The 189,268-nt window shown below is 61.0% G+C and carries 173 protein-coding genes and 2 pseudogenes; 84 read left to right on the forward strand and 91 right to left on the reverse strand.

The window, feature by feature from the left end; all coding sequences use genetic code 11:
- The first annotated feature begins 295 nt into the window (after positions 1–295).
- Both olsB and ACVWVP_RS23590 read left to right on the forward strand, forming a co-directional pair.
- Positions 296–1,051, forward strand: a complete 756-nt coding sequence (gene olsB, locus ACVWVP_RS23585; protein ID WP_259171758.1) for an L-ornithine N(alpha)-acyltransferase — start codon at positions 296–298, stop codon at positions 1,049–1,051.
- On the forward strand, positions 1,051–1,842 hold the full coding sequence (locus ACVWVP_RS23590) for a lysophospholipid acyltransferase family protein (RefSeq protein WP_178925674.1): 792 nt from the start codon (positions 1,051–1,053) through the stop codon (positions 1,840–1,842). The genes olsB and ACVWVP_RS23590 overlap by 1 nt, the downstream gene beginning before the upstream one ends.
- A 91-nt stretch (positions 1,843–1,933) precedes the next feature.
- Here the strand turns inward: ACVWVP_RS23590 and ACVWVP_RS23595 are convergent, their stop codons facing one another.
- A complete protein-coding gene (locus ACVWVP_RS23595; RefSeq protein WP_178925675.1) occupies positions 1,934–2,518 on the reverse strand; it encodes an acyl carrier protein phosphodiesterase in 585 nt (194 codons plus the stop codon).
- 154 nt (positions 2,519–2,672) lie between these two features.
- On the opposite strand from ACVWVP_RS23595, the gene ACVWVP_RS23600 reads away from it, so the two are divergent.
- Genes ACVWVP_RS23600 through ACVWVP_RS23610 form a run of 3 tightly spaced genes read left to right on the forward strand, consistent with a single transcriptional unit; the run spans position 2,673 to position 5,267 of the window.
- Positions 2,673–2,999, forward strand: coding sequence for an ArsR/SmtB family transcription factor (locus ACVWVP_RS23600; RefSeq protein ID WP_176994783.1), 327 nt, complete (start codon positions 2,673–2,675; stop codon positions 2,997–2,999).
- Positions 3,000–3,013: 14 nt separating this feature from the next.
- Complete coding sequence (locus ACVWVP_RS23605) at positions 3,014–4,180, forward strand: MFS transporter (RefSeq protein ID WP_178925676.1); 1,167 nt, start codon at positions 3,014–3,016, stop codon at positions 4,178–4,180.
- A 31-nt stretch (positions 4,181–4,211) separates the two neighbouring features.
- On the forward strand, positions 4,212–5,267 hold the full coding sequence (locus ACVWVP_RS23610) for an alkene reductase (protein WP_457408351.1): 1,056 nt from the start codon (positions 4,212–4,214) through the stop codon (positions 5,265–5,267).
- A 234-nt stretch (positions 5,268–5,501) separates the two neighbouring features.
- Here ACVWVP_RS23610 and ACVWVP_RS23615 read toward each other — a convergent pair whose 3' ends face one another.
- A complete protein-coding gene (locus tag ACVWVP_RS23615) occupies positions 5,502–6,134 on the reverse strand; it encodes a TetR family transcriptional regulator (RefSeq protein ID WP_056857447.1) in 633 nt (210 codons plus the stop codon).
- A 265-nt stretch (positions 6,135–6,399) separates the two neighbouring features.
- Here ACVWVP_RS23615 and ACVWVP_RS23620 point away from each other — a divergent pair, with 265 nt between their 5' ends.
- From ACVWVP_RS23620 to ACVWVP_RS23640, 5 genes are all read left to right on the forward strand, one after another.
- Positions 6,400–7,548 (forward strand): efflux RND transporter periplasmic adaptor subunit, encoded by a 1,149-nt coding sequence (locus tag ACVWVP_RS23620; RefSeq protein ID WP_259171761.1) that lies wholly within the window; start codon positions 6,400–6,402, stop codon positions 7,546–7,548.
- A gap of 3 nt (positions 7,549–7,551) precedes the next feature.
- Positions 7,552–10,713 carry an efflux RND transporter permease subunit gene (locus tag ACVWVP_RS23625; RefSeq protein WP_178925679.1) on the forward strand — a complete coding sequence of 1,054 codons (3,162 nt, stop codon included), beginning with the start codon at positions 7,552–7,554 and terminating at the stop codon, positions 10,711–10,713.
- Positions 10,710–12,167: an AdeC/AdeK/OprM family multidrug efflux complex outer membrane factor gene (adeC, locus tag ACVWVP_RS23630; RefSeq protein WP_457408354.1), complete on the forward strand. Its 1,458-nt coding sequence runs from the start codon at positions 10,710–10,712 to the stop codon at positions 12,165–12,167. Before ACVWVP_RS23625 ends, adeC begins: the two co-directional genes overlap by 4 nt.
- 249 nt (positions 12,168–12,416) lie before the next feature.
- A complete protein-coding gene (locus tag ACVWVP_RS23635) occupies positions 12,417–14,114 on the forward strand; it encodes a molecular chaperone HscC (protein WP_259171762.1) in 1,698 nt (565 codons plus the stop codon).
- 11 nt (positions 14,115–14,125) lie between these two features.
- Positions 14,126–15,736, forward strand: a complete 1,611-nt coding sequence (locus ACVWVP_RS23640) for a J domain-containing protein (protein ID WP_457408356.1) — start codon at positions 14,126–14,128, stop codon at positions 15,734–15,736.
- Positions 15,737–15,797: 61 nt separating this feature from the next.
- Here ACVWVP_RS23640 and ACVWVP_RS23645 read toward each other — a convergent pair whose 3' ends face one another.
- The gene (locus tag ACVWVP_RS23645; protein WP_457408359.1) at positions 15,798–16,277 is read right to left on the reverse strand and encodes a hypothetical protein; all 480 of its coding nucleotides are present in this window, start codon (positions 16,275–16,277) and stop codon (positions 15,798–15,800) included.
- A gap of 284 nt (positions 16,278–16,561) precedes the next feature.
- On the opposite strand from ACVWVP_RS23645, the gene ACVWVP_RS23650 reads away from it, so the two are divergent.
- The 3 genes from ACVWVP_RS23650 to ACVWVP_RS23660 all read left to right on the forward strand — a co-directional run bounded on the left by ACVWVP_RS23650 (position 16,562) and on the right by ACVWVP_RS23660 (position 20,570).
- Positions 16,562–17,812, forward strand: a complete 1,251-nt coding sequence (locus ACVWVP_RS23650; protein ID WP_259171764.1) for an OprD family porin — start codon at positions 16,562–16,564, stop codon at positions 17,810–17,812.
- A 337-nt stretch (positions 17,813–18,149) separates the two neighbouring features.
- Positions 18,150–19,553: a M91 family zinc metallopeptidase gene (locus ACVWVP_RS23655; RefSeq protein ID WP_457408363.1), complete on the forward strand. Its 1,404-nt coding sequence runs from the start codon at positions 18,150–18,152 to the stop codon at positions 19,551–19,553.
- A gap of 117 nt (positions 19,554–19,670) precedes the next feature.
- A complete protein-coding gene (locus ACVWVP_RS23660) occupies positions 19,671–20,570 on the forward strand; it encodes a polysaccharide deacetylase family protein (RefSeq protein WP_457408365.1) in 900 nt (299 codons plus the stop codon).
- Positions 20,571–20,698: 128 nt separating this feature from the next.
- On the opposite strand, the gene pcaC is transcribed toward ACVWVP_RS23660, so the two are convergent.
- The 11 genes from pcaC to pcaR all read right to left on the reverse strand — a co-directional run bounded on the left by pcaC (position 20,699) and on the right by pcaR (position 31,597).
- Entirely contained in the window at positions 20,699–21,094 is a 396-nt protein-coding gene (gene pcaC, locus ACVWVP_RS23665; RefSeq protein ID WP_178925686.1) for a 4-carboxymuconolactone decarboxylase, read from the reverse strand.
- 111 nt (positions 21,095–21,205) lie between these two features.
- The gene (gene pcaD / locus ACVWVP_RS23670) at positions 21,206–21,997 is read right to left on the reverse strand and encodes a 3-oxoadipate enol-lactonase (RefSeq protein ID WP_178925687.1); all 792 of its coding nucleotides are present in this window, start codon (positions 21,995–21,997) and stop codon (positions 21,206–21,208) included.
- A gap of 10 nt (positions 21,998–22,007) precedes the next feature.
- Positions 22,008–23,363 (reverse strand): 3-carboxy-cis,cis-muconate cycloisomerase, encoded by a 1,356-nt coding sequence (locus ACVWVP_RS23675; protein ID WP_259171769.1) that lies wholly within the window; start codon positions 23,361–23,363, stop codon positions 22,008–22,010.
- A gap of 10 nt (positions 23,364–23,373) precedes the next feature.
- Complete coding sequence (locus ACVWVP_RS23680; RefSeq protein ID WP_178925689.1) at positions 23,374–24,669, reverse strand: MFS family transporter; 1,296 nt, start codon at positions 24,667–24,669, stop codon at positions 23,374–23,376.
- Between the two features lie 200 nt (positions 24,670–24,869).
- Positions 24,870–25,436: a protocatechuate 3,4-dioxygenase subunit alpha gene (gene pcaG, locus ACVWVP_RS23685; protein ID WP_178925690.1), complete on the reverse strand. Its 567-nt coding sequence runs from the start codon at positions 25,434–25,436 to the stop codon at positions 24,870–24,872.
- A gap of 1 nt (position 25,437) precedes the next feature.
- Positions 25,438–26,142: a protocatechuate 3,4-dioxygenase subunit beta gene (pcaH, locus tag ACVWVP_RS23690; protein ID WP_178925691.1), complete on the reverse strand. Its 705-nt coding sequence runs from the start codon at positions 26,140–26,142 to the stop codon at positions 25,438–25,440.
- Between the two features lie 17 nt (positions 26,143–26,159).
- On the reverse strand, positions 26,160–27,365 hold the full coding sequence (gene pcaF, locus ACVWVP_RS23695) for a 3-oxoadipyl-CoA thiolase (RefSeq protein WP_457408494.1): 1,206 nt from the start codon (positions 27,363–27,365) through the stop codon (positions 26,160–26,162).
- Positions 27,362–28,141 (reverse strand): CoA-transferase subunit beta, encoded by a 780-nt coding sequence (locus ACVWVP_RS23700; RefSeq protein ID WP_178925692.1) that lies wholly within the window; start codon positions 28,139–28,141, stop codon positions 27,362–27,364. The genes pcaF and ACVWVP_RS23700 overlap by 4 nt, the downstream gene beginning before the upstream one ends.
- Positions 28,141–28,998, reverse strand: a complete 858-nt coding sequence (locus ACVWVP_RS23705) for a CoA transferase subunit A (protein WP_178925693.1) — start codon at positions 28,996–28,998, stop codon at positions 28,141–28,143. The genes ACVWVP_RS23700 and ACVWVP_RS23705 overlap by 1 nt, the downstream gene beginning before the upstream one ends.
- Positions 28,999–29,268: 270 nt before the next feature.
- Positions 29,269–30,609, reverse strand: a complete 1,341-nt coding sequence (locus tag ACVWVP_RS23710) for an MFS transporter (RefSeq protein ID WP_178925694.1) — start codon at positions 30,607–30,609, stop codon at positions 29,269–29,271.
- A gap of 145 nt (positions 30,610–30,754) precedes the next feature.
- On the reverse strand, positions 30,755–31,597 hold the full coding sequence (gene pcaR / locus ACVWVP_RS23715; protein WP_176994765.1) for a pca regulon transcriptional regulator PcaR: 843 nt from the start codon (positions 31,595–31,597) through the stop codon (positions 30,755–30,757).
- A gap of 570 nt (positions 31,598–32,167) precedes the next feature.
- Here pcaR and ACVWVP_RS23720 point away from each other — a divergent pair.
- Positions 32,168–32,368, forward strand: a complete 201-nt coding sequence (locus ACVWVP_RS23720; protein WP_003172389.1) for a hypothetical protein — start codon at positions 32,168–32,170, stop codon at positions 32,366–32,368.
- A 331-nt stretch (positions 32,369–32,699) separates the two neighbouring features.
- Positions 32,700–34,175: an inorganic phosphate transporter gene (locus ACVWVP_RS23725; protein ID WP_176994764.1), complete on the forward strand. Its 1,476-nt coding sequence runs from the start codon at positions 32,700–32,702 to the stop codon at positions 34,173–34,175.
- 203 nt (positions 34,176–34,378) lie between these two features.
- On the opposite strand, the gene ccoM is transcribed toward ACVWVP_RS23725, so the two are convergent.
- Positions 34,379–34,495: a cytochrome c oxidase subunit CcoM gene (gene ccoM / locus ACVWVP_RS23730; protein ID WP_010212341.1), complete on the reverse strand. Its 117-nt coding sequence runs from the start codon at positions 34,493–34,495 to the stop codon at positions 34,379–34,381.
- A gap of 143 nt (positions 34,496–34,638) precedes the next feature.
- The gene (locus tag ACVWVP_RS23735) at positions 34,639–34,800 is read right to left on the reverse strand and encodes a hypothetical protein (RefSeq protein WP_017844811.1); all 162 of its coding nucleotides are present in this window, start codon (positions 34,798–34,800) and stop codon (positions 34,639–34,641) included.
- Positions 34,801–34,932: 132 nt separating this feature from the next.
- On the opposite strand from ACVWVP_RS23735, the gene ACVWVP_RS23740 reads away from it, so the two are divergent.
- The 3 genes from ACVWVP_RS23740 to ACVWVP_RS23750 all read left to right on the forward strand — a co-directional run bounded on the left by ACVWVP_RS23740 (position 34,933) and on the right by ACVWVP_RS23750 (position 37,544).
- Positions 34,933–35,805 carry a LysR substrate-binding domain-containing protein gene (locus tag ACVWVP_RS23740; protein WP_178925696.1) on the forward strand — a complete coding sequence of 291 codons (873 nt, stop codon included), beginning with the start codon at positions 34,933–34,935 and terminating at the stop codon, positions 35,803–35,805.
- A 90-nt stretch (positions 35,806–35,895) separates the two neighbouring features.
- The gene (locus ACVWVP_RS23745; protein ID WP_457408372.1) at positions 35,896–36,366 is read left to right on the forward strand and encodes a RidA family protein; all 471 of its coding nucleotides are present in this window, start codon (positions 35,896–35,898) and stop codon (positions 36,364–36,366) included.
- Positions 36,363–37,544 (forward strand): aminotransferase class V-fold PLP-dependent enzyme, encoded by a 1,182-nt coding sequence (locus tag ACVWVP_RS23750; RefSeq protein ID WP_457408374.1) that lies wholly within the window; start codon positions 36,363–36,365, stop codon positions 37,542–37,544. Before ACVWVP_RS23745 ends, ACVWVP_RS23750 begins: the two co-directional genes overlap by 4 nt.
- Here ACVWVP_RS23750 and ACVWVP_RS23755 read toward each other — a convergent pair.
- Positions 37,541–37,882 carry an aspartate-semialdehyde dehydrogenase gene (locus tag ACVWVP_RS23755; RefSeq protein ID WP_176994760.1) on the reverse strand — a complete coding sequence of 114 codons (342 nt, stop codon included), beginning with the start codon at positions 37,880–37,882 and terminating at the stop codon, positions 37,541–37,543. The two genes, ACVWVP_RS23750 and ACVWVP_RS23755, sit on opposite strands and share 4 nt — an antisense overlap.
- 219 nt (positions 37,883–38,101) lie before the next feature.
- Here ACVWVP_RS23755 and rapA point away from each other — a divergent pair, with 219 nt between their 5' ends.
- The gene (rapA, locus tag ACVWVP_RS23760) at positions 38,102–40,948 is read left to right on the forward strand and encodes an RNA polymerase-associated protein RapA (protein WP_457408375.1); all 2,847 of its coding nucleotides are present in this window, start codon (positions 38,102–38,104) and stop codon (positions 40,946–40,948) included.
- A gap of 156 nt (positions 40,949–41,104) precedes the next feature.
- Here rapA and ACVWVP_RS23765 read toward each other — a convergent pair whose 3' ends face one another.
- Complete coding sequence (locus ACVWVP_RS23765; protein ID WP_457408377.1) at positions 41,105–42,451, reverse strand: spinster family MFS transporter; 1,347 nt, start codon at positions 42,449–42,451, stop codon at positions 41,105–41,107.
- Positions 42,452–42,702: 251 nt separating this feature from the next.
- On the opposite strand from ACVWVP_RS23765, the gene ACVWVP_RS23770 reads away from it, so the two are divergent.
- From ACVWVP_RS23770 to ACVWVP_RS23780, 3 genes are all read left to right on the forward strand, one after another.
- A complete protein-coding gene (locus ACVWVP_RS23770) occupies positions 42,703–43,068 on the forward strand; it encodes a YkgJ family cysteine cluster protein (RefSeq protein WP_178925701.1) in 366 nt (121 codons plus the stop codon).
- A 141-nt stretch (positions 43,069–43,209) separates the two neighbouring features.
- On the forward strand, positions 43,210–45,474 hold the full coding sequence (locus ACVWVP_RS23775) for a putative bifunctional diguanylate cyclase/phosphodiesterase (protein WP_178925702.1): 2,265 nt from the start codon (positions 43,210–43,212) through the stop codon (positions 45,472–45,474).
- Between the two features lie 205 nt (positions 45,475–45,679).
- A complete protein-coding gene (locus tag ACVWVP_RS23780; RefSeq protein WP_259171773.1) occupies positions 45,680–47,857 on the forward strand; it encodes a hypothetical protein in 2,178 nt (725 codons plus the stop codon).
- A 309-nt stretch (positions 47,858–48,166) separates the two neighbouring features.
- Here the strand turns inward: ACVWVP_RS23780 and ACVWVP_RS23785 are convergent, their stop codons facing one another.
- On the reverse strand, positions 48,167–48,469 hold the full coding sequence (locus tag ACVWVP_RS23785) for a DUF2288 domain-containing protein (protein WP_017735930.1): 303 nt from the start codon (positions 48,467–48,469) through the stop codon (positions 48,167–48,169).
- Positions 48,470–48,825: 356 nt separating this feature from the next.
- Between ACVWVP_RS23785 and ACVWVP_RS23790 the strand changes: the two genes are divergently transcribed.
- From ACVWVP_RS23790 to ACVWVP_RS23830, 9 genes are all read left to right on the forward strand, one after another.
- Positions 48,826–49,953, forward strand: coding sequence for a branched-chain amino acid ABC transporter substrate-binding protein (locus tag ACVWVP_RS23790; protein ID WP_457408380.1), 1,128 nt, complete (start codon positions 48,826–48,828; stop codon positions 49,951–49,953).
- 229 nt (positions 49,954–50,182) lie between these two features.
- Positions 50,183–51,106, forward strand: a complete 924-nt coding sequence (gene livH, locus ACVWVP_RS23795; RefSeq protein ID WP_025855194.1) for a high-affinity branched-chain amino acid ABC transporter permease LivH — start codon at positions 50,183–50,185, stop codon at positions 51,104–51,106.
- Complete coding sequence (locus tag ACVWVP_RS23800; protein WP_058425230.1) at positions 51,103–52,356, forward strand: high-affinity branched-chain amino acid ABC transporter permease LivM; 1,254 nt, start codon at positions 51,103–51,105, stop codon at positions 52,354–52,356. The genes livH and ACVWVP_RS23800 overlap by 4 nt, the downstream gene beginning before the upstream one ends.
- Entirely contained in the window at positions 52,353–53,120 is a 768-nt protein-coding gene (livG, locus tag ACVWVP_RS23805; RefSeq protein ID WP_178925704.1) for a high-affinity branched-chain amino acid ABC transporter ATP-binding protein LivG, read from the forward strand. Before ACVWVP_RS23800 ends, livG begins: the two co-directional genes overlap by 4 nt.
- Position 53,121: 1 nt before the next feature.
- Positions 53,122–53,823 (forward strand): ABC transporter ATP-binding protein, encoded by a 702-nt coding sequence (locus ACVWVP_RS23810; RefSeq protein WP_065932826.1) that lies wholly within the window; start codon positions 53,122–53,124, stop codon positions 53,821–53,823.
- 279 nt (positions 53,824–54,102) lie between these two features.
- The gene (locus tag ACVWVP_RS23815; RefSeq protein WP_178925834.1) at positions 54,103–54,399 is read left to right on the forward strand and encodes a BufA1 family periplasmic bufferin-type metallophore; all 297 of its coding nucleotides are present in this window, start codon (positions 54,103–54,105) and stop codon (positions 54,397–54,399) included.
- A 23-nt stretch (positions 54,400–54,422) separates the two neighbouring features.
- Positions 54,423–55,301 (forward strand): MNIO family bufferin maturase, encoded by an 879-nt coding sequence (gene bufB / locus ACVWVP_RS23820; RefSeq protein ID WP_457408384.1) that lies wholly within the window; start codon positions 54,423–54,425, stop codon positions 55,299–55,301.
- Positions 55,298–56,074: an HvfC/BufC family peptide modification chaperone gene (locus ACVWVP_RS23825; protein WP_457408386.1), complete on the forward strand. Its 777-nt coding sequence runs from the start codon at positions 55,298–55,300 to the stop codon at positions 56,072–56,074. The genes bufB and ACVWVP_RS23825 overlap by 4 nt, the downstream gene beginning before the upstream one ends.
- Entirely contained in the window at positions 56,071–56,556 is a 486-nt protein-coding gene (locus tag ACVWVP_RS23830; RefSeq protein WP_178925831.1) for a DoxX family protein, read from the forward strand. The genes ACVWVP_RS23825 and ACVWVP_RS23830 overlap by 4 nt, the downstream gene beginning before the upstream one ends.
- On the opposite strand, the gene ACVWVP_RS23835 is transcribed toward ACVWVP_RS23830, so the two are convergent.
- Positions 56,553–57,461, reverse strand: a complete 909-nt coding sequence (locus tag ACVWVP_RS23835; protein WP_178925830.1) for a LysR family transcriptional regulator — start codon at positions 57,459–57,461, stop codon at positions 56,553–56,555. The two genes, ACVWVP_RS23830 and ACVWVP_RS23835, sit on opposite strands and share 4 nt — an antisense overlap.
- A 104-nt stretch (positions 57,462–57,565) precedes the next feature.
- On the opposite strand from ACVWVP_RS23835, the gene ACVWVP_RS23840 reads away from it, so the two are divergent.
- The gene (locus ACVWVP_RS23840) at positions 57,566–58,165 is read left to right on the forward strand and encodes a short chain dehydrogenase (RefSeq protein WP_178925829.1); all 600 of its coding nucleotides are present in this window, start codon (positions 57,566–57,568) and stop codon (positions 58,163–58,165) included.
- Here the strand turns inward: ACVWVP_RS23840 and ACVWVP_RS23845 are convergent.
- Positions 58,150–58,530, reverse strand: a complete 381-nt coding sequence (locus ACVWVP_RS23845) for a hypothetical protein (protein WP_457408390.1) — start codon at positions 58,528–58,530, stop codon at positions 58,150–58,152. The genes ACVWVP_RS23840 and ACVWVP_RS23845 overlap by 16 nt on opposite strands.
- 183 nt (positions 58,531–58,713) lie before the next feature.
- On the opposite strand from ACVWVP_RS23845, the gene ACVWVP_RS23850 reads away from it, so the two are divergent.
- Both ACVWVP_RS23850 and ACVWVP_RS23855 read left to right on the forward strand, forming a co-directional pair.
- Entirely contained in the window at positions 58,714–59,385 is a 672-nt protein-coding gene (locus ACVWVP_RS23850) for a COG3650 family protein (protein ID WP_457408392.1), read from the forward strand.
- A 107-nt stretch (positions 59,386–59,492) separates the two neighbouring features.
- The gene (locus ACVWVP_RS23855; RefSeq protein WP_457408394.1) at positions 59,493–61,106 is read left to right on the forward strand and encodes an NAD(P)/FAD-dependent oxidoreductase; all 1,614 of its coding nucleotides are present in this window, start codon (positions 59,493–59,495) and stop codon (positions 61,104–61,106) included.
- Between the two features lie 98 nt (positions 61,107–61,204).
- On the opposite strand, the gene ACVWVP_RS23860 is transcribed toward ACVWVP_RS23855, so the two are convergent.
- On the reverse strand, positions 61,205–62,299 hold the full coding sequence (locus tag ACVWVP_RS23860; RefSeq protein WP_457408396.1) for a PLP-dependent cysteine synthase family protein: 1,095 nt from the start codon (positions 62,297–62,299) through the stop codon (positions 61,205–61,207).
- A 216-nt stretch (positions 62,300–62,515) separates the two neighbouring features.
- On the opposite strand from ACVWVP_RS23860, the gene nhaA reads away from it, so the two are divergent.
- On the forward strand, positions 62,516–63,691 hold the full coding sequence (nhaA, locus tag ACVWVP_RS23865) for a Na+/H+ antiporter NhaA (protein ID WP_178920950.1): 1,176 nt from the start codon (positions 62,516–62,518) through the stop codon (positions 63,689–63,691).
- 341 nt (positions 63,692–64,032) lie between these two features.
- The gene (locus ACVWVP_RS23870) at positions 64,033–65,655 is read left to right on the forward strand and encodes a methyl-accepting chemotaxis protein (protein WP_178918950.1); all 1,623 of its coding nucleotides are present in this window, start codon (positions 64,033–64,035) and stop codon (positions 65,653–65,655) included.
- A gap of 760 nt (positions 65,656–66,415) precedes the next feature.
- Here the strand turns inward: ACVWVP_RS23870 and ACVWVP_RS23875 are convergent.
- The 6 genes from ACVWVP_RS23875 to dinG all read right to left on the reverse strand — a co-directional run bounded on the left by ACVWVP_RS23875 (position 66,416) and on the right by dinG (position 74,890).
- Positions 66,416–66,880: an outer membrane lipoprotein gene (locus ACVWVP_RS23875; protein WP_056857494.1), complete on the reverse strand. Its 465-nt coding sequence runs from the start codon at positions 66,878–66,880 to the stop codon at positions 66,416–66,418.
- A gap of 265 nt (positions 66,881–67,145) precedes the next feature.
- A complete protein-coding gene (pdxH, locus tag ACVWVP_RS23880; protein WP_457408400.1) occupies positions 67,146–67,793 on the reverse strand; it encodes a pyridoxamine 5'-phosphate oxidase in 648 nt (215 codons plus the stop codon).
- Positions 67,794–67,820: 27 nt separating this feature from the next.
- Complete coding sequence (locus tag ACVWVP_RS23885; RefSeq protein WP_178918953.1) at positions 67,821–68,978, reverse strand: OmpA family protein; 1,158 nt, start codon at positions 68,976–68,978, stop codon at positions 67,821–67,823.
- Between the two features lie 143 nt (positions 68,979–69,121).
- Entirely contained in the window at positions 69,122–70,267 is a 1,146-nt protein-coding gene (locus ACVWVP_RS23890; protein WP_259171780.1) for a serine hydrolase domain-containing protein, read from the reverse strand.
- An 82-nt stretch (positions 70,268–70,349) separates the two neighbouring features.
- Positions 70,350–72,647, reverse strand: a complete 2,298-nt coding sequence (locus ACVWVP_RS23895) for a beta-galactosidase (RefSeq protein ID WP_457408402.1) — start codon at positions 72,645–72,647, stop codon at positions 70,350–70,352.
- A 98-nt stretch (positions 72,648–72,745) separates the two neighbouring features.
- Positions 72,746–74,890, reverse strand: a complete 2,145-nt coding sequence (gene dinG, locus ACVWVP_RS23900; protein ID WP_176994736.1) for an ATP-dependent DNA helicase DinG — start codon at positions 74,888–74,890, stop codon at positions 72,746–72,748.
- A gap of 99 nt (positions 74,891–74,989) precedes the next feature.
- Here dinG and ACVWVP_RS23905 point away from each other — a divergent pair, with 99 nt between their 5' ends.
- Positions 74,990–75,454 (forward strand): CopD family protein, encoded by a 465-nt coding sequence (locus tag ACVWVP_RS23905; protein WP_457408404.1) that lies wholly within the window; start codon positions 74,990–74,992, stop codon positions 75,452–75,454.
- A gap of 90 nt (positions 75,455–75,544) precedes the next feature.
- On the opposite strand, the gene ACVWVP_RS23910 is transcribed toward ACVWVP_RS23905, so the two are convergent.
- From ACVWVP_RS23910 to ACVWVP_RS23920, 3 genes are all read right to left on the reverse strand, one after another.
- On the reverse strand, positions 75,545–76,303 hold the full coding sequence (locus ACVWVP_RS23910) for a collagen-like protein (RefSeq protein ID WP_178918961.1): 759 nt from the start codon (positions 76,301–76,303) through the stop codon (positions 75,545–75,547).
- Positions 76,296–76,589 (reverse strand): DUF1145 domain-containing protein, encoded by a 294-nt coding sequence (locus ACVWVP_RS23915; RefSeq protein ID WP_457408406.1) that lies wholly within the window; start codon positions 76,587–76,589, stop codon positions 76,296–76,298. The genes ACVWVP_RS23910 and ACVWVP_RS23915 overlap by 8 nt, the downstream gene beginning before the upstream one ends.
- A 162-nt stretch (positions 76,590–76,751) precedes the next feature.
- Positions 76,752–77,447 carry an OmpA family protein gene (locus tag ACVWVP_RS23920; protein ID WP_178918964.1) on the reverse strand — a complete coding sequence of 232 codons (696 nt, stop codon included), beginning with the start codon at positions 77,445–77,447 and terminating at the stop codon, positions 76,752–76,754.
- A gap of 190 nt (positions 77,448–77,637) precedes the next feature.
- Between ACVWVP_RS23920 and ACVWVP_RS23925 the strand changes: the two genes are divergently transcribed.
- Genes ACVWVP_RS23925 through ACVWVP_RS23940 form a run of 4 tightly spaced genes read left to right on the forward strand, consistent with a single transcriptional unit; the run spans position 77,638 to position 79,313 of the window.
- Entirely contained in the window at positions 77,638–78,135 is a 498-nt protein-coding gene (locus tag ACVWVP_RS23925; RefSeq protein ID WP_178918965.1) for a DUF6231 family protein, read from the forward strand.
- Between the two features lie 5 nt (positions 78,136–78,140).
- Complete coding sequence (locus ACVWVP_RS23930; protein WP_178918966.1) at positions 78,141–78,611, forward strand: YchJ family protein; 471 nt, start codon at positions 78,141–78,143, stop codon at positions 78,609–78,611.
- A 22-nt stretch (positions 78,612–78,633) separates the two neighbouring features.
- Entirely contained in the window at positions 78,634–79,116 is a 483-nt protein-coding gene (locus ACVWVP_RS23935; protein ID WP_178918967.1) for an LEA type 2 family protein, read from the forward strand.
- Positions 79,113–79,313, forward strand: a complete 201-nt coding sequence (locus ACVWVP_RS23940; RefSeq protein ID WP_026136698.1) for an SEC-C metal-binding domain-containing protein — start codon at positions 79,113–79,115, stop codon at positions 79,311–79,313. Before ACVWVP_RS23935 ends, ACVWVP_RS23940 begins: the two co-directional genes overlap by 4 nt.
- Before the next feature lie 121 nt (positions 79,314–79,434).
- Here the strand turns inward: ACVWVP_RS23940 and ACVWVP_RS23945 are convergent, their stop codons facing one another.
- Together ACVWVP_RS23945 and ACVWVP_RS23950 are read right to left on the reverse strand one after the other, a co-directional pair.
- Complete coding sequence (locus ACVWVP_RS23945; protein ID WP_259171785.1) at positions 79,435–80,820, reverse strand: ATP-binding protein; 1,386 nt, start codon at positions 80,818–80,820, stop codon at positions 79,435–79,437.
- A complete protein-coding gene (locus ACVWVP_RS23950; protein WP_178918969.1) occupies positions 80,817–81,527 on the reverse strand; it encodes a response regulator in 711 nt (236 codons plus the stop codon). Before ACVWVP_RS23950 ends, ACVWVP_RS23945 begins: the two co-directional genes overlap by 4 nt.
- A gap of 196 nt (positions 81,528–81,723) precedes the next feature.
- Between ACVWVP_RS23950 and ACVWVP_RS23955 the strand changes: the two genes are divergently transcribed.
- The 14 genes from ACVWVP_RS23955 to ACVWVP_RS24020 all read left to right on the forward strand — a co-directional run bounded on the left by ACVWVP_RS23955 (position 81,724) and on the right by ACVWVP_RS24020 (position 98,542).
- Entirely contained in the window at positions 81,724–84,111 is a 2,388-nt protein-coding gene (locus ACVWVP_RS23955; protein ID WP_259171786.1) for a TonB-dependent receptor, read from the forward strand.
- 3 nt (positions 84,112–84,114) lie between these two features.
- Positions 84,115–84,795 (forward strand): Fe2+-dependent dioxygenase, encoded by a 681-nt coding sequence (locus ACVWVP_RS23960; protein ID WP_178918971.1) that lies wholly within the window; start codon positions 84,115–84,117, stop codon positions 84,793–84,795.
- Between the two features lie 28 nt (positions 84,796–84,823).
- Entirely contained in the window at positions 84,824–85,951 is a 1,128-nt protein-coding gene (locus ACVWVP_RS23965) for an ABC transporter substrate-binding protein (RefSeq protein ID WP_457408411.1), read from the forward strand.
- Between the two features lie 69 nt (positions 85,952–86,020).
- The gene (locus ACVWVP_RS23970) at positions 86,021–87,079 is read left to right on the forward strand and encodes a FecCD family ABC transporter permease (RefSeq protein ID WP_259171789.1); all 1,059 of its coding nucleotides are present in this window, start codon (positions 86,021–86,023) and stop codon (positions 87,077–87,079) included.
- A complete protein-coding gene (locus ACVWVP_RS23975) occupies positions 87,076–87,861 on the forward strand; it encodes an ABC transporter ATP-binding protein (protein ID WP_457408413.1) in 786 nt (261 codons plus the stop codon). Before ACVWVP_RS23970 ends, ACVWVP_RS23975 begins: the two co-directional genes overlap by 4 nt.
- 105 nt (positions 87,862–87,966) lie before the next feature.
- Complete coding sequence (locus ACVWVP_RS23980; RefSeq protein ID WP_178918978.1) at positions 87,967–88,611, forward strand: glutathione S-transferase N-terminal domain-containing protein; 645 nt, start codon at positions 87,967–87,969, stop codon at positions 88,609–88,611.
- Between the two features lie 161 nt (positions 88,612–88,772).
- A complete protein-coding gene (locus tag ACVWVP_RS23985; protein ID WP_457408415.1) occupies positions 88,773–91,214 on the forward strand; it encodes a penicillin acylase family protein in 2,442 nt (813 codons plus the stop codon).
- Between the two features lie 200 nt (positions 91,215–91,414).
- Complete coding sequence (locus ACVWVP_RS23990; protein WP_178918982.1) at positions 91,415–92,419, forward strand: ligase-associated DNA damage response exonuclease; 1,005 nt, start codon at positions 91,415–91,417, stop codon at positions 92,417–92,419.
- Positions 92,416–94,050 carry an ATP-dependent DNA ligase gene (locus tag ACVWVP_RS23995; RefSeq protein WP_457408418.1) on the forward strand — a complete coding sequence of 545 codons (1,635 nt, stop codon included), beginning with the start codon at positions 92,416–92,418 and terminating at the stop codon, positions 94,048–94,050. The genes ACVWVP_RS23990 and ACVWVP_RS23995 overlap by 4 nt, the downstream gene beginning before the upstream one ends.
- A 311-nt stretch (positions 94,051–94,361) precedes the next feature.
- Positions 94,362–95,141: a transporter substrate-binding domain-containing protein gene (locus ACVWVP_RS24000; protein WP_176994717.1), complete on the forward strand. Its 780-nt coding sequence runs from the start codon at positions 94,362–94,364 to the stop codon at positions 95,139–95,141.
- A 59-nt stretch (positions 95,142–95,200) separates the two neighbouring features.
- Positions 95,201–95,929 carry an ABC transporter permease gene (locus ACVWVP_RS24005; RefSeq protein WP_178918988.1) on the forward strand — a complete coding sequence of 243 codons (729 nt, stop codon included), beginning with the start codon at positions 95,201–95,203 and terminating at the stop codon, positions 95,927–95,929.
- Entirely contained in the window at positions 95,926–96,636 is a 711-nt protein-coding gene (locus tag ACVWVP_RS24010) for an ABC transporter permease (protein ID WP_176994715.1), read from the forward strand. Before ACVWVP_RS24005 ends, ACVWVP_RS24010 begins: the two co-directional genes overlap by 4 nt.
- Before the next feature lie 9 nt (positions 96,637–96,645).
- The gene (locus tag ACVWVP_RS24015) at positions 96,646–97,764 is read left to right on the forward strand and encodes a succinylglutamate desuccinylase/aspartoacylase family protein (RefSeq protein WP_178918990.1); all 1,119 of its coding nucleotides are present in this window, start codon (positions 96,646–96,648) and stop codon (positions 97,762–97,764) included.
- A gap of 13 nt (positions 97,765–97,777) precedes the next feature.
- Positions 97,778–98,542 (forward strand): ABC transporter ATP-binding protein, encoded by a 765-nt coding sequence (locus tag ACVWVP_RS24020; protein ID WP_012722621.1) that lies wholly within the window; start codon positions 97,778–97,780, stop codon positions 98,540–98,542.
- Here ACVWVP_RS24020 and ACVWVP_RS24025 read toward each other — a convergent pair.
- Complete coding sequence (locus ACVWVP_RS24025; protein ID WP_457408423.1) at positions 98,535–99,740, reverse strand: sensor histidine kinase; 1,206 nt, start codon at positions 99,738–99,740, stop codon at positions 98,535–98,537. The genes ACVWVP_RS24020 and ACVWVP_RS24025 overlap by 8 nt on opposite strands.
- A complete protein-coding gene (locus ACVWVP_RS24030) occupies positions 99,724–100,401 on the reverse strand; it encodes a response regulator transcription factor (protein ID WP_457408425.1) in 678 nt (225 codons plus the stop codon). Before ACVWVP_RS24030 ends, ACVWVP_RS24025 begins: the two co-directional genes overlap by 17 nt.
- A gap of 132 nt (positions 100,402–100,533) precedes the next feature.
- On the opposite strand from ACVWVP_RS24030, the gene ACVWVP_RS24035 reads away from it, so the two are divergent.
- The 5 genes from ACVWVP_RS24035 (at position 100,534) to pdeM (ending at position 106,435) form a co-directional block, all read left to right on the forward strand.
- The gene (locus ACVWVP_RS24035; protein ID WP_457408427.1) at positions 100,534–100,920 is read left to right on the forward strand and encodes a GtrA family protein; all 387 of its coding nucleotides are present in this window, start codon (positions 100,534–100,536) and stop codon (positions 100,918–100,920) included.
- Positions 100,892–101,827, forward strand: coding sequence for a glycosyltransferase family 2 protein (locus ACVWVP_RS24040; RefSeq protein ID WP_457408429.1), 936 nt, complete (start codon positions 100,892–100,894; stop codon positions 101,825–101,827). Before ACVWVP_RS24035 ends, ACVWVP_RS24040 begins: the two co-directional genes overlap by 29 nt.
- 30 nt (positions 101,828–101,857) lie before the next feature.
- Positions 101,858–103,243: an ArnT family glycosyltransferase gene (locus ACVWVP_RS24045; protein ID WP_178918999.1), complete on the forward strand. Its 1,386-nt coding sequence runs from the start codon at positions 101,858–101,860 to the stop codon at positions 103,241–103,243.
- Between the two features lie 61 nt (positions 103,244–103,304).
- Positions 103,305–105,785 carry a ligase-associated DNA damage response DEXH box helicase gene (locus ACVWVP_RS24050; RefSeq protein WP_457408431.1) on the forward strand — a complete coding sequence of 827 codons (2,481 nt, stop codon included), beginning with the start codon at positions 103,305–103,307 and terminating at the stop codon, positions 105,783–105,785.
- Positions 105,785–106,435 (forward strand): ligase-associated DNA damage response endonuclease PdeM, encoded by a 651-nt coding sequence (gene pdeM, locus ACVWVP_RS24055; protein ID WP_457408432.1) that lies wholly within the window; start codon positions 105,785–105,787, stop codon positions 106,433–106,435. Before ACVWVP_RS24050 ends, pdeM begins: the two co-directional genes overlap by 1 nt.
- A gap of 30 nt (positions 106,436–106,465) precedes the next feature.
- On the opposite strand, the gene ACVWVP_RS24060 is transcribed toward pdeM, so the two are convergent.
- The gene (locus ACVWVP_RS24060) at positions 106,466–106,666 is read right to left on the reverse strand and encodes a hypothetical protein (protein WP_176994712.1); all 201 of its coding nucleotides are present in this window, start codon (positions 106,664–106,666) and stop codon (positions 106,466–106,468) included.
- Between the two features lie 107 nt (positions 106,667–106,773).
- The gene (gene dcd / locus ACVWVP_RS24065; RefSeq protein ID WP_457408434.1) at positions 106,774–107,340 is read right to left on the reverse strand and encodes a dCTP deaminase; all 567 of its coding nucleotides are present in this window, start codon (positions 107,338–107,340) and stop codon (positions 106,774–106,776) included.
- A 390-nt stretch (positions 107,341–107,730) separates the two neighbouring features.
- Here dcd and ACVWVP_RS24070 point away from each other — a divergent pair, with 390 nt between their 5' ends.
- Positions 107,731–107,940: a cold-shock protein gene (locus ACVWVP_RS24070; protein ID WP_002554837.1), complete on the forward strand. Its 210-nt coding sequence runs from the start codon at positions 107,731–107,733 to the stop codon at positions 107,938–107,940.
- A gap of 237 nt (positions 107,941–108,177) precedes the next feature.
- Here the strand turns inward: ACVWVP_RS24070 and rpoS are convergent, their stop codons facing one another.
- The 8 genes from rpoS to ACVWVP_RS24110 all read right to left on the reverse strand — a co-directional run bounded on the left by rpoS (position 108,178) and on the right by ACVWVP_RS24110 (position 115,307).
- Positions 108,178–109,185 carry an RNA polymerase sigma factor RpoS gene (rpoS, locus tag ACVWVP_RS24075; protein WP_178919005.1) on the reverse strand — a complete coding sequence of 336 codons (1,008 nt, stop codon included), beginning with the start codon at positions 109,183–109,185 and terminating at the stop codon, positions 108,178–108,180.
- Positions 109,186–109,291: 106 nt separating this feature from the next.
- Positions 109,292–110,134 (reverse strand): peptidoglycan DD-metalloendopeptidase family protein, encoded by an 843-nt coding sequence (locus tag ACVWVP_RS24080; protein WP_457408437.1) that lies wholly within the window; start codon positions 110,132–110,134, stop codon positions 109,292–109,294.
- Between the two features lie 209 nt (positions 110,135–110,343).
- Positions 110,344–110,979: a protein-L-isoaspartate(D-aspartate) O-methyltransferase gene (locus tag ACVWVP_RS24085; protein WP_169850588.1), complete on the reverse strand. Its 636-nt coding sequence runs from the start codon at positions 110,977–110,979 to the stop codon at positions 110,344–110,346.
- A gap of 41 nt (positions 110,980–111,020) precedes the next feature.
- Positions 111,021–111,770 (reverse strand): 5'/3'-nucleotidase SurE, encoded by a 750-nt coding sequence (gene surE, locus ACVWVP_RS24090; protein ID WP_259171798.1) that lies wholly within the window; start codon positions 111,768–111,770, stop codon positions 111,021–111,023.
- Positions 111,758–112,816: a tRNA pseudouridine(13) synthase TruD gene (truD, locus tag ACVWVP_RS24095; RefSeq protein ID WP_457408439.1), complete on the reverse strand. Its 1,059-nt coding sequence runs from the start codon at positions 112,814–112,816 to the stop codon at positions 111,758–111,760. The genes surE and truD overlap by 13 nt, the downstream gene beginning before the upstream one ends.
- Positions 112,813–113,286: a 2-C-methyl-D-erythritol 2,4-cyclodiphosphate synthase gene (gene ispF, locus ACVWVP_RS24100; protein ID WP_178919013.1), complete on the reverse strand. Its 474-nt coding sequence runs from the start codon at positions 113,284–113,286 to the stop codon at positions 112,813–112,815. The genes truD and ispF overlap by 4 nt, the downstream gene beginning before the upstream one ends.
- A gap of 54 nt (positions 113,287–113,340) precedes the next feature.
- A complete protein-coding gene (fghA, locus tag ACVWVP_RS24105; RefSeq protein WP_176994706.1) occupies positions 113,341–114,186 on the reverse strand; it encodes an S-formylglutathione hydrolase in 846 nt (281 codons plus the stop codon).
- An 8-nt stretch (positions 114,187–114,194) separates the two neighbouring features.
- Positions 114,195–115,307 (reverse strand): S-(hydroxymethyl)glutathione dehydrogenase/class III alcohol dehydrogenase, encoded by a 1,113-nt coding sequence (locus ACVWVP_RS24110; protein ID WP_010212435.1) that lies wholly within the window; start codon positions 115,305–115,307, stop codon positions 114,195–114,197.
- A gap of 109 nt (positions 115,308–115,416) precedes the next feature.
- On the opposite strand from ACVWVP_RS24110, the gene ACVWVP_RS24115 reads away from it, so the two are divergent.
- Positions 115,417–116,313, forward strand: a complete 897-nt coding sequence (locus tag ACVWVP_RS24115) for a LysR substrate-binding domain-containing protein (protein ID WP_178919015.1) — start codon at positions 115,417–115,419, stop codon at positions 116,311–116,313.
- A 129-nt stretch (positions 116,314–116,442) separates the two neighbouring features.
- Here ACVWVP_RS24115 and ispD read toward each other — a convergent pair whose 3' ends face one another.
- The 23 genes from ispD to rpsB form a co-directional block, all read right to left on the reverse strand.
- Entirely contained in the window at positions 116,443–117,150 is a 708-nt protein-coding gene (ispD, locus tag ACVWVP_RS24120; protein WP_457408442.1) for a 2-C-methyl-D-erythritol 4-phosphate cytidylyltransferase, read from the reverse strand.
- Positions 117,147–117,425 (reverse strand): cell division protein FtsB, encoded by a 279-nt coding sequence (ftsB, locus tag ACVWVP_RS24125; protein ID WP_017137157.1) that lies wholly within the window; start codon positions 117,423–117,425, stop codon positions 117,147–117,149. Before ftsB ends, ispD begins: the two co-directional genes overlap by 4 nt.
- 183 nt (positions 117,426–117,608) lie before the next feature.
- Positions 117,609–118,898, reverse strand: coding sequence for a phosphopyruvate hydratase (gene eno / locus ACVWVP_RS24130; RefSeq protein ID WP_457408445.1), 1,290 nt, complete (start codon positions 118,896–118,898; stop codon positions 117,609–117,611).
- A gap of 157 nt (positions 118,899–119,055) precedes the next feature.
- A complete protein-coding gene (gene kdsA / locus ACVWVP_RS24135) occupies positions 119,056–119,901 on the reverse strand; it encodes a 3-deoxy-8-phosphooctulonate synthase (RefSeq protein ID WP_010212442.1) in 846 nt (281 codons plus the stop codon).
- 5 nt (positions 119,902–119,906) lie between these two features.
- Entirely contained in the window at positions 119,907–121,538 is a 1,632-nt protein-coding gene (locus tag ACVWVP_RS24140) for a CTP synthase (protein WP_034096253.1), read from the reverse strand.
- A 273-nt stretch (positions 121,539–121,811) separates the two neighbouring features.
- Positions 121,812–123,131, reverse strand: a complete 1,320-nt coding sequence (tilS, locus tag ACVWVP_RS24145; RefSeq protein ID WP_457408450.1) for a tRNA lysidine(34) synthetase TilS — start codon at positions 123,129–123,131, stop codon at positions 121,812–121,814.
- Between the two features lie 192 nt (positions 123,132–123,323).
- A complete protein-coding gene (locus ACVWVP_RS24150) occupies positions 123,324–124,271 on the reverse strand; it encodes an acetyl-CoA carboxylase carboxyltransferase subunit alpha (protein ID WP_016974415.1) in 948 nt (315 codons plus the stop codon).
- 128 nt (positions 124,272–124,399) lie between these two features.
- The gene (gene dnaE / locus ACVWVP_RS24155) at positions 124,400–127,921 is read right to left on the reverse strand and encodes a DNA polymerase III subunit alpha (RefSeq protein WP_178919019.1); all 3,522 of its coding nucleotides are present in this window, start codon (positions 127,919–127,921) and stop codon (positions 124,400–124,402) included.
- A gap of 73 nt (positions 127,922–127,994) precedes the next feature.
- A complete protein-coding gene (rnhB, locus tag ACVWVP_RS24160) occupies positions 127,995–128,627 on the reverse strand; it encodes a ribonuclease HII (RefSeq protein ID WP_178919020.1) in 633 nt (210 codons plus the stop codon).
- The gene (gene lpxB, locus ACVWVP_RS24165; protein ID WP_259171803.1) at positions 128,624–129,763 is read right to left on the reverse strand and encodes a lipid-A-disaccharide synthase; all 1,140 of its coding nucleotides are present in this window, start codon (positions 129,761–129,763) and stop codon (positions 128,624–128,626) included. Before lpxB ends, rnhB begins: the two co-directional genes overlap by 4 nt.
- A 2-nt stretch (positions 129,764–129,765) precedes the next feature.
- Positions 129,766–130,542, reverse strand: coding sequence for an acyl-ACP--UDP-N-acetylglucosamine O-acyltransferase (lpxA, locus tag ACVWVP_RS24170; RefSeq protein WP_176994696.1), 777 nt, complete (start codon positions 130,540–130,542; stop codon positions 129,766–129,768).
- Positions 130,539–130,979: a 3-hydroxyacyl-ACP dehydratase FabZ gene (gene fabZ, locus ACVWVP_RS24175; RefSeq protein ID WP_003172281.1), complete on the reverse strand. Its 441-nt coding sequence runs from the start codon at positions 130,977–130,979 to the stop codon at positions 130,539–130,541. The genes lpxA and fabZ overlap by 4 nt, the downstream gene beginning before the upstream one ends.
- A gap of 111 nt (positions 130,980–131,090) precedes the next feature.
- Positions 131,091–132,146 (reverse strand): UDP-3-O-(3-hydroxymyristoyl)glucosamine N-acyltransferase, encoded by a 1,056-nt coding sequence (gene lpxD, locus ACVWVP_RS24180; protein ID WP_457408454.1) that lies wholly within the window; start codon positions 132,144–132,146, stop codon positions 131,091–131,093.
- A gap of 3 nt (positions 132,147–132,149) precedes the next feature.
- Positions 132,150–132,653, reverse strand: coding sequence for an OmpH family outer membrane protein (locus ACVWVP_RS24185; protein WP_003172279.1), 504 nt, complete (start codon positions 132,651–132,653; stop codon positions 132,150–132,152).
- 45 nt (positions 132,654–132,698) lie between these two features.
- Positions 132,699–135,086: an outer membrane protein assembly factor BamA gene (gene bamA / locus ACVWVP_RS24190; RefSeq protein WP_176994694.1), complete on the reverse strand. Its 2,388-nt coding sequence runs from the start codon at positions 135,084–135,086 to the stop codon at positions 132,699–132,701.
- A 74-nt stretch (positions 135,087–135,160) separates the two neighbouring features.
- Complete coding sequence (gene rseP, locus ACVWVP_RS24195; RefSeq protein WP_457408457.1) at positions 135,161–136,513, reverse strand: sigma E protease regulator RseP; 1,353 nt, start codon at positions 136,511–136,513, stop codon at positions 135,161–135,163.
- 52 nt (positions 136,514–136,565) lie between these two features.
- Positions 136,566–137,756: a 1-deoxy-D-xylulose-5-phosphate reductoisomerase gene (gene ispC, locus ACVWVP_RS24200; protein WP_457408459.1), complete on the reverse strand. Its 1,191-nt coding sequence runs from the start codon at positions 137,754–137,756 to the stop codon at positions 136,566–136,568.
- Positions 137,753–138,562, reverse strand: coding sequence for a phosphatidate cytidylyltransferase (locus tag ACVWVP_RS24205; protein ID WP_457408461.1), 810 nt, complete (start codon positions 138,560–138,562; stop codon positions 137,753–137,755). The genes ispC and ACVWVP_RS24205 overlap by 4 nt, the downstream gene beginning before the upstream one ends.
- On the reverse strand, positions 138,563–139,318 hold the full coding sequence (uppS, locus tag ACVWVP_RS24210) for a polyprenyl diphosphate synthase (protein ID WP_016974405.1): 756 nt from the start codon (positions 139,316–139,318) through the stop codon (positions 138,563–138,565). It lies immediately after the preceding gene.
- Positions 139,319–139,335: 17 nt separating this feature from the next.
- Positions 139,336–139,893: a ribosome recycling factor gene (gene frr / locus ACVWVP_RS24215; RefSeq protein ID WP_043049618.1), complete on the reverse strand. Its 558-nt coding sequence runs from the start codon at positions 139,891–139,893 to the stop codon at positions 139,336–139,338.
- Positions 139,890–140,633: a UMP kinase gene (pyrH, locus tag ACVWVP_RS24220; RefSeq protein ID WP_003172271.1), complete on the reverse strand. Its 744-nt coding sequence runs from the start codon at positions 140,631–140,633 to the stop codon at positions 139,890–139,892. The genes frr and pyrH overlap by 4 nt, the downstream gene beginning before the upstream one ends.
- Before the next feature lie 211 nt (positions 140,634–140,844).
- The gene (tsf, locus tag ACVWVP_RS24225; protein WP_016974403.1) at positions 140,845–141,708 is read right to left on the reverse strand and encodes a translation elongation factor Ts; all 864 of its coding nucleotides are present in this window, start codon (positions 141,706–141,708) and stop codon (positions 140,845–140,847) included.
- A 190-nt stretch (positions 141,709–141,898) separates the two neighbouring features.
- Positions 141,899–142,636, reverse strand: coding sequence for a 30S ribosomal protein S2 (rpsB, locus tag ACVWVP_RS24230; RefSeq protein WP_003189158.1), 738 nt, complete (start codon positions 142,634–142,636; stop codon positions 141,899–141,901).
- Positions 142,637–143,023: 387 nt separating this feature from the next.
- Here rpsB and map point away from each other — a divergent pair, with 387 nt between their 5' ends.
- The 4 genes from map to ACVWVP_RS24250 all read left to right on the forward strand — a co-directional run bounded on the left by map (position 143,024) and on the right by ACVWVP_RS24250 (position 148,745).
- Positions 143,024–143,818 carry a type I methionyl aminopeptidase gene (gene map, locus ACVWVP_RS24235; protein WP_178919029.1) on the forward strand — a complete coding sequence of 265 codons (795 nt, stop codon included), beginning with the start codon at positions 143,024–143,026 and terminating at the stop codon, positions 143,816–143,818.
- A 65-nt stretch (positions 143,819–143,883) separates the two neighbouring features.
- Entirely contained in the window at positions 143,884–146,586 is a 2,703-nt protein-coding gene (locus tag ACVWVP_RS24240; protein WP_178919030.1) for a [protein-PII] uridylyltransferase, read from the forward strand.
- 139 nt (positions 146,587–146,725) lie between these two features.
- Positions 146,726–147,925 carry a succinyldiaminopimelate transaminase gene (dapC, locus tag ACVWVP_RS24245; protein ID WP_178919031.1) on the forward strand — a complete coding sequence of 400 codons (1,200 nt, stop codon included), beginning with the start codon at positions 146,726–146,728 and terminating at the stop codon, positions 147,923–147,925.
- A 112-nt stretch (positions 147,926–148,037) separates the two neighbouring features.
- Positions 148,038–148,745, forward strand: a complete 708-nt coding sequence (locus ACVWVP_RS24250) for a M12 family metallopeptidase (protein ID WP_457408463.1) — start codon at positions 148,038–148,040, stop codon at positions 148,743–148,745.
- A gap of 20 nt (positions 148,746–148,765) precedes the next feature.
- Here ACVWVP_RS24250 and ACVWVP_RS24255 read toward each other — a convergent pair.
- Positions 148,766–148,960 (reverse strand): annotated as a pseudogene (locus tag ACVWVP_RS24255) (Na+/H+ antiporter); the annotation flags it as partial.
- Here ACVWVP_RS24255 and ACVWVP_RS24260 point away from each other — a divergent pair.
- Both ACVWVP_RS24260 and ACVWVP_RS24265 read left to right on the forward strand, forming a co-directional pair.
- Positions 148,956–149,126, forward strand: a pseudogene (locus ACVWVP_RS24260) (ACT domain-containing protein); the annotation flags it as partial. The pseudogenes ACVWVP_RS24255 and ACVWVP_RS24260 overlap by 5 nt on opposite strands.
- 270 nt (positions 149,127–149,396) lie before the next feature.
- Entirely contained in the window at positions 149,397–150,107 is a 711-nt protein-coding gene (locus tag ACVWVP_RS24265; RefSeq protein ID WP_457408464.1) for a M12 family metallopeptidase, read from the forward strand.
- 12 nt (positions 150,108–150,119) lie between these two features.
- Here the strand turns inward: ACVWVP_RS24265 and ACVWVP_RS24270 are convergent, their stop codons facing one another.
- Entirely contained in the window at positions 150,120–151,763 is a 1,644-nt protein-coding gene (locus ACVWVP_RS24270) for a Na+/H+ antiporter (protein WP_457408466.1), read from the reverse strand.
- 267 nt (positions 151,764–152,030) lie between these two features.
- Between ACVWVP_RS24270 and ACVWVP_RS24275 the strand changes: the two genes are divergently transcribed.
- From ACVWVP_RS24275 to ACVWVP_RS24290, 4 genes are all read left to right on the forward strand, one after another.
- Complete coding sequence (locus tag ACVWVP_RS24275; protein WP_231982825.1) at positions 152,031–152,339, forward strand: arsenate reductase; 309 nt, start codon at positions 152,031–152,033, stop codon at positions 152,337–152,339.
- 32 nt (positions 152,340–152,371) lie between these two features.
- Positions 152,372–153,406 (forward strand): 2,3,4,5-tetrahydropyridine-2,6-dicarboxylate N-succinyltransferase, encoded by a 1,035-nt coding sequence (gene dapD / locus ACVWVP_RS24280; RefSeq protein ID WP_178919035.1) that lies wholly within the window; start codon positions 152,372–152,374, stop codon positions 153,404–153,406.
- Positions 153,407–153,470: 64 nt separating this feature from the next.
- Positions 153,471–154,676 (forward strand): aminotransferase class V-fold PLP-dependent enzyme, encoded by a 1,206-nt coding sequence (locus tag ACVWVP_RS24285; RefSeq protein ID WP_178919036.1) that lies wholly within the window; start codon positions 153,471–153,473, stop codon positions 154,674–154,676.
- Complete coding sequence (locus tag ACVWVP_RS24290; RefSeq protein WP_457408468.1) at positions 154,673–155,080, forward strand: SufE family protein; 408 nt, start codon at positions 154,673–154,675, stop codon at positions 155,078–155,080. Before ACVWVP_RS24285 ends, ACVWVP_RS24290 begins: the two co-directional genes overlap by 4 nt.
- 121 nt (positions 155,081–155,201) lie before the next feature.
- Here the strand turns inward: ACVWVP_RS24290 and tcdA are convergent, their stop codons facing one another.
- Complete coding sequence (tcdA, locus tag ACVWVP_RS24295) at positions 155,202–156,011, reverse strand: tRNA cyclic N6-threonylcarbamoyladenosine(37) synthase TcdA (protein WP_372339886.1); 810 nt, start codon at positions 156,009–156,011, stop codon at positions 155,202–155,204.
- A 217-nt stretch (positions 156,012–156,228) separates the two neighbouring features.
- On the opposite strand from tcdA, the gene ACVWVP_RS24300 reads away from it, so the two are divergent.
- The 4 genes from ACVWVP_RS24300 to ACVWVP_RS24315 all read left to right on the forward strand — a co-directional run bounded on the left by ACVWVP_RS24300 (position 156,229) and on the right by ACVWVP_RS24315 (position 161,460).
- Positions 156,229–158,820, forward strand: a complete 2,592-nt coding sequence (locus tag ACVWVP_RS24300; protein ID WP_457408470.1) for a glycosyltransferase — start codon at positions 156,229–156,231, stop codon at positions 158,818–158,820.
- 253 nt (positions 158,821–159,073) lie between these two features.
- Entirely contained in the window at positions 159,074–160,225 is a 1,152-nt protein-coding gene (gene dapE, locus ACVWVP_RS24305) for a succinyl-diaminopimelate desuccinylase (RefSeq protein WP_178919043.1), read from the forward strand.
- The gene (locus ACVWVP_RS24310) at positions 160,225–161,034 is read left to right on the forward strand and encodes a putative RNA methyltransferase (protein ID WP_259171810.1); all 810 of its coding nucleotides are present in this window, start codon (positions 160,225–160,227) and stop codon (positions 161,032–161,034) included. The genes dapE and ACVWVP_RS24310 overlap by 1 nt, the downstream gene beginning before the upstream one ends.
- A gap of 48 nt (positions 161,035–161,082) precedes the next feature.
- Positions 161,083–161,460 carry a hypothetical protein gene (locus ACVWVP_RS24315; RefSeq protein WP_178919047.1) on the forward strand — a complete coding sequence of 126 codons (378 nt, stop codon included), beginning with the start codon at positions 161,083–161,085 and terminating at the stop codon, positions 161,458–161,460.
- A 127-nt stretch (positions 161,461–161,587) separates the two neighbouring features.
- Here the strand turns inward: ACVWVP_RS24315 and ACVWVP_RS24320 are convergent, their stop codons facing one another.
- Positions 161,588–161,797 (reverse strand): cold-shock protein, encoded by a 210-nt coding sequence (locus tag ACVWVP_RS24320; protein WP_003219353.1) that lies wholly within the window; start codon positions 161,795–161,797, stop codon positions 161,588–161,590.
- A 181-nt stretch (positions 161,798–161,978) separates the two neighbouring features.
- Between ACVWVP_RS24320 and plsB the strand changes: the two genes are divergently transcribed.
- The 3 genes from plsB to ACVWVP_RS24335 are packed head-to-tail and all read left to right on the forward strand — an operon-like array spanning position 161,979 to position 165,676.
- Positions 161,979–164,498 carry a glycerol-3-phosphate 1-O-acyltransferase PlsB gene (plsB, locus tag ACVWVP_RS24325; protein WP_178919049.1) on the forward strand — a complete coding sequence of 840 codons (2,520 nt, stop codon included), beginning with the start codon at positions 161,979–161,981 and terminating at the stop codon, positions 164,496–164,498.
- Between the two features lie 51 nt (positions 164,499–164,549).
- On the forward strand, positions 164,550–164,951 hold the full coding sequence (locus ACVWVP_RS24330; protein ID WP_457408473.1) for a YbaY family lipoprotein: 402 nt from the start codon (positions 164,550–164,552) through the stop codon (positions 164,949–164,951).
- 35 nt (positions 164,952–164,986) lie between these two features.
- Positions 164,987–165,676, forward strand: coding sequence for a DUF4197 domain-containing protein (locus ACVWVP_RS24335; protein ID WP_178919052.1), 690 nt, complete (start codon positions 164,987–164,989; stop codon positions 165,674–165,676).
- Between the two features lie 487 nt (positions 165,677–166,163).
- Here the strand turns inward: ACVWVP_RS24335 and ACVWVP_RS24340 are convergent, their stop codons facing one another.
- Genes ACVWVP_RS24340 through ACVWVP_RS24350 form a run of 3 tightly spaced genes read right to left on the reverse strand, consistent with a single transcriptional unit; the run spans position 166,164 to position 170,932 of the window.
- Complete coding sequence (locus tag ACVWVP_RS24340; protein ID WP_259171812.1) at positions 166,164–166,757, reverse strand: LysE family translocator; 594 nt, start codon at positions 166,755–166,757, stop codon at positions 166,164–166,166.
- 2 nt (positions 166,758–166,759) lie between these two features.
- Positions 166,760–169,825: an efflux RND transporter permease subunit gene (locus tag ACVWVP_RS24345; protein ID WP_178919054.1), complete on the reverse strand. Its 3,066-nt coding sequence runs from the start codon at positions 169,823–169,825 to the stop codon at positions 166,760–166,762.
- A 6-nt stretch (positions 169,826–169,831) separates the two neighbouring features.
- Positions 169,832–170,932, reverse strand: coding sequence for an efflux RND transporter periplasmic adaptor subunit (locus ACVWVP_RS24350; RefSeq protein WP_457408475.1), 1,101 nt, complete (start codon positions 170,930–170,932; stop codon positions 169,832–169,834).
- A 93-nt stretch (positions 170,933–171,025) separates the two neighbouring features.
- Between ACVWVP_RS24350 and ACVWVP_RS24355 the strand changes: the two genes are divergently transcribed.
- The gene (locus ACVWVP_RS24355; RefSeq protein WP_457408478.1) at positions 171,026–171,661 is read left to right on the forward strand and encodes a TetR/AcrR family transcriptional regulator; all 636 of its coding nucleotides are present in this window, start codon (positions 171,026–171,028) and stop codon (positions 171,659–171,661) included.
- A 96-nt stretch (positions 171,662–171,757) separates the two neighbouring features.
- Here ACVWVP_RS24355 and ACVWVP_RS24360 read toward each other — a convergent pair whose 3' ends face one another.
- Positions 171,758–172,540 (reverse strand): class I SAM-dependent methyltransferase, encoded by a 783-nt coding sequence (locus ACVWVP_RS24360; protein ID WP_178919057.1) that lies wholly within the window; start codon positions 172,538–172,540, stop codon positions 171,758–171,760.
- A gap of 96 nt (positions 172,541–172,636) precedes the next feature.
- On the opposite strand from ACVWVP_RS24360, the gene ACVWVP_RS24365 reads away from it, so the two are divergent.
- A complete protein-coding gene (locus ACVWVP_RS24365) occupies positions 172,637–173,257 on the forward strand; it encodes an energy transducer TonB (protein ID WP_178919058.1) in 621 nt (206 codons plus the stop codon).
- Position 173,258: 1 nt separating this feature from the next.
- Here ACVWVP_RS24365 and ACVWVP_RS24370 read toward each other — a convergent pair whose 3' ends face one another.
- The 6 genes from ACVWVP_RS24370 to ppc form a co-directional block, all read right to left on the reverse strand.
- Complete coding sequence (locus ACVWVP_RS24370) at positions 173,259–174,086, reverse strand: isocitrate lyase/PEP mutase family protein (RefSeq protein ID WP_457408479.1); 828 nt, start codon at positions 174,084–174,086, stop codon at positions 173,259–173,261.
- A 26-nt stretch (positions 174,087–174,112) separates the two neighbouring features.
- The gene (locus ACVWVP_RS24375) at positions 174,113–174,973 is read right to left on the reverse strand and encodes a DUF72 domain-containing protein (RefSeq protein WP_457408481.1); all 861 of its coding nucleotides are present in this window, start codon (positions 174,971–174,973) and stop codon (positions 174,113–174,115) included.
- Positions 174,973–175,263: a hypothetical protein gene (locus ACVWVP_RS24380; protein WP_457408484.1), complete on the reverse strand. Its 291-nt coding sequence runs from the start codon at positions 175,261–175,263 to the stop codon at positions 174,973–174,975. Before ACVWVP_RS24380 ends, ACVWVP_RS24375 begins: the two co-directional genes overlap by 1 nt.
- A gap of 160 nt (positions 175,264–175,423) precedes the next feature.
- Complete coding sequence (gene tsaB, locus ACVWVP_RS24385; protein ID WP_457408485.1) at positions 175,424–176,110, reverse strand: tRNA (adenosine(37)-N6)-threonylcarbamoyltransferase complex dimerization subunit type 1 TsaB; 687 nt, start codon at positions 176,108–176,110, stop codon at positions 175,424–175,426.
- Positions 176,111–176,200: 90 nt separating this feature from the next.
- On the reverse strand, positions 176,201–176,848 hold the full coding sequence (adk, locus tag ACVWVP_RS24390) for an adenylate kinase (RefSeq protein ID WP_010212617.1): 648 nt from the start codon (positions 176,846–176,848) through the stop codon (positions 176,201–176,203).
- A 278-nt stretch (positions 176,849–177,126) separates the two neighbouring features.
- Positions 177,127–179,754 (reverse strand): phosphoenolpyruvate carboxylase, encoded by a 2,628-nt coding sequence (ppc, locus tag ACVWVP_RS24395; protein WP_457408487.1) that lies wholly within the window; start codon positions 179,752–179,754, stop codon positions 177,127–177,129.
- A gap of 185 nt (positions 179,755–179,939) precedes the next feature.
- Between ppc and ACVWVP_RS24400 the strand changes: the two genes are divergently transcribed.
- The 3 genes from ACVWVP_RS24400 to ACVWVP_RS24410 all read left to right on the forward strand — a co-directional run bounded on the left by ACVWVP_RS24400 (position 179,940) and on the right by ACVWVP_RS24410 (position 181,834).
- Positions 179,940–180,284 (forward strand): pilin assembly protein, encoded by a 345-nt coding sequence (locus tag ACVWVP_RS24400; RefSeq protein WP_176999373.1) that lies wholly within the window; start codon positions 179,940–179,942, stop codon positions 180,282–180,284.
- Positions 180,285–180,582: 298 nt separating this feature from the next.
- On the forward strand, positions 180,583–180,993 hold the full coding sequence (locus ACVWVP_RS24405; RefSeq protein WP_178919075.1) for a DUF4398 domain-containing protein: 411 nt from the start codon (positions 180,583–180,585) through the stop codon (positions 180,991–180,993).
- 55 nt (positions 180,994–181,048) lie between these two features.
- Positions 181,049–181,834: an OmpA family protein gene (locus ACVWVP_RS24410; RefSeq protein WP_178919077.1), complete on the forward strand. Its 786-nt coding sequence runs from the start codon at positions 181,049–181,051 to the stop codon at positions 181,832–181,834.
- A gap of 48 nt (positions 181,835–181,882) precedes the next feature.
- Here ACVWVP_RS24410 and ACVWVP_RS24415 read toward each other — a convergent pair whose 3' ends face one another.
- From ACVWVP_RS24415 to ACVWVP_RS24455, 9 genes are all read right to left on the reverse strand, one after another.
- Positions 181,883–182,068, reverse strand: a complete 186-nt coding sequence (locus ACVWVP_RS24415; RefSeq protein WP_178919079.1) for a hypothetical protein — start codon at positions 182,066–182,068, stop codon at positions 181,883–181,885.
- 84 nt (positions 182,069–182,152) lie between these two features.
- Positions 182,153–182,479 (reverse strand): hypothetical protein, encoded by a 327-nt coding sequence (locus ACVWVP_RS24420; RefSeq protein WP_178919081.1) that lies wholly within the window; start codon positions 182,477–182,479, stop codon positions 182,153–182,155.
- Positions 182,476–183,381 (reverse strand): alpha/beta hydrolase, encoded by a 906-nt coding sequence (locus ACVWVP_RS24425; RefSeq protein WP_457408492.1) that lies wholly within the window; start codon positions 183,379–183,381, stop codon positions 182,476–182,478. The genes ACVWVP_RS24420 and ACVWVP_RS24425 overlap by 4 nt, the downstream gene beginning before the upstream one ends.
- Positions 183,382–183,525: 144 nt before the next feature.
- Positions 183,526–184,803, reverse strand: coding sequence for a flavohemoglobin expression-modulating QEGLA motif protein (locus tag ACVWVP_RS24430; RefSeq protein WP_178919085.1), 1,278 nt, complete (start codon positions 184,801–184,803; stop codon positions 183,526–183,528).
- Positions 184,804–184,824: 21 nt separating this feature from the next.
- Positions 184,825–185,373, reverse strand: coding sequence for a hypothetical protein (locus ACVWVP_RS24435; RefSeq protein ID WP_178919087.1), 549 nt, complete (start codon positions 185,371–185,373; stop codon positions 184,825–184,827).
- Between the two features lie 147 nt (positions 185,374–185,520).
- Positions 185,521–186,237, reverse strand: coding sequence for a TetR/AcrR family transcriptional regulator (locus tag ACVWVP_RS24440; protein ID WP_176999365.1), 717 nt, complete (start codon positions 186,235–186,237; stop codon positions 185,521–185,523).
- A 106-nt stretch (positions 186,238–186,343) separates the two neighbouring features.
- Entirely contained in the window at positions 186,344–187,846 is a 1,503-nt protein-coding gene (gene lysS, locus ACVWVP_RS24445; protein WP_008431110.1) for a lysine--tRNA ligase, read from the reverse strand.
- A gap of 78 nt (positions 187,847–187,924) precedes the next feature.
- Positions 187,925–189,020, reverse strand: a protein-coding gene (gene prfB / locus ACVWVP_RS24450) for a peptide chain release factor 2 (protein ID WP_098465888.1) whose coding sequence is annotated in 2 segments (ribosomal slippage) — positions 187,925–188,947 and positions 188,949–189,020 — 1,095 coding nt in all. Because the reading frame shifts where the segments join, the coding sequence is not laid out codon by codon here.
- The coding region (locus ACVWVP_RS24455; RefSeq protein WP_457408497.1) for a hypothetical protein at positions 188,946–189,268 on the reverse strand (323 nt) is incomplete at its 5' end. The genes ACVWVP_RS24455 and prfB, both read right to left, overlap by 75 nt.

Here is a 189,268-nt window from a genome sequence, read left to right on the forward strand (position 1 = left end):
GCGCCATGGATGGCGCGTGGCGGCGGCCCCCCAAATCACTGTCGGATTACGGGCACACCGAGCCTAGGCGAGGTGCCGAGTGTTGGGGCAAGAGCGTTTTGCTTACTTTTGCGCTCTATCAAAAGTGAGCCGCTGTAAGAGCGGAACCCTAAGTAGCCATCACCGAAATAACGGATAAGCCCCCTGTCATCCAACCGTCACCGGAACTTCATGGAGATGACACCGAGCCTACATAGCCTGAGTTTGGACAAACAAGTCGACCGGCCGAACAGTGGCTGGCACTCGGAGATTCGCCATGACTCAGATCGCCCGCATCAGCGACACCGGCAATGAACGCCGTCTGCAAGCCGAACGCCTGATTGGCGCAGCGGCATTGCAGGAAGCCCAGGCCCTGCGTTTCAACGTGTTCAGCGGCGAGTTCAACGCCAAGCTGAAAGGTGCGGAACAGGGTCTGGACATGGATGACTATGATGTTCACTGCAGCCACATCGGCGTGCGGGACTTGAACACTGGCCGCCTGGTGGCGACCACCCGCTTGCTCGACCACGCGGCCGCCAGCACCCTGGGTCGTTTCTACAGCGAAGAAGAATTCAGCCTGCACGGGCTGCTCCACCTGCAAGGCCCGATCCTGGAAATCGGCCGTACCTGCGTCGACCCGGCCTACCGCAACGGCGGCACCATCGCGGTGCTCTGGGGCGAGTTGGCCGAGGTGCTGAACCAGGGCGGCTACAGCTACCTGATGGGCTGCGCGAGCATCCCGATGCACGACGGCGGTATCCAGGCCCATGCGATCATGCAGCGCCTGCGCGAACGCTACCTGTGCAACGAACACCTGCGCGCCGAACCGAAGAAGCCCTTGCCGGCGCTGGACCTACCGTCCAACGTGATTGCCGAGATGCCGCCCTTGCTCAAGGCCTACATGCGCCTGGGCGCGAAGATCTGCGGCGAGCCGTGCTGGGATGAAGACTTCCAGGTGGCCGACGTGTTCATCCTGCTCAAGCGCGACGAGTTGTGCCCGCGTTATGCACGCCACTTCAAGGCTGCAATGTGATGAGCCGCCTGCGGGTGTACGGGCGCATTGCCCGCGTGCTGCTGGTGGTGGCGCTGGGCTTGAGCATGGCCAGTGTGTTTGGTGTGTTCGAGCGCTTAGGCATTGCCAACTCGATGGTACGGCGCCAGCGTTGGTCGCGGTTTTTCATGGCGCGGCTGACCAACGCCCTGCCCTTTCGCGTGACGGTGCACGGCGAGTTGCCGCAAACCCCGATGCTGTGGGTGAGCAATCACGTGTCCTGGACTGACATCCCGCTGTTGGGGATGGTCACGCCCATGTCGTTCCTGTCCAAGGCCGAAGTACGCACCTGGCCGGTGGCCGGCTGGTTGGCGGCCAAGGCCGGCAGCTTGTTCATCCGCCGCGGTTCGGGCGACAGCCAATTGATCCGCAAGCAGATGACCCGCCATCTGGAGCAACAGCACCCGCTGTTGATGTTCCCCGAGGGCACCACCACCGACGGGCGCAGCCTGCGCACCTTCCACGGGCGTTTGCTGGCCAGCGCGATTGATGCCGAGGTGTCGCTGCAACCGGTGGCGATCCGTTACCTGCGTGACGGCCAGGTGGACCCGCTGGCACCGTTTATTGGCGATGATGATTTGCTGTCGCACCTGATGCGGCTGTTTGCCAATGACCAGGGCGATGTGGAAATCCATGTGCTCAAGCCGATTGCCTGTGCCGGGCAGGAGCGTGCGGCGCTGGCGTTCCAGGCGCAGCAGGCGGTGCAGAAGGCGTTGTTTGGGCCGGTGCCGGAAGCAGAGCCAATCGCGGTTCGACCGGCATTCGCGGCTTAAAGCGGGCACGGTTAAACATGTGGGAGCTGGCTTGCCTGCGATGGCGGTGTTGAATTCACCGACGCCATCGCAGGCAAGCCAGCTCCCACATTTAGACCTCAGTGGTCAGTTGTTTTTGTGCAAAGGCCTGCAGCTCGGGATAGAAGATCCGGAAGTCTTCGCTCAACGGCTCATAAAGCTCGCGCAACTCCTGCATTGCAAACCCCAATTCCTCCGGCTGCGACAGCCTCCGCGAAATCCCCCGCAACACCTGCTCCATCACCGCAAACTCGCGATACGACCCCAACCAGTCATCCGCCGCCATCCACGGCGCAATCTGCGCCAGTCGCCCCGGCAATTGCGGCTCGGCCGCCAATACGCGGTACACCTGCGATGTGAAATGCTCCAGCGGCTGGTCGGCATACAGCGCCCAATCCCGCGCCAGGCAATGGTCGAAAAACACATCAAGGACGATCCCGGCATAGCGCTTGCGGGTCAGGGTGAAACGCGACAGTGCCTCCCCTACCAACGGGTGGCTGTCGGTGAAACGGTCGATGCTGCGGTGCAGCGCAATTGCCGCCTCGATTTGCGGGCTGAACTGGCCCTGCAGGCGGCCTTTGACGAAGTCGCCATACAAACTCCCCAGCAGTTGCGCAGGAAGTTGGCCGCCCAGGTGCAGATGTGCGAGATAATTCATGGTGCGCAGTCTATCACTGCCATCAACGTATCGTTATAACCCGATATACCGATTTGAGCTGGACTCAGATCAAATTCATATTGGTATATCGGGATACAACGATTTAAAGTTCGCCTCATCGCGATATAACGCTGCACGACACCGAGCACCTGCCATGTCCATCGACCTCGACGAAATAATAAAAGCCCTGGCGCACCCAGTACGGCGAGACATCCTCAACTGGCTGAAAGACCCGAAAGTGCAATTCCCCGAGCAAGTGCACAACCACGAATACGGCATCTGCGCTGGGCAGATCGACCAGCGCTGCGGCTTGTCCCAGTCGACCGTGTCGGCCCACCTGGCCACGTTGCAACGGGCGGGTTTGATCAGCAGCCAGAAGGCCGGGCAGTGGAACTTTTTCAAACGCAACGAGGACACCATTCGCGCGTTCCTCGATGCGCTCATCACTGAGCTAACCCCCGACATCAGCGAACCGCTGTAACCAAGGAAACGATAATGCCCCTCTCGCTACTCATACTGGCCCTGAGCGCCTTCGCCATCGGCACCACCGAGTTCGTCATCATGGGCCTGCTGCCCGATGTGGCGACGGACCTGGGCGTATCGATCCCCGGCGCCGGCTGGCTGGTAACCGGCTACGCCCTGGGCGTGGCCATCGGCGCGCCCTTCATGGCACTGGCCACCGCCAAGCTGCCGCGCAAGGCCGCCCTGGTAGCGTTGATGGGGATCTTCATTATTGGCAACCTGCTCTGCGCCCTGGCAGGTGACTACAACGTGCTGATGTTTGCCCGTGTGGTCACCGCGCTGTGCCACGGTGCATTCTTTGGGATTGGTTCTGTGGTAGCGGCCAACCTGGTGCCGGCCAACAAGCGGGCTTCGGCCGTGGCCTTGATGTTCACCGGTTTGACCCTGGCCAACGTGCTGGGCGTGCCACTGGGTACCGCGCTGGGCCAGGAAGCCGGCTGGCGTTCGACCTTCTGGGCTGTGACCGTGATTGGCGTTGTGGCACTGATCGGGCTGATCCGCTTCCTGCCGGCCAAACGTGACGAAGAAAAACTCGACATGCGCGCCGAACTCAAGGCCCTCAAGGGCGCCGGCATCTGGTTGTCGCTGACCATGACCGCGCTGTTCTCCGCCTCGATGTTCACCCTCTTCACCTACGTCGCACCGCTGCTGGGCGATGTGACGGGCGTGTCGCCCAAAGGCGTGACCTGGACCCTGTTGCTGATCGGCCTGGGCCTCACTGTGGGCAACATCATCGGCGGCAAGCTGGCGGACAAGCGCCTGGCGGCCACCCTGCTCGGCGTGTTCGCCAGCATGGCGGTGGTCTCCACCCTGCTGACCTGGACCAGTGCTGCGGTGATCCCGACTGAAATCACCCTGTTCCTGTGGGCTGCCGCTTCGTTTGCCGCCGTGCCGGCGCTGCAAATCAACGTGGTGACCTTCGGTAAGGCGGCACCGAACCTGGTGTCCACCCTGAACATCGGCGCATTCAACATCGGCAACGCCCTCGGTGCCTGGGTCGGCGGCACGGTGATCGCCCACGGTTTCGGCCTGACCAGCGTGCCCTTGGCCGCGGCCGCCCTGGCGATCCTCGCGCTGCTGGTGACCCTGATTACCTTCCGTCAGAGCGGCGATGCCGACCTGGCCCCTGCGACCCACTGATCAATCCACTTAAAGAGAAGGGTGTTATCCCATGACGACGATTTTCGATCCCATCAAACTGGGCGACCTGGAACTGTCGAACCGCATCATCATGGCACCGCTGACCCGCTGCCGCGCCGATGACGGTCGTGTACCCAACGCGCTGATGGCCGAGTACTACGTGCAGCGCGCCTCTGCGGGCCTGATCCTCAGCGAAGCCACTTCCGTGACGCCCCTGGGCGTCGGCTACCCGGACACCCCGGGCATCTGGTCCAACGACCAGGTGCGCGGCTGGGCCAATGTGACCAAGGCTATCCACGGCGCAGGCGGCAAGATCTTCCTGCAACTGTGGCACGTGGGCCGTATCTCCCATGAGTCGTACCTGAACGGCGAAAGCCCGGTGGCCCCGAGTGCGATCCAGCCCAAAGGCCATGTCAGCCTGGTTCGCCCGCTGGCCGACTACCCAACTCCACGCGCCCTGGAAACCGCTGAAATCGCCGACATCGTCGACGCCTACCGCACCGGTGCCGAAAACGCCAAGGCCGCCGGCTTTGACGGTGTAGAAATCCACGGTGCCAACGGCTACCTGCTTGACCAGTTCCTGCAGAGCAGCACCAACAAGCGTACCGACAACTACGGTGGCTCCCTGGAAAACCGTGCGCGCCTGCTGCTGGAAGTGACTGACGCTGCCATCGAAGTCTGGGGCGCAGGCCGTGTGGGTGTGCACCTGGCACCACGCGCCGACTCCCACGACATGGGCGACGACAACCTGGCAGAAACCTTCACCTACGTGGCCAGCGAGTTGGGCAAGCGCGGCATCGCGTTTATCTGCTCCCGTGAAAAAGAAGGCGCCGACAGCCTCGGCCCACAACTGAAAAAAGCCTTCGGCGGCCCGTACATCGCTAACGAACGCTTCACCAAGGACAGCGCCAACGCCTGGCTGGCAGCGGGCAAGGCTGACGCAGTGGCGTTCGGCGTCCCGTTCATTGCCAACCCGGACCTGCCGGCTCGCTTGAAGGCCGATGCGCCATTGAATGAAGCGCACCCGGAAACCTTCTACGGCAAAGGCCCTGTCGGCTACATCGACTACCCGACGCTGGCGATCTGATGTAACCCGCTGAAACGAAAAAGCCCCGGTTCGCAGGAACCGGGGCTTTTTCATTGGCGCTGGGAAACATTCCTTCACAGCCTTGCAACAAAATCGCTACAAAATACTTAGGCGGCTACCTATCAACCGCCCGCCAGCCCGTATATAAAGTCACCCCACCTATCAGTCGAAGGGGCGATTGACTGCCTCTGGGCTTTACTGTTGACACAACTGGATGCAATTACGCATTTTGTCTTAATTGCGCAGGCTGGGGCTCAAGCGCAGCATGTCCAACCCTGCATCCACCCAGCGTTCGGCATCCTGATGCAATTGGAAGCTGTCGGGCACCAGCAGCCACTGGCCGATCAGCCCGTGAATGTAGGCATGGATGCACACCGCGCCGCGGGTTGTGTCCAGGTTTTCCGGAAGTTGCCCGCGATGGACCGCGTTGCGCAATGTCAGCCCGATGCGCAGGTTGCACTCAAGACTGTGGGTTTGGCGTTGACGCCGCATGTCACACATTTCATCGGTGAACTCGCACTTATGAAACAGGATTTCGTTGATGCGCCGGGTTTTCGGGTCCAGTGCCACTTGATGATAAAGATGAATGAGCAACTTGCGCATGCAGCCCAGCGGGTCGACTTCATCCTCGCTTTCACTCGCCCGGGCCAACTCGTCCAGCGGCTCGTGCAGCGTGTCGAGCAGCGCCTGGAGCAAGTCGGACTTGTTGCTGAAGTGCCAGTAGATGGCCCCCCGCGTCACGCCCGCCAGCGCAGCGATGTCTGCCAGCGTGGTCCGCGCGACACCGCGTTGGTAAAAGGCTTGCTCGGCGGCATCGAGAATCTGGCTGCGCGTTTCCTGAGCTTCCTCTTTGGTGCGACGAACCATGGCAGTAAAACCTCTATCAGGACACTGTGGATGGTGCTGGACCATCATCTGAATAATTGTGGGACGACGCCGTCATGGGCGCCGAACGTACTAAAATCGAGGCTTTGGGAGCTGCTTTGTCAACATTTCGCGAAGCCTGTCAAGAGTTTACAAACAACCGTGAACGTAAGTATATTGCGTAGCAAGCTACTTATCTACTCACGGCTTGTTTTTTACCCTTCCACACTTCTTGTGCGCAGTCTGCGCGCCTGACCCGAGGATCTTCATGCAACTTAAGCCAGCTGTTACCGCTCTGGTTACTGCCGTCGCCCTGGCATCGCTGCTCAGCGGATGTAAAAAGGAAGAAGCGGCTCCGCCCGCTCAAACCCCTCAGGTCGGCGTGGTCACTATTCAACCGCAAGCCTTTACCCTGACGTCCGAACTGCCAGGCCGCACCACCGCCTACCGCATTGCGGAAGTTCGCCCACAGGTCAACGGCATCATTCTCAAGCGCCTGTTCAAGGAAGGCGGCGACGTGAAGGAAGGGCAACAGCTCTACCAGATCGACCCGTCGGTGTATGACGCCACCCTGAAAAGCGCGCAAGCCAGCCTGACCCAGACCAAGTCCATCACCGACCGCTACAAGCAGTTGGTCGATGAACAAGCCGTCAGCCGTCAGGAATACGACACCGCCGTCGCCAACCGCATGACCGCCGAAGCAAACGTTCAAACCGCCCAGATCAACGTGCGCTACACCAAAGTGTTCGCGCCGATCTCCGGGCGTATTGGCCGTTCTTCGGTGACCGAAGGCGCACTGGTCAGCAACGGCCAGACCGACGCCATGGCGGTGATCCAGCAACTGGACCCGATCTACGTCGACGTCACGCAGTCCTCGGCCGAAATGCTGAAACTGCGCCGCGACCTGGAAAGCGGCCAACTGCAGAAAGCCGGCGACAACGCGGCCAAGGTCAAGCTGACCCTGGAAGACGGCAGTTCCTACGCCCAGGACGGCAAGCTGGAATTCTCCGAAGTGTCGGTTGACCAGACCACCGGCTCCGTGACCCTGCGCGCCGTGTTCCCCAACCCTGACCACACCCTGCTGCCGGGCATGTTCGTACACGCCCAACTGCAAGCCGGCGTGAACAGCAAGGCCATCCTCGCCCCTCAGCAAGGCGTGACCCGCGACCTCAAGGGCATTCCGACTGCGCTGATCGTGAACAAGGACAACAAGGTCGAGCAACGCGTACTGGTCGCCAACCGTACAGCCGGCGCCTACTGGCTGGTGGAAAAAGGCCTGGACGCCGGTGACCGCGTGATCACCGAAGGCTTGCAATTCATCAAGCCGGGCATCGAAGTCAAGGTCAAGGACGCCGATAACGCCAAGCCTGCTGGAACCGCTGCTGCTCCTGCTGCCACTACGGGCAAAGGGGAGTAACCCATGTCTAAATTTTTTATCGACCGTCCCATTTTCGCCTGGGTAATTGCCCTGGTGATCATGCTGGTCGGGGCACTGTCGATCCTGAAGTTGCCCATCAACCAGTACCCGGCCATCGCGCCAACTGCCATTGATATCCAGGTGACCTACCCGGGTGCCTCTGCACAAACCGTGCAGGACACCGTGGTGCAGGTGATCGAGCAACAGCTCAACGGTATCGACAACCTGCGTTACGTAGCCTCGGACAGTAACTCCGACGGCAGCATGACCATCACCGCGACGTTCAACCAGGGTACCAACCCGGACATCGCCCAGGTTCAGGTGCAGAACAAGCTGAACCTGGCGACCCCACTGCTGCCGCAAGAAGTGCAGCAGCAGGGTATCCGCGTGACCAAGTCGGTGAAGAACTTCCTGATGGTGATCGGTCTGGTGTCGGAAGACGGCAGCATGACCAAGGACGACCTGTCCAACTACATCGTGTCCAACATCCAGGACCCGATCTCGCGTACCGCGGGTGTGGGTGACTTCCAGGTCTTCGGTTCGCAGTACGCCATGCGCATCTGGCTCGACCCGGCCAAGCTGAACAACTACCAGCTCACGCCGGTGGATGTCAGCAACGCCATCGCGGCCCAGAACGTCCAGGTGGCCACCGGTCAACTCGGCGGCCTGCCTGCCCTGCCCGGCACCCAACTGAACGCCACCATCATCGGCAAGACCCGCCTGCAAACCGCTGAAGCGTTCGGCAAGATCCTGATGAAGGTCAATGCCGACGGCTCGCAGGTTCGACTGGGCGATGTTGCCCGGATCGAGCTGGGCGGCCAGAACTACAGCATCAGTGCACAGTTCAACGGCAAGCCGGCTTCCGGCATGGCGATCAAGCTGGCAGCAGGCGCTAACGCCCTGGACACCGGCAAGGCTATCCGCGCCACCGTGGCCTCTCTGGAACCGTTCTTCCCGCCAGGCATGAAGGCCGTAGTGCCGTACGACACCACCCCTGTTGTGACCGAATCGATCTCCGGTGTGGTTGACACCCTGGTCGAAGCGATCGTGCTGGTGTTCCTGGTGATGTTCCTGTTCCTGCAGAACTTCCGCGCCACCATCATCACCACCATGACCGTTCCGGTGGTATTGCTGGGTACGTTCGGGATCCTCGCGGCCTTTGGCTTCACCATCAACACCCTGACCATGTTCGGCATGATCCTGGCCATCGGCTTGCTGGTGGACGACGCCATCGTTGTGGTGGAAAACGTCGAGCGGGTGATGGCCGAGGAGCATTTGTCGCCTAAAGAGGCGACGATCAAATCCATGGGCCAGATCCAGGGCGCCCTGGTGGGTATTGCCCTGGTACTGTCGGCGGTACTGCTGCCGATGGCCTTCTTCGGCGGTTCCACGGGTGTGATCTACCGGCAGTTCTCCATCACCATTGTGTCGGCGATGGCGTTGTCGGTACTGGTTGCCCTGATCTTCACCCCCGCCTTGTGCGCCACCATGCTCAAGGACATCGACCCGGAAAAGCACGGCCAACCCAAGCGCGGTTTCTTCGGCTGGTTCAACCGTACCTTCGACAGCGGCGTGCTGAAATACGAGCGTGGCGTCGGCAACATGATCAAGCACAAGATCCCGGCGTTCCTGGTGTACGCGCTGATCCTGGCCGGCATGATCTGGATGTTCACCCGTATTCCTAGCGCGTTCCTGCCCGAGGAAGACCAAGGTGTGATCTTTGCCCAGGTGCAGACGCCGGTCGGTTCGTCGGCTGAGCGCACGCAGAAGGTCATCGACGACATGCGCGCCTTCCTGCTCAACGACAAGGAAGGCGAGCCTGGCGAAGGCAAGGCCGTGAAGTCGGTGTTCACCGTGAACGGCTTCAACTTCGCCGGCCGTGGCCAGAGCTCGGGCCTTGCGTTCGTGATGCTCAAGCCGTGGGGCGAGCGTGATGCCACCCAGTCGGTATTTGAAGTGGCCAAGCGTGCCCAGGGTTACTTCTTCGGGGCTTTCAAGGACGCTATGGTCTTTGCCATCGTGCCGCCTTCGGTTCTGGAGCTGGGTAACGCCACCGGTTTCGACGTGTTCCTGCAAGACCAGGGTGGCGTCGGCCACGAGAAGCTGATGGCTGCACGTAACCAGTTCCTCGGTGCCGCAGCGCAAAGCAAGGTCCTGGCGGGCGTGCGCCCCAACGGCGTGAACGATGAGCCGCAATACGAACTCACCGTTGACGACGAAAAAGCCAGCGCCCAGGGCATCAGCCTGTCGGACATCCAGCAGACCCTGGCGATTGCCCTGGGTGGCAGCTACGTCAACGACTTCATCGACCGTGGTCGTGTGAAGAAGGTGTACGTGCAGGGTGACGCCGCCAGCCGTATGTCCCCGGAAGACCTGGACAAATGGTACGTGCGCAGCAACTCCGGGAAGATGGTGCCGTTGTCGGCCATCTCGTCGGGCAAGTGGATCTACGGCTCGCCGAAGCTCTCGCGTTACAACGGTGTAGCGGCGATGGAAATCCTCGGTACTCCGGCACCGGGCTACAGTACCGGTGACGCGATGGCGGAAGTCGAGCGTATCGCCAAAGACTTGCCAGCCGGCGTGGGTTACGCCTGGACCGGCCTGTCGTACGAAGAGCGCCTGTCCGGCTCCCAGGCTCCGGCGTTGTACGCGCTGTCGCTGCTGGTGGTGTTCCTGTGCCTTGCGGCCCTGTATGAAAGCTGGTCGATCCCGATCGCGGTGATCCTGGTGGTGCCACTGGGTGTGATCGGTGCATTGATCGCCACCAGCCTGCGCGGCCTGTCCAACGACGTGTTCTTCCAGGTGGGCTTGTTGGTGACGGTGGGCCTGGCGGCGAAAAACGCCATCCTTATCGTCGAGTTCGCCAAGGAGCTGCATGAACAAGGCAAGGGCATCGTCGAGGCGGCCATCGAGGCGTCCCGCATGCGTCTGCGTCCGATCATCATGACCTCCATGGCGTTCATGCTCGGCGTACTGCCCCTGGCGATTTCCACCGGTGCCGGTTCGGGCAGCCAGCACGCCATCGGTACCGGCGTGATTGGCGGTATGATCACCGCCACCGTGCTGGCGATCTTCTGGGTGCCACTGTTCTATGCAACCGTGTCCTCGGCTGGCGAACGTAAAAAGAAAGACACTACTGAAACTCCTAAAGAGGCTGGCCAATGAGCAAGTCGCTACTCTCCTTAGCCGTCACCGCATTCGTGCTCAGTGGCTGCTCGCTGATACCTGACTATCAGCGCCCTGAGGCGCCGGTGGCCGCCCAGTTCCCGCAGGGGCCGGCGTATTCGTCGGCCCAGGCGCCGAGCCAGGCCGCGGCGGAGCAAGGCTGGAAGCAGTTTTTCCATGACCCTGCCCTGCAACAGCTGATCCAGACCGCACTGGTGAACAACCGCGACCTGCGTGTCGCGGCCCTGAACATCGATGCCTACGCCGCGCAGTACCAGATCCAGCGCGCCGATCTGTTCCCGGCCGTCTCGGCCACGGGCAGCGGCAGCCGTTCGCGTACCCCGGCCAAGCTGTCGCAGACCGGCGAATCGACCATCAGCAGCCAATACTCGGCCGGCCTGGGTATCAGCTCCTATGAGCTGGACCTGTTCGGTCGCGTGCGCAGCCTGAGCGAAGAAGCCCTGCAGAAGTACTTCGCCACTGAAGAAGCACGGCGCAGCACCCAGATCAGCCTGGTGGCCAGCGTGGCCAACGCCTACCTGACCTGGCAGGCCGACAAAGAGCTGCTCAAGCTCACCCAGGACACCCTGGGCGCGTTCGAGCAGAGCTACAAGCTGACCTCGCGCAGCAATGAAGTCGGCGTGGCCTCGGCCCTCGACCTCAGCCAGGCGCGCACCTCGGTGGAAAACGCCCGCGTGCAACTGGCACGTTATACGCGCCAGGTGGCCCAGGACGAAAACAGCCTGACCCTGCTGCTGGGCACCGGCTTGCCGGCCAACATCACCAGCAAGCCGCTGGCGGATAACCTGCTCAGCGAAGTGCCCGCCGGGTTGCCTTCGGACCTGCTGCAACGTCGTCCCGACATCGTGCAGGCCGAGTACAACCTCAAGGCCGCCAACGCCAACATCGGTGCAGCCCGGGCAGCGTTCTTCCCGAGTATCAGCCTGACGGCCAGCGCCGGCACCGCCAGCCCGACCCTGGGCGGCCTGTTCAAGGGCGGTTCGGGTACCTGGTCGTTCGCCCCGCAGATCAACATCCCGATCTTCAACGCTGGTAGCCTGCGCGCAAGCCTGGACTACTCGAAGATCCAGAAAGAGATCAACGTGGCCAACTACGAGAAGGCCATCCAGACCGGCTTCCAGGAAGTCTCCGACGGCCTCGCCGCGCGTGAGACCTACAAGCAGCAGCTGGATGCCCAACGTGGCTTCGTCGCGGCCAACCAGGATTACTACCGCCTGGCCGAGCGTCGCTACCGCATTGGTGTCGACAGTAACCTGACGTTCCTCGACGCCCAGCGCCAACTGTTCAGTGCCCAGCAATCGCTGATCACCGACCGCCTGGCGCAGCTCACCAGCGAGGTTAACCTGTACAAGGCCCTCGGCGGTGGCTGGAACGAGCAGACGGCCAAGAACGAGCCGCTGAAAGAAGAAGCGCCGCCGTTGAAGTTGTTCTGATAGCAGCGCTGTACACCAAACCGCTTCCCTCACCGGAAGCGGTTTTTTTATGCCCGCCGCTCTCTGTAGCAGCTGGCTTGCCAGCGATGGCGGTCTTTCCCTGTGAACAACACTACCTGACACACCGCTATCGCCGGCAAGCCGGCTCCTACAGGTGATCGGCGTTGCGTTGTTGCCTTGCTTTTCGCCCAACCCTTCAGGGTAAAATTGGTAACAGATTCTTACAGACCACAGAGGGAGCTTGTCGTAATGATCGTAGGAATCGACCTGGGGACGACCAACAGCCTGGCCGCCGTCTGGCGCGGCGATGCCGCCGAAATGGTGCCCAATGCCCTTGGCCAGCTGCTGACCCCCAGTGTGGTCGGCCTGGATGATCAAGGCCGCGTCCTGGTCGGCCAAGCCGCCAAGGAACGCCTGCACACCCACCCGCACCTGACCACCTCGCTGTTCAAGCGCTACATGGGCAGCGCCACTGAAGTGCGCCTGGGCGACCGCTCGTTCCGCCCCGAAGAACTCTCGGCGCTGGTACTCAAGAGCCTCAAGGAAGACATCGAGCGCACCTACGGCCAGACCGTCACCGACGCCGTGATCAGCGTGCCCGCCTACTTCAGCGACGGCCAACGCAAGGCCACGCGCATCGCCGGTGAGTTGGCGGGGCTCAACGTTGAAAAACTGATCAACGAACCCACCGCCGCCGCCTTGGCCTACGGCCTGCACCAGCGTGACAAGGAAACCTCGTTCCTGGTGTTCGACCTGGGCGGCGGCACCTTCGACGTGTCGATCATTGAGCTGTTCGACGGCGTGATGGAAGTGCGTGCCAGCGCCGGCGACAACTTCCTTGGCGGTGAAGATTTCGACACCCTGCTGCTGGAACACTTCGTCGACAGCCAGCGCAACGCCCCAGGCTTCCCGCCCACCCGCAGCGTGCTGCAAGCCCTGCGCCGCGAAGCCGAGCGCGTACGCAAGGCCCTGGGCCAGGACGACAGCGCCGAGTTCAGCCTGCGCGTCGACGGCCAGCAATGGGTCAAGACCATCACCCAGCAGGAACTCGCCAAGCTCTATACGCCCCTGCTGGAACGCCTGCGCGCCCCGATCGAACGCGCCCTGCGTGATGCGCGGATCCGTGTCGGCGACCTCGATGAGATCCTGCTGGTCGGCGGCACCACGCGCATGCCGCTGGTGCGCAAGCTCGCCGCCGGCCTGTTCGGGCGCTTCCCGTCCATCAGCCTCGACCCGGATCAGGTCGTCGCCCACGGCGCGGCGATTCAGGCGGCGCTGAAAGCCCGCTCGGCGGCTCTTGAAGAGGTGGTGCTCACCGACGTCTGCCCCTACACCCTGGGCATCGAGACCTCGAACCAGTACGGCGGCCATATCGAAAGCGGCCACTACCTGCCGTTGATCGAACGTAACAGCAGCGTGCCGGTGAGCCGGGTCAAGACGGTCGTGACCCTGCATGACAACCAGAGCCAGGTGCTGCTCAAGATCTTCCAAGGCGAAAGCCGCCTGGTCAAAGACAACATCGAACTCGGCCAACTGGACATCGCGGTGCCCAAGCGCAAGGCCGGCGAAGTCTCGCTGGACGTGCGTTTCACCTACGACAACAACGGCTTGCTGGAAGCCCAGGTAAAGATCCCGCTGACCGGCGAGCAACACTCACTGGTCATCGAGAACAACCCTGGCGTGTTGAGCCCGGAGGAAATCCAGCAACGCCTGCAAGCCCTGGCGCAGTTGAAGGTTCACCCGCGCGACCAACAGGTCAACACCGTGCTGGTCGCCCGCCTCGAACGTCTCTACCAGGAAAGCCTCGGTGAGGTGCGCGAACAGCTCGGCCACTGGGCGGCGCAGTTCCAGCAGGTGCTCGACACGCAGGACGAACGCCGTATCCGCGAGGCCCGCAGCGAACTCACCCGCCAACTTGAACACCTCGACAACGGGTTCTGGCGCTAAGGGAAAACAACATGGATTGTTGGACAGTGTTGCAACTGGCAGACGATGCCGACGAGCGCACGATCAAGCGCACCTACGCGCGCCTGCTCAAGGGCTGCCGGCCGGACGATGATCCCGAAGGTTTCCAGCGCCTGCGCGAAGCCTACGAAGAAGCGTTGAATGAAGCACGCTGGCGCACGGACGACGAGGCCGAGGAGACCGTTCACGCGCCTATCGCCGAACCGGCCTACGCCAACCTCAACGACCTGGCCGAACTGATGGACGTGCGCCCGCTCAGCCCTGCGCCGTTCGACGCCCCAGCACCGAGCCCGGCCCAAGCCCTACTCGCCGGCCTCAACGTGCACAACCTCGATGAACGCTGGGCCCACGCCCAACTTCAAGGGTGCGCCGACGCCTTTCAAGACGGTCTGTTGCGCCACTGCTTCGACGCGCCAGGCGAGCGCAGCGCCATCGCCCGTTGGGCGGTGCAGCACCTGGAATGGCTGACGCCCTGGCAACAGGTGAGCATGACGCCCTGGCAGCACGAGGCCCTGAGTGCCGAACTGCTGCAGGACTACCGCCTAACTTTGCAGGAGCTGCTGGAGCAAAAGGCCGAACGCGAATTCATCACCCAACTCACGCAGTACAACACCCAGCCCTGGCTGCGCGTGTTCGACCTGCAGCAACAGTGGCAACGCATCGTCCTGCAACTGCTCTACGACACCCAATGGAGCGTGCCGCTGTTCGAGCGGGTGTGCCAGGCGTTCGGCTGGGACGACCAGAAAGGCGTGTTCCCGGAACCCGCGTGGATGTGGCGCCAGCTGGTCTCGCGCTGCGAGCAGGAAAGCTTCTTCGCCAACCTCCAAGAGAAGGCCCAGGACCCTCGGCGTACGTCCCCGGATGCGCTGGCGGCACGGCTGTTGCTCACACCGATGTCGGCCACCCAACACAAACGCATCATCGACCAGTTCGGCGAAAACGAGTGGAACGCGTGCCAGCACCTGGCCGAAACACTGACCTGGCGCTACCCGCAACTGGCTGAACGCGTGCCGCAAGACGACCTGTTTTTCTGGCGCAGATTTGTCCCTCGGCCGATCTACACCCAGGTGTTTATCCGACTGTGGGCCGTCTTTGCATTGGGCCTCGGCCTGAGCATCGCCCACGACAAACCCGACCGCATGGACCTGATGTCGATCGTGATCTTCATGATGATGGCGTTCGTACCGGCCGGTATTGGCTTTCGCGTCACACAGCTGTGGGCGGGCATGAGTTCGACCTTCAAGGTCCCGGACCTGTGGCTGACCGAGCGCCTGGTGCCCAAGCGGTTCAACCCCAACAGTTATTGGCTGGTGATACGTCACGGCGTGCCGCAGGCCGTCATGCTGCTAGCCTGCGGGCTGATGCTCGGCGTACTGGGCATGGTCACCTACGCCGGCATGGTGCTGATCAACCTGCTGCATAAAAAACGCATCGGCCACATCAGCCAGGCGTTCAGCCACGGCTACCCGTGGCTGAACGGTTTGCACTGGGCGTTCTGGAGCCCGCTGCAGGTGGTGTTCCTGGTGGTGATGGTGAGCGCGATTGTTGCGGCCCAGCATTACTTGCCGGCGGTTCCCTGGACTCATCTAACACTACCGCGTTAGCAGTTAAAGCTCGTCCATGATGCTTTCATCAAGTGCGAGCTTTTATTTAAGTACAAAACATTTAAGCGACCTGATTTACTTGAACTTGAAACGCCGAGCTTTTTATTGAATATTTTACTTCTTTGCTTTCAGACAAAAAATGCACAACTGAGAACTCAAACTCACCAATAAACCAAGCACCTAATCCCTCGCCATTGATTTGGCCTACTTTAAATGTTCCCTCAGGATCTGAGTGACCGCCTGCCGCAAACTCGGGCAATACAAAATTCACACCTACCTGCCCTTCTTGCACCTCACCCGAAATCCGGTATGACGTATAGGACTTGAGTGGATTCCCGCGGAATTCGAGGCTCTCGAAGGGCCCACCTTCTGGCGGTCTGCATCGGATGAAAAAGTCGGAGTTGGGATACCGAATGTAATAGACATCATCCCAATGACGCACATCGTAACCTTCGCCATCCTTCGTGATAACAAACTCACAAAAAACAGGGACTACCTTACCCTCACCAAACTCACTTCCAGCCCCCAGAGACTTATCCATATCAGCACCCTCACATTTAACATTGAGTCAGCACTGACACTATAGCTGCGGATTTCGGATCGGCAACTGTCAAATCTAACAGGTTGACGATTCAACCCCCTCATTCAAAGTTAAAAAACTGGACTTAAATTCAAGTTATAAACAAATAACTTATGACAAAGACCTATTAGATCAATTTCGTTCGATCACCGCCCAGAAACAAATTTGCCCAATTGAACCCCCTCCGCCCTCCCACGCACCATGGCCGGCACCTGCATAACCCCAATAACAACAGGTCCTACACCATGAGCATTCTCCACCCGCGCCAGTTCGTGCTGGCGACCGCTGTCGCGTGCGTTACCCTACCCGTCGTCGCCGAAGAACACGGCTTTCTCGAAGACGCCAGCGCCAACCTCAACCTGCGCAATTTCTTCTTCAACCGCAATTACACCAACCCGACCAAGGCCCAGGGCGGCGCGCAGGAGTGGACGCAGAGTTTCATCCTCGACGCCAAGTCCGGCTTCACCCAGGGCACCGTGGGTTTCGGCGTGGACGTGCTCGGCTTGTACTCGCTCAAGCTCGACGGCGGACGCGGCACGGGCGGTACGCAGTTGCTGCCGCTGGACCACGACGGTCGGCCCGCCGATGAGTTCGGGCGCCTGGGCGTGGCGTTCAAGGCGCGCATTTCCAAGACCGAAGTGAAGGTCGGCGAGTGGATGCCGGTGCTGCCGATCCTGCGCTCCGACGATGGCCGCTCCCTGCCGCAAACCCTGCGCGGCGGGCAGATCACCTCCAAGGAAATCAGCGGCCTGACGCTGTACGGCGGCCAGTTCCGCGCCAACAGCCCGCGTGACGACAGCAGCATGAGCGATATGTCGATGTTCGGTAAAACCGCCTTCACCTCCGACCGCTTCAACTTCCAGGGCCTGGAATACGCGTTCAACGACAAACGCACCCAGGTCGGCCTGTGGAATGCCCAGCTCAAGGACATCTACAGCCAGCAATACCTCAACCTGACCCACAGCCAACCCGTGGGCGACTGGACCCTGGGCGCCAACCTCGGCTTCTTCTACGGCAAGGACGACGGCAGCGCCCGCGCCGGGGAACTGGACAACAAGACCTGGTCCGGCCTGTTCTCGGCGCGCTACGGTGGCAACACCTTCTACGTCGGCCTGCAACGACTCACCGGCAACAGCGCCTGGATGCGCGTCAACGGCACCAGCGGCGGCACCCTGGCCAACGACAGCTACAACGCCAGCTACGACAATGCCCAGGAAAAATCCTGGCAAGTGCGCCACGACTTCAACTTCGTCACCCTCGGCGTGCCGGGGCTGACCCTGATGAACCGCTACATCAGCGGCAGCAACGTACACACCGGCACCGTCACCGATGGCAAGGAATGGGGCCGCGAGAGTGAACTGGGTTACACGGTGCAAAGCGGGCCACTGCGCGACCTCAACGTACGCTGGCGCAATTCGAGCATGCGCCGCGACTACAGCAACAATGAGTTCGATGAAAACCGGTTGATCGTCAGTTACCCGATCAGTTTGCTGTGAACCGGCGGGTATCGAACGATCGCACCGCATCTTTGATACCCATATACGCGCCCTTTCGGATAGGTACAACGGAGAACTCTTAAGAGATTGCTGTAGTACCTATCGTCAAGGGTAGAGGGAACTGTCACCTGCAAAATATCCACTGATAGGCATCCTGGCCGCCGCATGCGCTGGCTAGGACAAACAACAAAGGATAACAACAGGTGGCCTCCCGATGAACTCAATCACTCAACAACAACCTCAATTGACACCCCCACCGCCGTCAGCCCCATCCACGGATACTGCAGCGTCTAAACACCCCTTCGACAATCCCCACATACGCCCAAAGACACAGGTATTGCTGGATGACGGTAATCTGCGAGCCAGCCGCAAGACCCTCGAATACGCTGAAGACCCGAAAAAACCTGTAGTCATGGGAAACACGCTGATACTTGAAACGGGTGACGCTTCGGACAATATTCATGTCGGTCAACGTCCAGATGGGCAACTAAGCGTCAATGTGAATGGCCGGGTTTACACCTTCGCCCCGTCTGACGGCGCCCCTGATTCTTCGTCCCAGAATCAGCCAAAGCCTTTCTTCAATCTTCAGATCAAATCCGGAGGCGGCAACGACAATATAACGATTGACCCCAATGTCACCACTGAAGTGAAAATCGACGCAGGCGATGGCGATGACACCGTTCAAGCCGGAGGCGGAACCACTGAAGTTTATGGAGGCCGCGGCAACGACCACATTCGACTTGGCAGCGGCGCGGGTTATGCCGAAGGCAACGAGGGTGATGACACCATGATTGCCGGCACCGGGCCTTCGGTTATGTACGGCAACAAAGGCAAGGATCGTATGTATGCCGGCTCCGGCCCTTCCGATAAGACAACTCATCTGGATGGCGGTGAAGACGACGACCAATTGCACGGGGGCGATGGCACTGCAGTACTGAACGGTGGCCTCGGAAACGACGTACTGGTCCCTTATGACAACAACATTGTCTACACAGGAAAGGGGCGCGACACTGTGTGGGCCAACTTCCGAAAAGCGCGCATCTATGCCACCGACGGAGATCGCCTGATCAATGCCGGACAATCGACCGTCACAACAGTCAATCCGAACGACGCAGGTCGCAAAGCTTTCAACATCAAGGGTTCGGACGCGTTCAAGCAACGGGTTGAAGACGACTTGGAACTACTCCGTGCCTCGCCCGCCGGGAAAGAAATGCTTGAGGCTATGGATCAGGCGGCCGAGCGCAATGGAGCGCCGGTCAATATTGAGCAGGACGATAAGTACGCCACTACTTACACATTCTCAAATACCGAGCTGGATGCACTGAACGAAGAGGAACGGGCGGACATCAAACGGAGCGACCCAAGGAAGGGGGCTATCAAGGATGGTAAGCCGGGGTCCGTGGCGAACAGCGCTACGATCTACTTTAACCCGACCCATATCGAACAAAGTACCCAGAACACGTCGCCTATTATCCAGTTCTACCATGAGATGGTGCATGCCTGGAACGGTGCTAACGGAACATTCCTGCCAGGTTTAAGTGCCCGGTCAGCCGACAACCCCAGCCGCTTAGGCCCAGCCAACGCCGAACTGCAGGCCATAGGTCTACCGACTGAAACAGCGCCCTTCGACTTCGATAACGACCCCTCTACGCCGCCCACCGCAACCAATCCGGAGCCGTTCACCGAGAATACGTTGAATAAGGAAATGGGCAAGCCGCTGCGAGGCCAATACGTGGGTTGACCCTAACGGGTGCTCGTCTGTCAGCCTGTAACCTCACACAGCCGATCTTGCTGTATGGTGCGCGCCTGCCGCTGCTGATCTACCCAGCAGCGGCCTATATTCGAGCCCGTGCACACCATGAAATCCCTCGCCTTCGCGTCTGCCCTCCTGGCCATGGCACTGTGCCTCAGCGGCTGCATCGGCGCGCCCATCGCCCTGACGCCGCAGACCGAGCAACGCCTGCAAGCCCAGGCACCGATCCGTTTTCTGCTGACCTTCGATGACGGCCCCAGCGCGTCGGGCTACAACAACCCGAGCCGCTCGGTGGTGGCTGACCTGGCGAACAACCCGATACTGCCGGGCATCAAGGCGGTGTTTTTCCTGCAGACCGAAGCCTCACGCTCCGGCGGCAACCCGCGCGGTCACAAGACCATGGAGCGTGAATACGCCGCCGGGCACATCCTGGCCTTCCACACGGCGACGGCGTTTCACACCAATCACCGTTGGCTGAATGATGCCGAGCTGGAAAGCACCCTCACCCAGGGTGCGGCGGACATTGCCGCGATCACTGGCAGCCCGCCCAATCTGGTGCGCCCGCCCTTCTGGAACTACGACAAGCGCACCTTCGCCGCCTACCAACGCCACGGCATGCACGTGCTGCTGACCGACCTGAGCGCCAACGATGGCAAGATCTGGGGCTTCAATGGCAGCCCGCGTCGCCGCGCCAACCTGTACCGGCAATTGTCGGTGTTGCGTGAGCACATTGCCTTGGGTGAGCTGCCGACGGTGGACGGGGTGATCCCGGTGGTGGTGACGTTCCACGACATCAACCGCTACACCGCACGGCATATGCAGGAATACCTGCAGATCCTGCTGGACAGCGCGCGGATCAATGGCATGAAGACGGCGGCCGAGCCGTTCTATACCGACACGGCCCAGCTTCAGCGGGCGGCGCTGGCGCGCACGGTCAAGGACGTGAATGAGCCGGTGCACCTGCCCGGCGTGTGGAATTGGGTGTGGGATGCCGATACCCGCTGACCCCACGGTTAAATGAGCTTTTCTGTGGGAGCTGGCTTGCCTGCGATGCAAGCACCTCGGTCTGTCAGGCAGACCAGGGTGATCCTATCGCAGGCAAGCCAGCTCCCACAGGTTGACCGCATTTCAATTCAGGCTTCGCGGGACTCTACGCCCAGCTCATCCCACACCGACTCAGCCAGGTGAAACGTCGCGTTCGCCGCCGGAATCCCGCAGTAGATCGCGCTCTGCATCAGCACTTCCTTGATCTCAGCGCGGGTCACGCCGTTGCTCGCGGCGGCGCGCAGGTGCAGCTTGAGTTCTTCGTTACGGTTCATGCCGATCAGCATGGCGATGGTGATCAGGCTGCGGGTGTGCCGCGGCAAGCCGGGGCGGGTCCAGATGTCGCCCCAGGCGTGGCGGGTGATCATTGCCTGGAACTCGCTGTTGAACTCGGTCAGGGCATTGAGGCTGCGGTCGACATGGGCATCGCCCAGCACTTCGCGGCGCACTTGCAGGCCCTCGGCATAACGTTGTTTCTCGTCCAAAAAAAGTACTCCTCTACACCTGTAGTGAGCGGGCTTGCCCCGCGCCGCGGTGTGCCAGGCACTTCAAATCAACCTGATACACCGCCGCGTGGGGCAAGCCCGCTCACTCCATTATTGGGCTGACAGAAATGCCAGGACGCGCGTGCTGAACGCGGCGCCGGCCTGGACGTTGGACAGGTGCGCCGCAGGGAACTCGGCGTACTCGGCGCCTCGCACATGGGCCTGGATAAAGTGACTGCCGGCAGGCGGTGTGACGGCATCTTCAGTGCCGGCAATCACCAGGGTCGGCACCTGGATCGACGCCAGTTGCTCACGGAAATCCGCATCCCGCACCGCCGCACAGTTCGCGGCATAGCCCTCGGGCGAAGTGGCCGCCAGCATGTCGGTGATCTGCTTGGCCTGGTCCGGATTGGCCGCCGCAAAATCAGCGGTAAACCACCGCGCAATCGATGCATCACGCAGGGCGACCATGGCCGCCGCGCCATCGCGCAGTACCATTTCAATGCGTGGGTTCCACACTTCGGGCGTGCCGATCTTGGCGGCGGTGTTGCACACCACCAGGCGGTTCAAGCGATCGCCCGCGTTAATCCCCAGCCATTGGCCAATCAAACCGCCCATGGACAGGCCGCAAAAATGCGCACGCTGAATATCCAGCGCATCCAGCAGCGCGATCACGTCGTGCCCCAGTTGCTCGATACTGTAAGGGCCTTCGGTGACCAGGGATTTACCGTGGCCACGGGTATCAAAACGCAGCACACGGAAATGCTCGGTGAAGGCCGGAATCTGGATGTCCCACATATGCAGATCAGTGCCCAGGGAGTTGGACAGCACCAACACCGGTGCCCCCTCAGGGCCGTCCAGTTGGTAATGCAGTTCGCCCTCGGCGAGTTGTACAAAGGCCACGGTGGTCTCCTCAAGCAAAGTGTTCGGTCACGGCGCGGGTGACCCAGGTACGGGCCTGGCCCAGGTAGTGGGCCGGGTCGAGCAGGCGGTCGAGTTCGTCTACGGACAGTTCGGCGGTGATCTGTGCTTCGTCCGCCAGAACCGCACGCAAGTGGCGGCCTTCGGCGACGGCACGCTTGCAGCACTGCTCCAGCAAGTGGTGCGCGGTTTCCCGGCCCAGGCGCTGGGCGAGCACGATGCTGACGGCTTCGGCCAGCACCAGGCCCTGGGTCAGGTCGAGGTTTTTGCCCATGCGCTCAGCGTCAACTTCCAGCCCTTCGCTCACCAGCAGCGCCTGTTGCAACGCACCGGAGACCAAGAGGCAAATCTGCGGCAGGGTGTCCCATTCGGCATGCCACAGGCCCAGGCTGCGCTCGTGCTCCTGGGGCATGGCGCTGAACATCGTCGACACCAGCCCCGGCACACGGGTGGCGGCGCTGATCAGCACAGCGGCGCCCACCGGGTTACGTTTGTGCGGCATGGTCGACGAACCGCCCTTGCCCGGCGCAGAAGGCTCAAACACCTCGGCCGCTTCGGTCTGCATCAGCAGGCTGATATCGCGGCCCAGTTTGCCGAGGCTGCCGGCAATCAGCCCGAGCACGCTGGCGAATTCCACCAGGCGATCACGCTGGGTGTGCCAGGGCTGCTCGGGCAAGCTCAGTTGCAGGTGGGCGGCCAAGGCCTCGGCCACGGGCATCGCCTGTTCCCCCAGCGCCGCCAACGTGCCGGACGCGCCGCCAAATTGCAGCACCAGCAGGCGCGGTTTCAATTGGGCAAGACGCTGCCGACTGCGAGTCACCGCCCCCAGCCACCCGGCGATTTTCATCCCCAGGGTGACGGGCGTTGCGTGCTGCAACCAGGTGCGCCCCGCCAATGGCACGTCGGCATAACGCTGGGCCTGGGCCGCCAGGATGTCGCCCAGGCGCGCCAGGTCGGTTTCGATCAAAGCCACGGCCTGGCGCAGTTGCAGCACCAGGCCGGTGTCCATCACGTCCTGGCTGGTAGCGCCCAGGTGCACATAGCGCTCGGCGCCGGCATCTTCACTGGCGATCAACTTGCCCAGCGCCTTCACCAGCGGAATTGCCGAGTTGCCCGCCGTGGCAATCGCCACACCCAGGGCATCCACGTCGTACAACGAAGCCAGGCACGCCTGGGCAATCGGTGCGACGGCGGCCTGGGGAATCACCCCCACCTGGGCCTCGGCCCGGGCCAGCGCCGCTTCAAAATCCAGCATGCCCTGCAAGCGTCCCCGGTCGCAGAACACCTCGGCCATGCTGCCCGCCGTGAAGTAAGCGTCGAACAATTGATTGCTCGTGCGCACAGTCATAACGCGTCCCTTACAAATCGTGGTGCAGGTACTCCGCCTGCTTCGGCAGGCGCAGGCTGAACAGGAAGGCCACCGCCATCATGCCGGTGACGTACCAGTAGAAGGTGTTTTCCATGCCCATGGATTTGAGGCCCAAGGCCACGTATTCCGCCGAACCACCGAAGATCGCGTTGGCCACGGCATAAGCCAGGCCAACCCCCAAAGCGCGCACATGCGGCGGGAACATTTCGGCTTTCACCAGGCCGCTGATCGAGGTGTAGAAACTCACGATGGCCAGGGCCAGGGAGATCAGCACAAACGCCAGGATCGGGCTGGTGACGGTTTTCAGGGTCAGCAGGATCGGCACGGTGCACAGGGTGCCGAGGGCGCCGAACCAGAGCATGGAGTTACGACGGCCGATCTTGTCCGAGAGCATGCCGAACAGCGGCTGCATGCACATGTACACGAACAGCGCGCCGGTCATGATGTAGCTGGCGGTCTTGGCGTGCATGCCGGCGGTGTTCACCAGGTACTTCTGCATGTAGGTGGTAAAGGTGTAGAAAATCAGCGAACCGCCAGCGGTGTAGCCCAGCACGGTGATGAACGCCGCTTTGTGGTTACGGAACAGCGCCGCCATGCTGCCGGCGTCTTTGTCCTGGCGCGTTTCCTTGCTGGTGGTTTCCTTGAGGGTACGACGCAGCAGCAGGGAAATCACCGCCGCAATGGCGCCGATCACGAACGGAATCCGCCAGCCCCAGGCGCGCAGCTCTTCCTCGGTGAGGATTTGTTGCAGGATCACCACCACCAGCACCGCCAGCAGTTGCCCACCGATCAGGGTCACGTACTGGAACGAGGCGAAGAAGCCGCGCTGGCCCTTGAGCGCGACTTCACTCATATAGGTCGCGGTGGTGCCGTATTCACCCCCCACCGACAGGCCCTGGAACAGGCGCGCCACCAGCAGCAAGGCCGGGGCCCAGGCGCCAATGTCTTTGTAGGTCGGCAGGAAGGCGATGACCAGGGAACCGGCGCACATCATCAGCACCGAGATCATCATCGAGTTCTTACGCCCGTGCTTGTCGGCTACCCGGCCAAACAACCAGCCGCCGATGGGGCGCATCAGGAAGCCGGCGGCGAACACACCGGCGGTGTTGAGCAGCTGCACCGTCGGGTCATCCGAGGGGAAAAACGCCGGGGCGAAATAGATGGCGCAGAAGGCGTAGACGTAGAAGTCGAACCATTCGACAAGGTTGCCGGAGGAAGCACCGACAATCGCAAAAATCCGTTTGCTGCGTTCTTCTCCGGTGTAGTGACTCGTTGTTGTTGTCATGTTTTTTTCACTCAGTGGGAACGGTTATAGCCTAGACATACTTTGCAACAACCATGTTCCGCAAGAAGACTTTTGGATAGGAGTTGCCTGAGCGGGCCTCATCGCCGGCAAGCCAGCTCCCACAGTTGACTGCATTCCAGAGTTGGAACTCGATCAAATGTGGGAGCTGGCTTGCCCGCGATAGCGTCCTCAAGGCCATCTCAATAATCGAAGAACACCGTTTCCTTATCGGTACCCTGCAAAATCACATTCCACTGATGCACACCCTCTGCATCAGGCTTGGCAATCAAGGTGCCACGCCGCTCTGCCGGTACACAGGCCAACAGCGGGTCATCCCCATTCAACGCTTCACCGTCGAAATAGATCCGCGTGAGCAGGTGCTTCACCAACCCACGGGCGAACACCAGCACCACCAAGTGCGGCGCTTGAGTCGTGCCCTTTAACCCCGGTACGGCGCCAGGCTTGATGGTGGTAAAGCGAAACCGCCCTTCCCCATCCACCGGCACCCGGCCGAAGCCTTCGAAGTGCGGGTCGACGGCCTTGTCTTGTTCATCTTCCGGGTGGTCGTACTTGCCGGCGGCGTTGGCCTGCCAGACTTCGAGCATGGCGTCGTTGACGACATCACCGTTGCCATCCACCACTTGCCCGCTGATTGCCACGCGTTCGCCGAGGGTGGCGGCGGTGGTCAAGTCTTCACGGTTCAGCCAGGTCAGGCCGATGTGGTAATACGGCCCGACGGTGTGGGACGTGGTCGCGTTGAGTGTCATCTCATTTCTCCATCGGCGTGGCGTCGCGGCCGCGCAGGACGATGTCCCAGCGGTAGCCGAGGGCATAGGAAGGAATGGTTTTTTCCAAGTCGAAGCGCGCGATCAGGCGCTCCTTGGCCGAAGTGTCCGGCACGCAGTTGTAGATCGGGTCGTATTCCAGCAGCGGGTCGCCGGGGAAATACATCTGCGTGACCAGGCGCGTCAGCACGCTAGGGCCGAACAGCGAAAAGTGGATATGCGCCGGGCGCCACGCGTTGTGGTGGTTGCCCCAGGGGTAGGCGCCGGGCTTGATGGTCTGGAACTGGTACCAGCCGTCGGCATCGGTGACGGTACGCCCGGTGCCGGTGAAGTTCGGGTCCAGGGGCGCATCGTGCACATCGCGCTTGTGGTTGTAGCGGCCGGCCGCGTTGGCCTGCCAGATTTCCACGAGGATGCCCGGCACCGGCAAGCCGTTTTCATCCAGCACGCGGCCGTGGATGATGATGCGCTCGCCTTGCGGCTCGCCGTCATGCTGGGCGGTGAGGTCATTGTCCTTCTCATTGACCCGTTCGGCACCGAGGGTCGGGCCGGTGATTTCCGACAACGAATGGGGCAGGAACACCAACGGCTGAGACGGCGAACGCAGGTTCGTCGACTGATAGGCCGGGTGCAGGTAATCAGGTTGAGTGCCCGCTTGCGGGCGCCGGTAACCGGGCTTGTCACTCATGGAGCAATCCTCTCTTATTAGACGCGTTCAATCGCCAGCGCCAGGCCTTGGCCGACGCCCACACACATGGTTGCCAGGCCTTTGCTGCCGCCGGTTTTTTCCAGCTGATGCAGGGCTGTCAGTACCAACCGCGCGCCGCTCATGCCCAGCGGGTGACCGAGGGCAATGGCACCGCCATTCGGGTTGACCTGCGGCGCGTCGTCGGCAATGCCCAGCTCGCGCAACACCGCCAGGCCTTGGCTGGCGAAGGCTTCGTTGAGTTCGATCACGTCAAAATCGGTGACCGCCAAACCCAGGCGCTCCACCAGCTTGCGCACCGCAGGCACCGGGCCGATGCCCATTACCCGTGGCGCCACGCCAGCGCTGGCCATGCCCAGTACCCGGGCGCGCGCGGTCAGGCCATGTTTCTTGACGGCTTCGGCGGAGGCCAGAATCAGCGCCGCCGCGCCGTCGTTCACTCCCGAGGCATTACCGGCGGTCACGGTTTTGTCCGGGCCGTTGACGGGCTTGAGTTTGGCCAGGGCTTCCAGGGTGGTGTCGGCGCGGGGGTGCTCATCGTGCTCCACCACGGTCTCGCCTTTTTTATGGGCGATGCGTACCGGTACGATTTCCTCGGCGAAGAAACCGGCAGCCTGGGCGGCAGCGGTGCGTTGCTGGCTGCGCAAGGCAAACGCGTCCTGGTCGGCACGGGACACGCTGTAGTCATCGGCAACGTTATCGGCGGTCTGCGGCATCGCATCCACACCGTATTGGGCCTTCATCAGCGGGTTGATAAAACGCCAGCCGATGGTGGTGTCTTCCAGCTTCATATTGCGCGAGAACGCCGCGTCGGCCTTGCCCATCACGAACGGGGCGCGGGACATCGACTCGACGCCACCGGCAATCGCCAGTTCCATTTCGCCGCTGGCAATGGCGCGGAAAGCGGTGCCAATGGCGTCCATCCCCGAGGCGCACAAACGGTTGAGCGTCACGCCGGGAATGCTCTCCGGCAAGCCCGCCAGCAACAGCGCCATGCGCGCCACGTTGCGGTTGTCTTCGCCGGCCTGGTTGGCGCAGCCGAGGAATACTTCATCGACCGCGCTCCAGTCCACCGACGGATTGCGCTCGATCAGTGCCTTGATCGGCAGCGCCGCCAGGTCATCGGCGCGCACGGTGGACAGGCCACCGCCAAAACGGCCGATGGGGGTACGAATGGCATCACAGATAAATACGTCGCGCATCAGGCTTCTCCCGGCGCTTGGCCATGGGCGGCGGCGGTGCGGGCTTCGAGGTCACGCAAGGCCGTCAATTCGATTTCGGTGGGTTCGTCGGTAGTGCTCACTTGCGGGGCAAACCGGATCGGCCAGCCCGTAGCGGCAACCACTTGCTCGCGGGTCACGCCAGGGTGCAAGGCGGTGACGACAAATTCATGGGTGCCGGCTTCGGGTTCCATGATGCACAGGTCGGTAATGATTCCCACGGGCCCAGCGCCCGGCAGGCCCAGGCGCTTGCGCGAATCGCCGCCCTCGCCGTGGCCCACGGAGGTGATGAAGTCCAGCTTGTCGACAAACGAACGGGCCGACTGCTTGAGGATGATCAACACGCTCTTGGCCGAACCGGCGATCTCCGGCGCGCCACCGGCACCCGGCAGGCGCACTTTGGGCTGGTGATAGTCACCGACCACAGTGGTGTTGATATTGCCGAAGCGGTCGACCTGGGCCGCGCCGAGGAAGCCCACGTCAATGCGCCCGCCTTGCAGCCAGTAGCGGAAGATCTCGCCGGTCGGCACCACGGTGTCGGCGGTTTCTGCCAGTTCGCCGTCACCGATGGACAGCGGCAGTACCGAAGGTTTGGCGCCAATCGGGCCGGACTCGTAGATCAGCACCACGTCCGGCGACGAAGTCAGGCGCGCCAGGTTGGCCGCCTTCGACGGCAGGCCAATGCCGACAAAGCAGACAGAGCCATTCTTGAGGCGGCGCGCGGCGGCGACGGTCATCATTTCATTGGTGGAGTAAGCCATTACTTGGCCTCCTGCGCGGTGGCCAGCTTGGCCTGGAATTCGGTGAAGTCGGCAGTGCCGTGGATGTATTCGTCGATCCAGGCGGTAAAGGTCCCACGGTCGCGGGCAATCGGATCCCACGCCTGGTAGAAGCGGTTATCACGCTCGTTGTAGCCATGGGCGTAGGACGGATGCGCGCCACCGGGTACATGGCACACCGCTGTCAGGGCCCAGGTCGGCAGCACGCAGCTGTTCATGGGGGCGTTGAGGTCATCGACGATTTCCTCGACGGTGACGATGCAACGCTTGGCCGCCAGGGCCGCTTCTTTCTGCACACCCAGGATGCCCCAGAGCAGCACGTTGCCCTTGCGGTCGGCCTTTTGCGCATGGATCACGGTGACATCCGGACGGACCGACGGCACCGCCGCCAGCACTTCGCCGGTGAAGGGGCAGGTCACGGTCTTGATCAGCGGGTTGACCTTGGGCAGGTCGGAACCGGCGTAGGCACGCAGCACCGCGAAGGGCAGGCCGGATGCCCCGGCGACGTAGGCGTTGGCCAGGTCGGCATGGCTGTGTTCTTCGATTTCCAGTGGCTGCGGCCATTGTTTCTCGACTGCGTCACGCAGGCGGTGCAAGGAGCCCACACCTGGGTTACCGCCCCAGGAGAAAATCAGCTTTTTTGCGCAACCGGCACCGATCAGTTGGTCGTAGATCAAGTCAGGCGTCATACGTACCAGTGTCAGGTCTTTCTTGCCCTGACGAATGATTTCATGACCCGCTGCCGTAGGGATCAGGTGGGTGAAGCCTTCCAGTGCGACGGTATCGCCGTCGTTCACGAATCGCTTCACCGCGTCGCGCAGCGCAAGAATTTCAGCCATGGGGTTCGGGCTCCCGGTGTGGATCGAAAAAGGCGCTGAGGTGGCGCCGGAGTGCTTGAAGATTAAGCCGGGGAAATGGCCCAAACAATCCGATAATCGACGCAGTGTTCGATTATCGAACGGATTGTTGTATTGCTAACCTTTTGTGCTGACTTGGTCAATGTGGGAGCGGGCTTGCTCGCGAATGCGCAATGTCAGTCGCCATATGTGTTGGCTGATACACAGCTTTCGCGAGCAAGCCCGCTCCCACTTTTTTTACCGCGTCAGGCCTCAGGTAGCGTCGGCGTGGCTGACCATACCCTTGATCACGACGGCGGTGGTGGCCAGTGCGGCGGGGATGACGAGCGCGGTGAGCACCTGCTCGAAGTTCCAGCCCAGGCCCAGCAAAGTGGCGCCCATCCAGGCACCGAGAATGGCGCCAAAGCGACCAATGCCGAGCATCCACGACACACCGGTGGCCCGCCCCTGGGTCGGGTAGAAACGTGCTGCCAGTGACGGCATCGCCGATTGCGCGCCGTTCACACACATCCCCGCGATCAACACCAGGGTCGCCAGCAGCGTGATGTTGCCCAGGCTCTGCCCTACTGCGTAGGCAAACAGCCCCGCCAGCAAGTAGAAAGTGCCAATGACCTTGTGGGGGTTGAACCGGTCCATCGCCCAGCCCACGCCCACGGCGCTGAGGACCCCGCCAAACTGGAACAGCGCGCCGATGAAGGCGGCCTGCTCCAGGCTGGCGCCGCTGTCGCGCATCAGGGTCGGCAGCCAACTGGTCAGCAGGTAAACAATCACCAGCCCCATGAAGTAGGTAAGCCACAACAACAAGGTGCCGGCGCTGTAGGTGCCGGAAAAAATCACCGCGAAGACGTTGCGTGCCTTCACGCTCTTCTGTTCGGGGACACTGAAGCGGGTGGCCTGCGCAACCACATTGGGCTCGATGGGCGACAGGGTCTTGCGCACCTTGTCAGTGCCACGGTTGCGCACCACCAGGTAGCGCGCCGACTCCGGCAGCCACAGCATCAGGACCACCACCAGGATCAACGGCAAGATGCCGCCGATCATCAACAACGCGTGCCAGCCGAACGCCGGGATCAGCTTGGCCGAGATAAACCCGCCACCGGCCATGCCCAGGTTGAAGCCGCAGAACATGCTGGTCACCAACAGCGACTTGTGGCGTTCAGGCGTGTATTCGGAGAGCAGCGTGGTGGCGTTCGGCATGCCAGCCCCCAGGCCCAGCCCGGTGAGGAAGCGCAGCACCAGCAACTGGTCAACGTTGCTGCTGTAGGCCGAGGCCAGGCTGAACGCACCGAATACCAACACCGCGCCCACCAATACTACTTTGCGCCCGAAGCGATCGGCCAACGGGCCGGAGCCCAGTGCGCCGAACACCATGCCGATCAGCGCAGCGCTCATCACCGGGCCAAGGCTGGCGCGGTCGATGCCCCAGTCCTGGGACAGGGCGGGCGCGATAAAACCCATGGCGGCGGTGTCGAGGCCGTCGAGGAAGACGATCAGGAAACACAGGATGACCACGCGCCACTGATAGCGCGACAGCGGCTGGGCGTTGATAAAGGACTGTACGTCCAGGTTGGTACCGACAGAAGGCTGATTCATTATTCTTATTTCCACACCGATGGGCGGGCTAACGACCTGGGGTCGTCATTATTATTGGGCGGCGCACAGAGCGCTGCCGCACCTTAATAAGCCTGGGGAAACACCGTCAATTCATCGAACCGGGATCTGTGCGGTCACCGCACACTTAGGCAAATAACTGCGCACTCAGCTCACGGCTGGCACTGAGCATGCTCGGCAAAAAGCGCTGTTCCAGCTCGCTGCGGCTGACCCGTGCGGCGTGGGTACTGACGTTCAGCGCGGCCAGCACCTGGCCGGATGCGTCATACACCGGCACGGCGATGGAGCGCAGACCCTGCTCCAACTCCTGGTCGACAATGCACCAGCCCTGCTGACGCACCTGTTGCAGGCATTCGAGCAAGGCGTCAGGCGTGGTGAGAGTGCGGCTGGTCTTGGTTTGCAGGTCGGCGTGGTCAAGGTAGTCACGCAGCGACGCGTCATCCAGCGCCGCCAGCAGGATGCGGCCCATGGACGTGCAATACGCCGGCAGCCGCCCGCCCACCGACAGGTCCACGGAAATCAGGCGCTGGGTCGTCGCCGAACGGGCGATGTAGAGGATGTCATCGCCTTCCAGGGTCGCCATGTTGCAGGCTTCGTGGAGCTGCTCGCTCATGCGGTCCAGGTAGGGTTGGGCCGACACCGCCAGTGGCGTGGAAGATAAATAGGCATGGCCCAGGGTCAGCACCTTGGGCAACAGTGAGTAGGTACGCCCGTCGGTGGTGGCGTAACCGAGCTTGATCAAGGTGTGCAGGCAACGGCGCACGGCGGCGCGCGGGATTTCCGTGCGATGGCTGATCTGGGCAATGGTCAGGTGGCGCTTGCGCTCCTGGAAGGCCTGCACCACCGCCAGGCCACGGGCCAGGGACGTCATGAAATCCGGATCACCGGTGAACGCCTGGATGCGCTTGGCCGGCGAGGCCACGATCGGCGGCGCCACTGACGCGAAGGAGTTGCGCAATTGATCGTTCATTTCAAGGGTCCTTTCTCTTGTTTTCAACCGCAGGGAGGGTTGGCCGCTATTACAAGCCGCGCCGCTTGGGATGCACAAGGCGGGGCCGGCAACATTGGGCGATTATCGGACGATCATTCGATTATCGCAATTTGGCCGCCCCGCGCCGGCGACGGGCAGATTGAACAAGTTCGGGCGTTACCCAATAACGCGATAAAAAGAGCGCATACCGGGGCAGTTAGAACACGTGCGGAATTTATGGCGTCAGAATTGTGCAACTACTGGCGCAGGCATGTAACAAAAAGCTCACACAACGCTGGCACCTTTTAACTGGATGGAGATAGTGTTATTCAAACACGCCGCTATAATGCAACCTGTGCGGAGGTCGGCCCGGTGTCATTATCGGGATCGGAGCTCGCCGGACGATGCAGGCTATGTGCATCACCGACCACAAGTATCGGATTAAACGAAATCACGTTCGGCAGCCCTTTCAAACTTGAACCGCTCAATCGTTCAACTTGAAACACCCCGAGGGCGACTTTCAGGCAAGACGCTGCACGGTAATTAAACTCAACTCAATTAGGTAACACTGTGACGAAAGATGAACTGCGCGCGGAACTTGAGCGCCAGGAGCAACGTTACAAGGACGTTTACGGCGGGGAAGTCACCACCTACGCCGCCCAGCCTGAACCTGAGCGCAAGCCATGGCGCAAACGAGCCAGCCTGTTGGATCAGGCATTTGCCCAGGAAATCCAAAAGATTGAACAGGAGCTCAAAGCCGAAGAGCCATAAGCCCTTCGATTCGAGCCTCCAGGGTTTGCTGTCTCTGCCGGTCCACCGCCGGCGGAGGGCACCTGGCTTACACGTGATTATTCAATTTTCTGCTGCCTGCAGCGAAATTTCATACAAATGTTTCACGCAAGGCATTTGCCTGACAAAAACCCGCCTTTTCAGCCCCGCACGTTAGAAATCAAAGACTTGCCAAAGCCCCGAAAACCCTGGGATGCGCCCCTTTTCTACGCGTTTTTGGGTCGAGAAATGTTACCGATGAGCAGCTAATGCATCGATTACTGAGGTTTTCTGGCATAATCGCGCCCCCTTACGACCGGGTCAGAAAACCTTCATGATCGATTTATTCAGCGGACTGGATGCTTGGGTTCTAGTGAGCCTGTTGCTCGCCCTGGCCTTTGTCCTCGCCTTCGAGTTCATCAATGGCTTTCATGACACCGCTAACGCGGTGGCCACAGTCATCTATACCAAAGCCATGCCGCCGCACCTGGCCGTGTTCTTCTCCGGGGTGTTCAACTTCCTCGGCGTGTTGCTCGGCGGTGTGGGCGTCGCCTACGCCATCGTGCACCTGCTGCCGGTGGAGTTGCTGATCAATGTGAACACCGGCCACGGTTTGGCCATGGTCTTCTCATTATTGGCAGCCGCGATCACCTGGAACCTGGGCACCTGGTACTTCGGGATCCCGGCATCCAGCTCCCACACCTTGATCGGCTCGATCCTCGGTGTCGGCCTGGCCAATGCCCTGATCAACGACATTCCCCTGGCGGACGGTGTGAACTGGCAGAAAGCGATCGACATCGGCGCTTCCCTGGTGTTCTCGCCGATGGCCGGTTTCCTGGTCGCAGCCCTGGTGCTGATCGGCCTGAAATGGTGGCGCCCGCTGTCGAAGATGCACAAGACCCCGGACCAGCGCCGCAAGCTTGACGACAAGAAACACCCGCCGTTCTGGAACCGCCTGGTGCTGGTGATTTCCGCCATGGCCGTGAGTTTCGTACATGGCTCCAACGATGGCCAGAAAGGCATCGGCCTGATCATGCTGGTGCTCATCGGTATCGTGCCGGCGCAGTTCGTGCTCGACCTGGGCAGCACCACCTACCAGATCGAACGCACCCGTGACGCCACCGTGCACCTGAGCCAATTCTACCAGCGCAACAACGCCACCCTCGGCGAGTTCCTGGCCCTGGGCAAAAGCGTGAAGAACGACCTGCCGGGCAAGTTCCAGTGCAACCCGCAGCAGACCGAGCCGACCATCAGCGCGCTGATGGAGACCCTCAAAGGTGTGTCCGACTACCACTCGCTGACCGCCGAGCACCGCATTGAAGTGCGTCGCTACCTGCTCTGCCTGGACGACACCGCGAAGAAAGTCGGCAAGCTGCCGGGCCTGGATGCGCGTGAGAAGTCCGATCTGGACAAGCTGCGCAAAGACCTGACCGCCACCACCGAGTACGCGCCGTTCTGGGTGATCCTGGCCGTTGCACTGGCCCTGGGCCTGGGCACCATGGTCGGCTGGAAGCGCGTGGTACTGACCATCGGTGAGAAGATCGGCAAGCAAGGCATGACCTACGCCCAAGGCATGTCGGCACAGATCACCACCGCCAGCATGATCGGCCTGGCCAACATCTTCAGCCTGCCGGTGTCGACCACCCACGTGCTGTCGTCCGGTGTGGCCGGCACCATGGTTGCCAACAAGAGCGGCCTGCAAGGCGGCACCGTCAAGACCATCCTGATGGCCTGGGTGTTGACCCTGCCCGCCACCGTTGGCCTGTCGGCCGGTTTGTTCTGGCTGGCGTCGAAGGCGCTGGGCAGCTGATAGTGTCCCGGCCATGAAAAAAGGTGCGATCCGCGAGGTTCGCACCTTTTTTATTTCACGACTTTTGACCCGTCGCGGTCCAACTGTGGGAGCCGGGCTTGCCCGGCTCCCACAGTTGATCTTCGATTGTTAAAAAGCAGCCAAAAAAAAGGGCGACCGAAGTCGCCCAAAATGCCTTGCGTGCTCATGTAACCTGGAAAGAACTAAGGTTTTTTCCGCTTATTCGCGTCTTTCCAGATAAAAATTCCAAACCCTACAAAAAACATCACCATGAGGCTTACTGTCAGCACTCCGGCGAATACCACATTATCGATAAACATGACCGGCCTCCCGTGCTTGCCCTGTTGCGATAGGGCTAAGTTAATGGAGAAGGCACATTGGAAAATTGACGGGGATCAATGTCGCCCGCAACGGGGCGTAAAGAAGGGCAATAACTGACCTGCATCAATAGATGCAGGGTGTTTCAACGCTTTTTCGGTTTATTCTTTGGCTTTTTCTTAACTTTGCCGAGCGGCATCGCCTGTTCAAACGCCTGGCGCACTTCATTCAGGCGCTTGTCGTTCAGGTCATGAACCCGTTTGGCTCGTTCGGCATTCAGGTCGATCAGCTTGTCGTCATCACTCATGGCTTGGCTTACGTCGTGGCGGGAATGGCTCAATAATGCGGCCTCCTCTTCTCGACGGCAAATCAGCGGGCGACAAAAGGCGGGCCATCGCACAAAATCGGCTCATCTCCCCGGCTCAAGAGGCGCATTCTGGTGGCACTGCACAAGGACCTTCCCCCGCTGCTGGCCCTGCGCGCCTTTGAAGCCGTGGCGCGGCACTTGAGCTTTATCAAGGCGGCGAACGAGTTGTCAGTGACCCAAAGTGCCCTGAGCCATCAGGTGCAAAAACTGGAACAGCACTTGGGCAAAGCGCTGTTTATCCGACGCACCCGTGCGATCGACCTGACCACCGACGGCCAACACTACTACGACGAAATCCGCCCTGCCCTCGATGCCATCGCCGCCGCCACCCGCGCCCAGAAAACAGCCCCCAGCAGCACCGTGCTACGCGTCGGTTTGCTGGCCTCCTTTGCCACGCTGTGGCTGGCACCGCGCCTGGCGGGTTTTCTCAATCGCTACCCGCACATCCAGGTGGAACTGCTGCCGGCGATTCAACTGGCAGACGTCGCGGCCGCCGAGGTCGACCTGGCGATCCGCTACGGCAAGGGCGACTGGCCCGACGTGCAGGCCACACGACTGATGCCCGAAGTGATCTCCCCGGTGTGCAGCCCGGCGTTCAAGGCCAGCCACCTGCAAAACGGGCCGCTGCTGATGGCCACCTCCCATCGCCCGTTTGAATGGACGGATTGGTCCGCCCATTATCAGGTCGACCTGGAGCGCCACCCCCGCGTCATGCTGCATGACTACAACATCGTGGTCGAAGCCGCCGTGGCCGGACAAGGCATCGCCATGGGCCGCCATCGCTTGATCGAGCGCAGGCTCCAGGACGGCAGCCTGGTAGAAGCCTTCGACTGGCCGCCCTACCACAGTGAAATCGGCTACTGGCTGATCGCCCCGCAAGGCCCATCCAGCGAAGCGGCGGCCTGCTTCAGCGCGTGGTTGAAAGAAGCCTGCAACGACGCGTGAGTTATTTCGATACGTCGGGTGAGATCTATCCGTTTGTCGCCCATCGATGCAGCCAACATGCTGGAACCTCTCAACCCAGGAGGATTCACCATGAGCAACTCCATCCGCGAACGCGTGCAAGCCCTCGGCCTGACCCTGCCCACGCCCGGCCAGCCGATCGCCAACTACATCAACTATGTGGTTAGCGGGAACCAACTGTTCGTTTCCGGGCAAATCCCGCTGGTGGACGGCAACCCTGCCTACGTCGGCCGCCTGGGCGAATCCCTCAGCGATGAAGAAGGCGCCCAGGCCGCAGAGTTGGCCGCATTGGGCCTGCTGGGGCAATTGAGCCACGCCTTGGGCGATGACTTGTCGCGTCTGGTGCGCACCGTGCGCTTGGGCGTCTTCATCGCCAGCAGCGGCGCCTTCCAGCGTCAGAGCGTGGTCGCCAATGGCGCTTCGAACCTGGTGGTCAACGCCCTGGGCGACAAGGGCCGCCATGTGCGGACCGCCGTGGGGGTGTCCAGCCTGCCGGCCGGGGTTGCGGTGGAGGTGGACGGGATTTTCGAGTTACTGCCGTGAGCCCGCTGGAAGTCCAGCACCTGCGCGACGACACGCCCGGCTGCCAATCCGGCATCGTGCACTTCAACCACGCCGGTGCGTCCCTGCCGAGCCAGGCGACCCTCGATGCCATCATCGACCAACTTCAACGTGAAGCCCGTGATGGCCCGATGGAAGCCGGCGAACATGGCGCCGTACTGGTGGAAAAAGCCCGTCGCGCAGCCGGGCAATTGCTCAACGCGCCGGCGTCCTCGATTGCCTTCACCAGCAGCGGCTCGACCGCCTGGAGCATGGCGTTCCAGGCCTTGGGCCCGTGGCAACCGGGTGATCGCATTCTGGTGGGCCGCCATGAATGGGGCGGCAACCTGGCGAGCATGCAGGTGGCATTGCAAGCCGGCGCACAGGTGGAAGTGATCCCCTGCGATGAGACTGGCGCGGTGTGCCCACAGGCGCTGGACGCCATGATCGACGCGCGCGTAAAGCTGATCGACCTGACCTGGCTGCCGGCCAACGGCGGCCTGATCAACCCGGCCCAGGCCATCGGTGAAGTGGCCCGGCGCCACGGCATCGCCTACTTCATCGACGCCGGCCAGGCCGTCGGCCAGTTGCCGGTGGATGTACAGGCCTTGCACTGCGATGTGCTCAAGTCGGCCGGTCGCAAACACCTGCGCGGGCCACGGGGCACGGCGCTGTTGTATGTGCGGCCGGATTTTCTCCCGCGCTTGAACCCGGCCCAGCGCGATGTGCTCTCCGCGCCTTGGACCGAGGAAGGTTTCGACCTGCGCGACGACGCCCGACGCTTTGAAACCAGCGAAGCCTCCTACGCCCTGTTGGCCGGATTGGGCAATGCGTTACAGGAAGCCAATCGACTGGGGGTGGAACGGACGTGGGAAAGGGTTCTGCACATCAGTGGGCACATTCGCGAAGCGTTGCGCGAGATGCCAGGGATTTCCCTGCATGACCTGGGCACGCGCCATTCAGGGCTGATCGCCTTCAACCTGGACGGCTGGGATGCCTTTGAACTCAAGCGACGGCTGGGGCTCAAGCGCATCAACATTGGCGCCAACGGTGTGGCCTACACCCCGCTGGACATGCAGGCGCGGGGCCTTGCCAGCATTGCGCGAATTTCCGTCAGCCCGCTCAACACCGAACACGACGTTGAATTGTTGATGGCGGCGCTGCGGGAGCTGCGCGATTAAATCTCGATGTCCACCCACAGGCCCTGGCGCGGCGCATCTTCAATCAGCGGCACCACCGGCACGGTGTTGTCGGCGTTAAGCACATCGCCGGGGATTGCCAGGTGCGCCTCGGGGTCTTCGTCGGCTTCACGCCGGCGCTTCTGCTGCTCCTGCTGGCGGCGTTGTTCTTCGCGCAGCAGAAAGGTCGACTGCTCGGCATCGCCCTTTTTCAGGTCGATCGTGCTTTCGTTGGAGCCCGCCTGGACTGGCACCACGGGCGGGATATCCGGCTTCTGGCGCACCGGATCGAGTTGTGACGTGACCGGCACAACGCTGACGGGCAGCATGGGTGGCAGCATAAGGTTTGTTCTCCTGATCAACAGGCTGTCGGCGGGTTGCAGGGCGACTTGAGCATAGGCTCGCCAAGCTGTGACTCAGTCGACACTTGCAAGTGCCCGCCACCCGTCGATTCGACTCCCGGTTGCCCATTCAAACGGAGTAGTTTTTGCCAGAGTCCTTTGGATGAGGGCCTTGTTCCGTTAAGATAGTCGGCTTTTTCACGGCGGGAGTCAGGCAGCATGGCGCAGCAGTATCAACCGGGGCAACGCTGGATTAGTGACAGCGAAGCAGAGCTGGGGTTAGGCACCGTTCTGGCACAGGACGGCCGCTTGTTGACCGTGCTCTATCCGGCCACTGGCGACACGCGCCAGTACGCGCTACGGAATGCGCCCCTCACCCGCGTGCGGTTCTCGCCGGGTGACACCATTACCCATTTCGAAGGCTGGAAAATGACCGTCCAGGAAGTCGACGACGTCGACGGCCTGCTGGTGTACCACGGCCTCAATGGGCAGAACGAGCAGGTCACCCTGCCGGAAACCCAACTCTCCAACTTCATCCAGTTCCGCTTGGCCAGCGACCGCCTGTTCGCCGGGCAGATCGACCCGCTGGCCTGGTTCTCCCTGCGCTACCACACCCTGGAACACACCAGCCGCCAATTGCAGTCCTCGCTGTGGGGCCTGGGTGGCGTGCGTGCACAACCCATTGCTCACCAACTGCACATTGCCCGTGAAGTCGCCGACCGTATCGCGCCACGGGTATTGCTGGCTGACGAAGTAGGCCTGGGCAAGACCATCGAAGCCGGTCTGGTGATCCACCGCCAACTGCTGTCGGGCCGCGCCAACCGCGTGCTGATCCTGGTGCCGGAAAACCTGCAGCACCAGTGGCTGGTGGAAATGCGCCGCCGCTTCAACCTGCAAGTGGCCCTGTTCGACGAAGAACGCTTCATCGAAAGCGATGCCACCAACCCGTTCGAAGACACCCAGCTCGCCCTCGTGGCCCTGGAGTGGCTGGTGGACGACGAGAAAGCCCAGGATGCGCTGTTCGCCGCCGGCTGGGACCTGCTGGTGGTAGACGAAGCCCACCACCTGGTGTGGCATGAAGACAAGGTCAGCCCGGAATACGCGCTGGTCGAGCAACTGGCCGAAGTGATTCCCGGCGTCCTGTTGCTCACCGCCACCCCGGAACAACTGGGCCAGGACAGCCACTTTGCGCGCCTGCGCCTGCTGGACCCGAACCGTTTCCATGACCTGGCCGCCTTCCGCGCCGAGAGCGAGAACTATCGCCCGGTGGCCGAAGCCGTGCAGGAGCTGCTGGACAAGGGCCGCCTGTCGCCGGTTGCCCACAAGACCATCCAGGGTTTCCTCGGTGACGAAGGTGAAGCCCTGCTCACCGCCGTCAACGATGGCGACACCGAAGCCAGTGCACGCCTGGTGCGCGAGCTGCTCGACCGCCACGGCACCGGCCGCGTGCTGTTCCGCAACACCCGCGCCGCGGTGCAAGGCTTCCCGGAGCGCAAGCTGCACGCCTACCCGCTGCCGAACCCGGACGAATACCTGGAACTGCCGCTGGGCGAACACGCCGAGCTGTACCCAGAAGTCAGCTTCCAGTCCCAGCCGGACATCGAAGAAGAAAACCGCTGGTGGCGCTTCGACCCGCGTGTCGAGTGGCTGATCGACCAGCTGAAGATGCTCAAGCGCACCAAGGTCCTGGTGATCTGCGCCCACGCCGAAACCGCCATGGACCTGGAAGACGCCCTGCGCGTGCGCTCTGGCATCCCGGCCACGGTGTTCCACGAGGGCATGAACATCCTTGAGCGTGACCGCGCCGCCGCCTACTTCGCAGACGAAGAATTCGGCGCCCAAGTGCTGATCTGCTCCGAGATCGGCAGTGAAGGTCGCAACTTCCAGTTCTCCCACCACCTGGTGCTGTTCGACCTGCCGTCCCACCCGGACCTGCTGGAGCAACGCATCGGCCGTCTGGACCGGATCGGCCAGAAGCATGTGATCGAACTGCACGTACCGTACCTGGAAACCAGCCCGCAAGAGCGTCTGTTCCAGTGGTACAACGAGGCACTCAACGCCTTCCTCAACACCTGCCCGACCGGCAACGCCCTGCAGCATCAGTTCGGCCCGCGCCTGCTGCCGCTGCTGGAAAATGCCGACGATGGCGAGTGGCAAGCCCTGATCGACGAAGCCCGTGCCGAGCGCGAGCGCCTGGAAGAAGAGCTGCACACCGGCCGCGACCGCCTGCTGGAGCTCAACTCCGGTGGTGCTGGTGAAGGCGATGCGCTGGTGGAAGACATCCTTGAGCAGGACGACCAGTTCGCCCTGCCGATCTACATGGAAACCCTGTTCGACGCCTTTGGCATCGACAGCGAAGACCATTCGGAAAACGCGCTGATCCTCAAGCCGAGCGAAAAAATGCTCGACGCCAGCTTCCCCCTGGGCGACGACGAAGGTGTGACCATCACCTACGACCGCAACCAGGCGCTGTCGCGCGAAGACATGCAGTTCATCACCTGGGAACACCCAATGGTGCAGGGCGGCATGGACCTGGTGCTGTCCGGCTCCATGGGCAACACCGCCGTGGCGCTGATCAAGAACAAGGCGCTCAAGCCGGGCACCGTGTTGCTGGAACTGCTCTACGTCAGCGAAGTGGTTGCCCCACGTTCGCTGCAGTTGGGCCGCTACCTGCCACCGGCTGCGCTGCGTTGCCTGCTGGATACCAATGGCAACGACCTGTCGAGCCGTGTGTCCTTCGTGACCCTCAACGACCAGCTCGAAAGCGTGCCACGGGCCAGCGCCAACAAGTTCATCCAGGCCCAGCGCGATCAGCTGACGCCACGGATCAACGCCGGTGAGGACAAGGTCACCCCGCAACACGCCGAGCGCGTGGCCGAGGCCAAACGTCGCCTGGCCGCAGACACCGACGAAGAGCTGGCGCGCCTGACCGCGTTGCAAGCGGTCAACCCGACCGTGCGTGACAGTGAGCTGGTGGCGTTGCGTAATCAGCGTGAGCAAGGTTTGGCGATGCTGGATAAGGCGGCGTTGCGATTGGAAGCGATTCGAGTGCTGGTCGCGGGTTGATCACTGCACTGCCCTGCTAAAAACAAGGCCCGCGCAATGCGGGCCTTTTTTATTGGCCTTCAGGGCCTCATCGCAGGCAAGCCAGCTCCCACATTTTGAATCGCGAACACATTCAACTGTGGGAGCTGGCTTGCCTGCGATGGCGTCATCTCGGTCTCAAGCCGGAACCCCCTCAGCCGGCACCTCCACAGCCCCCAACCCTTCCTTCATCTTCTTGGCATCGCGTACAAAACTGCGCGACGCCTGGAACAGAAACAGCATGGTCAAGAACAGCGCCACCGGAATCAGGTACATGGCGTCATGCAACCCCACCGCTTTATAGGCCTCGGTCATCTGCTCCGCCCCCGCCGCATACATCGCCGAATGGGCAAAATGATCGGACAAGCCGCCGACGACAATCGGCCCCATGCCACCGCCCAACAGGTACAAGCCAGCAAAGAACAGCGCCATCGCCGTCGCCCGCAGGCGCGGTTCCACCACGTCCTGGATCGCCGTGTACACGCAGGTGTAGAAGTTATAAGCAAACAGCCAGCCCACACTGAACAACGCCACGAACACACCGATCTCGATGCGCCCGGCGTGCAACGCCCAGGCAGTGGTGACGGTGGAGATGATCAGGCTGAATGCGGCAAACAACAGTCGGCCATTGGCGACGCGCTGGTGGATCTTGTCGGCTATCCAACCGCCCAGGGTCAGGCCCACCAGGCCGGTGATGCCGACGATGACACCGGTGGCCACCGCCGCGTCCTGCAACGGCAGCAGGAAATAACGTTGCAGCATCGGCACCAGGAACGAGTTGCACGCATAGGTGGCGAAGTTGAAGCACAACCCGGCCAGCACCAGCCAGAGGAACGTCGGCACCGCGAGCACGCGGCGGATCGGGCGGTCGACGCGCTCTTGGGAAACTTGCACGGTTTCGGCCGCGCCACGCTTGGGCTCCTTGATGTAGAACATGAACACCGCGAGGATCAGCCCTGGTACCGCCGCGATAAAGAACGGCGCTCGCCAGCTGTCGAACGCCTTGACCATCGCGCCGATGGTGAAGAATGCCAGCAGCAGGCCCAGGGGCAGGCCGAGCATGAAAATTCCCATGGCCCGGGCGCGACGATGGGCCGGGAACAGATCGCCAATCAGCGAATTGGCGGCCGGCGCGTAGCTGGCCTCGCCAATGCCGATGCCCATGCGCACCAGCAGGAACGTCCAGAAACTGCCGACCATGCCATTGACCGCCGTCAGCCCGCTCCAGGCGAACAGGCCCCAGCCCATCAGCTTGCTGCGCGAGCCAGTGTCGGCCAGGCGCCCGAGGGGCAGGCCGGCAATGGCGTAGACGATGGTGAAAGCGGTGCCGATGATGCCGAGCTGGAAGTCGCTCAGGTGCCATTCCATGCGGATGGGTTCGATGATGATCGCCGGGATGGTGCGATCGAAGAAGTTGAACAGGTTGGCGAGGAACAGCAGGAACAGAATGCGCCAGGCATTCGCCGCTTGGGTCGAGTTCTGCATGGGTCCGTCTCTTTTATTGTTATGAGAGCTGCGATGCCCGATGCATCCTGCCCGGTACCTGCAACATAGTCAGGCGGGCTCCGGTTGTCTGTAATGATTCGTAAAGCTGATAGGGCATGATTTCACCCGGCAGCGCGGGACTTCGCCTACAAAAATATAAGTTCCTGCCCCCCTTCCCAACGGCCATGGCCCGGATAGAATGGCGAGCCTTCCGTATCCCCCCAATCCTACTTTTCTTATCGATGACGCCCATGTCCGAAGCCAGTCCGTGTCTGAATTGCGGTGCCTGCTGTTCACACTTTCGTGTGTCTTTCTTCTGGGGTGAGTGCGCCTCATCGGGGGGCACGGTGCCCGATGACTTGGTGGTGCAGATCAACCCCACCCGTGTGGCAATGATCGGCACCGACCAGAAGCCCGCCCGCTGCTGCAGCCTTGAAGGAGAAGTGGGCAAAAGCACCCGTTGCTCGATATACGAGCTGCGCTCGAGCCCTTGTCGCGAATTCGATGCGTCCTGGAGCCAAGGCGAGCAGAACGTCGACTGCGATGCAGCCCGCGCCGCCTTTGGCCTGGCGCCCCTGGAAGCGCCATTCGAGATCGAGCTGCCCATCAGCGCTTAGCATCAAACGCTATGGCCAGCATGCCAAAATCGTTGAGAGCAAAGTGCCATTATCCATGGCAAACCCCGTGAGGCTTCTATACTCGAAGGCGTAGGTCATCGCCGTAGGCAATGACGTAATGACGCTATGACGGGACATGCTATGGAATGGCTTGGTCTGCATTTTTTTACCGACCTTCCAGACAACGGGCACTTATTACTCAATTGCAGTCATAACCCCTTTCTGGTGCTACTGGCCTATCTGGTCGCGTGTGCGGCCGGGTTCGGCACGCTGGACATGGCCGAACGAGTCGGCCATGTGGAAGACCCCACCGCCCGCCGCCATTGGCGCTGGCTGGGTGCGGGGTGCCTCGCCGGGGGGATCTGGTCGACTCACTTCATCAGCATGCTGGCCTTCCAGGCGCCGATCGCCATTCATTACGAATTGCTCATGACGTTCGCCTCGCTGCTGATCGCCCTGATCGCATCGCTGTTTGCCATGCAAACCCTCAGTCACGCCCAGCTCAAGTTCCATCAGTACCTGCTGGCCTCGGTGTGGATGGGGCTTGGTATCGCCTTGATGCATTACGTCGGCATGTCGGCGATGCGCTCCCAGGCCCAGGTGTATTTCGAGTCGGGACTGTTCATGGCCTCGGTCGGCATTGCGATTGGCGCAAGCCTGGCGGCGTTGCTGCTGTCCAGCTACCTGCGCAACGGCTCTGGTGTGTTTCACCAGTTGCTCAAATACGCCGCCAGCCTGGTGCTGGGCGCAGGCATCCTGAGCATGCACTTCACCGGCATGGCCGCCATGCAAATGCTGGTGCCCAATGGCGCCGACCTGTCGTTGCCGGTGGACAACAACCCCATTCAACTCGGCCTGTCGGTGGCGGTGATCACCTTGCTGGTGATCGGCAGCAGCGTCAGTGCCGCCCTGGCGGACAAGAAGCTGCAGCACAAGGAGCGCGACCTGCGCCGGGTGAACGCCCTGCTCAGTGAACTCGATCAGGCGCGGGCCTCGCTGCAGCAGGTGGCGCACTTCGATGCGCTGACCAGCCTGCTCAACCGTCGCGGTTTCAATCAGATCTTCGCGGAAAAACTCGCCGAAAAAACAGCCTCACACGGCATGATGGCGGTCATCTTCCTCGATATAGACCACTTCAAGCGCATCAACGACAGCCTTGGCCACGACGCCGGTGACCAACTGCTCACCGTGCTGGCCGGGCATATCAAGGGCTCAGTGCGCAGCCATGAAGACGTGGTCGCGCGCTTTGGCGGGGATGAGTTCTGCATTCTGATCAGCATCCACCATCGCGATGAAGCGCGGCACCTGGCCCAGCGCATCATGCAAAGGATGAAAGACCCCATCGAACTGGCGGGACGGCGCATGGTGATGACCACCAGCATCGGCATCAGCCTGTTCCCCGATGACGGCCTGACCTGCGAAGAGCTGCTGAAAACCGCAGACCTGGCGCTGTATCAATCCAAGGACACCGGGCGCAACAGCCTGAACTTCTTCAGCTCCAATCTGAAAACCCGCGCCTTTCTCGAACTGCAATTGGAAGAAGAGCTGCGCGCCGCCCTGCGTTCACGCAATGAGTTGGTGCTGTTCTACCAGCCAATCTTTGACATGAAACTGGGCAAGGTGACCCGCCTGGAAGCGCTGGTGCGCTGGCAGCATCCGCAACACGGCTTGCTCGCCCCGGACCGCTTCATCGGCATCGCCGAAAGCAACGGACTGATTGCCGAACTGGATCACTGGGTGTTGCGCCAGGCCTGCCACGACTTGAGCCTGTTGTCGGATCGCGGTTACACCGAACTGACCATGGCGGTGAACTGCTCGGCCCTGAACCTGGCCCGAGACGAATTGGCCGATGAAATCGAAGACGCCCTGCGCTTCGCCGGTGTCGCCGCCAATCGCCTGGAACTGGAGGTCACCGAAAACGCGTTGATGGGCAATATCAGCAGCACCCTGGCGTTGTTGCGGCAAATTCGCTCGCTGGGCGTGTCACTGGCCATCGACGACTTCGGCACGGGTTATTCCTCCCTGGCCTACCTCAAGCGCCTGCCCCTCAATACCTTGAAGATCGACCGCTCGTTTATCCAGGACATCCCCAAGTCCACCGCCGACATCGAAATCGTCCAGGCCATTATCGGCATGGCGCATACCCTGCACCTGCAAGTCGTCACCGAAGGCGTGGAAACCCAGGCGCAATTCGATTTGCTGCTCAAACATGGTTGCGACTACATCCAAGGCTACCTGCTGAGCCCGGCCGTAGCGGCCAGCGACATCATTGGCGTGATGCAGGGCATCCAGATGCGCAACCCGCTTTACCCCTTCAGCGTGGAAGGCAACAAGGAGGCGCCATCACCCAAGGATCCCTCCCCCACACGGGCAAGCCCCGCCTCGATCGTCAGGCCAATTCGCTGACGCCTAAACTTTGGCATTTAGCCATCATTGGGCTAAAGAACGCCGACGAACGGCCGATTCATCAGAGTCCGGCCAGGATTTCCCGTGAAAAATCAGGGTTGAACCCGACTGTCCCGGACTAAGACGCACTGTAAAAGTCGCGAACTCTCATTCAGTGATGGCTCCTCGATTCTTTTCGGCCATCCGTCCAGGTACATGGCGCCCAATGACTTCCAACAATAACTCTGCCACCGTGGTCTCCGACGTGTTGCCGACAGCTCCTGCGGAAAAACCCTCAGGTTCCAAGTCATTGAGCAGCGCCCGTCCTCTGGCGACCCAGCAATACTTGTACTTCACCGAAACCAACACTGATCGCATCCTCGACAACCTCGACGGCCTGCGCGACATGGTGTTCCCGCGCCTGCCCCAGCAGGAAGGCGACGGCGACCCGCGCAATGAACAGGAATTTCCGTCGGTGTGCCTGATCGGCCTGGGCCGTTGCGGCTCCAACATCGCGTTGGACGTGGCGGAACTGGTGTACAACGCGCGCAAGTTCTACCTGAACGAATTCAGCAACGAAGACAAATCGCAAGACAAGGGCTACAGCCCGGCCCAGTGGATCCGCAACAACCTGCGCCTGGGCAGTGGCAAGGCCAGCAAACCGGTGTTCCTGGTGGAACCCCTGGTGATGCTGGGCGACCTGGACAAGGACATCGCCGGGCGTATCCGCTTCTCGCGCAAAGGCGAAAAAAGCGGCTTTTTGCGCGACTACAGCAAGATGAAAATCATGGACCTCTCGGAAGTCCATGCCGGTGGCGCCGGTAACGCGCCGATCCTCGGCCAGTACCTGGCCAAGATCATCCTCAATAAAGATACCCAGCGTTTTTCCAGCCCCGACTGGAAGATGATCCATTCGTACCTGATCGACTCCTGCGGCATCAAGGCCAACCAGTCGCGCCTGTACTTCTCGATCTTCAGTGCCGGCGGCGGTACCGGTTCGGGCATGGCCTCGGAGTTCGGCCTAGCGCAGCAGCACTCGTACATGAACAAGACGTTCGACACCAAGCCCGCCGACGAGCATGACAGCAAGAGCGGCCACGCCTTTGTGTTCGAGCCGATCTTCACCAGCGGCATCTGCGTGCTGCCGAATATTTCCGATCACCGCAGCGAAATGTCCGAGGCGCTGCATATCAACGCCGGGCGACTGCTGTGCAAATACCTGTCGGAAGAATGGGATTTCTCGTACAACTTCGCCAATGAAGACAGCAGCGAAGCCAGCGTGAAGGGGCGTATCCGGCCATGGAACGCCATGATGCTGATCTCCAACGACATCATGCGTTACGCCGAAGAGAGCGATGACGGCAATATCCAGAACATTGACGTCAATGCCATGGAAAAACACGCCAACCAGTACATCTCGCAGCAGATCTTCAACATCCTCACGGCCCAGGCCGTGACCACCGACTACGACCAGAACTATTTCCGGCGTGCCGGCATCGACATCGGCGAAACCATCCGCCTGGATGCCAACGACCTGTTCATGAGCCTGGCCGGCCCGGTCGCCATTGCCTACGCCGAATCCGTGGTACCGGAAACCCCGCCGCCGTCCAACGATAAGTTCAAGGTGTTCGATAAAGAGCCGCAGCGCCTGAACATCGACGACCTGTTCTTCCGCTCCATCGACCTGCCGCACTTCAACAAGGTCACCCAGGCCATCGAGGGCATCAGCCTGTTGCCGATCGAGTCCAAGCGTTACAAGGCCTCCCTGGAGCAATACAAGAATTCCGGCTACGACGCCGCCGCGCTGCACGACCTGCACTTCTTCAAGAACTGCTCGTCGGTGGTGTCGATCGTCTCGCTGCCCAAGGACTACAAGCTGTCCTACATGGACCTGAATCGGCTCAAGACCCACCTCAACAGCCTGTTCCCCAACACCACGCTCAAGCGCTACGCCCTAGTGATCGGCGCGTCGGCCAACCTGTCGCTGACCACGTTGATCGCCAAAAGCCCGTGCCTGTCGGATGATTTCCTGACGCTGATCGTGGCGTTCATCAAACGCTGCTTTGCACGCACCCCGTACCGCTTCGACGACACGCTGGACAACTCGATCCTGGACTTCATCATCCACGAAAACTTTGACGAAGACCGTATCGACGAATTGCTCAACGAGTTCGAAAACCCGGCGAAGATCCTCGATACCAACTGGTACGCGATCAAGCCGATGTATGAGAAGAAGTACCGCGAGTTGATCAACGACAAGGAGAAGTTCGTGTCGATCAATGACATTCGCCTGTCACGGGATTGCGTGAAGAAGTCGATCAAGTACCTGCGCGAGATCTACCGTCACCGGATTGGCAAGACCAAGGTCATTTCCTTGAATAACCATACCGGCAAGACGGCCTAGACCGAGGCGCGCCCTTCGCGAGCAAGCCCGCTCCCCCATTCGACCGCATTCCTGCAGGATGCAGACGGTCAAATGTGGGAGCGGGCTTGCTCGCGAATGCGTTAGTCCAAGCAACAAATATCTACAACTCTGGCACGCTTGGAAACAATTCCTCGACGATTCCAGCACCGCTTCAACTGTTCCCGTGACGCGCACGTCACCCTCGGCTGTGACCTTTCTCTACGGCAAGATGCCATCACCGCTTCAGCGGTTACTCCGCTACACACTTACGGCAGCAAAAAAGACGCACCTTTTTCGTGCAGGCTTTTCTTACGCTGCTCTTTCCTGGATCAGAATCCACGGCGAAACCACCACCGCCCACAGGCTCGGATCGCGCTCCACCAGGTCCAATGCCCGCGTCGCAGACACCTCGCCAAGGCTCCCGGAAGCCAGCCACGCAGCGACTTTGTCGCGGTTGTCCTCGGCCATCCCCTCGGCGGCTTCGATCAAATCCAGGCCGGCGTCGACCCACAATAGGGCACCCTTGGCGAAGAACGGCTCAAGCTCCTTCCAGGATATTTCGGCGGTTTCACCGAGCAGCTTGGCATAGAGGGTGCTAGGTTCTTGCGTCATGGGAATTCACCTTGGGAAAAAATCGGCGCAATCATAACGTCGTGGCTCTTGCAGCAAAACCCAAGGCAGAAAAACCCAGTTGCAAATGAGTCATCGAACGAAAGTGTCAGGAAAGCCAAGGATTGCCCGAAACTCTGGCATCACCCCGCCGCAATTCTGTCTTTTTCTTTCATTAAAGCGACACCCCCGGGTTTTGCCCCCAGCAGCCAGCTTTTCAAGCGATCAACCGGCGCTCTACACTGTACCGGTACAGTTGCCAGGGCACTGCCGGGGGGATATCCGAGATATCTGATCCGGTTCTGCAGCTCACAAGGCCGCTAGAACTATAAAAAATACAACAGTAAGAGTGGAGCACTATGAATAAGGCTACTAAGCAGATTTCCAAACTGTTTGCCGCTATGGTCCTGGCTGGGGTTGCCGGCCATTCGTTCGCAGCCGACACCATCAAGATCGGCATCGCAGGCCCTAAAACCGGTCCTGTGACGCAATACGGCGACATGCAATTCATGGGTGCCAAGCAAGCCATCGCCGACATCAACGCCAAAGACGGCGTAGATGGCAAGATGCTTGAAGCCAAGGAATACGACGACGCTTGCGATCCTAAACAAGCCGTGGCCGTCGCCAACAAAGTGGTCAACGACGGCGTCAAGTTCGTGGTCGGTCACCTGTGCTCCAGCTCCACTCAGCCAGCGTCGGATATCTATGAAGACGAAGGCGTCATCATGATTACCCCGGCTGCCACCAGCCCGGAAATCACTTCCCGTGGTTACAAACTGGTGTTCCGCACCATCGGCCTGGACAGCGCCCAAGGCCCTGCAGCCGGTAACTACATCGCCGACCACGTGAAGCCAAAAGTCGTTGCGGTCATCCACGACAAACAGCAGTACGGTGAAGGCATCGCCACCGCCGTTAAACAGACCCTTGAGAAGAAAGGCGTGAAAGTTGCCCTCTTCGAAGGCATCAACGCGGGCGACAAAGACTTCGGCTCGCTCATCCAGAAGCTCAAGCAAGCCAACGTCGACTTCGTCTACTACGGCGGCTACCACCCTGAGCTGGGCCTGATCCTGCGCCAAGCCAAGGAAAAAGGCGTGAACGCCAAGTTCATGGGCCCGGAAGGCGTCGGCAACGACTCCATCTCGCAAATCGCCCAGAACGCTTCCGAAGGCCTGCTGGTCACCCTGCCGAAGTCGTTCGACACCGATCCAGCCAACAAGGCAATCGTTGAAGAATTCACCAAGAACAAGCAGGACCCAACCGGTCCGTTCGTGTTCCCGGCCTACTCGGCTGTTGAAGTCATCGCTGGCGGTATCGCTGCCGCGAAGTCCGAAGACACTGCCAAAGTGGCTGCTGCCATCCACGCAGGCACCTTCAAGACCCCAACTGGCGACCTGAGCTTCGACGCCAAGGGCGACCTGAAGGACTTCAAGTTCGTGGTCTACGAATGGCACTTCGGTAAACCAAAAACCGAAGTTTCCCCTCAGTAAGCCAGGCGTTACTGGTCCAACAAGCCCACTGTGAGAGCAGTGGGCTTTGTTTTACGAGGTTTATGGGCCTGACACCCGCGATCCGGGCGCTGGCTCACCTGAAAATCTTAAAACCGTCACCAGCGGTTCGCTGGCAAACGCTTTGTGCAAATGTGCTCATAGAACACAGCACAGGGCCGGAACATGACTCCACCAGTGAAATGCGTATCGGGTTTTTAGGAGCGTTGTAATGCCTGAGATCTATCATTTTTTCCAAACGCTGGTTAACGGGATGACCGTTGGCAGCACCTATGCCTTGATAGCCATTGGCTACACAATGGTTTACGGCATCATTGGAATGATTAACTTCGCCCATGGCGAGGTGTACATGATTGGCTCCTACGTGGCCTTCATCGCCCTTGCCGGGCTGGCCATGATGGGTATCCACTCCCTGCCGCTGTTGATGACTGCTGCGTTCCTTGCATCGATCATCGTGACCAGTGCCTATGGCTACAGTATCGAGCGCGTTGCCTACCGTCCCTTGCGTGGCAGCAACCGTTTGATCCCGCTGATTTCCGCCATCGGCATGTCGATCTTCCTGCAGAACACTGTATTGCTGTCCCAGGACTCCAAGGACAAGTCCATTCCCAACCTGATTCCGGGGAGCTTCTCCTTCGGCCCAGGTGGCGCACAAGAAGTGCTGATTTCGTACATGCAGGTCCTCGTTTTCGTCGTCACCCTGGTGGCGATGCTGGGCCTGACGCTGTTCATCTCCCGCTCCCGTCTGGGGCGCGCCTGCCGGGCCTGCGCCGAAGACATCAAGATGGCCAACCTGTTGGGCATCAACACCAATAACATCATCGCCCTGACCTTCGTGATCGGTGCTGCGCTGGCCGCCGTCGCGGCAGTGCTGCTGAGCATGCAGTACGGCGTGATCAACCCCAACGCCGGCTTCCTGGTAGGCCTCAAGGCCTTTACCGCGGCGGTATTGGGCGGCATCGGCAGTATCCCGGGCGCGATGCTCGGTGGCCTGGTGCTGGGTGTGGCCGAAGCGTTCGGCGCCGATATTTTCGGAGACCAATACAAGGACGTCGTGGCGTTCGGCCTGTTGGTTCTGGTGCTGTTGTTCCGTCCGACCGGCATCCTGGGCCGTCCGGAGGTTGAGAAAGTATGAGCAGATATCTTAAATCGGCGTTTTTCAGCGCCTTGCTGGTATGGGCCGTGGCCTTCCCGGTACTCGGCCTCAAGCTGAGCATTGTGGGCATCAACCTTGAAGTGCATGGCACAGGTCCCGTGACCCTGACCGTCATCGCCCTGTGTTCGGTGCTGATGTTCCTGCGCGTGTTGTTCAGCGATCAGTTCAATGCCTTGCTCAAGAGCAACCGTGGCCCGTTGGTATCGCCCAAGGTCAGCCAATTCCTGACCCTGCCGCGCACCCAGCGCTACATCATCATCGCGTTGATCATCGCGGCGTTGATCTGGCCGTTCTTCGGCTCGCGCGGCGCAGTCGACATTGCCACCCTGATCCTGATCTACGTGTTGCTGGGCCTGGGCCTGAACATCGTGGTGGGCCTGGCTGGCCTGCTTGACCTGGGTTATGTGGGCTTCTACGCGGTGGGTGCCTACACCTACGCGCTGCTGTCGCATTACCTGGGCTGGAGCTTCTGGATCTGCCTGCCGCTGGCCGGCATGGCGGCGGCCACGTTCGGCTTCCTGCTGGGCTTCCCGGTACTGCGCTTGCGCGGTGACTATCTGGCGATCGTGACCCTGGGCTTCGGTGAAATCATCCGACTGTTCCTGCGTAACCTCACCGATATCACTGGCGGCCCCAACGGTATCAGCAGCATCCCCAAGCCAACGTTCTTCGGGCTGTCGTTCGACCGTAGCGCTGCTGAAGGCATGCAGACCTTCCACGAGTACTTCGGGATCGACTACAACCCGGTGAGCAAAGTGGTGTTCCTGTACCTGGTGGCGCTGTTGCTGGCGCTGGCGGCCTTGTTCGTGATCAACCGCCTGCTGCGCATGCCGATCGGTCGTGCGTGGGAAGCGTTGCGCGAAGATGAAATTGCCTGCCGTGCCCTGGGCTTGAACCCGACCATCATCAAACTCTCCGCGTTCACCCTGGGCGCCGCGTTCGCCGGTTTCGCCGGCAGCTTCTTCGCCGCTCGCCAAGGCCTGGTGACACCGGAGTCATTCACCTTCATCGAATCGGCGATCATCCTCGCCATCGTGGTACTGGGTGGCATGGGCTCGCAGCTGGGCGTGATCCTGGCGGCCATCGTGATGATCCTGCTGCCAGAAATGATGCGTGAGTTCAGCGAATACCGCATGTTGATGTTCGGCGCCATGATGGTGCTGATGATGATCTGGCGTCCTCAAGGCCTGCTGCCCATGCAACGTCCACACATGGAGCTGCGCAAATGAGCCGCGAGATCCTGAAAGTCGAAAACTTGAGCATGCGCTTCGGCGGCTTGCTGGCGGTCAATGGCGTGGCCCTGACCGTGAAAGAAAAACAAGTGGTTGCCTTGATCGGCCCTAACGGCGCCGGCAAGACCACCGTGTTCAACTGCCTCACCGGTTTCTACAAGCCAAGCGGCGGCAGCATCCTGCTGGACGGCCAGCCGATCCAGGGCCTGGCCGGTCACGAGATCGCCCGCAAGGGCGTGGTGCGTACGTTCCAGAACGTGCGGTTGTTCAAGGACATGACGGCGGTCGAGAACCTGCTGATCGCCCAGCACCGTCACTTGAACACCAACTTCTTCGCCGGCCTGTTCAAGACCCCGTCGTTCCGCAAAAGCGAACGCGAGGCCATGGAATACGCAGAGTACTGGCTCGACAAGGTCAACCTGACCGAGTTCGCCAACCGCCCTGCTGGCACCTTGGCCTATGGTCAGCAACGCCGCCTGGAAATCGCCCGCTGCATGATGACCCGCCCGCGGATCCTCATGCTCGACGAACCGGCTGCCGGCCTGAACCCCAAGGAAACCGAAGACCTCAAGGCGCTGATCAGCGTGTTGCGTGAGGAAAACAACGCCACGGTGCTGTTGATCGAACACGACATGAAACTGGTCATGAGCATTTCCGACCACATCGTGGTGATCAACCAGGGCACGCCACTGGCAGACGGGACGCCGGAGCAGATCCGCGACAATCCTGACGTGATCAAAGCCTATCTGGGGGAAGCGTAAAATGCTGCAATTCGAAAACGTTTCCACTTTCTACGGCAAGATCCAGGCCCTGCACAGCGTCAACGTGGAAGTGCGCCAGGGTGAGATCGTCACGCTGATCGGCGCCAACGGTGCCGGCAAGTCGACCTTGCTGATGACGCTGTGCGGTTCGCCCCAGGCTCACAGCGGCAGCATCCGCTACATGGGTGAGGAGCTGGTCGGCAAGCACTCCGCCGAAATCATGCGCAAGAGCATTGCGGTCGTGCCGGAAGGCCGCCGCGTGTTTTCGCGCCTGACGGTGGAAGAGAACCTGGCCATGGGTGGGTTCTTCACCGACAAGGGCGACTACCAGGAGCAGATGGACAAGGTGCTGCACCTGTTCCCTCGGCTCAAGGAGCGCTTCAGCCAACGTGGCGGCACCATGTCCGGCGGCGAACAGCAAATGCTCGCCATCGGCCGCGCGCTGATGAGCAAGCCCAAGCTGCTGCTGCTGGACGAACCGTCCCTGGGACTGGCCCCGATCATCATCCAGCAGATCTTCGACATCATCGAACAGCTGCGCAAGGACGGTGTAACGGTGTTTTTGGTGGAGCAGAACGCCAACCAGGCGCTGAAAATCGCTGACCGTGCCTATGTGCTGGAAAACGGCCGGGTGGTGATGCAGGGCACGGGTGAGCAGTTGCTGACCGATCCGAAAGTGCGCGAGGCGTACCTCGGCGGTTAAGACACGGTCGCTGTAGAGACCGGATCTAAAATGTGGGAGCTGGGGTGTGTGGGAGCTGGCTTGCCTGCGATGGCATCACTGCGGTGTGACTGACACACCGAGGTGGCTGCATCGCGGGCAAGCCCGGCTCCCACACACCCCAGCTCCCACATTTTTTTGTGTGCTCCAGAATTTATTAAATTATTTTCGATGAGCATGTAACGAAACCCAGCCTGCTGCCTCTAGTGGAGTAAGCAGGCAAACAGGCCTGATACCTCAACCCACTGCTGGAGATACATCATGACCACCAAACTGTCCGCCGCTACCCTCGTCCTGGCCCTCGGTTCCGCCCTGAGCCTGTCCGCCCTGACCAACACCGCCCACGCCGCCGACGACATGCAGAAATGCTTCGGTGTCGCTGAAGCCGGCAAGAACGATTGCGCTGCCGGCGCTGGCACTTCCTGCGCCGGCACATCGAAAGTCAAAGACCAGGCCAACGCCTGGAAGCTGGTCCCGGCCGGCACCTGCAAAACCACCCCAAGCAGCACCTCGCCGACCGGTTTTGGCCAGGAAGCGGCTTTCACGGCCAAGTCCTGATTCAATCCGCAACCTGAGTACTGATGATGACGCTCTCACCCCAACACTCCGTCTCACCGGCTCAGGTGCCCGGTCTCCCCTACAGGGCCGGGCTGGGGCTGAAGAACGAGCACTTCAACGAAGTGCTCGAGACCTCGCCCGACATCGGCTTTTTTGAAGTGCACGCCGAAAACTACATGGTGGCCGGCGGCCCGTTTCATCACTACCTGGGTTTGATTCGCGAGCAGTACCCGCTGTCGCTGCACGGCGTGGGCCTGTCCATCGGCGGCGAAGGCCCGTTGAACCGTGAGCACTTGGCACGGCTGGCCACATTGATCGAGCGCTATCAACCCCACTCTTTTTCCGAACACCTGGCCTGGTCCAGCCATGGCCCGGTGTTTCTCAATGACTTGCTGCCCCTGGCCTACGATACGGCCACCCTGAACCGGGTGTGCGAACACATCGACCAGGTGCAAAGCACCCTCAGGCGGCCGATGCTGCTGGAGAATCCGTCGACTTATGTGCAGTTCGAGCGCTCGACCATCGACGAGACGGACTTCATCGGCGAGGTCATCCGCCGCACCGGCTGCGGCTTGCTGCTGGACGTCAGTAACGTCTACGTGTCGTGCATCAACCATCAGCGCGATCCACTTGCCTACATCGATGCGTTGCCTTTGCGCGCTGTGGGTGAGATTCATCTGGCGGGCTTTGCCGAAGATACCGACAGCTTGGGTGATCGCTTGCTGATTGATGACCACGGCGCGCCCATCGACAACGCCGTATGGCAGTTGTATGAGCAGGTACTGGCACGTACCGGCCCGGTGGCCACGTTGATCGAGCGGGACAATCAGGTGCCCGCCTTCAGCGTGCTGCTGGCCGAAGCCCAGCACGCGCAGTCGCACCTGACGCAGGTGACCCCATGAGCCTTCATGATGCGTTTGCCGATGCCTTGATAGCGCCCGACCTGCCCTGCCCCGACGGCCTGTTCAGCAGTAACGGCGCTGACCCGGCCAGCCGCTTCGCGGTGTACCGCAACAACGTCCACAGCTCATTGATCAATGCACTGGCGTCGGCGTACCCCGTGACCTTCCAATTGGTTGGCGAAGCGTTTTTCCGCGCAATGGCCGGCCTGTTTGTGCAGGCGTGCCCCCCCGCCAGCCCGTTGATCAGCGAGTACGGCAGCGCGTTCGCAGCATTCATCCAGGACTTTGAACCCGCTGCCAGCGTGCCCTACCTGGCCGACGTCGCGCGGCTTGAGCGCCTGCGGGTGCGCGCCTATCACGCGGCAGATACACCGCCCATGAACCAGCAGGCCGTCCTTGAGGCCTTGCAAGGTCAAACCGACCTGGGGGCATTGCGCCTGCAACTGCATCCCTCCCTGGCCACGCTGAATTCCGCCTATGCGGTGGTGGCGGTATGGGCGGCCCACCAGACCGAAGGCACCCTGGCATCCCTGAACCCCTGGCATCCCCAAGGCGCGCTGGTGCTGCGCCAAGGCCTGGCGGTCAAGGTGTTCGCGATCGACGCGGGCTCGGTCGCTTTCATCAACAGCCTCAACCATCGCACGGCGCTGGAAATGGCCGTGACACACGCCCTGGAAGCCTCGGCGGAATTCGACTTGCACCAATGCCTCACGGTGCTGATCAGCCACGACGCCATCACTCATTTGCACCTGGAAGAAAAGGTATCGCCATGAACACAACCCCAACGTGCCTGATCAAACGGGTCATCGCCTTGTTTGAGAAAATTCCCTACAGCCTGATCGCCTTTCTCGCACGGTTTTCCATCGCGGCAGTGTTCTGGAAGTCGGGACAGACCAAAGTCGAAGGCTTTGCCATCGACCTGATCAGCGGCACATTCCAGCTGGGCGAGCCGCGACTGGCCGCGTCCACGCTGCCGTTGTTTCGCAGCGAATACCATGTGCCGTTGCTGTCGCCAGAAGTGGCCGCGCACATGGCAGCGTTTGCCGAGCACTTTTTCCCGGTGCTGATCCTCGTGGGCTTTGCCACCCGCTTCTCGGCCCTTGCGCTGATCGGCATGACCCTGACCATTCAGCTGTTCGTGTACCCGGACGCCTACCCGACCCATGGCACCTGGATCGCCTTGCTGTTGCTGCTGGTCGCCAAGGGCCCGGGCTGCCTGTCCATCGATCATCTGATTGCACGTCGCTACCGCTAAAGGCGGTCGAGTGCCTCGCCGCTGCGCTTGAACCAGTCCACCAGGTAATCGGCGAGGACCTGGGTACGGCGCGGCAGCCCTCCTTGGTAGGGGTGAACGAGGTACATCGGCAGGCTCCGCGTCTGATAGTCGCGCAGGAGCCAGCGCAGTCGACCGTCAGCCAGTTCCGCAGGTAATACGTAGGACGGCAGACGCGCAATACCCGCCCCCACCAGCGCAGCTTTCTTCAACAGGTTGTAGTGGTTGGACGCAAATGTGCCGCTGACCCGCACCCGCAGCAGTTCATGCTGTTGGTGGTACAGCCATTCTTCACGCCCGCTGTAATGACTGTTGAGCAAGCAGGTATGGCCAGCCAGGTCGGCCGGCGTCAGCGGCTCGCCATGCTGTTCCAGATAAGCCGGGCTGGCGCAGGTCATCTCCTGCCAGGCCAGCAGAGGCTTGGCCACCAGGCGCTCGTTTTCGATCGCCCCCGAGCGCACCCCCAGATCGAACCCATCCCGCGCTAAATCACGATAGCTGTTGTTCAGTTCCAGTTCGATCTGCACTTGGGGATAGCGCTTGGTGAACTCCAGCAGCAAACCATCGAAAAAGGTTTCGCCCAATGACACCGGAACCGTCATACGCACCGGCCCTGCCAAGTCGTCCTTGAGCCGCGCCAGTGCCTGGCGCGCGCGGTCCACCTGGACCACCAGTGCCTGGGCCTGGGGCAACAAGGCGGCGCCGGCAGCCGTCAGGCTGAGCTTGCGGGTCGTGCGGTGCAGCAACACCACGCAATACTGTGCTTCCAATTGGCTGATGCGCTTGGACAACTGGCCCTTGCTGCACCCCAGTTGCTCGGCCGCCACCGTGAAACTGCCGGCTTCGATCAGCACGGCAAAGGCGGCCAGGTCATCCATCTCGCTCATGGATTGTTTCCATTTGAAAACCAAAGGTTGCCTATTAGCGCGTTTATCCAACCAAAAAGCCACACTAGACTGAACCTTCACTTACCCCCTGGAGGAACAGCACGATGAAAATCCTATTGATTGGTGCCAGCGGCACGGTTGGTTCAGCGGTCAAGGCAGAGCTGGCGCAGCGTCACGAAGTGATCAGCATCGGCCGCAGCAGCGGCGACTTCCAGGTGGATATCAGCGACAGCAACTCGATCCGCAAACTGTTCGAACAGACCGGCAAATTCGATGCGCTGGTCTGCGCAGCGGGCAGCGTCAACTTCGTGCCGCTGGGTGACATGAGCGAGACCGATTTTGAACTGGGCCTGCGCGACAAGCTGATGGGCCAGGTCAACCTGCTGCTGATCGGCCGCGAGTACGCCAATGATGGCGCTTCTTTCACCTTCACCAGCGGTATCTTGAACCGTGACCCGATTCGTACCGGCGCCTCGGCAGCACTGGTCAATGGCGCACTGGATGCCTTCGTCAAAGCAGCGGCAATCGAATTGCCACGTGGCCTGCGTATCAACTCAGTGAGCCCGACGGTCCTGCTGGAAGCCATGGGCAGCTATGCGCCTTACTTCCGTGGCTTCAAACCGGCCACAGGTGCCGATGTGGCGCTGGCCTACGCAAAAAGCGTCGAAGGCCTGCAGACCGGTCAGACCTACATCGTGGGCTGAACGGCAATTGCCTCGCGCGAGGGCTCGGACATCCATTCACTCACCAGCGCACGCGGGGCCGGAAACCTGAACGCACCGCCCAGCGGGCTTTGAACCTTGGCCGTATTGATCAGATAACCGTCAACGTAGAGTGTGACGTACTTCTGGTAGGCAAGCAGCGTGATGGATTGTGTTCTGGCCTTCGCCTCCGGGCTCAGCGAAACACTGACCTCAACATTGGCCGGGACAGCGTGCCCGGCCCGTTTGAGCGTCAACGAGATATCCGTGAAATCCGTGGCTGACGAGTATTCGAGCCGGGCGGGTTCGTCCGAAAAGGCAACATTTGCCCAGAACAGCAGTGCGCAGATGCCCCATTTGATGTTCATGGCTGTCTCCCAGTGAAAAGAGGTCGACACTCTCACGACGCTCTAGCCTTGAGTGTAGGAAAAGTCTCCATCAGCAACGCTCCGTTTCCCATCCTTGTCGCGCAGACGGTTCAAACGGTGTCCCGCACTTGTGATGCAGCGCCAGCCTGCGTAACGTGGCGGCACTTGTTTGGAGACCGATAAATGCGTGCCGTCCGTACCCTCGCCCTGTTTGCCCTGCTGCCGCTGTTCACCGCTTGCCAGATGTTCGAGAGCGAGCCGGCTAAACCCTCTACTGTCGGGATGACCCGCATGCAGGGTGAACTGACAGCGGTCGGCGGCAAGCTGCTGTTCCAGCCGTGCGGCGACCAGCGTAACTATGTCGTCAACGACACCGGCGGCACCAGCGTGCTGCAGGAAGCCGCTTCCCTGGCCGGCCAGCAAGGTGCGCTGTTTGCCGACCTGCGCGGCAAGTTCTCTGGCGTGGCTGCCGGTACCCAGGGTTCGGTGGACCTGCAACAGCTCTACCGCGTAGAACGCTCGACCTCGGCCTGCAACGACCCGGACTTCAAGCGCATGATCCTGCGGGCCAATGGCCATAAACCGGCCTGGGCGATGAACGTCACGGCCAAGGGCATGGTGCTGGAGCGCGAAGGCCAACCGCCGCTGGCCGTGCCCTACGTGGAAGAGCAGATCGGTGACGGCCGCTTCAACCTGATGACCGAAGCCAACAACCAACACGTCGAGTTGTGGGTGGCCCCGCAGCGTTGCGTCGACCCGGTCAGCGGCAGCCTGCAGCACATGACCGCCGAGCTGCGCGTGAACGGCCAGGTGCAGCGCGGTTGTGCGGCGTTCGGCGGCTCCCGGGACGACTGATTCGGCCCTGCACTGTTTTAACCTGACCGAAATCCGCCATTGGGGCTTATAATCGCCGGTTTGCAAAACAGCCGGCATCTTTGCCCGCCGCCTACCCGGACCCTGTCATGTTACGAATCACCGAACTCAAGCTGCCCATCGACCATCCCGAAGAAGACCTGCGGCCTGCCATCGTGCAGCGCCTGGGCATCGCCAGTGATGACCTGCTCGATTTCACCCTGTTCAAACGCAGCTACGACGCTCGCAAGAAGTCGTCGGAGCTGTGCTTCATCTACACCATTGATCTGAACGTGAATGGCGAAGCAGCCCTGCTGCTCAAGTTTGCCGATGACCGTAACGTCAACCCCGCGCCGGATGTCAGCTACAAAGTGGTGGGCCAGGCACCGCAAGGCCTCACAGAGCGTCCGATCGTGGTGGGCTTTGGTCCCTGCGGGATTTTTGCTGGCCTGCTGCTGGCCCAGATGGGCTTCAAGCCGATCATCCTCGAGCGTGGCAAGGAAGTGCGCCAGCGCACCAAGGACACCTGGGGCCTGTGGCGCAAAAGCGTGCTCAACCCCGAGTCCAACGTACAGTTCGGTGAAGGCGGTGCCGGGACCTTCTCCGACGGCAAGCTCTACAGCCAGATCAAGGACCCGAAATTCCACGGCCGCAAAGTGCTGCACGAGTTCGTCAAGGCCGGCGCGCCGGAAGAAATCCTCTACGTCAGCAAGCCGCACATCGGTACCTTCCGCCTGACAGGCGTGGTGGAAAACATGCGCGAACAGATCATCGCCCTGGGCGGTGAAGTGCGGTTCGAGCAGCGCGTGACCGACGTACTGATCGAAGACGGCCAACTGAACGGCGTTGTGGTGGACGGCGGCGAGCAAATCCTTTCCAAGCACGTGATCCTGGCCCTGGGCCACAGTGCTCGCGACACCTTCCGCATGCTCCATGGTCGTGGCGTGTACATGGAGGCCAAGCCGTTCTCGGTGGGCTTCCGTATCGAACACCCGCAATCGTTGATCGACGCCGCGCGCCTGGGCAAATACGCCGGGCACCCCAAACTGGGCGCCGCCGACTACAAGCTGGTGCACCACGCCAAGAACGGTCGTTCGGTCTACAGCTTCTGCATGTGCCCGGGCGGTACGGTGGTGGCGGCCACGTCCGAGCCGAACCGCGTCGTCACCAACGGCATGAGCCAATACTCGCGCAACGAGCGCAATGCCAACTCGGGCATCGTGGTGGGCATCACCCCTGAGGTGGACTACCCGGGGGGCCCGCTGGCCGGTATCGAGTTGCAGGAGCGCCTGGAGTCCCACGCCTACATCCTCGGTGGCAGCAACTACGAGGCCCCGGCACAGCTGGTGGGCGATTTCATCGCCGGCAAGCCGTCCACAGCCCTCGGCAGCGTGGAACCCTCCTACAAGCCTGGGGTGTCCCTGGGTGACTTGGCGCTCGCGTTGCCAGACTTCGCCATCGAAGCGATTCGTGAGGCACTGCCGGCGTTCGAGAAACAGATCAAGGGCTACTCGCTGCACGACGCCGTGTTGACCGGAATCGAGACCCGCACCTCTTCGCCGCTGCGGATTACCCGTAACGAATCGATGCAGAGCCTGAACGTCAAAGGGTTGTTCCCGGCCGGTGAAGGCGCCGGTTATGCCGGTGGGATCCTGTCGGCAGGTGTGGACGGCATCCGCATTGCCGAAGCCTTGGCCCGGGATATGTTGGGCCTGGAGGCCTGACCCATCAACGTGTAGGAGCCCGGCTTGCCGGCGATGAGGCCTTGAGTTCAGTGTTGATCTCAGGAAAGCCATCGCCGACAAGCCGGGCTCCTACAGGTTTAGATATTGGCGCGCAGGATGTTGTCCGGCAACGGCTCGCCGCGCTCGACACTGGCCGCAACGGCCGCGATCAAGCCGTCCAACTCATAACCCTGCGCTTTAAGCCACGCCTGATCGTAATAGGTGGTGGCATACCGCTCGCCCCCATCACACAAGATCGCCACGATCGACCCCGACTCCCCCGCCGCCTTCATATGTTGAGCTGCCACCAAGGCCCCCATCAGGTTGGTCCCGCTGCTGCCCCCGACCCGCCGCCCCAAGCGTTCGGCCAGGTAGTGCATGGCGGCCAGCGATAAAGCATCCGGCACCTTGACCATCGCGTCGATCACCTTCGGCAGAAAAGACGCCTCAACCCGTGGCCGGCCAATGCCTTCGATGCGAGAACCGCAATCCAGGCGCAAGCTGGCGTCGCCGCTCTGGTAGAAGTCGAAGAACACTGAACGCTCGGCATCCGCGCAGAGCACCCGGGTGCAATGTTGGCGGTAGCGTACGTAGCGACCCAGGGTCGCGGTGGTGCCGCCGGTGCCCGGGCTGGAGATCAGCCAACTCGGCTCGGGGTAATGTTCGAATCGCATCTGCTGGAAGATCGACTCGGCGATGTTGTTGTTCGCCCGCCAGTCGGTGGCCCGCTCGGCGTAGGTGAACTGGTCCATGAAGTGACCGCCACTTTCCTTGGCCAAGCGTTCGGATTCGGCGTAGATCTGTGTCGGGTCCTGTACCAGATGGCTCTTGCCACCATAGAACGCAATCTGGGCGATTTTTTCCTGGGACGTGGTGGCCGGCATCACCGCGATAAACGGCAGGCCAAGCAAGCGCGCAAAATAGGCTTCCGAGATTGCCGTCGAGCCACTGGACGCCTCGATCACCGGCGCACCCGGCTTCAGCCAGCCATTGCACAACGCATACAGAAACAACGAGCGGGCCAGACGATGCTTGAGGCTGCCGGTGGGGTGGCTGGACTCATCCTTGAAATACAACTCGATACCCGGCAACCCCGGCAATGGCAAAGGGATCAGGTGCGTGTCGGCGCTACGCTGAAAGTCCGCTTCAATGATGCGAATGGCTTCGCGGGCCCAGGTACGTTGATCGCTCATAGCGTGAGTCTCTAAAGATTTCATCCACAATCTTAGGGGGTTTCCTACACTGCACACAGATACAGTGACGACTCAATTGGACACACAATTGCTAGGCTTTGGCGCAACGCCTCCCCCGGCCATCGCTTATAACAAATAAGAATATAACTTTTGTTTTAACAACTAACGGTACGGGTTAGGGTACCCACCTATTGAACCTGGATTGGAGAGCATCCCGTGCCTCTGCGTAGCACTTTCACCCGTTTCTTCCAGCTGGAAGCCGCCAGTGGTCTGTTGTTGATCGCCGCTGCCGCCTTGGCGCTGATCATCAACAACTCTCCGTTGTCGCACCTGTACAACGCCTTCCTCGATGTACCGGTGGTGGCCCAGGTGGGCGCCCTGAAAATCGCCAAGCCCGCCCTGCTGTGGATCAACGACGGCCTGATGGCCCTGTTCTTCCTGCTGATCGGCCTGGAGGTCAAGCGCGAGCTGCTCGATGGCCACCTCTCCAAGCCGTCGCAAGTGGTGCTGCCCGGTGCAGCGGCCATTGGCGGCATGGTGGTACCGGCGCTGATCTACTGGGCGCTGAACAAAGGCAACTCGGCCGCCCTGGCCGGCTGGGCGATCCCCATGGCCACGGACATCGCGTTCGCTCTGGGCGTACTGGCCCTGCTGGGCAAGCGCGTGCCGGTATCGCTGAAACTGTTTCTGATGACCCTGGCCATCATTGATGACCTGGGCGCGATCATCGTCATTGCCCTGTTCTATTCCACTGACCTGTCCGGTGCCTCCCTCGCCGGCGCGGCAGCCTGCCTGATCGCCCTGATCGCGATGAACCGCCTTGGCGTGATCAAGCTTGGCCCCTACCTGATCATCGGCTTGATCCTGTGGGTCTGCGTGCTCAAGAGTGGCGTGCACGCCACGCTGGCCGGCGTGACCCTGGCGTTCTGCATCCCGATGCGCACCAAGAATGCCGAGCCTTCGCCGTTGCTGACCCTGGAACACGCCCTGCACCCCTGGGTGGCCTATGGCATCCTGCCGCTGTTCGCCTTCGCCAACGCCGGTGTCTCGCTGACCGGCGTCAGCCTGGACAGCTTCACCCACCACGTACCGATGGGCATCGCCGCCGGCCTGCTGATCGGCAAGACCGTCGGCGTGTTCGGCCTCACCTGGCTTGCCGTGAAGACCGGCCTCTCCGCCCTGCCTTCGGGCGCCAACTGGGGCCAGGTCTTCGGGGTGGCGATCCTGTGTGGTATCGGCTTCACCATGAGCCTGTTCGTCGGCTCCCTGGCGTTTGTGCCGGGTGTCAGTGAGTTCGCCGGGGAAGACCGTATGGGCATCCTGACCGGTTCTATCCTGGCAGCGTGCATTGGGTATGCGGTCACGGCGATGGCGAGTCGCAAGAAAGCCTGAGCCTGTTCGGGAGCCGGCTTGGCTGGCTCCTGAGTGACGCCCTGCAACATCGGACGTGAATAAAATGCTCGTTGTCAGCTGCTGTGAATGACGCATGGATGACATAGCAATGTTCACCTGAGGCCCAAATACCTCATACACGAAACCTCAACCGCTCACCCGGTTGAGGTTTTTCTTTTTCCGCCGTCACCCGCAACATGAAACTTACCCACCCAGCCCCCACCGCCCCTAAAGACTTCACGCCCACCGCCGACTAGCTGGTGTGGCGCCTCGACTGTCCCGGCCCGGGACGCCCGCCCGACTTTGCTCTTCAACGCGTTTTCAGCCCGAGCGTAAACCCCATGTTCCTGAGAAATATAAGAATCGCGGCCAGAGCCTTCATCGGCTTCGCTGCTATTGCGTCACTGAGTGTGTTTCTCGGTCTGTTTGCGCTCAAGCAGATCGGCGAAGTCCAGTCCCAGGCGGCCGACATCCAGAACAACTGGATGCAGCGCGTCAGGATACTGGCCCTGGCCAACGCATCGCTCGACCGTTTTCGCCTGGGTGAAATGGCGCACATTCTGTCGTCCAGCGATGCCGATATGCAGACCTACGAAGACAAGTCCGCCGGTCGCCTCAAGGCCGTCAAGGAGCAGTTGACCCAGTACGCGGCGCTGTTGCGTACGCCGGAGGAAAAATCACGGCTCGAGGTGTTCAACCAGAGCCTCGAGGCGTACGCGAAAAACCATACCGAGATGCTCAAGCGCTCGCGCTCAGGCGACAAGGCCGGCGCGCGGGACTTTCTCAACAGCATTCGAGAAAGCTATGAGCAGATGACCAAGAATTTCGACCAACTGATCGACCTTGCCAACAAAGGCGCAGAACAGGCCGGCATGACGTCCGTCGGTGCTTACCAACATGCGGTGAGTGGCATCACGCTCGTGATCCTGTTGGTGAGTGGCGGCACGGTGCTGGTGGCCTGGTTACTGACGCGCAGCATCACTGGCCCGATCATCGAAGCGGTGCATGTGGCCGAGACCATCGCCAAGGGCGACCTGACCCAACCGATCACCCCCACGGGCAACGACGAAGCCACGCGTTTGCTCAGGGCCCAAGAGGTCATGCGCAATAACCTGGTACAGACCCTGCGGCAGATCACCGGCTCGTCCAGCCAACTGGCGGCGGCGGCCGAAGAGCTCAATGCCGTCACTGCCGAAGGTAGCCGTGACCTGCAGCAGCAACATGGCGAAATCGAACAGGCCGCGACTGCCGTCACCGAGATGACCACGGCGATTGAGGAAGTGGCGAGAAATGCGGCGTCCACCTCAGACCTGTCTCAGGAGTCGCGAAGCATTGCCTTGAAAGGCCAGCAGCGCATGGTCGAAGCGCTGAACGCAATCCAGGCGCTGACCCGTGGCGTTGAACTCAGCTCTGGCCAAGTGGGCGGTCTTGCCGAGCAGGCCAAGGGGATCGGCAAGGTCCTCGATGTGATCCGCACGATTGCCGAGCAAACCAACCTGCTGGCGCTGAACGCGGCCATCGAAGCCGCGCGCGCGGGCGATGCAGGCCGTGGGTTTGCCGTGGTTGCCGATGAAGTGCGCGCCCTGGCCCACCGCACCGCCCAGTCGACCCAGGAAATCGAACAGATGATCGGCAGCATCCAGACCAACACCGCCAGCACCGTCAACACCATGCTCGACAGCAGCACCATGACCGAGCAAACCCTGGCGCTGGCCGAACTGGCGCAGAAAGCGCTGGCGGATATCCTGGCGGCCAACGATGAGATCAATGATCGCAACCTGGTCATCACCACGGCGGCGGCTGAGCAAGCTGATGTGGCCCGGGCGGTTGACCGCAATTTGCTGAACATTCAGCAGTTGTCGGTTCAATCTGCGGAAGGCTCGACCCAAACGACGGCTGCGTCGCAGTCCCTGGCAAGCCTGGCCCATGAGTTGAACACCATGGTGAAGCACTTCCAGATCTGAGGGCAGCCTGAGAAACCAAAAAGCCGTCTCGGCTTAAACCGAGACGGCTCCACTTCTTAGACCTTAAAGGTCATCGAAGCTGTCCCGCAGGAACCCCCACACGTGGCACACACGCAAGGCGTTCACTACGAGGTTCCACGTACGTCGTGCAAACTTCGACATACTCGGCCCTCCAAATGTTGGGCCTTACCTCCAGCGTACTTACCGGAACATGCGCGCCTTCGGATACAGGTCATTGTTTCCTGTGAGGCGGCCGGGTTGATGGTCCAGCCGCGTTAATCCGGCACGGATTGCAAGCCCGTGGCCGCCGGTCCAAATTCGCCGGCGAACCCAGCTTGCTCACAACACAATGCACGCAGAACGAGGGCGATACTAACTTAGCCTTCCGGCTCGAGGTGTAACGAAGGCAGCTTGAACAGCTAACTCTACGCTCTGGATTTGTTGCCTTATTTTGCAAAACAATTCGCAAAATAAAACCCAACAATAAGATCCGCCACTTATCGTCTTATCTTGCGTCATGCAAAGGCCAACAGTAGTATTTCGCGCAGGTCATTGTTTCCTGTGAGCACGCAATGTCAGCTGCAAACTGGTATTGCAAATAAAAAACCGCCTTTTCGTGGCGGTTTTTTATTGCCTGCATTTTTAGCGGGAACGACAGCGCACTCACTTCAGATCGACGGTACAGCCAACCTCGCCCCATACAATAAAAAACCCCCAACCAGTCACCCGGTTGGGGGTTTTGTGTTTCTACAACCGACGCTTAGCGAGTCACTCGGCTGGTGCCGTTAACGGTCATGATGCGAACGCGGTCACCGATGCGGAAGATTTCGTTCTCTTCAACCGCTTGCACGTAGGCGCGCATGCTGCCGTCGTCTTCGCGCACGGTGATTTCAACGCCTTGGGTGCGGGTCAGGCCCTCTTCGGTGGCCGAGCCCAGCAGGCCGCCAGCGACGGCGCCGATCACGGCAGTGACAATGCTGCCACGGCCGCCGCCGATGGCGCTGCCGCCAACGCCGCCGATGACTGCGCCAGCAGCGCCGCCGATTGGGGTCTTGGTACCTTCGATTTTCACCGGACGCAGGGATTCAATGGTACCCATGCGAACGGTCTGTACACGACGCGCTTCGTCACGGGAGTACGAGTCGCCGGTCAGACTCGAGGCGCAGCCACCCAACAGCAACGACAGGGTGGTAAAGCAGGCAACTAGTAAAACGGACTTACGCATAGCATCAACTCCAAAGGACAGGTATTCATTAGACGCTGCGGCTTGGCGCCTGTCACGGCAAGCACGGCAGAAAATTGCTTTCATTCAGCCCTAGTACAGACTGCCCTTACCAAAAAACTCGACGAACGGTAGCACTCTCCTTGTACCAAGAAGTATCACGCATACGCTTGCCGATGGGGTTGTCCGCAATCAACAACCCGAAGCCTCTTGGTAGAGACGACAGGCCTGCGGACACTATTACAGGTGAGGTGACGAAAGGTGAAGTTCAGGGCGCCAGACGCTCACGCGTCCATTCGCCCGCTTGCAGGCGATAGTTCAGGCGGTCATGCAGGCGGCTGGCGCGGCCCTGCCAGAACTCGATGCGCTCAGGCAGCAAACGGTAGCCGCCCCAATGCTCGGGGCAATCGGGCTGGGTATCACTGAAACGCTGCTCGGTTGCCTTGAGCAAGTCCTGCAGCTCTTCACGGTCGCGGATGACCTTGCTCTGCGGCGATGCCCAGGCCCCCAGGCGGCTGCCCAAGGGACGCACCTGGTAATACGCGTCCGACTCTTCAGGCGTGACCTTGACCACCCGCCCCTCGATACGCACCTGGCGCTCCAGGGTCGGCCAGAAGAAGGTCATGGCCGCGAAGGGCCGTGCCGCGAGCTGCTCACCCTTGGCACTCTGATAATTGGTGAAGAAGGTAAAGCCCTGCGCATCCAGCCCCTTGAGCAACAGGATGCGGCAGTGCGGGCGACCCTCCTGGTCGACCGTCGCCAGGGTCATGGCATTGGCTTCCACCGGAGGCTGCTCGGTTTTCACCGCATCGACAAACCACTGGTGGAACAACGCAAACGGCTCGTCCGGGGCCTGGGCCTCGCTCAAACCGTCCCGTGTGTAGTCACGGCGCATATCAGCCAGTGCCTGGGTCATGCGACTTTATCCTTGTGCTTCAACAGATCAGTTTTTCGCCTGGTCGTTCGCAGCCGGTGCAGCGGCCTTGGCTGGAGCCGGTTTCTTCGCGGCAGGCTTGGCCGGGGCTTTTTTGGCGGCTGGCTTGGCGGCGGCTTTCTTGGCCGGAGCCTTCTTGGCCGGTACGGCTTTTTTCGCAGCCGGTGCCACCGGTGCAGGCGCGTCCTGTACGGCAACCATTTCGGCCTTCGGCGGGTTGGCCGAGTTGTACTTGCTCAGCAACGCCAACATCGTTGTACGCTGTGTGAACAGAATTTCCATGCGACGGTTCAGCGCACGACCCTGGGTGCTGTCGTTGGCGGCACGTGGCATCAGGTCGCCCATGCCGCGCAGCATCAGGCGGTCCTGCTTCAAACCGCTGAGGCTGAAGATCGAAGCGATCGACTGCGCACGCTCCTTGGTCAGCGCCTGGCTTTGCGCCTCGGCACCGTTGGTGTCGACATGGCCCAGTACCAATACAGCGGTCTTCGGATCGCCTTCAACAGCCTTGGCAACACGGGTGAACGGGCCCAGTGTGACCGGCAGCAACATGCCTGGGCGTTTAGGGTTGTAGGAACCGTCTACCGGAGCGATCACGACCAATACGTTGTCACGGCGCTCGAGTTGCAGGTTGCTGTCCTTGATCGCGGTACGCAGGCGCGGCTCGTAGTCGTCCAGCCAGGCTTGGGTGATTTTCGGATCAGGCATCGGTACGTTGGTCACGTCGACCTTGGCCAGTGGCTTTGGCTTGCTTTCGAACGGCCACCACCAGTGGGTCTCGGTGTCGGTCTTGGCGACAGCCGGTGCCGCAGCTGGCGAAGGCGCTGGCGTTGCGGCCTTGAGGTCGGCTTTCAGATCAGCCTTGGCGTCGGCCGCCTTGTCATCGGCGCTCTTGGAGGAGAACGGCCACCAGCTGGAGCCGGTATCCGCCTTGGCGACGGGAGCCGGTGCGGCTGCGGCGGGAGCCGGGGCAGTTGCAGCGACAGGTGCGGCAGGCTTGGCGCCGGCAGCCGGCTTGGCGTCGGTTTGGGTCACTGCGTCCTTGGTAGCAGCCTTGTCGGATCCAAATGACCACCAATGCCCACCTTCGGCATCATTTTGTGGAGTTTGTGCGCAGCCGGTAATAGTGAGGCACAGCGCCAGTGCCAAGGACTTGTTCGATAACATGAGATATCCACAAAATGAGAAAAAACCAGGGGGTCTGGATGACCCGTTAAACAGACGCTTACTGAACATTAAAGTTACATCATTTCGCTCAGCGTCTTCTTATAGTTGCCTTTGTAACAAAAAAACGTGAAACAGCAAGGGGTTTACAGACAACCGGCCAATATTCCGACCAACTTCTGCGCACGCGGGTCCATAAGTACATAAGGCCCCAGTGTATTAGTCACGAAACCGAACGCTACATCATGTTCAGGGTCGGCAAAACCGACCGAACCGCCCGCCCCGGGGTGGCCAAACGCACGTGGGCCAAGGCCGAAGGTGGCATTGGGCAATTGCGGTTGATCCAACATGCAGCCCAGACCGAAACGGGTTTGGGTCAATAAGGTTTTATCCGGCCCGATACTGTGTTCGCGGGTCAATTGTTCGAGCATGTCGCTTTCCAGCAAACTACCGTCCAACAAACCGCTATAAAAACCGGCCAGGCTGCGCGCATTACCGTGACCATTTGCCGCTGGCTGCTGCATGCGCCGCCATTCGGGTTTATTAGTGCTCGTCAGAATAGACGGTGGGTTGGCAAAAGCCCGCGTTGTCATGGCCGTGGGCTCGCGCATCATTACTTGAAGTAACCGTTGGGCCGCTTCATCACCCATATTGCCTTTGCTGCGCGCTATATGCGCAACACGATGAAACTCTTCATCCGCCAGCCCCACGTGGAAGTCCAGCCCCAAGGGCCGTGCCACTCGCGCCACGATGGACTCGCCCGGGCCGCGCCCGTCGGCACGGCGCAGCAGTTCGCCCACCAGCCAGCCGTAAGTGATGGCCTCGTAGCCATGGCCTTCGCCGGGCGTCCACCACGGTGCCTCGGCCGCCAGGGTGTCGACCATCAGTTGCCAGTCGTACAGGGCTTCGGTGGGCAGCATTTCGCGGATCGCGGGCAACCCGGCCTGGTGGCAGAGCAACTGACGCAGGGTGATAGTTTCTTTGCCCGCCGCCGCAAACTCCGGCCAGTAGTTGGCCACGGGCGCGTCCAGTTGCAGCTTGCCTTCGGCCACCAATTGCAGGGCCGTGACGGCGGTGAAGGTCTTGGTGCAGGAGAACAGATTGACGATGGTATCGCTGTGCCAGGCCTCGGCACCGTCCTTGTCCGCCGTGCCGGCCCACAGGTCGACGACGGTTTCGCCACCCACCTGGATGCACAGCCCGGCACCACGTTCCTGTGGGTCATCGAACAACGCGGCGAAGCCTTCGCGCACCGCTTCGAACTGGAGCTCGTAATGACCCTGAATCTGCACCTAAGCCCCCTCGGAAAACACCGTAAAAATTGGCCGCCATTGTTCCAGCCCTTGTGGGTTTTGTGAACCCGTCAACGCTCAATCAATGGCCATTTCCAGAGTGCCCGCCGGCATGCCCGGCGCCCTGCCCCGGGCCTTTGCCGTCGTGCCCGGCCTGCTTGCCCTCGGCCTCACGCGCAGCGTTGGCAGCCTTGGCCTTTTCAGCCTCTTTGCCCAACTGGTCGACGGCTGCCAGGTTGCTTTTGCGCACGCTGTCGACAAAGCCCTGGAACGGTACGTCAGTGATACCCACCAGACCGAAATGACCGTTCTCACCGTCCAGCAGACGCCCCGTGACCGGCTGGTCCAGGTACTGGAACCAATGCACGCCGACAATCGATGGCTCCGCCATGGCCTGCTTGAGGAAATTAGCGTAGGCCGCACCACGGTCCTCTTCCCTGGCCAATTGCGTCACGCCGCCCCAGAACGGTCCACGGTCCGCCGAGCCAACGTTGAATTCGGTGATCAGCACCGGCTTGTCCAGCGCACGCAGGGCGGCGAAGTCATAACCGTCCTGGGGTTTGAGGGTGTACATGTTGAAACTCAGCACATCGCAGTACTGCGCGCAGGACGCCACGGCCTCCGGCGTGCTCACCGCATAACGCCCGCCCAGCAGCAGCTGATTGGGCGCGTGCCACTTGAGCGAATCGGAGATGGTCTTGAAATAGGCATCGGCGAAGGTTTTCTGGAAATATTTGAAGTCGGCCTCGATTTCCGGGTGCTCGGGGTTCGGCATCGGTGGCTCGAAGCCCGGGTCTTCCATCAGTTCCCAGCCAGCCAGGTGAATGCCCCAGGCTTTCGACAAGCCCTCTTCGTTACGGTACTTGTCGCGCAATTGCTTGAGGAACGCGCGCTTGGCCGGCACGTCGGTGGTCATGCGCAACGTGCCGTAGGCCAAGGCGTAGCGCGATTTTGGAGCGTCACCCGGACCGGCCCAGGCCAGCTCGTTGTCGGCGAAATAACCGATCAACCATGGATCATCGCGGTGATCCCGGGCCGCAATGGCCACAGCGCGCTCGGTGGCCATGGCGAAGCGTGGGTCGAACGGATCGGGCATGCCGCCCCACCAATCGGTGCCGGTGCTGATGCTGGCGTAATCGCCCACGATCGACAGCGGCAAGGTGTAGGGCACGCGATCAGCAGCCGCCAGGTTCCCGTCGCTCCAGTTGCCCACGGTGTTGAAACCCCAGGCCTGCAGGCGGTCGAGGGTGTGGCTGACCCAGCGCTTCTGGTCAAAACCTTCGGTGCCGTAGGTGCGTTCCAGGTTGGCGCCGTAGAAGTCATACCAACGCCCGGCGCCAAAACTGCGCCCCTCTCCCGCGCCGTTGCCGGTGCGGTTGTCAGCGCTGCCGTAATACTTGTCGAAGGGCTCACCGGCCTTGGGCAATGCCGCAAACATCCACTCGCGCCCGGCGACGTAGGTCTGATTGTTGTCCGGGGCGACGGTGTTGACGCCCAACGAGTAGAACGGATGGCCCAGCGGGGTCACCAGGTACCAGCGGCCGTCGCGTTTCTCAGTGCGGAAAAACCCACTGGCCTCGAACGCCGGACCTTTGTTCCAGCCACCGTATTGATCCAGTGAGGCTTTATCCCGTTCCGCCAGCCACCCCTTGAGCTGTTGTTGCTCTTTGGCGGCGGCGGCCTTGAGCTGATCGTCGCTGCTGACCTTTTCCGGCCAACGCGCCCGGGTGGACTGGCCATAGGCGTCTACCAGTTCACTGTAGGCCGCCTTGATCACCGGCTCGCTGTCCTGCACGCCAAAGCGCTCCAGCAAGATGCTCTGGGCGGCGTTGGGCTTGATCATCGAGAGCGTCACCGACACCACCTGGCTGCGGTCGATTTCCCCCGCGCTGCTGGCCAGCAATACGCGCTGACCATCCACGGTGATAGGCATTGGCGGGCCGGCCTTCATGCCCTGGCTCAACGGCGAGTTGGCCTGCAGCGGAACCAACAGCGTCTGGGCCGGGCCGGCCGGCAGGTCGATGCGGCTGACCAGGGTCTTGCCATCTGCGCTCTGCACCTTGACGTAGAGGGTCAGCGCCCAGTCCATGGCACTTTGAATGCGCAGGCTCATCGCACTGGATTGGGACCAGTCCCACGCGCCGCTTTGCGGGCTGAGGACCAGGCTCGGCTCGGCAGCCGGGTTGAAGGTGATGCGGCGCAGCACTTCGCCTTCGGGGGTCTGTTCGGCGTTGTATTGCGGCAGGCTGGCGTCCTGGGTCGCCACCTTGACCACATCGGCAGGCCGGACGAAGTTGAACAGCGTTTGTTGCCCTGCGGGCGCGGCCATCAACGGCGCAGTGAACAGCAGGGCAAACAGGGCGGGCAGCGTGCGAATCATACGAACAAGGTTCTCCCAATCGGCCGGTGAATGGCCTGATGACATAAATCGATAGCAGTGAGATAGACCACGAAGTGGGCGAATTCGCCCACGGTGGCTTAAGAAATTTCGCGCCTGAAAGGCGGCAAGGCATTCAGGATAGCCTTGCCATAGCGCTGGGTGACCAATCGGCGGTCGAGCAAGGTGATGGTGCCCCGGTCCTGTTCGGTACGCAGCAAGCGGCCGCAGGCCTGCACCAGCTTCAGGGACGCATCCGGCACCGAGATCTCCATGAACGGGTTGCCGCCCCGCGCTTCGATCCACTCGGCCAGTGCGGCCTCGACCGGATCATCCGGCACCGAGAACGGGATCTTGGCGATCACCACGTGCTCGCAGTAGGCGCCAGGCAAGTCGACGCCTTCGGCGAAACTGGCCAGGCCGAACAGCACACTGGAATCGCCGCCATCGACCCGTGCCTTGTGCTTGTTCAGGGTTTCCTGCTTGGACAGGTTGCCCTGGATGAACACCTGCTTGCGCCAGTCGCGGTCGAGGCCGTCGAACACGTCCTGCATCTGTTTGCGCGAGGAAAACAGCACCAGGGTACCTTTGGAACCCTCCACCAGGTCTGGCAGGTCACGGATGATCGCAGCCGTGTGGGCCGCCGCATCCCGAGGGTCGGCCTTGAGGTCCGGCACCCGCAGCACACCCGCGTCGGCGTGGTGAAACGGGCTCGGCACCACGGCGGTTACGGCTTTTTTCGGCAGGCCGGCGCGCATGCGGAAGCGGTCGAAGGTGCCCAGGGCAGTCAGGGTGGCCGAGGTCACCAGGCAGCCGTAGGCCACGTTCCACAGGTTGCGGCGCAGCATTTCGGCGGCCAGGATCGGGCTGGCATTGACCTCGATGTCAAACAGCGCGCCGCTTTCCGAGAGGGTCAGCCAACGCGCCATCGGCGGGTTGTCTTCCGGGTCTTCGACGGTGAAGGCGGTCCACAGCTCCCAGTTGCCCTGTGAGCGAGACAACAGGCTGCCAAACAGCGGGTACCACTCCTCGGCCTGGTTGCTGGCGATGCCGATGTTGACCTCGCCATCCATGCCTTCCTTGAGCAGGTCGGTCAACCGGGTAAACAAGTCGGTCAGGCGCGAAAAGCCCTTCTTCAACTCGATGCCCATTTCACGCATGTGCTCGGGGATTAGCCCGCCGACGAAGCGGTGACGCGGCCGCTCACGGCCCTCCACATCTTCGCCGGGCTTGAAGTCGGCGACTTGCTCACAGGCGCTGAACATGAATTGCTGCTGGGTCTTGATCTCCCGCGCCAGCTCCGGCACCTGTTCGATCAGCTTGCCCAGGTCGCCGGGCAGCGGGTGCTGGGCCAGCAACTTGGTGAGGTTCTTGGCGGTGGTCTCCAGCCAATCGGCGGTGGAGCGCAGGCGGGTGTAGTGGGCGAAATGGCCGATGGCCTTATCGGGCAGGTGGTGCCCTTCGTCGAACACATAGAGGGTGTCGCGTGGGTCCGGCAATACGGCACCGCCGCCCAGGGCCAGGTCGGCCAGGACCATGTCGTGGTTGGTGACGATCACGTCGACCTTGCCCATGCCTTCGCGGGCCTTATAGAAGGCGCACTGGCCGAAGTTGGGGCAATGGCGGTTGGTGCACTGGCTGTGGTCGGTGGTCAGGCGCGCCCAGTCGGAATCTTCAAGGGCGGTGGGCCAGCTGTCGCGGTCGCCGTCCCATTTATTGCCGGCCAGTTTCTCGATCATGCTGGTAAACAGCTTCTGGCTGGCCTCATCCACCTCGATCTTGAAGCCTTCTTCTTCGAACAACTGGGCGGTGGCGGTTTGCGCGTGGCCCTCCTGCAGCAGCACATCGAGCTTGGACAGGCACATGTAGCGACCACGGCCCTTGGCCAGGGCAAAGGTGAAGTTCAGGCCGCTGTTACGCATGAGGTCAGGCAGGTCTTTGTAGACGATCTGCTCTTGCAGGGCGACGGTGGCGGTGGCGATCACCAAGCGCTTGCCGGCCGCCTTGGCAGTGGGGATAGCAGCCAGGCTATAGGCCACGGTCTTGCCGGTACCGGTACCGGCCTCGACGGCCACGACCGCGGGCTCACCCTCGCGGCGACCTTCGTCGTCGGTGTCGATATCCCCGAGGACCTTGGCCACTTCGGCGATCATCAGGCGTTGGCCGTAGCGCGGTTTCAAGCTCTTGGCTTCGAGAAAACGCGAATAGGCGCCCTGGATCGTGGTTTTGAGTTCAGTGCTGATCATGAATAGTCGGGCGCTAAAAACGCTGGATAAATTTTCAGTGGTTCGGATCGGCGGCTATCATACCCCGCTAATGAATCCCGCGCAGAACGGAGTACCGCAATGACCGTGTTTAGCCTCGCCTACACCCTGCATGTATTGGCCGCCCTCGTCTGGGTCGGCGGCATGTTTTTCGCCTGGATGATCCTGCGCCCCGCCGCTGTGGCGGCACTTGAGGGCCCTGCCCGGCTCAAGCTGTGGGCAAATGTGTTTCAACGTTTTTTCGTATGGGTGTGGATCGCCGTGGCCATTTTGCCGATCAGCGGCATTGGCCTGCTGCAATTGCGCTTCAGCGGGTTTGAGACAGCGCCACGCTATGTGCAGGTGATGATGGGCTTGTATCTGGTGATGACGGCGCTGTTTATCCGTATCCAGGCGCTGAAATTCCCGGAGTTGCGCGCGGCGCTGGCGGCTGAAGATTGGCCGGCTGGGGCGGCGGTGCTGGGGCAGATTCGCAAGCTGGTGGGGATTAACTTGATCGTGGGGTTGGTGGTGGTGGCGATTGCTTCGGCTCGGCCGATGTTCTGAGGCAGTCCTTAGACCGTTATCGCCGGCAAGCCGGCTCCTACAGGTTTTATACGATCAACTGTAGGAGCCGGCTTGCCGGCGATGATGTCTTTACAGGCGCTGAATAGTCACAGCCCCCGCAGGCCCTGCCGGCCCCGGTTGCCCTTCCAAACCAGGGCGGCCCTTTTCACCGCCATCGGCACGGTACACCAAGCAACCCTTGGACTGGCCGCCACGGCCAGGTTTACCTGCCGTGCCCGCCAAACCACCCGCACCGCCATCGACCCAGACCTTGATGCGTTCAGCCGGGAAATCCTGCGGCAACTCAACCCGCACCTGCGCGCCTGCCGCACCGGGCAAACCATCGCCGCCGTTATCGCCATTGGCGCCGCGGCCAGCCGAACCCCAGGTGCAACCCGGGTCCACGCCATTGGCGCCATCCAGGCCCGCATAACCCTGGGCACCCGCACCGCCCCGGGCATCCACCGACAGCTCTTCAGCCGTCAGCGCATTGATGCGCAGGGTCAGGTCGCGTCCCGCCTTGGCCGGGCGTTCGTGGGTGCCGGGGGCGCCACGCGAAGTGATCTGGCTGCCATGGTCCAACTGCGCGTGGCGCACCTGCAACTGCAAGCCGGTATTGCCCGGGGCGATGGCGATACGTGCTTCACGCCCCAGGTGCAGCTCATCCACCGTGACCTGGCTGATCGTCGCCGGAATCAGCAAGGTGCCGTAATCGGCGACGTCCAGGCGTTCCAGTTGCAGCACGCTGGTACTGCTGGGCAAGCGCATCAACGAATTACTTTCAACACTGACGGTCTGCGCCAGGGCGATGGGGCTGACCAGCAGGGCCAACAGAAAAACCTTACGCATGATTGGCCTCCTTGTTCGTTTCATTAACCGCCGCAGGCACCGACAGGCCCTGCACGTGGAACATACCGACCAGCAGAATCTGCACGCGGTCACGCCAGGGATGGGCACGGTGTTTGACGCTGCTGTTGAACAACATCAACTCCAGCAAATGGGTGAGGAACAACAGACTGCCGGCCAGGTTGACCAACAGGTGGAACGGGCTGGCGAGCGGCCGGAACAGATTGACCACCACCACGACCCAGAACAGTAACGTCAGAAACTTCCCCAGCCCCCAAAACACCTTCATCCCGCATGCCCCCTTGCCTATTATTCTTTGGGCGCACAGTACCGACTTCTACAGGCGATTTGCCAGTGAAGGATGAAAAAACTTGATAAAGGGCAGGTATGCCGGCTGTTTCGGCGAGGATCGCCAGCAATGCCCCTGTGACTGGCACAGGGGCAAGGGCTATCAGCGGTTGATCTGGATTTCCACGCGGCGGTTCAGTGCGCGCCCTTCAGCGGTTTTATTGTCGGCCACCGGATGGCTTTCGCCGGCACCGGTGACCGAGACAAAGTTGCTGCGAGGCACGCCGGCACCAATCAAGTAGTCCGTGACCGAGTGGGCGCGTTTTTCCGAGAGTTTCTGGTTGTAGGCGTCCTTGCCGACGCTGTCGGTGTGCCCGCTGACCCGCAGTTGCGCGCTGGGGGCTTCTTTTTTCAGGCGAGTGGCAATGGTGTCGAGCTTGGTTTTGTCCGCGGCCGTCAACTTGGCCGAATCGAACTGGAAGTGCACATCGCGGATCACGATGGTTTCTTCTTTAACCACCACCACTTCCTCGACCACCGCTGGCGGCGCCACAGGAGGGCAACCATTGGCATCGACCTGCACGCCTTTTGGCGTACCCGGGCACTTGTCGCGGCTGTCCGGCACACCATCGCCGTCTTCATCGCCATCGCCGTGCACCCAGCAATAGGCGCCAGCCATGCCACCGATCAGCAGCGCGCCCGCGCCTGCATAGGCTGAACTTTCAGTGGCGCCGATCGCCGCGCCCGTCACACCGCCCACGGCGGCGCAGGTGGGCCAGTCGGTTTTCTGCAAGCCTGCGCAACCTGTCAATACTCCGGTTAGCAGAACCAAGGGTAGAGCTGTCCGCATGATGCTCATCTGTTTTCTCCTGAGGGGATCGGCGGGGGCCGATGGGTGGAGTAAAGACGGCTCTTTTCATCTGCGCCACTACGCCGCGCCCCTGTATTCATTGAGGATCGCTGCACTCGTAGGACTTTTCGCAGCCACCCGCTCTAGGCCCGCACGCTCAGCCGCGCTAGTCTCTACGGTCCTGATGTGAGGATCTGTGATGACCGCCGGTATTTCTTCCCGAACACCCCAGCAAGCCTTGGCTGCCTTGCTCGATCTGCACCAGCCCAAACGCCTGTTGCTGTTGGGTGCCAGCCAGTTCCCGGCGCTGGACGCCTTCCAGGCCGAGCACCCCGACACCGTCGTCGCCATCGCGCCGCCCGGGCCCTTGCCCGCAGCGCTGGCGGCGCAACGTTTTGACTTGGCGCTGGTGGTCGACTGCCTGGAGCACCTGTCAAAACCGCAAGGCCTGACCCTGCTCGGTGGCGTGCGCAACCTCAATGCCAGCCGTATTGCTGCGCTCGTCGACCTCAACGCCTGCGGCTGGAAGGAAACCGACTTCTTCTCCCTTGCCCTGCAGGCCGGCGAGCGTTTCCAGCGCGATGAGCAGGTTCTGACGCTGTTTACCTATGATCTGCTTGACTATAAACAGGTGCCGGACTGGCTCAACGCCCGTTTCTGGGCCAACCCGGAAAACTTCGGAAAGTATTGGTGGTAACCCCGATGAGTACATCCATTTGCCCCTGCGGCAGTGGCAACCTGCTGGATGCCTGCTGCGGCCACTATCACGCCGGCCACCCCGCACCCTGCGCCACCGCGCTGATGCGTTCGCGCTACAGCGCCTATGTGCTCGGCCTGGTGGATTACCTGGTGGCAACTACCTTGCCCGCGCAACAGGCCGGCCTGGACCGCAACGCCATCGGCGCCTGGAGTGCCCAAAGCACCTGGCTGGGCCTTGAGGTGGAAAGCTCCGAGGTGTTCGGCGGCCAGCCGGAACATGCGTTCGTGACCTTTACCGCCCGCTGGCACGACAGCACCGGTGAACATAGCCACCGCGAGCAGTCCTCTTTCGTACAGAATGATGGGCGCTGGTACTTCATCGACCCCACCGTCGAGGTCAAGGCAGGACGCAACGATGCGTGCCTGTGCGGCAGTGGTCAGAAATTCAAGAAGTGTTGCTCCAGCTACCTCTAAGCCCTCTGACAGGAAAAACGCCATGCTTCGGATCTACAGCTTGATGCTGGCGTTGACACTGGGCTTGACCGGCTGCGCCTCGTGGTTCGAAGACGATACGCCGGCACCTCACGTGGCCCTGGTCAAAGTCGAAGTGGTGCGGGCCAAGTTGCTGGAGCAGAAGTTCAAGCTGTACTTTCGCGTGGACAACCGCGACGACGCCGACCTGACGGTGCGCGGCCTGATCTACAAGGTCACCCTGGACGATTTTGTGCTGACTGAAGGCGAGTCCAACGAATGGCTCACCGTGCCGCCGCGCAGCCATGCGTTCTTCCGGGTGACGGTGCGCACTAACCTGTGGCCGCAGATACGTGATGTGGTGCAGATGCTGAAAAATCCCACCCAGCCCGTGCCCTATCGCCTGGACGGTGAACTGAAAACCGGATTATTCATCGGTAATGACGTGCAGGTGTCCCACAATGGCGAGATAATCCCCGGCGATTTTATTCCGGAGCGACATCGATGACTCAGCAACCCCATGTCCATGGTCCTGACTGCAACCACGATCACGATCACCATGATCACGACCACGGCCATGTCCACGGCCCGAACTGCGGCCACGCTCACCAGGAGCCGGTGCGCAACGCCTTGAAGGACGTTGGCCGCAACGACCCTTGCCCTTGCGGCAGCGCGAAGAAATTCAAGAAGTGCCACGGGGCGTGATGCCCTGACCCAGGCTGTGTGGGAGCTGGCTTGCCTGCGATGGCATCAACCGGGTGTGCCTGATGTACCGAGGTGTCTGCATCGCAGGCAAGCCAGCTCCCACATGAATGGTGTTGCAGGTTCAGGGTTTGCGTTGGAACTGCAATTCCACTTCCAATCCCCCACCTTCCCGATTGCTCAAGCTCAACTGCCCGTCATGCGCCCGCGCAATGGTGTGGGCGATGCTCAGCCCCAACCCATACCCGCCCGTCTCGGCGTTGCGTGAGCCTTCCACCCGATAAAACGGCTCCATCACCTGTTCCAGCTGTTCCTGGGGAATCCCCGGGCCACGGTCACTGATGACGATCTTCAGGCTGTCTGCCTGGTCCTCGACCTGCACCACCACTTCACAGCCATAACGCACCGCGTTTTCCAGCAGGTTCTGCACACAACGCTTGAGGCTGCGGGCATACCCCGGCAAGGGTTGCCGGGCCCGTCCCACTATCGTCACGCTTTGCCCCACATCCTCAAGATCGGCCTGCAGGCTTTGCAGCAAGGCGTTGATGTCGATGTTCTGCCGCGTCTCATTGATTTCGCCGCTGCTGACAAAATCCAGGGTGCTGGAGACCATGTGCTCCATTTCTTCCAGGTCGCTGCGAAACCGCTCCTTGGTGCGGGTGTCTTCCAGCATCTCGGTGCGCAGGCGCAGGCGTGTGATCGGTGAACGCAGATCGTGGGAAATCGCCGCGAGAAAACGCGTGCGTTCGGCGATGTTGGCGATCAAGCGTTGCTGCATCGCATTGAAGGCCTGCGCCGCACGGCGGACTTCAGTGGGGCCGTCCACCGACAGCGGCGGGCGCTGGATATCACGCCCCAACGCCTCAGCCGCCTTGGCCAGGGCATTGAGCGGGCGGATCGCCAGGCGCACCGCCACCAGGGCGATCACCACCAGCACCAACACCCGCAGCAAGTAGATACGCATCACATAGTCGAACAGCAGGTCCAGCGGCGAAGTGCTGGTCCAGCCCTGTTCTTCACTGGCATCCACCTGCAACCAGCGCCCGTCGGGCAGGCGCAGGTCAATCAGGAACTGCCCCACCACCGGCTTGGAGCTCAGCAGGGTCGACAACCCTGCAGTTTGCCCTTCGCCATCCACCAGGGACAGGCGCAGCAGGATCAGGGTCTGGGCGTAGCCGGTTTTCTCCGACAACACCTTTTTGATCAGGCGCTCGGTGGGCCGGTCGCTGTCAGTCAGGGTGCTGGGCGTGCTGCTGGCCTGGTCGCTCACCGTCAGGCGAAAGTGCGGCGTGTTGAGCAGCTTGATCAACTGGTCGGCCTGCTGCGGGTCGCTGTGCACCAGCCGCACCACGTCGGCCAGGCGCGTCGCGATCAGCCGCGCGGGAATTTCCAGTACCTGGCCATGGCGGCGGTCGTACCAGATGCTGCTGGTCAGGGCCTGGGCCGCGAGCATGCCGCTGACCAGGATCAGCACCAGCCGCCCGAACAGCGAGCGCGGCAGCAGTCTCACGAGCCCAGCACCACATCATCGGCGGTGAGCATGTAACCCTCGTTGCGCACGGTCTTGATCAGCCCGGCCGGCAGTTGGGAACGCAGGCGGCTGACGCATACGTCGATGGAGCGGTCGAACGGCGTGCTGTCCTTGTCGAACACGTGATTGAGCAGAAAGTCGCGACTCAACGGGCGGTTGGGGTGCTGCAACAACAGGCGCAGCACGCGGTAGTCCGAATTGCCCAGGCTGACCACCACACCTTCCGGGGTGAGCAGTTGCCGCGCCCGTGTGTCGAGCTGCCAGCCGGCGAAACGGATGCTCGGCGCTTCATCCAGCCGCGCCCGGTCCGGAAAACTCTGCACCCGACGCAGCACCACCTTGATGCGTACCAGCAACTCACGCGGGTCGAAGGGTTTGGGCAGGTAGTCGTCGGCACCGATTTCCAGGCCGACGATGCGGTCGATCAACGAGCCCTTGGCCGTGAGCATCACCACCGGCGTGTTGGAACTCACCCGCAGTTCGCGGCACAGGCTCAGGCCGTCTTCGCCGGGCAGCATCAGGTCGAGCACAATCAGGTCGATCACATTGAGCGCCAGGCGGCGGCGCATTTCCTTGCCGTCGGCGGCGGTGGACACCTGGAAGCCGGCGTCGCTCAGGTAGTCGCAGAGCAGTTGGCGGATTTGCGGGTCGTCATCGACGATCAACAGGTGGTCTTGCTTGGCCATGGGCAGTCGGTCCGAAAACTCAAAACGCAGGAGATAGCCGAAAGTTCAGCCAGCAGTACGCGCAAATGTAATGGAATGTTGTGGGAAACGATAATCACGCATCAGCGATACAAACCCAGGGTATGGCAGGCGGAATCGCTCTTTAGACTACCGAACCTAAATGAGAGTAATTGTAATTTAGACTCGGAACTCGCCTATGTCACTGCCCACACCTCGCAGCCACACGCTGCACACCACTCTGGCGCCGATGTTCGGCTTGCTGGCTGCCGGTAGCGTTGCCCCGACGGCCTGGGCCGATGCGCCCGCCGCCGCGAACAACGACGCGGTGCTGAGCCTGCCGGAAATCAAGGTCGATGGCCAAGCTGCCCCCACCTCCGCCTTCAAGGTCGACCGGGTGACCTCCGCCAAGATCAGCCAGCCGCTGCTGGATGCGCCGCAAAGCGTGACCATCGTGCCGCAACAGGTGCTCAAGGAGCAGAACGCGCAGACCTTGCAGGAAGTGCTGCGCAACGTGCCAGGCATTACCTTCATGTCGGGCGAAGGCAACCTGGGATGGGGCGACCTGTTTTCGATTCGCGGCTTCTCGTCCGAGCAAAGCCTGACGGTCGACGGCGTGCGCGATGCCGGCATGTCCACGCGCACCGACACCTTCAACCTGCAACAGGCTGAAGTGTTCAAGGGCACCGGGTCGATTGAGTCCGGGGTGTCCGCCGTAGGCGGCAGCGTCAACCTGGTGAGCAAAGAAGCACACCTGGGCGATGCCAATAAAGTCTCGGCCGGCATCGGCACCGACAGCTACCGCCGGCTCACGGCCGACCTGAACAAACAGATCAACGACACCACCGCCGTGCGCATCAACCTGATGAAGCACTACAACGGGGTGGCCGAGCGCGACGATGTGGACTATGACCGCTGGGGCATCGCGACGTCCTTCGGCTTCGGCCTGGGCACCGACACGCGGTTCTTCGTCGACACCTTCTATCAGAAAGACACCAACACCCCGGACGGCGGCGTGCCGATCCAGCGTGGGACCAATGGCGACCGCATGCCGGGCGTAAAGCGCTCGAACTGGTACGGCGATTCCAGCCTTTACACCCAACAGAACGAAACCACCTCGCTGACCGCCCGTTTCGAACACGACTTCGACTGGAACGACGCCAACCTGCGCAACCAGACCCGCTGGGAACGCAGCGACAACTTTGCGGTGCTCTCCCCGGCGCGATTCTTTGCCGCCAATGCCAACGGCCAGAAAACCTGCTCCGGCACGCGCTGTGCGACCTTGGGCTACACCGGTGTAGGCCCGATCAGCCAAGTCCCGGGCAGCACGGTCAATGCCTACACCGACTACGTGAACAACAGCAACACCGCCTACGGCATCCTGCGCGGCAGCGATTTCGGTTTGTCCAAGCGCTACACCATCCTGGATAACCAGACCGACTTCAGCTTCAAGTTCAACACCGGCAGCCTGCAGCACGCGGTGGTGTCGGGCCTCGAGTTCTACCACGAGACCTACGGCGGCCTGAAACGCAACGCCGAAGTGCCGGCCGGCGACATGTTCTTCGACATGAGCGACCCCAGCCACAGCTTCGCCAGCACCTATGTGACCAAGGGCGAAGGCGACCCACGCTCGGTGATCGACAACGCCGGCATTTATGCAGGCGACACGGTTACGCTCAACGACCAGTGGCAAGTGCTCGGCTCGCTGCGCTATGACAACTGGCGCGCCCAGACCACCCAACGTGGCCAGGCAGATATCAGCAGCACCGATGGCGCCGTCAGCGGTCGCGTCGGCGCGGTGTACAAGCCGTTGCCCAACGGCAGCATCTATGTGTCCTACAGCGAGGCGGCGCAACCGTCGGCACTCGGCGCGTCCACCAACAACCAGATCTACGGTTCGGCCACCACCAGCAACTACAGCCCGGCCAAGTCCAAGACCTATGAAATGGGCACCAAGTGGGACATTGCCCACGACATGCTCAACGTGACGGCGGCGATCTTCCGCACCGAACTGGACAACGCCTGGGAATACCAGGACGGCGAGTCCGCCCCGGTCCGCGCCCTGCCCGCCAAACGCGTAGACGGCGTGGAACTGGGCCTGCAAGGCAACATCACGCCGCGCTGGACCGCCTACACCGGGTTCTCGGCGCTCAAGAGCACCCAGACCAAAGGCATCAACAAAGGCGCCGAAGCCAAGAACGTGCCCGACCTGACCGCCAACCTGTGGACCACCTACGCCGTCACCGACGCCCTGAGCCTCAGCTACGGCGAGCAATACGTGGGCCGTCGTCGCTACAGCGACAACAAATACGTCGGCGGTTTGAACAACAACAGCAGCTACGCCAACGGCCCGTCCGGGGTGAACGCCATCTATGTGCGCGACAACGAAAAGGCCCCCGGCTACTGGCTGAGCAACGTGGCGGCGCAATACAAGGTGAACAAGGACACCACGGTCAACCTCAACCTCAACAACGTGTTCAATAAGTTCTATTACAGCCAGGTCGGCGCGTCCCTCGACGGCTTCCAGCTGTACGGCATCCCCGGTGCCGGGCGCACCCTCACCGCCAGCGTCGACTATGAGTTCTGACCGGTGCTGATCGAAATCCCGGGGCTGCTCAGCCCCCGTGAAGTCGAGACCAGCGTGGCGGCCTTGCTCGATCAACCCTGGGTGGACGGCAAGGTGACCGCCGGGCAGCGCTCGGCCCTGGCGAAAAACAACCGGCAGTTGCCGGAAGATTCGCCGACGGCCATCCGCGTGGGTGAGCAGATTCTGGCGCGGCTGTCGGACAACGCGCTGTTCATGTCCGCCACCCTGCCCAAGCGCATCTACCCGCCGCTGTTCAACCGCTACAGCGGCGGCGAGGCCTTTGACTGGCATATCGACAATGCCATTCGCGGCCTCAAGGGCGTGCGCGAACGGGTGCGCACCGACATCTCCGCCACGTTGTTCCTGGCCGACCCGGCCAGCTACGACGGCGGCGAACTGGTGATCCGCGACACCTTCGGCGAACACGCCGTGAAGCTGCCCGCCGGCCACCTGCTGATCTACCCCGGCAGCAGCTTGCACAAGATCAACCCCGTCACCCGCGGTGAGCGCCTGGCCAGTTTCTTCTGGATCGAAAGCCTGGTGCGCGAAGACAGCCAGCGCCAACTGCTGCTGGACATGGACGTGGCGATCCAGACCCTCACCGCGCAACACGCCGACCACCACGCGCTGCTGCAACTGAGCGGCGCTTATCACAACCTGCTGCGGCGCTGGAGCGATGTCTGATGCGCCGCCTTCACCTGGAGTCCGTGCCATGTTGAAACCCCGAAACGCGCTCAAACTCGGCGCGCTGTTTGCCGCGCTGGTCCTGGGCCATGCCGAAACCGCCGCCGCCCATGAAGTCACCGACGTGCTGGGCCGCAAGGTCGAAGTGGCCGACAACGTCAAGCGTGTGGTCCTTGGCGAAGGCCGGCTGATTTCCGCCTTTGCCTTGCTCGACAAGAACGCGCCGTTCCAGCGCATCGTCGGCTGGCAGAACGACCTGAAGCTGCTGGACCAGCACACCTACAACGCCTACGTGGCGAAATTTCCGACAGTGAAAGACATCCCGCTGATCGGCCAGGCGTCGGAGCAAAGCGTCAGCGCCGAGGAAATCCTTTCGCTCAAACCCGACCTGGCGGTGTTCAGCATTTCCGGCCACGGCCCCACTGAACACAGCCCGGTCGCCGATGTGCTGGCCAAGGCGGGCATCCCGGTGTTGTTCGTCGACTTCCGCATCAACCCGGTGCAAGGCACCCACACCAGCATGACAGCGCTGGGTGACGCGCTGGGCCGTGAAGCCCAGGCCAAGGCGTTCCTCGACTTCTATGACCAGCACATCAAGGTCATCACCGACGCCGTCGCCACCCTGCCTGCGGGCCCGCGCCCGAGCGTGTTCCTCGAACTGCTGGCCGGTGCCTGGCAAGCGCCGGGTCACACCACCGGCAAGAGCGGCATGGGTGAAGTGATCAAGCTGGTGGGCGGGCGCAACATCGCCGCCGATGTGGTGCCGGGTGCACTGGGGGATATCAGTGTCGAGTACGCGTTGAAGGCTGACCCGGATGTCTACGTCGCCACGGGTAACCACAAGCCGGGGCTGATCCTGGGCGCAGGCGTGAGTACCGACGAAGCACGCGAGGCATTTGATCGGGTGCTGGCACGTCCGGAATTCGCCAACCTGCGTGCGATCCGCACAGGTAATTCCCACGGCCTGTGGCATGACTTCTACAACTCGCCGTACAACCTGCTGGCCATCGAGTCGTTGGCCAAGTGGGTACACCCCGAGTTGTTCGCCAAGCTGGACCCGCAGGCGACCATGGAGCAGATCAACCAGCAGTTCCTGGGGATGCCGCTACAGGGCGCCTATTGGATCGACGCTAAGCCCGCCGTAGAAACACGGTAAAACCTGTGGGAGCGGGCTTGCCCGCTCCCACAGTTTGATCTTCTTCGTTTTCGAAACGGTGTGAGCCACATGACCACTCAAACCCTCGACCTCGCCAGCGCCACCCAGGGCTACCGCCGCCTGCTGGCGCGGCGTGCCTGGCTGCTGGCGTTACTGGGCACCGCGCTGGTCTGCGCCATCCTCGTGGACCTGGCCAGCGGCCCATCGGGCATGGGCCTGCTGGCGCTGCTCAACGGCATTTTGCACCCTTCCCACCTGAGCGCCACCGACCAGGTGATCATCTGGAACGTGCGCCTGCCCTACGCCTTGATGGCGGTGTTGGTCGGTTGCGCGTTGTCGCTGGCCGGAGCCGAGATGCAGGCCATCTTGAATAACCCACTGGCCAGCCCCTTCACCCTGGGCGTGTCCTCGGCGGCGGCGTTGGGCGCATCCCTGGTGATTGTGTTCCCGGTGACCACGCTGTGGGTCTCGGCCAATACCGCGATCTCCATCTCGGCGTTTATCTTCGCCGCCGCCTCGGTGTTTTTGCTGCAAGCCATGTCACGCCTGCGCGGTGCCGGGGTGGAAAGCCTGGTGCTGTTCGGGATCGCCCTGGTGTTCAGTTGCAACGCGGTGGTGGCCTTGCTGCAACTGGTCGCCACCGAAGATGTGCTGCAACAGCTGGTGTTCTGGACCCTGGGCAGCGTGACCCGGGCCAACTGGGACAAGCTCGGCATCCTCGCGTTGGTGGTTGCCGTGGTCATGCCATTTTCCTTCACCGCCGCACCGCGCCTCACACTGTTGCGCATGGGCGAAGACCGCGCACAAAGCTTCGGCGTGGACGTAAAGCGCCTGCGGTTTTTCTCGCTGCTGCGTATCAGCCTGTTGTCGGCGACCGCCGTGGCGTTTGTAGGCACCATCGGTTTTATCGGCCTGGTGGGTCCGCATATCGCGCGGATCCTGGTGGGCGAGGACCAACGCTTCCTGCTGCCGGCCAGTGCCTTGACCGGCGCGTTGCTGCTGTCGCTGTCGTCCATCGCCAGCAAGCTGATCATGCCCGGGGTGATCGTGCCGGTGGGCATTGTCACGGCCTTGGTGGGCGTGCCGATTTTCGTGGTGCTGGTGTTCAAGCGTGGGAGGCAGTTATGAGTGCAGGGTTATCGGTACACAGCGCCAATGTGAGTTATGGGCGCCGGCAGATCGTGCACGACCTGAACCTGCCCACCCTGCCCCACGGCAGCCTGACCGCCTTGATCGGGCCCAACGGCGCCGGAAAATCCACCTTGCTGCGCGCCGTGGCCGGGCTGGAAAAGATGCAGGGCGTCGTGCGATTGGGCGACCTGGACCTGTCAGCCATGTCGGTGGCCGAGCGCGCACGGCGCGTCACCTACATGCCGCAGAACCTGCCGCCGGGCCTGAGCCTCAGCGTGATGGAAAGCGTGATCGCCGCCTTGCGCGTGGCCAATGCCGACGGCGTTCCCCTGTCCAATACCGCCTGCCTGCGCGAAGCCTTCGAGGCCTTGCAGCGCATTGGCATCGCGCATTTGGCCGATCAACTGTTAAGCACGTTGTCCGGTGGCCAGCGCCAATTGGTCAGCCTTGCCCAACTGATCGCGCGTCGCCCCCAGGTGATGTTGCTCGACGAACCCACCAGCGCCCTGGACCTCAACTACCAATTGAAGGTGATGGAGTGCGTGCGCTCTCTGGTGCGTGAGCACAACCTGATCGCCGTGGTGGTGTTGCATGACATCAACCTCGCCGCGCGTTTTGCCGACCGTATTGCGGTGCTGCGCCAAGGCCGCTTGTACGCCAGCGGCACGGCGGATGCGGTGCTCGACCCGCTGATGTTTGCCGAGGTGTACCGCGTGCAGGTGCGCATCGAGCGCTGTTCGCAGCAGTCGTTGCAGGTGTTGGTGGACGGTGCTGTGTGATTCGCTTCTAAGGGTATGCACAAATGTTTCATTGAATTTTCGTCAGTGGAACATTACCTATACCTACAGGCATTCGCTCAAGCATCACCACCTTTGGAGAGCTTCATGATCGACCTGTATTACTGGACTACCCCCAACGGTCACAAAGTATCGCTGTTCCTGGAAGAAGCCGGCCTGCCCTATAAGGTGCACCCGATCAATATCGGCCAGGGCGACCAGTTCAAGCCCGATTTCCTGAAGATCGCTCCCAACAACCGCATCCCGGCCATCGTCGATCACCAGCCGATCGACGGAGGCGCGCCAATTTCGCTGTTCGAGTCCGGCGCCATCCTGCTGTACCTCGCGGAAAAAACCGGCCAGTTCATTCCCAAAGACCTGCGCGGTCGCCAGGAAGCCCTGCAATGGCTGTTCTGGCAAATGGGCGGGTTGGGGCCGATGGCCGGGCAGAACCACCATTTCAGCCAGTTCGCGCCTGAGAAGATTCCCTACGCGATCAAACGCTATGTAGACGAAACTGCCCGCTTGTACGGCGTGCTCGACCGCCGTCTGGCGGACCGCGCCTTCGTGGCGGGCGAGGACTACAGCATTGCCGACATGGCGATCTACCCGTGGATCGTTTCCCACAAATGGCAGAGCCAGCGCTTGGAAGACTTCCCCCATCTGCACCGCTGGTTCAACAGCATCAAGGAGCGGCCAGCGACGGTTCGGGCTTATGAACTGGTGCAGAAAGTGAACCCACCCAAAGCCTGACCTTGCGCTGTACGCGGTCAAACTGTGGGAGCAAGCCCGCTCCCACATTGTTCTGTGCCAGTCTCAAGATCTGACGTTTACCCCAAACTCCCGCTTGCGTCGTTTCGCCGCGCTCACTAACGTAGCGCCTTTACTGACGCTACCCCCGCAGGAGCTTTGCCATGGCCTCGCCAGCCCTCTCACATTTTCTTCCCCGGTTCGGCGTTGCCGCGGCAGTGGCCAGTGCATTAAGCCTGGCCGGTTGCCAGCTCCAGAGCACCCAGGACACCCTGCTCCCTGCCGCCGGCGTACAGCCGATCAAGGGCCTCGCGCAGAACGTATCGGTACGCCGCAATGCCCAAGGCATGCCGCTGATCGAAAGCAACACCTTCCACGACGCGCTGTTCAGCCTCGGTTATGTGCACGCCAGCGACCGCATCACCCAGATGGTCACCTTGCGCCTGCTGGCCCAGGGCCGTCTGGCGGAAATGTCCGGGCCGGAGGTGCTGGGCGTCGACCGTTTCATGCGCGCCGTCAACCTGAAGAAAAGCGCCGGCGAGCTGTACAACGCCTCCAGCCCGCGCCTCAAGCGCTTCTTCGAAGTGTATGCACGTGGCGTCAATGCCTATCTGTTCCGCTACCGCGACAAGCTGCCGCCCGACCTGGCCCAGACCGGCTACAAGCCCGAGTACTGGAAGCCGGAAGATTCAGCGCTGCTGTTCTGCCTGCTGAACTTCAGCGAGTCGAGCAACTTGCAGGAAGAACTGTCCTCCCTGGTGCTGGCGCAGAAAGTCGGCGTGGACAAGCTCGCCTGGCTCACCCCGAGCGCGCCGGATGAACCTATCCCGCAGGCTGAAGCCGACAAGCTCAAGGGCGTGAACCTCGGCCAGATCACCGGCCTTGCCGGGCTGGAAGCGGTTGGCCAGCAGCTCAACAGCTTGAATGCACTGGCGGTGACGACTTCGAACAACTGGGCCGTCGGCCCGCAGCGCAGCCGCAGCGGCAAGAGCCTGTTGGCCGGCGACCTGGCCGCCCAGCCGCAAGCACCGTCACCGTGGAACTACGTGCAGATCCGTGCGCCGAAGTACCAGGCGGTCGGCGCCTCGATTGCCGGCCTGCCCACCCTGTTGTCCGGCTTCAACGGCAAAGTGGCGTGGAGCATGAGCGCGGTCAAGGGCGATACCCAGGACCTGTTCCTCGAAAAGGTCAAACGCCAGGGCAACGGGCTGTACTACGAGAACAATGGCAAATGGCTGCCGGCCGGTGTGCGTAACGAGACCTTCTTCATCAAGGGCCAACGCTCGATTCGCGAAGTGGTGTACGAAACCCGCCATGGCGCCCTGCTCAACAGCAGCCAGGCGCTGACCACCGGTTTCGGCCTGGCCCTGCAAACCGCCGATTTCAAGGACGACAAGAGCCTGGATGCGTTCTTCGACCTGTCCCGCGCGCAAAACGCGGGCAAGGCCTCGGACGCGACCCGGGAGATCCGCGCCATCGCCCTGAACATGATTTTCGCCGACGCCAGCAACATCGGCTGGCAAGTCACCGGCCGTTTCCCCAACCGCCGCGAAGGCGAAGGCCTGTTGCCCTCGCCGGGCTGGGATGCGCGCTTTGATTGGGACGGTTACGCCGACGCGATGCTGCACCCGTATGACCAGGACCCGCCCCAGGGCTGGATCGGCACCGCCAACCAGCGCACGGCGCCGCGCGGCTACGGCATGCAGTTGTCCAACTCGTGGGACGCGCCGGAGCGCAGCGAGCGCCTCGCGCAACTGGCCAATGCTGGCAAGCATGACAGCCGCAGCCTGATCGCCATGCAGTACGACCAGACCACCACGTTCGCGGCCAAGCTCAAGACCATGTTCCAGGCGCCGGGCATGGCGCAACCGCTGAAACAGGCGATCGACGCCTTGCCAGCGGCCGAACAAGCCAAGGCCCGCGAAGCCCTGGGCCGCCTGATGGCCTTCGACGGCCGCCTGGTGTCCACCTCCGCAGATGCAGCCATTTACGAGCTGTTCCTGCAGGAAAGCGCCAAGCAGATCTTCCTCGACAAGCTCGGCCCGGAAAACAGCGCGACCTGGAAGGCGTTTGTCAGCAACGCAGGCCTGTCTTACTCCGCCACCGCCGACCATTTGCTCGGCCGCGAGGACAGCCCGTTCTGGGACGACACGCGCACGCCGCAAAAAGAAGACAAACCGGCGATTCTGGCGCGCAGCCTGGCCGCAGCGATCACCGCAGGCGACAGCCAACTGGGCGGCGATCACAAGGCCTGGCAGTGGGGCAAACTGCACAGCACCACCTGGAAAAACCTCAACGGCCAGGTGATCCGTGGCCCGCTGGCCAGTGGTGGCGACCACAACACCTTGAACCCTGCGCCGTACAGCTGGGGCCAAAACTTCAACACCACCCAGGTGCCGGCGCTGCGCATGATCGTCGACTTCGGCCAAGCCGAACCGATGATGGGCCAGGGCGGCATCGGCCAGTCCGGCAACCCGGCCAGCCCGAACTATGCCAATGGCATCGACCCGTCGCTGAAGGCGCAATACCTGAGCTTCCCGATGCAGCCGCAGAACTTCGACAAGGCCTACGGCAAAACCCGGTTGACCCTGACACCCGGTAAGTAACCCGGTTCTCGCTGAAGGAACCGGAAAAAATGTGGGAGCTGGCTTGCCTGCGATGGCGGTGCATCAGCCACTTGATCAGTGACTGACACGGCCTCATCGCAGGCAAGCCAGCTCCCACATTGGATCGCATGCAGTTAGATAGAACTTCTCAAGTCTCACTCCCCTCATACCTGATAAGCCCATTGCCCCCGGCACCGCCCATGGACCTTGTCATCGCCCGGCCCGAAGGCCTCTATTGCCCAGCCGGTGATTTCTACATCGACCCCTGGCGCCCGGTTGAACGCTCGGTCATCACCCACGCCCACGGCGATCACGCCCGCACCGGCAATCAACACTACCTGGCCGCTGCGCCGGGCGAAGGCATCCTGCGTTCACGTCTGGGGCAGGACATCAACCTGCAAACCTTGGCCTATGGCGAACCCTTGGTGCACCACGGCGTGACCTTGAGCTTTCACCCCGCAGGCCACGTGCTCGGTTCAGCCCAGGTGCGCCTGGAATACAGGGGCGAAGTCTGGGTCGCCTCCGGGGACTACAAGGTCGAACCCGATGGCACCTGCGCGCCTTTCGAACCGGTGCATTGCCACACCTTCATTACCGAGTCGACCTTCGGCCTGCCGATCTACCGCTGGCAGCCTCAAGCGCAAATCTTCGCCGGGATCAACGACTGGTGGCAGGCGAATATCGCTGCCGGCAAGGCCAGCGTGTTGTTCTGTTATTCCTTCGGCAAAGCCCAGCGCATCCTGCATGGCATCGACGCCAGCATCGGCCCGATCCTCAGCCATGGCGCGGTAGAACCGCTGAACCGGGTGTACCGCGAGGCCGGGGTGTATATCCCCGAAACCCTCTACGCCGGGGACTTCAAGAAGACCGACCCACTGCTGCGCCAGGCCCTGATCATCGCCCCGCCCTCTGCCGGTGGCAGCAGCTGGATCAAGCGCTTCGGCGATTACAGCGACGCGTTTGCCAGCGGCTGGATGCGCTTGCGTGGCACACGGCGGCGGCGCGGTGTAGACCGAGGTTTTGTGCTTTCAGACCACGCCGATTGGCCGGGCCTGCTGTGGGCCATCGAACAGACCGGCGCCGAGCGCGTGATGGTCACCCACGGTTCCGTCGGCGTACTGGTACGCCACCTGCGGGAAAAAGGCCTGGATGCCCAGGGTTTCACCACCGAATACGGCGATGACGAAGAAGAGGCCACGGCATGAAGGCCTTCGCCGAGTTGTACGCCAACCTCGACGCAACCACCTCCAGCAACGCCAAGCTGGCGGCTTTGCAAACCTACTTTCGGCACGCGCCGCCCGCAGATGCGGCATGGGCGGTGTACTTCCTGTCTGGCGGGCGGCCCCGGCAACTGGTGCCCACGCGCCTGCTGCGGGACATGGCCACCGAGGCGTCAGGCATCGAGCCTTGGTTGTTTGAGGAAAGCTACCAGTCGGTGGGTGACCTGGCCGAAACCATTTCGTTGCTGTTGCCAGAATCGCCCTACACCTCTGAAGACGGCTTGGCGGTGTGGCTGGAAGAAAAGCTCCTACCCTTGAGAGGCCTGCCACCTGCGGAGCTGGCTGAACGCCTGCCCGCGTTATGGGCGCAGCTGGATCAACCCAGCCTGATGGTGTGCATCAAGTTGATCACCGGCAGTTTCCGAGTGGGCGTGTCCAAGTTGCTCGTCACCCGGGCTCTCGCTGCCATGGCCGACCTGGACAGCAAACGCGTGGCCCAGCGGCTGGTGGGCTACACCGATTTGTCCAACCGCCCGACAGCGAAGGGTTACCTCAAGCTGATCGCTGCTGAATCTTCGGACGAGCACGCGCAAAGAGGCGGGCAGCCCTATCCGTTTTTTCTCGCCCATGGCTTGTCGCAACCGCTGGAACAATTCGACGCCCTGCTCGGTTCGCCCGCCGGCTGGCAGGTGGAATGGAAGTGGGATGGCATTCGCGCGCAACTGGTCAAGCGTGAGGGGCGCTTGTGGATCTGGTCACGGGGCGAAGAACTGGTTACCGAGCGTTTTCCTGAACTGCACAGCCTGGTGAGCGGTTTGCCGGACGGCACGGTGATCGACGGTGAAATCGTGGTGTGGAAGGACGCGGTGCAACCCTTCGCCCTGCTGCAACAACGCATTGGCCGCAAGACCTTGAGTAAAAAGGTGCTCGACGAGGCGCCTGTCGTGATCCTCGCCTACGACCTGTTGGAGTATCAGGGCGACGACTGGCGCAACCACGCCCAGGCCAAGCGCCGCGCCCAACTCGAACAGGTGATCAGCCTGTGTAACCAGCCTGTGCTGATTCCATCACCGTTGCTGACGGGCACCACCTGGCAGGAACTTGCGCAGCAGCGCGAGGCCTCTCGCCGGCTAGGGGTGGAAGGCATGATGCTCAAGGCGCGCGACGGCCTCTACGGCGTGGGCCGCACCAAGGACATGGGCGTCTGGTGGAAATGGAAGGTCGACCCGTTCAGCGTCGACGCCGTATTGATCTACGCCCAGCGCGGCCACGGCCGCCGCGCCAGCCTGTACAGCGACTACACCTTTGCCGTGTGGGACGGCCCGCCCGGCAGCGAGCGTACGCTGGTGCCGTTCGCCAAGGCGTATTCAGGGCTGACCGACGAAGAGATGCGCAAGGTCGACGCGATTGTGCGCAAGACCACAGTCGAGAAATTCGGCCCGGTCAGTAGTGTGACGCCGAGCATGGTGTTTGAGCTGGGGTTTGAGGGGATTGCCTTGTCGAAGCGGCACAAAAGCGGGATTGCGGTGCGGTTTCCACGGATGTTGCGGTGGCGGCAGGATAAGACAGTGGAAGACGCGGATAACCTTGGAACGCTACAGGACCTCCTGACCTGACACATATCCCCTGTGGGAGCGGGCTTGCTCGCGAATGCGGTGGATCAGTCGATGGATCTGTTGACTGACACTCCGTATTCGCGAGCAAGCCCGCTCCCACATTTTGATCCTCGCCAACCCCAAAATGGTGCGCTGATTTTTTGATGCCCATTTTCGGGCATCTCCTACACTCAAAACGCCCTCGTCTCACCTTTTAAAACGCTCATTCGGAACTATGGTGCAGAAATTGCTACTTGTGATCCGTCTGACACCGTTCAGTAACAGTCCTAAACGCGCCACAAGCGCTTATCTTGGTTTCCAGGGATTACATAATGAAAAAAGCATTGCTGACCCTTTCTGCACTGGCTCTGTGCATGGCTGCAGGTGTTGCGACAGCCAAGGAATACAAGGAATTGCGTTTTGGTGTCGATCCGTCCTACGCGCCGTTCGAGTCCAAGGCCGCTGATGGCAGCCTGGTGGGCTTCGATATCGACCTGGGCAATGCGATCTGCGCCGAGCTGAAGGTCAAGTGCAAGTGGGTTGAAAGTGACTTCGACGGCATGATTCCGGGCCTCAACGCCAACAAGTTCGACGGCGTGATCTCCTCGATGACCGTGACTGAAGCCCGTGAAAAGGCGATCGACTTCTCCAGCGAGCTGTTCTCCGGCCCGACGTCCCTGGTGTTCAAAAAAGGCGCGAACTACTCCACGCCTGAGTCCCTCAAGGGCAAATCCGTGGGCTACGAGCAAGGCACCATCCAGGAAGCCTACGCCAAGGCCGTGCTGGACAAAGCCGGTGTGACCACCAAGGCCTACGCCAACCAGGACCAGGTGTACGCCGACCTGACTTCGGGCCGACTGGACGCTTCCGTGCAGGACATGTTGCAAGCCGAGCTGGGTTTCCTGAAGTCGCCAGCCGGTGCTGACTACGAAGTCAGCAAGGCCATCGACGACCCACTGCTGCCGTCCAAAACTGCGGTCGGTATCAAAAAAGGTAACAAAGAGCTCAAGGCCTTGCTCGATAAAGGTATCAAAGCGTTACACGATGATGGCACCTACGCCACCATCCAGAAGAAACACTTCGGCGACCTGAACCTGTACAGCGGTAAATAACACCCCGGCGCCCACCTGTTTCAGGTGGGCGCTTTTTTATCGCCATAGGTCCTGAATTCATGTTTGAAGATCTTTTACAAACCCTGGGGCTGAGTGCCTTCAGCTTGAAAGGGTTCGGCCCACTGTTGCTGCAAGGTACGTGGATGACCGTGAAGTTGTCGGTCGCCTCCCTGGCTGTCAGCGTCTTGCTGGGCCTGCTCGGCGCCAGCGCCAAACTCTCCAGCGTCGCCCTGTTGCGCGTTCCGGCGCAGATCTACACCACCCTGATTCGCGGCATACCCGACCTGGTGCTGATGCTGCTGATTTTCTACAGCCTGCAGATCTGGCTGACCGGCCTCACCGACTTCATGGAATGGGAGTACATCGAGATCGACCCATTCAGCGCCGGGGTCATTACCCTGGGCTTTATCTACGGTGCCTATTTCACCGAGACCTTTCGCGGCGCGATCCTCGCAGTGCCCCGTGGCCAGCTCGAAGCGGCGACCGCCTACGGGCTCAGCCGTGGCCAGCGGTTTCGCTTCGTGACCTTCCCGCAGATGATGCGCTTTGCCCTGCCCGGCATTAACAACAACTGGTGCGTGATGCTCAAGGCCACGGCGCTGGTGTCGATCATCGGCCTGGCAGACCTGGTAAAGGCCGCCCAGGATGCGGGCAAAAGTACCTATCAACTGTTCTATTTCCTGGTGCTCGCCGCCTTGATCTACCTGCTGATCACCAGCGCGTCCAACGTCGTGCTGCGCTGGCTTGAACGCCGTTACTCCGCTGGGGCCCGGGAGGCCGTGCGATGATCGAACTTATCCAGCAATACTGGCGGCCTTTCCTTTATAGCGACGGCCAGCACATCACCGGGCTGGCCATGACCCTGTGGCTGCTCAGCGCGGCATTGGTCATCGGTTTCGTGGTGTCGATCCCGCTCTCCATCGCCCGGGTTTCGCGCAAGCGCTACATCCGCTGGCCGGTGCAGTTCTATACCTACTTGTTTCGCGGCACGCCGCTCTATATCCAGTTGCTGATCTGCTACACCGGCATCTACAGCATCGCGGCGGTGCGTGCGCAACCGGTGCTGGACGCCTTCTTTCGCGACGCGATGAACTGCACCATCCTGGCCTTTGCCCTCAACACTTGCGCCTACACCACGGAGATCTTCGCGGGTGCGATTCGCAGCATGGCCCACGGCGAAGTCGAGGCGGCCAAGGCCTATGGCCTGACCGGCTGGAAGCTGTATGCCTACGTGATCATGCCCTCGGCATTGCGCCGCTCGTTGCCCTACTACAGCAACGAAGTGATCCTGATGCTTCACTCAACCACCGTGGCCTTCACCGCGACCGTGCCCGACATTCTCAAGGTGGCCCGGGACGCCAATTCGGCCACGTACATGACCTTTCAATCATTCGGCATCGCCGCGCTGATCTACCTGACCGTGACCTTTGCTCTGGTCGGTCTGTTTCGCCTGGCGGAGCGCCGTTGGCTGGCCTTCCTCGGGCCGAGCCACTAAGGAGTCTTCATGCGTCATCAGGTACATGATCTGATCGCGCCGGTGCCAGGCACGGCGCGGCAGATTCACAGTTTCCACTTCGGCCCGCAAGACGCCGCTGGCAAGGTCTACATCCAATCGTCGCTGCACGCCGATGAGCTGCCGGGCATGCTGGTGGCCTGGCACTTGAAAGTACGCCTGGCCGAGTTGGCCGCCGCCGGGCGCCTGCGCAGTGAAATCGTGCTGGTGCCCGTCGCCAACCCGGTGGGCCTGGAACAGGTGCTGATGGATATTCCCCTGGGCCGCTACGAGCTGGAAAGCGGGCAGAACTTCAACCGCTGGTTCGTGGACCTCAGCGACGAAGTCGGCAACAGGGTCGAGGACCTGCTGGGGGACGATCCACAGCACAACGTCGAACTGATCCGCGCCGCGCTGTCCACTGCCCTGGCAGCACACACCGCCGACACCCAGCTGCATTCCCAACGCCTGGTGCTGCAACGCCTGGCCTGCGATGCCGACATGGTGCTGGACTTGCATTGCGACTTCGAAGCCGTGGCGCACCTGTACACCACGCCTGAAGCCTGGCCGCAGGTGGAACCGCTGGCGCGCTATATCGGTTCGGAAGCCAACCTGCTCGCGACCGATTCGGGTGGGCAGTCCTTCGATGAGTGTTTCACCCTGGTGTGGTGGCAACTGCAGCAACGCTTCGGCGAGCGCTTCCCGATCCCCATGGGCAGCTTCTCGGTGACCGTCGAACTGCGCGGCCAAGGCGACGTCAACCACGGCCTGGCCGCCCTCGACTGCCAGGCGATCATCGACTACCTGATCCACTTCGGCGCGATTGCCGGTGACGTGACGCCACTGCCCGACCTGCCCTACCCGGCGACGCCGCTGGCGGGGGTGGAACCGGTGGCCACGCCTGTCGGCGGCTTGCTGGTATTCAGCGCCCTGCCCGGCGAATACCTGGAAGCCGGGCAACTGATCGCCGAAATCATCGACCCCATTACTGACCGCGTAACGCCTGTGCACTGCCAGAAGGCCGGCCTGCTTTACGCCCGTTCGCTACGCCGCATGGCCACTGCCGGGATGGTCATCAGCCATGTCGCAGGCAGTGAGGCCTACCGCAGCGGCTACCTACTTTCGCCTTGAGGATGCACGCCCCATGTACAAATTGACCGTTGAAGGCCTGCATAAAAGCTATGGCGACAATGAAGTGCTCAAAGGTGTCTCGCTCAAAGCCAAGACCGGTGACGTGATCAGCCTGATCGGCGCCAGCGGCTCGGGCAAAAGCACCTTTTTGCGCTGCATCAACTTCCTGGAAACCCCCAATGACGGCGCGATGACCCTCGACGGCCAGCCGATCCGCATGGTCAGCGACCGCCACGGCATGCGCGTGGCCGACGACGCCGAACTGCAACGCCTGCGCACGCGCCTGGCGATGGTGTTTCAACACTTCAACCTGTGGAGCCACATGAGCGTGCTGGAAAACATCACCATGGCCCCGCGCCGGGTGCTGGGCTGCAGCAAGAAGGACGCCGAAGACCGCGCCCGTCGCTACCTCGACAAGGTGGGCCTGCCAGCACGCGTGGCCGACCAGTACCCGGCATTCCTGTCCGGCGGTCAGCAGCAACGGGTAGCCATTGCCCGCGCACTGGCCATGGAGCCGGAGGTGATGCTGTTCGACGAACCCACCTCGGCCCTTGACCCGGAGCTGGTGGGTGAAGTGTTGAAGGTCATCCAGGGCCTGGCCGAGGAAGGCCGCACCATGATCATGGTGACCCACGAGATGAGCTTTGCGCGCAAGGTGTCGAGCCAGGTGCTGTTCCTGCACAAGGGCCTGGTGGAAGAACAAGGCGCGCCTGAAGACGTGTTGGGCAACCCGAAGAGCGAACGCCTCCAGCAATTTCTCAGCGGCAACCTCAAGTAAAGGTGATGCACGCCCGGAACGTGTGGCGCGTACAGGCGGTTTCGAGCTGCCAACCGGTATGCGCACAGGCGCGGGCGACGATCTCCAGACCGAACCCGTAGCCCTGTGACTGCACCTGCTCGTCACGGTTGTTGAGGATCACCAGGCGCTGCTCAGTGAGGATCACCCGGACTTTCCCGGCGCCATGCTGGGCCGCGTTGCCGAGCAGGTTCTGCACCACGCTGCGGACAATCGCCTCGCTGGCGGCCAGCGTGAACGACGCGGTGCCAGTAAACACCAGGGCGCCTGCCGCGAACGGATAGAGCAGTCGGTACTTTTCGATCTGCTCGACGACGATCGCCCCCACGTCTACCGCTTCATGCCTGGATTGATGCGGCGCCCGGGCCAGGCTCAGAAACAGCTCAATCGTCATTTTCATCCCGGCCAGCGCCCCTTCCATACGCTGCAGGCAGCGCGTCGTTTTATCCGCCCCGCACCCCGGCAGGCGCAGGATGGCCAGGCTGTTGTTGAGGATACTCAGGGGCGTACGCAACTCGTGGCTGACGTGCCGGGTAAAAGCCTGCTCGCGCAGCAACGCCGTGTTTTGCTGGGCCACCAATGACGACAGCGTGCGGCTCAAGGTGCCGATTTCATCTTTGCGCTCTACACCGCTGAAACAGGGTGGGCCAGAGGGCGACCCAGCCACCTGCGCCGCCAATTGGCTGATTGGCCGGGCGATGGCCCGGGCAATCGCGATGGCAAGAATCGCACCCAGGATAAGGATCAGGCCGGCCACTGCACACAGGAGCCCGAAGACCTGCCCACGGTAGCCTTCGGTTTGACTGAGACTGGACTCATCCATGACCAGCACCAGCAACGCCGCAACGCCTGCCACCTCACTGACCAGCACATGAATGTCCTCTTTTTCGATTTCATGATGGCCGACGGGCAAGTGCCGAACCTTGGCCGGCAGGTTGGCGTCCGTTGACCAGTAACCCTTGAGGTAGATCGCATTGGGCATCACCGCAGCGCGGCCCAATTGAGCGTATTTGGCCTGGAACTCCTGCGCCTCCAGGTTCAGGTAGCTGGAGACGATGTAGTCTTCGGTAAGGATCACGGCGGCCCAGATCAGCAGGCTGTAGAACAGGGTTATCAGCGCCATGAACGGCAACAGCGCGTAGAGGATGCGCGCAAAGAACGAGTCAGTAGGGGATAGCAAGGCGATACCCTTTACCGTGGACGGTTCGGATCAAGTCATTACCGTGAGGTTTGCCCAAGGCTTGCCTGAGTCGGTAGATGTAAGTGCGCAATGCGTCACTGTCGGGCAGGTCGCCTCCGGGCCACAGCGCCGCCTCGAGCCTGCGTCGGCTGACAGGCTGCGGGGCCACATCGGCGAGCAGGCTCAGCAGGCTGAACTGAAGCGCCGGCAATGCAATGACGGCACCGTTGTGCCGCAAGGACTGCATCGCAGGATCAAGCACAAGGTCACCCAGCTGCCTTGGGGCCCGCGACGGGCGCGGGGCACTGCGACGCATCAGCGCACGAATGCGCCACAGCAACTCCTGGGGTTCGAAAGGCTTGACCAGGTAGTCGTCGCCACCGGCCGCATAGCCCTCTTCCTTGTCGAGCAACGCATCGCGTGCAGTCAAAAAGATCACCGGGATCTGGACCTCTTCGCTGCGCAATTGGCGGCAGGTATCAAACCCGTTCAGCCGGGGCATAGCGACGTCCATCACAATCAGGTCGTACTCATGCTGCCGCACACGCTCCAGGCAACTTTTCCCATTGCGAGCAAAGTCCACGTCATAACCAAATTCCGTCAGGTAATCCCCCAGTGAACCCGCCAACGCGTGATCATCTTCTACCAGTAATATTTCCATTAGAGCAAACTCCAAATTCATACATACAGCAAGGATTATTCCTTCAACAGAAAACTAAATTCCTACAAAAACACCGCACTATATTTACGCGAAGTGACATTTGATTCACATGCAACCTTATACATTCCCAGCATGCCAAAGACACTTGAATTATTAACTCGCTATTTGGGCGCCGGTTGCATCGCCACGCTCATTCATCTGATGGTATTTGCGCTCCTGCTGCCCGGGTGCGGCCCGATAGTGTCAACCCTCTGCGCCGGCGCAGGCGGGGCAGGAGCGGCCTATTACCTCAATCGGCATTGGGTATTCGTCGCACGCCAGTGCAGTGGCCTGCGCTTCACCGTCACGGCAGCCAGCCAAGTAGCATCGAATACGCTCATTGTCGGGTTATTGACTCACGGAGGCGCATCGCCCTATCTCGCACAACTAACCGCCATGGCAGTCGTTACCGCACAGGGTTTTACGATCAATCTCTTTTGGGTATTCAAACATGACATGCAGCGCACACCCCCCCAGTGATGCCTTATTACCGATAGAACTTACACTGCTGATCCCCTGCTTTAACGAACAGTGCGTACTGGCGCAATTTCACACGCGCATTCTAGCCACCCTCGAACATCTGAAAGTTACTGTCGAAGTAATTTATATAAATGACGGAAGTCAAGACGCAACAGCTGCAATCATCGACGGGTTTGCTCAAGATCCACGCATCAAAACCCTGCACCTGAACCGCAACTTCGGCAAGGAGGCGGCCATGCGCGTAGGTATCAACGAAGCACGGGGCCGTGCGGTGATCATCCTGGACTGCGACCTGCAAGACCCTCCGGAGTTGATCCCATTGATGGTGCAGGAATGGCACCGCGGATTTGAAATCGTCAACATGCAGCGCCGCTCACGGCGTTGCGATTCCTGGCTCAAACGCACGGCGGCCAGGCTCTATTACGCCGCCATGGATCAGTTGATCGATGGCTTCGATGTGCCGAGGGAAGTCAGCGACTTCCGACTGATCGGACCGAATGCGCTGGCCGACATTCGTGCCATGGACGACAACGCCGGCGTGTTGAAGATTTTGGTCAGTTGGCTCGGCTACCCCACCATCGAAGTGGATTACGACCGCAAACCGCGCCAGGCGGGCCAGACCAAATGGTCGTCGCTGTCGTTGCTGAACCTGGCGGCGGACTCGATTCTCGCGTTCTCCACCCGCCCCTTGCGGATGTACAGCTACATCAGCGGCATCAGCTTCCTGGTCGGCTCACTGTGGGTCGCGGGCGTGGCGGCATCGGGCGAACTGACCCTTGAGCATCTCCAAGTGCAGGCAATCCTGCTGCTGTGCCTGGGTACCGCCGTGGTCGGTGAGTACGTCGGTCGGGTGCTGACCGTGGTCAGCCCCAGGCCCTCCTCCCTGTGCAAACGCGATCAACCTTGAACCTCTTCATCCACTCAGGAGGCTACCGGCATGAACCCTTCCGTTTCCCTTCGTCTGCTCTGGGCAATCTTGCTTGGCGTACTGCTCCTGCGCCTGGGGACGCTGGGGCTTTATCCGCTCATGGATACATCAGAGGCGCGCTACGCGGAAATTGCCCGCAAGATGCTCGTGTCCAACGACTGGATCACGCCCATGTTCGATCACGACGTACCGTTCTGGGGCAAACCGCCACTGTCGTTCTGGGTACAGGCACTGAGCATGAAAGTGCTCGGAATCCAGGAATTCGCCAGTCGCTTTTCAAGTTGGCTGCTGCACGTCGCAAGCTGTCTGTTGATTGTGCACTTCGCCCGTCAGGAGCGAAGCCTGCAGGTCGGGTTGATCGCCGCGATCATTTATTCGACGTGCACGCTCGGGTTCCTCTCCAGCGGCGCCGTATTGACCGACGTGGCCTTGGCGTTCGCCCTGACGCTCGCGCATCTGGGCATGTGGCGCGGGTTGATGCACGGTGATCGGGGATGGGCCTTGGCCGGCTTTTTCGGCCTGGGCCTGGGCCTGCTTGCCAAAGGCCCGTTGGCGCTGGTGCTGATCGCGCTGCCCGCCGCCATATGGTTGGCGATCACCGCCCACTGGCGCCGACTGTTGGGCCTGCCCTGGCTGCGTGGCGGTGCATTGACGCTCGCCGTGGCCTTACCCTGGTATTGGCTGGCGGAGCAAAAAACACCGGGGTTCCTGGAGTACTTCATCGTCGGTGAGCATTTGAGTCGCTATGTCATCAGCCAATGGCAGGGCGATCTTTATGGCAGCGCCCATGCCGAACCCATCGGGATGATCTGGTTACACCTGCTGGGCGGGCTCATGCCCTGGGCGCTTTTCCTGCCACTGCTGGTAAAGCTGCGCGGGCAGCTTGGGGCTCAACCCGAGTACTTCATATTCGTGATGGCGTGGGCTATTTCGGCACCGTTGTTTTTCACCATGTCCACCAACATTCTCTGGACTTATATACTGCCCACCTTGCCGGCCTGGTCGGTACTACTGGCCGACGTGATCTACCGACACATGCGCCCGGCCGTTATCGTCGCCTTGGCGTTGGCCCTGCCGCTGGCCGGCTGTGGCCTGATCATCAGCGGCAAGGTCGCCGACCGCCCTCAGAACCAGAAAGCCATCGTGGCGCTCTGGAAGGCGCAACAGGCGGCTACCCCCGGAGACCTGATCTACCTGGGTTCACGCTCCTACTCGGCCGAATTCTACAGCGCCGGCTGGGCACGTCACAGCAAGAGCCTGCAACAACTACCGAAGACCGAGGGCTTCTATCTGGTGCAACGCCTGGACAAGCTGCAACCCTTGCCGCCGACCTGTCACACCGTGGGCCAGGCCAATGGCTCGCAACTGCACTACTGTCGCGCCGTCGAGCTTTAGTTAAACCTTTGGTGCAGCAGAGGGGTCTGTGAAATAAGCCCTCCAGAGCGTCAGCTGCCGCATGGCCCCTCATCACGACTACGCCAAGCAATGGTTTGCCGCCAAAGGCTGGAAGCCATTCCCGTTTCAGAAAGAAGTGTGGCGGGCGGTCATGGACGGCCGCTCAGGTTTGCTGCACGCCAACACAGGGGCCGGTAAAACCTATGCGCTGTGGTTTGCCGCACTTAACCGCTTCGCCATCACCCGCCCACCCGTCGTCGGTAAACGCAAGCCGCCGGCCGAACCCCTGACCGTCCTGTGGATCACGCCGATGCGCGCCTTGGCTGCCGACACCGCGCGTGCCCTGGAGGCGCCGTTGGCCAGCCTACAGATTCCCTGGAGTGTCGGCCTGCGCACCGGCGATACCAGCAGCAGCGAACGCGCACGCCAGACGCGACGTCAACCCAGCACACTGGTCACCACACCAGAAAGCCTGACCCTCATGCTGGCGCGGGCCGACAGCGAAGCAAGCCTGGGGCATCTGCGCATGGTCATCGTGGATGAATGGCATGAACTGATCGGCAATAAGCGCGGTGTGCAGTTGCAACTGGCGTTGGCGAGGTTGCGGCGCTGGCACCCTGAGTTAGTGGTGTGGGGGATATCCGCGACGCTGGGTAATCAGGCTCACGCGTTAGAGGTATTGGTCCCACAAGGTGGCGGGATTAATGTGCAGGGACGAACCGCCAAGCAATTGCACGTGGACACACTGCTACCGCCTGTCACCGAACGTTTCCCGTGGGCAGGGCATATCGGTTTGAAGATGCTGCCGCAAGTGGTCGCCGAGGTAGACGCTTGTGCCAGTTGCCTGGTGTTTACCAACACACGGGCGCAATCGGAGATCTGGTATCAAGCATTGCTGGAGGCTCGCCCTGATTGGGCTGGGGTGATTGCCCTGCACCACGGATCGCTGTCCAGGGAAACCCGCGACTGGGTCGAACGAGCATTGAAAGACGGCCAGCTCAAGGCGGTGGTGTGCACCTCCAGCCTGGACTTGGGGGTGGATTTCCTGCCGGTGGAACGGGTGCTGCAAATCGGATCGGCCAAAGGCGTCGCACGCCTGATGCAACGCGCCGGGCGTTCGGGGCATGCGCCAGGGCGGCCCTCACGGGTGACACTGGTGCCGACCCATAGCCTGGAACTGGTGGAAGCGGCCGCTGCGCAGGATGCGATTGCCCTGCGGCATATCGAAGCCCGCGAATCGCCCCACAAACCGTTGGATGTACTCGTACAACACTTGGTAAGCATGGCCTTGGGCGGTGGGTTTACACCGCCAGCGCTATTGGCTGAAGTTCGCAGCGCGTGGGCGTATCGCGATCTCACGGACGCCGATTGGGCCTGGGCCCTGGGGTTTGTACGGCATGGCGGCCTGTCGCTGACGGCCTACCCGGATTACCGTCGCGTCGAGCCGGATGAGCACGGCACTTGGCGCGTCCCCGATGCACGCCTGGCGCGTCGTCATCGCATGAGCGTGGGCACTATCGTGAGCGATGCCAGTATCCACCTGAAATTCTGGAGCAAGGGCGGCGGCGGCAAGAACCTGGGCAGTGTCGAGGAAGGTTTCATCGCCAGGCTCAAGCCGGGAGATGGCTTTCTGTTTGCCGGGCGGCTGCTGGAACTGGTACGGGTGGAAAACATGACCGCCTATGTACGGCGCAGCACCGCGAAAAAGGCCGCTGTACCACGCTGGAATGGCGGACGAATGCCGCTTTCCAATGAGTTGGCCCAGGCGGTGGTGGAACGTTTTGACGCTGCTGCACACGGGCATTTCGACGGCCCGGAGATGCAGGCAGTGCAACCCTTGTTGCAGACACAATTGCGCTGGTCCGGGCTGCCGACGCGCAAGCATTTACTGGCCGAGGCCTTCAAGTCGCGCGAGGGGTGGCACCTTTTTCTCTATCCCTTTGCCGGGCGGCAGGTACACCTGGGGTTGGCGAGCCTGTTGGCGTGGCGGGTCAGCCGGCATCAGGCGGTTACCTTTTCGATCGCGGTCAACGATTACGGGCTGGAGTTGTTAAGCGCCACAGAAGTGCAATGGCCGGCATTGCTGGACGAGGCGTTGTTGAGCCCCGACGATCTGTTGGAAGACGTTGTTGCCAGCCTGAACGCAGGAGAACTGGCCCTGCGGCGCTTTCGCGAGATCGCACGCATCGCCGGCCTGGTATTCGCCGGCTACCCCGGCTCGCCGAAAAGCACGCGTCAGGTGCAGGCTTCCAGCGGGTTGTTCTTTGAGGTGTTCAAGCAATATGACCCACAGAACCTGCTGCTGGCCCAGGCGGGGGAAGAAGTCCTGCGCAATGAGTTGGATATTCACCGGTTGGAACAGACGTTACATCACCTGTCGACACTGAAACTGGACATGCACCTGATCGAACGGCCTACCCCCCTGGCCTTCCCCCTGCTGGTGGAGCGCATGCGCGAAAGCATGAGCTCGGAAAAACTGTCGGAGCGCATCGCGCGGATGGTCAAGGACCTGGAAAACGTCGCGGACAACGGGAAACGTTGATGACCTGTTCAGTGATGCTTGAGGGTGAAGAGCTGTGGCTGCTGGCGGACAAGGCCGTGTACTGGCCCGCCCGCCGCTGCCTGCTGATTGCCGATGCGCACTTGGGCAAGGCGTCGGCTTATCGAAGCCTGGGGCAGCCGGTGCCGCAAGGCACCACCACCGAGAACCTGGCAACGCTGGATCGGCTTCTGGCCGCTGTTACGTGCGAGCAGGTGATCTTTCTCGGTGACTTCCTGCACGGTCCAGGCTCCCACGCTTCGGGCACCCTTGGGGCCTTGAGGGCGTGGCGAGCGCACCACCGCTCGCTGACCCTGGTGCTGGTGCGCGGCAATCACGACAAACGTGCGGGCGACCCGCCTGCGGATTTGGGCATTGAGGTGGTTGGAGAGCCTTTATTGATGGGGCCATTTGCCCTGCAGCATGAACCGCAGGTCCATCCCAGCCACCACGTGCTGGCGGGGCATGTGCACCCGGTGTATCGCTTGCGCGGCAAAGGCCGGCAAAGCTTGCGCCTGCCGTGCTTTCAGATCGGCCAGCGGGTGAGCGTGCTGCCAGCGTTTGGCGCTTTTACGGGCGGCTATCCAGTGCAGGTGGGCAAGGATCAGCAGGTGTTTGTGATCGGCGGCAACGAGGTATGGCCGGTACGCTGAAGAGCCGGCCATGCCTGCTGCCCAATCAAATCAGGCGACGGGCGCGGGTGGCGGTTCATCTGGAAGGGTGGGTTCACCCGGTTCGGTGGGCTGCTGTGGCCAGTCCTCGTCGGGTTGGCCGGGAATGCCGCCCGCAAACGCTGGGTCAGCCATCAGGGACCAGGCCAGAACACCAATCTGGTTGGGTTCAAGCCGAGCGAGTTCGGCGCTTATTCGCGGGTCGAGCTTCATAAGGTACTCCTCAAGCGTGGCTCGGCGCGTTTTGCACGCGCCGAGGCAGTACACTTAATAGAGTCACTTCCCGCAGACAAATTCCCTTTACGTGTAAGACCTTTCGATCAAGCGCGTGGGAGAGTAACGCCGCGCTGACCTTGGTACTTGCCGCCACGGTCTTTATAGGACACTTCACAGGCCTCATCGGACTGCAGGAACAGCATCTGCGCCACACCTTCGTTGGCGTAGATCTTGGCCGGCAACGTGGTGGTGTTGGAGAACTCCAGGGTCACATGACCTTCCCACTCAGGCTCAAGCGGCGTCACGTTGACGATGATGCCGCAACGCGCGTAGGTGCTTTTACCCAGGCAGACGGTCAGCACGTCGCGGGGAATACGGAAGAACTCCACGGTGCGCGCCAGGGCAAAGGAGTTTGGCGGGATGATGCACACGTCGCTCTTGATGTCGACGAAGCTTTTTTCGTCGAAGTTTTTCGGATCGACGGTCGCCGAGTTGATGTTGGTGAACACCTTGAACTCATCGGCGCAACGCACATCGTAGCCGTAGCTGGAAACCCCGTACGAAATCAGGCGTTCGGCGCCTTCGCCGCGCATCTGGCGCTCTACGAAGGGCTCGATCATGCCGTGCTCTTGCGCCATGCGGCGAATCCACTTGTCCGATTTGATGCTCATGGCGGGTGTCCTGAATAGCGAGGTGGAAAAATTCTGTTGGGCATCTTACCGGGGCTGGCCCCGGGGTTCAAAGGCCGCCGGGCTTTTCTTGATGAATGCGTGCATGGCTATAAGCCGCAGCCAGCGGGGCCGGGACCCAGGTTGTACGCGACCGGTGACCGTAAATACCACCGCCAGTCACGAAAATGGAGAAACCTTCGGAAATATCATTGGCACGTTCCGGAAAAAGGGTTAAGGTGGCGCCACTGTGCTGCTTGTGTCACTGAGAATCTCTACACGATATGTTGAATTTCGATCCAACCATCTCCAAGAATTTTTCCTGCTCTTTGCACTCAGTCTCGGCCAGGGCTTTTCCTGAGTCGCAGTTAACTTTGTCCAAGGAGATACACCATGTCTAATCGCCAAACTGGTACCGTTAAGTGGTTCAACGATGAAAAAGGCTTCGGCTTCATCACTCCACAATCCGGTGACGACCTGTTCGTTCACTTCAAAGCTATCCAATCCGACGGCTTCAAAAGCCTGAAAGAAGGCCAACAGGTTTCTTTCATCGCTACCCGCGGTCAGAAAGGCATGCAAGCTGAAGAAGTTCAAGTTATCTAACTTGTACTGACTTAGTCGAAAAGACCCCGCCCTTAAAAGCGGGGTTTTTTTATGCCTGTAATTTGGTGTTGGTATCCCTTGTAGGAGCCCGGCTTGCCGGCGATGGCGATCTCAGAGCTGCCATCGCCGGCAAGCCGGGCTCCTACAGGGGACGTGTTGGTTATGAATGATCAGCACACAGCAAAACGCCCGGTGCACTCCCATGCACCGGGCGTTTTGTTATAGCCGTCTTAATCGTTACTGGAACAACGACTCACTCGACAAGCCATTCTTCTCGAGGATCTCACGCAAGCGCTTGAGGCCCTCCACCTGGATCTGGCGCACCCGCTCGCGGGTCAGGCCGATCTCCAGGCCTACATCCTCCAGAGTGCTGCTCTCATGGCCGCGCAGGCCGAAGCGGCGAATCACCACCTCACGCTGCTTGTCCGTGAGCTCCGACAGCCACTGGTCAATGCTTTGGGAAAGATCATCGTCCTGCAACAGCTCGCAAGGATCTGTAGGACGATCATCCGTCAGGGTGTCCAGCAGGGTTTTATCCGAATCCGGACCCAGCGAGACGTCGACCGAAGACACACGCTCGTTCAGACCAAGCATGCGCTTGACCTCCCCTACCGGTTTTTCCAGCAGGTTGGCGATTTCTTCGGGCGAAGGTTCATGATCGAGTTTCTGGGTAAGCTCACGCGCCGCCCGCAGGTAGACGTTGAGCTCCTTGACCACATGGATCGGCAACCGGATCGTGCGGGTCTGATTCATGATCGCCCGTTCGATGGTCTGGCGAATCCACCAGGTAGCATAGGTTGAAAAGCGGAAACCCCGCTCAGGGTCGAACTTCTCCACCGCCCGGATCAGGCCCAGGTTGCCCTCCTCGATCAGGTCCAACAGGGAGAGCCCACGATTGACATAGCGTCGGGCGATTTTCACCACCAGCCGCAGGTTGCTTTCAATCATGCGCTTGCGCCCAGCCGGATCACCCTTTTGCGACAATCGCGCAAAATGGACTTCTTCTTCGGGAGTCAGCAGAGGGGAAAAGCCGATTTCATTGAGGTACAGCTGGGTCGCGTCGAGCGCCCGTGTGTAGTCAATGTACTTGTGTTGCTTTAACGCGGTGGAGTTCTTGGATTTGGTGCGAACTGAAGGTGCAGCTGACCCCTCATTATTCGACATCGATTCCGTATCGATGGGTTCTCCCATAAGGAGAAGCTCATCGTCGATGTCAAACTCCGGCGCTTCTTTACTGAGAGCCATTGTTATAGTCCTTTGGTGAGTTCGACCTCAAGCTCAAGCGACGCCTTTATCCTTGGCAACGCTGGAGCCTGTTCCTTCTACGTGAGGGAACAGGCTGTGCAACACATCAACGACGGGGCAGGAATTGCAGCGGATCTACAGGCTTCCCTTGGCGGCGAATCTCAAAGTGCAGTTTCACCCGGTCTGTACCAGTTGACCCCATTTCGGCAATTGTCTGTCCGACTTTGACCTGCTGCCCCTCCCGAACCAACAGCCTACGGTTGTGACCGTAAGCACTGACGTAGGTATCGCTGTGTTTGATGATGACCAGCTCGCCGTAGCCCCGTAAACCACTCCCGGCGTACACCACTGTCCCATCAGACGCAGCTAAAACAGGCTGTCCCAAATCTCCGGCGATATCAATGCCTTTATTCAAACTACCGTTTGAAGAGAATCTTCCAATCAACACGCCGTTCGAAGGCCATCCCCAACCCGTCGGCGCAGGGCCTGGAGGTGGCAACGGCGCAGGTGTCGGCTTGCTCGCAACCGTAGGCGCAGCGGTGCCTGCAGGGCGGGTGATGATGGTGGTCTTGCTCGAAGACGAGGGCGAAGATCCGGTGTTTGTCACAACTCTCGTAGGCGTTGAACCCGTACGCCCGTCAAAGCGAATGACCTGACCTATTTGTATCGTATAGGGGACAGGAATATTGTTACGAGCTGCGAGCGCCTTGTAATCCCAGCCGTAGCGAAAGGCGATGGAGAACAGCGTGTCCCCCTTTCGTACTACATATTGCCCGGTGGTGACCGTCGGCTTCTGGGGTACGGCACTGGCGTTGTTGCGGTCGACAACCCGCGCACCACTGGAGGGAGAGCTGGAGCAGCCCGCCAACAAGGAACTCAAGACAAGGCCAAGCACCAGTCGCTGAAAACTTGTTTTACTCATACGCTGCGCAAGACCTGTGAGACTCACCCGCCGCTCCCTTTGTGGTGGCTGAACATGAATGCCTGTATCAGGCTTGAAATATGACGCAAGTATAACTGGGCATTGGTTTTTTACCGGCACACGGCTGAAACGAAAAATTCATCGTGTTTAAAATCGAAAGCCAAGCATGTTGACTCTATAGACCCCGCCGTAAGACACATCGCCACCGACAGAATTCACTGCCCGCGAACAAATGATCAGGCCAGCGGGCCATTGAGCAACGGCACAAAGCGCACAGCACCCAGCACATGCCGTGAAAAACCTTCGTCCTCACGGATAATGAGCATCAATTGTTGCACTTCGCCGGAGCCCACCGGGATCACCAACCGCCCGCCAGGCGCCAGTTGATCGAGCAGTGCCTGTGGAACATCGGTAGCCACGGCGGTGACAATGATGCCGTTGTACGGCGCGAGTGCCGGCCAGCCTTCCCAGCCATCTCCCCAGCGGAACACCACGTTGCGCAGGTTCAACTCCACCAGGCGTTCCTTGGCGCGGTCCTGCAGGACCTTGATGCGCTCCACCGAGAACACACGCTCCACCAGTTGCGACAGCACGGCGGTCTGGTAGCCCGAGCCGGTGCCGATCTCCAGCACCTTGTCCAACGGCCCCGCCGCCAGCAGCAACTCGCTCATGCGCGCAACCATATAAGGCTGGGAGATGGTCTGGTTGTGGCCGATCGGCAACGCGGTGTCTTCGTAGGCGCGGTGCGCCAGGGCTTCATCGACAAACAAGTGCCGTGGCGTACGCCGGATCACTTCCAGCACCTGCGCATTGGACAAGCCTTCTTCATACAGGCGCTGGATCAAACGCTCACGGGTGCGCTGGGAGGTCATCCCGATGCCACGGCGCAACAGGTCATCCTGTTCACGAGCCATCAGCGCAGCCCCTCCAGCCAGCCATCGAGACTACTGAAGGCATCACTGAAGGTGCGATCAAGTTGCAGCGGGGTAATCGAGACATAACCTTGCATCACCGCATGAAAGTCCGTGCCGGGGCCACCGTCTTCGGCATCGCCCGCTGCGGCAATCCAATAGCCTTCCTTACCACGCGGGTCGACCACCTTCAACGGCGCTGCGGCACGGGCACGATGGCCCAGGCGCGTGAGCTGGATACCGCGGATGTGGTCGAGCGGCAGGTTGGGAATATTGACGTTGAGCACAGTACGCGGCGGCAGGTCCAGTGAACCGTGGGCCTCCACCAGCTTGCGCGCGAAATAGGCGGCTGTGGGCAGGTTATCCAGTTGCCGCGAAGCGAACGAAAAGGCAAACGAGGTCCGGCCGAGAAAGCGCCCTTCAAGGGCCGCCGCCACCGTGCCGGAATACAGCACGTCATCGCCCAGGTTGGCGCCGAGGTTGATCCCCGACACTACCAGGTCCGGCTCAAGGTCCAGCAGGCTGTTGATTGCCAGATGCACACAGTCGGTGGGCGTGCCGTTCACGCTGATAAAGCCATTGGCCAGGACTTGCGGGTGCAGCGGACGGTCGAGCGTCAGCGAACTGCTGGCGCCGCTCTTGTCCTGGTCCGGGGCGACCACCACGCATTCGGCATAATCCTGCAGCGCAGCATAGAGCGCGGCAAGGCCAGGTGCGGTGGCACCGTCATCGTTTGATATCAGAATACGCATGGGTTGTCCGTCTGCCCCACCGGCACCAGATCAACAAGCTCGCGCACCAAGACAGTGGCGAAGCATCCGGCCGGCAGGACGAATTCCAATTGCAGAATGTCCAGCGACGGATAATGCCACGTCAACCCGCCAATGGGCAGTCGCAGAATGCGACGTTCCTGGCTCATGCCCGCCTTCGCCAGCCAATCGCGCAAGTCCGCTTCACCGGCGGCGACCGACTGCTCCAGTTCAAAGGTTGCGCCCGTGGCCGGTGAATCACCCTCGCCCCACTGTGGCCCGGTGGGATGCAGGTCGAGAATCGCCAGGCGCGGGTCGCTGCATTCAGCCTCCCCGGCCGGGAAGAAACTGCGGCTGTCGGTGAACGCCAGCAGATCACCGACTTGCGCACGCTGCCAGGAGCCATCGGCCACCCGCGCCGCCAGCACTTTGTTGAACAGGTAACTGCGTGCCGTGGACAGCAGGCGCGAGCGCACATTGCGCTGCTCCGGCAAGGCTTTGCGCACCGCCCACTCACGGGCGTCCACCACATTGCCACCGTTGTGGCCAAAGCGCTGGGCGCCGAAATAGTTGGGAATGCCGTGTTGCGCAATCAGTTGCAACCGCGCATCGATGGCAGCGGTGTCACCGGCCAGCTGGGTCAGGCGCAGGGTGAAACCATTGGCCGAATGCGCGCCGCGTTGCAGCTTGCGTTTGTGACGCACGATTTTCAGGATCTTGAGCGTGTCGTTTTCCGCACCACTCATGTCCGGGTCGGCCTTCCCCGGCAGTTGCACGCTGAACCACTGGCGGGTCAGCGCCTGGCGATCCTTGAGCCCGGCATAGCTGACCGTGCGCAACGGCACGCCCGCCGCCTTGGCGATACGCCGTGCGGCCTCTTCGGTATTGAGCCCGCGCTTCTCCACCCACAGCCAGAGGTGCTCGCCGTCGCCGGTCAGCGGGATGTCCAGCACTTCGTCGACCTGGAAGTCTTCAGCCGTAGCTTTGAGTACCGCGCTGCCCAAGGCCTCGCCATAGGCCCGCGGGCCCAGCAGTTGCAGGTCATTCATGCGCGCAGCAACAAGGCAACGGCGTGCACCGCGATGCCCTCTTCACGACCGGTAAACCCGAGCTTTTCGGTGGTGGTGGCTTTCACGTTCACTTGATCCAGTTCAATTTGCAGGTCTGCGGCGATCAGCGCCCGCATCGACTCGATATGCGGCGCCATTTTCGGCGCCTGGGCCACGATGGTGTTGTCGACGTTGCCGACCTTCCAGCCCTTGGCATGGATCAGGCCGACCACGTGACGCAATAGCACACGGCTGTCCGCGCCCTTGAAGGTCGGGTCGGTGTCCGGAAAATGCTTGCCGATGTCGCCCAGCGCCGCAGCGCCGAGCAAGGCATCGCTCAAGGCATGCAACACGACATCGCCGTCGGAATGAGCCAGCAACCCATGGTGATGTGCAATGCGCACGCCACCCAGGGTGATGAAATCGCCGTCGGCGAAACGGTGCACATCATAGCCGTGACCAATACGCATAAAAAAACGCCCCGATTTAATTCAGGGCGTGATTCTACCTACTTTTGCCTCACATTAACCGAGCAAAGCACGTCCGTGATGACGCAAATGATCGTCAATGAAGCTGGCGATAAAGAAGTAGCTGTGGTCATAGCCGGGTTGCAGGCGCAGTTCCAGCGGATGGTTGGCCGCCTTGGCAGCTTGCTGCAGGGCTTCGGGCTTGAGCTGGACCGCGAGGAAATCGTCGCGGTCGCCCTGGTCCACCAGCAGTGGCAGTTTTTCCGAGGCTTCGCTGATCAGCACACAGGCGTCCCATTCGCGCCACTTAGAGCGCTCTTCGCCCAAATAACGCGAGAAGGCCTTCTGGCCCCACGGGCAATCCATCGGGTTGTTGATCGGCGAGAACGCCGACACCGATTGGTAACGCCCGGGGTTGCGCAGCGCACACACCAGCGCGCCGTGGCCACCCATGGAGTGACCACTGATGCCACGCTTGTCCGAAGCCGGGAAATGCGCTTCAACCAGTGCCGGCAATTCCTGCACTACGTAGTCATGCATCCGATAGTGCTTGGCCCAAGGCTCCTGCGTGGCATTCAGATAGAAGCCCGCACCGAGGCCGAAATCCCAGGCGTTGTCCGGGTCGCCCGGCACACCGGGGCCACGGGGGCTGGTGTCCGGTGCCACGATGATCAACCCCAGTTCGGCCGCCATGCGCTGGGCGCCGGCCTTTTGCATGAAGTTTTCATCCGTGCAGGTCAGGCCGGACAGCCAGTACAACACCGGCAGCTTGCCGCCCTGCTCCGCTTGCGGCGGCAGGTAGACGGCGAAGGTCATGTCGCAACCGAGCACATCGGAATGATGCTTGTAGCGTTTATGCCAGCCGCCGAAGCTCTTCTGGCACGACAGGTTTTCCAGACTCATGGCCGACCTCAGAAGTGGATGACGGTACGAATGCTCTTGCCTTCATGCATCAGGTCAAACGCTTTGTTGATGTCTTCCAAGCCCATGGTGTGGGTGATGAAGGTGTCCAGCGGGATCTCGCCGGTCTGGGCCATCTCCACGTAGCTTGGCAACTCGCTGCGACCGCGCACGCCGCCGAACGCCGAACCGCGCCAGACGCGCCCGGTGACCAATTGGAATGGGCGGGTAGCAATTTCCTGGCCGGCACCGGCCACGCCGATGATCACCGACTCGCCCCAGCCCTTGTGGCAGCACTCGAGGGCGGCGCGCATCAGTTGCACGTTGCCGATGCACTCGAAGGAGAAGTCCACGCCGCCGTCGGTGAGGTCGACAATCACGTCCTGGATCGGGCGGTCGTAATCTTTCGGGTTGATGCAATCGGTAGCGCCCAGCTGCTTGGCGATTTCGAACTTGGCCGGGTTGATGTCGATGGCAATGATGCGACCCGCCTTAGCCTTCACCGCGCCGATCACCGCTGACAAACCGATACCGCCCAGGCCGAAGATGGCCACGGTGTCGCCCGGCTTGACCTTGGCGGTGTTGATCACTGCACCGATGCCGGTGGTGACGCCGCACCCCAGCAGGCAGACTTTTTCCAGCGGCGCTTCTTTAGGAATCTTGGCCACGGAAATTTCCGGCAGCACGGTGTACTCGGAGAAGGTCGAAGTCCCCATGTAGTGGAAAATCGGCTGGCCCTTGTAGGAGAAGCGCGTGGTGCCATCCGGCATCAGGCCCTTGCCCTGGGTGGAGCGAATGGCCTGGCACAGGTTGGTCTTGCCCGACAGGCAGAATTTGCACTTGCCGCATTCCGGGGTGTACAGCGGGATCACGTGGTCACCCACGGCCACCGACGTCACGCCCTCGCCGATCGCTTCAACCACCGCGCCGCCTTCGTGGCCGAGGATCGACGGGAAGATACCTTCCGGGTCTGCGCCCGACAGGGTGTAGGCGTCGGTATGGCAGACACCGGACGCAACCACGCGCAACAGCACTTCGCCCGCCTTGGGCATGGCCACATCCACTTCAACGATCTCGAGGGGCTTCTTGGCTTCGAAGGCTACGGCGGCGCGGGACTTGATCATCCGGGTTTCTCCAGGGGGTTAAAAACTGAGACGGCGAGTGTAAAACATGGCCTGTTGATTAATAATCCAACCAAAAGCAAAACTTTATTGCTGTACGGGGATAATCACCATGCTGGAAAACCGCTGGGAAGGCATCGATGAGTTTGTCGCCGTAGCCGAATGCAGCCAATTCACCGCCGCGGCCGAGCGACTCGGGGTGTCTTCGTCCCACATCAGCCGGCAGGTGGCACGCTTGGAAGAACGCCTGCAAACCCGCCTGCTCTATCGCAGTACGCGCAAGGTCACCCTGACCGAGGCCGGCCAGACCTTTCTGCAGCATTGCCAGCGCCTGCAGGATGGCCGCGAAGAAGCCCTGCGCGCAGTCGGCGACCTCACCAGTGAGCCCAAGGGCATGTTGCGCATGACCTGCGCCGTGGCGTACGGCGAGCGCTTTATCGTGCCGCTGGTCACGCGGTTCATGGCGCTCTACCCGCAATTGCGCGTGGACATTGAGCTGACCAACCGCCAATTGGACCTGGTGCACGAAGGCCTCGACCTGGCGATCCGCCTGGGCCGCCTGCAGGATTCACGCATGGTTGCCAGCCGCCTGGCGCCCCGGCGCATGTACTTGTGCGCTTCGCCGTCCTACTTGGAACGGTATGGTCGGCCACATAGCTTGTCGGAATTGAGTCGGCACAATTGCCTGATCGGCAGCTCGGATATCTGGCAACTGGCTCAGGACGGGCGGGAATTCTCCCAGCGCGTGCAGGGAAACTGGCGCTGCAACAGTGGGCAGGCGGTGCTGGATGCCGCACTTCAGGGCGTGGGGTTGTGCCAGTTGCCGGATTATTACGTGCTGGAGCATTTGCACAGCGGTGCGCTGGTGTCGCTGTTGGAAGCGCATCAACCGCCGAATACGGCGGTGTGGGCGTTGTATCCGCAGCAGCGGCATCTGTCGCCGAAAGTGCGCAAGTTGGTGGATTTTTTGAAGGTGGGGTTGGCACAGCGGCCTGAGTACAGCGTGTAAGTATGGGTTGTTTGTGCTGGCCTCTTCGCGAGCAAGCCCGCTCCCACATTCGACCGTATTTCTCCAGAATGTACGCGGTCAAAAGTGGGAGCGGGCTTGCTCGCGAAAGAGTCGACGCGGTGCAATTGACTAGTGCCGGTTAGCCCACCGCAACCGCAACCACTCCAGATCCTCGGGCCGGGTTACTTTGATATTGTCCGAGCGCCCTTCAATCAGGCGCGGTGCCTGGCCGGACCATTCCATAGCCGAGGCCTCGTCGGTGATCACCGCATCGGCCACCAGGCTGTCAGCCAGCGCACGGTGCAAGGCCCCCAGGCGGAACATCTGCGGCGTGTAGGCCTGCCAGATCAAACTGCGGTCGACGGTTTCCACCACCCGACCGTGCTTGTCGACGCGCTTGAGCGTGTCGCGGGCCGGCACCGCCAGCAGGCCGCCCACCGGGTCGTCCGCCAGCTCGGCAAGCAAGTGGTCCAGGTCATCGCGACTCAGGTTCGGCCGCGCCGCATCATGCACCAACACCCAGTCGTCATCGCTGGCACCCAGGGCATTGAGGTGCAGCAAGGCATTGAGCACCGAGCCCGATCGTTCCGAGCCGCCGTCCGCACGCTGAATGCGCGGGTCGGCCGCACACGTCAGGGCAGGCCAATAAGGATCATCAGAAGCAAGACTGACCACCAGGCCCTTGAGGCAAGGATGGTCGAGGAAACAGCCGAGGCTGTGTTCAAGAATAGTGCGCCCGCCCAGTTGCAAGTACTGTTTGGGACGGTCCGCAGCCATACGGGCACCCACACCCGCGGCAGGAATCACGGCCCAGAAGGCCGGTAGGGAGTTGCTCATTGGGCTAACTGGTAGAGGGTTTCGCCCTCCTTGACCATGCCCAATTCATGACGAGCCCGTTCCTCAACGGTCTCCGTGCCTTTTTTCAACTCAAGCACTTCAGCATCGAGGACGCGGTTGCGCTCCAGCAGACGTTCGTTTTCGGCATGCTGGTCGGCAATTTGCTGGGTCAGTTCTTTCACCTGCGCAAAGCTGCCATTACCCACCCAAAGGCGGTATTGCAGGCCAGCCAGCAACAAGAGCAAGACGAGGAACAACCAATTGGGACTGCGCATCGAAATCCGGGTATCCAGTAAAAAAAGACAGCCATGCAAAACTTTTGAAGCAACTGATAGCACGAAGCCTGGAAAAACCAGGCTTGTGCTTGATAGCCATCAGATTAGCGCCGAAATCCACTCCATCGAGTTTTTTCCGACGCAACCCGTCGACTTTTTACCATGCTTTACATCAAGTAGCGATCAGCCGCGGAACTCGCCACGACCGTTGTACTTGGCCTTGCCAGCCAGTTGCTCTTCGATGCGCAGCAATTGGTTGTACTTGGAAACACGGTCGGAACGGCACAGGGAACCGGTCTTGATCTGACCCGCCGAAGTACCCACGGCCAGGTCGGCAATGGTGGAGTCTTCGGTTTCGCCGGAGCGGTGGGAGATCACGGCGGTATAACCCGCAGCCTTCGCCATCTGGATGGCTTCCAGGGTTTCGGTCAGGGTGCCGATCTGGTTGAACTTGATCAGGATCGAGTTGGCGATCGACTTGTCGATGCCCTCTTTCAGGATCTTGGTGTTGGTCACGAACAGGTCGTCGCCCACCAGTTGGATTTTCTCGCCGATCTTGTCGGTGAGGATTTTCCAGCCGTCCCAGTCGGACTCGTCCAGGCCGTCTTCGATCGAGATGATCGGGTAGCGCTCGGTCAGGCCTTTCAGGTAGTCAGCAAAACCTTCGGAGTTGAACACCTGACCTTCGCCGGACAGGTTGTACTTGCCGTCTTCATAGAACTCGCTGGCCGCGCAGTCCAGGGCCAGGGTCACGTCGGTGCCCAGCTTGTAGCCAGCGTTGGCCACGGCTTCGGAGATCACTTTCAGTGCATCTTCGTTGGACGCCAGGTTTGGTGCGAAACCACCTTCGTCACCCACTGCAGTGCTCAGGCCACGGGCCTTCAGCACAGCTTTGAGGTGATGGAAAATCTCGGTGCCCATGCGCAGGCCTTCGGAGAAGGACTTGGCGCCAACCGGCTGCACCATGAATTCCTGGATGTCGACGTTGTTATCGGCGTGCTCGCCACCGTTGATGATGTTCATCATCGGTACCGGCATGGAGTAAACACCCGGCGTGCCGTTCAGGTTGGCGATGTGTGCGTACAGCGGCAGGTCCTGGTCCTGGGCAGCGGCCTTGGCAGCGGCCAGGGACACGGCGAGGATGGCGTTGGCGCCCAGGCTGCCTTTGTTTTCGGTGCCATCGAGCTTGATCATCGCGTGGTCCAGGGCTTTCTGGTCCAGCGGATCCTTGCCCAGCAACAGGTCACGGATCGGGCCGTTGATGTTGGCTACAGCCTTGAGTACACCCTTGCCCAGGTAACGGCTCTTGTCGCCATCACGCAGTTCCAGCGCTTCGCGCGAACCGGTAGAAGCACCGGACGGCGCGCAGGCGCTGCCGATGATGCCGTTATCGAGAAGCACGTCGGCTTCGACGGTGGGGTTGCCACGGGAGTCGAGAACTTCACGACCTTTGATGTCGACGATTTTTGCCATTGTTGTAAACACTCCAAAGTTGACGAAAACGACGCAGCTGAAGGAAATCTTTTGACCGACCGCAAGGGTGGAACAACGAGGCAGGCTTGCAGACGACAAGGCTCAGGCCCGTAGGCCTGAGCGTAAAGCGTGGGAAATTCTACCGGAGAAACGCGGCTTACGCGGTCTCTACCGTCGGAAAACTCTTGACCAGTTCGTCCAACTGCTTGAGCTGGGCCAGGAACGGCTCCAGCTTGTCCAGGCGCAGGGCGCAAGGGCCATCGCACTTGGCGTTGTCCGGGTCCGGGTGAGCCTCCAGGAACAGGCCCGCCAGCGACTGGCTGATGCCCGCCTTGGCCAGGTCCAGCACCTGGGCACGACGCCCGCCCGCGGAGTCGGCACGACCACCGGGCATTTGCAGCGCGTGGGTCACGTCGAAGAACACCGGGTATTCGAACTGTTTCATGATGCCGAAACCGAGCATGTCCACTACGAGGTTGTTGTAGCCGAAGCTCGAACCCCGCTCGCAGAGGATCAACTGGTCGTTACCCGCTTCCACGCACTTGTTCAGGATGTGTTTCATCTCCTGGGGCGCGAGGAACTGGGCTTTCTTGATATTGATCACAGCGCCGGTCTTGGCCATCGCGACGACCAGGTCGGTCTGGCGCGACAGGAAGGCCGGCAACTGGATGATGTCGCACACCTCAGCGACCACGGCAGCCTGCTCAGGCTCGTGGACGTCGGTGATGATCGGCACGCCGAAGGCTTGCTTGATGTCCTGGAAGATCCGCATGCCTTCTTCAAGGCCCGGGCCGCGATAGGAGGTCACGGACGAACGGTTGGCCTTGTCGAAGCTGGCCTTGAATACGTAAGGGATACCGAGTTTCTCGGTGACCTTGACGTACTCTTCACAGACCTGCATCGCCATGTCGCGGCTTTCCAGCACGTTCATGCCGCCAAACAGCACCATGGGCTTGTCGTTAGCAATCTCGATGTCGCCGACGCGAATGATCTTCTGGGCCATCAGGGTTACGCCTTCTTCTGGTGTTGCGTCAGTGCAGCCTTGACGAAACCGCTGAACAGCGGGTGACCGTCACGCGGCGTCGAAGTGAACTCAGGGTGGAACTGGCACGCCACGAACCATGGATGATCCGGTGCTTCAACCACTTCAACCAGCGCGCCATCACCGGAGCGGCCGGAGATTTTCAGGCCAGCTTCTTTGATCTGCGGCAGCAGGTTGTTGTTCACTTCGTAGCGGTGACGGTGACGCTCGACGATCACGTCCTTGCCGTAGCAGTCGTGAACCAGCGAGCCCGGCTCCAGCAGGCAATCTTGCGCGCCGAGGCGCATGGTGCCGCCCAGGTCGGACGCTTCGGTACGGACTTCAACAGCGCCGGTGGCATCTTCCCACTCGGTGATCAGGCCCACGACCGGGTGGCCGCTCTTGCTGTCGAACTCGGTGGAGTTGGCGTCTTTCCAGCCCAGCACGTTACGAGCGAACTCGATGACGGCCACTTGCATGCCCAGGCAGATACCCAGGTACGGCACCTTGTTCTCACGAGCGTACTGCACGGCAGTGATCTTGCCTTCCACGCCACGCAGGCCGAAACCGCCCGGGACGAGGATCGCGTCGACACCTTCGAGCAGCGCAGTGCCCTGGTTCTCGATGTCTTCAGAGTCGATGTAGCGCAGGTTGACCTTGGTACGGTTGCTGATACCGGCGTGGCTCATCGCTTCGATCAGCGACTTGTACGCGTCCAGCAGCTCCATGTACTTGCCGACCATGGCGATGGTGACTTCGTGCTCAGGGTTGAGCTTGGCGTCGACCACGGCGTCCCACTCGGACAGGTCCGCACCACCGCATTGCAGGCCGAAACGCTCGACCACAAAATCATCCAGGCCCTGCGAGTGCAGGATGCCCGGGATCTTGTAGATGGTGTCGGCGTCTTCCAGCGCGATCACCGCACGTTCTTCAACGTTGGTGAACTGCGCGATCTTGCGACGCGAGGAAATGTCGATCGGGTGATCGGAGCGGCACACCAGCACGTCCGGCTGCAGGCCGATGGAACGCAGTTCCTTGACCGAGTGCTGGGTTGGCTTGGTTTTGGTCTCGCCGGCAGTGGCGATGTACGGCACCAGGGTGAGGTGCATGAGCATCGCGCGCTTGGCGCCGACTTCGAAACGCAACTGGCGGATGGCTTCGAGGAACGGTTGGGATTCGATGTCACCCACGGTGCCACCGATCTCGACCATCGCCACGTCGGCATCGCCTGCACCCTTGATGATGCGGCGCTTGATCTCGTCGGTGATGTGCGGGATCACCTGGATGGTTGCACCCAGGTAGTCACCACGGCGCTCTTTGCGCAGCACGTGCTCGTAGACACGGCCAGTGGTGAAGTTGTTGTTCTGGGTCATGGTCGTGCGGATGAACCGCTCGTAGTGGCCCAGGTCCAGGTCGGTCTCGGCGCCGTCGTGGGTGACGAACACTTCACCGTGCTGGAACGGGCTCATGGTGCCCGGGTCAACGTTGATGTACGGGTCCAGCTTGAGCATGGTGACCTTAAGTCCCCGCGCCTCCAGGATGGCCGCCAATGAAGCGGAGGCAATGCCTTTCCCCAATGAAGAAACAACACCGCCCGTGACGAATATGTAGCGCGTCATGAAAAACCCTAGAAGTCTGCGTTAAAGCGGTCCGAGCCGCCGGGGAAAGCGAAGGAAGGCCGAAGCCCCCGATCACCTGCATTAATCACAGTGCACCTTTCAAAAAAACCGCCGCGTTGTGACAGACCAGCAGTGAAACACCGGTACGTTGATCGCTACACATTTTTTGGAATCGCCCAGCAAAGACTGCTTGGTAATCGGCAACTGCTGCGATTCAGGAGAATCCACAGAAGTTGTATCAAGAAGGGAGCGTAGTCTACCGGAAAGGCTCTATCAGCTCAAACCTCTATCGCAGCTCTGTGGCACCCAATGCAATTGCCAGTCACTTGCCGGGCCGCGCCACAGCCCGGCAAGGGTTGGGGCAGCCAGCAATTGCTCGCCCTGATACAGCAGCGGCAATCTGCCACGCACGAACCCCGGCAACCCACACTCATTCAGCAGGCGCTTCAAGTCTCGCCGGCCGCGACCTGGCACTTCCACGATTTCGCCTCCCTGGCGATAGCGAACCTCGAACGGCCCTTCGGGCACCTTGCCGACAATTTCCAGCTCGCCATTACCGGGCAACGCCAATGTTTTTTCTGGACAAGTCCAACTCACTGCGTCGCCCGAAAAATCCGACCAAGTGACAGGCAACCACCAGATACGCTCGCCACAACGGTGCAATTCACCGTCGGCCAGGCGCCATAGGGGCTGCGCGTCACCCTTGGCATCGCGCAAGGCATCCCAGCCAGCCCAGTGGTCACTGTCGGGCAAACGGGTCAGTGGGTTCAGCCAATGACGCAAGGCATTGCGCTGGCGGGCGCCGGAAAGCTCGCACAAAGGCGCAAGAGCCAAGGACGGCAAGGGCAGCCAGGGAAAGGGTGAGGGTTGATCGGCAGCGTGCAGATCCATCCGAGCCAGCTCATCCAGCAGGCCTTGGGCTTCACTCAGATGCTCCGCAGTACGCGCCAGGCTTGAGACGGCCTGGGGCCAGCGCTCGGTGAGCACGGGAAACACGCGATGACGCAGGTAGTTGCGGGAAAAACGCGGGTCGGCATTCGAGGGGTCTTCGATCCATTTGAGCTGATGCGCGTGGGCGTAGGCTTCCAGCGCTTCACGGGAGACATCCAGCAGTGGCCGCACCAGGTAACCATCCGCCAATGGGCGCTGCACCGGCATTGCCGCCAACCCGCGCACGCCTGCCCCGCGCAGCAAGCGGAAGAGCAGGGTTTCAGCCTGGTCATCGCGATGCTGGCCCGTCAGCAGCACCTGCCCTGCCCCGATCACTTCGGCGAAGGCCTGGTAGCGTGCGTCGCGGGCGGCACGCTCAAGACTGGCACCGGGCCGGACCTGCACGCGCATGATCCGCAGCGGCACGCCCAACGTGTCGCATACCGACTGGCAATGCTCCGGCCACAGGTCAGCAGTTGCTTGCAGGCCATGGTGAACATGCACAGCACTGAGGGGTGGCAGGGTTTCGGTGTTTGCCAAAGAGGCCAGGAGGTGCAGCAGGACGGTGGAATCAAGGCCACCCGAGAATGCGATGTGCCAGGCCGGGGCATTGCGCCAGGGGGCCAGGGTTTGCAGGAGTTTGCCGGACAGAGCTGGTTTCATCACAGGTTACCGCTGCAAATCTGGAGTACGTCAGCCCAGCATACACAAAGCAAATGTGGAAGCTGGCTTGTGTGGGAGCTGGCTTGCCTGCGATAGCATCACCTCGGTACAACTGCATAACCGAGGCGCCTGCATCGCGGGCAAGCCACGCTCCCACACAAGCTGGCCCCCACATTGGGTATTGCGTGGGTCTTAGAGACCGTAGCTCATCAGGCGCTCGTAGCGACGGGCCAGCAGCGCTTCGTTATCCAGCTTCTTGAGCATCGCCAGTTGCGATGCCAGTTCAGCACGGATGGTGGCAGACGCGGCAGCCGGGTCGCGGTGGGCACCGCCCAATGGCTCGGCGATGACCTTGTCCACGATGCCCAAGCCCTTGAGGCGATCTGCGGTGATGCCCATGGCTTCGGCAGCGTCCGGCGCCTTTTCTGCGGTTTTCCACAGGATCGAGGCGCAACCTTCCGGCGAGATCACCGCGTAGGTCGAGTATTGCAGCATGTTCAGTTGGTCGCACACGCCAATGGCCAGTGCACCACCGGAACCCCCTTCACCAATCACGGTGGCGATGATCGGGGTTTTCAGGCGGGCCATGACGCGCAGGTTCCAGGCGATGGCTTCGCTCTGGTTGCGTTCTTCGGCGTCGATACCTGGGTAAGCACCCGGGGTGTCGATGAAGGTCAGGATCGGCATCTTGAAACGTTCAGCCATTTCCATCAGGCGGCACGCCTTGCGGTAGCCTTCCGGACGCGGCATGCCGAAATTGCGGCGCACCTTCTCGCGCACTTCACGGCCTTTCTGGTGGCCGATCACCATCACCGGCTGGTCGTCCAGGCGAGCGATACCGCCCACGATGGCCGCGTCGTCGGAGAAGTGACGGTCACCGTGCAGCTCGTCGAACTCGGTGAAGATGTGCTGGATGTAGTCCAGGGTGTACGGACGGCGCGGGTGGCGGGCCAGGCGCGCGATCTGCCAGCTGGTCAGCTTGCCGAAGATGTCTTCGGTGAGCGTCTTGCTCTTGTCTTGCAGGCGGGAGATTTCATCGCCGATATTCAGCGAATTGTCATTGCCGACCAGGCGCAGCTCTTCGATCTTGGCTTGCAGGTCAGCGATCGGCTGTTCGAAATCAAGAAAATTCGGGTTCATAAGCGTCCGTCTTGGGTCGACGGCCAGGGAGTGCCTGGCCAGCCGGTTGTCTATTCGCGCCCTACCTTAAGGGAGAGGCGCGTTTAGGTCGAGATTAAATGTTTAGTCGAGATCAGGTGCCCTGACCGTCAACGGTATTGGAGGAAGACGTTGTCTCGCCCGAACTGGTCACGCAAAGCTTGAATCAAGCCATCGGCGGGATCAATTCGCCAGGTCTCGCCAAACTGCAACATGGCCTTGGCGTCGCTGCCGGTGTACTCCATGGTCACCGGGCACGCGCCACGGTGGCGTTTGAGCAGGTCACCCAACCAGCGTAGCTGATCGCCCTTGAGCGCCTCGGTTTTCACCTTCAAACGCAGGCTTTCGGCCAGGTTGGTACGGGCATCTTCCATGCTCATCACCCGTTTGATCCGCAGGCGCAGGCCACCGGAGAAGTCGTCGTTGCTGACCTCCCCTTCCACCACCACCATGGCGTCGGTCTGCAGCAGCGACTGGGCGGAGTGGAATGCGTCGGCAAACAGTGACGCTTCGATACGGCCCGAGCGGTCGTCGAGGGTGATGAAGCCCATCTTGTCGCCCTTTTTGTTCTTCATTACCCGCAGGGCGATGATCATGCCGGCAACGGTCTGGGTATCCCGCGCAGGCTTGAGGTCGATGATGCGCTGACGGGCAAAGCGGCGGATCTCGCCTTCGTACTCGTCAATCGGGTGACCGGTGAGGTACAGGCCCAAGGTGTCTTTTTCACCCTTGAGGCGCTCCTTGAGGGTCAGCTCCTTGGCCTTGCGGTGGTTAGCGTACACATCGGCATCTTCCTCGACGAACAGCCCGCCAAACAGGTCGGCGTGACCACTGTCGTGGGTGCGCGCGGTTTGCTCGGCGGCCTTGATCGCTTCTTCCATGGCGGTCAGCAGCACCGCGCGATTGCGATCGATGTTCGCCTGGTAGGCCTTGGGCTCATCATGAAAATACGGGCCAAGACGGTCGAGCGCGCCGCTGCGGATCAGGCCATCGAGGGTACGTTTGTTGATGCGCTTGAGGTCGACCCGCGCGCAGAAGTCGAACAGATCCTTGAACGGCCCGTCCTGGCGCGCTTCGGTGATGGCTTCCACCGGGCCTTCGCCCACGCCCTTGATCGCGCCCAGACCATAGATGATGCGGCCTTCGTCGTTCACCGTGAACTTGAACTCCGAGGCGTTCACGTCCGGCGCGTCGAGGCGCAGCTTCATGGTGCGCACTTCCTCGATCAAGGTCACGACCTTGTCGGTGTTGTGCATATCCGCCGAGAGCACCGCGGCCATGAACGGCGCCGGGTAGTGGGCTTTCAGCCAGGCGGTCTGGTACGACACCAGGCCGTAGGCGGCGGAGTGGGATTTGTTGAAGCCGTAACCCGCGAATTTCTCTACCAGGTCGAAAATGTTACCGGCCAGGTCCGCGTCAATATTGTTGGTGGCGCAACCTTCAATGAAACCGCCGCGCTGCTTGGCCATTTCCTCGGGTTTTTTCTTACCCATGGCTCGACGCAGCATGTCTGCGCCGCCGAGGGTGTAGCCGGCCATCACCTGGGCAATCTGCATCACCTGTTCCTGGTACAGGATGATGCCGTAGGTCGGTGCCAGTACGGGCTTGAGGCCTTCGTACTGGTAGTCGGAGTGCGGATACGCCAGCTCGGCGCGGCCGTGCTTACGGTTGATGAAGTCATCCACCATGCCCGATTGCAGCGGGCCCGGACGGAACAGGGCCACCAGTGCGATCAAGTCTTCCAGGCAGTCGGGCTTGAGCTTCTTGATCAGCTCCTTCATACCGCGGGATTCAAGCTGGAACACCGCCGTGGTTTCGGCTTTTTGCAGCAGGGTGTAGGTCGGCTTGTCGTCCAGCGGGATGAACGCGATGTCCAGCGGCTCTTCGCCCACCTTGGCGCGGTCACGGTTGATGGTCTTGAGCGCCCAGTCGATGATCGTCAGGGTTCGCAGGCCGAGGAAGTCGAACTTCACCAGGCCGGCCGCCTCCACGTCATCCTTGTCGAACTGGGTTACCAGGCCGTCGCCTTCTTCGTCGCAATAGATCGGCGAAAAGTCGGTGAGTTTGGTGGGCGCAATAACCACACCACCGGCGTGCTTGCCGACGTTACGCACCACGCCTTCGAGTTTGCGGGCCATGTCCCAGATTTCGGCGGCTTCTTCATCGACCTTGATGAAGTCACGCAGGATCTCTTCCTGCTCAAAGGCCTTTTCAAGGGTCATGCCGACTTCAAACGGAATCATCTTCGACAGGCGGTCCGCCAGGCCGTAGGACTTACCCTGCACCCGCGCCACGTCGCGGATTACAGCCTTGGCGGCCATCGAACCGAAGGTGATGATCTGGCTGACCGCGTTGCGGCCGTATTTTTCGGCCACATATTCGATCACGCGGTCACGACCGTCCATGCAGAAGTCGACGTCGAAGTCGGGCATGGAAACCCGTTCCGGGTTCAGGAACCGTTCGAACAGCAGGTCATATTCCAGCGGGTCGAGGTCGGTGATCTTCTGCACATAGGCCACCAGCGAGCCAGCACCTGACCCCCGGCCAGGACCCACCGGCACGCCGTTGTTCTTGGCCCACTGGATAAAGTCCATCACGATCAGGAAGTAACCGGGGAACCCCATCTGGATGATGATATCCAGCTCGAAATTCAGCCGGTCGACGTAGACCTGGCGTTTGGCGTCGTAATCTTCGGTAGTGTCCTTGGGCAGCAGGACCGTGAGCCGCTCTTCCAGGCCATCGAACGATACCTTGCGGAAGTACTCATCGATGGTCATGCCATCGGGAATCGGGAAGTTGGGCAGGAAGTGCTTGCCCAGCTTCACTTCGATATTGCAGCGCTTGGCGATTTCGACGGAGTTTTCCAGGGCCTCGGGCAGGTCGCTGAACAGCTCGGCCATTTCCTCGGCGCTTTTGAGGTACTGCTCTTCGCTGTAGTTCTTGGAGCGGCGCGGGTCATCCAGCGCTCGGCCTTCACCGATGCACACGCGGGTTTCGTGGGCCTCGAAGTCTTCCTTCTTGATAAAGCGCACATCGTTGGTGGCCACCAGCGGTGCGCCCAGTTTGTCGGCCAGGGCGACGGCGGCGTGCAGGTGCTCTTCATCGTTGGGGCGGTTGGTGCGCTGGACTTCCAGGTAGAAACGCTCGGGAAAGACCTGCATCCACTCACTGGCCAGCACTTCGGCCTCCTGGGGGTTACCGCCCAGCAGCGCGATACCGATCTCGCCCTCTTTAGCGGCTGAGAGCATGATCAGGCCTTCGTTGGCCTCGGCGACCCATTCGCGCTCGATGATGATCGAGCCATTGCGCTGGCCGTCGATAAAACCACGGGAAATCAATTCGGTGAGGTTGCGGTAACCGACGCCATTCATCGCCAGCAGGCTGATGCGGCTCAGTGGGTTATCCGGGTCTTTATTGGAGAGCCACAGGTCGGCGCCGCAGATCGGCTTGATGCCGGCGCCCATGGCGTTCTTGTAGAACTTGACCAGCGAACACATGTTGTTCTGATCGGTCACCGCGACCGCAGGCATGTTCATGCCCACCAGAGTCTTGACCAGCGGTTTGATCCGTACCAGGCCGTCGACCAGGGAGTATTCAGTGTGCAGGCGTAGGTGAACGAATGAAGCCGGCATAGTGATCTCTTATACGTGGAAAACAACAAGGCCCGGATTGTACCGGGCCTTGGCAAAAACATCAGCCTCGCGACTAAACCTCGCTCAGGCTCTCCCGCGCCTCGTAAGCCTGGCGCACCGGGGCGAACGAGCGGCGGTGGATCGGCGTGGGCCCCAGGCGAGCCAGGGCTTCCAGATGAACGGGCGTCGGGTAGCCTTTATGCCCACCAATGCCGTAGCCGGGGTAGATCAATTCGAAAGCCGCCATTTCACGGTCACGGCTGACCTTTGCCAGGATCGAGGCGGCGGCAATGGCTGGCACCTTGCTATCCCCCTTCACCACCGCTTCCGCCGGCATGGCCAGCTTGGGGCAACGGTTGCCGTCGATCATCGCCAGTTTTGGCGTGACGTGCAGGCCTTCCACCGCGCGCTGCATGGCCAGCATGGTGGCGTGGAGGATGTTCAATTCGTCGATTTCTTCGACCTCGGCTCGGGCAATATGCCAGCTCAGGGCTTTCTCGCAGATCTCGTCAAAAAGCTTTTCGCGACGAGCTTCGGTGAGTTTTTTCGAGTCGTTAAGGCCCAGGATCGGGCGGTTCGGGTCGAGAATCACCGCGGCCGTGACGACCGCACCGCACAGCGGGCCGCGTCCGACTTCATCAACGCCAGCCACCAGTTCGTGGGCTTCGGCCACCAAGCTGAAATCCAGGCCCATTTGCGTCGTCATAGGGTTTCCTGTTTGTGGCCGATCAAGGTCAGCACGGCATCTGCCGCCTGGTTCGACGCATCACGACGCAGGGTGCGGTGAATCTCGTCGAAGCCACGGGTCTGCTCTTCGCCACCCTCGATCAGCGGGAAGAGGGTTTGCGCCAGGGCGTCCGGCGTCGCATCGTCCTGCAACAACTCCGGCACCAGCAGGCGCTGGGCCAGCAGGTTGGGCAAGGAGATGTAAGGGCTTTTGACCATGCGCTTGAGAATCCAGAAGGTCAGCGGCGCCAGACGATAGGCCACGACCATCGGGCGCTTGTACAGCAAGGCTTCCAGGGTAGCCGTGCCGGAGGCGATCAGCACTGCATCGCAGGCCGCCAGCGCCAGGTGCGACTGGCCATCAAGCAAGGTCAACGGCAGGTTGCGGCCTTCCAGCAGTGTTTCGATCTGTACTCGGCGTTGCGGGCTGGCACAGGGCAGCACAAAACGCACCCCAGGCTTCAAGGCCATCAGACGCTCGGCCGCGTCGAAAAACAGGGCACCCAGGCGGCCGACTTCCCCGCCTCGACTGCCAGGCATCAACGCAACCAGCGGGCCATCGGCCAAGCCCAGTTCGGCCCGGGCCGCCGCGCGATCGGCCTGCAACGGAATGGTATCGGCCAGGGTATGCCCGACAAACCGCACCGGCACGCCCTTCTCTTCATAGAACCTGGCCTCGAACGGCAGCAGGGTCAGCATCAGGTCGCAGCCTTCACGGATCTTCAACACGCGCTTCTGCCGCCACGCCCACACGGACGGGCTGACGTAGTGCACGGTCTTGATGCCGGCCTGACGCAACTTGAGTTCGATATTGAGGGTGAAGTCGGGCGCGTCGATTCCGATGAAAACGTCAGGCTTTTCTTCAATGAGTGTCTGGATCAACAACTTGCGGCGGGCCAGCAACTCACGCAGCCGGCCCAACACTTCCACCAGCCCCATGACCGACAAGCGTTCCATGGGGAAGTAAGAGGTGAGGCCTTCAGCCTGCATCAAGGGGCCACCAACGCCGATGAACTCCACCGCAGGATGCTGGGCCTTGAGGGCCCGCATCAAACCTGCGCCCAGAATATCGCCGGAAGCTTCCCCGGCCACCAGCGCGATACGCAGATTGGCCATAATCAGCGAGTGATGCCGCGAGTCGACGCCTGGATCGAGTCGCGGAACACAGCGACTTCCGGGAACTGTGCTGCAGGCTCGGCCAGTTCGGCCAACGCCTGATCAACGGTCAGCCCCTGGCGGTAGACCACTTTGTAGGCGCGACGCAGGGCGTGAATCGCATCTTCACTGAAACCACGACGGCGCATGCCTTCGAAGTTCATGCTGCGCGCTTCAGCCGGGTTGCCGAATACCGTGACAAACGCCGGTACATCCTTGCCGATGGCGGTGCCCATGCCGGAAAAGCTGTGGGCGCCGATATGGCAGTACTGATGCACCAGGGTGAAACCGGACAGGATCGCCCAATCATCAACGTGCACATGGCCCGCCAGGGCGGTGTTGTTGACCAGGATGCAGTGGTTGCCGATCACGCTGTCGTGGCCGATGTGCGCATAGGCCATGACCAGGTTGTGGTCACCCAGCGTGGTCTCGGCACGATCCTGCACGGTGCCACGGTGAATGGTCACGCCTTCACGAATGATGTTGTGATCACCGATTACCAGGCGCGTTTCCTCACCCTTGTACTTCATGTCCGGGGTGTCTTCGCCTACCGAGGAGAACTGGTAGATGCGATTGTGTTTGCCAATGCGGGTCGGACCTTTGAGGATCACGTGCGGCCCGATGACTGTCCCCTCGCCGATTTCCACACCTGCGCCGATGATCGACCACGGGCCGACCTCAACGTCGGCGGCCAGTACGGCCGACGGATCGATGATTGCGCGAGGGTCAATCAAACTCATAGTTTGCGTTCCGCACAGATGATCTCGGCGGAGCACACTGGCTTGCCGTCGACCGACGCCTGGCATTCGAACTTCCAGATCTGACGCTTGCAACTGATGAACTTGGCTTCCAGGATCAACTGGTCACCGGGCGTGACCGGGTTGCGGAAACGCAACTTGTCGGAGCCCACGAAATAGTAAAGCGTGCCGTCGGCAGGCTTGAGGTCAAGCATTTTGAAACCAAGGATACCGGCAGCCTGGGCCATCGCTTCGATGATCAGCACGCCCGGCATGATTGGATGCGCAGGAAAGTGACCGTTGAAGAACGGTTCGTTGATGCTGACATTCTTGTAGGCACGAATGCGCTTTTCCTCGACATTGAGGTCCACTACGCGGTCCACCAGCAGGAACGGGTAACGGTGAGGCAGGTATTCGCGAATCTCGTTGATGTCCATCATTTCGGGGGGAAGCCTGTAATAAAGATTGGGGGCGGGCGGACTAAAAGCACGCCCCGCTAGCAAATCAAGGAGGCAGTCTAGCGGCTGTGCACACTTGATATGGAAATGGTATCAGCCTTCTGATGAAGCATTACCGCCAGGGGTCACGTCCCCAACACGCTTTTCCAGCTGTTTGAGACGTCGAGCCATGTCGTCGAGCTGCCTCAAGCGCGCTGCGCTCTTGCGCCATTCAGCTGCGGGCTGCATGGCGGTACCGGATGAATAGGCCCCGGGCTCGGTAATCGAGTGGGTCACCATGGTCATGCCGGTAATGAAGACGTTGTCGCACACTTCGATATGCCCCACCAGCCCAACGCCACCGGCGAGCATGCAATGCTTGCCGATCTTGGTGCTGCCGGAAATACCTACGCACGCGGCCATGGCGGTGTGATCGCCGACCTGTACGTTGTGGGCGATCTGAATCTGGTTGTCGAGCTTCACGCCATTGCCAAGCACGGTATCGGCCAGTGCCCCGCGATCAACAGCGGTATTGACGCCGATTTCCACGTCATCGCCGATCAATACACCGCCCACCTGGGCGATCTTGTTCCAGACGCCTTTCGAATTGGCGAAGCCGAAGCCCTCGCCCCCGATCACGGCACCCGATTGAATCACCACACGCTCACCGATACGCACATCGTGGTACAGGGTCACACGGGGCGCCAACCAGCCATCGGCACCAATGGTGCTGCGTGCGCCGATAAAGCAATGCGCACCCACCGTTACCCCAGCCGCAATACGCGCGCCACTTTCGATCACCGCAAAGGCGCCAATACTTGCCGCCGGATCAACCTGGGCATCATCGGCGATCACCGCAGACGGGTGAATCCCGGCTACGGCCTTGGGCTTGGGATCGAACAGGTGCGATGCCCGTGCATAGGCCAGGTAGGGGTCAGCTACCACCAAGGCATCCCCGGCAAACCCTTCGGCGTCGGCGGCCTTCAGCAACACGGCTGCGGCTTGACTGTCGACCAGGTATTTACGGTATTGGGGATTTGCGAGGAAGCTCAACTGAGCTGGGCCAGCCTCCTGCAAGGTGGCTAGCCCAGTGATTTCTTTCTCCTTGGAGCCACGCAAGGTGGCCCCCAGGAACTCGGCCAACTCGCCGAGCTTGATAGTCGCGGTCATGGCTTACTTCAGCTGGTTCATGCGCTCGATCACCTGACGGGTGATGTCGTATTGAGGCTTGACGTCAATCACAGCGCCACGCTCGAACACCAGGTCAAAGGCACCTTTCTTGATGACTTCTTCCACAGCGCTGTCGAGTTTCGGCTTCAGCTGTTTCAGCATTTCACGGTCGGCAACAGCCTTGGCTTCGTTCAGCTCCTTGGACTGGAACTGGTAGTCGCGGGCCTTTTGCTTGAATTCAAGCTCCAGACGCTCGCGCTCGCCTTGCTGCATCTTGTCACCACCGGCAACCAGACGATCCTGTATACCCTTGGCGCTGCTTTCCAGGGTTTTGAGCTTGGTCAGTTGCGGACCGAACTTCTTCTCGGCATCCACGGCGTATTTCTTGGCCGCGTCCGATTCCAGCAGGGCCATCTGATAGTTCAGGACGGCGATTTTCATTTCGGCGAAGGCCGGGGTGGTTACCAGCACAGTGGCCAGCAGAACCAATTGAGTCAACTTACGCACGATGTACTCCTACAGAATCCGTTGTCGTTATCTTGGGTCAGACGCTTAGAACGTCTGGCCGAGGGAGAATTGGAAAATCTGGGTTTCAGCGTTATCCGGTTTCTTGATCGGCATGGCCAGAGCAAAGCTCAACGGGCCGAGCGCAGTCACCCACGTCACACCCACACCCACAGAACTGGCGAGGTTGCTCAGACTGATGTCGTTGCACTGGGTCTGAGACTTCACGCCACTCGGGTTGGTGATCTGGTCGCACTTGGAGTCGAACACGTTACCCACGTCCCAGAATACCGAGGTCCGCAGCGAACGCTGATCCTTGACGAATGGCAGCGGGAACAGAATTTCCGCACCACCCTGGATCAACACGTTGCCACCGAACGGCAGCGGGTCGTTGTCCGAGTCAGCCACTGTGCCATTGTTGCCGGTTACGCCAACACCACGGCTCGGAGTACCACGCGGGCCGAGGGTGCTGTCCTTGAAACCACGTACAGAGTTGAAGCCACCTGCGTAGTAGTTCTCGTAGAACGGTAGACCATGAGTCGAACCATAACCATCGCCATAACCCAATTCGGTGTGCAGGCGCATGGTGTAGTTGTCACTCAATGGCTGGAACAACTGGCCACGGTAGTCGAGCTTGAAGAACGACAGGTCGCTGCCCGGCGTGGTTGCTTCCAAAGTCAGGCTCTGGGAATGGCCACGGGTTGCCAGTACGCCTTTGTTCAAGGTCGACTCAGACCAGCCGGCCGATGCCTTGAAGTTCAGGAACTTGTCACCTTCGGTACGCACGAAGTTGAAGATCTCGTCCACGGTGTACACACCGGTCTTGATCTCATCCTGTTGCGCGGTCAGGCCGAACGTCAGACGCGAAGTTTCGCTGATCGGGTAACCGATGTTGACACCGGCACCCAGGCTGTCGATCGCATAGCTTGCAACGTCAACGTCGAGGTCTTTGTAGTCGGTGGTGCGGTAGAAGGCGTTGTAGCCCAGGCTCACACCGTCAGCAGTCCAGTAGGGGTCGACATAACCGAAGTTGTAGCGGCTCTGGTATTCGCTTCGGGTCAGGCCGATGGACACCTTGTTACCGGTACCAAGGAAGTTGTTCTGGGTAATCGAACCACCGAGGATCAGACCCGCACTCTGTGCAAAGCCGACGCTTGCGGTGATCGAACCCGACGCTTGTTCTTCCACGGCGTAGTTCACGTCAACCTGGTCATCCACACCCGGTACAGCCGGTGTCTCGACGTTGACTTCCTTGAAGAAGCCCAGGCGCTCAAGACGGGTCTTGGACTGGTCGATCAGGTAAGTCGACGCCCAGCCACCTTCCATCTGGCGCATTTCACGGCGCAGCACTTCGTCCGCAGACTTGGTGTTGCCACGGAAGTTGATACGGTTCACGTAGGCACGCTTGCCTGGGTCGACAACGAAGGTGATGTCCACGGTATGGTCATCATCATGCGGGGTCGGCACGCCGTTGACGTTGGCGAAGGTATAGCCTTCGTTACCCAGGCGGCGGGTGATCAGTTCGGAAGTGGTGGTCATCAGCTTGCGCGAGAACACCTGGTTCTTCTGCACCAGCAGCAGGGCCTTGACCTGGTCTTCAGGGACTTTCAGGTCGCCGCTGAGCTTCACGTCACGAACGGTGTACTTCTCGCCTTCGTTGACGTTGACAGTGATATAGACGTGTTTCTTGTCCGGCGTGATGGACACCTGGGTCGAAGCGATATCCATGTTGATATAGCCACGGTCCAGGTAGTAGGAACGCAGGCGCTCCAGGTCACCGGAGAGTTTTTCACGGGCGTACTTGTCATCGTTCTTGAAGAACGACAACCAGTTGGTGGTCTTGAGTTCGAACAGATCGATCAGGTCGTCATCAGAGAACTTGGTGTTGCCCACCACGTTGATGTGCTGAATGGCAGCCACGGTGCCTTCGTTGATGTTGACCTTCAGGCCGACACGGTTGCGAGGCTGCGGGATCACTTCTGTTTCCACGGTCGCGGAGTAGCGGCCCTGGGCAACGTACTGGCGTTGCAGTTCGTTACGCACACCCTCAAGGGTGGCGCGCTGGAAGATCTCGCCTTCGGCCAGGCCGGATTGCTTGAGGCCCTTCATCAGGTCTTCAGTGGAGATCGCCTTGTTGCCCTCGATCTCGATACTGGCGACGGAAGGTCGCTCGACGACGGTGATGACCAGGACGTTGCCTTCGCGACCCAGTTGGATATCTTGAAAGAACCCGGTTTTGAACAGCGCACGAGTGGATTCCACCAGGCGACGGTCATCAGCCTGTTCCCCGACGTTCAACGGCAAGGCACCAAAGACGCTACCCGCGGAAACCCGCTGGAGGCCGTTGACGCGAATATCGGAGATAGTGAAGGACTCGGCGTGAACTTCGGCGATCATCAATACGGTGAGAACCGCAGTTAGCAGCAGACGTTTCATGAAGTCCTTTCTTATTCCAACTGGCAATAAACAAACTGCCGCAAAATGCGGCAGATTCGCAATTCAGCGAAGCGTTACAGTCGTCCCAGATCGTTGACCAGGGCTAACAACATCACCCCGACCACCAAACTGATACCGATCTGTATCCCCCAACCCTGCACCCGATCCGACAAGGGGCGACCACGCACCCACTCGACCAGATAAAACAACAGATGCCCCCCATCCAATACTGGAATGGGCAGCAAATTCAGAACCCCCAGGCTAATACTCAGATAAGCCAGGAAATTCAGGAAATCTGCGACACCCGACTGGGCAGAAGCGCCCGCCACTTTAGCAATGGTTATCGGTCCACTCAAGTTTTTTACCGAGAGCTCGCCGAACAACATTTTCTTGAGGGATTCGAGGGTCAGCACGCTCATGGTCCAAGTGCGTTTTGCACCTTCGCCAATCGCTGCCAAAGGCCCGAAACTGACCTCCCGAACCATCGACGGCGGCCACTCTACGCCCTTGACTCCAGCACCCAGGTACCCCCCGGCCGCCTTGGCTTCCCCGCGTACCGACAAGGTCACAGGGACGTCGATTTGAGCACCATCGCGCTCAACTTTCAGCACAATTTTGGTATCAGGGCGTACACGCACCAGATCGACCACTTGCTGCCAGTCACCCAGCGACTGACCATCAAGCGCCAACAGGCGATCGCCGGTTTTCAGGCCTGCAGCCTGGGCCGGACCTTTCGGGTCCAGCTCGGCAAGTACCGGCGGCAGCGCAGGACGCCATGGGCGAATACCCAGGGATTTGATCGGATCAGGCTCATCAGCGCCCTTAAGCCAATGATCCAGGACCAGCTCACGCGGGGTTTCAGTGGTGGAGTCTTGCTCACGCACTACCACATTGACGGTGCCGCTTTCGCCCAGGCGACGAACCAACTGCAGGTTGACCGCGCCCCAGCCAGTGGTAGGTTCGCCATCAATGGAAACAATTTCCTGCCCGGCAACCAGGCCAGCCTTGGCCGCCAGGCTGTCCGCCTCGACCGCACCGATGACCGGGCGCACCTGCTGGCTGCCCAGCATGGCCAAGACCCAGAAGAACACCATCGCCAACAGGAAGTTGGCAATCGGGCCCGCAGCCACAATGGCGATACGCTGACGAACGCTCTTGCGGTTGAAGGATTGGTCCAGTTGATCGGCCGGCACTTCGCCTTCACGTTCATCGAGCATCTTGACGTAGCCGCCCAGCGGAATGGCTGCAATCACGAACTCGGTACCATGGCGATCGTGCCAGCGGACCAACGGCATGCCGAAACCGACGGAAAAGCGCAATACCTTGACGCCGCAACGACGCGCCACCCAAAAGTGGCCGAATTCGTGGAAGGTAACCAGCACACCCAGAGCAACCAGGGTGCCGACAATCATGTAGAGCGCACTCATCTAATTTCTCCGCATTCCAATCCAGTGCCTGAAGGCCTACTGCGCCGACAGACTAACGCGCATTGCGGTTCAACCATTGCCCGGCCAGCGCTCGAGCCTTTGCATCCGCCTCAAACACCGCGCCCAGATCATTCACCGCGACCACAGGCTCAAGGCTCAGCACGTCCTCGATGATACTCGCGATCTGCGGAAAGCGGATGCGCCCATCAAGAAACGCCGCCACCGCCACTTCATTGGCCGCATTGAGCATGGCTGGCGCGCTGTTGCCCGCCTCGGCCGCTTGCCGCGCCAGACGCAGGCATGGGAAGCGCTGCTCGTCCGGCGCCTCGAAGTCCAGGCGGGCGATGGCAAACAAATCCAGAGGCGCAACCCCGGAGTCGATCCGCTCAGGCCACGCCAAGGCATTGGCGATCGGTGTGCGCATGTCGGGGTTACCCAGCTGCGCCAATACCGAACCATCCACATAGTCGACCAGGGAATGAATCACACTTTGCGGGTGAATCACCACCTCGACCTGGTCCGGCCGGGCATCGAACAGCCAGCAGGCTTCGATCAGCTCCAGGCCCTTGTTCATCATGCTGGCTGAGTCTACGGAGATTTTGCGCCCCATGGACCAGTTCGGATGGGCACAGGCCTGATCCGGAGAGACATGCTCCAGCTCCGCCGAAGGCGTCTGACGGAACGGGCCACCCGAAGCGGTCAACAGAATGCGACGCACGCCTACCTGGCTCAGACCACGGGAAAAATCCCCCGGCATGCACTGGAAAATCGCGTTGTGCTCACTGTCGAGAGGCAGCAGTACGGCGCCGCCCTTGCGCACCGCCTGCATGAAGAGTGCGCCAGACATCACCAGCGCTTCTTTATTTGCCAGCAGGATCTTCTTGCCCGCATCGACAGCCGCGAGCGTCGGACGCAGGCCCGCAGCGCCAACGATGGCTGCCACGACGGTATCGACCTCGGCATCCGCCGAAACCTGGCAAAGCCCCTCCTCGCCCACCAACACTTGAGTGGCGAGCCCGACAGCGCGCAGGTCGTCCTGCAAGCCACGGGCTGCCGCCGCCTCAGGCACTACAGCAAAACGCGGCGCGTGGCGCACGCACAACGCCAGCAGCTCACTCAGACGCGTAAACCCGGTCAGGGCAAAGACCTGATAACGGTCCGGGTGGCGAGCAATCACATCAAGGGCGCTCAACCCTACCGAGCCGGTTGCACCCAGCACGGTCACTTGCTGCAGGCGGCTCACGAAGCGGTCATCCACAACAGCACTGCAAAGATCGGGATCGCAGCAGTCAGGCTGTCGATACGGTCCAGCACACCACCGTGACCTGGCAGCAGGTTGCTGCTGTCCTTGATCCCGGCCTGGCGCTTGAACATGCTCTCAGTGAGGTCGCCAACCACCGAAATAAACACGACGACAGCGGTGCCCAACAAGGCCAGGAAAACCTCCTTCACCGACCAATCGCGCACAACACCGACCACCAGCGTAATGACCAGAGTCAACGCCAGACCACCGTACACGCCCTCCCAGCTCTTGCCCGGGCTCACGGCCGGCGCCAGCTTGCGCTTGCCAAAGGCCCGACCCGAGAAGTACGCACCGATATCAGCACCCCACACCAACACCATCACCGCCATGATCAGCCAGTTGCCCATGGGCGAATTCTTGATCTCCACCAACCCTTGCCAGGCCGGCAGCAGAATCAGCAAACCAATCACCAGCTTGCTGGCAACACTGGACCAGTGACCACTGGTACGCGGAAACGTCAGCACCAGGAAGGTCGCCAGCGCCCACCACAACACCGCCGCCCCCAACACCCAAGGCACGACGATGCTCGACAGGGTATGCATCAGAAACAGCAGCACCGCGACCACCGCGGCGTACACCACGCGTGGCAATTGCGCATTGAAACCCGCCAGGCGCGCCCATTCCCAGGCGCCCAGGGTCACGACCAGGCCGATAAACAGCGCAAAGCCGGAACCATCGAGCAGGAAGAACCCGCACAAGGCGATCGGCAACAGGATCAGTGCAGTGATGATTCGTTGTTTAAGCATTTAAACCCGGGCTCCAGCTTCGATCTGCTCGCTCGTTTTACCGAAGCGACGCTGACGGGAAGCGAAATCGGCCAGCGCATTGCGCATGGCATCGTGTTTGAAGTCCGGCCAGAACAGGTCGGAGAAGTACAGCTCGGTGTAAGCCAGCTGCCACAGCAGGAAATTGCTGATGCGATGCTCGCCACCGGTACGAATGCACAGGTCCGGCAACGGCAGGTCACCGGTGACCAGGCAGGTTTGCAGCAATTCAGGCGTAATGTCATCCGGCCGCAGATGACCGGCCTGCACTTCGCGGGCAAGGCGTTGCGCCGCTTGGGCGATATCCCACTGACCACCATAGTTGGCTGCGATCTGCAGCACAAAACGGTTGGCGCCGGCCGTGATAGCCTCGGCCTCGCGCATGGCCGCCTGCAGCTCCGGGTGAAACCGCGAGCGATCACCAATGATGCGCAGGCTGATGTTGTTGTCGTTGAGACGCTTGGCCTCACGACGCAGGGCCTTGAAGAACAGGTCCATCAAGGCGCTGACTTCTTCGGCAGGCCGCTGCCAGTTTTCACTGGAGAAGGCGAACAAGGTCAGCACCTCGACCTTGGCTTCGGCGCACACCTCAATCACGGCCCGCACCGCATCGACACCCGCTTTATGCCCGGCTACACCCGGCATAAAGCGTTTCTTCGCCCAGCGATTATTCCCATCCATGATGATCGCGACATGGCGCGGCACCACAGAGGGTACAGTCTGCTTGGTCTTTTCCATGAAGGCGTCCTGACCCCTTATACGGCCATCAGGTCCTTTTCTTTTTCTTCCGTGGCCTTGGTGATCTGGGCCTCGGCATCTTTAGTCAGCTTGTCGATATCGGCAACGGCACGACGCTCTTCGTCTTCGCTGATTTCCTTGTCCTTGACCAGCTTCTTCAGGTCACCCAAGGCATCGCGACGGATGTTGCGCACGGCCACACGGGCATCTTCTGCAGCGCTGCGTGCCTGCTTGGTGAAGCCCTTGCGGGTTTCTTCGGTCAGGGCAGGCATGGAGATCAGCAGCAACTCACCCAGGTTGGTCGGGTTGAGGTTCAGGCCAGCGCTCTGGATTGCCTTGTCAACGGCAGCGAGCATGTTGCGCTCGAATGCCACGACCTGCAGGGTGCGCGAGTCCTTCACGGTGACGTTGGCCACGCTGCTCAGCGGAGTGTCGGCGCCGTAGTAAGGCACCATCACGCTGCCCAGGATGCTTGGGTGCGCCTTGCCGGTACGAATCTGGCCGAATGCATGGCTCAGAGACTCCAGGGATTTCTGCATACGCGCTTGGGCGTCTTTCTTGATTTCGTTGATCATTGTTGGCCTTCCTCGATCAGAGTCCCTTCCGCGCCGCCGTGTACGATATTCAGCAGGGCGCCGGGCTTGTTCATGTTAAATACGCGCAGCGGCATCTTGTGGTCGCGGCACAGGCAAATTGCCGTCAGATCCATCACGCCCAGCTTGCGATCCAGCACTTCATCGTAGGTCAGATGATCGAACTTCTCGGCATGCGGGTCTTTGAATGGGTCTGCGGTGTACACACCATCCACCTTGGTGGCCTTGAGCACCACGTCAGCATCGATCTCGATGGCACGCAGGCAGGCAGCCGAATCGGTGGTGAAGAACGGGTTACCCGTGCCGGCGGCAAAGATCACCACTTCCTTGGCGTTCAGGTGGCGCATGGCTTTACGACGATCATAGTGATCGGTCACGCCGACCATGGAAATAGCCGACATCACGATGGCCGAGATATTGGCGCGCTCCAGAGCGTCGCGCATGGCCAGGGCGTTCATCACAGTGGCCAGCATGCCCATGTGGTCGCCCGTGACCCGATCCATCCCGGCCGCACTCAGTGCAGCGCCGCGGAACAGGTTGCCGCCACCGATCACCAGACCGACTTGTACGCCGATTCCGACCAACTGGCCGACCTCCAGCGCCATGCGGTCGAGCACCTTGGGATCGATCCCGAACTCTTCCGAGCCCATCAGGGCCTCGCCGCTAAGCTTGAGTAGAATGCGTTTATAGCGAGCCTGATAACCACTGCCCTGCTGAGCCATTGCGAATCTCTCCTGCGGCGTATTTTTTAAAAATTCTTGGCGAGCCGTTTACGGCTTGCGTTCACTCTAGCTGGACGCTATCACAGCGCCATCGGAACACGGCTTTGTAAGCCAGTTCCGAGGGGAAGCCAAATAAAATCAGCCTTCCCATTTGAAAAGAGGCTGCGCGCGTGAGCGGGCAGCCTCTTTCGGGCGACAGTTTAAAACTGTCTTATTGCTTGGCGGCAGCCAGCTGGGCAGCAACTTCTTCAGCGAAGTTGTCGACCGGCTTCTCGATGCCTTCGCCTACTTTGAAGTAGGTGAAGGAAACGATTTCAGCACCGGCTTTCTTGGCCAGGTCGCCAACCTTGATTTCAGGGTTCTTGACGAACGCCTGCTCAACCAGGCTTGCTTCAGCCAGGAACTTGCTGATACGGCCTTTGACCATGTTCTCAACAATGTTTTCTGGCTTGCCTTTGATTTTTTCTTCGTTCAGCTGCAGGAACACAGCTTTTTCACGCTCGATCGCTTCGGCCGAAACTTCCGAAGGCAGCAGGAACTCAGGGTTGCTTGCAGCAACGTGCATAGCGATGTCTTTGGCCAGCTCTACGTCACCGCCTTTCAGAACAACCGCTACACCGATCTTGTTGCCGTGCAGGTAACCACCAACCACGTCACCTTCAACGCGGGCCAGGCGACGGATGTTGACGTTTTCGCCAACCTTGCCGACCAGTACCAGGCGAGCAGCTTCTTGAGCTTCGATCAGAGGCTCAACGGTGGTCAGCTTGTCAGCGAATGCTTTTTCAACGCTGGCAGCCACGAATGCCTTGAAGTCGTCCTGCAGAGCCAGGAAGTCGGTCTGCGAGTTCACTTCCAGCAGAACAGCGGACTTACCGTCTTCTTTCAGAGCGATAGCGCCTTCAGCAGCTACGTTGCCTGCTTTCTTGGCGGCCTTGATGGCGCCCGAAGCACGCATGTCGTCGATGGCTTTTTCGATGTCGCCGCCGGCCTTGGTCAAGGCCTTTTTGCAATCCATCATGCCTTCGCCGGTACGCTCACGCAGTTCTTTAACCAACGCTGCAGTAATCTCTGCCATTTCAAAATCCTCTTGGATAGGTTTTCAACCATTCCACCCGATCAAACGGGCGATCAATTCTTCCCGAACCACCCTTGTAGGCCGCTGCACGTTACAAATGATGTAGCTGCGCTGCCGACAAATGGTTTTCGAGGTGGCAAAAAGGGGGCCAAGCCCCCTTTTTGCTTACTGAGTCAACGCCAGGGCGCTATTACTCAGCGGCAGCTACCGGAGCTTCTTCAACGAACTGCTCGGTACCACCAGCAACGTGGTTGCGACCACGGATTACAGCGTCAGCCATCGAACCCATGTACAGCTGGATAGCGCGGATTGCGTCATCGTTGCCTGGGATGATGTAGTCAACGCCTTCCGGGCTGCTGTTGGTATCGACTACGCCGATAACAGGGATGCCCAGCTTGTTGGCTTCGGTGATCGCGATGCGCTCGTGATCAACGTCGATAACGAACAGTGCGTCAGGCAGACCGCCCATGTCCTTGATACCACCCAGGGAACGATCGAGCTTTTCCAGGTCACGGGAGCGCATCAGCGCTTCTTTCTTGGTCAGCTTGGCGAAAGTACCGTCTTCGGCTTGTACTTCAAGGTCACGCAGACGCTTGATGGAAGCACGGATGGTCTTGAAGTTGGTCAGCATGCCGCCCAACCAGCGGTGATCGACGTACGGCGAACCGCAACGTGCTGCTTCTTCAGCAACGATCTTGCCAGCGGAACGCTTGGTGCCGACGAACAGAATCTTGTTTTTGCCCTGGGCCAGACGCTCTACGAAAGTCAGAGCTTCGTTGAACATTGGCAGGGTTTTTTCAAGGTTGATGATGTGGATCTTGTTACGCGCGCCGAAAATGTATTTACCCATTTTCGGGTTCCAGTAACGGGTCTGGTGACCGAAGTGCACACCGGCCTTCAGCATATCGCGCATATTGACTTGGGACATGATAGTTCCTTAATAAGTCGGGTTTGGCCTCCACGTATCCCAATGACCAACCAGCGGCATCAAGGCCTCCGGCACCCAGGTCATCGTGTCGACACGTGTGTGGATTTAAGCTTTGCGGGGTATCCCCGGAAAGCGGCGCATTTTATACCACAGCATCGACGAAAACGAAACCCGCAATCACATCTGCCGCCGACCGCGTTCACGCAAGCCCTTGAATAGAGCCCACAACCCCCTACCTTATAGAGAGAAGCGATTATCAGAGGCTCATGATTTGACGCCATCGTCTGATAGAATCGCGTTTTTTGTGGCTTGTGCGAATTCTGTAACCTTTTGTCGCACGCCCGTAAACCGTATTGATTTCAGCGCGTCGCGCTAGAGAGAGCCTGTATGACCGTAAGTTTGAAAACCGCCGAAGACATCGCCGGCATGCGTATCGCCGGCAAACTGGCTGCCGACGTGCTGGAAATGATCGCCGAACACGTCAAGCCCGGCGTCACCACCGACACCCTGAACCAGATCTGCCACGACTATATAGTCAATGTGCAAAAGGCCATCCCTGCCCCGTTGAACTACAAGGGTTTCCCCAAGTCCATCTGCACCTCGGTCAACCACGTGGTCTGCCACGGGATCCCGGGCGACAAGCCCCTGAAGGACGGCGACACCCTGAACATCGACGTCACCGTGATCAAGGACCGCTACTTCGGCGACACCAGCCGCATGTTCCACGTCGGCACCGTGCCGGTCTGGGCCGAGCGCCTGTCCCAGGTGACCCAGGAATGCATGTACAAGGCCATCGAGATCGTGAAACCCGGCTGCCGCCTGGGCGACATCGGCGAAGTGATCCAGAAGCACGCCGAAAAGAACGGTTTCTCGGTGGTGCGCGAGTTCTGCGGTCACGGCATCGGCACTGTGTTCCACGAAGAGCCACAGATCCTGCACTACGGCCGCGCCGGCACCGGTATGGAGCTGAAAGCAGGCATGACCTTCACCATCGAACCGATGATCAACCAGGGCAAGGCCGACACCAAGGTGCTGGGCGACGGCTGGACCGCCATCACCAAGGACCGCAAGCTCTCGGCCCAGTGGGAGCACACCCTACTGGTCACCGACACCGGCTACGAGATCTTCACCTTGCGCGCCGACGACACGATCCCGCGCACGTCGGGTGCGGCTTCGGCGTAAAGCTTGCTTAGGTTTTCCCCCCACTGTGTTGTGACTGACTGATAGATAGAAAGGAAAACCGATCGATGCCCCAGGTGGATCCCGAACTCTTCGACCGTGGCCAGTTCCAGGCCGAACTGGCGTTGAAGGCAAGCCCCATCGCCGCCTTCAAGAAGGCTATCCGCCAGGCCCGCGAGGTGCTCGATGAGCGCTTTCGCAGCGGCCGGGACATCCGCAGGCTGATCGAGGACCGCGCTTGGTTCGTCGATAACATCCTGCAAAAGGCCTGGGAGCAATTCAGTTGGAGCGAGGACGCCGACATCGCCCTGGTGGCGGTCGGCGGCTACGGGCGCGGCGAGCTGCACCCCTACTCCGACATCGACCTGCTGATCCTGCTGGACAGCGCCGACCATGAGATCTTTCGCGATTCTATCGAGCGCTTTCTCACCCTGTTGTGGGACATCGGCCTGGAAGTCGGCCAGAGCGTGCGCTCGGTGGACGAATGCGCCGAAGAGGCCCGCGCCGACCTGACCGTCATCACCAACCTGATGGAAAGCCGCACCATCGCCGGCCCCGAACGCCTGCGCCAGCGTATGCTCGAAGTCACCAGCACCGCGCACATGTGGCCAAGCAAGGACTTCTTCCTGGCCAAACGCGCCGAGCAGAAGGCCCGGCACCACAAATACAACGACACCGAATACAACCTGGAACCCAACGTCAAGGGTTCGCCCGGTGGCCTGCGGGATATCCAGACGATTTTGTGGGTTGCCCGTCGCCAGTACGGCACCCTGAACCTGCGGGCCCTGGCCGGCGAAGGTTTCCTGGTGGAAAGCGAAAACGCCCTGCTGGCCTCCTCCCAGGAGTTCCTGTGGAAAGTGCGCTACGCCTTGCACATGCTCGCCGGACGCTCCGAAGACCGCCTGCTGTTCGACCACCAGCGCTCCATCGCCACCCTGCTGGGTTTTGAAGGCGAAGACGCGAAGACCAGCATCGAAAGCTTCATGCAGCAGTATTACCGGGTGGTCATGAGCATTGCCCAGCTCAGCGACCTGATCATCCAGCACTTCGAGGAAGTGATCCTGGCGCCCGAGGATGAAGCGCCGCCGCAGCCGATCAACGCGCGTTTCCAACTGCACGACGGCTATATCGAGGCGCGCAACGACAACGTCTTCAAACGCACCCCGTTCGCCATGCTGGAGATCTTCGTGCTGATGGCCCAGCAGCCGGAAATCAAGGGCGTGCGCGCCGACACCATCCGTTTGCTGCGGGAAAACCGTCACCTGATCGACGATGACTTTCGCAACGATATCCGCAACACCAGCCTGTTCATCGAGCTGTTCAAGTGCAAGATCGGCATCCACCGCAACCTGAGGCGCATGAACCGCTACGGCATCCTCGGGCGCTACCTGCCGGAATTCGGCTTTATCGTCGGGCAGATGCAGCACGACCTGTTCCACATCTACACCGTGGACGCCCACACCCTGAACCTGATCAAGCACCTGCGTAAGCTGCAATACACCCAGGTGTCAGAGAAATTCCCGCTGGCCAGCAAACTCATGGCCAAGCTGCCCAAGCCGGAGCTGATCTACCTCGCCGGCCTGTACCACGACATCGGCAAGGGCCGCCATGGCGACCACTCGGAAGTCGGCGCCGTCGACGCCGAGGCGTTCTGCCAGCGCCACCAGTTGCCCCTGTGGGACAGCCGCCTGATCGTCTGGCTGGTGCAGAACCACCTGGTGATGTCCACCACTGCCCAGCGCAAGGACTTGTCCGACCCGCAGGTGATCCACGACTTCGCCGGCATCGTCGGCGATGAAACCCGTCTCGACTACCTGTATGTGCTGACGGTCTCCGACATCAACGCCACCAACCCCACGCTGTGGAACTCGTGGCGTGCCAGCCTGTTGCGCCAGCTCTACACCGAGACCAAGCGCGCCTTGCGCCGTGGCCTGGAAAACCCGGTGGACCGCGAAGAGCAGATCCGCCGCACCCAAAGCGCAGCCCTGGACATCCTGGTGCGTGGCGGCAACGACCCGGACGATGTCGAGCAACTCTGGTCGCAACTGGGCGACGACTACTTCCTGCGCCACACCGCCGGCGATGTGGCCTGGCACAGTGACGCGATCCTGCAGCAGCCGGCCGATGGCGGGCCTTTGGTGCTGATCAAGGAAACCACCCAGCGCGAATTCGAAGGCGGTACGCAGATCTTCATCTATGCGCCGGACCAGCACGACTTCTTCGCCGTGACCGTGGCCGCCATGGACCAGCTCAACCTGAACATTCATGACGCACGGGTCATCACCTCCAGCAGCCAGTTCACCCTCGACACCTACATCGTGCTCGACACCGACGGCGACTCGATTGGTGACAACCCGGTGCGGGTGAAAAAGATCCGCGAAGGCCTTACCGAGGCCCTGCGCAACCCTGACGACTACCCGACCATCATCCAGCGCCGGGTACCGCGCCAGCTCAAGCACTTTGCGTTTGCGCCCCAGGTGACCATTTCCAACGACGCCCAGCGGCCGGTAACCGTGCTGGAACTCAGCGCACCGGATCGCCCGGGGTTGCTGGCACGCATCGGCGGGATCTTCCTGGAGTTCGACCTGTCGTTGCAGAACGCCAAGATTGCGACCCTCGGCGAGCGCGTGGAAGACGTGTTCTTCATCACCGACGCCGATAACCAGCCGCTGTCCGACCCTGAGCTGTGCCTGCGCTTGCAGGAAGCCATCGTGCAGCAGTTGAGCGTGACCCAAGAGCCTGGGGTCGAGCTCACCCGGCTGACTATTTGATTATTGAATGTGTTAACCCGATTCATGTGGGAGCTGGCTTGCCTGCGATAGGGCCGCCACGGTGTATCTGGCACACCGAGGCGAAGCCATCGCAGGCAAGCCAGCTCCCACAGGGTCTGCGCTTACCTAAGAGACTTTTATGAACAACGCCCTGAACCAGCTCCAGCCCTACCCGTTCGAAAAACTGCGTGCCCTGCTGGGCAGCGTCACGCCGAACCCGGACAAGCGCCCGATCGCGCTGTCCATCGGCGAACCCAAGCACAAGTCACCTGAGTTCGTCGCCAAGGCCCTGGCCGACAGTCTCGACCAGATGGCGGTGTACCCGACCACCCTGGGCATCCCGGCCTTGCGCGAGGCCATCGGCGCCTGGTGCGAACGCCGCTTCAATGTACCCAAGGGCTGGCTTGACCCGGCGCGCAACATCCTGCCGGTCAACGGCACCCGCGAGGCGCTGTTCGCCTTCACCCAGACCGTGGTCAATCGTGGTGACGACGCCCTGGTGGTGAGCCCGAACCCGTTCTATCAGATCTACGAAGGCGCGGCGTTCCTGGCCGGGGCCAAGCCGCACTACCTGCCTTGCCTGGATGCCAACGGCTTCAACCCGGATTTCGATGCCGTGACGCCGGACATCTGGAAGCGCTGCCAGATCCTGTTCCTGTGCTCCCCGGGTAACCCGACCGGCGCGCTGATCCCGGTCGATACCCTGAAAAAACTCATCACCCTGGCCGACGAACATGACTTCGTCATCGCCGCCGACGAGTGCTACAGCGAACTGTACTTCGACGAACAAACCCCACCACCGGGCCTGTTGAGCGCCTGCGTCGAGCTGGGCCGCCAGGACTTCAAGCGCTGCGTGGTGTTCCATAGCCTGTCCAAGCGCTCCAACCTGCCAGGCCTGCGCTCCGGTTTTGTGGCCGGCGACGCCGACATCCTCAAGGCCTTCCTGCTGTACCGCACCTACCACGGCTGCGCGATGCCGGTGCAAACCCAGTTGGCCAGCATTGCAGCCTGGAAAGACGAAGCCCATGTGCTGGCCAACCGTGACCTGTACCGCGAGAAATTCGACGCCGTGCTAGCCATTCTCAAGCCGGTACTGGATGTGCAGGCACCGGATGGCGGGTTCTACCTGTGGCCGAATGTGAATGGAGACGATGCCACCTTTTGTCGCGACCTGTTCGAGCAAGAACACGTAACCGTGGTTCCGGGTTCCTACCTGTCGCGGGAAGTGGATGGCTTCAACCCGGGTGCAGGGCGAGTGCGTTTGGCACTGGTTGCACCACTGGCGGAGTGCGTGGAGGCGGCTGAGCGAATTCGCGATTTTGTCCAGCGCACTCAGTAACCCTTGCCAACCCCGCACTGTGCAACACAGTGCGGGGCCATGCTCACTTGAACAAGGGGAACCAGAATTTCGCGCTTAACACTCATTGGGACATTCCCTTGGAGTACAGCGCATGAACCCGACCGCTCAACTTTCTGGCAACGTTCATTTCCCACTGCCGCCCTTAGATAGCGAAACTCCCACCTCTGCGCGCACCGGCCGGACCAAAAGAGGCCTCGCAGACACAACCAAACGCTGGCCCGCAGGCGTCATAACCGTTGCTGTTGACCTTAGAGACCAGAAAAGCAAGGCTCTGGTGATAGATGCGATCAGGGAGTGGGCGCATAACACTCCCGCCCTTCAATTTCGGGTTGTCGATGGCAGAGAGGGCGATATTCGAATCTCTGATGACCCCGGCATCAAGAGAAACTGGTCCGCGATTGGCACCGACGCGAAAAACGTGCCGCTGAGCGAACCGACGATGCACTTGGAACGACTCGATGATTCGAGGGAATTCCGTGCAAATGCGCTGCACGAATTCGGCCATGCCCTGGGGCTGCTGCACGAACACCAAAACCCTGAGCACGATATCAACTGGGACATAGACGCTGTTTACGAAGGTTACACCAGCGAGCACTTCCCGAAAGAGCTCGTCTATAGTCAGTTCCTGAAACTACCTGTTGGCGACCATTTGCTCGTCACCCGCTATGACAGTAAGTCCATCATGCATTACGACTTCCCGGATATTGTCACCCTTGATGGAAGAGGTGTCGGTGCCAATACCCATCTCTCGGAAGGAGACAAAGCCATCGTACGCAAACTATACAAATTACCCACCTGATAGTTACTCAGTGCGAACCTCTACTTCATCACTCCCAAGTTCGCTTCGCTCATATCCAGATCCGCCAACACTTCCCTCAACACGTCATCACCCATCTGGTGATGACGGCTCAAGCTATACAACTCCAGGCGCTGCGCCCGCAGGGCCCTGAGCCACAACTTGCGTTCAAGCAGATCTATCTGTTGCGCCAGCGCCTGGGCTTGGGCCGAGTCGTTGCAGAACGCCACGATTGCGACCCTCGGCGAGCGCGTGAAAGACGTGTTCTTCATCACCGACGCCGATAACCAGCCGCTGTTCGACCCGGAGCTGTGCCTGCGCTCGCAGGAAGCCATCGTCGTGACTCAGGAGCCTGGCGTCGAGCTCACGCGCCTGACTATATAAATTTTAATGTTGTGGACGTGGCTCATGTGGGAGCTGGCTTGCCTGCGATGGCATCGCCTCGATGCGAACGTGTGGAAGCGGCGGAGCGGGTTCGTGCGTTTATTCAGCGTCATCAGTCATCAAACACGCCCGCACTGCGCAATGCAGTGCGGGATGCTGAGCATTTCCTACAGCGCCACAAGTATTAAGCTACGCCTTTGTTGGAACGTTTCCCTCAAACAGCACCACTACATGGACTCCAGACTCCTTTCGTCAGCGAGACCGTGCATTTTGAGCATCAACCCTACTGCCCATCCAACAGCCGCCGCCCCTGAGCATGCCTACAACAACCAGGCGCCGGAAACATCCGCGCTCAGTAGAAAAAAACGTGGCGTGGCATTCCCTGCGGACCTTTGGCCACAACACTCGACACTCAAGATCTCGTTGATTGGCATGACGCCGGAGCAAGAGCAACTCACCAAAACCAGCATCAATAAGTGGGCGCCTCACGTCAATCTGACGTTTGAGTTCACCCAATCACCCGACGCCGATATCAGGATTGCAGCGGACAATAATTCCTATGGGGGCTCATCGACAGTCGGCGTAAATGCGAAGAAGGTTCCCGCCCAAAAGCCCACGATGGTTATCGGTTTTGCACACGGCTTGGTTACAAAAACCAGCCAGACGATAGCGCATGAGTTCGGCCATGCCTTGGGTTTGAAGCATGAGCACCAACATCCCTACCGGACTTTAGAGTTCAATGCAGAAAACGTCTATCAAGAGCACGATCGCTACAAACAACCCAGGAAAGAGGCTGACGACCAAATACTGAAAAAATTTGATCCTCGCCAGGTTTATTCTTCTCAGTATGACCCGCGCTCAATCATGCACTACAGCATGCCGGGGGAGTACTTCACTAACGGCATGCCCACATCCGAGAACTATGAACTGTCAGAAACCGACAAACAGTTCATCCGTGCGCTGTACCCTAAAAACCGATAGAGCCCCTGAGACTTATTTCAGCGATCCCAGGTTCGCTTCGCTCATATCCAGCTCCGCTAACACCTCCCGCAACACGTCATCACCAATCTGGTGATGACGGCTCAAGCTATACAATTCCAGGCGCTGCGCCCGCAGGGCCTTGAGGCGCAACTTGCGCTCAAGCAGGTCCATCTGTTGCGCCAGCGCCTGGGCCTCGACCGAGTCGTTGAACACTTCCAACTGGTGGCGGTATTCCGACATCAAGCGTGCCTTCAACTCAGCAGCGAGCGCGGCCTGGGCGGCGTCCTGGGTTTCGGTTTCAGCAAGTTCCTCGGTTTCCAGGGCATGAATCGCGGCCACGGCGGTTTTCTTCCAGGCCTCGCGAACCTCGTTGTGGCGCTTCTCATCGGGACTCTTTTCGACGCCGCGCAACAACAGTGGCAAGGCAATGCACGCAGCAATCAGCGATAACAGGATCACCCCTGCCGCGATAAAGGTCAGCAGGTCACGCTCGGGAAAGTCCTGCCCCGGCGCCAGCAGCAGCGGCACCGACATCACACCGGCCAGCGTCACTGCACCGCGCACGCCACCGACGGTGAGCAACCAGCATGAACGCGCCGTTGGCACCAGCGTCAGCTCACCTTTGCCTCGCAGCCTGCGCAGCAAACCCGACAGCCGCCAAATACTCTGTACCCAGATAAAGCGCAGCACCAGCAACACCAGGAAGATCGCCGCCACGTCCAGGCAGCGATACAACAAGGTCGGCCACAACGTCGGCTCATGGCTGACCACCGCCTTGATGATGTCCGGCAGTTGCAGGCCCAGCAGCAGGAAGATCAAGCCGTTGAAAGCAAACTCCAACAACGACCAGACGCTGCGGTTGAGCAAACGCGTGCTCGTCTGGCGCGGCAGCAGGTCGAGCCAGCTTTGCATCATGCCCGCTGCTACCGCCGACAAAATCCCCGATGCACCCAAACGCTCAGCCAACACATACGCGGCAAACGGCAGCAGCAACATGAACACTACATGCGTCGCCGGGTCGTCCCAACCCCGGGCGATCATCCAGGTGCGCAAGCGGCCCACCAGCCAGCTCAGCGCAACCCCCACGGCCAGGCCACCGACGGCCACCAAGACAAACGTGAGGCTGGCATCGGCCAGGGAAAACACCCCGGTCAATGCCGCCGCCAGGGCGAACTTGAAGGTCACCAGGCCCGACGCATCATTCATCAATGCCTCGCCCTGCAACATGTGCATCAGCGGAGTAGGCAAACGATTCTGGGAAATGGCGGACACGGCCACAGCATCCGTCGGCGACAAAACCGCCGCCAGGGCGAAGGCCACCGGCAGCGGGATCGTAGGCAATATCCAGTGAATGAAGTAACCGGCACCGACTACCGTGAACAGCACCAGCCCCACCGCCAACGTCAGGATCGGCCCGCGCAGCCGCCAAAGCTCTCGCTTGGGCATGCGCCAACCATCGGAGAACAACAACGGCGGCAGGAACAGAAACAGGAACAGCTCCGGGTCCAGTGCCACGTGCAACCCTAGCGTAGGCCACGCCAGCAAGGCGCCGGCGGCAATCTGCACCAGGGGCAACGGCAGAGGAATGACACGCCCGACCAGACGCGAAACGCTGACCAGCATCAGCAGAATAAGAACGGTGTAGGCGGTTTGCATAACGCGGGTTTCCCGGACAATCGACGTGCAACGACACACATACGGCAACAACTCGCCGTTGAAGTGCCATATAACCCAGCTATGTTACCCACCTGGCTGCAGCCTGACATTTGCACATAAGTCGCACGCCGGCATGACGAGCGGCACCCAAACCCGCTGGTCGTGGCATAATCCGTGACCTTCCGTTTTCACACGCTCAAAGGGGGCAATTCCTTGACCGCTTCAAGCAAAACGTTGCACCTTTTCGGCATCAAAGCCTGCGACACCATGAAAAAGGCCCGCACCTGGCTCGATGAGCACGCTGTGAGCTATGAGTTCCACGACTACAAAACAGCCGGTATCGACCGCGAACACTTGACCCAATGGTGCAACGAGCACGGTTGGCAGGTGGTTTTGAACCGTGCGGGCACCACCTTTCGCAAACTCGAAGACGAACGCAAAGCCGATCTCGATCAGTCGAAAGCCATTGAATTGATGCTCGCGCAACCTTCGATGATCAAGCGCCCGGTGCTTGATCTCGGTGACAGAACCCTGATTGGCTTCAAGCCAGATAGTTATTCGGCGGCCCTCAAGTAGGCCAGCCCTTTCCATTTTGTAGAGGTAACAGCATGTCCAATTCCCTGTTCAGCCTGGGCTTCGGCGTCGGCACTCAGAACCGCCAAGGTGCTTGGCTGGAAGTGTTTTACGCGCAGCCGCTGCTCAACCCTTCGGCTGAAATCGTCGCGGCCATCGCGCCGATCCTCGGTTACACCGAAGGCAACCAGGCCATTACCTTCACCATCAGCCAAGCACTGCAGCTGGCTGATGCGCTCAAGAATGTCGACGCCACCCAAGCCGCGTTGCTCAACCGCCTGGCTGAAAGTCACACGCCGCTGGTCGCCACCCTGCTGGCTGAAGACGCCGCACTGACCTCCACGCCTGAGGCCTACCTCAAGCTGCACCTGCTGTCCCACCGCTTGGTCAAGCCACACGGCCTGAGCCTGGCCGGTGTGTTCCCGCAACTGCCGAACGTGGCCTGGACCAGCCAGGGCGCAATCGACATCGCCGAACTGGCCGAACGCCAACTGGAAGCGCGCCTGCGTGGCGAGCTGCTGGAAGTGTTCTCGGTGGACAAGTTCCCGAAAATGACCGACTACGTGGTTCCGGCCGGCGTACGGATCGCTGACGCCGCGCGTCTGCGCCTGGGCGCCTACGTGGGCGAAGGCACCACCGTGATGCACGAAGGTTTCGTCAACTTCAACGCCGGCACCGAAGGCCCGGGCATGATCGAAGGCCGTGTGTCGGCTGGCGTGTTCGTCGGCAAGGGCTCGGACCTGGGCGGCGGTTGCTCCACCATGGGCACCCTGTCGGGCGGCGGCAATATCGTGATCAAGGTGGGCGAAGGCTGCCTGATCGGCGCCAACGCCGGTATCGGTATCCCGCTGGGCGACCGCAACACCGTGGAGTCGGGCCTGTACGTCACCGCCGGCACCAAGGTTGCGTTGCTGGACGAGCAGAACCAACTGGTCAAGGTGGTCAAGGCACGCGAACTGGCCGGCCAGCCGGACCTGCTGTTCCGCCGCAACTCCGAGACCGGTGCCGTGGAGTGCAAAACCCACAAATCGGCCATCGAACTGAACGAAGCGCTGCACGCTCACAACTAAGCAGCCACTCGATGCCACTAGCGGGCCCCCACCCAGGGGCTCGCTTATACGAGTCTTTATCACCATGCTTGTGCCCTCTCCCTGGCGCGCCGACTTCCCGGCCATCGCCACCCTGCAACGGCAAGACCAGACCTACCTGGACAACGCCGCCACCACGCAAAAACCCCAAGCCCTGCTGGATGCCATCAGCCATTACTACGCCAATGGCGCAGCCAATGTGCACCGTGCCCAGCATTTGCCGGGGGCTCACGCGACACAGGCTTTTGAAGACAGCCGCAACAAGGTCGCGCAGTGGCTGAACGCAGGTGACAGCGGGCAAATCGTGTTTACCCACGGCGCGACATCGGCGCTGAACCTCTTGGCCTATGGCCTTGAGCACTTATTCAATGCGGGCGATGAGATTGTCATCAGCGCCCTGGAACACCATGCCAACCTGCTGCCCTGGCAGCAGTTGGCCAAACGCCGCGCGCTGAACCTGGTGGTATTGCCCCTGGGTGACGACGGCGTGATTGACCTTGCCGTCGCCGCCGAACTGATCGGCCCACGCACGCGCCTGCTGGCGGTGAGCCAGTTGTCCAATGTGCTCGGCGCCTGGCAGCCCCTGGAGGCCCTGTTGGCGCTGGCCCAGCCACACGGCGCGCTGACCGTCATCGACGGTGCCCAGGGCATCGTCCATGGCCGTCACGACGTGCAGGCCCTGGGGTGCGACTTCTATGTGTTCTCCAGCCACAAACTCTACGGGCCGGACGGCGTCGGCGTGCTGTTTGGCCGCAACGAAGCCCTGCACCACCTGCGCCACTGGCAGTTTGGTGGCGAGATGGTGCAACAGGCCGACTACCACAGCGCCAGCTTTCGCCCGGCGCCCCTGGGTTTCGAAGCCGGCACGCCGCCGATCGCCAGCGTGATCGGCCTGGGGGCCAGCCTGGACTACCTGAGTTCGCTGGACCCCAACGCCGTGATCGCCCATGAAGCAGCCCTGCACGACTACCTGTTGCGCGGGCTCAAAGCGCGCAACGGTGTGCAAGTATTGGGATATCCCCAGGTGGCCCTGGTCAGCTTCGTGGTCGATGGCGTGCATAACGCTGACCTCGCCCACCTGCTGACGGAGCAAGGCATTGCCGTGCGGGCCGGCCATCACTGTGCGATGCCGTTGCTCAAGGCGATGCACCTGTCGGGGGCGATTCGTGTGTCCCTGGCGCTGTACAACGACTCCGATGATCTGGAGCGTTTCTTTGAAGCGCTGGATCAAGCGCTGGATATGCTGCGATGAATTTGCCGGTGGATGCAGTGACCGCGCTTGACGCCTTCCAGGCTGTCGGCAGTTGGGAACAGCGCGCGCGGATGCTGATGCAATGGGGCGAGCGTCTGCCGGCCCTGGCCGACGGGGATAAAGTCGACGCCAACCTGGTGCAGGGCTGCGAAAGCCTGGTGTGGTTGGTGGGGCACTTGCAGGATGGCCGTTGGCAGTTTGCTGCCGCCAGCGATGCACGGATGATTCGCGGGTTGGTGGCGTTGCTGCTGGCGCGGGTGAATGGGTTGACGGCCGCCGAGTTGCAGGCCGTTGATCTGCCGGACTGGTTCAACCAGCTGGGGCTTTCCCGCCAATTGTCACCGTCCCGCAGCAATGGCCTCAACGCAGTCCTGCAGCGTATGCGAGCGTTGGGCCATACCTAAAACCAAATGTGGGAGCGGGCTTGCTCGCGAAAGCGCCGTGTCAGTCTATACATGATTGACTGAGCCACCGCATTCGCGAGCAAGCCCGCTCCCACATTTTGAGCTTGGTTCGGCAGGATAGTTAAGCAGGCTTGACCCGCTCCGACGGCCTACGCACCCCGGCGACGATCTTATCCACGGCCTTGGTCGCCGCGACCATGCCAAACGTCGCCGTCACCATCATCACCGCGCCAAACCCACCCGCGCAGTCCAGCTTCACCCCATCCCCGACAAAGCTCTTTTGCAAACAGATACTGCCGTCCGGCTTGGGATAGCGCAGTTGCTCGGTGGAAAACACACACGGCACGCTGTAGTGGCGGGTCACGGTGCGCGAGAAACCATAGTCGCGGCGCAGGGTTGAGCGCACTTTGGAGGCCAGCGGGTCATTGAAGGTGCGGTTCAAGTCGCACACCTGGATCAACGTCGGGTCGATCTGCCCGCCGGCACCGCCGGTGGTGATGATCTGGATCTTGCGGCGCTTGCACCAGGCAATCAGCGCCGCCTTGGCGTTGACCGCGTCGATGCAGTCGATCACGCAGTCGATGTCTGGCGTGATGTATTCGGCCATGGTGTCGCGGGTGACGAAATCCGCCACCGCGTGCACCGTGCAATCCGGGTTGATGCCGCGCAGGCGCTCAGCCATCACCTCGACCTTGGGTTTGCCCACGGTGCTGTCCAGGGCATGCAACTGGCGGTTGCTGTTGCTGACGCAGACGTCGTCCAGGTCAAACAGCGAAATCTCGCCCACCCCGCAACGGGCCATGGCTTCCGCCGCCCAGGAACCCACGCCGCCGACGCCGACGATCGCCACATGGGCCGCTTTCAAGCGTTCCAGGCCTTCAATGCCATACAAGCGGGCGACGCCTGCAAACCGTGGATCTTCTGTACTCATGACCATTACCCCAAAAACCGGCGCGCATTATGGACTACAGAGCGACAAGTTCGAAGCGACAAGCTACAAGTAAAGAACTTAGATGGCCTTTCGCTGACTAATGTCCGGTTTTTCTCTGCTTGCTGTACGGTCAGGGAAGGGCCGGTGTAGGATGCGCGCCGTTCGGCGCAGGCCGACACCTCTTTTCGTTCCACACCCTTTGGAACCCGAAATAGCCATGGCATCGCGTAAATTTGGACTCAACCTGGTGATCGTGCTGGCAATCGCCGCGCTGTTCACCGGCTTCTGGGCGCTGATCAACCGCCCGGTCACCACCCCCAACTGGCCTGAACAGATCTCCGGGTTTTCGTACTCGCCGTTCCAACAAGGCCAGTTCCCACAGAAAGACCAATACCCGACTGACGATCAGATGCGCCAGGACCTGGCGATCATGAGCAAGCTGACGGACAACATCCGTACCTACTCGGTTGACGGCACCCTGGGAGACATCCCAAAGCTGGCGGAAGAATTCGGCCTGCGGGTGACCCTGGGCATCTGGATCAGCCCGGACCTGGAACGCAACGAACGTGAAATCCAGCGCGCCATCGAGTTGGCCAACAGTTCGCGCAGCGTGGTACGGGTGGTGGTCGGCAACGAAGCGCTATTCCGCGAAGAAATCACCCCCGAAGCGCTGATCGTGCTGCTCGACCGGGTGCGTGCCGCCGTGAAAGTGCCGGTGACCACCTCCGAACAATGGCACATCTGGGAAAAGAACCCGCAACTGGCCAAGCACGTCGACCTGATCGCCGCGCACATCCTGCCGTTCTGGGAATACATCCCGATGGACAAGGCCGGCCAATACGTACTCGACCGTGCCCGAGACCTGAAAAAACTATTCCCGAAAAAGCCCTTGCTGCTGTCGGAAGTCGGCTGGCCGAGTAACGGCCGTATGCGCGGTGGTAACGAAACGTCGCCGGCCGACCAGGCCATTTACCTGCGCACGCTGGTGAACAAGCTCAACCGCCAGGGCTACAACTACTTCGTGATCGAGGCGTTCGACCAGCCGTGGAAAGTCAGTGACGAAGGCTCCGCCGGCGCCTACTGGGGCGTGTACAACGCCGCGCGCCAGCAGAAATTCAACTTTGAAGGCCCGGTGGTCGCGATCCCGCAATGGCGCGTACTGGCCATCGGCTCGGTGGTACTGGCACTGCTGTCGCTGACCTTGCTGATGATCGACGGCTCGGCCCTGCGCCAGCGAGGCCGTACCTTCCTGACCTTTATCGCATTCCTGTGCGGTTCGGTGCTGGTGTGGATCGGCTACGACTACAGCCAGCAATACAGCACCTGGTTCAGCGTGACGGTCGGCGTCTTGCTGGCACTCGGCGCCCTCGGCGTGTTTATCGTGTTGCTGACCGAAGCCCATGAGCTGGCCGAGGCGGTGTGGACCCACAAACGTCGGCGTGAATTCCTGCCGGTTGAAGGGGATTCAGACTACCGCCCAAAAGTGTCGATCCACGTGCCGTGCTACAACGAGCCGCCGGAGATGGTCAAACAGACCCTCGACGCCCTGGCAGCCCTCGATTACCCGGACTACGAAGTCCTGATCATCGACAACAACACCAAGGACCCGGCCGTCTGGGAGCCGGTGCGCGACTACTGCGAAACCCTCGGCCCGCGCTTCAAGTTCTTCCACGTCTCGCCCCTGGCCGGTTTCAAGGGCGGCGCGCTGAACTACCTGATCCCGCACACCGCCAAGGATGCCGAAGTGATCGCGGTGATCGACTCGGACTACTGCGTGTCGCCGAACTGGCTCAAGCACATGGTGCCGCACTTCGCCGACCCGAAAATCGCCGTGGTGCAGTCGCCGCAGGACTACCGCGACCAGCACGAAAGCACCTTCAAGAAGCTCTGCTACGCCGAATACAAAGGCTTCTTCCATATCGGCATGGTCACCCGCAACGACCGTGATGCGATCATCCAGCACGGCACCATGACCATGACCCGTCGCTCGGTGCTCGAAGAATTGGGCTGGGCCGACTGGTGCATCTGCGAAGACGCCGAACTGGGCCTGCGCGTATTCGAGAAAGGCCTGTCGGCGGCGTATTACCACGACAGCTACGGTAAAGGCTTGATGCCGGATACCTTTATCGACTTCAAGAAACAGCGTTTCCGCTGGGCTTACGGCGCGATCCAGATCATCAAGCGTCACACCGCCAGCTTGCTGCGCGGCAAGGACACCGAGCTGACCCGTGGCCAGCGCTACCACTTCCTCGCGGGCTGGCTGCCGTGGGTGGCGGACGGCATGAACATCTTCTTCACCGTGGGCGCCCTGTTGTGGTCGGCGGCGATGATCATCGTGCCGACGCGCGTCGACCCGCCGCTGCTGATTTTCGCGATCCCGCCCTTGGCGTTGTTCGTGTTCAAAGTGGGCAAGATCATCTTCCTGTACCGCCGCGCCGTTGGCGTGAACCTCAAGGATGCGTTCTGCGCGGCCCTCGCAGGCCTGGCGTTGTCCCACACCATCGCCAAGGCGGTGCTGTACGGCTTCTTCACCAGCAGCATTCCGTTCTTCCGTACACCCAAGAACGCCGATAACCACGGCTTCTGGGTCGCGATTTCCGAAGCCCGCGAAGAGATGTTCATCATGCTGCTGCTGTGGGGCGCGGCGCTGGGGATCTACCTGGTGCAGGGCCTGCCCAGCAACGACATCCGCTTCTGGGTGGTGATGCTGCTGGTGCAGTCGCTGCCGTACGTGGCGGCGCTGATCATGGCGTTCCTTTCGTCGCTGCCCAAACCTGCAGCGACGCCGGCGCCTGAACCGGCCGTGTAAAAACTTGCGCAATGCACTAAACGGCGGCCTCTGGCCGCCGTTTTGCTATAAGATAACGGCCGTTTTGCGAGTCTTAGCCGAGCGCTGCTCTCTGTGGGAGCTGGCTTGCCTGCGATGCAGACGCCGCGGTCTGGGAGACACACCGCGGCGATGCCATCGCAGGCAAGCCAGCTCCCACATTGGCTCTGCGTCGCCTCAGGCTCTGTATTCCACATTCGTCCTGCGCCCATCACACGCTTCCCGGAGTTTTCCCATGACGGCCCATGCCGACCTTTCGCCGACCCTTCAACTTGCCATCGACCTGATCCGTCGCCCCTCGGTCACGCCGATCGACGCCGATTGCCAGAAGCTGATGATGCAGCGCCTGGGCGACGCCGGTTTTGCGCTCGAGCCGATGCGTATTGAAGACGTGGACAACTTCTGGGCCACCCATGGCAAGCACGAAGGCCCGGTGCTGTGCTTTGCCGGTCACACCGACGTGGTGCCCACCGGTCCAGTGAACGCCTGGCAGAACGACCCGTTCGACGCGCTGATCGACGAAAACGGCATGCTCTGCGGGCGTGGCGCGGCGGACATGAAGGGCAGCCTGGCGGCCATGCTCGTGGCATCGGAGCGTTTTGTCACCGACTACCCGGACCACCGCGGCTCGGTCGCGTTCTTGATCACCAGCGATGAAGAAGGCCCGGCGCACCATGGCACCAAGGCCGTGATCGAGCGCTTGGCAGCCCGCAAGGAACGCCTGGACTGGTGCATCGTCGGCGAGCCGTCGAGCACCACCCTGGTGGGCGATGTGGTCAAGAACGGCCGTCGCGGTTCCCTCGGCGCCACCCTGACCGTACGCGGCGTGCAAGGCCACGTGGCCTACCCGCACCTGGCCAAGAACCCGATCCACCTGGCCGCTCCGGCCCTGGCGGAACTGGCGGCCGAGCACTGGGATGACGGCAATGCCTTCTTCCCGCCAACCAGTTTCCAGATCTCCAACCTCAATTCCGGTACCGGCGCGACCAACGTGATCCCGGGCGACCTGACGGCGGTGTTCAACTTCCGTTTTTCCACCGAGTCCACCGTCGAAGGCCTGCAGCAACGCGTGGCAGCGATCCTCGACAAGCACAACCTGGACTGGCACGTGGAGTGGGCGCTGTCGGGCCTGCCGTTCCTCACCGAACCCGGCGCCCTGCTGGATGCCGTTTCGGCCAGCATCAAGGCGGTCACCGGCCGTGACACCAAGGCCTCGACCAGTGGCGGCACGTCCGACGGGCGTTTCATCGCCACCCTCGGCACCCAAGTGGTCGAGCTGGGTCCGGTCAACGCGACGATCCACCAGGTCAACGAACGCATCCTGGCCAGCGACCTCGATGTGCTGACCGAAATCTACTACCAGACCCTGATCAAGTTGCTCGCCTGATGCTCGCCTGCCCCCTTTGCAGCGCCCCGCTCAACGCAGTGGACAACGGTGTGGCCTGCCCGGCCGGGCACCGTTTCGACCGCGCGCGCCAGGGCTACCTGAACCTGTTGCCGGTGCAGCACAAGAACAGCCGCGACCCGGGAGACAACCTGGCGATGGTGGCGGCGCGCCGCGACTTCCTCAACGCCGGGCACTACGCTCCGGTGGCCAGGCGCCTGGCGGAACTGGCCGCCGAGCGCGCACCACAACGCTGGGTGGACATCGGCTGTGGCGAGGGTTACTACACCGCGCAGATCGCCGATGCCCTGCCCCAGGCCGATGGCTACGCGCTGGACATCTCCAAGGAAGCGGTCAAGCGGGCCTGCAAGCGCAACCCGGCGCTGACCTGGTTGATCGCCAGCATGGCCCGCGTGCCGTTGGCGTCAGGCAGCTGCCAGTTTCTGGCCAGCGTGTTCAGCCCATTGGATTGGGAAGAGGCCAAGCGCCTGCTCAGCCCAGGCGGCGGTTTGATGAAGGTTGGCCCGACCAGCGGTCACCTGATGGAACTGCGCGAGCGGTTGTACGACGAAGTGCGCGAGTACACCGACGACAAGCACCTGGCCCTGGTGCCGGAGGGCATGAGCCTGGCCCACAGCGAGACGCTTGAGTTCACCCTGAGCCTGGCCGAGCCTGCAGACCGCGCCAACCTGCTGGCCATGACGCCCCACGGCTGGCGGGCCAGCGCCGAGCGCCGCAACGAAGTGATCGAGGCCGCCGAACCGCTGAAGGTCACGGTGTCGATGCGCTACGATTATTTCGTGCTTCAATAACCGACTTTTCCGCGAATGGATTTTCGAATCCCGCAACGAGGAACATCCATGCGCCAACCTGATATCGAGATTTACCTGAAGGATGCCGACGTCGACCACAAGGCCATCGCCGCCTGGCTGGGCGCCGCCTTGGGTCCGTGCTCCGACTGGGTCCAGAAGGGCCAGACCTACAAGTGCAAGGCCGGCAGCGTGCCCGTCACCTGGCTGCCGAAAGCTGTAGGCAAATGGAACAGCCTGTACCTGGAAAGCGACCAGACCCCGTGGGACGACGACATCGCCTGCGCCCGCGCTGCGTTTGCTGTGCTGAACGTTGAAGTGCGTTGCGCACCGGGGACCTGGGTCGAGGAAGAAGGTGAAGAAAGCGCCGACACCTGGATTCGCATCAGCGCCGACGGTGAAGAGCAGATCACCTGGAAAACAGCCTGATTTAAAACTGCAAACCCAATCAATGTGGGAGCTGGCTTGCCTGCGATGCAAGCACCTCGGTCTTTCAGGCAGACCAAAGTGATGCTATCGCAGGCAAGCCAGCTCCCACAGTTGATTGTGGTGATGCTTAAAGACCCACCACATCCTCAGCCTGCAAACCCTTCTCGCCGGTCACCACGGCGTACTCCACCTGCTGGCCTTCAGCCAGGGAACGGTGGCCTTCACCGCGAATGGCGCGGTAGTGCACGAACACATCCTTGCCATCCTCGCGCTGAATAAAACCATAGCCCTTTGCATCGTTGAACCACTTCACATTGCCGGTTTCGCGCGTTGCCATCTGTTTTGCTCCCACATGCTTTTTATTGTTGAGTCAGTCGCATTGAACTGCCGAGTATATGACAGGCTCAAAAAGCTTCAACTCAAGTTTATTTAGCCGCTTTTTTGCCGATTTTCGGCGAATACGGCACACTACCCGCCCGAGCACCTGCTCGGTTTTTTCCACTTGAAGCAGCACGCCTATGACCCGCTCCCCGTTCCGCCGTCTGGTGTTTGGCACCTTGCGCCGACTGTTGTACCTCTGGGTTCGCTCAGAGACGATCAACCAGTCGTCCCTAACCCTTAACCTGGACCGCAGCCGGCCGGTGTTCTACGTCCTGCAATCGCCCTCCCTCACTGAACTGGCGGTGGTCGATGCCGAATGCACCAAGGCCGGCCTGCCGCGCCCGGTGTTGCCAGTATCGGTGGGCCCGTTGATGGAACCGGCGGCGTTCTTCTACCTCACGCCAGATCCCGACTGGCTCGGCCGCCAGGACAAACGCGGCGCACCGCCCACCCTGACCCGGCTGGTCAACACCCTGACCGAACACGCCGAAGAGAATGCACAAATCATTCCGGTCAGCGTGTTCTGGGGCCAGTCACCCGAAAGCGAGTCCAGCCCGTGGAAGCTGCTGTTTGCCGACAGTTGGGCTGTGACCGGGCGTCTGCGCCGGCTGTTGAGCATCCTGATCCTGGGCCGCAAGACCCGCGTGCAATTCTCTGCGCCTATCAACCTGCGTGAATTGATCGAGCACAATAAAGGCCACGAACGCACCGTGCGCATGGCCCAGCGCATCCTGCGCGTGCACTTTCGTAACCTGAAAACTGCCGTAATCGGTCCCGATTTGTCACACCGTCGCAACCTGGTGAAAGGCCTGGTCAACATGCCACTGGTGCGCCAGGCCATCGCCGACGAAGCCGAGCGGGAAAAGATCAGCCCCGAAAAAGCCAAGGCCCAGGCCCTGCGCTACGGCAACGAGATCGCCTCGGACTACACCTACACCGCGATTCGCTTCCTTGAAGTGGTATTGAGCTGGTTCTGGAACAAGATCTACGACGGCATCAAGGTCAACAACATCGAAGGTGTGCAAAAGGTTGCCCAGGGCTACGAGGTCATCTACGTGCCTTGCCACCGCAGCCACATCGACTATCTGTTGCTGTCCTACCTGCTGTTCAAGAACGGCCTGACCCCGCCGCACATCGCCGCCGGCATCAACCTGAACATGCCCGTCATCGGCAGCCTGCTGCGCCGTGGCGGTGCGTTTTTCATGCGACGCACCTTCAAGGGCAACCCGCTGTACACCTCGGTGTTCAACGAATACCTGCACACCCTGTTCACCAAAGGCTTCCCGGTGGAGTACTTCGTCGAAGGCGGCCGTTCGCGCACCGGGCGCATGCTGCAACCCAAGACCGGCATGTTGGCGATTACCCTGCGCAGTTTCCTGCGCTCCTCGCGCATGCCGATCGTGTTCGTGCCGGTGTATATCGGTTATGAGCGCGTGCTCGAAGGCCGTACCTACCTCGGCGAACTGCGGGGCGCGAGCAAGAAGAAAGAATCGATCTTCGATATCTTCAAAGTGGTCGGCGCGCTCAAGCAGCGCTTTGGCCAGGTCGCGGTCAACTTCGGCGAACCGATCAAGCTGGCCGAATTCCTCGACGCCGAGCAGCCGGACTGGCGCACCCAGGACCTGGGCCCGAACTACAAACCGGCCTGGCTCAACGAGACCACCAACCGCCTGGGCGAACAGGTGGCGCGCCACTTGAACGAAGCCGCAGCGGTGAACCCGGTCAACCTGGTAGCGCTGGCGTTGTTGTCCACCACCCGCCTGGCCCTGGACGAACAGGCCATGGCGCGCCAGCTCGACCTGTACCTGGCCCTGTTGCGCCGTGTGCCTTACTCGCCCCATACCACGCTGCCGGAAGGCGATGGCCTGGCGCTGATCAAGCATGTGAAGGACATGGACCTGCTGTCGGAGCAAAGTGATGCTCTGGGCAAGATCCTGTACCTGGACGAACAAAACGCCGTCCTGATGACCTACTACCGCAACAACGTGCTGCACATCTTTGCCCTGCCGGCGTTGTTGGCGAGCTTCTTCCAGAGCAGCTCGCGCATGAGTCGCGAACAGATCCTGCGTTACACCCACGCGTTGTACCCGTACCTGCAATCGGAGCTGTTCATCCGCTGGTCGTTGGACGAGTTGGACACAGTGATCGACCAATGGCTGGAAGCCTTTGTCGAGCAAGGCCTGCTGCGTTTCGAGAACAACGTGTACCTGCGTCCGGCGCCAAGTTCGCGGCACTTTGTGTTGCTGACCCTGTTGTCCAAGAGCATTGCCCAGACCCTGCAGCGCTTCTACATGGCGATCTCGTTGCTGCTCAACAGCGGCCAGAACAGCATCAGCGCCGAAGAGCTGGAAGACCTGTGCACCATCATGGCCCAACGCCTGTCGATCCTGCATGGCCTGAACGCGCCGGAGTTCTTCGACAAGAGCCTTTTCCGACATTTCATCCAGACCCTGCTGGAGCAAGATGTACTGCGCCGCGATGAAGCCGGCAAGCTGAGCTACCACGACCTGCTCGGCGAACTGGCCGAAGGCGCGGCAAAACGTGTACTGCCCGCCGAGATTCGCCTGTCGATTCGCCAAGTGGCGTTGCATCGCGTCGACGGTGCTGCGGAGGCGCCGGTGGAGCCTGAAGCGCCCAAACCTGAAGAAAGCCGCTAGATTGAATAAGGCGTCGGGCGGTTTCCGACGCCGTTGACAAGGAGCTGTACCATGAAAAAGATCATTCTCCTCGGCCTCACGGCCTTGCTCGGAGCCTGCCAATCGATGAATCCTGCGCCCAAGGCCAGCCTCGACGGCGAGGTGTTCTACCTGCAACGCATCGCCCTGCCGCCTACCGCCACCCTGAGTGTCAGCCTGCAGGACGTGTCGTTGATGGACGCGCCGGCCGTGACCCTCGCCGAACAGAAAGGCCCAGTTAAAGGCCAGGTGCCGCTGTCGTTTCACTTGAGCTACGACCCTGCCCAGGTCAAGCCGGGCCACAGTTATTCGGTGAGCGCTCGCATCGAGCTCGATGGCAAGCTACTGTTTATCACCACCGAGCGACACACCGTGCAACTCAACGGCCAGGACCCACAACCGCTGCGCCTGCGGGTTGATGCCGTCGCGCACTGACACTTTCCAGTACACCCGATCAAAAGGAAGCGCCCATGCTCCGTAACTCCCTTCGCCTCACTGCCCTGTGTGCCGGCCTGCTGCTCGGCGCCAACGCCCTGGCCCTGGACCTTGGCAGCCTGTCCCAGGGCGACGCCTCTGGCGGCCTCAAGGACGCGCTGACCCAAGGCGCGCAGATCGCCGTGAAACAGCTGGGTGTACCCGGTGGTTTCAGCAACAACCCGGAAGTGAAGATCGGCCTGCCAGGCAAACTGGGCAAGGTGGCCGACAAGCTGAAGATGTTCGGCATGGGTGACCAAGTCACGCAACTGGAAACCAGCATGAACAAGGCGGCCGAATCCGCCGTGACCCAGGCTCAGCCGATCTTGGTCAATGCGGTGAAGAATATGAGCGTGACTGACGCCAAGGGCATCCTCACCGGTGGCCAGGACTCGGCGACGCAATACCTGAACAAGAGCAGCCGCGAACAGATCCGCGCCAAGTTCCTGCCGATCGTCAAGGCCGCAACCGACAAGGTTGGCGTAGCCCAGCAATACAACGCACTGGCCGGCAAGGCCGCAGCCTTTGGCGCAGTGGATGCCAAGAGCGCAAACGTCGAGAACTACGTGACTGAACAAGCGCTGGACGGCCTGTTCAAGATGATTGCCCAGCAAGAAGAAACCATTCGCAAGAACCCGGCGGCGGCAGCCACCAGCCTGGCGAAAAAGGTGTTTGGCGCGCTGTAACTGCCCTGCCCTTTCACTGCGCCCAGATCGCTGGCTACGGATCTGGGCGCAGTTGTTTCAGGCCAGCCGCTTAGCGATTAAACGCAAACAGCGGATACGAAGGCCGAGTAGGGTAAAGGTGCCCCGGGTCGGGAAACGGCTCGCCGTGTCCTGGCTTACAGTGAGGGTCGTGGCCGTACCCTGGCCCGGTTGGATAGGGGCGGTGATGATGGCCATACCCAGGCCTCAGTGGGTTAGCGGGTTCAAAGCCCTTGTGCGGCAGATTGTTCCCAAGCAAGGCCCCGAGAAACGCGCCTTTGAAAGCCGCAATCGCTGATAAGATCGTCATGTGACACTCCATACACTCATTGAAATAGGCTGGCTCGCCACTGGCGAGGTCCTGGCCCGTGCCTGTCCATCAGGCAAATCTGAGTGGAGTGCGACGGGCAAACGTTCCGAATGCCCTGACACCTGTTTGCGTCTGCATGTAAACGCCGCACAGTGTGCTTCAGTGAAATACCGAGTCGGCCAGCCGTCCCATCATGAGCGTGGCAAAGCAGCAGATCGCCACGGAGGTCACACGGTTGATCCTCAACGGCGTCAGCCACGCCTTTTGAAGGCCCTCGAACCGACTGCCCAGCAGGATCCAGGCCGTCCCTACCGGTATCACCACCACCGCAAGCGTCAGCATGAACCCTGCATACCCTTGCAGCGTGGCAAAGGCGTTCGCCGGTGCGATAAACGAAACTATCAACAGGCCTTTGGGGTTCATCACCGTCAGCCAGAAAAAGTACAGCCCGCTGAAGCGATCCCTTCCCGGATCGCGATCGCCACTGTTGCGTTGCCATAACTTGAACGAGATATAGAGCAGGTAGCAGGCCGCGACCAACTGGGTGAGCTTCAACGCCCACGGCGAATAGGCCGCCAGGTATTGCAGCGCCACGCCCCACGCGGAGACCTGGAGCAGGTACGCCAGGCATTCGACAAGCACCAGCCGCCACGACGCCCGATACCCGAACAACACCCCGGCGCGAAACAACAGGGTATTGGTCGGGCCAGGGGCAAGCAGCAACAACAGCAGGGCTGAAACGGTGGCCAGCATGATTACGCGACGTCCTTCCTCACTCGGAACCACGCAGCATACAGGGCTGGCAAGAACAATAGGGTCAACGCCGTCGCCACGATCAACCCCCCCATGATCGCCACAGCCATCGGCCCGAAGAACACACTGCGTGACAGCGGGATCATCGCCAGCACCGCCGCGAGGGCGGTGAGAACGATCGGCCGGAAGCGTCGGACGGTGGCCTCGATGATTGCCTGCCACGGTGCCAGGCCCGCCTTGATGTCCTGCTCGATCTGGTCCACCAGGATCACCGAGTTACGCATGATCATCCCCGACAGGGCGATGGTGCCCAGCATGGCCACGAAACCGAAGGGCTGGCGGAACACCAGCAGGAACAGGGTCACCCCGATCAAGCCCAATGGCGCGGTCAGAAACACCATCGCGGTGCGCGAGAAACTGCGCAGTTGCAGCATCAGCAACGTCAGCACCACCACGATAAACAGTGGCACACCGGCTTTGACAGAGTTCTGTCCACGAGCGGAGTCTTCAACCGTGCCGCCCACTTCCAGCAGGTAGCCGTCCGGCAATTCGGCGCGCACACCTTCCAGGGTCGGCAGGATTTGCTGGACCAGGGTGGCCGGCTGTTCCTTGCCATAGATATCGGCGCGGATGGTGACCGTTGGCAGGCGATTGCGGTGCCAGATGATGCCTTCCTCAAACCCATATTCGAGGGTGGCGATCTGCGACAGCGCGACGCTTTTGCCGTTGTCGGTCGGCACCGCCAGGCTTGGCAGCAGCGACAATTCGGTGCGCTCATGCGCGGTGCCACGCAGGAGGATTTCGATCAACTCGTTGTCCTCCCGGTACTGGCTGACGCTGGAGCCGGTCAACGAACTCTGCAGGAATTTCGACAAGTTGGCGGTGCTAACGCCGAGGGCGCGGGCGCGATCCTGGTCGATATTGAGGTAGACGATCTTGCTCGGCTCTTCCCAATCCAGGTGCACGTTGACCACATGGGTGTTTTCGCGAACCTTGGCCGCCACCTTGCGCGCCAGCGCACGCACTTCTTCGATGTGCTCGCCCGTCACGCGGAACTGCACCGGGTAGCCCACGGGCGGGCCGTTTTCCAAACGGGTGACGCGCGAACGCAGGTCGGGGAATTGTTCGTTGAGGGTCTCGATCAGCCAAGTGCGCAGGCTTTCACGCTCCTCGATGGTTTTGGCCAGCACGACAAACTGGGCGAAGCTGGCGGCAGGCAATTGCTGATCCAGGGGCAGGTAGAAGCGCGGTGAGCCCGTGCCGACATAGGCCACGTAGTTATCGATGCCCGCGTGTTCCTTGAGCAGTGCCTCCAGGCGCTTGACCTGATCGGCGGTGTTGCTCAGGGAGGCGCCTTCGGCCAGTTTCAAGTCGACCATCAACTCCAGGCGACCGGAAGCAGGGAAGAACTGTTGCGGCACAAAACGAAACAGCGCAACCGAGCCGATAAACAGCAGCAAGGTCAGGACGATCACAGTTTTGCGCCGACGCACGCACCACTCCACCAAGCGCCTTACACGCTGATAGAACGGCGTGCCGTAGGGATCAGGGCCGTCGGTGCCATGCTTGGCCGCGTGAATCTTCGCCAGGTCTGGCAGGAGTTTTTCCCCCAGGTACGGCACAAACACCACCGCCGCGACCCACGAGGCCAATAGCGCGATGGTCACCACCTGGAAAATCGAGCGGGTGTATTCGCCAGTACTCGATTGCGCGGTGGCAATCGGCAGGAACCCGGCCGCCGTGATCAGGGTGCCGGTGAGCATCGGGAACGCGGTGCTGGTCCAGGCAAAGCTGGCAGCCTTGAGCCGGTCGTACCCCTGCTCCATTTTGATCGCCATCATTTCCACGGCGATGATCGCGTCATCCACCAACAAGCCCAGGGCCAGCACCAACGCGCCCAGGGAAATCTTGTGCAAACCGATGCCGAGGTAATACATGGTGGCGAAGGTCATCGCCAACACCAACGGGATTGCCAGGGCTACCACCATGCCGGTGCGCACGCCGAGGGAGAAGAAGCTCACCAGCAACACAATGGCCAGTGCCTCGGCCAACACCTGGACGAATTCACCGACACTGGTTTTCACCGCGGCCGGCTGGTCTGACACCTTGCGCAACTCCATGCCTGCCGGAAGGTTCTTCTGCAGCCGCGCGAATTCGCCTTCGAGCGCCTTGCCCAGCACCAGGATGTCGCCGCCGTCACGCATGGCCACGGCCAGGCCGATCGCATCGGCGCCCATGTAGCGCATGCGCGGCGCGGGCGGGTCGTTGAAACCACGGTGGATGTCGGCGACATCGCCGATGCGGAAGGTTCGGTCACCCACGCGAATCGGGAAATTGCGGATTTCCTCCACACTTTTGAAGTTACCCGACACGCGCAACTGCACACGCTCGGTCGGGGTTTCAAAGAAGCCTGCGGTGGAGACCGCGTTCTGTTCCTGCAAGGCCTGCTGCACTGCCGCCAACGGCAAGCCGAGGGTGGCCAGCTTGAGGTTGGACAGTTCGATCCAGATCTTCTCGTCTTGCAGGCCCAGCAACTCAACCTTGCCCACATCCGGCACGCGTTGCAGTTGAATCTGGATGCGGTCGGCGTAGTCCTTTAGCACGGCGTAGTCGAAGCCATCACCGGTCAGGGCGTAGATGTTGCCAAAGGTGGTGCCGAACTCATCATTGAAAAACGGCCCCTGGATATCCGGCGGCAAAGTCTGGCGGATGTCGCTGATCTTCTTGCGCACCTGGTACCAAAGCTCGGGAATCTGCGCCGAGTGCATGGAATCGCGGGCCATGAAGGTGACCTGGGATTCCCCTGGGCGCGAGAATGACACGATGCGCTCGTAGTCGCCGGTTTCCATCAGCTTCTTTTCGATACGCTCGGTGACCTGGCGCGAGACTTCCTGGGCCGTCGCTCCCGGCCAGTTGGTTTTGATGACCATGGCCTTGAAGGTGAAGGGGGGATCTTCACTTTGCCCCAACTTGGTGTAGGACAAGGTGCCGACTACGGCCAGCAGGATCATCAGGAACAGTACGATCTGGCGATTACGCAACGCCCATTCGGAAAGATTGAAACCCATCGGGGACTACTCCTTGACCGCCAGATTCACGACTCGGTTGGAGCGATCCACCGGGCGCACTTGCTGGCCCTCATGGAGTACATGCACACCTGCGGCGATCACCCAGTCGGTGGGGCTCAAGCCTTCGAGCACCGGCACGGTTTTCTCGCCAAACGCACCGATGCGCACCGGGGTGCGTTTGAGCGTGTTGTCCGGTTGCACGCGCCAGACGTAGGACGCGCCGTTCTCTGCGCTGAGGGCCGACAACGGCACCGACAGCGGAATCACGCCGTCGGCCTGGACGAATACGCGGGCACTCTGGCCCAGTTCGGCGGGGACTTTACCGCCGGTGAAGGCGACACGGGCGGCAAAGGTGCGGGATTTGGGATCAGCGGCAGGCGACAGTTCGCGAATGCGCCCGGCAAAACGCTGGTCGGGCTGGCTCCACAACTCCACCGACACCGGTTGGCCGATCTTGAAACGGCCGAAGCCTTGCTCGGGCAGGCTGATCAACACTTCACGCTCGCCGTCGGTAGCCAGGGTGAACACCGTCTGGCCTGCGGACACCACTTGGCCCACTTCGACTGCGCGCTTGGCGACCACTCCGTCCTGGGGCGCCCGCAACACGGCATAGCCGGCCTGGTTGCTGGACACGTCAAACTCGGCCTTGATCTGCTTGAGGCGCGCTTCACCGGATCGGTAGAGGTTCTCGGAATTGTCGTACTGAGAGCGGCTGACCATCTGACGGTCCATCAGGGTCTTGTAGCGGTCGCGCTCGGCGCGCACCAGGCTCAGGTTGGCCTCGGCGGCGGCCACCTGCGCGCGAGTGGCTTCCAGTTGCAGGCGCACGTCCTGAGGGTCGAGCTCGGCCAGCGGTTGGTTGGCCTTGACCCGTTCGCCCTCCTCCACCAGGCGCTTGCTGACTTTGCCACCGATGCGAAAGGCCAGGTCCGGCTCGTAGCGCGCCCGCACCTCGCCTGGGTAGCTGTCCATCGCCTGCGCCGAAGGCTGCGGTTGCACCACCATGGCCGGGCGGACAGTGGTCTGGGCCGCTTCTTCATGGCCGCAGGCGGCCAAGAGGAAGACCAGGCTGGCAGGCAACGCAAGGGGCAGGAAAGTACTGCGCATGCTGAAGGACCTTTCGCAAATGTAGCTAGGAATAATTATACTGACGGGTATGTTATTAATACCAAACTCACCAGTCCAGTATTAAAGGTGAAAATGTCCGACAATCTCATCAACACCAATAGCCCCGGGCGTCCCAAGGACATGGCAAAACGCCAGGCTATCCTCGAAGCCGCGAAAATCCTGTTTTTGAGCAATGGCTACGCCAGCACCAGCATGGATGCCGTGGCGTTGGAAGCCGGCGTGTCGAAGCTGACCGTCTACAGCCACTTCACCGACAAAGAGACGTTGTTCACCGCCGCCGTCGTGGCGACGTGCGAGGAACAGTTACCGGTGATGTATTTCGAATTGCCCGAAGGCATGCCCGTGGAAACGGTGCTGCTGAATATTGCGCGGGGCTTCCATCGGCTGATCAACAGCGAGGAGTCGGTGAACCTGCATCGCCTGATGATGACCACCGGCAACCAAGACGTGAAGCTCTCGCAGATTTTCTTCGAAGCGGGCCCGATGCGCATGCTTCAAGGTATGGAGCGCCTGCTCAGCCGGATCGACCAGAGCGGCGCCCTGAGCATCGACAAGCCGTTTACGGCAGCCGAGCACTTCTTCTGCCTGCTCAAGGGCACGGCAAATTTCTGTCTGCTGTATGGCTGTGGCGGTCACCTGAGTGAGGAAGCCGCCGAGGCGCATGTGCAGGATGTGGTGGGGTTGTTTATGCGGGCGTATCGCCCCTGAGACCGCTATCGCCGGCAAGCCGGCTCGTACAAGGGCAGCACATTTTCGTGTAGGAGCCGGCTTGCCGGCGATGAGGCCCTAAAGGCCAACAAAGAATCAGGCCTTGAGCGCCTTCTTCGGATAAATGTCATACCGGCTGGATTTCCCATCCAGTGCATGGCTCGGCTTGGGCCCTTCGATGCACGGCGCCTTGCGCGGGCGCTTGACCACCACCCGGTGGCTGGCCAAGGCCAGTGCTGCGGCCAGCAACGCAGGGGCATCCGGATCATCCCCCACCAAAGGCCGGAACAGGCGCATTTCCTTCTTCACCAGGGCAGTTTTCTCACGATGAGGAAACATCGGATCGAGGTAGATCACCTGGGGCGGCTCGCCTTCCCAGTCGCGCATCACCTCAATGGAATTGCCCTTGAGCAGCTTCATGCGTGCCACGATGGGGGCCACTTCAAAATCGTCCGCACCGCGTGCCAGGCCGTCTTCGAGCAAAGCGCCAATCAGCGGCTGACGCTCGATCAGGCTCATGTCGCAGCCCAGGCTGGCCAGCACGAACGCGTCCTTGCCCAAACCCGCCGTGGCATCCAGCACCCGTGGGCGCACGCCCTGGGCAATGCCGACCGCCTTGGCGATCATCTGCCCGCTGCCACCGCCGTACAACCGCCGATGCGCCGCGCCACCTTCAACAAAGTCCACCCGCACCGGCCCCGGCGCGTCAGGCCCGAGCTGTTGCAACTGCAGGCCCTGTTCACCGACTTGCAGGGAAAAGTCCGCATCCGCCAGCGCTAACGGCAAGCCAAGTCGCGCCGCCCATTGCTCGGCAAGGGCCTGGAAACCTTCGGCCAAGGCTTCGACCTGAATGCGGCTGGCCGCTGGTTGTTCGCTCATCAATCGCTACGCTCAAAAATATTAAGGATCGGCAAACAACGGCCGATAAAAACAACAGTCAGGTATTTTGCCAGAGCTGAGCGTCGACCGAGAAAAATGTCAGACATTCTTCCCCTAACCATCGGTGTACTGCCGACCCACAACCACTACGGCCTGCGCAATACCCAAGCGCTGGCCGGGGTGAGCCATGTGTGGCAGGACTTCTTCGCCCGCGCACTGGCCGAGCAGCTTGGCGAAACGCCGGACGCGCTCGCCGCTAAGGCGCCAGCACCGGCAGACCCTGCGGTAGAACCGCGCGAAGGCGCCGACCTGCTGTCGCAGATCCTCACCCAGCGCGAGTGCGACGTGACAGACACCGAAATCGCTCCGCCTGAGCCGCTGTTCCTGCCAATCGCCGAGTTCGAAACCGATTTGCTGCCACCGGCCGCGACGCCATTCCCGCAGGAAGAAATCGTCGCGCAACAACGCCAACAGAATTTCGAAAGCGAATGGGTCCGCCCGCTCGTATTGAATGCAGGCCAGCCGCTGCCAGAACCAGGTCCGGCACCCGACCCGCGCCCCCTGCACCTGCCGATTGCCGAGTTCGAACTGGACCTCTTGCCACCGGCTGCAACCCCGTATCCCACCGAAGAGCTGGTGGCACAACAGAAGGCCTTGGACTTCGACTACTACTGGGCGCGCCCGCTGGTCACCCAGAACCTGCGCCTGGCCGCCTGATTCACCCCTTGAAAAAGGCGTTGGCCTGGCTGAAGGGCATCTTGCGTTCCGTAAACGTAAAAGTGCCCAACTCATACACCTCCTGCGCTGCACGGTAAAACTCGCCATAGGCCGCCAAGGCCAGGGCCGAGCCGACGCTGATACGCCGCACACCCATCTCGCTCAGTTGCGCCACGCTGAGGTTCAGCCCACCGGACATCAACACGTTCACCGGCTTGGGCGCGACCGCCTTGACCACCGCCAGCACCTCTTCGGCACTGCGCAACGCCGGCGCATACAGCACGTCGGCACCGGCTTCGGCGTAGGCTTGCAGGCGGCGAATGGTGTCGGGCAAATCCAGGCGACCGTGCAGGAGGTTTTCCGCGCGTGCCGTCAGCGTGAACGGGAACGGCAAGCTGCGGGCAGCAGCAACGGCTGCTTCTACGCGCTCGACGGAGAGGTCAAAAGGATAGATCGGGTCAGCGGCAATGCCGGTGGCGTCTTCGATCGAGCCGCCCACAATGCCGGTGGCCGCAGCCCGCAGAATGGTCTGGGCACAGCCTTCGGGCGTGTCGCTGAAGCCGTTTTCCAGGTCCGCCGCCACTGGCAGTGAAGTCGCCCGGGCGATGGTGCCGGCGTTGCCCAGGGTGTCTTCAAGGGATAGCGCCCCTTCTGCATCCGGCCGGCCGAGGCTGAAGGCAAAACCCGCACTGGTGGTGGCCAGGGCTTCGAAGCCAAGGCTGGCCAGCATGATCGCGGAGCCCGCATCCCACGGGTTGGGCATCACGAAGGCACGCTCACGTTCATGCAGGGCCTTGAAGGTTTCGGCGCGAAGGGTTTGGGCATCCATGGCTGACTCCAGGCGAAAAAGGAGCCTTAGAGTAACCCCAGTTGCTCCGCAGCGGGTTCCCGATGCAAGGTCGGCAACGCTGGCAAACCGGGCAGGCGCGCCATCAGCTTGTCGTGAAAGCGCAGCGCCAGTTGGGCGGCGAGGCGGTTATCCGAGGTGTGCAGGAAGACGTAGGGCGTGCGCCCTTCTTCGATCCAGGTGGCGATCTTTTCAACCCAGGGGATCAGGAACGGATCGTTGGCTTCCAATTCCGGATGGCCGATGAAACGCACCTGTGGGAATTGAGTGAGCGCTGCCGGACGGGGCGGCACCTTGGGCTTTTTCGATTGGGCATGCAGCACCGCCGCCGAGGTCGACGTGCAACTGAACAACGCGCGCGGATCGAGGCAGATGCGCTCCACACCCCGGTCACGCAACAAGCGGTTGAGCATGCGCTCGGCATCGCCTTTGGCGAAGAACTCCGGATGGCGTACTTCGACTGCCAAGGGGCGCTCGAGGCCGTCGATGAACCCGGCCAGTTCGCCAAGGCGTTGCGGCGAGAAACTCGCCGACAGTTGCAGCCACAGCGGCGTAACGCGCTCACCCAACGGGCTCATCAAACCGACGAAGCTTTCGGCAGCCGGCAACTGTTCGCGCAAGTCGCCACCATGGCTGATATCACCCGGGAATTTGGCGGTGAACCGAAAATCATCGGGCATGATTTCGGCCCAGCGCTGCACCGTGGCGGCCGAGGGGCGCGCGTAAAACGTGGTGTTGCCTTCAACGGCATTGAAGACCTGTGAATACAGGCCAAGGTAATCGCTGGAGCGGGCATCGGCGGGGTACAGGTACTCGCGCCAGGCGTTTTCACTCCAGGACGGACACCCGATGTAGTAAGGCAGGCGCATCAGATGTGGATATCGAGACCCAGCACTTCCATATCCCATTCGACAAAACCGGCGGTGGTCAGGTAACTGGCCAGGGCGGTGGCGACGCTTTTGCTCATGGAGCGGGGGAAGACCATGTCTTGCTGACGGGCGGGAAGACCGCTGATACGCGCTTGGGCATTGGCTTGCGTATCGGACTGGACTTCGATGAAGTCCGGCGAATCCTCGACGGAATCGTCCACCGTAGCGTTGGCCTTACGCGGCTTGCGCTTGATCGGGTACGACTGTGAGGAAAAGCCATCAATACGCATGGGCGCGAACTCGCTATCAGTAATGGCATTTTGGCAGCACTGTCCGTAGTGCGCAAATGCTCTGGTGATAACTAGAACACATAATTTGAAAAAGGTTTAAAAGCGCGGGCAAATTCTGACGATTGGTGAAATTCACACCAAAATGCCAGCATTTTTGGCGTCAAATAATCCCGCGTTCGGCCTTGGTCTGCGCCACTTTATCGCGCAGGTAAACCGGTGCCGCCTGGTCGGCCGGGATGGCTTCGCCGCGTTCGAACGCAAAGCGCGCCAGGGCCAGCAAGTCTTCAGCGTGGGGCAGCATCGTGGCGTCCTGGCCAACCGTTTTAACACCGATGCGCTCGCCATACCCCCAACCGGTGCCAGCACCGAACCAGTCACCGCTGGCATCCTGCGGCAGTGTCGACGCCTCGGGCGCCTGCACAGCCTCCTCGCCTACCAGGCGCATCTCCCCCGCCGTTTCGCGGTAGCAGCCCCAATAGACTTCGTCCATGCGCGCATCGATTGCCGCTGCCACTTGCTTGGCGCCGTGTTCACGCAAAGCGCGCTGTGCCAACACCGCCAGGTTGGACACCGGCAACACCGGACGCTCCAGCGCAAACGCCAGGCCCTGCACCACACCGATGGCAATGCGCACACCGGTGAACGCGCCCGGGCCACGGCCAAAGGCGATGGCGTCCACGGCTGACAGGGTGGTGCCGGCGTCTTCCAGCAGTTGTTTGATCATCGGCAACAGCTTCTGCGCGTGCAGGCGCGGGATCACCTCGTAGTGGCTCGTGACCTTGCCGTCGTGCAGCAGGGCAACGGAGCAAGCTTCAGTCGCGGTATCCAGGGCCAACAGGGTGCTCATCGGTGCGGGTGTCCAGGTCGAAAAAAAGTGCGCCAGTATAAACAACAACGGCCCGCAAGCGGGCCGTTGTCTGTGAAGCCGACCGAAGGATCAGCTCAACGCTTGCAGCACCTTGGCGGTGATGGCTTCTACCGAGCCAACGCCAGGGATGTGGCTGTACTTCGGCTTGCCCTGGGCTGCAGACAGCTTCTGGTAGAAATCCACCAGCGGCTTGGTCTGGGAATGGTAGACCGACAGACGATGACGCACGGTTTCTTCAGTGTCGTCTTTACGCTGCACCAGGTCTTCGCCAGTGACGTCATCCTTGCCTTCAACCTTTGGCGGGTTGTAGACGGTGTGGTACACGCGGCCCGAGGCTTCGTGAACACGGCGACCGGCAATGCGCTGGACGATTTCTTCGTCTTCAACGGCGATTTCAACCACAGCGTCCAGCTCGACGCCGGCCTTCACCAGGGCTTCAGCCTGGGGAATGGTGCGTGGGAAACCGTCGAACAGGAAACCGTTCTTGCAGTCTTCCTGGCTGATGCGTTCCTTGACCAGGTTGATGATCAAGTCATCGGAGACCAGGCCACCGCTGTCCATCACGCTCTTGGCGATCAGACCCAGCTCGGTGCCGGCCTTGACGGCAGCGCGCAGCATGTCGCCCGTGGAGATTTGTGGAATGCCGAATTTTTCAGTGATGAACTTTGCCTGAGTACCTTTACCGGCCCCGGGAGCTCCCAGCAGAATGACGCGCATCGATGTGCTCCTCAATTTTTTATAGAGATGACGCTCGGATTCGCCGCATGGGGCCAATCTCGTAGAAATGGGTCCAGGCCGATCAAACGGCCAAAGGCTGATCAAGATACACAGCGGGCCCTCACCATACAAGCCGCCAAAAGTCGCAGGAACCCTCGTCGGGCATACGCCACAGGCAGGGTGCGCCTGGGTGCAACCCCGACCTGCAAACGCAGGCCGCCCCTATCGGGACGGCCTGTATGCTTCATCTGCAAGCTATTGAGAACACGCAAGAAACCTCAACCGGTGTTGCGTAAACCGGCGGCAATACCGGCCACAGACACCAGCAGCGCCTGTTCCAGAGGGCTGTCCTGCGCCGCTTCCTTTTGACGTGACCGCGCCAGCAACTCGGCCTGCAGCAGGTGCAAGGGGTCGAGGTAGGTGTTGCGCAGGCGGATGAACTCCAGGGTGTCTGGGCTATGGGCCAGCAGTTGCGACTGGCCAGTCAGGCCAAGCACCACGCTGCACGCCTGCGACAATAGGTCGCGTAAGTGCGCACCCAACGGCAGCAAGTCTGGTTGCACCAAACGTTCGTCATAAAGCTGAGCGATGTCGGCGTCGGCCTTGGCCAGCACCATTTCCAGCATGTCGATGCGGGTACGGAAGAACGGCCAACGCTCACGCATCTGCTCCAGCAACTCGCCTTCGCCGCGCTCCAGCGCCTTGCTCAGCGCCGCCTCCCAGCCCAGCCAGGCCGGCAGCATCAGGCGGGTCTGGGTCCAGCCGAAGATCCACGGAATCGCACGCAGGCTTTCAATCCCCCCGGCACGCCGCTTGGCGGGGCGGCTGCCCAGCGGCAAGCGCCCCAGTTCCTGCTCAGGGGTGGATTGGCGGAAGTACTCGACGAACTGCGGATTTTCCCGCACCACGGCGCGGTAGGCACTGACCCCATCTGCCGCCAATTCATCCATCAAATGGCGCCAGGCCGGCTCCGGAGGAGGCGGTGGCAGCAAGGTGGCTTCCAACACCGCCGCCAGGTACAGGTTGAGGTTCTGCTCGGCAATGTCCGGCAGGCCGAACTTGAAGCGGATCATCTCGCCCTGCTCGGTGGTGCGGAAACGCCCCGCGACCGAACCCGGTGGCTGCGACAGGATCGCCGCATGGGCCGGGCCGCCGCCACGGCCAACGGTGCCACCGCGGCCGTGGAACAACAACAGCTCCACCTGTTGCTCACGGCAGATGTCCACCAGGCGCTCCTGCGCGCGGTACTGCGCCCAGGCCGCTGCGGTGGTGCCAGCGTCCTTGGCCGAGTCGGAATAGCCGATCATCACTTCCTGCGGGCCTTGCAAGCGTGCGCGGTAACCCGGCAATTGCAGCAGCCGCTCCATCACCGGCCCGGCGTTATCCAGGTCGGCCAGGGTTTCGAACAACGGCACCACGCGCATCGGCCGTTGCACCCCCGACTCTTTAAGCAGCAGTTGCACCGCCAATACGTCCGACGCCGCCCCCGCCATGGAGATGACGTACGACCCCAGCGAAGCGGCCGGTGCAGCGGCAATTTCCTTACAGGTGTTCAAGACTTCAGCCGTGTCTGCCGACGGTTTGAAGTAGCCCGGCAGCAACGGCCGACGATTGGCCAGCTCCTGGGTGAGGAAGCTGATACGCGCCTCCTCATCCCAGTCTTCATAGCGGCCCAGGCCCAGGTAGTCGGTGATTTCGGTCATGGCCGCGCAATGACGGCTGGAATCCTGGCGCACATCCAGGCGCACCAGGAACAGGCCAAACGTCACCGCGCGGCGCAGGCAATCGAGCAACGGGCCGTCGGCGATCACGCCCATGCCGCACTCATGCAGCGATTGGTAGACCAGCTCCAGCGGGTCCAACAGGTCACGGTTGTTTTGCAGCACATCAGCCGGCGCCACGGTGTTGGAGGTCAACGCCGTGTGCGCCCATTGCCGGGTGGCACGCAGGCGTTCACGCAGCTGCTTGAGCAGCGCGCGGTAAGGCTCGACGCTGTCACCGACCTTGGCTTGCAGGGCCGGGCTGGCCTGGCGCATCGACAACTCCGAGGCCAGGTGATCGACATCACGCAGGTACAGATCGGCAGCCATCCAGCGCGCCAGCAACAACACCTCGCGGGTGACAGGCGCGGTGACATTCGGGTTGCCATCACGGTCGCCGCCCATCCACGAGGCAAAGCGGATCGGCGCCGCCTCCAACGGCAAACGCAGGCCCGTCGCGGCGTGCAGCGCCTGGTCGGCCTTGCGCAGGTAGTTGGGGATGGCGTGCCACAGCGAATGCTCGATCACCGCAAAGCCCCACTTGGCCTCGTCCACCGGGGTGGGCCGAATGCGGCGGATTTCTTCGGTGTGCCAGGCTTCGGCAATCAGCCGCTGCAAGCGCTCGCGGATCTGCTTACGCTCGGCCGTGGTGAGGTCGCGATGGTCCTGCAGCGCCAGTTGCGCGGCGATCGCATCGTATTTCTGGATCAGGGTACGGCGAGCAACTTCGGTGGGGTGAGCGGTGAGCACCAGCTCGATGTCCAGCCGCGCCAACTGGCGGGCCAGGGATTCGTTACTGTGGCCTTCGCTCTGCAAGCGCGCCAGCAACTCGGGCAACACGCGGGACTCAAACGGTGCCGGTTGCGACTCATCGCGCCGGTGGATCAATTGGTACTGCTCGGCAATATTGGCCAGGTTGAGGAACTGGTTGAACGCCCGCGCCACGGGCAGCAGTTCGTCTTCCTGCAACTGGTTGAGGCTGGCGCTCAATTCATCGCCAGCACCATGACGGTCGGCCTTGGCGCCTTTGCGAATCTGCTCGATCTTGTCGAGAAACTCATCGCCGTACTGCTCTCGAATGGTGTTGCCCAACAGCTCACCCAGCAGGTGAACATCCTCACGCAAGCGTGCATCGATATCACTCATCAGCCAATCTCCAGCCAGAAATCCGGGACGCGCAGGGTTTCCAGAGTGCCGCCAGCATCCATTTATGACAAGACTTTAAACCTTGTGGGTTGCAGCTAGTCTCAACACTACGTCGCCTGTGTTTATCCACGCGGGCGGCGGGTCACTCATCACCGCCTGCTATCGCGGGCTTTACTGAGGTTGCCATGAAAATTCGAGAATTGGCCCAACAGTGGGAAGAGAATGCCAAGGGTCGCCTGACCAAGACTGAATACGCGATCCACCTGGACGTGGAATCTGCCGCACGCCTGGCGGCCATTGCCGAGATGTACCCCAAGCGCCGCACTGAAGAGTTGCTCGGGGAACTGATCGGCGCCGCCCTGGAAGAGCTGGAAGCGAGCTTTCCCTACATCAAGGGGCAACAGGTGATTGCCACCGATGAAGAGGGCGATCCGCTGTACGAAGACGTCGGCCCTACGCCGCGCTTTCTCACCTTGTCACGGCGCTATCTACATGATTTGTCAGCCAGTGCTGACGAGAAGAAGCACTGATAAACATCCGCTGAATCCCACCTGACCCGCGTATTCCGGGCCTCACAGAGGCTCGGTGTACCGCTGCGCGACTTGAAAGTTCCAACTTTTATACGCTGACCAAACAGTCAGATATTTTTTTAGGCTAATCGCCATCTTCTCTGAACTATTCAAAAAAGCCTTCGGTCACACCGAGTAAGCCATCACTTGGAACAGCCGTTTGAAAGGCGCCACGCGCATCACTGCCGGGCCCTCGGCCGCTGACCACCTGAGATGGATGTTGATGTTTTTCAGGAGTTATCCAATGGAGTTGAAGACGATGAAGACCAGCACTGCCAAATCCTCGTTTAACCACCTGCGCGGGCTCAAATTGGCCGCGCTGGCAATCGGCACCAGCTTCGTTCTGGCGGGCTGCGCCGGTAACCCGCCGACCGAGCAATACGCGGTCACCCAATCGGCGGTCAACAGCGCCGTCAGCGCCGGCGGTACCGAATACGCCGCCGTGGAAATGAAGTCGGCCCAGGACAAGCTCAAACAAGCCGAAATCGCCATGCACGACAAGAACTATGACGAAGCCCGTCGCCTGGCCGAACAAGCCGAATGGGACGCTCGCGTCGCCGAACGCAAGTCCCAGGCCGCCAAGGCCGAACAGGCTGTGAAGGACTCCCAGAAAGCTGTTCAGGAGCTGCGTCAGGAAGGCATGCGCCCGGCTGTTATCCCGCAGCAATAAGCCGCCGCCCCTGATTGCATTGCACCCGATATCGAATTGAAAGGACGACACGACTATGCGTAAACAATTGATGATCCCTGCCCTGCTGGCGATGAGCGTTGCCCTGGCGGCGTGCTCCACCCCGCCGAACGCGAACCTGGAAAACGCACGGACCAACTTCTCGTCCCTGCAGACCAACCCGCAGGCCACCAAGCTCGCGGCGCTGGAAACCAAGGACGCCAGCGAATGGCTGGACAAGGCTGACAAAGCCTACCGCGACAACGAAGACCAGAAGAAAGTCGACCAACTGGCCTACCTGACCAACCAGCGCGTTGAAGTGGCCAAAGACACCATCGTGCTGCGCGAATCCGAAGCCAAGTTGAAAAACGCCGGTGACGAACGTGCCCGCGCCCTGCTGCAAGCCCGTGACGCGCAGATCAAGCAACTGCAAGACAGCTTGAATGCCAAGCAGACCGATCGCGGTACGCTGGTGACCTTTGGTGACGTGCTGTTTGCCACCAACAAGTCCGACCTCAAGTCCAGCGGCCTGGTGAACATCACCAAGCTGGCGCAGTTCCTGCGCGACAACCCGGACCGTAAAGTGATCGTCGAAGGCTACACCGACAGCACCGGTTCCGATGCGTACAACCAGAGCCTGTCGGAGCGTCGCGCGGCTTCCGTGCAACGTGCACTGGCGCAACAAGGTGTGGATATCTCGCGCATCGTGACCCAGGGTTATGGCAAGGAATACCCGGTTGCCGACAACGGCAGCGTATCGGGCCGCGCCATGAACCGCCGTGTGGAAGTGACCATTTCCAACGACAACCAGCCGGTCAAGCCACGGTCTTCCGTCGCTTACTGAGTCGTCCCGGCGCTACAAAAAACCCACCTTATGGTGGGTTTTTTTTGACTAGCCAAAGGTGATGGGAACGTCCGCCTCGTCCGGCAGTTCGATTGCCTTCACGCCATAGGCATTGTCCGAGAGTTTCTCCAACAGCTCACTGAGCGCATCGGCTTGTGCATCCTCACGCTCCAGCGCCTCCTGCCCCCTGGCCATATCCAGCATGTTGCGTATCGCGCCAATGGTTATCGCCACCGTCCCTTCCCCCGTTCTGCAAAAGTTACCAGGGGATCTGTGGCGTCTTGCGCAATACGGTTCCAGATATTTCCAAAATCGGCGTTATTGCTCCAGCTGTGGCGTCTCCTGGCCCATGCAACGCACCGCTTGCTTCTTGTTGTTCACCAGCACGCCGCTGAGGCCTTTTTGCTCGGTGTCGAACATCACCAGCACGCCATCGACGCACTGCGCCACTTGTGCGGCCGGGGTCAGGGAAATCTTGTAGTCCTCGCCGGGGATGGTCTTGAGCAGGGTGAAGTCGCTGAGCAGCAACGCGTCTTCCGGCTTGGCGAAGTGCAGGTAACCGTAGTACCACAGGCAACCAACTGTGCCGATGATGGTGCCAATACCGGTGAGGATCAGCGGGATCATATTGCGTTCTTCGCTCATTGCGGGCTCTCTGATGAATCAATGTTAGGAAGGGGGTAATTCGGAATCTCGCCCAGGCGGCGCAGGCCGTTGAAGTGCTGTGGGTCGTCCAGATAACGCAGCATCACGATTTGCCAGGTCTTGTCGGCAAAGGTCTGCACATGCCCGCCACGGGTCAGTTGCAGCACCCTGGGTGGTGGCGCGGCCTGGTACAGGCGGATGCCGTTGGACAGCGGCACGATCGGATCATCCAGGCTGTGGAACAGCAACTTCGGCACACCGGTCAGCTGCGGCATGGCGTTGATCGCACTGTCGGCGTCCGGCACCAGCCAGGACAAGGGCACCTGGAAAGGCCATGTTAACCACGAGGTGCTGAGGGCGAATTGTCCTACGTCACGATAACTGGCCGGCACGCCGTCCAGTACCAAGGCTTTTAGCCGGGGCTGACGTTCGGGGTGGGCCGCCAGGTAATGCACCGCCAGCGCACCGCCCAGACTCTGGCCCAGTACGATCACCGGCTGGCCTTGGGTTTCAGGCGCCTTGTCGAGCCAGTTGAACGCCGCATCGATGTCCTGGTAGATCGCTGGCAATGACGGCTTGCCTTCGGACAGGCCATAACCACGATAGTCCAGCAGCAGCACCTGATAGCCCTGCTCCGGCAACCACCAGCTCCCCCCCAAGTGCCAGGCCAGGTTGCCGCCGTTGCCATGCAGGTGCAGCACCGTGCCCTTGAGCGGCACGCCGGGCTTGGCCGGTAGCCACCAGGCGTGCAGCTTCACGCCGTCGGCGGTGACCACAGTGACGTCGCGGTAGGCCAAGTGGGCTTTTTCCGGCGTGAACGGCAGGCCAGGTTCGGGGTAGAACAGCAGGGAGCTGCAGCCGTTCAAAGTAAGTAGCAGGCATAGAATGCCGAGGATTCTCATCCGTTGAAACCTCGTAATTGAGAGCGCAGAAGGTCACCTGTAGGCGCCGGCTTGCCGACGATGGCGTTTTTTTCAGCTAAAACACGGGTGGCTGATGCACCGCTATCGCCGGCAATCCGGCGCCTACAGGGTGATGGGGTGACGTCAGAGGATATTGGAGTAGTCCGCCTCGATCCGGTCCAGGCTCAAGTGGTTGAGGAAGTTGGAGAAACACATCCAGGCCGCCAGTGCATTCATGTCGCGGAATTGTTCCGGCAGGTACTTAGGCGGCACCACCAGGCCTTCATCCACCAATTGGCGCAGGGTGCGCATGTCTTCCAAAGTGGTCTTGCCGCAGAACAGCAGCGGCACTTGCTCCAGCTTGCCTTTGCGCACGGCCAGCTGGATGTAGTTGTAGACCATGATAAAGCCCTTGAGGTAGGACAAATCCTTGGTAAACGGCAGACCGGTCGGCACCGAGCCACGGAAGACGCGACTGGCGTTGCCGTAGCTTTCGGCCATTTCAAAACCTTGCTCGCGGAAGAATTCGAACACCTGCAGGAAGTCGGCGCCCTCCTCCACCATATGGATGGCGCGGGTGCGGTTGGTGAGTTTGCGCAGGCGACTCGGGTAGGAGGCGAACGTGATGATCTCCATCAGGATCGCCAGGCCTTCCTGGGTCACGGTGGACGACGGCGGGCCCTTGGACAGGAAGGTGCAGATCGGCTGGTTCTGGCCGTTGAGGGTGGTGCCGACGTGCACCAGGCCTTCATGCACTTCCAGGGCGCGCACATCGCGGTCATTGAACATCGCGTCGGCGCGAATCTTGATGTAGTCGGCACCCGCCGCGGCGTCGGCGACGATACCGTCGGACTCGAACACGCGGATGGTCTCTTCGGCTTCGCCGAACACCTTGTTCAGGCGGGTTTGCAACAAGCTGACGGCGTCCTTGGCGGTGAGGGTCTTGGCCTCATCCTTCAAGTCGCCGCGGCCGTCGATGTTGTTGAGGTAGTCGGAGAGCATCAGGCCCAGGTCGGCCAGCGTCGGGTCGCCGGCGTGAAACGCATCGGACGCGGCGCCGTACAGCTCCTGGGAAATCAGCCCGAAGTCCTCGGTGCCGCGCGCTTCGAGCATGCGCACCACCATGCGATATTCCTTGCACATGCGGCGCATGATCTGCCCTACCGGGCTGAACTGGCCGAGGCGACGGGTGATGTCGCGCTCGATGTTCTGGAACTCCAGCTTTACCGCGCTGGAATCGAACGACAGCGGCCGGTTCAGGTAGTAATCACGGTCTACGGCAGGCATGGCCTTGCCCTTGGCCTTGAGGAAACCCTGGCGAATGTTCTCGTCCCACTTCACGGCGTCGAGGACGCGAATCGGTGTTTGCGCCAGCACAATGCGATCAGACAAGGTGCGTATCGTCTGCTGGTAATCGTCCACCCGTTGCTTCCTCTTTAAACGTTATTTGCCCGAGCGCTGGTAGCGCACGGCTTCAACGAACACATCGGCATTGGCCGGGTCATCCAGGTAGGCAAACACCTGGTCCATGGGGCTGTCGACCACGACACCGGCACCTTCGACGGTGTCCACGGTGGCGCCATGCAAGGCCTTCTGGCCGATAGCCTGGTGGATCTGCTCCAGGTCCAGGTTGTAGACCACTAATTCGTGTTTTTCGTCGAATTCGAAACCGGCCAGGATGTAATGCCCACCGAGTTTTGCCGGCAACGCTGCCGACAAATACCAGCGGCTGCCGTGGCGCGACACGGTAAACAGGTACTCATCGCGCTGGCCCGGTTTGCCTGTAGGGTAGCTCACGGCTTTGTAACGGTGATCACCGGCGGCGGTAATGTGCAGGTTGAGCGGTTCGCCCCAGGCGTTTTTGCTGGCCCATTGGCCGATCAGCCCGGACGGCGCGGCTTCGTGGGCCGGCAGCGGGTCCTTGAAGGTCACCAGGCAACCGCTCAGTAGCAGGAACGATAAGGCGATTACCGCGACGCGCCAGGTTTTCATCAAGTACTCCACGGGTGGTATAGGGTGAACCGCTTTATGTGGGAGCGGGCTTGCTCGCGAAAGCAGTGGTTCAGCCAAACATGTATCGACTGACACTGCGCATTCGCGAGCAAGCCCGCTCCCACACAAAGCAAATCCCGTCTTCGTCTAGACCGAGGCCAACACCAAATGCATGTAACGCTTGAGGATCTCAAGCATCTCTTCACCGGTCAGAGGCTCTGCGCCGCCCAGCAGGCCCTGATATTCCATCCGACTGATTATCGCCGTCAACACTTTGGCATCCTGTTGCGGCTCTCGGGAGCCCAATACCTGGAAAAACTGCCCAGTGCCCTGCAGCAGGATTTGTTGGTGGGAGCGCACCAGCTCCGCCAGGCGCGGGTTCAGCAGGGCTTCCTGGCGAAAAGCCAGTTCAGCCATCAGGTGTTCGCGGCGGTTGGTCAGTTGGCGCATCACGTAGTCGGCGGTCAGGCGCGCAATGTCATCGGCCAGTTGCGAGCGTGACTGCGGGCTGCCATCACCGTAGGCGACCATCTCACGCAGCAGCCCTTCGTTGCGCACCCACAGCTTGCCCATGAAGGCGGCGCTGCGTTCGACGTACTGGGCGAAGGTATCGGTGAGCAGGTCGTCGATGTCCTTGAAATAGTAGGTCGTGGCCGACAACGGCACCCCCGCCTCCGCCGCCACCGCCCGGTGACGTACCGCACGCACGCCTTCGCGGACCACGATGCGCATGGCCGCATCGAGAATGTCTTGCCTGCGTTGCTCGCTGCCCCGGCGACTGGCCTTGCGGCCCTGGTACTGGACACTTTCAGCCACGGCAGCCGCAATGCCGGCGGCGCCTTCTTGAGCCATTACGCGGTTCACGACACACATCCTTGAATAGATCAAAACCTGGCGCTGTTCGCTTGACGCTTATTAACGCCACATAAAAAAGCCGCCTTATAAAAGGCGGCTTCGGATTTCGCTACGGTTACGCTTGTGGCCGCATGTGCGGGAACAAGATCACGTCGCGGATCGACGGCGAGTTGGTCAACAGCATCACCAGGCGGTCGATGCCGATACCTTCACCGGCCGTTGGCGGCATGCCGTATTCCAGGGCACGCACGAAGTCGGCGTCGTAGTGCATGGCTTCGTCGTCGCCAGCATCCTTGTCGGCCACCTGGGCCATGAAGCGCTCGGCCTGGTCTTCTGCGTCGTTAAGCTCGGAGTAGGCGTTGGCGATTTCGCGGCCGCCGATGAACAGCTCGAAACGGTCGGTGACGTTCGGGTTGTCGTCGTTGCGACGGGCCAGCGGCGACACTTCGAACGGGTACTGGGTAATGAAGTGCGGCTGTTCCAGCTTGTGCTCCACCAGTTCTTCGAAAATCATCACCTGCAGCTTGCCCAGGCCTTCGAAGCCCAGCACCTTGGCGCCGGCTTTCTTGGCAATGGCACGGGCCTTGTCGATGTCGTTGAGGTCGTCGGCGGTCAGCTCAGGGTTGTACTTGAGGATCGAGTCGAACACCGACAGGCGCACGAACGGTTCGCCGAAGTGGAACACCTTGTCGCCGTACGGCACGTCGGTGCTGCCCAGGACCAGCTGTGCCAGCTCGCGGAACAGTTCTTCGGTCAGGTCCATGTTGTCTTCGTAGTCGGCGTAGGCCTGGTAGAACTCCAACATGGTGAATTCGGGGTTGTGACGAGTGGAAACGCCTTCGTTACGGAAGTTGCGGTTGATCTCGAACACTTTTTCGAAGCCGCCAACCACCAGGCGCTTCAGATACAGCTCTGGCGCGATACGCAGGAACATTTCCATGTCCAGCGCATTGTGGTGGGTTTCGAACGGCTTGGCTGCGGCACCACCGGGGATGGTTTGCAGCATCGGGGTTTCCACTTCCAGGAAGTCACGCTTCATCAGGAAGCTGCGGATGTGGGCGATTACTTGCGAACGTACGCGGAAGGTCTGGCGCACTTCTTCGTTGACGATCAGGTCAACGTAGCGCTGGCGGTAGCGCTGCTCGGTGTCGGTCAGGCCATGGTGCTTGTCCGGCAGTGGGCGCAAAGACTTGGTCAGCAGGCGCACGCTGGTCATTTCAACGTACAGGTCGCCCTTGCCGGAGCGGGCCAGGGTGCCTTCGGCCGCGATGATGTCGCCCATGTCCCAGGTTTTCACCGAGGCCAGGGTTTCTTCGGACAGCGTCTTGCGGTTGACGTAGACCTGGATGCGACCGGTCATGTCCTGGATCACCATGAACGAGCCACGGTTGAGCATGATGCGACCTGCCACCTTGACCGGGATCGCAGCCTCTGCCAGCTCTTCCTTGGTCTTGTCCGCGTACTGTTTCTGCAAGGCATCGCAGTAGTTTTCGCGGCGGAAGTCGTTGGGGAAGGCATTGCCCTTGGCGCGCTCGGCAGCAAGCTTTTCCTTGCGCAGGGCGATCAGGGAGTTTTCTTCCTGTTGCAGGGCTTGCGGGTCGAGTTGTTGGTCGCTCATGTCTTTAGATTTTCCATCAGGTTCGTTGCCCCCGGCCTGCGGCCGGGGATCGCCGGCAAGCCGGCTCCTACAGGGGTGTTACAGGCCTGATTTCAGGCTGGCTTCCAGGTATTCGTCGATGTCGCCGTCGAGCACCTTGTCGCAGTCGCTGCGTTCGATGTTAGTGCGCAGATCCTTGATCCGCGACGCATCGAGCACATAGGAGCGGATCTGGTGACCCCAGCCGATGTCCGACTTGGTGTCTTCCAGCGCTTGCGACGCGGCGTTGCGTTTCTGCATTTCCTGCTCGTACAACTTGGCCCGCAGCATTTTCATGGCGGTGTCCTTGTTGGCGTGCTGGGAACGTTCGTTCTGGCAGCTGACCACGGTGTTGGTCGGTACGTGGGTGATACGTACGGCCGAGTCGGTGGTGTTTACGTGCTGACCACCGGCACCGGAGGAACGGTAGGTGTCGATCCGCAGATCAGCCGGGTTGATCTCGATTTCCACCTTGTCGTCGATCTCTGGCGAGACGAACACAGCGGAGAACGACGTGTGGCGACGGTTGCCGGAGTCGAACGGGCTCTTGCGCACCAGACGGTGCACGCCGATCTCGGTCCGCAACCAGCCAAAGGCGTATTCGCCCTTGATGTGCACGGTCGCGCCCTTGATACCGGCGACTTCACCGGCCGACAGTTCCATGATGGTCGCGTCGAAACCGCGTTTGTCCGCCCAGCGCAGGTACATGCGCAGCAGGATGTTGGCCCAGTCCTGGGCCTCGGTGCCACCGGAGCCGGCCTGGATATCCAGGTAAGCGTTGTTCGGGTCCATTTCATGGCTGAACATGCGGCGAAATTCAAGCTTGGCGAGGTTTTCCTCGAGACGGGCCAGCTCGGCGACGACATCGCCCACTGCGCCTTCGTCGTTTTCTTCGACGGCCATGTCCAGCAGGTCACGGCAATCGGCCAGACCGGTGTTCAGTTCGTCGAGGGTGTCGACAATCTGCGCCAGCGCAGCGCGCTCGCGGCCCAATTCCTGGGCGTATTCAGGTTTGTTCCAGACGCTCGGATCTTCAAGCTCGCGATTGACTTCGGTCAGACGCTCATGCTTTTGATCGTAGTCAAAGATACCCCCGAATAGTTTCGGAGCGCTCGGACAGGTCCTTGATGGTGTTAAGGATCGGGTTGATTTCCATGGCGGGCAGCACTCGTTGGCGAACTTTTGAAAGCCGGCGAGTATAACGGGAAATGGGGGGGAGCGGCAGTCCGCTGGGCGAAAAGGGTTGGGGGGGTTGGTGGTGTACATATCCGTTACTTGGGTGATGGCGGGTATTGGTTCCGCCCTTACGGCGGGTCACTTTGGAAAAGAGCCCCAAAGTAACCAAAGGGCTCTTGCCCCAACACTCGGCACCTCGCTCACGCTCGGTGTGCCCGTAATCCGACA

It is taken from the genome of Pseudomonas sp. TE24901 (assembly GCF_054058375.1).

Coding starts and splice junctions, on each gene's coding strand:
- map (WP_178919029.1), top strand. CDS start 143,024: ATGACCGTAAGTTTGAAAACCGCCGAAGACATCGCCGGCATGCGTATC.
- ACVWVP_RS23765 (WP_457408377.1), bottom strand. CDS start 42,451: ATGCAGAACTCGACCCAAGCGGCGAATGCCTGGCGCATTCTGTTCCTG.
- ACVWVP_RS23855 (WP_457408394.1), top strand. CDS start 59,493: ATGTTACGAATCACCGAACTCAAGCTGCCCATCGACCATCCCGAAGAA.
- ACVWVP_RS23965 (WP_457408411.1), top strand. CDS start 84,824: ATGTTGAAACCCCGAAACGCGCTCAAACTCGGCGCGCTGTTTGCCGCG.
- ACVWVP_RS23705 (WP_178925693.1), bottom strand. CDS start 28,998: ATGGCTGAAATTCTTGCGCTGCGCGACGCGGTGAAGCGATTCGTGAAC.
- ACVWVP_RS24310 (WP_259171810.1), top strand. CDS start 160,225: ATGCTCGCCTGCCCCCTTTGCAGCGCCCCGCTCAACGCAGTGGACAAC.
- ACVWVP_RS23815 (WP_178925834.1), top strand. CDS start 54,103: ATGACCACCAAACTGTCCGCCGCTACCCTCGTCCTGGCCCTCGGTTCC.
- ACVWVP_RS23725 (WP_176994764.1), top strand. CDS start 32,700: ATGATCGATTTATTCAGCGGACTGGATGCTTGGGTTCTAGTGAGCCTG.
- ACVWVP_RS23780 (WP_259171773.1), top strand. CDS start 45,680: ATGACTTCCAACAATAACTCTGCCACCGTGGTCTCCGACGTGTTGCCG.
- rapA (WP_457408375.1), top strand. CDS start 38,102: ATGGCGCAGCAGTATCAACCGGGGCAACGCTGGATTAGTGACAGCGAA.
- dapD (WP_178919035.1), top strand. CDS start 152,372: ATGTCCAATTCCCTGTTCAGCCTGGGCTTCGGCGTCGGCACTCAGAAC.
- ACVWVP_RS23710 (WP_178925694.1), bottom strand. CDS start 30,609: ATGAATCAGCCTTCTGTCGGTACCAACCTGGACGTACAGTCCTTTATC.
- pdeM (WP_457408432.1), top strand. CDS start 105,785: ATGACCTGTTCAGTGATGCTTGAGGGTGAAGAGCTGTGGCTGCTGGCG.
- ACVWVP_RS24345 (WP_178919054.1), bottom strand. CDS start 169,825: ATGGGTTTCAATCTTTCCGAATGGGCGTTGCGTAATCGCCAGATCGTA.
- ACVWVP_RS23930 (WP_178918966.1), top strand. CDS start 78,141: ATGAGTACATCCATTTGCCCCTGCGGCAGTGGCAACCTGCTGGATGCC.
- ACVWVP_RS23620 (WP_259171761.1), top strand. CDS start 6,400: ATGCAACTTAAGCCAGCTGTTACCGCTCTGGTTACTGCCGTCGCCCTG.
- ACVWVP_RS24335 (WP_178919052.1), top strand. CDS start 164,987: ATGCTCCGTAACTCCCTTCGCCTCACTGCCCTGTGTGCCGGCCTGCTG.
- ACVWVP_RS24035 (WP_457408427.1), top strand. CDS start 100,534: ATGCCAAAGACACTTGAATTATTAACTCGCTATTTGGGCGCCGGTTGC.
- ACVWVP_RS23845 (WP_457408390.1), bottom strand. CDS start 58,530: ATGAACATCAAATGGGGCATCTGCGCACTGCTGTTCTGGGCAAATGTT.
- ACVWVP_RS23635 (WP_259171762.1), top strand. CDS start 12,417: ATGATCGTAGGAATCGACCTGGGGACGACCAACAGCCTGGCCGCCGTC.
- ACVWVP_RS24315 (WP_178919047.1), top strand. CDS start 161,083: ATGCGCCAACCTGATATCGAGATTTACCTGAAGGATGCCGACGTCGAC.
- ACVWVP_RS23915 (WP_457408406.1), bottom strand. CDS start 76,589: ATGAAGGTGTTTTGGGGGCTGGGGAAGTTTCTGACGTTACTGTTCTGG.
- ACVWVP_RS23605 (WP_178925676.1), top strand. CDS start 3,014: ATGCCCCTCTCGCTACTCATACTGGCCCTGAGCGCCTTCGCCATCGGC.
- fghA (WP_176994706.1), bottom strand. CDS start 114,186: ATGAGTCTGGAAAACCTGTCGTGCCAGAAGAGCTTCGGCGGCTGGCAT.
- ACVWVP_RS24205 (WP_457408461.1), bottom strand. CDS start 138,562: ATGCTTAAACAACGAATCATCACTGCACTGATCCTGTTGCCGATCGCC.
- ACVWVP_RS24045 (WP_178918999.1), top strand. CDS start 101,858: ATGAACCCTTCCGTTTCCCTTCGTCTGCTCTGGGCAATCTTGCTTGGC.
- ACVWVP_RS23985 (WP_457408415.1), top strand. CDS start 88,773: ATGGCCTCGCCAGCCCTCTCACATTTTCTTCCCCGGTTCGGCGTTGCC.
- ACVWVP_RS23995 (WP_457408418.1), top strand. CDS start 92,416: ATGAAGGCCTTCGCCGAGTTGTACGCCAACCTCGACGCAACCACCTCC.
- ACVWVP_RS24010 (WP_176994715.1), top strand. CDS start 95,926: ATGATCGAACTTATCCAGCAATACTGGCGGCCTTTCCTTTATAGCGAC.
- ACVWVP_RS23785 (WP_017735930.1), bottom strand. CDS start 48,469: ATGACGCAAGAACCTAGCACCCTCTATGCCAAGCTGCTCGGTGAAACC.
- ACVWVP_RS24330 (WP_457408473.1), top strand. CDS start 164,550: ATGAAAAAGATCATTCTCCTCGGCCTCACGGCCTTGCTCGGAGCCTGC.
- bufB (WP_457408384.1), top strand. CDS start 54,423: ATGATGACGCTCTCACCCCAACACTCCGTCTCACCGGCTCAGGTGCCC.
- ACVWVP_RS23990 (WP_178918982.1), top strand. CDS start 91,415: ATGGACCTTGTCATCGCCCGGCCCGAAGGCCTCTATTGCCCAGCCGGT.
- ACVWVP_RS23775 (WP_178925702.1), top strand. CDS start 43,210: ATGGAATGGCTTGGTCTGCATTTTTTTACCGACCTTCCAGACAACGGG.
- ACVWVP_RS24340 (WP_259171812.1), bottom strand. CDS start 166,757: ATGCTGGCCACCGTTTCAGCCCTGCTGTTGTTGCTGCTTGCCCCTGGC.
- ACVWVP_RS23770 (WP_178925701.1), top strand. CDS start 42,703: ATGTCCGAAGCCAGTCCGTGTCTGAATTGCGGTGCCTGCTGTTCACAC.
- pdxH (WP_457408400.1), bottom strand. CDS start 67,793: ATGACCCAGGCACTGGCTGATATGCGCCGTGACTACACACGGGACGGT.
- dinG (WP_176994736.1), bottom strand. CDS start 74,890: ATGATCAGCACTGAACTCAAAACCACGATCCAGGGCGCCTATTCGCGT.
- ACVWVP_RS24375 (WP_457408481.1), bottom strand. CDS start 174,973: ATGCGCCTGCCTTACTACATCGGGTGTCCGTCCTGGAGTGAAAACGCC.
- ACVWVP_RS24250 (WP_457408463.1), top strand. CDS start 148,038: ATGAACCCGACCGCTCAACTTTCTGGCAACGTTCATTTCCCACTGCCG.
- ACVWVP_RS23680 (WP_178925689.1), bottom strand. CDS start 24,669: ATGACAACAACAACGAGTCACTACACCGGAGAAGAACGCAGCAAACGG.
- dnaE (WP_178919019.1), bottom strand. CDS start 127,921: ATGCCGGCTTCATTCGTTCACCTACGCCTGCACACTGAATACTCCCTG.
- ACVWVP_RS23700 (WP_178925692.1), bottom strand. CDS start 28,141: ATGGCTTACTCCACCAATGAAATGATGACCGTCGCCGCCGCGCGCCGC.
- ACVWVP_RS24410 (WP_178919077.1), top strand. CDS start 181,049: ATGCGTAAACAATTGATGATCCCTGCCCTGCTGGCGATGAGCGTTGCC.
- ACVWVP_RS23870 (WP_178918950.1), top strand. CDS start 64,033: ATGTTCCTGAGAAATATAAGAATCGCGGCCAGAGCCTTCATCGGCTTC.
- rnhB (WP_178919020.1), bottom strand. CDS start 128,627: ATGACGACGCAAATGGGCCTGGATTTCAGCTTGGTGGCCGAAGCCCAC.
- ACVWVP_RS24085 (WP_169850588.1), bottom strand. CDS start 110,979: ATGACCTCCCAGCGCACCCGTGAGCGTTTGATCCAGCGCCTGTATGAA.
- ACVWVP_RS24140 (WP_034096253.1), bottom strand. CDS start 121,538: ATGACGCGCTACATATTCGTCACGGGCGGTGTTGTTTCTTCATTGGGG.
- olsB (WP_259171758.1), top strand. CDS start 296: ATGACTCAGATCGCCCGCATCAGCGACACCGGCAATGAACGCCGTCTG.
- ACVWVP_RS23640 (WP_457408356.1), top strand. CDS start 14,126: ATGGATTGTTGGACAGTGTTGCAACTGGCAGACGATGCCGACGAGCGC.
- lpxD (WP_457408454.1), bottom strand. CDS start 132,146: ATGACCGCGACTATCAAGCTCGGCGAGTTGGCCGAGTTCCTGGGGGCC.
- ACVWVP_RS23840 (WP_178925829.1), top strand. CDS start 57,566: ATGAAAATCCTATTGATTGGTGCCAGCGGCACGGTTGGTTCAGCGGTC.
- rseP (WP_457408457.1), bottom strand. CDS start 136,513: ATGAGTGCGCTCTACATGATTGTCGGCACCCTGGTTGCTCTGGGTGTG.
- ppc (WP_457408487.1), bottom strand. CDS start 179,754: ATGAGTGATATCGATGCACGCTTGCGTGAGGATGTTCACCTGCTGGGT.
- ACVWVP_RS24005 (WP_178918988.1), top strand. CDS start 95,201: ATGTTTGAAGATCTTTTACAAACCCTGGGGCTGAGTGCCTTCAGCTTG.
- pcaR (WP_176994765.1), bottom strand. CDS start 31,597: ATGAACGATCAATTGCGCAACTCCTTCGCGTCAGTGGCGCCGCCGATC.
- ACVWVP_RS23850 (WP_457408392.1), top strand. CDS start 58,714: ATGCGTGCCGTCCGTACCCTCGCCCTGTTTGCCCTGCTGCCGCTGTTC.
- ACVWVP_RS23925 (WP_178918965.1), top strand. CDS start 77,638: ATGACCGCCGGTATTTCTTCCCGAACACCCCAGCAAGCCTTGGCTGCC.
- tcdA (WP_372339886.1), bottom strand. CDS start 156,011: ATGAGTACAGAAGATCCACGGTTTGCAGGCGTCGCCCGCTTGTATGGC.
- ACVWVP_RS24275 (WP_231982825.1), top strand. CDS start 152,031: ATGAAAAAGGCCCGCACCTGGCTCGATGAGCACGCTGTGAGCTATGAG.
- ACVWVP_RS23615 (WP_056857447.1), bottom strand. CDS start 6,134: ATGGTTCGTCGCACCAAAGAGGAAGCTCAGGAAACGCGCAGCCAGATT.
- ACVWVP_RS23625 (WP_178925679.1), top strand. CDS start 7,552: ATGTCTAAATTTTTTATCGACCGTCCCATTTTCGCCTGGGTAATTGCC.
- ACVWVP_RS23875 (WP_056857494.1), bottom strand. CDS start 66,880: ATGCGTAAGTCCGTTTTACTAGTTGCCTGCTTTACCACCCTGTCGTTG.
- livG (WP_178925704.1), top strand. CDS start 52,353: ATGAGCCGCGAGATCCTGAAAGTCGAAAACTTGAGCATGCGCTTCGGC.
- ACVWVP_RS23590 (WP_178925674.1), top strand. CDS start 1,051: ATGAGCCGCCTGCGGGTGTACGGGCGCATTGCCCGCGTGCTGCTGGTG.
- dapC (WP_178919031.1), top strand. CDS start 146,726: ATGAACAACGCCCTGAACCAGCTCCAGCCCTACCCGTTCGAAAAACTG.
- dcd (WP_457408434.1), bottom strand. CDS start 107,340: ATGAGCATCAAATCGGACAAGTGGATTCGCCGCATGGCGCAAGAGCAC.
- lpxA (WP_176994696.1), bottom strand. CDS start 130,542: ATGAGTTTGATTGACCCTCGCGCAATCATCGATCCGTCGGCCGTACTG.
- ACVWVP_RS24020 (WP_012722621.1), top strand. CDS start 97,778: ATGTACAAATTGACCGTTGAAGGCCTGCATAAAAGCTATGGCGACAAT.
- pcaG (WP_178925690.1), bottom strand. CDS start 25,436: ATGACACTCAACGCGACCACGTCCCACACCGTCGGGCCGTATTACCAC.
- truD (WP_457408439.1), bottom strand. CDS start 112,816: ATGAATGACCTGCAACTGCTGGGCCCGCGGGCCTATGGCGAGGCCTTG.
- ACVWVP_RS24355 (WP_457408478.1), top strand. CDS start 171,026: ATGTCCGACAATCTCATCAACACCAATAGCCCCGGGCGTCCCAAGGAC.
- ACVWVP_RS24115 (WP_178919015.1), top strand. CDS start 115,417: ATGCTGGAAAACCGCTGGGAAGGCATCGATGAGTTTGTCGCCGTAGCC.
- ACVWVP_RS23650 (WP_259171764.1), top strand. CDS start 16,562: ATGAGCATTCTCCACCCGCGCCAGTTCGTGCTGGCGACCGCTGTCGCG.
- fabZ (WP_003172281.1), bottom strand. CDS start 130,979: ATGATGGACATCAACGAGATTCGCGAATACCTGCCTCACCGTTACCCG.
- ACVWVP_RS24370 (WP_457408479.1), bottom strand. CDS start 174,086: ATGGATGCCCAAACCCTTCGCGCCGAAACCTTCAAGGCCCTGCATGAA.
- ACVWVP_RS23935 (WP_178918967.1), top strand. CDS start 78,634: ATGCTTCGGATCTACAGCTTGATGCTGGCGTTGACACTGGGCTTGACC.
- ACVWVP_RS23905 (WP_457408404.1), top strand. CDS start 74,990: ATGACCGTGTTTAGCCTCGCCTACACCCTGCATGTATTGGCCGCCCTC.
- ACVWVP_RS24365 (WP_178919058.1), top strand. CDS start 172,637: ATGTCAGACATTCTTCCCCTAACCATCGGTGTACTGCCGACCCACAAC.
- dapE (WP_178919043.1), top strand. CDS start 159,074: ATGACGGCCCATGCCGACCTTTCGCCGACCCTTCAACTTGCCATCGAC.
- ACVWVP_RS23970 (WP_259171789.1), top strand. CDS start 86,021: ATGACCACTCAAACCCTCGACCTCGCCAGCGCCACCCAGGGCTACCGC.
- ispF (WP_178919013.1), bottom strand. CDS start 113,286: ATGCGTATTGGTCACGGCTATGATGTGCACCGTTTCGCCGACGGCGAT.
- frr (WP_043049618.1), bottom strand. CDS start 139,893: ATGATCAACGAAATCAAGAAAGACGCCCAAGCGCGTATGCAGAAATCC.
- pcaH (WP_178925691.1), bottom strand. CDS start 26,142: ATGAGTGACAAGCCCGGTTACCGGCGCCCGCAAGCGGGCACTCAACCT.
- ACVWVP_RS24070 (WP_002554837.1), top strand. CDS start 107,731: ATGTCTAATCGCCAAACTGGTACCGTTAAGTGGTTCAACGATGAAAAA.
- ACVWVP_RS24360 (WP_178919057.1), bottom strand. CDS start 172,540: ATGAGCGAACAACCAGCGGCCAGCCGCATTCAGGTCGAAGCCTTGGCC.
- ACVWVP_RS23940 (WP_026136698.1), top strand. CDS start 79,113: ATGACTCAGCAACCCCATGTCCATGGTCCTGACTGCAACCACGATCAC.
- rpoS (WP_178919005.1), bottom strand. CDS start 109,185: ATGGCTCTCAGTAAAGAAGCGCCGGAGTTTGACATCGACGATGAGCTT.
- ACVWVP_RS24050 (WP_457408431.1), top strand. CDS start 103,305: ATGGCCCCTCATCACGACTACGCCAAGCAATGGTTTGCCGCCAAAGGC.
- ACVWVP_RS23920 (WP_178918964.1), bottom strand. CDS start 77,447: ATGAGCATCATGCGGACAGCTCTACCCTTGGTTCTGCTAACCGGAGTA.
- rpsB (WP_003189158.1), bottom strand. CDS start 142,636: ATGTCCCAAGTCAATATGCGCGATATGCTGAAGGCCGGTGTGCACTTC.
- ACVWVP_RS23675 (WP_259171769.1), bottom strand. CDS start 23,363: ATGACTGTGCGCACGAGCAATCAATTGTTCGACGCTTACTTCACGGCG.
- ACVWVP_RS24435 (WP_178919087.1), bottom strand. CDS start 185,373: ATGAAAACCTGGCGCGTCGCGGTAATCGCCTTATCGTTCCTGCTACTG.
- tilS (WP_457408450.1), bottom strand. CDS start 123,131: ATGAAACCAGCTCTGTCCGGCAAACTCCTGCAAACCCTGGCCCCCTGG.
- ACVWVP_RS24400 (WP_176999373.1), top strand. CDS start 179,940: ATGAAAATTCGAGAATTGGCCCAACAGTGGGAAGAGAATGCCAAGGGT.
- ACVWVP_RS23660 (WP_457408365.1), top strand. CDS start 19,671: ATGAAATCCCTCGCCTTCGCGTCTGCCCTCCTGGCCATGGCACTGTGC.
- ACVWVP_RS24405 (WP_178919075.1), top strand. CDS start 180,583: ATGAAGACCAGCACTGCCAAATCCTCGTTTAACCACCTGCGCGGGCTC.
- ACVWVP_RS23835 (WP_178925830.1), bottom strand. CDS start 57,461: ATGAGCGAGATGGATGACCTGGCCGCCTTTGCCGTGCTGATCGAAGCC.
- ACVWVP_RS24420 (WP_178919081.1), bottom strand. CDS start 182,479: ATGAGCGAAGAACGCAATATGATCCCGCTGATCCTCACCGGTATTGGC.
- ACVWVP_RS23830 (WP_178925831.1), top strand. CDS start 56,071: ATGAACACAACCCCAACGTGCCTGATCAAACGGGTCATCGCCTTGTTT.
- bamA (WP_176994694.1), bottom strand. CDS start 135,086: ATGAAACGTCTGCTGCTAACTGCGGTTCTCACCGTATTGATGATCGCC.
- ACVWVP_RS23950 (WP_178918969.1), bottom strand. CDS start 81,527: ATGGCCAAGCAAGACCACCTGTTGATCGTCGATGACGACCCGCAAATC.
- ACVWVP_RS24290 (WP_457408468.1), top strand. CDS start 154,673: ATGAATTTGCCGGTGGATGCAGTGACCGCGCTTGACGCCTTCCAGGCT.
- adeC (WP_457408354.1), top strand. CDS start 10,710: ATGAGCAAGTCGCTACTCTCCTTAGCCGTCACCGCATTCGTGCTCAGT.
- ACVWVP_RS24110 (WP_010212435.1), bottom strand. CDS start 115,307: ATGATCAAGTCCCGCGCCGCCGTAGCCTTCGAAGCCAAGAAGCCCCTC.
- ACVWVP_RS24015 (WP_178918990.1), top strand. CDS start 96,646: ATGCGTCATCAGGTACATGATCTGATCGCGCCGGTGCCAGGCACGGCG.
- ACVWVP_RS24380 (WP_457408484.1), bottom strand. CDS start 175,263: ATGCGTATTGATGGCTTTTCCTCACAGTCGTACCCGATCAAGCGCAAG.
- ACVWVP_RS24300 (WP_457408470.1), top strand. CDS start 156,229: ATGGCATCGCGTAAATTTGGACTCAACCTGGTGATCGTGCTGGCAATC.
- ACVWVP_RS23755 (WP_176994760.1), bottom strand. CDS start 37,882: ATGCTGCCACCCATGCTGCCCGTCAGCGTTGTGCCGGTCACGTCACAA.
- ispD (WP_457408442.1), bottom strand. CDS start 117,150: ATGAGCAACTCCCTACCGGCCTTCTGGGCCGTGATTCCTGCCGCGGGT.
- ACVWVP_RS24040 (WP_457408429.1), top strand. CDS start 100,892: ATGACATGCAGCGCACACCCCCCCAGTGATGCCTTATTACCGATAGAA.
- pyrH (WP_003172271.1), bottom strand. CDS start 140,633: ATGGCTCAGCAGGGCAGTGGTTATCAGGCTCGCTATAAACGCATTCTA.
- tsaB (WP_457408485.1), bottom strand. CDS start 176,110: ATGAGCACCCTGTTGGCCCTGGATACCGCGACTGAAGCTTGCTCCGTT.
- ACVWVP_RS23645 (WP_457408359.1), bottom strand. CDS start 16,277: ATGGATAAGTCTCTGGGGGCTGGAAGTGAGTTTGGTGAGGGTAAGGTA.
- ACVWVP_RS24425 (WP_457408492.1), bottom strand. CDS start 183,381: ATGAGAATCCTCGGCATTCTATGCCTGCTACTTACTTTGAACGGCTGC.
- adk (WP_010212617.1), bottom strand. CDS start 176,848: ATGCGCGTCATTCTGCTGGGAGCTCCCGGGGCCGGTAAAGGTACTCAG.
- ACVWVP_RS23610 (WP_457408351.1), top strand. CDS start 4,212: ATGACGACGATTTTCGATCCCATCAAACTGGGCGACCTGGAACTGTCG.
- ACVWVP_RS23595 (WP_178925675.1), bottom strand. CDS start 2,518: ATGAATTATCTCGCACATCTGCACCTGGGCGGCCAACTTCCTGCGCAA.
- kdsA (WP_010212442.1), bottom strand. CDS start 119,901: ATGGCCCAGAAGATCATTCGCGTCGGCGACATCGAGATTGCTAACGAC.
- livH (WP_025855194.1), top strand. CDS start 50,183: ATGCCTGAGATCTATCATTTTTTCCAAACGCTGGTTAACGGGATGACC.
- ACVWVP_RS23735 (WP_017844811.1), bottom strand. CDS start 34,800: ATGAGTGATGACGACAAGCTGATCGACCTGAATGCCGAACGAGCCAAA.
- ACVWVP_RS23885 (WP_178918953.1), bottom strand. CDS start 68,978: ATGTTATCGAACAAGTCCTTGGCACTGGCGCTGTGCCTCACTATTACC.
- surE (WP_259171798.1), bottom strand. CDS start 111,770: ATGCGTATTCTGATATCAAACGATGACGGTGCCACCGCACCTGGCCTT.
- ACVWVP_RS23745 (WP_457408372.1), top strand. CDS start 35,896: ATGAGCAACTCCATCCGCGAACGCGTGCAAGCCCTCGGCCTGACCCTG.
- ACVWVP_RS24000 (WP_176994717.1), top strand. CDS start 94,362: ATGAAAAAAGCATTGCTGACCCTTTCTGCACTGGCTCTGTGCATGGCT.
- ACVWVP_RS24320 (WP_003219353.1), bottom strand. CDS start 161,797: ATGGCAACGCGCGAAACCGGCAATGTGAAGTGGTTCAACGATGCAAAG.
- ACVWVP_RS24030 (WP_457408425.1), bottom strand. CDS start 100,401: ATGGAAATATTACTGGTAGAAGATGATCACGCGTTGGCGGGTTCACTG.
- ACVWVP_RS23895 (WP_457408402.1), bottom strand. CDS start 72,647: ATGATTCGCACGCTGCCCGCCCTGTTTGCCCTGCTGTTCACTGCGCCG.
- ccoM (WP_010212341.1), bottom strand. CDS start 34,495: ATGTTTATCGATAATGTGGTATTCGCCGGAGTGCTGACAGTAAGCCTC.
- ACVWVP_RS23980 (WP_178918978.1), top strand. CDS start 87,967: ATGATCGACCTGTATTACTGGACTACCCCCAACGGTCACAAAGTATCG.
- plsB (WP_178919049.1), top strand. CDS start 161,979: ATGACCCGCTCCCCGTTCCGCCGTCTGGTGTTTGGCACCTTGCGCCGA.
- ACVWVP_RS23600 (WP_176994783.1), top strand. CDS start 2,673: ATGTCCATCGACCTCGACGAAATAATAAAAGCCCTGGCGCACCCAGTA.
- ACVWVP_RS23810 (WP_065932826.1), top strand. CDS start 53,122: ATGCTGCAATTCGAAAACGTTTCCACTTTCTACGGCAAGATCCAGGCC.
- ACVWVP_RS23800 (WP_058425230.1), top strand. CDS start 51,103: ATGAGCAGATATCTTAAATCGGCGTTTTTCAGCGCCTTGCTGGTATGG.
- ACVWVP_RS23975 (WP_457408413.1), top strand. CDS start 87,076: ATGAGTGCAGGGTTATCGGTACACAGCGCCAATGTGAGTTATGGGCGC.
- ACVWVP_RS24150 (WP_016974415.1), bottom strand. CDS start 124,271: ATGAACCCGAATTTTCTTGATTTCGAACAGCCGATCGCTGACCTGCAA.
- ACVWVP_RS24350 (WP_457408475.1), bottom strand. CDS start 170,932: ATGCGCAGTACTTTCCTGCCCCTTGCGTTGCCTGCCAGCCTGGTCTTC.
- ACVWVP_RS23825 (WP_457408386.1), top strand. CDS start 55,298: ATGAGCCTTCATGATGCGTTTGCCGATGCCTTGATAGCGCCCGACCTG.
- ACVWVP_RS23910 (WP_178918961.1), bottom strand. CDS start 76,303: ATGCGTAAGGTTTTTCTGTTGGCCCTGCTGGTCAGCCCCATCGCCCTG.
- ACVWVP_RS23955 (WP_259171786.1), top strand. CDS start 81,724: ATGTCACTGCCCACACCTCGCAGCCACACGCTGCACACCACTCTGGCG.
- ftsB (WP_017137157.1), bottom strand. CDS start 117,425: ATGCGCAGTCCCAATTGGTTGTTCCTCGTCTTGCTCTTGTTGCTGGCT.
- uppS (WP_016974405.1), bottom strand. CDS start 139,318: ATGGAAAAGACCAAGCAGACTGTACCCTCTGTGGTGCCGCGCCATGTC.
- lysS (WP_008431110.1), bottom strand. CDS start 187,846: ATGAGCGACCAACAACTCGACCCGCAAGCCCTGCAACAGGAAGAAAAC.
- eno (WP_457408445.1), bottom strand. CDS start 118,898: ATGGCAAAAATCGTCGACATCAAAGGTCGTGAAGTTCTCGACTCCCGT.
- ACVWVP_RS24285 (WP_178919036.1), top strand. CDS start 153,471: ATGCTTGTGCCCTCTCCCTGGCGCGCCGACTTCCCGGCCATCGCCACC.
- tsf (WP_016974403.1), bottom strand. CDS start 141,708: ATGGCAGAGATTACTGCAGCGTTGGTTAAAGAACTGCGTGAGCGTACC.
- ACVWVP_RS23860 (WP_457408396.1), bottom strand. CDS start 62,299: ATGAGCGATCAACGTACCTGGGCCCGCGAAGCCATTCGCATCATTGAA.
- ACVWVP_RS23790 (WP_457408380.1), top strand. CDS start 48,826: ATGAATAAGGCTACTAAGCAGATTTCCAAACTGTTTGCCGCTATGGTC.
- lpxB (WP_259171803.1), bottom strand. CDS start 129,763: ATGGCCAATCTGCGTATCGCGCTGGTGGCCGGGGAAGCTTCCGGCGAT.
- ACVWVP_RS24060 (WP_176994712.1), bottom strand. CDS start 106,666: ATGAAGCTCGACCCGCGAATAAGCGCCGAACTCGCTCGGCTTGAACCC.
- ACVWVP_RS24240 (WP_178919030.1), top strand. CDS start 143,884: ATGCCCCAGGTGGATCCCGAACTCTTCGACCGTGGCCAGTTCCAGGCC.
- ACVWVP_RS24270 (WP_457408466.1), bottom strand. CDS start 151,763: ATGCAAACCGCCTACACCGTTCTTATTCTGCTGATGCTGGTCAGCGTT.